The organism is Pseudomonas sp. GW821-FHT09E04 (assembly GCF_059416185.1).
The window spans coordinates 1-230,686 of the sequence record NZ_JBWKOR010000006.1 but is presented as its reverse complement, the minus strand read 5'-3'; the positions used below and the strand labels follow the sequence as shown (position 1 = coordinate 230,686).

The following is a 230,686-nucleotide window of genomic DNA, read 5'->3' as shown; positions in this document are numbered from 1 at the left end:
CGGCCTGTTTCAGCTTGGCGAACAGCTCGCCTTCGGCACGGGTGATTTCCGGCAGCGCAGCCTTGCCGGTGGCGATCAGCATGCAGCAGTCGTTGGTCGAGGTGTCGCCGTCGATGGTGATGCGGTTGAACGACTTGTTGGCGCCGTCCAGCATCAGGTTGTGCAACACGTCGCGGGAGACTTTGGCGTCGGTGGCGATGTAGCCGAGCATGGTCGCCATGTTCGGACGGATCATGCCCGCGCCCTTGCTGATGCCGGTGACAGTGATGGTCACGCCGTCATGCTGGAACTGGCGGCTGGCGCCTTTTGGCAAGGTGTCGGTGGTCATGATGCCGGTGGCGGCCGCTTCCCAGTTGTTTTCCGACAGATCGTCCAGCGCGGCCTGCAAGGCGCCTTCGATCTTCTCGACCGGCAGCGGCTCGCCGATCACGCCGGTGGAGTACGGCAGGATCTGGCTGGCATCCACGCCGGTCAGTTCAGCCAGTTTCGCGGTCGTGCGCTCAGCGGCGGCCAGGCCAGGCTCGCCGGTGCCAGCGTTGGCATTGCCGGTGTTGGTCAACAGGTAGCGCACAGCGTTCTGCACGCGTTTCTTGGCCAGGATCACCGGCGCGGCGCAGAAAGCGTTCAACGTGAACACGCCCGCCACGGTGGAACCTTCGGCACAGCGCATCACGACGACATCCTTGCGCCCAGGGCGCTTGATGCCGGCCGAAGCGATACCGAGTTCAAAACCGGCAACCGGGTGCAACGTTGGCAAAGGACCAAGACCAACAGCCATGAATGCGCTCCTTACTCAATGATGTCAGCACCGCCAAGCGTAGTGACGGTGGTGTAAATGGCAAAACGCCGCGACGGCTGGTGCCGGTCGCGGCGCGGGTATATCAGCGATTGAAACGGGTTTTACTGGATCTGCCCGTGGCAATGCTTGAATTTCTTGCCCGAACCGCAGTAGCACAGTTCGTTGCGGCCCAGCTTCTGCTCGTTGCGAACCGGCGCGGTAGCCAGGGCCACATCGACCTCTTCACCGACCAGTGCTTCCGGCTGCTCCAGACCTGGCGCCTCGGCGTGTTCGAACTGCATACGCGCGGCCAGCGCTTCGGCTTCCTGACGCAGACGCGCCTCTTCCTCGGCCGGATCTTCGCGGCGAACCTGAACGTGCGACAGCACACGGATCGAGTCGCGCTTGATCGAATCCAGCAGCTCGGAGAACAGCGTGAAGGACTCGCGCTTGTATTCCTGCTTCGGGTTCTTCTGGGCGTAGCCACGCAGGTGGATGCCGTGACGCAGGTGATCCATGGTCGACAGGTGGTCTTTCCACAGGTCGTCCAGAACGCGCAGCACGATCTGTTTCTCGAAGGAGCGCAGTGCATCGGCACCGGCCTGGTCTTCTTTCTCGTTGTACGCGGCGATCAGCTCGTTCATCAGCTTCTCGCGCAGGGTTTCTTCGTACAGGTGATCGTCTTCGTCGAGCCATTGCTGGATCGGCAGTTTCACACCGAAGTCGCTGGCGATCGACGCTTCCAGACCGGCCACGTCCCACTGCTCTGGCAGCGATTGCGGCGGAATGTGTGCGCTGACGGTGGCGTTCAGTACGTCCTGACGGAAATCAGCGATGGTCTCGCCGATGTTGTCCGCGGCCAGCAACGTGTTACGCATGTGATAGATCACTTTACGCTGTTCGTTGTTGACGTCGTCGAACTCGAGCAATTGCTTGCGAATGTCGAAGTTGCGGCCTTCAACCTTGCGCTGGGCCTTCTCGATGGCGTTGGTCACCATGCGGTGCTCGATCGCTTCACCGGACTGCATGCCCAGGGCTTTCATGAAGTTCTTCACCCGGTCAGAGGCGAAGATACGCATCAGGCTGTCTTCCAGCGACAGGTAGAAGCGGCTGGAACCGGCGTCACCCTGACGGCCGGCACGGCCACGCAGCTGGTTGTCGATACGACGGGATTCGTGACGCTCGGACGCGATCACCTGCAAGCCGCCGGACTCCAGCACTTGCTGGTGACGCTTCTGCCAGTCGGCCTTGATCTGGGCGATCTGCTCAGGGGTCGGGTTTTCCAGCGACGCGACTTCAACTTCCCAGTTGCCGCCCAACAGGATGTCGGTACCACGACCGGCCATGTTAGTAGCGATGGTCAGGGCGCCCGGACGACCGGCCTGCGCGATGATCTCGGCTTCTTTTTCGTGGAACTTGGCGTTCAGAACCTTGTGTTCGATGCCTTCCTTCACGAGCAATGCGGACATGTGCTCGGAGGTTTCGATGGTGGCAGTACCCACCAGCACCGGACGACCAGCAGCCATGCTTTCCTTGATGTCATTGACGATCGCCGCGTATTTCTCTTCGGCGGTCAGGAACACCAGGTCGTTGTAGTCCTTACGGGCCAACGGCTTGTTGGTCGGGATCACGATGACCGGCAGACCATAGATCTGGTGGAATTCGAACGCTTCGGTATCGGCCGTACCGGTCATGCCGGACAGCTTGTCGTACAGACGGAAGTAGTTCTGGAACGTGGTCGATGCCAGGGTCTGGCTCTCGGCCTGGATGTTCAGGTTTTCCTTGGCTTCGATGGCCTGGTGCAGGCCTTCGGACAGACGACGACCCGGCATGGTACGGCCGGTGTGTTCGTCGACCAGTACGACCTGACCGTCCTGCACGATGTATTCAACGTTGCGGTTGAACAGTTTGTGCGCACGCAGGCCGGCGTAAACGTGAGTCAGCAGGCTCAGGTTATGCGCCGAGTACAGGCTCTCGCCCTCGGCCAGCAGACCGATGCTGGTCAGTTGGTCTTCGATGAACTGGTGACCGGCTTCGTTGAGTTCGACCTGACGGGTTTTCTCGTCGACGGTGAAGTGGCCTTCCTGGGTGACGACGCCTTCGACTTCTTCGACGTGCAGCTTGAGTTTCGGGATCAGTTTGTTGATCTCGATGTACAGCTTGGAGCTGTCCTCGGCCTGACCGGAAATGATCAGCGGAGTACGCGCTTCGTCGATGAGGATGGAGTCGACTTCGTCGATCACGGCAAAGTTGAGTTCGCGCTGGAATTTCTCTTCCATGCTGAACGCCATGTTGTCGCGCAGGTAGTCGAACCCGAATTCGTTGTTGGTGCCGTAGGTAATGTCGGCGGCGTAGGCCAGACGTTTCTCTTCCGGCGGCTGGAACGGCGTCACGATGCCGACGGTCAGGCCGAGGAATTCATACAGCGGACGCATCCAGTTGGCGTCACGGCGGGCCAGGTAGTCGTTCACGGTCACAACGTGCACGCCCTTGCCGGACAGCGCGTTGAGGTAAACGCCCAGGGTACCCACCAGGGTCTTGCCTTCACCGGTACGCATTTCGGCAATCCGGCCTTCATGCAGGGTCATGCCGCCGATCAGCTGGACGTCGAAGTGACGCATGCCCATGACACGCTTGCCGGCTTCGCGGGCGACCGCAAAAGCTTCCGGCAACAGCTTGTCGAGGGTTTCCCCTTTGGCGATGCGGTCCTTGAACTCTGCGGTCTTGGCGCGCAGTTGATCGTCCGAGAGGGCGACCATCTTCTCTTCGAAGGCATTGACGAGCTGCACCGTCTTGAGCATGCGTTTGACTTCACGCTCGTTCTTGCTTCCAAAAAGTTTCTTTAACAAAGGCGCAAACATATCGGCAGGATCTTCCACACTAAAGGGATGGAGGGCGGCCCCGTGAGTCGCCCGTGCAGCCCTCATGGCCGCATGCGAACGAGCATTCTACCCGGAAACGGTGGTGAGGAAAGTGGCGATATTCCACGATGCTGGCACTGCGCTTTGACGGGGCTCACTTAAAATAGGGGCGTTTTGCTCAACTTCAAGCCGTTGGAGGCAGAAGTTAGTCGTTGATTTAATGGGCAAAGCAGGGACAAAAGCAATGGGCGAGTGAAATGGGTGCTATCTGCTACCATGGCGCCTCTGTTACTTCAGGTGTTAGATCATGGCATTTCGCCCTCTTACAGCCAGAGCGCCCGCCGTTCTGCTTCGCGAAGCCAAGCCGCTGAAAGCCATCCTCGGCCATGCCCAACGTCTGGGCCGTCTGCAACGCCTGCTCGAAAGCCAACTGCAACCCGCCGCCCGCGAGCATTGTCATGTCGCGTCGTGGCGTGAAGGCAATCTGTTGCTGATTGTCACCGATGGCCATTGGGCCACACGCCTGCGCTACCAGCAAAAACGCCTGCAACGGCAACTGCAGATGTTCGATGAGTTCGCCAACCTGACGCGGATTCAGTTCAAGGTCCAGCCGCCAACGGTGCAGCGCGGTGCAGCCGGGCACACGATGGACTTGTCGACGGATGCGGCGGCGACCATTCAGTCGACCGCCGACGGGATCAGTGATCCGAACCTGCGTGCGGCGCTGGAGCGTCTGGCGGCGCACGCTAAAGCCAAATCCTGACCAAAAACCTGTGGGAGCACGCTCCCACGGGTGTTATCGACGTTTACTGCCACCGAGCAGAGAACCCATCAGGCCGCGCACCAACTGTTTACCCAGCGAATTCGCTGCCTGGCGCATCGCCGACTTGAGCGCCTGCCCCGCTGCCGTCCCGAGGAACTCCCCGGCCTTGTCCGCCAGGCTCGGTTCCTCTGCCGCCGGTTTGCCTGGCGCGGTTTCGCCCTCCGACGCCAGCCCTTTGCGCCCCATCAGGATTTCATAGGCCGACTCCCGATCGATCGGCTTGTCATAGCGGCCCTTGAACGGCGAACCGGCAATCAGCACGGTGCGTTCGGTCTCGGTCAACGGCCCGATCCGCGATTGCGGCGGCGCCACCAGCACCCGCTGGACCATTTCCGGCGTGCCTTTTTCCTGCAAGGTGCCGACCAGCGCCTCGCCGATCCCGAGTTCAGTCAACACCGACAACGTATCGAACGCCGGATTCGGCCGGAAGCCATCCGCCACCGCCCGCAGGGATTTCTGCTCCTTGGCGGTGAATGCCCGCAGACCGTGCTGGACCCGCAGGCCCAGTTGCGCCAGCACATCGTCCGGCAAATCGCCCGGCGACTGGGTGACGAAATACACACCGACGCCCTTGGAACGGATCAGCCGCACCACCTGCTCCAGACGTTCCTGCAAGGCCTTGGGTGTATCGCCGAACAACAAGTGCGCTTCGTCGAAGAACAGTGCCAGCAACGGTTTGTCGGCATCGCCACGTTCCGGCAATTGCTCGAACAGCTCGGCGAGCAACCACAGCAGGAACGTCGCGTAGACCTTCGGCGCTTCATGCACCAGGCGACTGGCATCGAGCAAATGAATGCGCCCGCGACCGTCGGCGGCCGGTTGCAGAATGTCCTCCAGTTGCAGCGCCGGCTCGCCGAACAAGGCTTCGGCGCCCTGCTGTTCAAGGATCGCCAGACGCCGTAACAGCGCCTGGCTGGAACCGGTGGTGAACAACGCGGCGTCTTCGCCGAGCAGCTGCGGGTTGTCCTTGAGGTGGTTGAGCAGCGCTTTCAGGTCTTTCAGATCCAGCAGCAACAGGCCTTCGCGGTCGGCGACCTTGAACGCCGCGTACAACGCCGACTGCTGGCTGTCGGTCAACTCCAGCAAGGCACCGATCAACAATGGCCCCATTTCACTCAGCGTTGTGCGCAGCGGATGACCGGACTCGCCGTGAATGTCCCACAAGGTCACGGGATAAGCCTGAGGCTTGTAGTTGAGCCACGGCATGCCGGCGATGCGCTCGGCGACCTTGCCCTGGGGATTGCCGGCGGCGCCGAGGCCGCATAGGTCACCCTTGATGTCGGCGGCGAACACCGCGACCCCGGCGTCACTGAACGCTTCGGCCAGCCGTTGCAGGGTGACGGTCTTGCCAGTGCCGGTCGCGCCGGCCACCAGTCCATGACGGTTGGCCAGGCGCATCGCCTGGGCGATCGGTTGCCCGGCGAGATCGGCGCCGATAACGAGTTGCGAGGAGTCAGGCATTTGGTCACCCAATAGTTAATCTTTGTCGAGCATGGCCGATAGAGAGAAGTGAGAGACCGGATCAAAAGTCCGGTCCGTGATTTCCCTAAGGAGAGACGGAAATATCACTCAGCTTTCACACCTGCCCATTTTGCGCGCCTTTATAAAAGCACGCCCTGGACATTAAGACCTTAGCGGAACCCCAAGCCATGAACAAAAATCTACGCTTCAGCCATAAAATTTTGCTTGCCGCCGCCCTCATCGTCATTGCCGCCTTCGCCTCGTTCACGCTGTACAACGACTGGCTGCAGCGCAATGCAATCCGCGATGACCTGAACAATTACCTCAACGAGATGGGCGAGGTCACTGCCGACAACATCCAGACCTGGCTCAGCGGGCGCATCCTGCTGATCGAGAACGCGGCACAGAACATCGCCATCAATCCCGAGCCTGCCGCCGTTGCCAGCCTGCTGGAACAGAAAGCCCTGACCTCGACGTTCATGGCTTCCTACCTCGGCGATGCCACCGGTCACTTCACCATCCGTCCGGATGCGAAGATGCCGGACGGTTTCGATCCACGGGTTCGCCCTTGGTATAAAGGTGCCGAAAGCAGCAGCACTTCGACCCTCACCGAACCGTACATCGACGCGGCCACCGGCCAGACCATCATTTCCATCGCCACTGCCGCGAAAAAGGCCGGCCAGAGCGTGGGCGTGGTGGGCGGCGACCTGAGCCTGCAAACCCTGATCAACACTCTCAGCGCCCGGGACTTCTCTGGCATGGGCTACGCGTTCCTGGTCAGCGCCGACGGCAAGATCCTGGTGCACCCGGACAAGGCCCTGGTGATGAAATCGCTCAAGGAAGCCTACCCGCAGGACACGCCGCGCATCAGCAGCGACTTCAGTGAAATCACCGTCGACGGCAAGACCCGTATCGTCACCTTCACCCCGATCAAGGGCCTGCCGTCGGTGAACTGGTACATCGGCCTGTCGGTGGACAAGGACAAAGCCTTTTCGATGCTCAGCCAGTTCCGCACCTCGGCCGTGATTGCGACTGTGATTGCGGTGGCGATCATCATCGCCCTGCTCGGCATGCTGATCCGCATCCTGATCCAGCCGCTGCACGTCATGACCCGCGCCATGGAAGACATCGCCGACGGCGAAGGCGACCTGACCAAGCGCCTGACCATCCAGAACCAGGACGAATTCGGCGTACTCGGCACTGCCTTCAACCGCTTCGTCGAGCGGGTTCACGGTTCGATTCGCGAAGTGTCGTCGGCCACCGGGCAAGTCAACGAAGTCGCCCTGCGGGTCGTCGCGGCTTCCAACTCGTCGATGTACAACTCCGACCAGCAAGCCTCGCGCACCAACAGCGTGGCCGCCGCGATCAACCAGCTCGGTGCCGCCGCTCAGGAAATCGCCCGCAACGCCGCGCAAGCCTCGACCCAGGCCAGCGACGCCCGTGGCCTGGCCGAAGACGGCCAGCAAGTGGTGGATCGCAGCATCAAGGCAATGAATCAACTGTCGAGCATGCTCAGCGCGTCGAGCAGCAACATCGAATCGCTGAATAGCAAAACCGTGAACATCGGCCAGATTCTCGAAGTGATCACCAGCATTTCCCAGCAGACCAACCTGCTCGCGCTCAACGCCGCCATCGAAGCAGCGCGGGCCGGTGAAGCCGGGCGCGGGTTTGCGGTGGTGGCGGACGAAGTGCGCAACCTTGCCCACCGCACTCAGGAATCGGCGCAACAGGTGCAGACCATGATCGAGGAGCTGCAAGTCGGCGCCCGCGAATCCGTCAGTACCATGAGCGACAGCCAGCGCCACAGCCAGGAAAGCGTGGACATCGCCAACCTCGCCGGCGAGCGCCTGAACAGCGTGACCCAGCGGATCGGCGAGATCGACGGCATGAACCAGTCGGTGGCCACCGCCACCGAGGAACAGACCGCCGTGGTCGAGTCGATCAACGTCGACATCACCGAGATCAATACGCTGAACCAGGAAGGCGTGGAGAACCTGCAGGCGACCTTGCGCGCCTGTTCCGATCTGGAACAACAGGCTTCGCGCCTGAAGCAACTGGTCGGCAGCTTCCGGATTTAAGCTGCTCCCCCCGGATGTCTTCGCGGTTCAGTCCGCGAAGACATCTTCACCTCCCGCAAAACCTCCCCCACCCCGCCGCATATCCCGACCGAACATCTATTCTGGAGAAAGGTCAACACGGGACATCAACACGCGGAGGGGCACTCACTGTGCATATCGCTGAAACCACGCTGGCGCGCCAACACGGACTTCACGCATGAGTCGCGGCATTCTGTTGCTGATCGGTCTGCTGGCGGCGGTGCTGATCCCTTCTTTACTGGGTGGCGGGGAAACCTGGACCCGGCTGCAAGCCTTTCCTCTGCACTGGCTGTCGATCCTGCTGGCCATGATTCTGCTCTGCTGGGGCATCAACACCTTGCGCCTGCGATTGCTGCTCGGCGATCAGCGTGAACGGGTCACACTGCTGAAAAGCCTCGGCGTGGTCATGGCCGCCGAGTTCGCCTGGTGCGCCACACCCGGCGGCACTGGCGGGCCGCTGACGATCATGGCGCTGCTGGCCCGTAGCGGCGTGCGCCCGGCCCGGGGCAGCGCGGTGTTTGCGATGGATCAGCTGAGCGACTTGCTGTTCTTCCTGTGTGCACTGGGCGGGATTCTGATTTATGCGCTGTTCCAGCATCTGAGCGACCGGATGGAATGGCTGCTGACTGTCAGCGCCATATCGCTGTTCGGCGGGCTGTTCAGTTGTGTGCTGGTGGCGCGTTATCACCGCACGCTGATTCGCTTGAGTGGCCGGCTGCTGGCGCGCATGAACGTGCAACCCGCTACGAGGTGGCGCTGGGCGCGCAAGCTGCTGCATTTTCTCGCGGCGTTCACCGATGCCCTGAAACTGCCTCGACAGACACTGTTCAAGGTGTTTGCCTTGACCTGCGTGCATTGGTCGCTGCGTTACAGCGTGCTGTATCTGGCGCTGCGCGGGCTGGGGGCGGACGTGCAGTGGGCCTGGACGTTTCTGATTCAGATGCTTTCGCTGGGAGCGGGACAATTCAGCCTGTTGCCGGGCGGTGCCGGGGCGGCGGAGCTGACCTCGGCGGCGCTGCTGGCGCCCATGGTCGGGGCTTCGACCGCTGCGGCGGCGATTCTGATCTGGCGGGCGATGACGTTTTACTTCTACCTGCTGGTGGGCGGGCCGATTTTTCTGCTGATGCTCGGGCGTCCGCTGCTCAGGAAGCTGATGAAGGTGCGGCAGGCTTAGCGTCGTCCGGTTTCTCTTCATTGAGCTGTTCCCACAACGCGGCGGCGTCGGGGAAGTCCGTGCCATCCTCCGGGCCCAGGTCATCCGGGTCATAGCGGCTCAGGCAGCCTTCACCCAAGGTGGCGGGCGCTTTGGAGGTGGCTTTGTCCAGTGGATCGCTCATGGGCATGTCCTCAAGGGCTGAAACAGGGCGAAAAAAAGGGCCTGAAGCGATTGAACGCCCAGGCCCTTTGTTTTTCAACCGTAAAGGGTTCGATCAGAACACGACGGTCTTGTTGCCGTGCACCAGCACGCGGTCTTCAAGGTGATAACGCAGGCCACGGGCCAACACCATCTTCTCGACGTCACGGCCGAAACGCACCATGTCTTCGATGCTGTCGCTGTGGCTGACACGCACCACGTCCTGCTCGATGATCGGGCCGGCGTCCAGCTCTTCAGTCACGTAGTGGCAGGTCGCACCGATCAGCTTCACGCCGCGCAGCGACGCCTGGTGATACGGTTTGGCGCCGACGAACGACGGCAGGAAGCTGTGGTGAATGTTGATGACCTTGTGCGCGTATTCGCGGCACATGTCCGGCGGCAGGATCTGCATGTAGCGCGCCAGCACCACCACTTCGGCATCGTGCTGCTTGACCAGGCGCGACACTTCGTCGAAGGCCGGTTGCTTGTCCTGCGGATTGACCGGGACGTGGTAATAAGGAATGCCGTGCCACTCGACCATGCTGCGCAGGTCGTCGTGGTTGGAAATTACGCAGGAGATCTCGCAATCGAGTTCATCGCTGTGCCAGCGGTGCAGCAGGTCGGCCAGGCAGTGGGACTCACGGCTGGCCATCAGCACCACGCGTTTTTTCTGCTCGGTGTCGGTGATGCGCCAGTCCATCGAGAACTCTTCGGCGATCGGTGCAAACTTCTCGCGCAACACCTCGATACCGAAAGGCAGGGAATCGGCACGGATTTCGTGACGCATGAAGAACCAGCCGACCTGATTGTCCGAGTGGTGGCTCGCTTCGGTGATCCAGCCATTGTGGGCCGCCAGAAAGTTACTGACTTTGGCAACGATGCCAACGCGGTCCGGGCAAGAAATCACCAACCGAAAAGTGCGCATGAGGGGGAAACTCCAGAACTTCGCAAAGGCGGCCATTCTAGCGACTACGCCGCAAAACTGCAGTATTGATGAGCCTTGAGCCCCGGCAGGCCTCGCTGCAGTTTTTTTGACGCGGACAACCGTCAGGATGATGGCGCAGTAATAGCCATGCACCAACGGATCTCTGTGAATATCTGTGAAGACTGCATCACATTATTTAACTGAATATTCAATTCAGGGCTTTTCAACGCAACTAATTCAAATAAAAAGCCCGGTTAAATGTTTACTTGATGAAACAGCCTGACTATTATTGCCGCACTGTCCCCTGCCATCGTGCACTCCCAATAAGGTAGTAATCATGTCCTTGATCAACGAATATCGTGCCACCGAAGAAGCAATCAAAGAGCTGCAAGCCCGTTTGAAGAACCTGTCGCAAGACGACAAACTGCAAACCGAGCTGGAATTCGAAGGCAAACTGCGCACCCTGATGGGCGAATACTCCAAATCCCTGCGTGACATCATCGCGCTGTTGGATCCAGAGTCCAAAACCAAGGCCCCACGTGGCGGCGCAGTAAAAACTACCGGCACCAAGCGTGCTCGCAAAGTTAAACAATACAAAAACCCGCACAACGGTGAAGTCATCGAAACCAAAGGTGGCAACCACAAGACTCTGAAAGAGTGGAAAGCCAAGTGGGGCGGTGACGTGGTTGAAGGCTGGGCTACCCTGCTGGGCTAAGCCGCAACCCTTGTCGCAGACCCGTCTGCGACACCAAAAGAAACGCCAGCATCCGCTGGCGTTTTTTTATGCCCGTCGTTCAAGCGACGGGCATGTTCGATTTCAAAGATTCAAACGTTTGCGCAATGCCTGGACATAATTCTGCCATTCAACCAGCACCTCGCGCTGTAATGGCGTGGCACTAAGCAGCCATTGCTCTGCGGCCTCTGTAAAAGATTGCAAGGTATTAGGAGCCCCCCATTCAGGCTCGGACAAGCGCTGCCGACAAAAGATTTGCCAGCGTTCTTGCTCTTCGAAATTCAACGTATCCGGAAAGTTACGCGCTCGATATCGAAACAACAATTCAGGCAAACGTTCGTCATCGAACGGCCATTGCTCTCGCGCTAATTGAGCAGGATCTGCCGTCCTCACTTGCTCACATAGTCGCCGGTCACGATCACCGATAAATCCGTCGTACAACTGTTGTTCAGGATCTTCACTCGGGGTGAAATCTTCGCTGGCATAAATCGCCGCGACTTTATCTTTCCAAACTTGTTGTGCGTCACTTAGTCGCAATGCACGCGCCTGATACAGCGCCATGTCCAGACCCAGACGCTGCTGATCTTCAGCTCTCAGCACCGACAACGGCGCCACCACCGGGCACTTGTTGATGTGAATAAGCTTGAGCGGCACCGGCAACTCGCCTTCGGCCAGATCATCACGACGGGTATACAGACGCTGACGCAATGTCTGCGCATCCAGGTCGAGCAGGCCCTGCGGGTCCAGGTGCAGATCACAGACGATCAACGCGTTCTTGTTGCGCGGATGCCAGGCCAATGGCAGCACCACACCGACATAACTGCGCGCCGCCGAGAAGCGTCCGGAAATGTGCACCATCGGCTGCAACAGGCGAATCTGGTCCATGACTTTCTGCTTGCTGCGCAACTGGAACAGCCAGTCATACAGTTTCGGCTGTTTCTCGCGGATCAACCGGGCCAGGGCGATGGTGGCGCGCACGTCCGACAACGCCTCGTGGGCATTGCCGTGATCGATGTTGTTGGCGGCGGTCAGGCGCTCGAGCTTGAGCGTGACCTTGCCTTCATCATCGGTCGGCCAGACCAGACCATCCGGACGCAACGCATAAGCAGCGCGCACCACATCGATCAGATCCCAGCGACTGTTGCCGCCCTGCCATTCGCGGGCATAAGGATCGAAAAAGTTGCGATACAGGCTGTAGCGAGTCATCTCGTCGTCGAAGCGCAGAGTGTTGTACCCCGCACCGCAGGTTCCGGGAGCGGCGAGTTGGGCGTGAACCCGGGTCATGAAATCAGCCTCGCTCAAACCTTTCTCGGCGAGACAACTCGGGGTGATACCGGTGATTGCGCACGCCGCCGGGTGCGGCAGAATATCTTCGCTGGGCTGGCAGTAAAGATTGACCGGCGCGTCGATTTCGTTGAGTTCGTGGTCGGTGCGGATCCCGGCCACCTGCAACGGACGGTCACATCGGGGATTGATGCCGGTGGTTTCGTAGTCGTACCAGAAGATGGAAGTCACGGGTGGTTCCTGAACTGAAGATCGGCAAAGTCTAGGCGTTCGACGGCGGTCGCGGCCAGCGCGGCATCATTCAGGCACATTTGGTTGAACGATGTGTATGACATAGTTATGTCGTTTTCCCCCGAGAGACTGCTAGCATCGGACTCACTTGCATCCCGATCCGGCAACATCAGGTAGCCCATGCTCGAGACCACAGCACCGCCAAGGAAAGCAACGCTGGCCCCGCCACTGGATACGCGGTATCAGGTCGAAACGCCGGAAGGCATCGACCTGCCGCTGCGTCCCGCCGGCCTGATGGTGCGTGCCGTGGCGTTCACCATCGATCTGGGTTTGCGCGGGTTGATCATGGGGCTGCTGTTCATGCTGCTGGCGTTGCTCGGCAAACTCGGTATCGGTCTCGGTTCACTGCTGCTGTTCGCGGTGAGCTGGTGGTACATGGTGCTGTTCGAAGTGCTGCGTCAGGGCCGTTCGCCGGGCAAGCAATGGATGGGCCTGCGGGTGGTGCACGACGATGGCACGCCAGTGGGCTGGTCGGCCTCCTTGTTGCGCAACCTGCTGCGTTTTGTCGACCTGATGCCGTTCGGCTATTTCCTCGGCGCCATCAGTTGCCTGCAACACCCGACCTTCAAACGCCTCGGCGACATCGCTGCCGGCACGCTGGTGATCTACAGCGAACGCCCGCTCAAGCGTCCGCAGTTGCCTGATGCTGAGCCCCGTCGCTCACCGATCCCGCTGACCCTGACTGAACAACGCGCCCTGCTCGCTTTCGCCGAGCGTCAGGGCGAACTGTCGACCGCGCGGGTCAATGAACTCGCGGCGCTGCTCGCTCAGCCACTGCACATCAGCGCACCGAAAGCCGTCGGTGAACTCAACGGCATCGCCCGCGGCCTGTTGGGGCCGACATGAAGCAAAGCCTTTTCGAAACCCGCCACAAGGCCGAATGGGAGCGCTTTACGCTCGCCCTCGAACGTCTGGAACGAGGCAAGGACACTTCGCAGGTGGCCGAATTTCCCAAGGCCTATCGCCGACTCTGCCAACATCTGGCCCTGGCGCAGGAACGTGGCTACAGCAGTTTTCTCGTCGACTCGTTGCAGCAGCTTGTGCTGCGCGGTCATCAACAACTTTACCGTCACCGCAGCCAGCTCGGCGCTAACGTACTGGGTTTCATCCTGGCCGGATTTCCACGGCTGGTACGCGCCGAATGGCGCTTCGTACTCGCCGCCGGGTTGCTGTTCTTCGGCAGCCTGACCGGTTTCGGATTGCTGGTGTACCTGTTCCCGGAGCTGGTCTACAACCTGATCCCCGCCGATCAGGTGCGCGAGATGCAGAGCATGTACGACCCCGCCGCCGGCCACCTCGGGCGCTCGGCCGAACGTGCGGCCAGCGAAGACTGGGTGATGTTTGGCTACTACATCATGCACAACATCGGCATCGCCTTTCAGACCTTCGCCAGCGGTTTGCTGCTGGGAGTAGGCAGTGCGTTTTTCCTGTTCTACAACGGTTTGATCATCGGCACCGTGGCCGGGCACCTGAGTGAAATCGGCTTCGGCCAGACTTTCTGGTCCTTCGTGATCGGGCACGGAGCGTTCGAACTCACGGCTATTGCATTGGCCGGGGCGGCGGGACTGAAACTGGGGTGGGCGTTGATCGCGCCGGGACGCCTGACACGCGGCGAGGCCTTGAGACACGCGGCGCGCCAGAGCGTATTGCTGATCTGCGGCGTGATGCTGTTCCTGTTGATCGCCGCGTTTATCGAGGCTTATTGGTCGTCACGCACCGGGGTCACGCCGCAGACCAAATACCTGGTCGGCGCCGGGCTCTGGCTCTGCGTGGCGACCTATCTGCTGTTCGCCGGAAGGACCCGCCATGCGCCTGAGTGACGCCACCGTGGTGATCCGCCCGCGTACCACCTGGGAAGCCATGGACCTGGGCGTGCTCATGAGCCAGCAACATCGGCGCTTGCTGATGACCAGTTGGGCCATCGTCACCCTGCCGCTGTTCGTGGTGCTCAGCCTGCTTCTGTGGGATTCGCCGTCGCTCGCGGTGTTCATCTTCTGGTGGCTGAAACCGGCGTACGAGCGCCTGCCGCTGTACATCCTGTCCAAAGCCCTGTTCGGCGAAACGCCCACGCTGAAACAGGCATTACGCCAGTGGCCAAAACTGCTTAAACCACAGTTGCTGGCGAGCCTGACCTGGCGACGCCTGAGCTTCAGTCGCAGCTTCCTGATGCCGGTGGTGCAACTTGAAGGCCTGGGCGGCATCGCACGCCAACAGCGTTTGCGGGTGCTGCTGCAACGCAATGCCGGCGCGGCCCAGTGGTTGACGATCATTGGCGTGCATCTGGAAACGGCGCTGTGGATCGGCCTGATGGTGTTGTTCTACCTGCTTCTGCCACAACAGGTCGAAACCGATTGGGACTGGCAAAGCCTGATCTTCGCGGCCGACCACCAATGGCGCTGGCTCGAGCACCTGACCAATGCCTTCTATGCACTGATACTGGTGATCTGGGAACCGATCTACGTCGCCTGCGGCTTCAGCCTTTACCTGAACCGGCGCACCGCGCTCGAAGCCTGGGACATCGAACTGGTGTTCCGCCGCCTGCGTCAGCGCCTGAACAGCAGCGCACTCGGTTTGCTGCTGGTGGTGTGTCTTTTGCTGCCGGGAGTGCCTTCGGCATGGGCAGCCGACCCCGCCACCGCTCCGGATGCGCCCCGACTCCTGAATCAGCCACTGACCAGTCAGGCATCCCGCGACAGCATCAAGGCCTTGCTGGAACAACCGCCGTTCAAGAACAAGGAAACCGTCACTCGTTATCGCTTTGGCGAAGACCCCGCCACCACCGAAAAACCCAAGGACGGCAAGGCGCCGCAATGGCTGAAAACCTTGCTGGGCTGGCTCAACGGCCAGCACCTGAACGGGCTGGCCAAGGCGATTGAAGTGCTGCTGTGGGCCGTGGTGATTGGAGCGCTCGGCTGGTTGATCTGGCGCTATCGCGAGTTTCTGCAAACGTTCGTCAGCCGTCGCCCGCGACTGCCCGAGCGAATAAAGCGCCCCGTGCCACAGCAAGCCTTCGGCCTCGACCTGAGCCGGGAAACCCTGCCCGACGACATCGCCGCCAGCGCCGAGCAACTCTGGCAAACCCAACCCCGTGCGGCGCTCGGCCTGCTGTATCGGGCGTTGCTCAGTCATCTGCTGCACGATTTCAACCTGACCCTGAAACCGGCCGACACCGAAAGCGAAGTGCTGGCGCGGATCGAACATTTGCAGCGTCCGGACCTGCTCGCTTACAGCCGCAGTCTGACCCGCCACTGGCAGAACATGGCCTACGGACACCGCGTACCGGCGGCGCATCTGCAACAGGAATTGTGTGATGGCTGGCGCACGCTGTTCGGCCACGGAGCCGCCCGTTGAACCGGCGCGCACTCTGGCTGGTCGGCGCGCTGATCGTCGCCCTGTTGGGCGCATTGGGCGTTTATCTGTACCTCAAGGCCACGCCTTACCAGGCCGTGGTCGATCACGGCCCTTCCCCCGCCGCGCAAGCCAATCCTTATCTGGCGGCGGAGATGTTTCTACGCGGTCGCGGGATAGCCGTCAGTCATGCCGAGAGTCTCGCCGTGTTACCCGAGATCGACCCTCGCCGCCACACGCTGCTGCTGTTCAACGACCGCTCGAACATGACCCCGCGCCAGGTCGATCAAGTCTTGAACTGGGCCCGGGCCGGCGGACGACTGGTGTTCGTCGCCGAATCGATCTGGGATGAAAAGACCGGCCAGAGCAATGACCTGCTGCTCGACCGCGTGCAACTGCATCAGTCCCTGAGCAAGGATCTGAAAGACCCGCCGCCGGATGCCGACGACGATCCCTACCCCAACCTGACCAAGCTCTATCTGGAAGACGAAGACGCCCCCGCCTACGCCGGGTTCGACACCGCGTTCCACCTCGACGATCCGAAAAACCTCGCGCAAGCCTGGGCCAACAGCGCCCGCGCCACGCACATGATGCAACTGCCCTACGGCGTCGGCACGATCACCGTGGTCACCGATGCCGATCTGTGGAAAACCCCGGCGATTGCGCAGCACGACAATGCCTGGCTGCTCTGGTACCTGAGCGCCGACACCGCCGTGACCTTGCTGTACAACACCGAACATGACGGTCTGCTGACCCTGCTCTGGCGCTATTTCCCACAAGCCATCGTTGCCCTGCTGGCGTTGATCGGTCTGTGGTTGTGGCATGTCGGCGTGCGTCACGGGCCGGTGCAGGCTCCTGCCCCGAGCGGTCGTCGTCAGTTGATGGAACACCTGCGCGCCAGTGCCGATTTCATCCTGCGTCACAACGGTCAACAGACCTTGCTGCAAGCGTTGCAGCAGGATGTCCTGCGCCGCGCCCGCCATCGTCACCCCGGTTTCGACCAATTGAACGTCGCCGAACAATGGTTGGCCCTGTCACGCCTGACCCGCCAGCCGACCCGTGCCATCAGCCAGGCCCTGAGCCCGGCACCGAAGCGGCGCATGTCCAGCGCCGAATTCTGCCGTCAGGTCGCCCACCTGCAAGCCTTGAGGAACTCGCTATGACCGAACACATCGAACCCGGCTCGCCCAGCCACGCGGCCCAGCAACGTCACCGAGCCAGTCAGTTGGCCCAAGCGGTACGCGGTGAATTGCAGAAGGCACTGATCGGCCAGAACCCGGTGATCGACGATGTACTGACCGCGCTGATCGCCGGCGGCCACGTGTTGCTCGAAGGCGTTCCCGGCCTTGGCAAAACCCTGCTGGTACGCGCCCTGGCCAAATGCTTCGGCGGCGAGTTCGCACGCATCCAGTTCACCCCGGACCTGATGCCCAGCGACGTCACTGGCCACGCGGTCTACGACCTGCAGACCGAACAGTTCAAACTGCGCAAAGGCCCGTTGTTCACCAATCTTCTATTGGCGGACGAGATCAACCGCGCCCCGGCCAAGACTCAAGCCGCCCTGCTCGAAGCGATGCAGGAACGTCAGGTCACCCTCGAAGGCCGGGCCCTGCCGATTGCCCAGCCATTCATGGTGCTCGCCACGCAAAACCCGATCGAACAGGAAGGCACTTACCCGTTGCCCGAAGCCGAGCTTGATCGCTTCATGCTCAAGGTACGCATGGATTACCCCGACGCCGATCAGGAGCTGGACATGGTGCGTCAGGTCACCCGCTCGACCCGCGCCGACATGCTCGATGTGCAGCCGCTACGCACCGTGTTGCAGGCCAAGGACGTGCAAGCCCTGCAACGCATCGCCAGCGATTTGCCGCTGGACGATCAGGTGCTCGATTACGCCGTACGATTGGCGCGCAGCACCCGCACCTGGCCGGGGCTGAGCCTCGGTGCCGGCCCCCGCGCTTCCATCGCACTGGTACGCTGCGCCCGCGCCCGGGCCCTGCTGCGCGGCGGTGAATTCGTGATCCCGGACGACATCAAGGGCTGCGCACTGGCGGTGTTGCGCCACCGGGTACGCCTTGCACCGGAGCTGGACATCGAAGGGCTGCAAGTCGATCAGGTTCTTCAGCAACTGCTCGATCAAGTACCGGCGCCGCGCCTGTGAAACCCTCGCGCCTGCTGTTGATCTGGCTGGCGATCCTGCTGGCCATCGGCATTGTGCTGGGCGCGTTGCAGGCGCTGAACGTCGAGGTGCCTTCGAGCCTGCTGTCGATCAACTGGGGATTGTTGCTGGCGTTGTTTGCACTAAGTCTGCTGGATGCCCTGCGCCTGAAGCGCATGCCCTCGCCTCGCGTGCAACGACAGATGCCCGGCAGCCTGGCACTCGGTCGCTGGAGCGAAGTGCGGCTGGAGATCGAACACGATTTCGACCAGCCACTGGCCATTCAAATTTTCGACCACGTACCCGACGGCTTGAGCTTTGAACACCTGCCGCTCAACACCGAGCTACAACCCGGCCAACGCAACCTGATCGGCTATCGCCTGCGCCCGCTCAAGCGTGGCCATTTCACTTTCGAAACCTGCGAACTCAACCTGCCGAGCCCCTTCGGTCTGTGGTCCGGCAAACGCCTGCTGAACCTCACCGACCACACCCGCGTCTACCCCGACTTCGCCCGCCTCTACGGCGGTCAACTGCTGGCGGTCGACAACTGGCTCAGCCAGCTCGGCGTACGCCAGCGCCAACGTCGTGGCCAGGGGATGGAGTTTCATCAACTGCGGGAGTTTCGCGAAGGCGACAGCCTGCGCCAGATCGACTGGAAAGCCACCGCCCGCCATCGCACACCGATTGCCCGGGAGTACGAAGACGAACGAGATCAACAGATTGTTTTCATGCTCGATTGCGGGCGACAGATGCGCAGTCAGGACGGCGAGCTGTCGCATTTCGATCATGCGTTGAATGCGTGTTTGCTGTTGAGTTATGTGGCGTTGCGCCAGGGGGATGCGGTGGGGTTGTCTACCTTCGCCAGTGATCAGCCTCGGTTCATTACACCGATCAAAGGTACGGGGCAGCTCAAGGTGTTGCTCAACAGTGTTTACGATCTGGATAGCACGCGACGTTCTGCGGATTATCCGGCAGCGGTGAATCAGTTGCTGACCAGACAGAAGCGCCGGGCTTTGGTGGTATTAGTGACCAATGTGCGGGATGAGGCTGATGAGGAGTTGCTGAATGCCGTCAGACGCCTGAGCCAGCAGCATCGGGTACTTGTGGCCAACCTCCGCGAGAGCACGCTTGAAAATGCACGGCATTCGCGGGTGCAAACAATAGAGCAGGCCCATGAGTACTGCGCAACAGTGGACTATCTGAATGCCCGAGCGATACTCCATGAACGGTTGAGTGCTCAAGGAGTGCAAGTGATGGATATCCCCCCCAGCGAATTGAGCACGGACGTAATATCACGATATCTAAGCTGGAAGAAATCTGGAGCGCTCTGACCCCTCTCAATCTCACACTCGAGGGGATCAAATAAAATCACAATAATCAAGAGAACCTCAACGAAGTAAAAAACCTTAAGGCGCAGGCATTGATAAAACGGTGCTGCTCATCCAAGGAGTATCAAAACCTCCTCACGATCCAACTAATTTGAGTAGACATCTCTAGTCAACTCACATTTGCAAACACCGCTGCTATCCTTGGAGCTTCTCTAACGGAGTCTCAGAATGCCTGCTAAATACTCTCTATCGGACGTGCTGGAAAGGATGTATCAGAACCAACTCGGCCTGGAAGCCGCCCTGATGGAGTTGGTACTCCAGGTCGAAGCTCAGGGAATGGTGGAAACCGGAAAAAACGTCCGTGAAGCACTTTTTACAATTGGAGAAAACGCCGGTTTCATCAAACAAGGCTTGGCCAAGCTGAAAGGAGAACACCACGGCTAAATTCCGGCTTTTCAGACATATGTCCCAGAGATGTTCGATGTCTTTCGCCTATAAGTCGTGCCTTCCAAAACGAATCGTTGATTGGAAAGACTCTTACAACTTGGTTCTCAAAATCTCCTCGCTGACCACGGCTACTGTAGTCCTGTCCTGCCCGTAAAGTTTCTCTAGCTTAGGATTGAAACCGTTGCCCTTTCAGCACTTGAGGACGATTGCAAGGCGGGGGAATTGAGGCTACAGCAACTGACGCTTTTACCTACACATATGAGCGAATCCGCTGGCTTGTGCACCTTGACGTTGACCCGTAACTTGATCCCCGTCGCTACCAATCAGCGGCCGGGTTTAGTCGCCCGAGGTAAGATAGGTTTGCAAACGCGTCATCCAGTCGGGTATTCCCTATCCCTGCACTAGATGGTGGCTGTGAGCAGGGTGCCCCCGGGCACGCCGGAAAAAAGCCTTACTTCCCCGGTCGACTAACCTGCTTACAGCTGCCACCCCTCGTTTAGTCGCGAAGCGGTAACAGCCCAACTTATTAGGAAGTTAGGTATGTTCAAAGCAACACCAAATCCTCCGTCGGATATCGATCCAACGGACACGACTGATCAAACTGACCCGGTCTCCCCCTACGCTTCAATCGACTCAAAAAAACTCCACGACGCCGCCCACCGGGCCCTCGATTTCTACCTCAATCCCTCGCCCGAAAAACCGCGCAATTCCGTGGATCGCGGCATGCAGATGTTCAAGGTCGATCCCGACATTAACCCCGAAGCCATCGCCATCCAGACCTACGAAACCTTTTCGTCAGTCAGCATCCTGCTGCTCGACCTGGCGGACAGCCTGGACGACAAGCCGCGGCATCTAGCGATGGCGATCTATCAACTGAGCGAGTTAGGGTTGTTGCTGGTGGAGAAGACGCTGGATAACGAGCGGGCGATTGCGATAACCGCGTAAGAAAAAAGGGCCACAACCTGCGGCAGGTTGTGGCCCTTTTTTGTTTTCAGGCCGAAGCCGGCAACGGCTGAAAACTGAAGTACTGCTTCAACGCCTCGACCAGTTGCCCATACTCCGGCGGAGTCCGGTACAGGCTGAAGCCGGCGTCATAATGTTGAGGAGTCGCGTCTTCGTGGCACCACAGGCAGCAAGCCGTCAGGTCGATGACCTGCTGGCAGCCCTCGCCCAGGGGAATTTTCAGGCGCAGTTTGAATTCGGCACCGATCATCATCGGCAACTGGCTGATCAGCATCAAACCGTCTTCAGAGACGTTGCCCAGAAAGCCGATGGGTTTGTCGGTGACGCTGTTGAACACTCGCAGAAAATACGGCAACTGGTGCCGTTCGATTCGACGGTCGGTAAACATGAGCGTATCGCCATGCATGGCCCGGTAAACGGGCCGCACTGTGCTTCGGAACGAACCTGCCCTACAGGTCCGCTCTCCCTGCTTCCGGTGTGGCGCTTGCCACGTCTATCTCATGCCAGTCGCAGGTGTTGCGCCGGTACAGAGTTCATCTGCACCGGTGTCTGAGGACTATAGCTCACCTTGTACAGCCAGCCAGCTTTTGTATGACAACCGCCATCAAAAGCGAGTTGGACGCACCACGGCTGCTGCGCTACGGGTCGGGTAATGACCCAGGCTCTGCAGGGTTTCCAGACGCGCGCGGGCGCGGTAGGCGTATTCGCTGTTGGGGTACGAGGCAATGATGAACTGATAGGTCTGCGCCGCATCGACAAACATTTTCTGCCGCTCGAGGCACTGGCCGCGCATCATCGACACTTCCGGCCACACGTAAGGACGGGCACGGCTGGCGCGTTCGACCTTGGACAGTTCGAGCATCACCTGCTCGCAGTTGCCCCGGTCGTAGGCGCTGTAGGCGTTGTTCAAATGATGGTTCATCGACCAACGGGTGCAGCCCGTGACGGCGAGGACGCTGAGGGCAAGGGCGGCAATGGGCACGAATCGCATGGGGTATTCTCCTGTCTTGTGATCATTATCGACCTCTGGCGAGAAATCTTCAGAGCCCTTTGCTCCGATTGTCGCGTTCAATAAAGAAAACAATAAGTAGTGCAAACGAACAATGACTACACCCAAAGAGCGTAGTAGCCTCTGCGAGCGCTTGAACCTGAGGAGTCTTTGCATGTCCGTCCGTCGTACCAAAATCGTCGCTACCCTTGGCCCGGCCAGTAACTCGCCGGAAGTTCTCGAACAGCTGATTCTGGCTGGCCTGGACGTCGCCCGTCTGAACTTCTCCCACGGCACCCCCGACGAGCACAAGGCTCGCGCGAAGCTGGTGCGTGACCTCGCTGCCAAGCACGGCCGCTTCGTCGCCCTGCTGGGTGACCTGCAAGGCCCGAAAATCCGTATCGCCAAATTCGCCAACAAGCGCATCGAGCTGAAGATCGGTGACAAGTTCACCTTCTCCACCAGCCATCCGCTGACCGAAGGCAACCAGCAGGTGGTCGGTATCGACTACCCGGACCTGGTCAAGGACTGCGGCGTGGGCGACGAGCTGCTGCTCGACGACGGCCGCGTGGTGATGCGCGTTGATACCGCGACCGCCACCGAACTGAACTGCACCGTGACCATCGGCGGTCCGCTGTCCGACCACAAAGGCATCAACCGTCGCGGTGGCGGCCTGACCGCTCCGGCCCTGACCGAGAAAGACAAGGCCGACATCAAGCTCGCCGCTGAAATGGAAGTCGACTACCTCGCCGTGTCCTTCCCGCGTGACGCCGCCGACATGAACTACGCCCGCCAACTGCGCGACGAAGCCGGCGGCACTGCCTGGCTGGTAGCGAAGATCGAACGCGCCGAAGCCGTGGCCGACGACGAAACCCTCGACGGTCTGATCAAGGCTTCCGACGCCGTGATGGTTGCCCGTGGTGACCTGGGTGTGGAAATCGGCGACGCCGAGCTTGTGGGCATCCAGAAGAAAATCATTCTGCACGCACGCCGCCACAACAAGGCTGTGATCGTGGCGACCCAGATGATGGAGTCGATGATCCAGAACCCGATGCCGACCCGCGCCGAAGTGTCCGACGTGGCCAACGCCGTGCTCGACTACACCGACGCCGTGATGCTGTCCGCCGAATCCGCTGCCGGCGCTTATCCGCTGGAAGCCGTACAGGCCATGGCGCGCATCTGCGTCGGCGCTGAAAAGCACCCGACCAGCAAGACCTCCAGCCACCGCATCGGCAAGGAATTCGAGCGCTGCGACGAGAGCATTGCGCTGGCGACCATGTACACCGCCAACCACTTCCCGGGCGTGAAAGCGATCATCGCGCTAACCGAAAGCGGCTACACCCCGCTGATCATGTCGCGTATCCGTTCGTCGGTGCCGATCTACTGCTTCACCCCGCACCGCGAAGCCCAGGCCCGCGCAGCGATGTTCCGTGGCGTGTACACCGTTCCGTTCGACCCGGCTTCGCTGGCACCGAACGAAGTCAGCCAGAAAGCCATCGACGAGCTGGTCAAGCGCGGCGTTGTGCAGAAGGGTGACTGGGTCATCCTGACCAAGGGCGACAGCTACCACACCACCGGCGGCACCAACGGCATGAAGATCCTGCACGTGGGCGACCCGCAGGTCTGAGTGACCGGTTGCTGAAAACGAAAAGCCCCGCCATGTGAATGGCGGGGCTTTTTCATTTCAGATTGATCGTTCCCACGCTCCGCGTGGGAATGCCTCAATGGACGCTCCGCGTCCGCTTCGGCATGGGACGCGGAGCGTCCCGGGCTGCATTCCCACGCAGAGCGTGGGAACGATCGGTGCACGGAGTGCGGCGGCGGTCGGCGGTCGGCGGTCGGCGGTCGGCGGTCGGCGGATATCTCAATGGCGTTTGATGAACCCGGTCAACGCCGCCAACGCCTCCGGCGAACGAAGCCGCTGGGTGAACAGCGCGCCCTCCTCCTCGATCACCTTGCGAATCAATTCGCGATCCGGCGCCCGCATCAATTGCTTGCTGATCCGCACCGCTTCAGCCGGCAGCTCGTCAAACCGCAACGCCATCTCCCGCGCCTTGGCCAGTGCTGCTTCGCCGCTGCCCAGTGCCTCGGTGGCAATCCCCCAGGCCGCCGCTTGTTCACCGGTAAAACCTTCACCCAGCAACAACAACTCCGACGCTTTGGCCTGCCCGAGCAAACGCGGCAGGATCAGGCTGGAACCGAACTCCGGGCACAACCCGAGATTGACGAACGGCATGCGCAACCGTGCATCCCGCGCCACGTACACCAGATCGCAATGCAACAGCAGCGTCGTGCCAATCCCCACCGCCGCCCCGGCCACGGCGGCGATCACCGGTTTGCGGCATTCGAGGAGTTCAAGCATGAAGTGAAACACCGGGCTGTCGAGGTCGCTCGGCGGTTGCTGGATAAAGTCGGCGATGTCGTTGCCGGCGGTGAAGCACTCGGCGCTGCCGGTGATCAGCACCGCGTTGATCTCGGGGTCTTGATTGGCCTGCTTGAGCGCCTCGGCCAACTGGCTGTACATGGCGCGGGTCAGGGCGTTTTTCTTGTCGGGGCGGTTGAGGCGCAGGGTCAGCAAACCGCGTTCGCGGTGCAGCAGGATGGCTTCGGGCATGGCAGGTCTCGCGTCTGAAGAATCAGCGCTCAACCACGGCTCAGGAAGACATCGGCCAGCAGTTGATTGCGCGGCAGTCCGGCCAGGAACAGACGCTTGGCAAACGCGTCAACGCTGGCAGTCGAGCCGCAGACTAAGGCCAGCGTTTGTCGGGAGACAAGGCGCAGTTGCGCCAAAGCGGCCGGCAACTCGGCCGCCGTCCACAATTCGACGCTGAGGTTTTCCCGCTGCGCGGCCAGTGCTTCAAGGGGTTTGGCCAGGTAATGCCCGTCGGCATCATGGGCCAGATGAATGACGCGAATGGCGCCCCGATGATCCTGACGCAAGGCTTCGCGCAACACACCGAACAAGGGGCCTAGTCCGGTGCCCGCCGCCAGTAGCCACAGCGGCCGGTCGTGCCAGTCCGGGTCGTAATGCAACGCACCGCCGCGCAGTTCACCGAGGCGGATCGGGTCGCCGATCTGCAAGCGGCGCGCGGCATCGCTGAATTCACCGGGCTGGCGGCAATCGAGGTGAAATTCAAGAAAACGGTCTTCTTCCGGCAGGCTCGCCAGCGAATACGGCCGCGCAACGTGGCCGGCCCACAGCACCAGATGCTGGCCGGCGCTGTAGCGCAACGGTCGCTGGGGTGTCAGGCGCAACCGCAGCACGCTGTCGCCGAGCCAGTCCAGCGCTTCGACCGAGGCCGGGCGACCATCGGTGACGGGATCGAAGGTGTGCACCTGCAAGTCCTCGATCACCTGACACTGACAGGCCAGGCGCCAGCCCTGATCACGCTGTTCAGCGCTCAAGGCATCGGGGCGACTGTCAGCAGGCAGACCTTGCACGCATTGCACCAGACACGCATGGCAACTGCCGGCGCGGCAGCTATAAGGCACCGCCACACCGTTCTGATTGAGAGCATCGAGCAGGTTGCTGCCCGCCGCCACCGACCACTTTCGTTCACCGACCCGCAGTTCAGGCATCGACGTTCTCCCACGCGGCTGCGCAACGGTTGCGCCCGTCGCGTTTGGCCCGGTACAGCGCCTGATCGGCGCGCTGCAAGGCGTCGTCCAGATCATCGCCCAGTTCCAGCAGGGTCATGCCGGCAGACAGGCTAAGGTTTTTCACATTCAGGCCCACCAGTTCAACGTCGGTGAAGGCGATGCGCAGCCGTTCGCAACAGGCGGTCAGCCGCTCGGCGTTGCAATCGGGCAGCAGCACCACGAATTCTTCACCACCATAACGGGCCAGCACATCACCGTCACGCAGACAGGCACCGGCCACTCCGGCGAAGGCTTGCAGCACCTGATCGCCGGCCGCATGACCGTGTATATCATTGATGCGTTTGAAATGGTCGAGGTCGATCAGCGCCAGACCGTGCACCACGTCGGCTTCCATCGCGTTCAATTCGCGGGTGGCCAGGCGCAGGAAATGCCGGCGGTTGAACAGCCCGGTCAGTTCGTCGGTGGCCACCAGGTCTTCGAGCTGGCGCATCATCCCGCGCAGGGTGTCCTGATGCGCCTGCAAGGCAAACCGGCGCTGGCGCATGCGTTGCCGTGAGGTCTGGACGAAGCGTGCGTAGATCACCAGCCATGCCAGCACGATCAACAGAATGCACGCCTGCAACGCGGAGAGCGCCGGATCGTGCAGGCGGAAGTGGTAACCGTCCCACAGCGTGATGGCGCAGAAACTGAAGAACACCAGCATCGCGCAGCGCACAAAGGCCCGGCGCGACAAATGGAACAGGCCGAACAGCAGGATCAGCACATAGAAGACCAGGAACTCGCCCCGCGCTTCTTCCAGATGCGCGATCAGCCACGTCTGCCAGCCGAGGCCGAGCAGCACTTGCGCTTCGGTCAGGCTCGGGTCGGAGAACCGCAGGTTGGCACCTGAGAAAAACACCGCGAACAGAGTCGCCTGGCTGATGACCACCAGGGCGCTGCCGACAGCGACGCCTGTCAGCGAATCTTCGTAGTGTCCGGTGAAATACGCCAGCCACAGCAGCAGCAAGGCCAATCCATAGGTGGCTGCAGCGAGGGCGAAGCGTTTGAGCAAAAGACGTTGAATGGCGTTATGGGTCAATCGTTGACTCACCGTGCGATAAGAGGCTGACCGAGTGTCCTACTCTACAGACCGGCTGCCACTTTAGTGGCGTAGTCGATAAATGACCATTGATTTTCGGGCCGGATAATTGGCGTCAAAAAAGCCCTTGGGCCCGCCCCTCCCGGCTTCCCGGAGCGCCCGCCAATAGCGCCGGCCGCGCGTGATTTTTTGTCGGCCTTCGCCGTCCGCAAACAGCGAACCGGACGCAGCGCTTGCAGACCACATCGACCGGCTCCTGCCATGCGACCAACGAATGACTACCGGCGCGTGTCACCACCAGGGAGGCGCGGTATACTGCCGCGCCTTTTTAGCGTCGCGCCAGCAGCCCCGGCGTGCCTTGAAAGGTGTCTGCGACCGACCGATGCACCCAAGCCGCAGGCACCTTATTGAATGTTCCCGTCTTTTAGAGGAGCGCGACTCATGACCGTGATCAAGCAAGACGACCTGATTCAGAGCGTTGCCGACGCCCTGCAATTCATTTCCTACTACCACCCCGTGGACTTCATCCAGGCGATGCACGAAGCCTACCTGCGCGAAGAATCGCCAGCGGCCCGTGACTCGATGGCGCAGATCCTGATCAACTCGCGCATGTGCGCCACCGGCCACCGGCCGATCTGCCAGGACACCGGTATCGTGACCGTGTTCGTGCGTGTGGGCATGGACGTGCGTTGGGATGGCGCGACCATGAGCCTGGACGACATGATCAACGAAGGCGTGCGCCGCGCCTACAACCTGCCGGAAAACGTCCTGCGTGCCTCGATCCTCGCCGACCCGGCGGGCGCTCGTAAAAACACCAAGGACAACACCCCGGCGGTCATCCACTACTCCATCGTCCCGGGCAACACCGTGGAAGTGGACGTGGCGGCCAAGGGCGGCGGTTCCGAGAACAAGTCGAAAATGGCCATGCTCAACCCGTCCGACTCGATCGTCGACTGGGTGCTGAAGACCGTTCCGACCATGGGCGCCGGCTGGTGCCCACCGGGCATGCTGGGCATCGGCATCGGCGGCACCGCCGAGAAAGCCGCTGTCATGGCGAAAGAAGTGTTGATGGAGTCCATCGACATTCACGAGCTGAAAGCCCGTGGCCCGCAGAACCGCATCGAAGAAATGCGTCTGGAGCTGTTCGAGAAGGTCAACCAGCTGGGCATCGGCGCCCAGGGCCTCGGTGGCCTGACCACCGTGCTCGACGTGAAGATCATGGATTACCCGACCCACGCCGCCTCGCTGCCGGTGTGCATGATCCCGAACTGCGCTGCCACCCGTCACGCCCACTTCGTGCTCGACGGTTCCGGCCCGGCTTCGCTGGAAGCGCCACCGCTGGACGCCTACCCGGAAATCGTCTGGGAAGCAGGTCCGTCGGCCCGTCGTGTCAACCTCGACACCCTGACCCCGGAAGACGTGCAGAGCTGGAAGCCGGGCGAAACCGTCCTGCTCAACGGCAAGATGCTCACCGGTCGCGACGCCGCGCACAAGCGCATGGTCGAGATGCTGAACAAGGGCGAAACCCTGCCGGTGGACCTCAAAGGTCGCTTCATCTACTACGTCGGCCCGGTTGATCCGGTCGGTGACGAAGTGGTTGGCCCGGCTGGCCCGACCACCGCCACGCGGATGGACAAGTTCACCCGTCAGATCCTCGAGCAGACCGGCCTGTTGGGCATGATCGGCAAATCCGAGCGCGGCCCGACTGCGATCGAAGCGATCAAGGACAACAAGGCTGTGTACCTGATGGCCGTCGGCGGCGCCGCTTATCTAGTGGCGCAAGCGATCAAGAAGTCCAAGGTACTGGCGTTCGCCGAGCTGGGCATGGAAGCGATCTACGAGTTCGAGGTCAAGGACATGCCGGTCACCGTTGCGGTGGACAGCAAAGGTGAATCGGTCCACATCACCGGTCCTGCGATCTGGCAACAGAAGATCAGCGAGAGCCTTGCGGTGGAAGTGCAGTAAGCTATTTGCCTTATAAAAACGGCCGGCTCATCCAAGTGGATAGCCGGCCGTTTTTTTGAATGTATAAAATTCGCACAATAATGCAGGGGAGGTTTTTTCGAGCGCAATTGTCGATACCTCCAGTTCGGTATCTGCAAAAAAATACGGCACGCTCATCGCATCTATGAACAGGAACCCCGCCTACACATCTGCATGGTATCGTGCCCGCCCGTCCTGCCATCCGTTTGCCCCAGCATGCTGCCGACTTCCCGTACCCTGCGTCTGTCGTTGTATACCCTGCTGATCATCGCCGGCGCCGCCCTCGCCGCGACTCTTGCGATCCGCCACGCCGAACGCCAGGCATTGGAAGAGGACGCGGCGCGGGCCAATCAGCAGTTGGCACTGTACGCCAATTCTTTGCACACACTGATCGACCGCTACCGCGCCCTGCCCGCCGTGCTCGCACTGGATCCGCAATTGCGTGCGGCACTGGCCGGTCCGGTCGACGCCGAACAGCAAGCGGCGCTCAACCTGAAACTGGAAAAGATCAACGGCGCAGCACAATCCTCGACGCTGGAACTGCTCGATCACACCGGCCTCGCGGTGGCGGCCAGCAATTGGCGTCTGCCCAGCAGCTACGTCGGTCACAACTACGGCTTTCGCCCCTACTTCAGCCAGACCCGCACCCAGGGCACCGGGCGTTTCTACGCAGTCGGCGTGACCAGCGGGATTCCCGGTTATTTCCTGTCCAGCGCGGTGCTCGGCGACAACGGCGAGTTCCTCGGGGCGATGGTGGTCAAGCTCGAATTCCCGGAACTTGAACGCGAATGGAGCCAGGGCAGCGACACCCTGCTGGTCAGTGATGCACGCGGGATCATTTTCATCGCCAACCAGCCCGACTGGCGCTATCGCCTCCTGCACCCGCTGAGCCCGGCCGATTACAAAGAGATCAAGGCCACCCGCCAATACGACAAACAGTCGCTGGTGCCGCTGACTCATCTGTCGCTGCGTCGCTTCGACGACAACAGTGATCTGCGCCGTGTCGAAGGCCCGCAAGGCACAGCGGATTACCTGTGGGAATCGCTGCCGCTGACCGCCGAAGGCTGGACCCTGCACCTGCTGCGACGCCCGCAACTGTCCTTCGAAGACCAGCGCAATGCCGGGCTCGCCGCTGCCGGGGTGTGGCTGGCGCTGGTGTTCCTGTTGTTGTTCCTCAACCAGCGCTGGCGTCTGGCGAAGATGCGCCAGCGCAGCCGCGAAGAGCTTGAGCAACTGGTCGAAGAACGTACCCGCGACTTGCGTACCGCTCAGGACGGTCTGGTGCAGTCAGCCAAACTGGCGGCACTGGGACAGATGTCGGCGGCGCTGGCCCACGAAATCAATCAGCCGCTGACCGCTCAGCGCATGCAACTGGCGACCTTGCGCCTGCTGCTCGATCATGGCCGCGTCGATGACGCCTACAAGGCGCTCAAACCGGTCGATGAAATGCTCACGCGCATGGCGGCCCTGACCGGTCATTTGAAAACCTTCGCCCGCAAGAGCCCCAGCGGTTTGCGCGAGCGGCTGGATCTGGCGACAGTGGTCGATCAGGCCCTGCAGTTGCTGGACGCAAGAATGCGCGACGAACAGGTCAGCCTTGTGCTGCATCTGACCCGTCCGGCCTGGGTGCGCGGCGATGCGATCCGCCTCGAACAAGTGCTGATCAACCTGCTGCGCAACGCCCTCGACGCTATGCAAGGCAAACCTTGCAAGCGTCTGGAAATCCGTCTGGAAGCCGACGAGCAACTGTGGCGCCTGAGCGTCATCGACAATGGCGGCGGTATTGCCGAAGAGCATCTGGGCCAGGTGTTCGATCCGTTCTTCACCACAAAACCGGTGGGTGACGGCCTCGGTCTGGGGCTGGCGGTGTCGTTTGCCATCGTCCACGAATCCGGCGGGCGCCTGAGCGCCGACAATGGCGACAACGGCGCAGTGTTCAGCCTGACCTTGCCAATCGATCTGGAGGCGCACATCTGATGCTCAATGCGGTGATGGTGGTCGATGACGAAAGCAGCATTCGCAGTGCCGTCGAACAATGGCTGAGCCTGTCCGGGTTCGAGGTGCAACTGTTCAGCCGCGCCGAGGAATGCCTGGCGGCGCTGCCCGCGCATTTTGCCGGGGTGATTGTCAGCGACGTGCGCATGCCCGGTCTCAGCGGTCTTGAACTGCTGGCCGAGGTGCAACGCCGGGATGCCGACCTGCCGGTGATTCTGCTCACCGGCCACGGCGATGTGCCGATGGCGGTCGAAGCCATGCGCGACGGCGCCTATGACTTTCTGGAAAAACCCTTCAGCCCCGAGACCCTGCTCGGCAGCCTGCGTCGGGCGCTGGACAAGCGTCGGCTGGTGCTGGAAAACCGCGCCCTGCACGAGCAGGCTGACAACCGCGCCAGACTCGATGCAACGTTGCTCGGCGTATCCCGAGGCTTGCAGACCTTGCGCCGGCAGGTGCTGGATCTCGCGACGCTGCCGGTCAACGTGCTGATCCGTGGCGAGACCGGCAGCGGCAAGGAACTGGTCGCCCGCTGCCTGCACGACTTCGGCCCGCGCGCCGACAAACCGTTCGTGGCGCTGAACTGCGCGGCGATCCCCGAGCAGTTGTTCGAAGCCGAGTTGTTCGGGCATGAGAGCGGCGCGTTCACCGGGGCCTCCGGCAAGCGCATCGGCAAGCTGGAATACGCCGATGGCGGCACGCTGTTTCTCGATGAAATCGAAAGCATGCCGCTGGCCCAGCAGGTAAAACTGCTGCGGGTGTTGCAGGAACAGAAGCTGGAGCGGCTGGGGTCGAACCAGAGTATTCGCGTGGACCTGCGCATCGTCGCGGCGACCAAACCCGATCTTTTGGATGAAGCGCGGGCCGGGCGTTTTCGCGAGGACCTGGCGTATCGCCTGAACGTCGCCGAATTGCGCCTGCCGCCGTTGCGTGATCGTCGGGAAGACATTCCGTTGTTGTTCGAGTCCTTCGCCCAGAGCGCCGCCCAACGCTTGGGCCGGACCTTCCCGCCGCTCAGTGGCGCGCAATTGAGCCACCTGCTGAGTCATGACTGGCCGGGTAATGTGCGGGAACTGGCGAATGTCGCCGAACGGCAGGTGCTGGGGCTGGATGAACCGGTGCAGGGCATCGATCCCGGCCAGTCACTGGCGGCGCAGCAAGAGGCGTTTGAGGCGCAGTGTTTGCGGGCGGCGTTGACCCGGCACAAGGGTGATGTGAAAGCCGTACTTGAAGAACTGCAACTGCCACGCCGCACCTTCAATGAAAAGATGCAGCGCCATGGTCTGACCCGGGAAATGTTCGTACCTGAATGAGCGGAAATCCGCTCATTCACTCCTGATCATCGGCAAAAACCCGCTCAACAATTCCTCCTACCCCCTCTAAACCGGCCCTCCCCCCGTTGGCACAGCTCCTGCTATAGCCCTCGCAGGCTGCGTTTCAACGCGCTCCACAAAAACAATTAAACGAAGGATCCTTCAATGGATAACTCCAACGCCCTGCCTCTTGGGTCGGCTGCTGTGCCGGTCAAAGAACGAACCACCGCCAGTCGCATCAAGTCGATCTTCAGCGGTTCCGTCGGCAACATGGTCGAGTGGTACGACTGGTACGTCTATGCCGCCTTCTCGCTGTACTTCGCCAAGACCTTCTTCCCCGCCGGCTCCACCACCGCCCAATTGATGAACACCGCCGCGATCTTCGCCGTGGGCTTTCTGATGCGCCCGATCGGTGGCTGGTTGATGGGCCTGTACGCCGACAAGGTCGGACGTAAAAAGGCACTGATGGCCTCGGTGTACCTGATGTGCTTTGGCTCCCTGCTGATCGCCCTGAGCCCGAACTACGAAACCATCGGCATCGGCGCGCCGATCCTGCTGGTCTTCGCCCGTCTGCTGCAAGGCCTGTCGGTCGGTGGCGAGTACGGCACTTCCGCGACTTACCTGTCGGAGATGGCGACCAAGGAACGTCGCGGCTTCTTCTCAAGCTTCCAGTATGTGACCCTGATCTCGGGCCAGCTCATCGCGCTGGGCGTGTTGATCGTGCTGCAGAACATGCTGACCACTGAACAGCTGTACGCCTGGGGCTGGCGTATCCCGTTCGCCATCGGCGCGCTGTGTGCAATCGTTGCGCTGTACCTGCGTCGTGGCATGGAAGAAACCGAGTCGTTCACCAAGAAAGAGAAGTCCAAGGAAAGCGCCATGCGCACCTTGATGCGCCATCCGAAAGAACTGCTCACCGTGGTCGGCCTGACCATGGGCGGTACGCTGGCGTTCTACACCTACACCACCTACATGCAGAAATACCTGGTGAACACCGTCGGCATGAGCATCTCCGACTCCACCACCATTTCCGCAGCGACGCTGTTCCTGTTCATGTGCCTGCAACCGATCATCGGCGGCCTGTCCGACAAGATCGGTCGTCGCCCGATCCTGATCGCCTTCGGCGTGCTCGGTACGATCTTCACCGTGCCGATCTTGATGACCCTGCACACCATCCAGACCTGGTGGGGCGCGTTCTTCCTGATCATGGCGGCGCTGATCATCGTCAGCGGCTACACCTCGATCAACGCCGTGGTGAAGGCCGAGCTGTTCCCGACCGAAATCCGCGCCCTGGGCGTCGGCCTGCCGTACGCACTGACCGTGTCGATCTTCGGCGGCACCGCCGAATACATCGCGCTGTGGTTCAAGAGTATCGGCATGGAAACCGGTTACTACTGGTACGTGACTGCGTGCATCGCGGTGTCCCTGCTGGTGTACATCACCATGAAAGACACCCAGAAACATTCGCGGATCGTCACTGACTGATCGTAAAAAAAACGCGCGAAGGTGCAAGACCTTCGCGCGTTTCTTACCTGTCCGATTTCCCGATCAGGACAACTCGGCAACGCCCTGTTTGCCGCCATAGCGCTTCTGCGCATAAGACGCGCCCACGATCATCACCAACAGAATCCCCGCCAGCACCGCCGACGAACCGATGGTGCCGAAGTCCAGCCCGCCCTTCTCATGGGACTTGGTCATCAAGTCGCCCAGGGTCGCGCCAAACGGCCGGGTCAGCACGAACGCCACCCAGAACAGCGCCACCGCCGAAATCTTCGTGAAGTACTTGAGCAGTACGACCACCGCAATCGCCGAGCCGATCAACAGCGCGCCACCGGCAAAGCCCAGGCCCGAGTCGTCCGCCAGGTAATCGCCGAGCGCGGTGCCCAGGGTGTTGGAGAACAGGATCGCCATCCAGTAGAACATCTCGCCGCGAAAGCTCTGCACCTTGGTGACGTTGAGCGAATCGCCGCTCAGGCGCCACGCCGCGAAGATCGCCAGCAGGATCGCGATCAGGATCATGGAACCGGTGGCGTAACCCAGCTCCAGCGTGCGGTCCATGAAGTCGGACATGGTGGTGCCGGCGGTGCTGGTCGACAGGATCACGATCCAGTACAGCAGCGGCTTGTAAGTCTTGGACATCAGTTGCGTGATCAACGTCAGGACGAACACGCTGATCAGGATCAGCGAGCTCATGGCATAGCCGACGTTCAGGGTCATCGACAGCAAATCCCCCGCGGTTTCCCCCAGGGTCGTCGCGCAGATTTTCATGACCCAGAAGGCCAGGGTGATTTGAGGCAGTTTGTTCATTGCAGGTAAAGCTCCAGTGTGTGACGGCCGGTTCTTGGTTTTCTGGCCGCCGGCAGACTGGCGTTACGAGGGTGAAAAACCGGTCGGGAATGTATGAAAAATCTGTCACACAAGCCAAAAGCGGCGATTAATCACCGGTTAATGCCCCTGCCGCATTCTGCACCTACCTGATCGATGACCTGCGCGACGCTCGCTCCGACGACGAAAGCGAATTGAATGCGTCGCCCTTAATATCAAGTTAATCGATTGTTTTTAGCATTATTTTGCGCTTTTTAATCAATTTAGTTGGCGTAGCATGAACCCCATGCGAAACACATCGCCAACGAATTTCGAATCTGGAGAACGACCATGAAAACCAAACTGATCCTCGCCCTGACCTTGTCCGTACTGGCCGCCAACACCTTCGCCGCCGATGGCTCGGACAAAACCAAATCCGCCGATTTCATTTCCGGCGCCAGCGCCGCTATCGAAACCAGCCACTCGGGCGCTTACGCTGCCGATGGTTTCGATAAAACCAACGTCGGCAAAGCCGTTGCTGCCGATGGCTTCGACAAGACTGGAACTGCTGCTGCCATCGCTGCCGACGGCTTCGATAAAACCGGCACCGCCGCTGCCATCGCTGCTGACGGTTTCGATAAAACCGGTACGGCTGCAGCCATTAGCTGATCGGCACAATGCAAACACCAAAGCCCGGCCATTGCCGGGCTTGTTCATGTCTACAGGTTTGAAAACTTCACAACCGGCACATTTGATCTTCGCGGATCGGACTTGCACTATTGGCCGCTTATAAAAGCCTTCAGGAACACCCCGCCATGCCCGATGACATCCATTTCTACGAACCGGCCAACGGCCACGGCCTGCCCCACGATCCGTTCAACGCGATCGTCGGTCCGCGCCCCATCGGCTGGATTTCTTCGCAGGATGCCGAGGGCCGGTTGAATCTGGCGCCCTACAGTTTTTTCAACGCGTTCAACTACATTCCGCCGATCATCGGGTTCTCCAGCGTCGGGCGCAAAGACAGCCTGAACAACATCGAACAGACCGGCGAGTTCGTCTGGAACCTCGCGACCCGGCCGCTGGCCGAGCAGATGAACCAGAGCTGCGCAGCCGTCGCGCCCGAGGTCAACGAGTTCGAACTGGCGGGGCTGACGCCGGTGGCGTCGAAGGTGATTGCCGTGCCGCGTGTGGCCGAAAGCCCGGTGTCCTTCGAGTGCAAGGTCACTCAGATCATTCAGTTGCAGCGGGCCGACGGCGAGACGGTGCCGAGCTGGCTGGTGCTCGGCGAAGTGGTCGCCGTGCACATTGCCAAATGGCTGTTGAAGGACGGGATCTACGACACCGCCGCCGCAGAACCGATTCTGCGCGGCGGCGGGCCGGCGGACTACTTCCAGCTGGGGCCGGAGGCATTGTTCAAGATGTGGCGCCCGGGCGCCGTCAAGTAAACGCGGTTACCAGATCAGCTCGGCGTCATCAGTGACGCCCTTGAGCTTGTCCAGCTCATTGATGGCCGCTTCATCGGCGGCAATGGCACCAGGGAAGACCTGGTCATTCAACAGTTTGTGAAAGCGTGGCGCACCGCCGTCGACCAGGGCCTTGACCGCGATTGCCGCGTGATAACCCTTGTTGCTGCCCAACTCGACGGGGACTACAGCGGAAACCGCTTCGAAGTGTTCGAACTCTTTACGTGCCATGTCGCAGGTCCTGGCTCAGTCAAATAGGCTGGCCATTAAACCCTCAACCGGCGAGTTTGTGTATCGGCGCGCAACTTTGACCCAGCGCCTGCGCCGCCGACACGTCTTTAAACGTGTGGAAATCCAGACTGTTGACCACCAGGTCCTGCACCAGCTCGGCAAAAACCTCCATCGACGGGCTGCTGAAGTAAGCGGTCATCGATTGCTGGTTATTCCAGAACCCGGAAACCAGCCACAACTCCGGATCACACTGCGAATGCTGCAAGGAAAAGCTCAGGCAACCGGCGGCGGCACGGGATGGTTCGATCAGCGCGCTCAGGCGCATGCCGAGTTCCGCCGAGCGCCCGGCGCGCGCTCGAACGAAGGCCATATGACTGACGGGAATCTGCTTGGACATGTTCAACCCTCCCAGGGAGTCGCGTGGCAGCCGGGGACGGGCTGCGACAGGATCCAAGGTTAAGGGCCGGGCAGCGTTCGCCGTTAGTCGATTCCTGCCGTCGCGTTGCACAATCCTGCGAGACTGTCTTTCAGACCTGTAACAGATCGTGAATTGCTGTCACCGTCCTGTCACACCGGTTTCGAGCAAGTTTGCCGGGATGCGCCCTGTCATGTCTGGGCAGGCACACAACGCCATGCAGGATCAGGCAAGCATTTCGCAGGATGTGTCTACCGCTTGCGCTTGCACAAACTTATGCTCTGCTCCCATTCCATCCCTTGCCGAGGAGGCTGTGCATGACGTCATTCGATCGTTTTCAGGCGCCGCCCGATGCCGACATGGAAAAGCAGCGCGCGGAACTGGCGGCCATCATCCGCCGCAACACATCCGAAGATGGCAGTTATGCCACCGCCGTCGGCTCGCTGTTCATGTCGCGCCACACCCAATCCCATGACTTCGCCCCGGTGCTCGCGCAACCGGCGTTGTGCATCATGGCCCAGGGGCGCAAAGAGGTGCGGCTGGCGGACGAGTACTTCAATTACGACCCGCTGAATTACCTGGTGGTCTCGGTTTCGATGCCGTTGAGCGGTCGGGTGGTGAATGTCTCGCCTCTGGAACCGATCCTCGCCGTGCGCCTGGACATCGACCCGGCGGAAATCACCGCGCTGATCGCCGACGCCGGGCCCATGGGCGTGCCGACCCGGCCGACCGGGCGCGGTCTGTATGTGGAAAAGATCGACAGCGCGATGCTCGATGCAGTGCTGCGTCTGGCCCGCCTGCTCGACACGCCGAAAGACATCGCCATGCTCGCGCCGCTGATTCGCCGGGAGATTCTCTATCGCCTGTTGCGCAGCCCGCAGGGCCATCGGCTGTACGAAATCGCCATCGCCAACAGCCAGAGCCATCGCATCAGCCAGGCGATCAAATGGCTCAACGGCAACTTCGAACAACCGCTGCGCATTGATGATCTGGCGAAGGAAGTGAACCTCAGCGTCTCGACTTTGCATCACCGCTTCAAGGCGATGACGGCGATGAGTCCGTTGCAGTATCAGAAGCAGCTGCGCCTGCAGGAGGCGCGGCGCTTGATGTTGGCTGAGGGGTTGGAGGCTTCGGCGGCGGGGTATCGGGTGGGGTATGAAAGTCCGTCGCAGTTCAGTCGTGAGTACAGCCGGTTATTTGGGGCGCCGCCGTTGCGGGATCTGGCGCGGTTGCGGCTTTCGGTGTGAACTCAAAAGCCTCCCCTCACCCTAGCCCTCTCCCGGGGGGAGAGGGAACCGATTGGGGGATCTTCACGAAATACACCGACCTGAACGAATGGTTTTGAATCCAGAATCAAGTGGATCGACTGGCTTTTAAATCCATAATCGACTCGATCTTTCAGGTCGACGGATAGCGCAAGACACCTCGGTCGGCCCCCTCTCCCTCCGGGAGAGGGCTGGGGTGAGGGAGCGATGCCGAGCAGAACACCAATCAAGCGCCGAGCACCCGACACGCCTCACTCGGCAACGTCACCGAAACAGGATGCCCGATCCCCAACCCAAAGCCCTGACACGGCGTACTCAACGCCGTGAAGGTCACCCCGGAACATTCCACCGTAGTCTCGATGGTCGCGCCGATATCCCGCACAAACGTCACCTTGCCCAGCAGGCGATTGCCCGCCGTGGCCTGGGGCGCCGACAGTTGCAGGTCTTCGGGACGGATCAGCATTTTCACTTTCTGTCCGACCACGATGCTGCTGCAGATCGGCACTTGCAGGGCATCGCCGCCCGGCAGCACGACCTTGCCATCGCCTAGCGCGGTGGCCGGGAAGATATTGCCGGAGCCGATGAAGTCCGCGACGAACTCGTTGGCCGGATGGCGGTAGATTTCAATCGGCGTACCCACCTGCTGCACGCGATGCTCGCCCAGCACCACCACGATGTCAGCCATGGTCATGGCCTCGCGTTGATCGTGGGTAACCATGATAGTGGTGATGTTCAGGCGTTGTTGCAGCTGGCGGATTTCCACCTGCATCGACTCACGCAGCTTGGCATCCAGCGCCGACAGCGGTTCATCGAGCAGAAGGATTTTCGGGTGCGAGGCAATCGCCCGGGCAATCGCCACCCGCTGACGCTGACCGCCGGAGAGTTTCGCCACCGGGCGGTCGATCATCGGTTGCAGCTGGATCAATTCCAGCAACTCCACCACCCGCGCCTGTTGATCAGCCTTGCTCACACCCCGCAGTTTCAGCGGATAGGCGATGTTCTCGCCCACGGTCATGTGCGGGAACAGCGCCAGCGACTGGAACACCATGCCGAAGTTGCGCAGGTGCGCCGGGGTGTGGCCGATGTCCTCGCCGTCCAGGCGAATCTCGCCGCCGGTAAGGGTTTCCAGCCCGGCGATCATTCGCAGCAACGTGGTCTTGCCGCAGCCCGACGGGCCGAGGAAGCACACCAGTTTGCCCTCGGGCAAATGCAGGTTGACGTCTTTTACCGCGCAGGCCGAGCCGTAGTGTTTCTCGACGTTTTCCAGAATCAGACCAGACATAAATCACCTCAAGAAATCAGAACGAAACGCCGCCCTCGCCCACCAGCTTCTCCAGCGCCCAGATCAGGACGAAGTCGATCAGCACGATCAGCACGGCAAACGAGAACACGGTAGGATCGAGCGATGACACGGTGCGGCTGTACATCCAGATCGGCACGGTCATGACGTCGATGGTGTAGAGGAAATAGGTCACGGTGAATTCGTTGAACGAGACGATGAACGCCAGCAGCATCCCCGCCAGAATCCCCGACTTCATCAGCGGCACCACCACATCGACGATGGCCCGCAACGGCGAGGCGCCGAGCATCTGCGCGGCCTCTTCGACTTCGCTGCCGATGGAAAGCATGGCCGCCGTGCAGTTCTTCACCACGAACGGCAGCGCCAGAATCACGTGGGCAATCACCAGCCGCGAAGTGGTCATGTGGAACGGCAGGCTGTCGAACACCAGCAGCAACGACAGTCCCAGCACCACCATCGGGAACACCAGCGGCAGCGACATCAATTGCAGCGCCACGCCCTTGCCACGGAACTCGCAACGGGTCAGCGCGTAGGCCGCCGGTACCGCGATCAGCGTGGCGAAAATCATCGTCAGGCATGCCACCAGCAAACTGGTGCCCATCGCCTGACCGAGGCTCAGCACATCGCTGGCATCCGGCGACACAAAGGTGTGCCACGCCGCCTTGTACCATTGCAGGCTGTAGCTGCTCGGCGGGAAGTCGAGGTTCGACGCGCCGCTGAACGACATCACGATCATGGTCAGGATCGGCAACACGGCCAGGAACAAAATGATCCCGGAAAGGATGCCGGCAAACTTGCCGGTGTCGCCCGGCAACAGCGACTGACGCTTCTTGATCAGGGCACTCATTGCGAAGCCTCCAGCAGACGGCGACGGCGGCCGGTGATGTATTCGGACAAGGTCATGATCGCCAGCGTGGTGACGATCAGCACCACGCCAGCAGCGGACGCAGCGGGCCAGTTCATCAGCGGGGCGATCTGGTCATGCACCATCACCGCGAGCATCGGCACGCGCCGACCACCCAGCAGCAGCGGCACCACGAAGCTGCTGGCGTTGTAGGCGAACACCAGCGTCGCGCCGGTGATGATCCCCGGCAGACTCATCGGCAACACCACCTGACGGAACACTTGGAAACGACTGGCGCCAAGCGTCGCGGCAGCTTCTTCGTAGCTGCGGGCGACACCGCGCATGGCGCTGGCAATCGGCAGCACAGCGAGCGGGAACGCGGTCTGCACCAGCCCCATCAACACGCCGTTCTGGTTGTACAGCAACATGATCGGGCGTTTGATCAGACCGAGGCCCATCAGGGTCTGGTTGAGCATGCCGCCGGGGCCGAGGATCACCAGCCAGCCGTAGCTTTGCAGCAGCAGGTTGACCAGCAGCGGCAACAGCACCGCCGCGAGGAAGATTCGCCGCACGAATGGCGAAGTCAGGCGCGACATGGTGTACGCCACCGGGATCGCCAGCACCACGGCGATCACCGCGCTGATCAGCGCCAGACGCAAAGTCAGCAGCAACGATTTGAGGTAGTAGGGTTCGAGCAACTGGGCGTAACTGGCCAGGCTGAAACCGGACCACTCCGCGCCCTTGGTGCCGACGCTCATGCGCAACACCAAAAGGCTGGCGGCAATCAGCACGCCGAGAAACAGCATCGACGGCGTGAGGAAAAACCACGCCCGTGCAGTCGGCGAAACACCGCGCGCCGGGCGCACGTCACCCGCGCCGACCGGTTGGGTCAGGGATTGATGTTCCATAGCAATGATCTCGTCAATGGAAAACGAATCTCCCGGGCACCCCGATCATGCGGTGCCCCGGAAGGTCGGCGTCAGGAAGAAAAGATTTCCGTGTAGCGACGAATCCACTGGTCATGCACGGTCGCCAGGAAGGCGTTGTCGTGCATGATCGCCTTCTCCGCGATCTGCTCCGGCGTGAGGATGAACGGGCTCTTGCGCGCTTCGGCGGAGATGATCGCCTTGGCGTTGACCGGGCCGTTGAAGATGTCTTCGGCCATCTTGCCCTGCACCAGCGGGTCGAGGGAGTGATCGATGAAGGCGTAGGCCAGGTCGGTGTCGCCCGGACGGTTCTTCGGCATCACCGAGAGCATCAGGTCGGTGTAGAAACCTTCTTTCATGCCGAACGTGGCGCCGAGGCCGTAGTTCGGGTCGCGGATCTGCTTGGGGAAAAACGCCGGGGCATAGAGGCCGCCCATGTCCAGGGAACCGGTGCGAAACAGCTCGGCGATCTGGTTGGGGTTTTCGCCCAGGGTCACCACGCGGTCTTTCAACTCCGCGAGTTTCTTGAAGCCCGGCTCGATGTTGTGCTCGTCACCACCGGCCAGTTTGGCGGCGATGATGATCAGGTCCATCGCCTCGGTCCAGTTCGGCGGCGGCAGGAAAATGTTCGGTGCCAGATCGGCGTCCCACAGCGCGGCGTAACTGTCCGGCGCTTCCTTTTGGGTGCGGGTGCTGTAGACCAGGCTGTTGCACCACAGCAGGTAACCGATGCCGTGACCGTTGGCCCCGGTGCGGTATTTTTCAGGGACATCGATCAGGTTGGGAATGCGGTTGAGATCGGGTTTTTCCAACAGCCCGGCAGCGGCCAGACCTTCAGCTCCAACACCGGCCAGAGTGATGATGTCGTACTGCGGACGGTCACCGCCGGCCTTGAGCTTGGCGACCATTTCCGAGGTGCTGCCGGTGCGGTCGGCAATCACTTTGGCGCCGGTCTTGGCTTCGAACGTTGCAGCGATGTTGCGCAGTGCGGCCAGACCCGTGTCATCGGACCAGGTCAGCAGGCGCAGGGTCTTGCCGGCAAAACGGGTGTCGCTGGCACTGGCCCGGATGAAGGGCATGCTCATGGCCGCCGCAGCCACCGAGGCCACGCCGACGGTTTTGATGAATTGACGCCTGTTCAGATCGTGCTCGCCCATTTAGGACTCCCATTATTCTTGTAAGTATGAGATTGACCGCAACCCTTGCCGTGCGTGATCGGAACCGCTCAAGCCCCCGATTTCAAAGGGCTTGAACGTGATCAGCGGGTTCATCCTGAGGTCGTGCAAAACACCTGACTATCGATAAAAACTCATTGGAGCCATGACGCCGGCGCATGCCTCGTTGCGAGGCATGCGCTGACCTTTTTCGGGCATTCAGAGTGCGCGGATCACGTGCTTGATTTCCTGGAATGCCGCCAGGCCCCACGGCCCCAGTTCGCGACCGATGCTGCTCTGTTTGTAGCCGCCCCACGCCGTCTGCGGGAAGATCACCTGCGGTGCGTTGAGCCACACCAGCCCCGCCTGCAAGGCGTTGGCGACCCGATCTGCGGTCTCGGCATTGCGCGTGACCACGCTGGCCACCAGGCCGAACTGGCTGTCGTTGGCCAGGGCAATCGCCTCGGCTTCCGAAGCGAAACTGCGCACGCAGATCACCGGGCCGAAGATCTCTTCACACCACAACGCACTGTCGAGGGGCACTTCGGTGAAGATCGTCGGTTGCAAGAAATATCCACGCGGCAGATCCGCCGGGCGATTGCCGCCACAGATCAGCTTGGCACCGGCGCTCAGGCCACGGTCAATGTGACCGAGCACTCGCTGGTACTGCGCCTGATTGACCAGCGCGCCCATCTCGACTTCTGGATCGAACGGGTCGGCCACACGGATTTTTTCCGCGCGGGCCTTCAGACGAATCAGGAATTCATCGGCCAGTTCATCGGCGACCAGCACCCGGCTGGTGGCCGAGCACATCTGCCCGGCGTTGAAGAAACCACCGCCGCAGGCCAGCTCCACCGCCAGATCCAGGTCGGCATCTTCCAGGATCAGCAGCGAGGATTTGCCACCCAGTTCCAGGCTCACGCCCTTCACGGTTTCCGCGGCGCGCTGCATCACCTGCACACCCACGGCGTTACTACCGGTGAAGGAAACCTTGGCGATGCGCGGGTCCGCCGACAGCGGCGCACCGACCGCCAGGCCGGTGCCGCACACCAGGTTGAACACGCCTTTGGGCAGACCGGATTCGGCGATGATCGCCGCCAGTTCCAGTTCCGGCAGCGGCGTGACTTCCGAAGGCTTGAGCACCACGCAGCAACCGGCGGCCAGGGCTGGCGCGAGTTTCCACGCGGTGGTGACCATCGGGAAATTCCACGGCACGATCAGCCCGACCACACCGCACGGTTCGCGGCGCAGACGTGCGCTGAAGTCGTCGCTGGGCAGCGGCACATTGCTGTCCTGTTTCGCATCGAGGCCTTCGGCGAGTTCGGCGTAATACTCGAAGGTGGCGATCACGTCATCGACATCGATGCCCGCTTCAAACTGCGGTTTGCCGTTGTTGCTCGACTGCAACTTCATCAAGTGATCACGACCGTTGCGCACGCCATTGGCGATGTTGCGCAGGATCGCGCCGCGCTCGGCGCCGGTGGTTTTCGACCAGTCCTTGAAGGCTTCAGTCGCGGCCGTTACCGCTTGGTTGACGGCGTTTGCATCTCCGCCATTGACCGTGGTCAGCAGCGCTTCGGTGGCCGGGTTGATCACGCGCAGGTGCTCGCGGCCGGCGGCCCATTGGCCGTTGATGTACAGGCCGTCGAGTGTGGTCGGGAAATTCATCATTTGGCCACCGCCATCATCCATTGGGTCTGGTCGATTTCGATCAGGGTCGGGCCCTGACGATCGGTGGCGGCGCGCAGTGCACCGCGCAGGTGTTCGGCGGAGCTGATCGCTTCCGCCGCGCAACCCAACGCCTTGGCGACACCGATGAAGTCCGGGGTGTAGATGTCCACACCCACCGGTTCGATGGCGCGGTTGACCATGTATTTCTTGATCTCTTCGTAACCCTGGTTATTCCACAGCAGGATGATTACCGGCGTTCGCGCTTCCACGGCGCTGGCCAGTTCCGGCAGGGTAAATTGCAGACCGCCGTCGCCGATCAGGCACACCACTGGCGGACGTGCGCCGTGTTCCAGTGGGCCACCGAGCCAGGCGCCAATCGCTGCCGGCAAGGCGTAACCGAGGGTGCCGTAACCGGTGGACGAGTTGAACCAGCGGCGCGGACGCTCCGGGTTGAACGTGAGGTTGCCGGTGTACACCGGTTGCGTGGAGTCGCCGACGAACACCGCGTTCGGCAGTTCGTGCAGCACGGTTTCGAGGAAGCGGGTCTGGGCCAGAGTCGGGGCGTCCCAGGTCGCGGCCAGGTCTTCACGCAGACGGGCGGCGCGCACCTGACCCCAGTCGTTGCGGCGCTCGGCCAGCGGTTTGTGCGACAACGCGCTCAACAGTGCTTGCGCCGCGTTGCGCGAGTCCGCCACCAGCGCTACATGAGGCGGGTAGTTGCGCACGGTCTGGTCTGGATCGATATCGACGCGCAGCAGTTTGCCGGGGATCTCGAAACCACCCGCGAAGGTGACGTCGTAGTCGGTTTCCGCCAGTTCGGTGCCAATCGCCAGGATCACGTCGGCGTCGGCCACCAGGGCGCGGGTCGCCACCAGACTCTGGGTCGAACCGATCAACAGCGGATGATTGGACGGCAACATGCCTTTGGCGTTGATGGTCAGAGCCACCGGCGCATCGAGCAGTTCGGCCAGTTCAGTAAGCTCGGCAGCCGCGTCGATGGCGCCGCCCCCGGCGAGGATCAGCGGACGCTGGGCGCCGGCCAGCAGTTCAGTCATGCGGCTCACGGCGGCCGGTGCAGCACCGGCGCGGTCGATGTGGACCGGCACGCTGGCCAGCAATTCGTCGGCTTCTTCAACCAGCACATCCAGCGGAATCTCGATGTGCACCGGACGCGGACGCCCGGCCTGAAACAGCGCAAACGCACGTGCCAGCACGCCCGGCAATTCGGACGCCGACATCAGGGTGTGGGAGAACGCCGCCACACCGCCGACCAGTGCGCTCTGGTTCGGCAGTTCATGCAACTTGCCGCGACCGCCACCCAGTTGACTGCGCGACTGCACGCTGGAGATCACCAGCATCGGGATCGAATCGGCGTACGCCTGGCCCATGGCGGTGGTGATGTTGGTCATGCCGGGGCCGGTGATGATGAAGCACACGCCCGGTTTGCCGCTGGTGCGGGCGTAGCCGTCGGCCATGAAACCGGCGCCCTGCTCGTGGCGTGGGGTAACGTGGTTGATGCTCGAACGGGCCAGCCCGCGATACAGCTCCACGGTATGCACCCCGGGAATGCCGAACACCTGCTCGACCCCATAATCTTCGAGTAACTTGACCAGTACTTCGCCACACGTCGCCATGTCTTTGCCCTTCTTGTTCGTTGAGGCACCGGGCCTTAAGGGAACCGGTGATTGGCCTCATTGAAACGGGCGACCCGTAGCCGCAACAATCGATAAAAGCTCATACTAGCCATGTCCTCACGTCATACCTTGGATCCACATGAAACGACTGCCTCCCCTGCCCGCCCTGCATACGTTTCTGATCACCGCGCAGTGCTGCAACTTCACCCGGGCCGCCGAGCAGTTGCACATCACTCAAGGTGCGGTGAGCCGGCAGATCGCCGGGCTTGAAGAACATCTGGGCTATGAGTTGTTCATTCGCCTGGCCCGGGGCTTGGAACTGACGGCCGAAGGTCGCGAATGGCTGCCACGGGTGCAGCAGGTGTTCAGCCTGATCGGCGACTCGGTGGAGCTGATCGGCGCCAAACGCGAGACCCTGCAACTCAAGGCCCCGAGCTGCGTAATGCGCTGGTTGCTGCCACGGCTGTTGCAATGGCAGCGCGAGCGCCCGGACGTGCCGGTGAAACTCACGGCGTCGTTGCAGCACGGGGTGGACTTTCATCGCGAGCAGTTCGACGCCGCAGTGATCTACGGCACCGCGCCCCACGACTCGCCCGCGACCTTGCACCTGTTCGATGAACAACTGACGCCGGTCTGTTCACCGGGGCTGCTCAAGGGGTCGCCGGCCCTGCACACGCCGGCCGACTTGCAACAGCACTTGCTGCTGCACCCGACGCACACCGATGACGACTGGACGCTGTGGCTGGAGGCCGCCGAACTGCACTTGAGCAACATCGGCAGCGGTCAGCATTTCGAAACCCTGGATCAGGCGATGTCGATGGCGTCCCACGGGACGGGGGTGGCGATCGGCGACTGGTCGTTGATCGGCGATGACTTGAACGCCGGGCGACTGGTGATGCCGTTCGATCTGAAGGTGAAGACGGGATTGGGCTATTACATCGTGGCGCCGGCGTCGGAGCCTTCGGCGAAGTTGCAGGAATTGATGGGGTGGTTGGTGGAGCAGGCTCATACCCGCTGAGCCCGCCCTCACTGTGATGATCGCTCCCACGCTCCCCTTCTTTGATCGTTCCCACGCTCTGCGTGGGAATGCCTCACTGGACGCTCCGCGTCCGCTTCGGCATGGGACGCGGAGCGTCCCGGGCTGCATTCCCACGCGGAGCGTGGGAACGATCCAAACCATCAATAACCGACCGTAAACCGCTGACGCGAATGCTTCGGCGTTTCCACTTCGTCGATCAGCGCAATCGCGTAGTCGGCAAAGGTGATCGAGCTCTGGCCTTCGGCGCTCACCAGCAAGTCATCCTTGCCGACGCGGAACTTGCCGGTGCGCTCGCCTTCGACAAACAGCGCCGACGGCGACAGGAACGTCCAGTCCAGCTCCTTCTCCTGACGCAGCGCATCAAGGAACGCCGCACCGGCGCTGGCCTCAGCCTTGTACTCGGCTGGGAAACCGGCGCTGTCGATCACTCGGGTGCCGTCCGGCAGCAACAGCGAACCGGCACCGCCGACCACCAGCAGACGTTTCACCCCGGCCTGTTTCACCGGACCGATCAGCGCGCTGGCCGGGACCGTGGCGAAATGCGCGGCACTGATCACCACATCGTGACCGGCGACGGCGTCTTGCAGCGCGGCGGCATTCAAAACGTCTACGTTCTTGCTGACCACACCGGCGCGGGCGCCGATCTTCGAGGTGTCCCGAGCGATGGCGGTGACGCTGTGGCCGCGACGCAGGGCTTCTTCCAGCAATTGGCTGCCGGCACGGCCGGTGGCACCAATGATTGCGATCTTGCTCATGACATTCTCCAGTTGGCTTGAGAGTGCTGCGTTTTTCAGAATCGGGTTACCACTTCATCTCGCCCTTGGCGACTTTGGCGCTCAGCTCCAGCGAGCTTTCTTCGCCCAGTTTCGGGTAGCGTTTTTTCATCGCGGCGATCAGCGCGGCAGAGTCCTTGGCCTTGGCGGTTTCTTCGTCGAACGCCTTGATGTAGTCGGCGGTGAACTTCACGGCGGCCAGTGAACGGGCGCTATCACCCAGGTAGTGACCCGGCACCACGGTTTTCGGTTTCAGGGTTTCGATCGAGTGCAGGGTTTCCAGCCAGTCGGCGTGGGATTGTGCAGTCTGGGTATCGGCCATCCACACGTGGATGTTCTCGGCGACAACGACACCACCGACCACGGCTTTTAACGAAGGAATCCACACGAAGCTGCGATCCGGTTGCTTGCCTTCCAGACCGACTACCTGCAGTTTCTGGCCTTCAAGCATCAGGCTGTCGCCCTTGAGCACGCCCGGCACGATGGTTTTGGCCGGCACGTCGGCGCCCATTTTCGGGCCCCAGAACGCCAGTTTGCCGTCGACGGTTTGCTTGATGTGATCAACGGTCGGCTGCGAAGCCAGTACCTTGGCATTCGGGAATGCCTTGGTCAGGGTGTCGAGACCGAAGTAGTAATCCGGGTCACCGTGGCTGATGTAGATCGTGGTCAGTTGCTTGCCGCTGGCGCGGATCTTTTCCACCACTTGCTCGGCCTGGGACTTGCCGAACTGGGCGTCCACCAGGATCGCGTCCTTCTCGCCGCTGACCAGCACCGAGGTCACCGGGAAGATTGCGTTGGTGCCTGGGTTGTAGACATCGAGGCTCAGGTTCGCTGCCGCTGCGTGGGCAGCAAAACCGAGGGTGGCGGTGGCCAGTAAAACGCGCTTGAGAGTGGTGAAGCCGATCATGGGTTGCTCCGCTGTTCGTATGCCGTGCTTGGCGATGGGACAGAGCTTAGTTGCCAGACTCATTACAAAAAATGCGATGCTTAAACATAGTTTGTTTCTGAAAGCGGGCAAATCATGGATCGTCTCCAAGCAATGCGGGTGTTTGTCACGGTTGTGGATCTGGGCAGCCAGTCGGCGGCGGCCGATCACCTGGACCTGTCGCGGCCAGTGGTGTCGCGGTATCTGGCGGAACTGGAAGACTGGGTCGGCGCGCGCCTGATGCACCGCACCACGCGCAAACTGAGCCTGACCGCCGCCGGCAACGAGATCCTGCCGCGCTGCCGGCAGATGCTCGAACTGTCGAGCGACATGCAGGCCGCCGTCAGCGAACCCGACGATGCGCCACGGGGTTTGCTGCGGATCAGCGTCAGTACCTCGTTCGGCCAGGCACAACTGGCCGATGCCATGGCCGCGTTCGTCAAACGCTACCCGGGCGTCAACATCGACCTGCAAATGCTCGATCGCACGGTGAATCTGGTGGACGAGCGCATCGACCTGGCGATCCGCACCAGCAACGATCTCGATCCCAACCTGATCGCCCGGCGCCTGACCGTCTGCCGCTCGGTGGTCTGCGCCGCACCTGCCTATCTGCGGGAACACCCGCAGCCGCAGCGCGTAGAAGATCTGAGCCGACACAACTGCCTGACCCATTCCTATTTCGGCAAGAGCCTGTGGCATTTCGAAGAGGATGGCGAACCGGTGTCGGTGCCGGTGCAGGGCAACATCAGCGCCAATGAGGCCAGCACCCTGCTGCGCGCGACACTGGCCGGCGCCGGGGTGGCGATGCTGCCGACCTATCAGGCCGGCGTACATATTCACAGCGGGGAACTGGTGCGCCTGCTGCCGCACGCCGAGCCTCGGCGGATGAACATCTACGCGGTGTACGCCTCGCGCAAACACATGCCGGTGGCGCTGCGCAGCATGCTGGATTTCCTGGTACTGCGGTTTCCCGAAAACCCGCAATGGGATGTCGGCTTGTAAACCCGTTCGCCGCGCGGCTGGCAACTCCACGGCGCTGACCTATGCTGAAAGTAGTACCCAAGGGTATTCGTTCAGAGGTCAACGCCATGATCATGAGCACCAGAACAAGAAGATACCTCGCAATTTTCATCACCTGCGCGGCCACGCTGGCGCTGTACGGCACCGCGGCATGGCGCGTGGAGCAGTTGCGGCAACTGCCCCGTGAGTACGCGAGCTGCAACTTCGAGCGCTGCATCCCTCACAACGCCACCCTCAACGCCCTGCGCTGATACCGGACGTCAGGCGTCGTCGTTCTGCTCGGCCTTCAAGCGGTCGCGGAACGCCTTTGGCGAGATCCCCACCCGGCGCCGGAACAGGCGCGTGAAGTTGGTCGGATCGGAAAAACCCAACACGTCGGACATCTCGTAAATGGTCATGCTGGTGTACGTCAGCAGACGCTTGGCTTCCAGCAACTGACGTTCATGCATGATCTGCAACGCCGGCTGCCCCGCCAGTTCGCGGCAGGTGCCGTTGAGGTGCGAGACGGAAATCCCCAGGCGATGAGCCAGGTCCTCGACCTTGACGTGCTGTCGGTACGTCTCCTCTACCAGTTGAATAAAGCCATTAAGGTATTCGCGCTGACGCTGCGGGCGTTGCGTGGCGTTGTGGCGGTGGATCGCCTGGCGGCTGACCCAGACCATGATCACGCTGACCAGCGAATGCATGAGCATTTCCCGCGCCGGTTGATGACCGTTGTACTCGGCCTGCAACGCGGCAAACAGACTGTTGAGGTAGTCCGCGTCCTTGCCCGCCGGGTAGCTTTCGGCCTGGGCCAAAGCCTGCACCGCGCTGCCCAGTTGCGCCTGCAAATGGTTGATCAACGGCGTGGCCAAGGTGACGACAAATCCTTCGACGTCCTCGGAAAAACGGAAACCATGCACCGATAACGGCGGCAGGATCTGGATCGCGGTTTCGTTCAGTTGCGTGCGTTGTCCTTCGATTTCAAGCTCTGCCTGACCTTTGAATACGAAGAGCAACTGGCACAAATCGGCGTGGCGGTGGGGTTTGATTTCCCATTGATGTTCGCGGCTGCGTTTGGAAATGGTTTCACAGTGCAGCAAGTCAGGGGTTGGCCAGTCCAGGCTTTCACCGTAGAGCTTGAACACCGGAATCGAAGGCAGGTCAGGCTTGTTCATCACTTCAATCCAGGCCTCGAAGGTTGCGGGCGATAATCGCACCGATTGGCAGAATGTACAGGTATCGGCTCAGTTTTCACCTTCAATTGACAGACCCGCAAGGGAAAAATGCAAGCACTCGAATCCTGAAAATCATTCACCGGCCGTTGTCGCGTGAAGCTTGCGAGTCATAAAAACAATGAAAACGCTGAAAACCCAAGTCGCCATCATTGGCGCCGGTCCGTCCGGATTATTGCTCGGCCAACTGCTGCACAACGCCGGCATCGACACCCTGATTATCGAGCGCCAGACACCTGACTATGTACTCGGCCGAATCCGCGCCGGGGTCCTTGAACAGGGCATGGTAGAGCTGTTGCGCGAGGCTGGCGTGGGTCAGCGGATGGACGCCGAAGGGCTGGTCCACGGTGGGTTCGAACTGGCCCTCGACGGGCGTCGGGTGCACATCGATCTGCAGGCGCTGACCGGTGGAAAAACCGTGATGGTCTATGGCCAGACCGAGGTCACCCGCGACCTGATGGCCGCTCGTCGGGAGACCGGCGGACAGACGATCTACGAAGCCAGCCATGTCGCTCCCTGTGGCATGAAAAGCGACGAGGCCTACGTCACGTTTGAAAAGGATGGCGAAACCTGGCGTGTCGATTGCGATTACATTGCCGGTTGCGACGGTTTCCATGGCGTGGCCCGTCAGTCGATCCCGGCGGAATGCCTGAAGGTCTTCGAACGGGTTTATCCGTTCGGCTGGCTGGGGATACTCGCCGACACACCACCGATTCACGACGAACTGGTCTACGCCCGTCACGAGCGCGGCTTCGCCCTGTGCAGCATGCGGTCGGCGACCCGCACCCGCTATTACCTGCAAGTGCCGGCCGAGGAAAACGTCGACGACTGGTCGGATCAGCGCTTCTGGGATGAACTGCGCAATCGCCTGCCGGCGGATCTGGCGCAGAAGCTGGTGACCGGTCCGTCGATTGAAAAGAGCATCGCGCCGCTGCGCAGTTTTGTGGTCGAGCCGATGCAGTACGGGCGGATGTTTCTGGTGGGGGATGCAGCGCATATCGTTCCGCCGACCGGTGCCAAGGGTTTGAACCTGGCGGCCAGCGACGTCAGCACCCTGTTCAGGATTCTGCTGAAGGTTTACCGCGAAGGGCGCACTGATTTGCTGGAGAAGTATTCGGAAATCTGCCTGCGTCGGGTGTGGAAAGCCGAGCGGTTTTCCTGGTGGATGACCTCGATGCTGCACCGTTTCGACGAACACGATGATTTCAGCCAGCGGATCAGTGCTTCGGAACTGGACTACTTTGTCAGTTCAGAGGCCGGTCAAAAAACCATTGCAGAAAATTACGTCGGACTTCCTTATGAGGCTATCGAATAGCCTGCTACCGACTTACACTGGCGAGCATCCACCCGCTCGCCTTGCCCCTGCGGGTCAATCACTGCCCGCAGGTTCGCCCGTGACCAATCTCAACCATCCCGAAACGCCCAAACCGGCCATTCGCAGCGTGCTGGTCGCGCTGATGATGGCGATCTTCCTTGGCGCGCTGGACCAGACCATCGTCGCGGTTTCCATGCCGGCCATCTCCGCGCAATTCAAGGACGTGAGCCTGCTGGCCTGGGTGATTTCCGGCTATATGGTGGCGATGACCGTGGCGGTGCCGATCTACGGCAAGCTCGGTGACTTGTACGGGCGGCGCAAACTGATGCTGTTCGGCATGGGCCTGTTCACCCTGGCCTCGCTGTTCTGTGGCATGGCTCAGAGCATGGAGCAACTGGTGCTGGCGCGGATCTTCCAGGGCATCGGTGCCGGCGGGATGATTTCGGTGAGCCAGGCGATCATCGGCGACATCGTCCCGCCCCGGGAGCGTGGTCGCTATCAGGGTTACTTCTCCAGCATGTACGCGGTGGCCAGCGTGGCCGGCCCGGTGCTCGGCGGTTACATGACCGAGTACCTGTCATGGCGCTGGGTGTTCCTGATCAACCTGCCGCTGGGCCTCGGCGCCTACTGGGTAGCGCGACGCAATCTGATCGGCCTGCCGATTCCCCAGCGCAAACCGGTCATCGACTACCTCGGCACACTGCTGATGATCATCGGCCTGACGGCATTGTTGCTGGCGATCACTCAGGTCGGCCAAGGCCATGCGTGGCGCAGCAGTGAAGTCCTCGGTCTGTTCGCTTGTGCAGTGGCGGTGCTGGCGGTGTTCGTCTGGCATGAGCGACGTGCCCGGGAGCCGTTGCTGCCGATGCACCTGTTCACCAACCGCAGCGCCCTGCTGTGCTGGTGCACGATTTTCTTTTGCAGCTTTCAGGCGATTTCGTTGATCGTGCTGATGCCGCTGCGCTTCCAGAGCGTGACTGGCGCCGGGGCGGACAGCGCGGCCCTGCACTTGTTGCCGCTGGCGATGGGTTTGCCGATCGGTGCCTATTTCGCCGGTCGTCGCACGTCGATTACCGGGCGCTACAAGCCACAGATTTTCACCGGTGCGCTGCTGATGCCGATCTCGATCCTCGGCATGGCCTTCAGCCCGCCCGATGCGACGCTGATCAGTAGTGTGTTCATGTTGCTCAGCGGTATCGCCGGGGGTATGCAGTTCCCGACCTCGCTGGTCGGCACGCAAAACTCGGTCGAGCAAAAGGACATTGGCGTCGCCACCAGCACCACCAACCTGTTCCGCTCTTTGGGCGGTGCGGTGGGCGTGGCGTTGATGTCAGCACTGTTGCTGGCGTTGTTGCAGGACTCCAGTTTCGCCCACCTGACCGGCGCATCGCTGATCGGCGAAGGTCATTCCGGCAACGTGCTGCTCGATGGCCTGAACGCGGCGCCCGGCGATGCGCAGAATGCCTTGCGCGCCGAGTTGCTGGTGACGTTCCGGCATTTGCTGATGGTCAGTGCCGGGGTGTCGCTGCTCGGGCTGGCGGCGGCGATTGCCATGCCGAACCGCCTGTTGCGCGGGCGTGAACACAGCGCCCGCTGACCGATGCCGATGGCTCCCACGCCTTGCGTGGGAGCCACTGGGATCAAGCGCTGTAATAACCGACCGCCACCAGATAATCCCCGACCTTCTTCAGGTAGGCATGTTTATCCTCGACCTTGCCGGTCACCGGATTTTTCCAGCGGTATTCGTACTCGCCCTCATCCTGTTTGCCGATCAGCGCCAGAATCGGCTCGCCCACCGGTTTGCCTTCCGGGTCCTTGACCTTGGCGAAGTCGGTATTGATCAACCGCAGGTTGGTACCGTGGGCGACGTAACGCTGGGTTTTCAGGTCCACCACGAACACGTAAAGGTCGTCCTGCAAGTAACCGCCCTTGAGCGAGTTGACCGCCATCAGCGTGCCCTTCTCGTCCTTGGTCAAATCGGTGGCGGCTTTGTCGAGCAATGATTTCGCCTGTTCCGCCGATGCTCGTGGCAAGTAATAACCGACCGCCAGAATCCGCTGACCGATGCGCTGATAGAACACATGCTTGCGCTCGACCTTGCCGTCGGCCTGATTCTGCCAGCGATATTCGGCCTGCTGGATGCCGTTGCCTTCCGGCACTTTCAGCGCGTCCTTGAACGCTTTCTGCAAATCCGGCCCGAGCACTTCGCTCACGTCCCGGCCGATCAACGCCGAAGACGGCCCGCCGCTGGCGAGCATTACGCCCTTGGTATCGACCACGAACACGTAGCGATCCTTGTCGACGAACTCGCCCTGGCGGCTGAACGCCGCGAACGCCTTGTCGCCGTTGTCGTGATAGTAGGCCAGAGCCTTTTCCAGCAAGGCGATGGCGGCCTTGCTGTCATCCTTTTCCGTGGCCGCATTGGCCTGTCCGAAACTCAACAACAGCACCGCGCCGAGCCAGGCCAGTTTTTGCACAAACCCCATGACGCATCCCTCGTTCTTGTTGGTGTTTCAAGAGCGTAGACGGCCTGACGGCAGGTATGGATATTCAGAAAGCTTCTGAATGTTGCGATGGGTGTGTGGCGAGGGCGTTCGCGCCCTCGCCACAGAAGGGGCTCACGGCCGGGCGTTGATCTGCTGTTGCAGGTTCTGGATCTGCGCCTGCAGGGTGTTGAGGTTGCGGGTCATCTGCCCACGAAACGCATCGAACTCGGCGGTGCTGGAGCCGCCCTGTGCCGAAGCCGGACGGTTATCCTGCTCGCTCTTGAGCACAACGATTTCCTGTTCCAGACGATCGATCGCGGCGTTCGACCCGCCTTGTTTTTTCAGGGCCGTGATGTCGGCGCCGAGGCTCTTGAACTGCGCATCGAAACCCTTGACCTGTGCATCGAAGCTTTTCAGCTGGGCATCGACCTTGCTGGTGTCGGCCGGCGTGCTTTTCAGCGTTGCCAGCTCTGCACTCAGGGCTTTGACCTGGGCCTGCAACTGGGTATTGGCGTTCTGCTGTTCAGTGGTCTGGGCGGTCATCTGCGCCAGACGCTTGTCCAGATCCGTCGCCTGACCCGCCACACCCTGCTGCTGTTTGCTCTGATCCTGCAGTGCGCTTTGCAACTGTTTGATCTGCAGTTTCAGCGCTTCGCTGTCGGTGTTGACGTTGGTCTGGCTGGCCACGACCTTGCCGGAAATGTCCTGCAGGCGTCCCGCCGCTTCTTCACTGATCCGCGCGAAGCTTTCCTGGGTCGCCACCAGTTGCTGCTCCATCAGCGAGATCTGCTGGAAACTCCACCAGGCCAGACCGATGAAGGCAAAGAACAATGCGCCGACCAGCGCCCACAATGGCCCGGTGCTGGCCGACTTGACCTTGACCACGGGTGGCGTGCGCGAATGCACGGAAGTGCGAGTGGTGGTAGGGAAATCGTCGTCATCGAGTGTGTCGGCGCGCAGGCTCGGAACATCGTCGAAATCGTCGTCGTGTGCATCGTTACGCATGGACATTGAGGCAACCTTTGTGAAACCCGGTAATGGCTGATTGCGGCGCAGTATAAACCCCGCAGCCGCAGGGATTGACCCCCAACCCGTGGCTGGGTTCAGCACTTCGTATCAACGAATGTCCTGGGCCTTCCACCAGCCACAGAACTCATCGAGGGCCGTCCAGAGACTGACTTTCGGATCGTAGTCCAGATAATGCCGGGCGCGACTGATGTCGAGGGTGAAATTTTTGTTCATCACCTGCATGCCCAGCCGCGACAGGGTCGGCTCGGGACGTCCCGGCCAGAGTTTACATGCGCCTTCGTTGAGCGCCGCCACACTGTAGGCCAGCCCGTAGGAACGGTACTTGGTGACCTGTGGGACTTCCATTTTGCGCATCACGTAATTGACCACATCCCACAGCGGCACCGGGGCACCGTTGCTGATGTTGTAGGCTTTGCCCAGTGCCGAACCGGCCGCCAGAAGACTGCTCAACAACGCTTCGTTGAGGTTATGCACGCTGGTGAAGTCGACCTTGTTCAGGCCGTTGCCGATGATTGCCAGACGCCCTTTGCGCTGCATCTTCAGCAGGCGCGGAAAAATGCTCATGTCCCCGGCGCCGGTGACGAAACGCGGGCGCAGGGCCAGGGTTTCGAGGCCGAACTCCTGAGCGCCGAAGACCTTTTGCTCGGCCAGATACTTGGTCGCCGCGTAGTGGTGTTTAAAGCGCTTGGGCACTTGCTCTTCGGTCAGGCCGAGGTGGTCGCGGCCGTCAAAATAGATCGACGGCGACGACAGGTGCACCAGGCGCCGCACCCGTTGCTTGAGGCAGGCCTCGACCACGTTTTCGGTGACCTGCACATTGCCCTGATGAAAGTCCTGATAACGTCCCCACAGCCCGACGGCGCCGGCGCAATGCACCACGGCTTCGACGTCGGTGCAGAGCGCACGCACCAGTTCCGGATCGCTGAGGTCGCCCTGAACGAACTCGGCGCCGCGACGCACCAGATGTTCGACGCCTTCGGCCCGGCGACCGTTGACCCGCACGTCCAGGCCCTGCTCCAGGGCAAAACGCGCAAAGCGTCCGCCAATGAAGCCGCTTGCGCCGGTGACCAGAATTTTCATGTAGAGCTCCGCTGTCTTTCGTTTTGCCTGATTCGTGAGTCTTGACGCTGGCCGTCAGTCCAACGGCACCAGCCATTGCGACGACGAACGCACCAATTGGTCGGTCAACAACCCCAGCAACTGGCCGCCATTGCGCCAATGATGCCAGTACAACGGCACGTCGATCGGTTTATCTGGCAACAGTTCGCGCAATACGCCGCGTTCCAGTTGCTCGCGCACCTGCAATTCCGGCACCAGTCCCCAGCCGAGCCCGGCTTCGGTCAGGCGGATAAAACCTTCGGATGACGGACACAAATGATGTTCGAAACCACCATCGACACCGAGGGACGCAAGGTAGCGGTGTTGCAGAAAGTCGTCCGGACCGAACACCAGCGCCGGGGTGCGCGGCAGTTGTTCGGCCCGCACGCCGTCGGGGAAATGCCGCTCGATGAATGCCGGGCTGGCCAGCGCCCGATAGCGCATCGCCCCGAGCAACACACTGCGGGCGCCCGCCACCGGCCGTTCACTGGCGCAGACACAGGCCGCCACTTCACCAGCACGCATGCGCTTGAGGCCGACGGTCTGGTCTTCGACGATCAGGTCCAGCAACAGGTGTTGCTCGGCGCAGAAGTCGCCCACCGCCTCGGCCCACCAGGTGGCGAGGCTGTCGGCGTTCAGCGCGATGCGCAGCCGCTCCGGCAGGCCCTCTTCGTCCAGCGCCGGCACCAGCGTCTGCAAATCCCGTTCGAGCAGGCGCACCTGCTGCACATGGTTGAGCAGGCGCCGACCGATCTCGGTGGGTGATGGCGGCGTCCCGCGCACCAGCACCGGCTGGCCAACCCGCGCTTCCAGCAGTTTGATCCGCTGGGAAATCGCCGATTGCGAAAGGCCCAGCACCTGCGCCGCCCGTTCGAATCCGGCCTGCTCGACCACGGCGGCCAGAGCGGAAAGCAATTTGTAGTCGAACATCAGTTTTCCTAATGAGCGATCAGCACTATTGGTTTTTCTTATACAGCGTCTGCCCGGAGAATAGCCAGCAAGCACTCTTTATCAAGGACCACCCCCATGGCTGGCGAAACCTCTTTGACCACCCTGCTGCGCAGCATGAGCCCGCAGCTCAATGCCGGCGAATACGTGTTCTGCACCTTGCGCGACGGTCAGTTGCCGAGCGGTCTGGAGGTCGTGGGCAGTTTCCGCGAACAGGAAGGCCTGACGGTGATTCTGGAACGGTCCCACGCCGAACGCGCCGGTTTCAGTTTCGACTACGTTGCGGCCTGGATCACCTTGAACGTGCATTCGGCGCTGGAAGCCGTCGGCCTGACCGCCGCATTCGCCACCGCACTGGGCAAGGCCGGTATCAGCTGCAACGTGATTGCCGGCTACTACCACGACCATTTGTTCGTCGGTCAGGCCGACGCCGAACGCGCCATGCAAGTGCTGCGCGATCTCGCAGCCAACGCGGAGTAATTGTCATGTGGCAAAGCTATACCAACGGCCTGCTGGTGGCCTTCGGGCTGATCATGGCGATCGGCACCCAGAATGCTTTTGTACTGGCCCAGAGTCTGCGTCGCGAGCATCACCTGCCGGTCGCCGCGCTATGCGTCGCCTGCGATGCGCTGCTGGTGGCGGCGGGCGTGTTCGGTCTGGCCACAGTGCTGGCGCAGAACCCGACATTGCTGGCGGTTGCCCGCTGGGGCGGTGCAGTGTTCCTGATCTGGTACGGCAGCCAAGCGTTGCGCCGGGCGTTCTCGAAACAGAGCCTGCAACAGGGTGAAAACCAGACCGTGCGTTCATTGCGCGCGGTGATGCTCAGCGCACTGGCGGTGACCCTGCTCAACCCGCACGTCTATCTGGACACCGTGCTGCTGATCGGCTCCCTCGGCGCGCAACAGTCAGTGCCCGGCGCTTATGTCGTGGGCGCGGCGAGCGCTTCGCTGCTGTGGTTTTTCACTCTGGCGTTCGGCGCGGCATGGCTGGCACCGTGGCTGGCGCGTCCGGGTACGTGGCGAATTCTCGATCTGTTGGTGGCGGTGATGATGTTCACGGTGGCGGGTCAGCTCATTCTGGCCTCGTGATTATTCCAAACGGCTCTGGAACCTCTATCCCACACAGTTGTTGCGTGGTTATGCCGCACCCCCGGTGCTATGATCCGAACCCTGCGCCGCAAAGAGTAAAAACTCGCCGGTGCATTTCTGGCCGCCCGTGATCGGCCTTGCGCTCACCGCAACAGACCTGATTAGGAGAATCATCATGGCTTTCGAATTGCCGCCGCTGCCTTACGCACACGATGCCCTGCAGCCGCACATTTCCAAGGAAACCCTGGAATTCCACCACGACAAGCACCACAACACCTACGTCGTGAACCTGAACAACCTGGTGCCAGGCACCGAGTTCGAAGGCAAGACCCTGGAAGAAATCGTCAAGACTTCCTCGGGTGGCATCTTCAACAACGCCGCTCAGGTCTGGAACCACACCTTCTACTGGAACTGCCTGGCGCCAAACGCCGGCGGTCAACCAACCGGCGCACTGGCTGAAGCCATCAACGCGGCTTTCGGTTCGTTCGACAAGTTCAAGGAAGAGTTCAGCAAAACCTCGATCGGCACCTTCGGTTCCGGCTGGGGCTGGCTGGTGAAAAAGGCTGACGGTTCCCTGGCCCTGGCCAGCACCATCGGTGCCGGCAACCCGCTGACCAGCGGCGACACCCCGCTGCTGACCTGCGACGTCTGGGAACACGCTTACTACATCGACTACCGTAACCTGCGTCCTAAGTACGTCGAGGCGTTCTGGAACCTGGTCAACTGGAAGTTCGTGGCCGAGCAGTTCGAAGGCAAGACCTTCACCGCTTAAGCTGCGCGCCAGACAAAAAACCCGGCTATTGCCGGGTTTTTTTATGCCTGCGAAAAACACGAAGGTGAATCTGATCGCAAACAGGGCCATTTCCCACACGCAAAGCAGCCCTTGTCCCCTTGCTCCCGAGCCACAGCGGACTAACATCAAACAGAGGAAAAAATGTACGACGCCCCTCAAGTTGGAGGCCAAAACTACCGACACAGTACAACCAGGGCAAATACTCCAGGCAGCAGCATTTCGGCCAAGGCCACGGACAAATTTTCCGCGGCTCGATTGTCCCTTTGACTGCCAACACGGGATTGCCAATACTCATGGCAACTTGACGCTACCCGCACGGAACAAGGAATAACCCTTTGAAGCTGGAACTCAAGAACAGCTTGTCGGTGAAGTTGCTCCGGGTCGTGCTCCTGTCGGCATTGATCGTCGGCGTGGTCTTGAGCTGCGCGCAGATCGTTTTCGATGCCTATAAAACACGCCAGGCCGTCGCCGGCGATGCCGAACGCATCCTCGACATGTTCCGCGATCCTTCAACCCAGGCCGTCTACAGCCTGGACCGGGAGATGGGCATGCAGGTGATCGAAGGCCTGTTCCAGGACGATGCCGTGCGCCAGGCCTCCATCGGGCATCCCAACGAAGCGATGCTCGCGCAGAAATCCCGTGAATTGCAGCATTCCAACAGCCGCTGGCTGACCGACCTGATTCTCGGACAGGAGCGCACGTTCACCACCCAACTCGTGGGTCGCGGCCCCTACAGCGAATATTACGGCGACCTGAGCATCACCCTCGACACCGCCACCTACGGTCAGGGTTTCATCGTCAGTTCAGTGATCATCTTCATTTCCGGCGTATTGCGCGCCCTGGCCATGGGCCTGGTGCTGTATCTGGTCTATCACTGGCTGCTGACCAAGCCGCTGTCGCGGATCATCGAGCACCTCACGGAAATCAACCCGGACCGCCCCAGCGAACACAAGATTCCACAGCTCAAGGGCCACGAGAAGAACGAACTCGGCATCTGGATCAACACCGCCAACCAGTTGCTCGAATCCATCGAACGCAACACCCATCTGCGCCACGAAGCGGAGAACAGTCTGCTGCGCATGGCCCAGTACGATTTCCTCACCGGCCTGCCGAACCGTCAGCAATTGCAGCAACAGCTGGACAAGATTCTGGTGGACGCCGGCAAGCTGCAGCGCCGGGTCGCGGTGTTGTGCGTCGGGCTGGATGACTTCAAGGGCATCAACGAACAATTCAGCTACCAGACCGGCGACCAATTGCTGTTGGCCCTCGCTGATCGCCTGCGCGCCCACAGCGGCCGTCTCGGCGCCCTCGCCCGCCTGGGCGGCGACCAGTTCGCCCTGGTACAGGCCGACATCGAACAACCTTACGAAGCGGCGGAACTGGCGCAAAGCATCCTCGATGATCTGGAAGCGGCATTCGCCCTCGACCATCAGGAAATCCGCCTGCGCGCCACCATCGGCATCACCCTGTTCCCGGAGGACGGCGACAGCACCGAGAAGCTGTTGCAGAAAGCCGAGCAGACCATGACCCTGGCCAAGACCCGCTCGCGCAACCGCTATCAGTTCTATATCGCCAGCGTCGACAGCGAGATGCGCCGTCGCCGCGAACTGGAAAAAGACCTGCGCGATGCCTTGCTGCGGGATCAGTTCTACCTCGTCTATCAGCCACAGATCAGCTACCGCGATCACCGCGTGGTCGGTGTCGAGGCCCTGATCCGCTGGCAACATCCGGAGCACGGGCTGGTGCCGCCGGACCTGTTCATTCCGCTGGCCGAACAGAACGGTACGATCATCGCCATCGGCGAGTGGGTGCTGGATCAGGCCTGCAAACAACTGCGCGAATGGCACGATCAGGGTTTCGTCGACCTGCGCATGGCGGTCAACCTGTCCACCGTGCAACTGCACCACGCCGAGCTGCCCCGGGTGGTCAACAACCTGTTGCAGATGTACCGCCTGCCGCCGCGCAGCCTGGAACTGGAAGTCACCGAAACCGGCCTGATGGAAGACATCAGCACCGCCGCCCAGCACTTGCTGAGCCTGCGCCGCTCCGGCGCACTGATCGCCATCGACGACTTCGGAACCGGCTACTCCTCGCTGAGCTATCTCAAGAGTCTGCCGCTGGACAAGATCAAGATCGACAAGAGCTTCGTCCAGGATCTGCTGGATGACGACGATGACGCGACCATCGTTCGCGCCATCATTCAACTAGGCAAGAGCCTCGGCATGCAGGTGATCGCAGAAGGCGTGGAAACCGCCGAACAGGAGACCTACATCATCTCCGAAGGCTGCCATGAAGGTCAGGGCTATCACTACAGCAAGCCGCTGCCGGCGCGGGAGTTGAGCGTTTATCTCAAACAGGCCCAGCGCAGCAACGCGGCGATCCTCTGAACGCTGCCGGCAAGGGCCGCCACATGCCTTGTGCCCGGCACCGTTGATCCAGCGCAAACCCCGCGCGAATAGGAAATATTTCCAGCCACAACCCTTTACACATAATGCGAAAGATTTGCATTATGTCGCAGCTTTTGCGCACCCCCGCGCCTGTCCACTCAATTACCGAAGCAGGATGTTCGCCATGATTCGTATGCCTCTGGCTACCGCCAGTCTGCTGGCCATCGCTATTTCCCTCGCCGGTTGCGGCGAAGGCAAAGACAAGGCCGCCGCTCCAGCAGCGCCGACGCCAGCCGCCAGCACCGCCGCGCCGGCGGCTCCTGCCACTGCCGGTAAAGTCGACGAGGCCGCTGCCAAGGCTGTGGTCGCACACTACGCCGACATGGTCTTCGCCGTTTACAGCGATGCCGAATCCACCGCGAAAACCCTGCAGACCGCTATCGACGCTTTCCTCGCCAAGCCGAACGCCGACACTCTGAAGGCCGCACGTGCAGCCTGGGTTGCCGCCCGCGTTCCTTACCTGCAGAGCGAAGTGTTCCGCTTCGGCAACACCATCATCGACGACTGGGAAGGTCAGGTTAACTCCTGGCCTCTGGACGAAGGCCTGATCGACTACGTCGACAAATCCTACGAACACGCACTGGGCAACCCGGGCGCCACCGCCAACATCATCGCCAACACCGAAGTACAGGTCGGCGAAGACAAGGTCGACGTCAAGGACATCACTCCGGAAAAACTCGCCAGCCTGAACGAGCTGGGCGGTTCCGAAGCCAACGTTGCCACCGGCTACCACGCCATCGAATTCCTGCTCTGGGGCCAGGACCTGAACGGCACCGGCCCTGGCGCCGGCAACCGTCCCGCTTCGGATTACCTGGAAGGCGCTGGCGCCACCGGCGGTCACAACGATCGTCGTCGTGCCTACCTGAAAGCCGTGACCCAACTGCTGGTCAGCGACCTGGAAGAAATGGTCGGCAACTGGAAGCCGAACGTGGCCGACAACTACCGCGCCACCCTGGAAGCCGAACCGGCCGAAAGCGGCCTGCGCAAAATGCTGTTCGGCATGGGCAGCCTGTCTCTGGGCGAGCTGGCTGGCGAGCGCATGAAGGTGTCCCTGGAAGCGAACTCCCCGGAAGACGAACAGGACTGCTTCAGCGACAACACCCACAACTCGCATTTCTACGATGCCAAAGGCATTCGTAACGTTTACCTGGGCGAGTACACCCGCGTCGACGGCACCAAAATGACCGGCGCCAGCCTGTCGTCGCTGGTGGCCAAGGTTGACCCGGCTGCCGACACCGCCCTGAAAGCCGATCTGGCCGCTACCGAAGCCAAGATCCAGGTCATGGTCGATCACGCCAACAAGGGTGAGCACTACGACCAGTTGATCGCCGCCGGCAACACCGCTGGCAACCAGATCGTTCGTGACGCCATCGCCTCGCTGGTCAAGCAGACCGGTTCGATCGAAACGGCGGCCGGCAAGCTGGGTATCAGCGACCTGAACCCGGACAACGCCGATCACGAGTTCTGATCAAGCGCGTCTGACTGAACAAGGCGACCTTCGGGTCGCCTTGTTCGTTCTGGCTGACCTGACGTGTATCAAGCAAACGATAATTCCTCTTATTCAAACCCCCTCGCCCTGTTAGACTTTGCGCCTTTAAATTCGCCCCTCTTGCAGGAAGTCTGATGCCCTCGCTGCCTCTTCGCTTGTCCGCACTGTTTCTGGCCCTGGGCCTGAGTGCCTGCGATGACGCCCCGCGTTTCACCAAGGCCGAGCCCGGCGAAGCCCGCTCCGGCGGTACCGCGACCGTGCGCAAGACGGATCAGAATTCATTTTCCCTGCCCTCGGCCAACCTGCCACCTTCGCGTCGGGTGGACTTCAGCGTCGGCAACAGCTTCTTTCGCAGCCCTTGGGTGATCGCACCGTCGACCACCACCGCCCGCGATGGCCTCGGCCCGTTGTTCAACACCAACGCCTGCCAGGGCTGCCACATCAAGGACGGCCGCGGCCATCCGCCGACGCCGGATGCGCCCAACGCCGTATCGATGCTGGTGCGCCTGTCGATTCCCGATGCGCCGCAGTACGCCAGATTGATCGAGCAGGTCGGCGTGGTGCCGGAGCCGGTCTACGGTGGGCAGTTCCAGGACATGGCCGTGCCCGGCGTTGCACCGGAAGGCAAGGTGCGGGTCGACTACACGCCAGTGCCGGTGCGCTTCAAGGACGGCACCGAAATCGAGCTGCGCAAGCCGGTCTTGCTGATCACCCAGCTCGGCTACGGCCCGATGCACCCGGACACACGTTTCTCCGCACGCGTTGCGCCACCGATGATCGGCCTGGGTCTGCTCGAAGCCATCCCCGAAGAAGCGATTCTCGCCAACGCCGCCGTGCAAGCCAAAGAGAACAACGGCATCAACGGCCGGCCCAACCGCGTCTGGGATGACGCACAGCAAAAGACGGTCATGGGGCGATTTGGCTGGAAAGCCGGCCAACCGAACCTCAATCAACAAAATGTTCACGCGTTCTCTGGTGATATGGGCCTCACCACGAGCCTGAGACCGTTTGATGACTGCACCGACGCGCAAATCGCCTGCAAACAGGCGCCGAATGGCAATGGCCCGGACGGCGAACCTGAAGTCAGCGACAACATCCTGCGCCTGGTGCTGTTCTACAGCCGCAACCTCGCCGTTCCTGCACGCCGTGGCGTCAACGATGCTCAGGTGCTGGCTGGCAAGAATCTGTTTTTCCAGGCTGGTTGCCAGTCCTGTCATACACCGAAATACACCACCGCCGCCAACGCGGCCGAACCTGAACTGGCCAATCAAGTGATTCGCCCGTACAGCGATCTGCTGCTGCATGACATGGGCGAAGGCCTGGCCGACAACCGCACCGAATTCCAGGCCAGCGGCCGCGACTGGCGCACCCCGCCCCTTTGGGGCATCGGCCTGACGCAGGCGGTCAGCGGTCACACTCAGTTTCTGCACGACGGCCGCGCCCGCAACCTGCTCGAAGCTGTGCTCTGGCATGGCGGCGAAGCCAAGGCGGCGCAGCAACAGGTTTTGTCTTTCAATGCCGAGCAGCGTGCCGCGCTGCTGGCGTTTTTGAATTCACTTTAAACACTTAAAAGAATCGGGAGCCCGACATGTTCCGTCCCAAGCTGTTGTTCACCAGCCTTGCCGCACTGGCCCTCGGCGCGTGCTCGCCGCAGGATCCGCAAGCCGTCACCTCCGCCGCCATCGCCAAATCGGTGATCCTGCCGACTTACACCCGCTGGGTCGAAGCCGACAAGCAACTGGCTGTCAGCGCCCTCGCCTACTGTCAGGGCAAGGAAAACCTGGAAACCGCCCGCGCCGACTTCCTGCACGCGCAGAAAGCCTGGGCCGAGCTGCAACCGCTGCTGATCGGTCCACTGGCCGAGGGCAATCGCTCGTGGCAGGTGCAGTTCTGGCCGGACAAGAAAAACCTGGTCGGCCGTCAGGTCGAGCAACTGGTCACCGCCCAGCCGCAGATCGATGCCGCTGCACTGGCCAAGTCCAGCGTCGTGGTCCAGGGCCTGTCGGCCTACGAGTACATCCTGTTCGACGCCAAGCCTGACGTGGCCAACGACGCGCAGAAAGCCAAGTACTGCCCGCTGCTGGTGGCCATTGGCGAGCGCCAGAAACTCCTGGCCGAAGAGATCCTCAGCAGCTGGAACAACACCGACGGCATGCTTGCGCAGATGAGCAAGTTCCCGAACCAGCGCTACGCCGACTCCCACGAAGCGATCGCTGATCTGCTGCGGGTACAGGTCACCGCCCTCGACACCCTGAAGAAAAAGCTCGGTACGCCAATGGGCCGCCAAAGCAAAGGCGTGCCGCAACCGTTCCAGGCCGACGCGTGGCGCAGCCAGTCGTCTCTGACGGCCATGGAAGCCAGCCTCGCCGCCGCCAAGACCGTTTGGGAAGGCGTCGACAACAAAGGCCTGCGCGGCTTGCTGCCAGCTGAGCAGAAACCATTGGCGGACAAGATCGACGCCGCTTACGCAGCCTCGCTCAAACTGTTCGGCAGCACTCAGCGCTCGCTGACCGAAATGCTCGAAGACGACGCCGGTCGCCAGCAACTCAACGACATCTACGACAGCCTCAACGTCGTCCATCGCCTGCACGAAGGCGAACTGGCCAAGGCGCTGGGCATCCAACTGGGCTTCAACGCCAACGACGGTGACTGATGAGGGCAAGTGCCATGCTGCGACGCCAGGCTCTGACTTTAGGTAGTTTGCTGCTGGGAGCAGTGACACTGGGCGGCTGGACGCTGTTCAAGCGCAAGGATCAGAGCCCGCTGCTGCTGTCGGCGCGGGACGACACCGAAGGCAAGCACTACGCCGTCGGCTATCGACTGGACGGCACGCGAGTGTTCGCCACTGAAGTCGGCCAGCGCTGCCACGACATCATCAATCACCCGACGCTGCCGATCGCGCTGTTCGTGGCCCGGCGTCCGGGCACCGAGAGCTACCTGATCGACCTGCGCGACGGTGCGTTGTTACAGACCGTTTCCTCGCAGCCGAACCGGCATTTTTACGGCCACGCGGTGATCCACCACAGCGGCGATTACCTGTACGCCACCGAGAACGACACCACCGATCCGGGCCGCGGCCTGCTCGGGGTGTACAAGTTCGAGGGTGAACGGCTGGTGCACAGCGGTGAGATTTCCACCCACGGTCTCGGCCCGCATCAGGTGTCGTGGATGCCCGACGGTGAAACCCTGGTGGTGGCCAACGGCGGGATCCGCACCGAAGCCGAAAGCCGGGTCGACATGAACCTCGACGCCATGGAACCGAGCCTGGTGATGATGCAACGCGACGGCACCCTGCTGAGCAAGGAAACCCTCGCTCAGTCGATGAACAGCGTGCGGCACCTGGGGATCGCCAGCGACGGCACCATCGTCGCCGGCCAGCAATTCATGGGGCCTTCCCAGGAGCGTTCCGAGTTGCTGGCGATCAAACGTCCGGGCCAGCCGTTTGTGGCGTTCCCGGTGCCGGAGCATCAGTTGCAGTCGATGGGTCATTACACCGCCAGCGTCGCCGTACACAGCGACCTGCGTCTGGTGGCGCTGACCGCACCGCGTGGCAACCGTTTCTTCATCTGGGATCTGGACAGCGGCGAAGTACGCCTCGATGCACCGTTACCCGACTGCGCCGGTGTCGGTGCGGTGAAGGACGGTTTTGTCGTGACCTCGGGGCAAGGACGTTGCCGTTATTACGATTGCCGCCAGGACGAACTGCTGGCCAAACCGCTGGATTTGCCCGCAGGGCTCTGGGACAACCATCTTCATCTGATGGCCTGAAATTCGCCGCCGACCGCTCGGTCGGCGGCACCGCTTTTCTACACCTTCCTCCATCACACCCTGTAAAAACTGGCAGTTGGAATCCCTGCCGGAGTCGGGGTAATGTGCCCGCCTGTCTCGCCTGATTTTCTCCAAGGAACTGGAATATGCTGCGTCGCCGCATGCTGATCATGTTGGGTGTTGTACTGCTGATCGTTCTGCTCCTCGCCGGTTACAAGGCCTTCTCGATCTACACGATGATCCAGGGCTTTGCCAAACCGAAACCGCCGATCAGCGTCGCCGTGGCCACCGCCGCCGAGCGCCCGTGGCAGATGCGCCTGCCTACCGTCGGCACGCTCAAGGCGCTGCAGGGTGTCGAGCTGAGCCTGGAAGTCGCCGGCACCGTGACCGAACTCAAGTTCGAGTCGGGACAGAAGGTCAAGGCCGGGCAACCGTTGCTGCAACTCGACAGCGCCGTCGAATCCGCACTGCTGGAAACCGCCAAGGCCGACCTCGGTCTGGCGCAACTGGACTTCGGCCGTGGCAGCCAGCTGGTTGGCAGCAGTGCCATTTCCAAGGGCGAGTACGACCGACTCTCGGCGGTCCTGCAAAAGAACAAGGCCACGGTCAATCAGCTCAATGCATCGCTGGCAAAAAAACGCATTTCCGCACCGTTCAGCGGCACCATCGGCATCCGTCAGGTCGACGTCGGTGACTATCTCGCCAGCGGCACGAAAATCGCCACCCTGCAGGATCTGAGCAGCCTCTACGCCGACTTCTATGTGCCTGAGCAATCAGTGCCGAAGCTGGCCATCGGTCAGCCGGTGCAGATTTCGGTTGCCGCCTATCCCGGGCAGAACTTCCCTGGCGCGATCAGCGCGATCAACCCGATTGTCGAAAGCACCACCCGCAACATTCTGGTCCGCGCGACGCTGGCCAATCCCGACGGCAAGTTGCTGCCGGGCATGTTCGCCAGCCTTGAAGTGCTGCTGCCGGACCCGCAGAAGCACATCGTCGTGCCGGAAAGCGCGATCACCTACACCCTTTACGGCAACTCGATCTACGTGGTCGGGCAGAAGAAAGCCGAGGACGGCAGCGTCGAGAAAGACGACAAGGGCCAACCGGTACTGATCGCCGAGCGCCGTTTCATTGAAACCGGTGAGCGCCGCGAGGGGCTGGTGATGATCAACAAGGGCGTGCAGAGCGGCGAACAAGTGGTGACGGCCGGCCAGATCAAACTGGACAACGGCGCGCACATCGCCATCAGCGACGACAAGACCCTCGGCGAGCAGAACAGTCCGCGCCGCGCCGACTGATCAAGGAATCCTCATGGCCTTTACCGATCCGTTCATTCGCCGCCCGGTGCTCGCCACCGTGGTCAGCCTGCTGATTGTGCTGCTGGGCTTCCAGGCCTGGAGCAAACTGCCGCTGCGCCAGTACCCGCAAATGGAAAACGCCCTGATCACGGTGACCACCGCCTACCCCGGGGCCAACGCCGAAACCATCCAGGGCTACATCACCCAGCCGATGCAGCAGAGCCTGGCGAGCGCCGAGGGCATCGACTACATGACTTCGGTCAGTCGGCAGAACTTCTCGGTGATTTCGATCTACGCACGCATCGGTTCCAACAGCGACCGCTTGTTCACCGAACTGCTGGCCAAGGCCAACGAGGTGAAAAACAAACTGCCACAGGATGCCGAAGACCCGGTACTGAGCAAGGAAGCCGCCGATGCCTCGGCACTGATGTACATCAGCTTCTTCAGCAAGGAACTGAGCAACCCGCAGATCACTGACTACCTGTCGCGAGTGATCCAGCCAAAACTGGCGACGCTGCCAGGCATGGCCGAAGCCGAGATTCTGGGTAACCAGGTGTTCGCCATGCGCCTGTGGATCGATCCGGTGAAGCTCGCCGGTTTCGGCCTCAGCGCCAGCGACGTGAGCAACGCGGTGCGCCAGTACAACTTCCTCTCCGCCGCCGGCGAGGTAAAAGGCGAGTACGTGGTCACCAGCATCAACGCCAACACCGAACTGAAGTCGGCCGAGGCCTTCGGCAAGATACCGCTCAAGGTCAGTGGCGACAGCCGTGTGCTGCTCAGCGATGTGGCGCGGGTGGAAATGGGGGCGGAGAACTACAACTCCATCAGCTCCTTCGGTGGTACACCCTCGGTATACATCGGGATCAAGGCGACGCCCGGCGCCAACCCGCTCGACGTGATCAAGGAAGTGCGCAAGATCATGCCGGAGCTGGAGGCCCAGTTGCCGCCCAACCTCAAGAGCGAGATCGCCTACGACGCGACGCTGTTCATCCAGGCCTCCATCGACGAAGTGGTGAAAACCCTGTTCGAAGCGGTGCTGATTGTGATCGTGGTGGTGTTCCTGTTCCTCGGCGCCCTGCGTTCAGTGGTGATCCCGGTGGTGACCATTCCGCTGTCGATGATCGGCGTGATGTTCTTCATGCAGATGATGGGCTACTCGATCAATCTGCTGACCCTGCTGGCGATGGTGCTGGCGATCGGTCTGGTGGTGGACGATGCCATCGTCGTGGTGGAAAACATCCACCGGCATATCGAAGAAGGCAAGACACCGCTGGACGCCGCACTTGAGGGCGCCCGGGAAATCGCGATGCCGGTGGTCTCGATGACCATCACCCTGGCAGCGGTGTATGCGCCGATCGGTTTCCTCACTGGGCTGACCGGGGCACTCTTCAAGGAGTTTGCGTTGACTCTGGCCGGGGCCGTGGTGATTTCCGGCATCGTCGCCCTGACCCTGTCACCGATGATGTGTGCCTTTCTGTTGCGACATGAAGAAAACCCCAGCGGACTTGCCCACCGACTCGACCGGATCTTCGAAAACCTCAAGCGACGCTATCAGAGCATGCTCCACGGCACTCTCAACACCCGGCCGGTGGTGCTGGTGTTCGCAGTGATCGTGCTGTGCCTGATTCCAGTGCTGCTCAAGTTCACCAAATCGGAACTGGCGCCGGATGAAGACCAGGGCATCATTTTCATGATGGCCAACGCGCCGCAGCCGACCAACCTCGATTACCTGAACACCTACACCGACGAGTTCGTGAAGATCTTCAAGGAATTCCCGGAGTACTACTCCTCGTTCCAGATCAACGGCTACAACGGTGTACAGACCGGTATCGGCGGTTTCCTGCTCAAACCGTGGAACGAACGCAGCCGTACACAGATGCAGATTCTTCCCGAGGTGCAGGGCAAACTCGGCAACATCCCGGGGTTGCAGATCTTCGGCTTCAACCTGCCTTCCCTGCCCGGCACCGGCGAGGGTCTTCCGTTCGAATTCGTGATCAACACGGCCAATGACTACGAGCTGTTGCTGCAGGTGGCTGACCGGATCAAGAAGCGTGCGATGGAGTCGGGCAAGTTCGCGTTCGTCGACCTTGACCTGGCCTTCGACAAACCGGAGGTGGTGGTCGATATCGACCGCGCCAAGGCGGCGCAGATGGGTGTGTCGATGCAGGATCTGGGCGGCACCCTCGCCACCCTGCTTGGCGAAGCGGAGATAAACCGCTTCACCATCGAGGGTCGCAGTTACAAGGTCATCGCCCAGGTTGAACGGGCCTACCGCGACAATCCGGACTGGCTGAACAACTACTACGTGAAAAACACCCAGGGCGAGCTGTTGCCGCTGTCGACCCTGATCACCGTGACCGATCGGGCACGACCGCGACAGCTCAACCAGTTCCAGCAGCTCAATGCGGCGAAGCTGTCCGGGTTCCCACTGGTCAGCATGGGCGAGGCCATCGACAGCGTGGTGCAGATCGCCCGGGAAGAGGCACCCGCCGGTTTTGCTTTCGATTACGGCGGCGCTTCACGGCAGTTCGTACAGGAAGGCAGCGCGCTGTGGGTCACCTTCGCGTTGGCGCTGGCGATCATTTTCCTGGTGCTGGCGGCGCAGTTCGAGAGTTTCCGCGACCCGCTGGTGATCCTGGTGACCGTACCGCTGTCGATTTGCGGGGCGCTGATTCCGCTGTTCCTCGGCTGGTCGAGCATGAATATTTACACCCAGGTCGGGCTCGTGACACTGATCGGCCTGATCAGTAAACACGGGATCCTGATCGTCGAATTTGCCAATCAACTGCGCAAGGAAAAGGGCCTGACGCCCCGTGAAGCGGTCGAGGAAGCGGCGGCGATTCGCTTGCGACCCGTCCTGATGACCACCGCTGCCATGGTGTTCGGCATGGTGCCGTTGATCCTCGCCAGTGGCGCGGGTGCGGTGAGCCGCTTCGATATCGGGACGGTGATTGCCACCGGGATGTCGATCGGGACGTTGTTTACGCTGTTCGTCTTGCCCTGCGTCTACACCGTGCTGGCCAAACCCGATCCCAAACCCTCCACCTGACCGCCGCTTCCACACAAGCATAAAAAAAGGCCTCGCATGTGCGAGGCCTTTGGCTCTTGTAGACGTTTCAACTCTGCGGCCTCATCCCTTGAGAAAGTCCGAACATGAACAGCAGCAAATCATGGTCGGGCTTGGTTGCCACGGAGGCTTTCGCCACCCGCGGCATCGGACAATGGGCATCGTTGGTCGATGCCCCGATCACTTGCATGCGTGGCTGTTCCCAGGCCGCCACCGCCAAAGATGCAACTGCCAAGGCTCCTACCAGAAACAAACCTCGCGCAATTTCTAGTTTCATCGCTATAAACCTTTGATAGCGCTGCCAAACGCCGTCTCATAAAAATAGACGAGTTTCTTCCAGTCCGTAGGGCTGAACGACGAGTGGCGGCGCAATTGTTTCATGTCATGGGAGGCCGCGCGATGAGCGGTCAGGCGTTGACGGCACTTTTCCAGATCGATCAGGGCCACTTCGACTTTGGCTGACTCACCCTCGCCGGTGACGCGGACAAATACGTGCTTGATGTAAATGCAGCTGTGCTGCCAGCGACCCTTGTGCATGCGAGCCAGGTTCTCCGCGAGATCCTTGAGTACACGCTCATACACCGCTTCACCGTACTGCTCGCGGCCGCCTGCCGCTTCCCACTGTTCAAGCTCCTGAAAGCCGTCCAGCGACTTGGTGACCAGCAACGCCCGCCACTTGTGCTGCGGGTCAGGCTGAGCACCGCAAAAGACAATTTCCGGCACCCGGACACCGAGTTTCGTTACACCGGTCAGTGCATCCAGTTCACGCAAGACGGTCGGTCGCCCGAACGGGTGCAGCCAACTGCGATAGATATGGCCTGTCTGGCGTTTGGCATACAGCAGTTGACCATCGCGCCCCACCACCCGCTGTACACCACTTTCCCCACCACGACGCACGTTGGGTTCTTCCACCCATTCACCGCGCTGGTTCCAGTAATAGTCAAAGCGATCCTGGGGAGCGACTCCCGTTTCTGCTGCAAATTGCACTGCCATCCTCTTACCTCTTGCGTAGTACGTAAACTCGCCACATGGCATAGAGCGGAATAAAGTCCAGTTGTTCCTGGATCCTGAATCCTGCCTCTTCGAATTCCTTTTCAACCGTAGCGGCCGGTAGCACAAATCGATTCTGGTAACCTTCCTGCCCGCGTTTTTTCTCGGCGCGCTTGCGTTTCCAGGCCTTGAAATTGCCATCTACCCACAACGAAATGATCACACTGTCCCGGGTAACGCGTTCGAACTCACGCAAAATCGTCTGCCGATGCTCGGCCTCGCCGATGTGGTGCAGCAGACGCATGCAGAAAATGCTGTCCACGGAGTTGTCAGGCAACGCAATGTCGAACGCCGAAGTGTGCAAGGGTTGTACCCGTTTCACCACATCCGCCGGTTGGGCCTGCATCGCCGTCTTGATCATCGACTCGGAATTGTCTGCCCCGATGATCACCCGATTGGGCTTCTCTGCCAGCAATGGCCAGAAACGCCCGGCACCGCACGGCAGATCCAGCACCAGCCCCGGCTCACCGACCAGGGTCAGTGCCTTGCGAGCCAACTGCTGATCTCGCCAGTTGGACAAACGACGCCCCAGACCATCCTGATGCTTGCGCAGGTATTTCTGCGCGTGGTTGTCGTCGTACTTTTCGGAAAAATCGAGTTTGATCGGGCCGGCCATCGTCGGGACTCCTGAATGCTGATAGCTCCACCTTAGGCACGGGAGTGTCAGCGTCAGGTCATCCCTTTGTGAAAAAAACGTCGCGTAAACCCCCGAACTATTTCAAGGTTATACAGGATTCGTTCAGGTTGGCAGCTTTTTTACGTCGCCCGGGAGGGATTCAGCGTTTGCCAAGATCTACCTCGAAACGGCAGCCATTGGGCTCCATCGTACTCAATGTGACACTCCAGCCCTGGTTCTCGCAGATGCGCTGTACCAATGACAGACCGAGCCCCAGACCCTCTCCACGCTTTTCGCTGCCCCGTACGAAGGGCTGGAACATCGCCTCGCGTTTCTCCTCGGGAATGCCCACGCCCGAGTCCTCGACCACAAAGCCGTTGTCATTGAGCGTCAGCCGAATGAAGCCATGCTCGGTGTAGTGCAACGCATTACGCAGCAGGTTGCCCATCACGGCATTGAGCAGGGTGGCGTTGTAACGGGTTTCCGGCGGGTTGCCCGGTTCGAAAATCAGATTCAGGCCCTTCGACTCGATCGGCTCGCGCCACAGGCCCAACAGATTGTCCGCCACCTGGCCGAGATTGTGCTGGGGCGCGGCCCCCGCATCTTCGCGCTGGGCACGGGCCAGCATCAGGAAAGTCTGCACCAGTTCGCGCATTTCTTCGCTGGCACGGGCGATGCGTTCGACCTGGGCGCGGCCGCGCTGATCGATGCCCGGGTTTTCCAGCAGCAGCTCACAGGAACTGGCCAGCACCATCAGCGGTGTACGCAATTCATGGCTGACGTCACTGGTGAACAGCCGCTCACGCGTCAGCGCCTGACGCAAACGCCCCAGCGTCGCATCAAATGCCACCGCCAGTTCACCCACTTCATCGGCGGCGTAGTCCGGCGCCAGCGGCGGTGCGAGCCCCAGCAACTGATCGCGATGACGCACCTGACGCGCCAGCCGGACCACCGGCGCCATCACCTTGCGTGCCAGCACCCAGCCGAGGAAAACCGCCAGCGCCAGGCTGAGCACGAAGCCCACCAGCACCACGGCAAACAGTACGCGCTCACGCTCTTCGAAATCGCTTTGGTCCTGCAGCAACACATAGCGCCGGCCGTCGACGATTTCGACCATCGCGTGATACGACAACTGCTCGCGGAAGACTTCGTGGAACCCGGAATCCAGATGTCGCAGATCCTTGGGCAGCTCGAAGTCACCCGGGCCGCCGCTGAAATAGAACAGTTGATCCGGCTCCGGCCGATGGCTCCAGTCCGAGACGTTGTCCATCAACAACAGGCGCTGCAAGTCGCCGCCCAGTCCTGCGGAAATCAGTTTTTCTTCCACCAGGTGCACGGTCGCGACGATGCCCATGGCGAAGGCCCCTGCCACCAGTGCGCTCATCAGCGCAAAGGCGATGATGATCCGCTGGGCAAGGCTTTGCTTAAACTCCATCGCGGCCCTCGGCCAAGCGATAACCCACGCCGTGCACGGTGTGCAGCAGTGGTTTGGCGAACGGCTTGTCGATCACCTGACGCAATTGGTGGACGTGGCTGCGCAGGCTGTCGCTGTCCGGGCAGTCATCGCCCCACAGGGCTTCTTCGAGAATTTCCCGACGCAGTACATGCGGGCTCTTCTGCATCAGCACCGCGAGCAACTTGAGGCCGACCGGGTTGAGCTTGAGCAGCTTGCCTTCGCGGGTCACTTCGAGTGTGTCGAGGTCGTAGCTCAGATCACCGACCTGCAGGGAACGGCGACCGCCGCCCTGGGTCCGGCGCATCACGGCTTCGACCCGCGCGGCCAGTTCCGACAACGCAAAGGGTTTGACCAGGTAATCGTCAGCCCCGGACTTGAAGCCCTGCAGGCGATCGTCGAGTTGATCGCGAGCGGTGAGCATGATCACCGGCGTGTCGCGGCGCGCATCTTCGCGCAGGCGTTTGCACAGGGTGTAGCCGTCGATGCCGGGCAACATGATGTCGAGCACGATCAGGTCATAGTGCTCGGTAGCCGCCAGATGCAGGCCCGACAGACCGTCCTGGGCGCAATCGACGGTATAGCCCTTCAGGCCCAGGTAATCGGCCAGGTTGGCCAGGATATCGCGGTTGTCTTCGACCAATAGAATTCGCATGGGCACCTCTTCCGTACACAGTAACGGCCGTCATGGCCCGCGCAGCTTACGGCCAACTTCGGCTCAGGGCTAGGGTTGCAGCCCCGACAGATCGATTTGCTCAACCAACATAAATCTTTAACAAAGTTTTCACTATCGGTTCACAACCTCATTACAGTGGCTTCGCGAAACTCCCGCGCCATTGATAAAAGGAAAAGAAAACAATGGGTTTCTTCAAGACAGCGCCTATGCGCTATCTGCTGCTGGTCACCGGTGCCTGGCTGGTCGTGTTTCTCCTCACCCGTATCGTACTGCTGCTGACTCATCTGGATGAGGCCGGTGGCGGTGCGCTGTCCGTGTTCGGTGTCGGTCTGGTCTACGACCTGGGCTTCCTCGCCTACGCCGCTTTGCCGATGGGTCTGTATCTGCTGCTGTGCCCGCCGGCCTTGTGGCGCCGTCGCGGTCACCGCTGGTTCCTGCAGGGACTGCTGACCGTCAGCCTGTACGCCATGCTGTTCACGGCGGTGGCCGAATGGCTGTTCTGGGATGAGTTCGGTGTGCGCTTCAACTTCATCGCCGTCGACTACCTGGTGTATTCCGACGAAGTGCTGAACAACGTGCTGGAGTCTTATCCGATCGGCAAGTTGCTGAGCATTCTGGCGGTTCTGGCCGTGGGGCTGAGTCTTGTCTTGCGCAAGGCATTCAATGCAGCGCTCAACGCTCCGCTACCGCCATTGCGCGGTCGGCTGCTGAATGCCTTGGCGCTGTTGGTGGTGGCGGGCCTCAGCCTGCAACTGGTCAGTCAGGACGCACCGCGTGCCCAGGGCGGCAACGCCTATCAGAATGAACTGGCGAGCAATGGCCCGTATCAGTTCTTCGCCGCGTTCCGTAACAACGAACTGGACTACAGCCAGTTCTACAAGAGCCTGCCAGCGGACAAGGTTGCCGGTCAGATTCGTGCCGAACTGAACGAACCCAATGCCCGTTTCGTCGGCCAGGATCCGCAGGACATCCGTCGCAATATCGATAACCCCGGCGTCACCCGCAAGCCGAACATCGTGCTGGTGACCATCGAAAGCCTGAGCGCCAAATACCTGGGCAGCAATGGTGATGGCCGCAACCTGACGCCGAACCTCGACGCCTTGCGCAAGCAGAGCCTGTACTTCAACAATTTCTACGCCACCGGCACTCGCACAGACCGTGGACTGGAGGCCATCACCCTGGCCATTCCACCGACGCCGGGCCGTTCGATCGTCAAGCGCATCGGTCGCGAAAGCGGTTTCGCCAGCCTCGGCCAGCAATTGAGCGCTGTCGGCTATGACAGCGTGTTCGTGTACGGCGGGCGTGGCTACTTCGACAACATGAACGCGTTCTTCAGTGGCAACGGTTATCGCGTTGTCGATCAGAGCAGCGTCGATGAGTCGGAGATTCACTTCAAGAACGCCTGGGGCATGGCTGACGAGGATCTGTACAAACAGACCCTGAAGCTGGCGGACGCCGACTACGCCAAGCAGCAACCTTTCCTGTTGCAGCTGATGACCACCTCCAACCATCGTCCGTACACCTATCCGGATAACCGGATCGACATCAAGTCCGGCAACGGTCGCGATGGTGCGGTGAAGTACACCGACTACGCCATCGGCCAGTTCCTGGCGCAGGCGCGTGAGAAGCCGTGGTTCGACAACACGATCTTCATCTTCGTCGCCGACCACACGGCCGGCAGCGCGGGCAAGGAAGACCTGCCGATCACCAACTACCAGATCCCGCTGTTCATCTATGCACCGAAGATGATCGAAGCACGGGAAAACGCGCAACTGGCCAGCCAGATCGACCTCGCGCCGACCCTGCTGGGGTTGCTGAACCTGGATTACCAATCGACCTTCTTCGGTCGCAATCTGCTGCAGGACAACCCGCTGCCACCTCGGGTCGTGGTGGGCAACTATCAGCATCTGGGGCTGTTCGACGGCAAGGATCTGGCGATCCTCAGTCCACGCCAGGGCCTGCGCCGGCATGACGACGCACTGACCGAAAGCCGCGAGTCCCGGGTCAACAGCGACGACCCGCTGGTGAGTCGCGCCATCACGTATTACCAAACCGCCAGTTATGGCTTCAAGCAACAGCTGCTTGGCTGGAAAGCGCCCAAGGAGGGTGCCGCGCAAGTCAGCGATCGTTAATCGAAGCGCCCCGGGCTGATGCCCCGGGGCGTTTTCCCGTTCTGGATCCCTCATGTCATCAAGCGTTGTACGCCCTGCCCCTCGCCCACTGAATTTTTGGCTGTGCCTGGGGATACCCGCCGTCGCGGCCGCCATTCTGGTCTTGCTCGAACTGACCGATCTGGACATGAACCTGGCCCGGATGTTTTACGACCCCGCCGCCGGCGACTTCATCGGGCGCCACAGTTACTTCCTGGAAAACATCCTTCACGACCGCGCCAAACAGGTGGTGATCGCGTTTTCGGTGTTTTCCGTCATTGGTTTCATCGCGGCGTTCTTCATCGCGCGGCTCAAGCCCTTCAAGCGTGAGCTGGGTTGCCTGGTGCTGTCGCTGGGCCTGGCGACGTCATTCGTGACACCGATGAAAGCCGTGACTGCCGTGCAGTGCCCGTGGAGCCTTGAGCAGTTCGGCGGCCATGAAACCTACAGCAAACTGCTGGATCACCGCCCGCCGACCGACAAGCCCGGACGTTGCTGGCCCGGTGGCCATGCCGCAACGGGTTTCACCTTGTTTGCGCTGTTCTTCGTGCTGCGTGACCGTCGCCCGCGACTGGCGCGGCAGGCATTCATCTTTGCCTTTGCGCTGGGCTCGGTGTTCTCGATCAGCCGGATGATGCAGGGCGCGCACTTCTTTTCGCACAACGTGTGGACGGCGATTTTCTGCTGGTTGATCTGCCTGGGGTCGTATTACTGGGTGCTCTATCGCCCGACCGTCAAAGCGGAAGCGGTCACGCAGGCACAACCGGTCAACGCCTGAGTACTTGAAGCTCTGCCTATAAAATCAGGGCAATAAAAAACCCCGCCTGCTCATCGCAGGCGGGGTTTTTCGTTTCGGGGTAAGGCTGGCTTACATCATGCCGCCCATGCCACCCATGCCGCCCATGTCTGGCATACCGCCGCCAGCAGCACCGTCTTTCTTCGGTGCGTCAGCAACAGCAGCTTCGGTGGTCAGGATCAGACCGCCGATCGACGATGCAGCTTGCAGAGCGGAACGGGTTACCTTGGTTGGGTCCAGGATGCCCATTTCGATCATGTCGCCGTATTCGCCAGTCGCAGCGTTGTAACCGAAGTTACCTTTGCCGTTCTTGACTTCGTTGACCACAACGCTTGGCTCGTCGCCGCTGTTGGCAGCGATCTGACGCAGCGGTGCTTCAACGGCACGACGCAGAACAGCGATACCTACGTCCTGGTCGGCGTTGTCGCCTTTCAGGTTGATGATCGCGTTCAGAGCGCGGATCAGCGCAACGCCACCGCCAGGTACCACGCCTTCTTCAACGGCTGCGCGGGTTGCGTGCAGGGCGTCTTCAACGCGGGCTTTCTTCTCTTTCATTTCTACTTCGGAACCGGCGCCAACCTTGATCACTGCAACGCCGCCGGACAGCTTGGCCAGACGCTCTTGCAGTTTTTCACGGTCGTAGTCCGAGGAAGTCTCGGCAACCTGGGCACGGATCTGGTTGATGCGTGCTTCGATGTCGCCCTGAACGCCAGCACCGTCAACGATGATGGTGTTTTCCTTGGACAGGGTCACGCGCTTGGCGCTACCCAGGTGTTCCAGGGTGGTGCTTTCCAGGCTCAGGCCGATCTCTTCGGAGATAACGGTACCGCCGGTCAGAACGGCGATGTCCTGCAGCATGGCCTTGCGACGGTCGCCGAAGCCTGGAGCCTTGACGGCTGCGACTTTAACGATGCCACGCATGTTGTTCACTACCAGAGTCGCCAGGGCTTCGCCTTCAACGTCTTCGGCAACGATCAGCAGTGGACGGCCGGCTTTGGCAACGGCTTCCAGTACTGGCAGCATTTCGCGGATGTTCGAGATCTTCTTGTCGACCAGCAGGATCAGCGCGCCTTCCAGCTCGGCAACCATGGTCTCTGGCTTGTTGACGAAGTATGGGGACAGGTAGCCACGGTCGAACTGCATGCCTTCTACAACCGACAGTTCGTTTTCCAGGCCCGAGCCTTCTTCAACGGTGATCACGCCTTCTTTACCGACTTTCTCCATGGCTTCGGCAATGATGTCGCCGATGGAGTTGTCGGAGTTGGCGGAGATGGTGCCAACCTGAGCGATCGCTTTAGTGTCGGTGCATGGTGCGGACAGCTTTTTCAGCTCGGCAACGACAGCGATGGTCGCTTTGTCGATACCGCGCTTCAGGTCCATCGGGTTCATGCCGGCAGCGACGGCTTTCAGGCCTTCGTTGACGATCGACTGAGCCAGAACGGTAGCGGTGGTAGTACCGTCACCAGCGTCATCATTGGCACGGGAGGCAACGTCTTTGACCAGCTGCGCGCCCATGTTTTCGAAACGGTCTTCGAGTTCGATTTCCTTGGCAACGGAAACGCCGTCCTTGGTGATGGTCGGAGCGCCGAAGCTCTTCTCGAGGATCACGTTACGGCCTTTCGGGCCCAGGGTCGCTTTTACCGCGTCAGCCAGGACGTTTACGCCAACCAGCATTTTCTTGCGGGCGGAATCGCCGAATTTAACTTCTTTAGCAGCCATGATCGATATTCCTTAAATACTTTGTAGTAGCGGGAAAATGAACGGGGGTAATCAGCCTTCGATAACAGCGAGGATTTCGTTCTCGCTCATTACCAGCAGGTCTTCGCCGTCGACTTTCACAGTGTTGCTGCCGGAGTAAGGACCGAACACAACCTTGTCGCCTTCCTTAACGGACAGTGCGCGCACTTCGCCGTTTTCCAGAGCTTTGCCCGGGCCTACAGCGAGAATCACACCGTGGTTGGCTTTTTCAGCAGCCGAACCTGGCAGGACGATACCGCCAGCGGTTTTCTTTTCTTCTTCGCTGCGACGGATAACGACGCGGTCATGCAGAGGACGAAGCTTCATTGTCGATCTCTCCTAATTGTGGTTTTCATCGGCCGGTGTAGTCCCGGCGGGTTTAACGAATCCGGCCTGCGCCGGTTGCGGCTCGTCGAGCGAACCGCGGAAGTCTGTCCGACTCAAATGTCGGAAACCTTTCGGTGACCGATACATAAGGGCGCATAAGCTTATTACAAGGGCGGGGCTAAAAAAATTTCACTGCGGCTTCATGAATTGGCCCCGCAAACGAACACGGCACCCGAAGGTGCCGTGTCGATACAGAAGTTACTGGGTGTCGCGGTGTTCGAACTCGCCTTCGATCACATCGCCTTCGCGACCCAGAGGCTGGCGCGGTGCGGGACCGCCGCGAGGTTGCAGGTCATCGGCGAACGCGCGCTGACGCATGGCCTGTTCTTCGGCGCGCTGGCGCATTTTGTTGGCGACCAGACGACGGCTGAATGGCAGCAACAGCACCAGACCGACCACGTCGCTGATGAAACCCGGCAGGATCAACAGGCCACCGGCCAGGGCCAGCATCAGGCCTTCGAGCATGGTTTGCGCAGGCAGTTCGCCGCGGTTCAGGCTTTCACGGGCACGCAGGGCGGTTGCCAGTCCGGCGACGCGCAGCACGAACACGCCGAACATCGAGCCGAGAATGATCAGCAGCAGGGCCGGGAAAAATCCGATCGATCCTGCCACTTTGACGAATACGAACAGCTCCAACACCGGGAACAGCAGAAAGAGCAACAAAAAAGGGCGCATCAAAGTTTCCTCAACGCAAGAAATGCCTTGCAGTAAGCCTTAGATGACGTCGCCCTTTCGTGAATTCAAGCGTCGGCCACCGCATTTTTTGGCCAGACCTCGGCGTGAGCCAGAGAAACCAAGGCTTCGCGCACTTGTATCGGCGTATGACAAGGCGCTTGAAACGGCAGCCAGTACAGCGCCTGACCGATGCGCAGGTGCATGCCTTCGGTGTCGATCCCGGCCATTTGTGCCGGGACGGTTTTCGGCAGCCCGGCGAGGTCGACGTAATGCGCGATGGCCTTGGCGTGGTCGCTGTTCATGTGCTCGACCATGCTGATTTCGGCCTTGCCGGCGAACGGGTTGGCCAGGGTCAGGTGATCGACCCAGTGGATCGCGCCGAAACCGCCGATGTAGCGATGACGTACCGGAGTGAGCACCCAGAAGTCGAAATCGTGGGCCTTGTGATAATTCTGCGAGTCGGGGAAATAGCGGTAGTAGCGCTCAGCGGCGGCTTCGATGGCAGCCGCATCTTCGAGTTTTTGAGCCTCGGCCAGATAGGTCAGGCGACCGACGGCTTGCACGTCATCGGCCTCGCGCTCGCCCACCAGCAGCGAACACTTCGGATCTTTCTGCAGGTTGTGGGTGTGCTGGGCGATGCGGCTGATCAGGATCAGCGGCCGGCCCTGCTCGTCCAGGCAGTAGGGAACCACGGAGCCGAACGGAAAACCGGGCATCGATTTGGAGTGGGTCGACAGCACGCCACGGTATTCCTTGAGAAGCAATTCTCGGGCATTCTTAGCCGCTTCAACGCTCAATTTATGACTCCTTAAATAGAATCCGTCGAAAAAACGGACGGGCGACATGGATAAGTTTCAGTCGCCACAGGGGCAGTTCTCATGTGCAGCCGGGCTTTGTCAGGCGCAGATCGAGAGGCTCTCTAAAGGACACCACTCTGACCTGCTCTCGGGGACATGCGAATGCAACTCAACGACAAAGTAATCATTATCACTGGCGGTTGCCAAGGCCTGGGCCGCTCGATGGCCGAGTATTTCGCAGGCCTGGGCGCGAAGCTGGCACTGGTCGACCTGAATCAGGAAAAACTCGATGACGCCGTCGCGGCCTGCAAGGCCAAGGGCGTCGAGGCCCGCAGCTATCTGTGCAACGTCGCCAATGAAGAGCAAGTGACGCACATGGTTGCCCAGGTCGCCGAGGACTTCGGCGCGATTCACGGCTTGATCAACAACGCCGGGATCCTGCGCGACGGCCTGCTGCTCAAGGTCAAGGACGGCGAAATGACCAAGATGAGCCTGGCCCAATGGCAGGCGGTGATCGACGTCAACCTGACCGGCGTGTTCCTCTGCACCCGTGAAGTGGCGGCGAAAATGGTCGAGCTTAAGAACAGCGGCGCGATCATCAACATCTCGTCGATCTCCCGCGCGGGCAACGTCGGCCAGACCAACTACTCCGCCGCCAAGGCCGGTGTGGCGGCAGCGACCGTGACCTGGGCCAAGGAGCTTGCGCGCTACGGCATTCGTGTGGCCGGCATCGCGCCGGGCTTCATCGAAACCGAGATGACCCTGGGCATGAAACCGGAAGCGCTGGAGAAAATGACTTCGGGCATTCCGCTCAAGCGCATGGGCAAGCCGGAAGAGATCGCCCATTCGGCGGCGTACATCTTCGAGAACGACTACTACACCGGTCGGATTCTGGAGATGGACGGCGGGTTGCGCATCTGACCGCTGTCGCGAAATGAAAAACGCCCCGGTGCACAGGCACCGGGGCGTTTTTGTTTAAACCACAGGCATCAATCGTCGCTGATGGTGATATTCGGCATCGCTGGCGATGCCGCTTCCTGCAACACGATCCGCGCACCGACGTGGCGGGCCAGTTCCTGATAGACCATGGCGATCTGGCTGTCCGGCTCGGAAATCACCGTCGGCTTGCCGCCATCGGCCTGTTCGCGGATCAGCATCGACAATGGCAGCGAAGCCAGCAGTTCGACGCCGAACTGGGTCGCCAGCTTCTCGCCACCGCCCTCACCGAACAGATGCTCGGCGTGTCCGCAGTTCGAGCAGATGTGCACGGCCATGTTTTCCACCACGCCCAGCACCGGAATGTTGACCTTGCGGAACATCTCCACGCCTTTGCGTGCGTCGAGCAGCGCCAGATCCTGCGGCGTGGTGACGATCACGGCGCCAGCCACCGGGACTTTCTGCGCCAGGGTCAGCTGGATATCGCCGGTGCCTGGCGGCATGTCGATCACCAGATAATCCAGGTCGCCCCAGGCGGTTTGCGTGACCAGTTGCAGCAGCGCGCCGGAGACCATCGGCCCGCGCCAGACCATCGGCGTGTTGTCGTCGGTCAGGAAGGCCATCGACATGACTTCCACGCCATGGGCCTGAAGCGGCACGAACCACTTCTGATCCTTGACCTGCGGGCGGGTGCCCTCGGGAATGCCGAACATGATGCCTTGGCTCGGGCCGTAGATATCCGCGTCGAGAATCCCGACTTTCGCGCCTTCACGGGCCAGTGCCAGCGCCAGGTTGGCGGCGGTGGTGGATTTGCCCACGCCGCCCTTGCCGGACGCCACGGCGACCACGTTCTTGACGTTGGCCAGCCCCGGGATCTGCGCCTGGGCCTTGTGCGCGGCGATCACGCTGTTGACCTCGACCTTGGCCGACACTACACCGTCGAGGTTTTCGATGGCCAGTTGCAGCAATTGCGCCCAGCCGCTCTTGAACAGACCGGCGGCATAACCGATTTCCAGCTGCACGCTGACGCGATCACCGGTGATTTCGATGTTGCGCACGCAACCGGCGCTGACCGGATCCTGGTTCAGGTAAGGGTCGGTGTATTGGCTGAGGACGGCTTCCACCGCTGCGCGAGTGACGGCGCTCATGGGCAACTCCGATAACAAGACTGGGAAAAGATGGCGGGTATCCTACCCCTTCTGTCCTCCGGACGGCATGCCCGGCAACGATTTGCAGGGGTGAAATATCTTTCCCGGCGCTTTATAGTGGCCGACCTCCGTTTCATCAAGTAGCGAAGCCCCACATGTCCGAACCACGCAAGATTCTCGTCACCAGCGCCCTGCCCTACGCCAACGGTTCGATTCACCTTGGCCATATGCTGGAATACATCCAGACCGATATGTGGGTGCGCTTCCAGAAGCATCGCGGCAATCAGTGCATTTACGTCTGCGCCGACGACGCCCACGGTTCGGCGATCATGCTGCGCGCGGAAAAGGAAGGCATCACCCCGGAACAACTGATCGCCAACGTCCAGGCTGAACACAGCGCCGACTTTGCCGAGTTCCTGGTGGACTTCGACAACTTCCACTCCACTCACGCCGAAGAAAACCGTGAGCTGTCGAGCCAGATCTACCTGAAGCTGCGTGACGCCGGGCACATCGCCCAACGTTCGATCACCCAGTATTTCGACCCGGAAAAGAAAATGTTCCTGGCCGACCGCTTCATCAAGGGCACCTGCCCGAAATGCGGCACCGAAGACCAGTACGGCGACAACTGCGAAAAATGCGGTGCAACTTACGCGCCGACTGACCTGAAGGATCCGAAGTCGGCAATCTCCGGCGCCACTCCGGTGCTCAAGGATTCCCAGCACTTCTTCTTCAAGCTGCCGGACTTCCAGCAGATGCTGCAGACCTGGACCCGCAGCGGCACCCTGCAGGACGCCGTGGCCAACAAGATCGCCGAATGGCTGGACGCCGGCCTGCAACAGTGGGACATCTCCCGCGATGCGCCGTACTTCGGTTTCGAGATCCCGGGCGAACCAGGCAAGTATTTCTACGTGTGGCTGGACGCGCCGATCGGCTACATGGCCAGCTTCAAGAACCTGTGCAACCGCACGCCGGAGCTGGACTTCGACGCGTTCTGGGGCAAGGACTCCACCGCCGAGCTGTACCACTTCATCGGCAAGGACATCGTCAACTTCCACGCCCTGTTCTGGCCGGCGATGCTGGAAGGCGCGGGTTTCCGCAAGCCGACCGGGATCAACGTGCACGGCTACCTGACCGTCAACGGCCAGAAGATGTCCAAGTCCCGCGGCACCTTCATCAAGGCTCGGACCTACCTGGATCACCTGTCGCCGGAATACCTGCGCTACTACTACGCGGCCAAACTGGGCCGTGGCGTGGACGATCTCGACCTGAACCTCGAAGACTTCGTGCAGAAGGTCAACTCCGACCTGGTCGGCAAAGTGGTCAACATCGCCAGCCGTTGCGCCGGTTTCATCCAGAAGGGCAACGCCGGCCTGCTGGTCGACAACAACGCCGCACCGGAACTGACCGACGCGTTCCTGGCCGCTGCGCCGAGCATCGCCGACGCCTATGAAGCCCGCGACTTCGCCCGTGCCATGCGCGAAACCATGGCCCTGGCCGACCGCGCCAACGCCTGGATCGCCGACAAGGCGCCGTGGTCGCTGAACAAGCAGGAAGGCAAGCAGGATGAAGTCCAGGCGGTCTGCGCCACGGCGATCAACCTGTTCCGTCAGTTGGTGATCTTCCTCAAGCCGGTGTTGCCAGTGCTGGCCGCCGATGCCGAGGCGTTCCTCAACGTCGCCCCGCTGACCTGGAACGACCACACCACGCTGCTGGCCAACCACCAGTTGAACGAATTCAAACCGTTGATGACCCGCATCGACCCGGTAAAAGTGCAAGCCATGACCGACGCCTCGAAAGAAGACCTGACCGCCAGCCAGACCGACACCGGCGCCGCTGCGCCTGCCGGCAATGGCGAACTGGCCAAGGATCCGCTGTCGCCGGAAATCGACTTCGACACCTTCGCCGCCGTCGACCTGCGCGTCGCGCTGATCGTCAAGGCCGAACACGTTGAAGGGGCGGACAAGCTGCTGCGTCTGACCCTCGACATCGGTGACGAACAACGCAACGTGTTCTCGGGGATCAAGAGCGCCTATCCGGATCCGTCGAAACTCGACGGTCGCCTGACCATGATGATCGCCAACCTCAAGCCACGGAAAATGAAGTTCGGCATCTCCGAAGGCATGGTGATGGCGGCCGGCCCTGGCGGTGAAGAAATCTACCTGCTGAGCCCGGACAGCGGCGCCAAGCCGGGTCAGCGCATCAAGTAAGGTTCTGCACTGACCGATCCCACAGGCGTACCCCGTGCGCCTGTGGGATTTTTCATATCTGGCCCACCCGTCATGGCCGCCGGATAATGCCTAATCTTAAGTGACACCCGCCCGCTCTCACCGGCAGAACCATGACCGAACTCGTGCTTACGCTCTTCAGTGCTGCGCTGATCAACAACTTCGTGTTGCACCGGCCGCTGGGCGTCGATCCGCTGCTGGCTGGCGAGCGCCGTCAGGTGCATGCGCTGGGGCTGGCGACGTTGTGTCTGATGTTGATTGTCGGTGTGGCGGGTTACGCGATCTGGCATTGGCTGCTGGTGCCATTGCAACTGGAATTCCTGCGTCTATTCGTATTCCTGCCGCTGAGCGTCCTGCTGATCACACCGTTGCTGAAGTTGCTGGCGCGCTGGCGACCCGCCCTGCCGTTCGACGGTTTGTGGCCGTTGCTGCTGGGCAATGCCGGTGTGCTGGGGCTGACGCTGATCAACGCGCAAACGGATAAAGGCCTGTTTCATGCAACTGCGCTGAGCCTTGGCGCCGGTCTGGGTTTCTGGCTGGTGTTGAGCCTGTTCAGCGATTTGCGTGAGCGCACGGCCGACAACGATATTCCTCTGCCCTTTCGTGGCCTGCCGATCCAGTTGATCGGCGCCGGATTGATGGCCGTGGCTTTTCTCGGATTCAGTGGACTGATCAAAACATGAGTCTGATTCAACGCATCGATGCCTTGCTGCCGCAGACCCAATGCGGCAAATGCGGCCATCCCGGATGCAAACCCTACGCTGAAGGCATCGCCGACGGCGAGCCGATCAACAAGTGCCCGCCGGGTGGTGACGAAACCATCGCGGCACTGGCCGAACTGCTGAAAATTCCGGTGCTGGAACTGGATATCAGCCGTGGCTCAGCGCCGCCGCAAGTGGCGTTCATCCGTGAAGCCGAGTGCATCGGCTGCACCAAGTGCATCCAGGCCTGCCCGATCGACGCCATCGTCGGCGCGGCGAAACTGATGCACACGGTGATCATCGACGAGTGCACCGGTTGCGATCTGTGCGTGGCGCCTTGCCCCGTCGATTGCATCGAGATGCACCCGCTGCCGCTCGGAACGCTGCCAGTGGTGGGCGGCCTGGCCAGCAGCCTCGAAGAACAACAGGCGCGTACCGCCAAGCGCGATCACGCCCGGCAACGCTTCGAACGGCGTAACGCCCGATTGCAAAGAGAGGAACAGCAGAAGCAGGCCGAACGCGAAGCCCGTGCGAAACGTGCGGCGCAGGTTGAAGTCGCAGCCACCACGCTCGATCCGGTGCAAGCGGCGCTGGAACGGGTACGTGCGCAGAAAGCCGCGACAGCCGACGCCGCGCTGAAGAAGGCCAAGATCGATGTGGCGATGAGCCGCGCTCAATTGCACAAATCGTTGAAAGCCTTCGGTCATCCGCCGACCTTCGAACAACAGTCGCAATTGATCGTATTGCAACAGCAGTTCGAAGCCGCCGAACAAGCGCTGGCGAAACTGGAAAGCAGCGCCGCACCTGCGCCGGTCGTGACAGCCCCAGCAAAAGACGCCGACTTGAAACGGGCGAAAATCCAGTTGGCGATGCGCCGTGCCGAGCTGAAAAAGGCGCAGACCGCAGAGGCTCCGCCGGAGCAGATTGCAGCGCTGGAACAAGCACTGCGTGATGCCGAACAAGCGTTGCACGACGCCGAAGCCGCGAGCGATCAACCGCTGCCCGACCTTGTGCGCGTGGAGAAACGTCCGATCGACAACCAGCTTCGTCAGCTGAAAACCGAACTGGCCTACGCTCGCGCCGACCTGAACAAACTGCAACGACGTGACGGCACGCCAGCCGAGATCCTCGACAAGGCCCGCACCCGCCTGCAAGAGGCGGAGCGGCAGGTAGAAGCCCATGTCATCCATTGAAACCAGAGACGAACGCCTGCAACAGGCAATGAAGCTGGTTTTGCTGGCGACATTGCCGGGGTTGTTGGCGTTGTTCTGGTTTTACGGCTGGGGCGTGCTGATCAACCTGATCCTGTCCGTCGTCACAGCCTTGAGCGTCGAAGCCGCCGTGACTCGTCTGCGCCGGCAGCCGGTGCAAGCCACTCTCACCGATGGCAGCGCAGTGGTCAGCGCCACACTGCTGGCAATCGCCTTGCCGCCTTACTGCCCGTGGTGGCTGACGGTCACGGCGATCGGCTTGGGCCTGCTGTTAGGCAAACACTTGTACGGTGGCGTGGGCAGAAACCCTTTCAATCCGGCCATGCTCGGTTTTGCTTTCGCGATGGTGATGTTCCCGCAGCCGATGACCCATTGGCCGGCCCATGGCATGGATCTGACGACGGCCATTGAACAGGTGTTCAACCTGGGCGTGGCGCCGGACGCCTGGGTCCAGGCCACGGCGCTGGACAGCCTGCGCATCAACAAAAGCCTGACCATCGATGAATTGTTTGCCAGCAACCCGGCATTCGGCCGCTTCGGCGGGCATGGCGTGGAGTGGGTGAACCTGGCATTTCTTGCCGGTGGACTGTTGCTGCTACAGCGCCGGGTGATCGGCTGGCACGCACCGGTCGGCATGCTCGCCAGCCTGTTCGTCATCAGCCTGCTGTGCTGGAACGGTTCGGGGTCCGACGCTCATGGCTCGCCGCTGTTTCATCTGCTGAGTGGCGCGACCATGCTGGGTGCGTTCTTCATCGTCACTGAACCGGTGTCGGGGGCAAAGAGTCCGCTCGCCCGCTTGTTGTTCGGCGTGGGCGTCGGCCTGCTGACCTATCTGATTCGCACCTGGGGCGGCTATCCGGATGGCGTGGCGTTCTCAGTGTTGCTGATGAATCTGTGCGTGCCGGCGCTGGAACGCATTGCAGCCGCTCGTCAGTCGCAGGTGATGCCATGAACCGCACAAGCAGCCTGATCACCCTGGCGCTGCTGGCAACGATTGGTGTCGGCGCGACTTATGTTGTGCAACGCAGCAATGCGCCGCACATCGCCGCCGAACAGCGCCAGCTCGAAAGTCGCAAACTGCTGGATGTACTTTCAGTCGACGCCTACGACAATCAGCCTCTGGAACAGCCTCTGGCACTGACCGACCCCCACCTGAGCCACAGCGAGTTGCTGGGCGGTTATCGGGCGACCAGGGCCGGCCAACCCGTGGCGGTGCTGCTGCGCAGCCAGACCGAGGGTTATGCGGGTCGCATCGAGTTGCTGATTGCCATCGATGCCAATGGCCGATTGCTCGGCGTGAAAACCCTTGAGCAAACTGAAACGCCGGCGCTGGGCGGGCATCTCGGTGACTGGCCAAATAGCTGGTTGCAAGCGTTTATCGGCAAATCCAGCAGCCAACCGACCGATGCCGGATGGGCCTTGAAAAAGGATCAGGGGCAATTTGACCAGATCGCTGGCGCAACCATCACTTCCCGCGCGGCCATCAGCGCCATTCACGATGCTCTGCGTTATTTCGACGACCACCGGACGACCCTGCTGGGGAGCGCGCCATGAACGCATCAGCGACTCTGTCGAACTCAATGATGCTGGTGCTGTTGATCGGCGCCACTGACTCCGTGGCTGGCGCACTGGCGATCCTGCTGATGTTCGCCGTTGTGGTGAATGCTTACGGTTTGTGCATGACAGCACTGCGGACTCGACTGAGCTCCGAGAGCCTGTTGCCGGTCAGTCTGGTGCTGGCCGCAACACTGGCGGGGTGCGCCGATATTCTGCTGCAGCGCGCCGCTATGCAGTGGCAACAACTGAGCAGCCTTTACGCCGGCCTGATCGGTTTGCAGTGCGTCATCCTGGAACACAATGGATTCTTTCGACTGCCAGCCCGAGGACGCCTGAAACTGTGTGGCTTGTTCGCCGCCCTGATGACCGTGCTGGCGGTATTGCGCGAGCTTCTCGGTCAGGGCAGCATCGGCCATCACCTGTCGGATCACTGGCAAGGTTTTATTCTGTTCGGCGACGGCCTGCATTTCGCGACGCTGGCTCCCGGCGCCTTCATACTGCTGGGGCTGGTGCTCGCCGCCCGTCAGGCCTGTTCTCGCCCTGCCGCCCTATCCGAGGAAACGCATCACCCATGAATGCCGCAAAACGTCTGGAGATCTTCCGCAGGCTTCACGAGGACAATCCCGAACCCAAGACCGAACTTGCCTACTCTTCGCCTTTCGAGTTGTTGATCGCGGTGATTCTGTCCGCACAATCGACTGACGTCGGGGTGAACAAGGCGACGGCGAAGCTTTACCCGGTGGCCAACACGCCGGCCGCCATTCATGCCTTGGGCGTCGAAGGTTTGTCCGAGTACATCAAGACCATCGGCCTCTATAACAGCAAGGCCAAAAACGTGATCGAGACCTGTCGCATGCTGGTCGAGTTGCACAATGGCGAAGTCCCACAGACGCGCGAAGCGCTGGAAGCCCTGCCCGGCGTCGGCCGCAAGACTGCCAACGTCGTGCTCAACACCGCGTTCCGTCAATTGACGATGGCGGTGGACACCCACATTTTTCGGGTCAGTAACCGCACCGGTATTGCGCCGGGCAAAAACGTGGTAGAGGTGGAAAACAAACTGATGAAGTTTGTACCCAAGCAATACCTGCTCGATTCGCACCACTGGCTCATTCTTCACGGGCGCTACGTGTGCCTGGCCCGCAAGCCGCGGTGCGGCAGCTGTCGGATCGAAGACTTGTGCGAATACAAGGACAAAACTTCGGACGATTGAGCGTCTATTAAGTTTATTGATATTGCGATTGAAAAAATCTTTTTTACGATCTGCTGGAATATCGATATAAGGAGCGCCAAAGGCAGCCTTAGCCTGGAGTTAACCTTATGAGCACCAGCAAAGAGCAAGTGGACGTAGAAGACGATTTCGTCGCGGAGTCGGACGACGAACCGGTGGTTGAGGTCGCCAAGACCAACCTGAGCAAACGCCGCACCATCGATAACATGCTTGAGGAGCGCCGACTGCAGAAGCAATTGGCCGATTACGACTTTGATCTCTGACATTTGAAAGCCTCCCGCAACGGAGGCTTTTTCGTTTCTGCTGCAAGCTGATGCCGACCTGCCCAGGATCCGTCAGCGACTGAAGCGGTCAGACCAGGCCATTGCGCTGGGCAAGTTCGATCAGATCCACCAGTGAACGCGCATTGAGCTTCAGCAGCAACCGCGTCTTGTAGGTGCTGACGGTCTTGTTGCTGAGAAACATGCCATCGGCGATTTCCTTGTTGGTCTTGCCGCGTGCCAACTGCTGCAACACCATCATCTCGCGCCCGGACAAACGATCGACCATGTCGGCTTCACTGGCATTGCCCAGGCTGGTGCGTACGGTGTGCAACGCCTGATTCGGAAAATAGCTGTACCCGGACAGCACAGCCTTGATAGCGCTGAGCAGCTCGGTCAGGTCCTGTTGTTTGCAAACATATCCCGCCGCTCCCGACTGCATGCAGCGCATGGAAAAATGGCCCGGGGCCTGGGACGTCAACACCAGCACTTTCAAAGGCATCGCGCTGGTTGTAAGACGCGCAATGACTTCCAGTCCATCAAGTTTCGGTATACCGATATCCAGAATGACAATATCGGGCATCTGGTCGCGAGCCAGTTGTAATGCATCCACTCCGTTATCCGTTTCTGCAATGACTTCGTAGCCATGACGTTCCATCAGCATACGCACCGCAAGACGAATGACCGGGTGATCATCCACGATCAGCACTTTATTCATGGGCAAGTCCAGTTTCGCTGTTCGAATTTTTAGAACCGGCACAATAACGTAGTCATTTCACCCATGGCATAGCGAAGTTCCCTTGCATTGGCAGCGAGAGACACTTCCTACAGGCAATAAAGATTTCTCCTACAGAAAAGACTCATAAATGTAGCGACAAGACATCCAGACCAAGTGACCACTTGAAAATTATTTAACCTGCAACACCGGCTTATCGAGTAGCGAATCCTGAAAAGAGGGACTCGACACGACAAAAAACCGAAACAACATATTTATATCCACCCGGCCGTTTTTAATATAAATACCAGACATCGGGGACAAAAAGCCTCCATTCCCCTTACAACAACTCCAACATTCCAACATGACGAGAAAGATCATACTCATGAGTAAAGAATATGTTAAAGATCAACAAGAAAATCACCAACCCCATCAGTGTCATTGCCATATTCGCGTTCATCTCCGAAACGTCCGCAGCGGTGTCCCTGCCCTTTCTTGACAATGACGAACGGGAAATCTACATCTGGTTTCTGATCAGTTTTCCATTCTATTTACTGTTCCTGTTTTTCATCACCTTGAACTTCAACTACCGATCCCTTTATGCACCTTCGGACTTTGATGACGACAAGAACTTTCTGAAAGCATTTGAAGATAACAACATTGATTTCCCCGGAGAACCGGGTGACCAACCCGTTACCGGAATTCAGACTGTAAAACTACCGAAACCGCTGAGTACGCTGTGTATCATCGACATTCGGGGCATGAACGCCGAATCAAAAATAAACACACTCCTGGAAAAAATCCCACAACCCGCCAAGCACTCGCTCAGAATATTCCTCGTTTTAACAGATGATATGTCAGACATTTTACCGAAAGAAAACATCGCCAAATCGCTCAAGCGAGGAAGGAAAACCACAGGGACGACGTATTGTATTATTTACGACGTTCAAGCGCAGAACATCAGTGTATTGGGAAGAGTTTAAATTGAGGCGCAGAGACACGAAGTACATCAATGCGATGCGCACAGTACAACAGATGAGTTCGGGAACGCTGATCCACTACGATCAGGTAAACAGAAGGGTTTTGCAGCATAGCGGTCTTGTCAGAACGACAAGACCGCTATTTCACGTCTGGTCCGAAGGACTCAGAACAGCTTGCGGCCTTTGTTGGCAGCAATGCGCATACGCAGCGCGTTGAGCTTGATGAAGCCCGCCGCGTCGGCCTGGTTGTAGGCGCCGCCGTCTTCTTCGAAGGTCGCGATGTTGGCGTCGAACAGCGAATCGTCGGACTTGCGGCCGGTCACGATCACGTTGCCCTTGTACAGCTTCAGGCGCACGACGCCATTCACGTTGACCTGGGAGGCGTCGATCATCTGTTGCAGCATCAGACGCTCCGGGCTCCACCAGTAACCGGTGTAGATCAGGCTGGCGTACTTCGGCATCAGCTCGTCTTTCAAGTGAGCGACTTCGCGGTCCAGGGTGATCGACTCGATGGCGCGGTGAGCGCGCAGCATGATGGTGCCGCCCGGGGTTTCGTAGCAGCCACGGGACTTCATGCCGACATAACGGTTCTCGACGATGTCGAGACGGCCGATGCCGTGTTGGCCACCGATCTTGTTCAGGGTCGCCAGTACGGTGGCCGGAGTCATTTCGACGCCGTCCAGAGCGACGATGTCGCCGTTGCGGTAGGTCAGTTCCAGGTATTGCGGCTTGTCAGGTGCGTTCTCCGGGGAGACAGTCCAGCGCCACATGTCTTCTTCGTGCTCGGTCCAGGTGTCTTCCAGCACGCCGCCTTCATAGGAGATGTGCAGCAGGTTGGCATCCATCGAGTACGGGGATTTCTTCTTGCCGTGGCGCTCGATCGGGATCGCGTGCTTCTCGGCGTAGTCCATCAGTTTCTCGCGGGACAGCAGGTCCCACTCGCGCCAAGGGGCAATCACTTTTACGCCTGGCTTGAGCGCGTAGGCACCCAGTTCGAAACGGACCTGGTCGTTGCCCTTGCCGGTTGCGCCGTGGGAAATGGCGTCGGCGCCGGTTTCGTTGGCGATTTCGATCAGACGCTTGGCAATCAGCGGACGCGCGATGGAAGTACCCAGCAGGTACTCGCCTTCGTAAACGGTGTTGGCACGGAACATCGGGAACACGAAGTCACGCACGAATTCTTCGCGCAGGTCGTCGATGTAGATTTCTTTGACGCCCATGGCCTGGGCCTTGGCGCGAGCCGGTTCGACCTCTTCGCCCTGACCCAGGTCAGCGGTGAAGGTCACGACTTCACAGTTATAAGTATCCTGCAGCCACTTGAGGATCACCGAAGTGTCCAGGCCGCCGGAATACGCCAGAACGACCTTGTTTACGTCCGCCATGCCATCACTCCACGGGGTTCTACGGAAAGCCGAGGAGTCTACCGCTCAAACGCGATAATTTACAGAGGCGCGACAGCTTAAGACGACAAAGCGACAGAATCTGTCGAGAGGGCGACGATGACCGGCGGGTCAGGACGTCGCCGCAGCGTTGGCCGGTGTGCTGGCCTGAGGTGCAGGAGCGGTAGTCGGTGCCACCCGCGCAAGGTGCACGTTGACCCGACGGTTCTTGGCCCGGTTGGCGGCATTGGTGTTTGGCACCAACGGGTAACGCTCACCATGGAAGCGCACGGTGATCTGCGATTCCTGGATGCCGTTGGCCTTGAAGAAGTCGACCACCGCCAGGGCGCGCCGGCGCGACAGCTCGCGGTTGGTCAGGCGATTGCCGCTGTTGTCGGAGTGGCCGTCGAGCTCGATGTGGTTGACCGTCGGATCGGCCTTCATATATTCGAGCATGACTTGCAGCTTGGCCTTGGCGGCGGCGTCCAGTTCGATGCCTTCGCCGGGGAAACCGATCTGTGATTGCTTGACCTGCTCGAAATTCTGCGGGAGCAGTTTCGCCACGCAGGCCTGATAGTCGTTGAACGCCTTGCTGAACTTGACCGGCAACAGACGCACTTCCGACACACGGCCATCGCCCGATGCATGGCGCACCACGGGGCTGCGCCCGTCCATCAGGCCGCTGATCAGTTGCCCGGCCTGCGCCTGAGAACTGTTGAACAGGATATTGCCACTGCCGATCCTGACCGTGCCCAGATTGATATCGCCACGGCCCGGCTGCCAGGGCGCCGCTGCCGCCATCAAGGTCGCCGAACCGCCGCCGAGCATGGCGTTGTAGGCGTTCAGACGGAATGTCGCCTGCTCGCCGGCCTTGCGCACGAACTGGCCTGAGCCGAAATCGGTGATCGGCTGCGTCAGGCGGCATTCGAACTTGTCGCCCTCGACCGTCCACTCAATGTTCTCCAGACGGGTCTGGTAGGTCAGCGCCATCGCCGGAAGGCTGGCAAACACACTGAGCAAGGCTAAATAACGCTGGCGCACGGGAGGCTCCATTGGCTTCTACAACAAAAAGACCGATACATACATGTTTACGGCATACCTATGGGATATCGGACGCTCGTCGCAAAACTTGATAGCGAGTGCCTGCAAGAGTCTTTTCCGGTAGCATTCGCCTCAGTTTGACCCGCCTGGAATCCCCTCATGTCCGACCGCCTGACCCTGCTGCGTCCCGACGACTGGCACATTCATCTTCGCGATGGTGCCGTGTTGACCAATACCGTTGCAGATGTTGCGCGCACCTTTGGTCGCGCGATCATCATGCCTAACCTGGTACCTCCGGTGCGCAACGCCGCTGAAGCCGACGGCTATCGCCAGCGGATTCTCGCTGCCCGCCCGGCCGGCAGTCGTTTCGAGCCGTTGATGGTGCTGTACCTCACCGACCGTACCCAGCCCGAAGAAATTCGTGAAGCCAAGGCCAGCGGTTTTGTCCACGCGGCCAAGTTGTACCCGGCCGGCGCCACCACCAACTCCGATTCCGGGGTCACCAGCATCGACAAGATCTTCCCGGCGCTGGAAGCCATGGCCGAAGTCGGCATGCCGCTGTTGATCCACGGTGAAGTCACCCGTGGCGACGTCGACGTGTTCGACCGCGAGAAAATCTTCATCGACGAGCACATGCGTCGTGTGGTCGAGCGTTTCCCGACGCTCAAGGTCGTGTTCGAACACATCACCACCGGCGACGCCGTGCAGTTCGTCAACGAGGCTTCGGCCAACGTTGGCGCGACGATCACCGCGCATCACCTGCTCTACAACCGCAACCACATGCTGGTAGGCGGAATCCGGCCGCACTTCTATTGCCTGCCGATCCTCAAGCGCAATACCCACCAGGAAGCCCTGCTCGACGCCGCCACCAGCGGCAGCGCGAAGTTCTTCCTCGGCACCGACTCGGCGCCGCACGCCCAGCACGCCAAGGAAGCCGCCTGCGGCTGCGCCGGCTGCTACACCGCGTACGCCGCCATCGAGTTGTATGCCGAAGCCTTTGAACAGCGCAATGCGCTGGACAAGCTCGAAGCCTTCGCCAGTCTCAACGGCCCGCGTTTCTACGGCCTGCCGGCGAACACCGATCGCATTACCCTGGTCCGTGAAGAATGGACCGCCCCGACCAGCCTGCCCTTCGGCGAGCTGACCGTTATCCCGCTGCGCGCCGGTGAAAAACTGCGCTGGCGCCTGCTGGAGGAACACGCGTGAGTGAAGACCATTTCGACGACGAACTGGACGGTCAAGGTGGCGGCGGTTCACGCCATCCAATGGCAGCACGCTTTCGCGGCTACCTGCCGGTTGTCGTCGACGTAGAGACCGGTGGTTTCAACTCGGCCACCGACGCATTGCTGGAGATTGCCGCGACCACCATCGCCATGGATGAAAAGGGTTTCGTTTACCCGGACCACACCTACTTCTTCCGTGTCGAGCCATTCGAAGGCGCCAACATCGAAGCGGCCGCGCTGGAGTTCACCGGGATCAAGCTCGATCACCCGTTGCGCATGGCGGTCAGCGAAGAGACGGCCCTGACCGATATCTTCCGTGGCGTGCGCAAGGCCTTGAAGGCCAACGGTTGCAAGCGGGCGATCCTGGTCGGCCACAACAGCAGCTTCGACCTCGGCTTCCTCAATGCCGCCGTTGCGCGGCTGGACATGAAGCGCAACCCGTTTCATCCGTTCTCCAGCTTCGACACCGCAACCCTCGCGGGTCTGGCGTACGGTCAGACCGTGCTGGCCAAGGCCTGTCAGGCAGCCGACATCGATTTCGATGGCCGTGAAGCGCACTCCGCGCGTTACGACACCGAAAAGACGGCCGAGCTGTTCTGCGGCATCGTCAACCGCTGGAAACAGATGGGCGGCTGGGAAGACTTCGACGACTGAGGGTCGTCGGATTAAATCCCGCGCATGAAAAAACCGGCTCAAGAGCCGGTTTTTTTGTACCTCGACGTTGCGCCTTACAGGGCAGCAGCGTTCTCGGTCAGGTAAGCCGCAACGCCTTCTGGCGAAGCGTTCATGCCTTTGTCGCCTTTTTTCCAGTTGGCAGGGCAGACTTCGCCGTGCTCTTCGTGGAATTGCAGAGCGTCGACCAGACGGATCAGCTCTTCCATGTTACGGCCCAGCGGCAGGTCGTTGATGATCTGCGAGCGGACAACGCCTTTGTCGTCGATCAGGAACGCGCCACGGAAAGCCACGCCGCCTTCGGATTCAACGTCGTAGGCCTTGGCGATGTCGTGCTTCATGTCGGCAGCCATGGTGTATTTCACCTGGCCGATGCCGCCATTGTTGACCGGGGTGTTGCGCCAGGCGTTGTGGGTGAAGTGCGAGTCGATCGACACAGCGATCACTTCTACGTTGCGCGCCTTGAAGTCGGCCATGCGGTTGTCCAGAGCGATCAGCTCGGACGGGCAGACGAAGGTGAAGTCCAGCGGGTAGAAGAACACCAGGCCGTATTTGCCTTTGATGGCCGAGGACAGGGTGAAGCTGTCAACGATCTCGCCATTGCCGAGTACGGCCGGGACGGTGAAGTCAGGGGCTTGTTTGCCTACGAGTACGCTCATTGATATCTCCTGGTGTAGAAACTTGAAGTTCAGGGTTCGCGCCAGCCTGCCACCCTCAGGCGACAGCCCTGTGACACGAACCCCCTTCGCAAGGGCCGACCATCATACACTGCGTTTTTCGACTGTCCTTAACGGTTTTTCGCGAAATCCCGGCTGGCATTCAGCCATGCACCACCGTTCGTCAGTCACAGCCGTTGGCGATGAAAACCGTTGGGAAAGCACTTTGACAATCATTCTCGTTAACATTAAGATCCATCGCAATTGAGCCACAACCAGCGACGGTTCTCACTTATGTATGTTTGCCTCTGCACTGGCGTCACCGACGGACAGATCCGCGAAGCGATCTATGAAGGTTGCTGCAGCTATAAAGAAGTCCGTCAGGCCACCGGCGTAGCCAGCCAATGCGGCAAATGTGCCTGCCTCGCGAAGGAAGTGGTACGCGAAACCCTGACCAAGCTGCAAACCGCCCAGGCCGCGATCCCCTACCCTGTAGAATTTACTGCCGCGTAATTGCACCCATTTCAAAGAACCGGGCTTATGTCCGGTTTTTTTTATGCCTGAAAATCAATTGCTTAGCGACTAGACGCGGAACACAAACATTCTTATTCCGATTAATTTTCATATATTATTCAATAACTTAGGTTTGACACTTATAAGTACCAAGCTCAAACTCCGCCTTATATACCGCTACTTAGGGCAGGACTCCCATCATGAAAGGCGACGTAACAGTCATCCAGCATCTCAACAAGATCCTTGCCAATGAGCTGGTCGCGATCAATCAGTACTTCCTGCATGCGCGCATGTATGAAGATTGGGGCCTGAACAAGCTCGGCAAGCACGAGTACAAAGAATCCATCGACGAGATGAAGCACGCGGACAAGCTGATCAAGCGCATCCTGTTCCTCGAAGGCCTGCCGAACGTGCAGGACCTGGGCAAGCTGCACATCGGCGAGCACACCAAGGAAATGCTGGAGTGCGACCTGCGTATCGAGCGCACCGGCCATGCCGATCTGAAGACCGCCATCGCTCATTGCGAATCGGTTGGTGACTTCGGCAGCCGCGAACTGCTTGAAGACATTCTCGAATCCGAAGAAGAACACATCGACTGGCTGGAAACCCAACTGGGCCTGATCGATAAAGTCGGTCTTGAGAACTATCTGCAATCGCAGATGGGCGAAGACGAGTAATTAGCGAGCGCTAAACTCGAGACACTAAAAAGCCCCGCCCTCTTTCGAGAGGCGGGGCTTTTTATTGCCCGGACTTCAGACTCACCGAAATCCGGGCAGAAACCAATCAGGCTTCGGACTTGGCCGCAGCAGCCTTGGCGGATGCTTCCTTGACCAGAGTCTGCAGCTCACCGTTGGCGAACATTTCAGCCATGATGTCGCTGCCGCCGACCAGTTCACCGCCTACCCACAACTGCGGGAAAGTCGGCCAGTTGGCGTACTTCGGCAGGTTGGCACGGATTTCCGGGTTCTGCAGGATGTCGACGTAGGCGAACTTCTCGCCACAGCCCATCACAGCCTGCGCAGCTTTCGCGGAGAAGCCACACTGCGGGGCATTCGGCGAGCCTTTCATGTAAAGCAGAATGGTGTTGTTGGCAATCTGCTCTTTAATCGTTTCGATGATATCCATGGAGCACCTCGGCTGAACTTTCCGACTCATGGGTCGGCACGGTGGCGCATTGTAACGGAATCCCGAGCGCCCTGCTCGGTCTCCCCGACAGACATGCTCAAGCCGCCGCCACCGTCACCGGCACGCCATTGAGCGCCGCGTTGCCCGAGAGCTCGTCGAGCTGGCACTCATCGGTCAGGTCGTTGGCGCTGGAGCCCGGCTGGCCGCTGGCAATCGCCATCTGCACGCCCGGGCGCGCATGGCCCCAACCGTGTGGCAGGCTGACCACGCCCGGCATCATGTCCGCACTGCCCAGCACTTCAACCTCGATCTGTCCGACCCGCGAGCTTACGCGCACAAGCTGGCCATCGCTGAGCCCGCGACTGGCGAGATCCTCCGGGTTCATCAGCAACTGATGACGCGGCTTGCCCTTCACCAGTCGATGATAGTTGTGCATCCACGAGTTGTTGCTGCGCACATGGCGACGGCCGATCATCAACAGCTCATCGGCAGCCGGCGCCTGCAATGCGGAAAAGCGCGCAAGGTCGGCAAGAATTTCCGGCGGTGCCGCCTGGACTCGTTGATTGGTGGTCTTCAATCGCGGTGTCAGGTTGGGTTTCAGCGCCCCCAGATCCACGCCGTGCGGATGATCGAACAGCGTCGCCAGCGACAACTTGTGTTCGGATGCATCGCCATACAGGCCCATGCGCAGACCCATGTCGATCATCTTCGCCGGCGGCATCGTCGGCTTCAGTTCCTTGTCGGTCTTCGCCGCAAAGGCCTTGGCCAGGCCGACGAAGATCTCCCAGTCATGCAGCGCGCCCTCGGGTTTGGCAAGGATCGCCCGGTTGAAACGGGTGACGTTGCGCACCGCGAACAGGTTGAACGTGGTGTCGTAGTGATCGTTTTCCAGCGCTGAGGTGGACGGCAGGATCAGGTCGGCATAACGGGTGGTTTCGTTGATATAGAGGTCGACACTGACCATGAACTCCAACCCGTCCAGCGCCTGCTCCAGTTGCCGGCCGTTGGGCGTCGACAGCACCGGATTGCCGGCCACGGTGATCAGCGCACGAATCTGGCCCTCGCCTTCGGTGAGCATTTCTTCGGCCAGCGCCGAGACAGGCAGCTCGCCGCCGTACTCGGGACGGCCCGAGACACGGCTCTGCCATTTGTTGAAGTGCCCGCCCGAAGTGGACGCCACCAGATCCACCGCCGGCTCGGTGCACAGTGCACCGCCCACGCGGTCGAGGTTGCCGGTCACCAGATTGATCAGTTGCACGACCCAATGGCACAGCGTGCCGAAAGCCTGGGTGGAAACCCCCATCCGACCGTAGCAGACGGCGCTTGGCGCCGCGGCGAAGTCCCGGGCCAATTGGCGGATCTGTTCGGCAGGAACGGCGCACAGCGGGCTCATGGCCTCGGCCGTGAACGCCGCCACCGCTGCGCGAACCTCGTCCAGACCGTCCACCGGCAAATGGCTTTCCGTTGTCAGGCCCTCGCTGAACAGGGTGTTGAGCACACCAAACAGCAACGCCGCATCGCCACCGGGACGCACGAACAGGTGCTGGTCGGCCATCGCCGCTGTCTCGCTGCGCCGCGGATCGACCACCACCACTTTGCCGCCCCGGGCCTGAATCGCCTTCAGACGCTTTTCCACGTCCGGCACGGTCATGATGCTGCCGTTGGAGGCCAGCGGGTTGCCGCCCAGGATCAGCATGAAGTCTGTGTGATCGATATCCGGGATCGGCAGCAGCAAACCGTGGCCGTACATCAAATAACTGGTCAGATGATGGGGCAACTGGTCGACCGACGTCGCTGAATAGCGGTTGCGGGTTTTCAGCAGGCCGAGGAAATAATTGCTGTGAGTCATCAGCCCGTAGTTATGCACGCTGGGATTGCCCTGATACACGGCAACCGAGTTCTGCCCATGACGCGCCTGAATCGCCGACAGCTTTTCAGCCACCAGCTCAAAAGCCTCTTCCCACCCGATCGGCAACCATTCACTGCCGACCCGGCGCATGGGTTGGCGCAGGCGATCCGGATCGTTCTGGATATCTTGCAGCGCCACAGCCTTGGGGCAGATATGCCCGCGACTGAAGGTATCCAGTGCGTCACCCTTGATCGAGGTGATCTGCACTTGGCCGTCGGTTTCAGTGGTTTCAATGCTCAAGCCGCAGATGGCTTCGCACAGGTGGCAGGCACGGTGGTGGAGAGTCTTGGTCATGGCCAGTCTCTGTCTTGTTCTGGGCAGGTAATAACGCCTGCGGGAACAAAACTATGGCGCCTGGCCGGGCGCGGCGCCAGCGACGTTCGTCTTGTGAATCGACGACCATCAGGCGAGCCGATAGCCCGACGCAATCAACTGGAGGGTAACTGGGGCGGCGCTGCCAGCTGGATTTCCTGGATGGTTTCGATCTGCTCGTGGGCGACGTGCACCCCGGTGAGTTCACCGATCAGTCGCCAGTGCTCGTCGAGCCCGGTGCTGATGGTGGCCATGCGATCGATCATGTGGCGGCCGGCCGTCTTGACCACTTCGTCTTCACTGCGCAGCAGTTCGAAGGACAATGAGGTGACCGAAGCGGTCAGATGAGTCAGTGAGCGAGCCGTGTGGCCCAGCAATTCCATTAACAGTTTTTCTTTCGATTCCATGCGGAGGCTTCCTGCGTCGCTCGTGAGTTATTTATAACCCAGCACTTTGCTTTAGCAAATGTTTCAGGTCTGACATCCGACCAGCGAATCCATGGCTGGCCGGTCGCAAACCGACCAGGCCTGCTCCATCCCCGCCCCGCCTGATTGCCAAGCCCTGCGGCGCCAGTGTACAAAGGGTTGGAAATCCGGCTTCAAACCAGCGCTTCGTGTGACCTCGTCACCCCCGCACAATCCGCAAAAATCGTAGCCTATTGGAAAAACGCGACATTTAGTGTCAATATCGCGCCTCCCCCTATTTCGTCGCCCCGTGCGGCTTACGCCGCAGGTCTCGCCCGTTGTTCCGATAAACAAGGCTTTGAGCATCTGCGGTTTGTAGCAAAAAGGTAGTCAATGATGAGCGCAAGGCACTTTCTCTCCCTGATGGATTGCACGCCCGAAGAGCTGGTCAGCGTGATCCGTCGAGGCGTTGAGCTCAAGGACCTGCGTAACCGCGGCGTACTGTTCGAGCCTCTGAAAAACCGCGTCCTGGGGATGATCTTCGAGAAATCCTCGACCCGCACCCGGATCTCCTTCGAGGCCGGCATGATCCAGCTCGGTGGCCAGGCGATCTTCCTTTCGCCCCGCGACACCCAACTGGGCCGTGGCGAGCCCATCGGCGACTGCGCCATCGTCATGTCGAGCATGCTCGATGCGGTGATGATCCGTACCTTTGCCCACAGCACCCTGACCGAATTTGCCGCCAACTCCCGCGTGCCGGTGATCAACGGCCTGTCCGATGACCTGCACCCGTGCCAGTTGCTGGCCGACATGCAGACGTTCCTCGAACACCGTGGCTCGATCCAGGGCAAGACCGTGGCCTGGATCGGCGATGGCAACAACATGTGCAACAGCTATATAGAAGCGGCGATCCAGTTCGACTTCCAGTTGCGCGTCGCCTGCCCCGAAGGCTATGAGCCAAACCCTGAATTCCTGGCCAAGGCCGGTGATCGCGTGACCATCGTCCGCGATCCGAAGGACGCCGTGCGCGGCGCGCATCTGGTGAGCACCGACGTCTGGACCTCCATGGGCCAGGAAGAGGAAACCGCCAAGCGCCTCAAGCTGTTCGCGCCGTTCCAGGTCACCCGCGCCCTGCTCGACCTGGCCGCCGAGGACGTGCTGTTCCTGCACTGCCTGCCCGCCCACCGCGGCGAAGAAATCAGCCTCGACCTGCTTGATGACCCGCGCTCCGTCGCCTGGGATCAGGCAGAAAACCGTCTCCACGCACAGAAGGCCCTGCTCGAGTTCCTCGTCGAACCGGCATATCACCACGCATGAGCCATGAATTACTGCTGAACCTGCGCAACCTCGCTTGCGGCTATCAAGATCAACGTGTGGTGCAGAACCTCAATCTGCACCTCAACGCCGGCGACATCGGTTGCCTGCTCGGCTCGTCCGGCTGCGGCAAGACCACCACCCTGCGCGCCATTGCCGGTTTCGAACCGGTGCACGAAGGGGAAATCCAGCTGGGCGGTGAAGTGATCTCCAGCGCCGGCTTCACCCTCGCCCCGGAGAAACGCCGGATCGGCATGGTGTTCCAGGACTACGCGCTGTTCCCGCACCTGAGTGTCGCGGACAACATCGCCTTCGGCATTCGCAAGCACCCGAACAAGGAGCGCGTCACCGAAGAGCTGCTGGAACTGGTCAACCTGAAGAACCTCGGCAAACGCTTCCCGCACGAGCTGTCCGGCGGGCAGCAACAACGTGTCGCCCTCGCCCGCGCCCTGGCGCCGGAGCCACAACTGCTGCTGCTCGACGAACCGTTCTCGAACCTCGACGGCGAGCTGCGACGCAAGCTCAGCCATGAAGTGCGCGACATCCTCAAGGCCCGTGGCACCAGTGCGATTCTGGTGACTCACGACCAGGAAGAAGCCTTTGCCGTCAGCGATCACGTCGGTGTGTTCAAGGAAGGCCGGCTGGAGCAGTGGGATACGCCCTACAACCTCTATCACGAACCGGCGACGCCGTTTGTTGCCAGCTTCATTGGCCAGGGTTACTTCATTCGCGGCCAGCTCGGCAGCCCGGAATCGGTGCACACCGAACTCGGTGAACTGCGCGGCAATCGCGCCTACACCTGGCCGATCGGCGGTGCGGTGGATGTGTTGCTGCGTCCGGATGACATTGTTTATGCACCGGACAGCGGGTTGAAAGCACGGATCGTCGGCAAGACCTTCCTCGGCGCCTCGACCCTGTATCGCCTGCAACTGCCAACCGGCGCGCAACTGGAGTCGATCTTCCCGAGCCACGCAGACCATCAGGTCGGTGCGGATGTAGGGATTCGCGTGGCGGCGGAACATCTGGTGTTGTTCCAGGCATCCGGCAGCACGGCTGCGCAGATCCCGGCGGTGGAAAACGGTGTTCGCCGGTACAGCACCGCACACTGATCTACACAAAAACAAAGAGGGAGCCTGATGGCTCCCTCATTTTTTTGGCTTCAACCCAGCATCAAGGTGCCGCTGGCCACCAGCGTCGCATTTCCGCCGATCTTCACCCGCTCGCCTTCCAGCCGACAGAACAACTCCCCGCCCCGCGCCGAACGCTGGCACGCGGTCAGGCTCGATTTGCCCAGACGTTTTGACCAATACGGAATCAGGCTGCAATGGGTCGAGCCGGTCACCGGGTCTTCATTGATACCGATGGCCGGAGCGAAGTAGCGCGAGACGAAATCATGCTGGTTACCCCGGGCCGTGACGATGGCGCCGAGCCAAGGCAGTTTGGCCAGGGCGACCATGTCCGGCGTGCAATCGAGCACCGCCTGCTCCGACTCCAGCACCACGAACAGTTCGTTGGAACCGAGCACGTCCACGGCTTCGACGCCCAATGCCCGCTCGACATCCAGCGTCACACCGATTTCCGACGGCACGATCGAAGGGAAATCCAGCCACAAACGACCGCCCTCGCGACTGACACTCAAAGGGCCGGACTTGCAGGTGAAATCCAGACGCTCGGCCGTTTCCTTGTAAATCTCGAACAATACGTACGCGCTGGCCAGCGTCGCGTGACCGCACAATGGCACCTCGGTGGTCGGCGTGAACCAGCGGATATGCCAGGCCTGGCCTTCGCGCACCAGAAACGCGGTTTCCGCCAGGTTGTGCTCGGCGGCGATCTTCTGCATCAAGTCGTCCGCGAGCCAGGCGTCGAGCCGATAGACCATCGCCGGGTTGCCACTGAACGGCCGATCACTGAAGGCGTCGACCTGATGAAACTCTAGCTGCATAACGTTCTCCCTGAATTCGTCAACGGAGCATGCCGCTACGGCTCGTTCATCGCCAGTGACAGAACCGGTCAATTTTCCTCATACAGACCTCAGGAACGGCCGATGTCGGCGAATTTGGCCTGGGTGTGCTCGGCCAGAACGGCGGGCGCCAACTCAACTTCCAGTCCACGTCGCCCGGCACTGACATAAATGGTCGCAAAAGCCTGGGCGGAATTATCGATGAAAGTACGCAGGCGCTTTTTCTGCCCCAGCGGACTGATGCCGCCCAACAGGTAACCGGTGGAACGCTGCGCAGCGGCCGGGTCGGCCATCTCCACTTTTTTCACGCCGGCGGCGTGGGCCAGCCCCTTGAGGTCGAGGCTTCCGACGACCGGCACCACCGCCACCAGCAATTCACCTTTTTCGCTGGCCGCCAGCAGCGTCTTGAACACCTGCGCCGGCTCCAGGCCCAGTTTTTCCGCGGCCTCCAGCCCGTAGGACGCCGCCTTGGGGTCATGTTCGTAACTGTGCACGCGATGTTCGGCACGAACTTTTTTCAACAAGTCCAACGCAGGGGTCATGGCAGCTCCGGGCTCGGCAGTGGCAAAAAATCCTGCGCCGGATTCTAGGCCATCGCCATACAAAAGGCTCTACCACGCGCCACGTTTCCCGGGGCTTGCAGGCCGATAACAGGATCGTCAGGCCAGTGACCCGCAGGATCATTCACACGGCTGATAGTTTATTTGTGACTGACGGTTCACTTTCGACCTTTGACAGCTTTGTTTCTTGTCTATATTTTTTCGAATATGAATAATGTAAGAATTATCGTCACCGCAGCACCCAGCAGTAAACCGGGAACAGGATGGGGATCCTGCCCTGGCGAAAATCGCGCCTTGCCCTGTCGGCAAACGCGCCAGACAACAACAAAAACCGAGGTTTTCAATGACAACTGCGTTACAGCAACCATCGCTCTCGAGCCAATGCCTGGCCGAGTTTCTGGGTACTGCACTTCTGATCTTTTTCGGTACGGGCTGCGTCGCCGCGCTCAAGGTCGCGGGCGCGAGCTTCGGCCTGTGGGAAATCAGCATCATCTGGGGCGTCGGCGTGAGCATGGCGATCTACCTCACCGCCGGGGTTTCCGGTGCGCACCTGAACCCTGCCGTCAGTATCGCCCTGAGCATTTTCGCCGACTTCGAAAAGCGCAAACTGCCGTTCTACATCCTCGCTCAGGTCGCCGGCGCCTTCTGCGGCGCGCTGTTGGTTTACACGCTGTACAGCAACCTGTTCTTCGATTTCGAACAAACTCACCACATGGTTCGTGGCTCGGCCGCCAGCCTGGAACTGGCGTCGGTGTTCTCCACCTTCCCGAACCCTGCGCTGTCGACTGCCCAGGCGTTCCTGGTCGAGGTGATCATCACGGCGATCCTGATGGGCGTGATCATGTCCCTGACCGACGACAACAACGGCCTGCCGAAAGGCCCGCTGGCACCACTGCTGATCGGCCTGCTGATTGCCGTGATCGGCAGCTCGATGGGCCCGCTGACCGGCTTCGCGATGAACCCGGCCCGTGACTTCGGTCCGAAACTGATGACTTTCTTCGCGGGCTGGGGTGAAATTTCCTTCACCGGCGCACGTGAAATCCCGTACTTCCTGATTCCGATTTTTGCACCGATTGTCGGTGCCTGCCTCGGCGCTGCCGGGTATCGCGGGCTGATTGCCCGTCACCTGACCGGCGCCACACCTGCTACAAAGGATGCAGAACCGGCCATTGACGGCAAACCAAGAACTTCTTGAAACAGTCGGCGCAGGTTCCTGCCCATTCGAACCTGCGCCACGGCCCACTCTCCCTTATTTCGTCCAAGGCAATCGACATGACCGACATTCAGAATAAGAACTACATCATTGCCCTCGATCAGGGTACGACCAGCTCCCGCGCGATCATTTTCGACCGCGATGCGAACGTGGTCTGCACCGCGCAGCGCGAATTCGCCCAGCATTACCCACAAGCCGGTTGGGTCGAACACGACCCGATGGAAATCTTCGCCACCCAGAGCGCCGTGATGGTCGAAGCGCTGGCCCAGGCCGGTCTGCATCACGACCAGGTGGCCGCCATCGGCATCACCAACCAGCGTGAAACCACCGTGGTCTGGGACAAGACCACCGGCCGCCCGGTCTACAACGCGATCGTCTGGCAATGCCGCCGCAGCACCGAGATCTGCCAGCAGCTCAAGCGCGACGGCCACGAAGAATATATCCGTGACACCACGGGCCTGGTCACCGACCCGTACTTCTCCGGCACCAAACTGAAGTGGATCCTCGACAACGTCGAAGGCAGCCGCGAACGTGCGCGCAACGGCGAACTGCTGTTCGGCACCGTCGACAGCTGGCTGATCTGGAAATTCACCGGCGGCAAGGTCCACGTCACCGACTACACCAACGCCTCGCGCACCATGCTCTTCAACATCCACACACTGGAGTGGGACGCGAAGATGCTGGAGATTCTCGACATCCCGCGCGAGATGCTGCCGGAAGTCAAAGCCTCCTCGGAAATCTACGGTCGTACCAAGAGCGGCATCGCCATCGGTGGTATCGCCGGCGACCAGCAGGCTGCGCTGTTCGGCCAGATGTGCGTGGAGCCCGGCCAGGCGAAAAACACCTACGGCACCGGCTGCTTCCTGCTGATGAACACCGGCGACAAAGCGGTGAAATCCCAGCACGGCATGCTCACCACCATCGCCTGTGGCCCGCGCGGCGAAGTGGCTTACGCGCTGGAAGGCGCTGTGTTCAACGGCGGTTCGACCGTGCAATGGCTGCGCGATGAACTGAAAATCATCAACGACGCCCACGACACCGAATACTTCGCCAATAAAGTGAAGGACAGCAACGGCGTTTATCTGGTGCCAGCCTTCACCGGCCTCGGCGCTCCGTACTGGGACCCGTATGCCCGTGGCGCCCTGTTCGGCCTGACTCGCGGCGTGCGTGTGGATCACATCATTCGCGCTGCGCTGGAATCGATTGCCTACCAGACCCGCGACGTCCTCGACGCCATGCAACAGGACTCCGGCGAACGCCTCAAGGCCCTGCGCGTGGACGGCGGTGCAGTGGCGAACAACTTCCTCATGCAGTTCCAGGCCGACATCCTCGGCACTCAGGTCGAGCGCCCGCAAATGCGCGAAACCACAGCACTCGGGGCTGCTTACCTGGCCGGTCTGGCGTGCGGCTTCTGGGGCAGCCTGGAAGAACTGCGCGGCAAGGCAGTGATCGAACGCGAGTTCGAACCGAGCCTGGACGAAGCGGCGAAAGAGAAGCTCTATAAAGGCTGGAAAAAAGCCGTCAGCCGTACCCGTGACTGGGAACGTGAGGACGCTGAATAAGCCAGTCTGAGGACTGGTAACGGCATGTAACTGGTCGGGAGCGGATTCCTGCGGCATCATGGGCAAATTTTGCACGGCAGCCCAAAGGAAGCCCCATGAATCTGCCTCCCCGTCAGCAGCAAATCCTCGAGCTGGTCCGCGAACGCGGCTATGTGAGCATCGAGGAAATGGCCACGCTGTTCGTTGTTACCCCGCAAACCATCCGCCGCGACATCAATCAACTGGCGGAAGCCAATCTGCTGCGTCGCTACCACGGCGGCGCCGCCTATGATTCCAGCGTCGAAAACACCGCCTATGCGATGCGCGCCGATCAGATGCGCGATGAAAAACAACGCATCGGTGAAGCCATCGCCGCACAGATTCCCGATCACGCCTCGCTGTTCATCAACATCGGCACCACCACCGAATCCATTGCCCGCGCCCTGCTCAATCACAGCCACCTGAAAATCATCACCAACAACCTGCACGTCGCCTCGATGCTCAGCGCCAAGGATGATTTCGATGTGCTGCTCACCGGCGGCAATGTCCGTCGCGACGGCGGCGTGGTGGGTCAGGCGAGCGTGGACTTCATCAACCAGTTCAAGGTCGACTTTGCGCTGGTGGGCATCAGCGGCATCGACGAAGACGGCAGCCTGCTCGACTTCGATTACCAGGAAGTGCGGGTGTCCCAGGCAATCATCGCCAATGCCCGCCAGGTGATCCTGGCGGCGGACTCCAGCAAGTTCGGCCGTAACGCGATGATCCGCCTCGGCCCGATCAGCCTGATCGATTGCCTGGTCACCGACCAGCAGCCGGTGCCGGCCCTGGCGCAACTGCTGAGCCAGCACAAGATTCGCCTGGAAGTCGTTTAACCCCCCCCTCCTTTTATTTCTCGTTCCCACGCTCCGCGTGGGAACGCAGCCCGGGACGCTCCGCATCCCCTCCCAGCCGCTGACGCAGAGCGTCAATGTATGCATTCCCACGCAGACGGTTCGACGCCTCGACGTGGGAACGATCAATCGCTTGCGTAGGGCGATCCGCCCGCGAATGTTCGAATATTTTCCTTTCTCCGCCCTTCGATGAGTTTTTTCAATCGAAGTCGGCTGGCTGTGCGCGTCTTTATGGGCTACCATTTTCGCAAATGAACATTCATGTTCGATTTCCAAGACAGAAAATCAAAAGAGCCCGAGGCCAGCCGATGTCCACATCTACCTTGCGTACGCCCCCTATCTCCGAGATCTACGATATCGCCGTCATCGGCGGCGGGATCAATGGCGTGGGGATCGCAGCGGATGCCGCCGGTCGCGGTCTTTCGGTGTTCCTTTGCGAAAAGGACGACCTGGCCAGCCACACCTCGTCGGCCAGCAGCAAGCTGATCCACGGTGGCCTGCGCTACCTCGAACATTACGAATTCCGTCTGGTGCGCGAAGCCCTGGCCGAGCGCGAAGTGCTGCTGGCCAAGGCCCCGCACATCGTCAAGCCAATGCGTTTCGTACTGCCGCACCGTCCGCACCTGCGTCCGGCGTGGATGATCCGTGCCGGCCTGTTCCTCTATGACAACCTCGGCAAGCGCGAAAAACTCGCCGGTTCCAAGAGTCTGAAGTTCGGCGCCGACAGCGCGCTGAAAAGCGAAATCACCAAAGGCTTCGAATACTCCGACTGCTGGGTCGATGACGCCCGCCTCGTCGTATTGAACGCCATGGCCGCCCGTGAGAAAGGCGCACATGTCCACACTCAGACCCGTTGCGTCAGCGCTCGTCGCGCCAAAGGCCTGTGGCACCTGAACCTGGAACGCGCCGATGGCAGCCTGTTTTCGATCACTGCCAAGGCATTGGTGAACGCGGCCGGCCCGTGGGTCGCCAAGTTCATCCGTGACGACCTGAAGATGGAATCGCCGTACGGCATCCGCCTGATCCAGGGCAGCCACGTCATCGTGCCGAAACTGTACGAAGGCGATCACGCGCACATCCTGCAGAACGAAGATCAGCGCATCGTTTTCACCATTCCGTACCTGAACCACTTCACCCTGATCGGCACCACCGACCGCGAATACACCGGCGATCCGGCCAAAGTAGCGATCACCGACGGCGAAACCGATTACCTGCTCAAAGTGGTCAACGCCCACTTCAAGAAGCAGATCAGTCGCGAAGACATCCTGCACAGTTACTCGGGCGTGCGCCCACTGTGCAACGACGAGTCCGACAATCCTTCGGCCGTGACCCGCGACTACACCCTGGCGCTGTCCGGCAGCACCGAAGAAGCGCCACTGCTGTCGGTGTTCGGCGGCAAGCTGACCACCTACCGCAAACTCGCCGAGTCGGCGATGGCGCAGTTGATGCCGTTCTTCACGCAGATGCGTCCGAGCTGGACCGCCAGCGCCACCCTGCCGGGCGGCGAAGACATGACCACGCCGCAGGCCCTGAGCGCGCTGATCCGCGACAAGTTCGACTTCGTGCCGACCGAAATTGCCCGCCGCTGGGCCACCACCTACGGCAGCCGCACCTGGCGCATGCTGGAAGGCGTCGACACCCTCGCCGACATGGGCGAGCACATCGGCGGCGGTCTCTACACCCGTGAAGTCGATTACCTGTGCAGCGAAGAATGGGCCACCACCGCGCACGACATCCTGTGGCGCCGCAGCAAACTGGGGCTGTTCACCACCCCGGCCGAGCAGGAAAAACTCGCGGCGTACCTGAACAAGGTCGAGCAGAACCGCAAGATCGAAGCGGCCTGATCGATCCGCCCGTAAAACAAAAAGCCCCTGAATCGAGAGATTCAGGGGCTTTTTGCATCCCGGCTGAAACATGGGATGACGAATGCCGTTCGGTTTTCCGAACGCGACCTGTCAGTCGATTCGGATAACCGGATCAGAAACGCAGAAAAACACCATCACAAAACCTTAATCATCAAATAAATCAATAAGTTAACTTGTAGCAACTGGTCTGGCACGAGTCATGCTCTACACTCCTTCGACGAATGCCTGTTACGCCAACACAGCAGGAGCCGTCAGGCATTCGAAGCACAAAAGGGCCCGCTCAACCGGCTCCATAAAAAAAACAATGTCGAGGAAAATTTGATGCGCATCGTTCCCCATATCCTGGGCGCAGCCATTGCTGCCGCTCTGATCAGCACACCAGTTTTCGCTGCCGAGCTCACCGGCACCCTTAAGAAGATCAAAGAGTCCAACACCATCACCCTGGGGCACCGCGACGCCTCCATTCCGTTTTCCTACATCGCTGACGCCTCCGGCAAACCGGTCGGCTACTCCCACGATATCCAGCTGGCCATCGTCGAAGCGATCAAGAAAGACCTGGACCTGCCAAACCTGCAGGTCAAATACAACCTCGTGACCTCGCAGACCCGTATCCCGCTGGTGCAGAACGGCACCGTGGACGTCGAGTGCGGCTCCACCACCAACAACGTCGAGCGTCAGCAGCAGGTCGACTTCTCCGTCGGCATCTTCGAGATCGGTACCCGTCTGCTGTCCAAGGCCGGTTCGCAGTACAAGGATTTCGACGATCTGAAAGGCAAGAACGTCGTGACCACCGCCGGCACCACCTCCGAGCGCATCCTCAAGGCGATGAACGCCGACAAGCAGATGGGCATGAACGTCATCTCCGCCAAGGACCACGGCGAATCCTTCCAGATGCTGGAATCGGGTCGTGCCGTTGCGTTCATGATGGACGACGCGCTGCTGGCAGGCGAAGCCGCCAAGGCCAAGAAAGCCACCGACTGGGCCGTGACCGGCACTCCGCAGTCCTATGAAATCTACGGCTGCATGGTCCGCAAGGGCGACGAGCCGTTCAAAAAGGCTGTGGATGACGCCATCAAGGCGACCTACGCATCGGGCGAGATCAACAAGATCTACACCAAGTGGTTCATGTCGCCGATTCCACCAAAAGGCCTGAACCTGAACTTCCCGATGAGCGACGAGCTCAAGGCCCTGATCGCCAACCCGACCGACAAAGCGGCTGACGACAAGAAGTCCTGATTTCTGACTAACCTTGTTCCCTGAGGAGGCGCCTGCCTTCTTGGGGAATGGTCACTCCCTGCTGGCACTTTTTGGAAACACTCGAACCGGTGGCTGTCGAGCCGATCGCGTGTGCCTGACCGTCAGGATCAGGCCGGGAACGGAGCTTCCCCAGGCGGGCACTTGTACATCGATCGAATCGAGGGGAGACCCTAATGAATTACAACTGGGACTGGGGCGTGTTCTTCAAGTCCACCGGCGTGGGCAGCGAGACTTATCTCGACTGGTTCATTTCCGGTCTGGGCTGGACCATCGCCATCGCCATCGTGGCCTGGATCATCGCCCTGCTGCTGGGCTCGCTGCTGGGCATCATGCGCACCGTGCCGAACCGCATCGTATCGGGCATCGCGACCTGCTACGTCGAACTGTTCCGTAACGTACCGCTGCTGGTTCAGCTGTTCATCTGGTACTTCCTGGTACCGGACCTGCTGCCGCCGGATCTGCAGGAGTGGTACAAGCAGGACCTGAACCCGACCACCTCGGCCTACCTGAGCGTTGTCGTGTGCCTGGGCCTGTTCACCGCCGCCCGTGTCTGCGAACAGGTTCGCACCGGTATCCAGGCGCTGCCACGTGGCCAGGAATCCGCCGCCCGCGCCATGGGTTTCAAGCTGCCGCAGATCTACTGGAACGTGCTGCTGCCCCAGGCCTACCGGATCATCATTCCACCGCTCACCTCGGAATTTTTGAACGTGTTCAAGAACTCCTCCGTGGCGTCCCTGATCGGTCTGATGGAACTGCTGGCGCAAACCAAACAGACCGCCGAGTTCTCGGCCAACCTGTTTGAAGCCTTCACCCTGGCGACCCTGATCTATTTCACCCTGAACATGAGCCTGATGCTGCTGATGCGCGTGGTCGAGAAGAAAGTCTCCGTGCCCGGCCTGATCTCCGTGGGGGGTAAATAATGGACTTCGATTTCAGTGGCATCGTCCCGGCCATTCCCGGCCTGTGGAACGGCATGCTGATGACCCTCAAGCTGATGGCGATGGGCGTTGTCGGCGGGATCATTCTCGGCACCCTACTCGCGCTGTGCCGTCTGTCCCATAACAAACTGCTGTCGAACATTGCCGGCGCCTACGTCAACTATTTCCGCTCGATCCCGCTGCTGCTGGTCATCACCTGGTTCTACCTGGCGGTGCCATTCGTGCTGCGCTGGATCACCGGCGAAGACACCCCGATCGGCGCGTTCACCTCGTGCATCGTGGCCTTCATGATGTTCGAAGCGGCGTACTTCTGCGAAATCGTCCGTGCCGGCGTGCAGTCGATTCCGAAAGGCCAGATGGGTGCCGCACAGGCACTGGGCATGAGCTACGGCCAGATGATGCGCCTGATCATCCTGCCCCAGGCGTTCCGCAAGATGACCCCGCTGCTGCTGCAGCAGAGCATCATCCTGTTCCAGGACACTTCGCTGGTCTACACCGTGGGCCTGGTGGACTTCCTCAACGCCTCGCGCGCCAGTGGCGACATCATTGGCCGCTCGAATGAGTTCCTGATCTTCGCAGGTCTCGTGTACTTCACCATCAGCTTTGCCGCCTCGGTGCTGGTCAAGCGTCTGCAAAAAAGGTTCGCCGTATGATCTCTATCAAGAACATCAACAAGTGGTATGGGGACTTCCAGGTGCTGACCGATTGCAGCACCGAGGTCAAAAAGGGTGAAGTGATCGTGGTCTGCGGTCCGTCCGGTTCGGGCAAGTCGACCCTGATCAAGTGCGTCAACGCGCTGGAGCCGTTCCAGAAAGGCGACATCGTGGTCGACGGCACGTCGATTGCCGACCCGAAGACCAACCTGCCGAAACTGCGCTCGCGCGTCGGCATGGTGTTCCAGCACTTCGAACTGTTCCCGCACCTGACCATCACCGAAAACCTGACCATCGCGCAGATCAAGGTGCTGGGCCGCAGCAAGGAAGAGGCGACCAAGAAAGGTCTGCAACTGCTTGATCGCGTCGGTCTGGCTGCCCATGCCCACAAGCACCCGGGCCAACTGTCCGGCGGTCAACAACAGCGTGTGGCGATTGCCCGTGCGCTGGCGATGGACCCGATCGTCATGCTGTTCGATGAACCGACCTCGGCGCTGGACCCGGAAATGGTCAACGAAGTGCTCGACGTGATGGTGCAACTGGCCCACGAAGGCATGACCATGATGTGCGTGACCCACGAAATGGGCTTCGCCCGCAAAGTGGCCGACCGGGTGATCTTCATGGATGCCGGCAAGATCATCGAAGACTGCAAGAAAGAAGAGTTCTTCGGCGACATCAGCCAACGCTCCGAACGCGCGCAGCATTTCCTCGAGAAAATCCTGCAGCACTAAAAACCTGCCGGACTCCCCGACAGCAACTGTCGGGGAATCCGGGTGGTTGACCCAAGGCATCTGTGATGAAATGCGACCCCAATCTCTATCGCGCAACCACGCCATCACTTGCCGTGAAACCCCGTCTGATCCGCCATTTGTTCCTGCCGCCGCTGGTCATCATCCTGATGGTCGGGTTGGGTTACGCCGGCTTCTGGATCAGTGAACACTTCGGCATTCGCAGCCTCAGCGAAAACGGCCAGCGTCAGCTCGAACTGAACGCCCGTGCCGTCGAAAGCGAAATCAGCAAATACACCTACCTGCCCAGCCTGCTGGAACTCGAATCGAGCGTTTCGCAGTTGCTGGACGACCCGACCCCGGAACACCGGCAAACGGTCAACGATTACCTGGAAGGCCTGAACCGGCGCAGCCGCAGTCGAGCCATCTACGTCATGGACACCACCGGCCGCGTCATGGCCACCAGCAACTGGCGCGATGTCGACAGCTACCTCGGCGAAGACCTGTCGTTCCGCGCCTATTTCCAGCACGCCATCCGCGGCCAGCCCGGACGTTTCTACGGGATCGGCAGCACCAACGGCGAACCCGGCTATTACCTGGCCCACGGCCTGGAGGAACACGGCAAGATCATCGGCGTCGCGGTGGTCAAAGTGCGCCTGGAAGCCATGGAAGAGCGCTGGCAACGGGCGCGCCTGGAAGCCTTCGTCAGTGACGAGAACGGCATCATCATTCTCTCCAGCGATCCGGCCCGACGCCTGAAATCCGTGGTGCCACTGAGCGACGAGACCAAGGAAAAACTCGCCCGCAGCCTCCAGTACTACTGGTTCCCGCTCAACGAACTGCAACCTCTGGCCCGGGAAACCCTGGCCGAAGGCGTGGAAAAACTGACCTTCCCGGCCAACAGCGAAGTCGATGCCGACGAGGAAAACATCAGTTACCTGGCGCAAACCCGGCCGCTGAGCGACACACCGTGGAATTTCACCCTGCTCACACCGTTGCAGGACCTGCGGCGCGAAGCGATCAATCAGGGGATTCTGGTGGCGGTCGCCTTCGCCCTCGTGGCCTTTCTGCTGATCGCCTGGAACGAGCGCCGCAAGGTCATCGCCACCCGCCTCGCCGCCCGGGAAGCCCTGCAGGAAGCCAACAATCAGCTGGAGCGTCGGATTACCGAACGCACCGCCGATCTGCGCGCCAGCAATGACCGGCTCAAGAGTCAGATCCGCGAACGCCGTCAGGCCGAAGAAACCTTGCGCCGTGCCCAGGACGAACTGGTGCAGGCCGGCAAACTCGCGGCCATCGGCCAGATGTCCACCAGCATTGCCCACGAACTGAACCAGCCACTGGCAGCGATGCGCACCTTGTCCGGCAATACGATTCGCTTTCTGGAACGTGGTCAGCTCGACGTCGCCAGCACCAACCTGAAAACCATCAATGACCTGATCGACCGCATGGGTCGGATCACCGCCAGCCTGCGCTCGTTCGCCCGGCGCGGCGACGACAAGGGTCGCGCCAGCCTCGGCAAAGCCGTGGACGCCGCGCTGCAAGTACTCGGTGCCCGTGTCGAAAAAGCCGCCCTGCAAGTGCATCGTCAGTTCATTGATGAGCAAGTGCAGATCGACCAGACACGGCTGGAGCAGATTCTGGTCAACCTGATCGGCAACGCCCTCGACGCCATGCAGGCACAACCGCTGCCGGAGCTGTGGCTGGAGGGCGAAGAATTCGACGGCAAATATCGCCTGCGAGTACGCGACAACGGCCACGGTATCGACGCCGAAGCGCGCAAGCATCTGTTCGAGCCGTTCTTCACCACCAAACCCGGCGAACAGGGTCTGGGCCTCGGCCTGACTCTCTCCGCCAGCCTGGCCGCCGCCACCGGCGGACACCTGGGTGTCGAACACCCGGCCAGCGGTGGTACCACCTTCGTCCTCAGTTTACCGTTGGTAAGCCCTACTCCTGCCGAGCCAATATGAACAACGACCTTAGTGTGCTGATCGTCGAAGACGATCCCCATGTGCTGCTCGGCTGCCAGCAGGCCCTGACCCTGGAAGACATTCCCTGCATCGGCGTCGGCAGTGCCGAAGAAGCGCTGGAGCGGGTCGGCGACAATTTCGCCGGCATCGTCATCAGTGACATTCGCCTGCCCGGCATCGATGGCCTGGAACTGTTGACCCGTCTCAAGCAACGCGACCGCAGCCTGCCGGTGGTGCTGATCACCGGTCACGGCGACATCTCCATGGCGGTCGGCGCGATGCAGAAAGGCGCCTACGACTTCATGGAAAAACCGTTCTCCCCGGAACGGCTGGTGGACGTCGCCCGGCGTGCGCTGGAGCAACGCAGCCTGGCTCGCGAAGTCTCGTCTCTGCGCCGGCAACTGGCCGAGCGCGACTCCCTTGAAGGACGGATCATCGGTCGCTCGCCAGCCATGCAGAACCTGCGCGAACTGATCGCCAACGTCGCCGACACCTCGGCCAACGTGTTGATCGAAGGCGAAACCGGTACCGGCAAGGAACTGGTCGCCCGTTGCCTGCACGACTTCAGCCGCCGCCACACCAAGCAATTCGTTGCGCTGAACTGCGGCGGCCTGCCGGAAAACCTGTTCGAAAGCGAAATCTTCGGCCACGAGGCCAACGCCTTCACCGGCGCCGGCAAGCGGCGGATCGGCAAGATCGAACACGCCGACGGCGGCACGCTGTTCCTCGATGAAGTGGAAAGCATGCCGCTGCCACTGCAGATCAAATTGCTGCGGGTGTTGCAGGAGCGCACCCTCGAACGCCTCGGCTCGAACCAGAGCGTGGCGGTGGATTGCCGGGTGATCGCAGCGACCAAGTCCGACCTCGACGAATCGAGCAAGGCCGGGGAATTCCGCAGCGACTTGTACTACCGCCTCAACGTGGTGACGCTGGAGCTGCCGCCCCTGCGCGAGCGCCGCGAAGACATCCTGCAACTGTTCGAACACTTCACCCAGCAATCGGCCCTGCGCTTCGACCGCGCACTGCCGGAGCTGGACAACCAGACGCTGTCGAGCCTGATGAGCCACGACTGGCCGGGCAACGTGCGTGAACTGCGCAACGTCGCCGAACGCTTCGCCCTCGGTTTGCCAGCGTTCAAGAAGTCCGGTGCCAGCAGTGGCGGCCAGGGCCTGGCGTTCGCCGAAGCGGTCGAAGCCTTCGAACGCAACCTGCTCAGCGACGCCCTGCAACGCAGCGGCGGCAACCTGACCCAGGCCAGCCTCGAACTGGGCATGGCCAAGACCACGCTGTTCGACAAAGTGAAAAAATACGGCCTGAGCCATTAAGCGAGAACGATGTGGATCTGATTTTCAAGGCAATGATCGGTGCGGCGGTGGTGGTGATCCTCGCCATGCTGGCCAAGACCAAAAACTACTACATCGCCGGCCTGGTGCCGCTGTTTCCGACCTTCGCCCTGATCGCCCATTACATCGTCGGCAAGGGACGCTCGGTCGACGACCTGAAGACCACCATCGTGTTCGGCATGTGGTCGATCATTCCGTACTTCGTGTACCTGGCGACGCTGTACGTGATGGTTGACCGGATGCGTCTGGAAGCTTCACTGGCCGTGGCGGCTGTCGCGTGGCTGATGGCGGCGACGGTGCTGGTCAGCGTCTGGGTACGCCTGCACGCCTGACAGCTGCCGTATGGGAGAGGGCCTGGCCCGTCCCTTGCATTTACCCCCGAAAGCCCGCCCGGCCGGCGCTCATGTTCGATGAGGCCGGTGTCTGGGAGGGTCTGCCAAGGGTGAATTGCGACCTTGAACATTTTAGATCTCGACCACAGCCTGACCGGTCAGGCGTCCATTGCGCGGCTGCTCGACAGCGGCCGCGCCCAACGCCTGGACCTGCTCGACCTCGGCCCGAAACTGCGGCTCTGGTCCAGCGAACGGACCTTTCGCCGCTTTACCGAACGCCTGCGTGAGCGGCCCCGGCACAGCGGCCCTGCACCGGAAATCTTCTTCGTCGGCTCCGGCGACTATCACCATCTGACGCCGGCCTTCCTGACTGACCTGCCCGAGCCGGTAAGCCTGATCCACTTCGACAATCATCCCGACTGGGTTCACTTTGCCCCCCGTCGCCACTGCGGCTCGTGGGTCAATCAGGCCCTGAAACTGCCGAACATCGAACGCATCGTCACCCTCGGGCCGTGCAGCGACGATCTGCAAAATCCGCAGATCAAGGGCGGCAATCTCGGTGCCCTGAAACGCGGTGTGTTGCAGCTGTTCCCGTGGCAGCACCCGCCGTCGAAAGTCTGGGGCCGGGTCGGCGATGGCGCCGGTCATCAGCAACAGGAGAACCTGCTGCACTGGCACAACCTGGCCGATCAGGACTGGACGGCGTTTCTCGACCAGATGATCGCCAGCCTGCCCACCCAGGCGGTTTGGATCAGCATCGACAAGGACGTGCTGGCCAGCGAGGACGCCGCGACCAATTGGGATCAGGGCCAGATGCGCCTGAGCCATTTGCTCCAGGCTATCCGCAGCCTGGCCGCCAGCAAGCGCATCCTCGGTATCGACATCTGCGGCGAGTTCGCCCGCCCGGCCTTCAGCAACGCGTTCAAGCGCTGGGAAGCCAAGTCCGACCAGCCGCCGGCCGAGCGCTGGAGCGAAACCGATCTGCTGCGCAACTCAGCAACCAATCAAGCGTTGATCGAGTTGTTCGAGGAGCTGTTCCCATGACCCTGACCGTGATTTTGCTGGTGGCGTTTTCCATTGTGCTCGACGTGATCGGCCAGCTCTGTTTCAAACTCGGCCTGGACCGTTTGCCTGAGCTTGAGGGCGGTTTTCGGCTGGGGGCGTTCTGGGGCCAGGTGTTCAACGCACCGCTGCTGTGGTGCGGGATCGGCGCCTACGTGATCGAGTTTTTCGTCTGGCTCGAAGCGCTGTCCCGGGCGCCGCTGAGCCTGTTGTTCCCCGCCGCCGCGCTGGCGTATTGCGGCGTGGTGCTGGCCGGCAAGCTGTTCCTTGGCGAGACCGTCAGCCGCCGCCGCTGGATGGGCACTCTGGTGATTACGGCGGGCGTGATGCTCGTGTGTGTCGGCCATGCCTGATTCTCAACTGATACTCAAAAGGAATGGCTCGATGGATTGGCTTCACGGCCGCCTCGGCACCGTGGTGCTCTGGGCGTTGCTGATCATTCTGGAAAGTGGCGGGCAGATCGCGACCAAGGTCGGCGGCGATCAACTGGGGCAAATGGACTTCACCCTGCAATGGTTGCTCAACGTCGCCCAGGCACCGGGCGTACTGTTGGCGATTGCCTGTTACATCGGTGCGTTCTTTGTCTGGATGCTGATTCTGCGACGCAGCAGCCTGTCCCTGGCGTTTCCACTCAGTTCGCTGGTGTTCGTCGGTGTGCTGCTGGGGTCGTGGCTGGGGCTGGGAGAACAGATCAGTGTGCTGCACTGGGTGGGTGTGGCCGTGATCATGGGCGGCATTGCGCTGCTGGCCGAGGGCGAGGAAAACTGAGGAAATCGATGGTGGGAGCCTGCTGGCTCCCACGTTGTGTACGGTTCAATCCTTGCGATGCGCCACCAGAAAACCGAGGCCATGGGCCACCGGAATGTCCTTCACCCCCGCCTCCCGCTGTTGCCCGGCGATCTCCCGGTGAAAGGCCTTGACCCGGGTCCAGTGCATTTTCGGCCGGTAGTGGTGTTCGGCGTGGTAGCCGTTGTTCATCCACAACAGGTTGTAGAGCGGGCTGTAGGCGCTGACGCCCCAGGCAATCGGCGAATCCGGGTTGCCGCCAAAATGCTCGTAGTAGCCGTTGAGCGATGACAGCGCCTGACCCAGATACCAGAACGGCAACAACACCAGCACCGCCCGCCAGTCATACGCAGCCAGCCCCAGGTAAAACGCCACTGTCACGCCGATCTCCACTTTGACCCAGCGTGCATCGTCGGGACGCTTGCGACGCATCTCGTCGTAGATCGGCTTGGGATCATCGCGAAAGAAACTCAAAAAGGTGTAGGCCCAGGGATTCTCGGGCTGGCCGTCCTTGCCTCTCTGATAGATCGACAGCGGATCGATGGTCTTGCCATCGGCCCCCGGCCGGTCCGAATTGCCCCGGTGATGGCGGTTGTGGATGTCGCGGTAGAGGGTCTGGGAGAAACCGATGGTCACCGACAGCAGCAGGTCAAAGGCTCGGTTGAGCCACGCCGGCGTGAAGTAGGCGTTGTGGATCTGATTGTGGGAAATGCTGTTGATGCTCCACGACAGGCTCACCGCATAGCCCAGCGCCAAAGGCAGCAACGCCCACCAGGACAGCGCATGAAAGGCTGTGACCAGCCACACGACAAAAGCGAAATGGGCCAGGCCGAGGGCGATGGGAATCAGGTCCCACAGCGAGTGGGCCAGCAGACGATAAACAGGGCGAGCCATGAAGAACATCCTGAAACAATGGGTTCGACACGGCTGTCTGCAAAGGCCAGACCAGTTCCCGCCTGGCTCACTTGAATTTATAGGCGATCGCCATCTGCACCTCGCCCTGATTGGTATCGCCGACGCTTTTGACAATGCTGCTGTCGGCCGCCGAGTTCGTCAGGTGAATCCAGCTGGCGCTGGCCACCAGCGACCATTGAGGCGCGATAGGGAACTCGAAACTCTGGGTCAGCGCAATATTCTGCAAGCCGCCGCCGGCGTTGTACGCACGGATGCCGGAGGCCAGGGCTTCCTTGTCGCTGACGCCGAAGAACGTGTTGTTTTGCCGGGCATTGGCGAAATGCGCGGTCAGATTGCTGCTGCCGATCACGCCGCCGCCCAGTGGATAGCCGATCTCGCCACCGACCCGACCGAGCACGCCGCCCTGCCCGCCGCCACCGCCGATGGCCTGGCCAACGGACGCGAACACCCGCCAGAAGTCGGCCGGGGCGTACTGCACAAAACCACCTGCCTCGGCCATGTCGGGCACATCGCGCAACCCGCGCAATTCGCCGTTGGAGGTACGGCCGGGCAGGTAATTCACATAAGGGCCGGCGCTGAAACCGTTGGCCTTCAAGGCGCTCCAGGTCAGGCCATCGTCGGTGCTGAGGCTGACATCGCCCCAGTCCAGATCGAGATACGGTATCGGTCGGGTTTCATAACGGCTGCCGCTGGGATCATGAGGCTGATAACCCAGGCCCACGCCCGCCTCCCCGGTAATCCCCTGCGCCATTGCGCCTGCTGAAAAAGCGCTCAGCGCCGCCAGTAAAAGCAGTGTCTTCCTCTTCATGAGGCCATTCCTTTAATTGAACATGCGCGCATCAATCCCCGGATGCCGCCCACCGCGCAAGCACTCATGTTGTTTGTAGCAAGCTACAAAAATTGTAGCTTCGAATCGCCAAAGCACCTCATCAGCCCCGCCAACAAGGGGGCCGAAGCACTTGGCACAGTCCCTGCTCTACCCCTCGGCAAGCGCACACAACGCGCTCTGACCAATAGGTAATGCAGATGATTGACTGGCATATCGTGTGTGATTTCGACGGGACCATCACCCGCACCGACGTGATCGACAGCATTCTCGAACGCTTCGCCGACCCGAGTTGGGAAGTGATCGAAAACCAGTGGCTGGCCGGTGAAATCGGTTCCCGTGAATGCCTCAGCCGCCAGCTCTCGCTGGTCAAGGCCACGCCCGGCCAATTGCTGGAATTCTTCGACAGCATCGAAATCGATCCGGACTTTCCCGACTTCGTCGACCACGCCATCGGCCTGGGCGCATCGTTCGAAGTGGTCAGCGACGGCATCGAACAAGGCATCGCGCGGATTCTTTCGCGCAACTACGTGACCCTGCTGCCGATCCTCGCCAACCGCCTGCGACAGCTGGATCACGAAAGCTGGCGCATCGACTTTCCGTATTCCAGCGATGCCTGCCGCGCGGCCTCCGGCAACTGCAAATGCAAATCCACGCCCGGCAACAAACGGGTGCTGGTGATCGGCGACGGCCAGTCCGACATGTGCGTGTCGTCCACCGCCGACTTCGTCTTCGCCAAGGGTCGCCTCGCCGAATACTGCGAACGCAACGCGATCCCTTACGCCCGCTTCGACAGCTTCGCTGAACTGCCGGCGCTGCTGGCCCTGCTGCCAAAGGCCAGCGCCGCCAACGCCACCTCTTTCAATGCCGAAGCTTTCAACTCGGAAACTTTCAATACAGAAACACAGGAACTCTTCCACCATGTCTGATATTCGAATTGCTACTGCGGAAGACCAGATTCTTCTGGAAAAAGAAGCCAAGTACTGCTCCTACGGCGACACCGTTCACTACATCGAACCGCCGCGCATTTTCAGCCGCTGCGAAGGCTCCTACGTCTGGGACACCGAAGACCAGGCCTACCTCGACCTGCAAATGTGGTACTCGGCGGTCAACTTCGGTTACGCCAACCCGCGCCTGAACAACGCGCTGAAACAGCAAATCGACACCCTGCCGCAGATCGCCAGCCAATACCTGCACAAAGGCAAGATCGAGCTTTCGGAAATGATCGCCGTGGACGCCAAGAAGAAGTTCGGCCTCGACGGTCGCGTGCACTTCAACGTCGGCGGTTCGCAGTCCATCGAGGACTCGCTGAAAGTCGTGCGTAACGCCAGCAACGGCAAAAGCCTGATGTTCGCCTTCGAGGGCGGTTACCACGGTCGTACCCTCGGCGCCTCGTCGATCACCTCCAGCTACCGCTATCGCCGCCGCTACGGCCACTTCGGCGAGCGCGCCAATTTCATCCCGTTCCCGTACCACTTCCGCGGCCCGAAAGGCATGACCAAGGAAGAGTACGGCAGCCACTGCGTGCAGCAGTTCGCCCGCCTGTTCGAAACTGAATACAACGGCGTCTGGGACCCGAAAGTCGGCCAGAGCGAATACGCAGCGTTCTACGTCGAGCCGATCCAGGGCACCGGCGGCTACGTGATTCCACCGATGAACTTCTACAGCGAACTCAAGCATGTGCTGGACCAGCACGGCATCCTGATGGTGGTCGACGAAATCCAGATGGGCTTCTATCGCACCGGCAAGCTGTGGTCGATCGAACACTTCGACGTCAAACCGGACGTGATCGTCTTCGGCAAGGCACTGACCAACGGCCTCAACCCGCTGGGCGGCATCTGGGCCAAGGAAGAACTGATCAACCCGAAAGTCTTCCCGCCAGGTTCGACCCACTCCACCTTCGCCTCCAACCCGCTGGGCACCGCCGTGGGCCTGGAAATGTTCAAGATGACCAGCGAAGTCGACTACGGCGCGATGGTCATGGCCAAGGGCAAATACTTCCTCGAAGGCCTGCAGGACCTGCAGAAACGCTACCCGATCATCGGCGACGTCGATGGCCTGGGCCTGGCCCTGCGCTGCGAAATCTGCGGCCCGGACGGTTTCACTCCGGACAAGGCCACCCTGGACTTCATGGTCGAGGAAGGCATGAAAGGCGACATCGAGATCGACGGCCGCAAACTGGGCCTGATCCTCGACGTGGGCGGCTACTACAAGAACGTGATCACCCTCGCGCCATCGCTGGAAATCAGCTACCCGGAAATCGACCTGGGCATCGCCCTGCTCGACCGTCTGCTGGCCCGGGCGATGAAACGATGAACGCGGCCGGGATCGATCTGGGCGAAGGCGACGCCGGTTTCGTTCTCGGCACAGGGGAGGTCGCGGTGTTGTTGATCCACGGCCTCACCGGCACCCCGACGGAGTTGCGTCGGGTCGCCGTGGGACTGGCCAAGGCCGGTTGCACGGTGTACGTGCCGACCCTCGCCGGGCACTGCGGCGGCAATGCCGATTTGCAGGCCACCGGCTGGCGCGACTGGTACGAAGGTGTGCGCAAGACTTTCGTCGGCATCCGTCGCCAGCACAGCAAAGTGTTTGTCGGCGGCCTGTCGATGGGTGCGGTGATGTCGATGTACGTGGCGTCCGAGCATCCGGGCCAGGTGGCCGGGTTGCTGATGTATTCCACGACCCTGAAATACGACGGTTGGAGCATCCACAAACTGGCGTTCCTGACGCCGTTGCTGATGAAAATCCCGTTCGGCGTGCACATCTGCAAGTTCGAGGAGAAACCACCCTACGGCATCAAGAATGAACGCCTGCGAGCCATCGTCGAACGGCAGATGAAGGAAGGCCACAGCAGTGAGGCCGGCCTGCTGACCATGGAGGGCGTGACCGTGCGCGAACTGCATCGGATGAACGCCGTGGTGCGCAAACGCATGCCTTCCATCACGGTGCCGGCCCTGGTGCTGCACTCCATCGAGGACGACATCACCAGCCGCTGGAACGCCGACTACGTGGAACGCAAGCTCGGTGGCGAAGTGGTGAAAATCCTGCTGGACGACTGCTATCACATGATCACGGTCGACTTGCAGTACCGACGCGTCGTGGAACTGAGTGTGCAATTCATCCAGAACCACCGCACCGACCTGCCGCTCACCGCGCCCTCCCTGCCAACCGAGGAATACCGGCAGCGGGCGTGAGTCGACTGCAAAACGATATGCCTTGCCGGTTAAGGAAACGACGTGATCACGGCCCAAGCCTTTTCAACCATCGAAGCGATTGATCGCGACGCGTGGAATGCCTGCTTTCCCGAGGAGCTCGAAGACTGGGCCTATTATCGCGCCGTCGAACAGGCCGGCATCGACGGCTTCCAGTGGCGCTACCTGGCGCTGTTTGAAGACAACCACCTGATTGCGGCGGTCGTGGCCTTCACGACCGCCTATTCGCTCGACACCACCCTGCAGGGCACCGGCAAACGCTTGAGCCAATGGCTGCGCAGTTGCTGGCCGGGGCTGTTCGACATCCGCCTGTACGCCCTCGGTTCGCCGGTGGCGGAGCAGTGCCACGTCGGCACCCTCCCGTCTATCGATCCGGCTCGCTTGCCGTCTCTGTTCTCACGTCTGCTGAATCTGGCCCGTGAGGATGCCGACCAGGCCGGGGTCGGCCTGCTGGCCGTCAAGGATGCTTCCCACCGCAATCCGCAATGGCTCCAGGCCTGTCGCGAGGCCGGGTTGCAAAGCATGCCGGGGTTGCCCGGTGCCGAGCTGCCGATCACCTTCGCATCGGTCGACGCCTACCTCGGCACCCTGGGCAAATCCACCCGCAAGGACTTGCGCCGGACCCTGCGTGGTTCGGGCCCGCGCATCGAATGGCGGCGCTCGGTCGACGACCTGCTGCCGACCATGATGCGTCTCTACGAAGCGACCCTGGCCCGCAGCGACCTGACGTTCGAGTGCCTGCCGGCTGCGTACTTTCGCCAGGTGCTGGAACACCTCGACGAGCGTGCTGCCTGTGTTTTGTACTGGGTCGGCGATGAGCTGGTAGCGTTCAACCTGGTGCTGCTGGACGAGCAACGGCTGGTCGACAAGTTCTTCGCCCATGATCTGGCCCGGACCCGCGAGCACAAACTGTACATGCGCAGCTGGCTGGCCAATGTCGGCTACTGTATTGAACATCGCATCCCGATCTACGCGTGCGGCCAGGCCGGTTATGCCAGTAAGCTGCGCCTGGGTTGCTCGTTCGTCGGCAACACCGTGTTTTTCCGCCACCGCCATCCCGTGCTCAATCAACTGCTGCGGCTGGTGAAGTTATTCATCCGCCCGGATCGTACCGACCCGGCCATGGCGACTGCGATAAGCGAACAACAATAAGCGAGCATGATGATCAACGACCGACGCGCCACCGCCCGACCCTTCGCCCTCTCCGGCTGGAGCCTGCAACGCAAGCTGGTGCTGGCGTTCTGGCTGGTCAGCGTGATCCCGACCATGATCGCCGCGGAACTGGCGGCCACCACCCTGTCGCAGATTTTCGACAGCAACGTGCGGATCTGGCTGCAGGAATCGACCAAGATCGTCGAGGACGAGATTCGCGAGATCGTGCGCGACAACGCCCGCGTCGCACAGTTGTTCCTGCGCTACACCCGCCCGCCCACGGACCGGCAGTCGTCCAGACGCGACAAGCTCACCGCTGACATCGCTGACTCCATGGGCATCGACGTGGTCGCCCTGGTGCGCAACAGCGATCACAAAGTGGTATTCAGCACTGCCGCCGATGACATCGTGCGGCAAATCAGCACCGCGCCCAAAGCCGTGCTGCAGACTCTGCAGGTCGGCGGCGTGGCGACCGGCGCCGTGGTTTCAACCTTCGAAAGCGATCAGGACGGCACCGACTACAAACTGATTGTCGTGACCTACCTCGATAACAGTTTCCTCACCAGCGTCGCCGACGTGCACTCTCTGGATCTGCGCCTGTACCTGGCCAAGGGCGCCGACTTCTCGGAAATCTTTTCCACTCAGCGTTTTGAAGATCACCCGGCGATCGTGCCTGCAAAAATCGAGGACCAACTGCGCAGCACCAAGTTGCCGATCGAGCAGTCGACCAACCGCTACAGCGGCATCTACCGACCGATTCTCAACGAAAACGGTGAACTGCAAGGCGTGGTCTTCAGCGGTCTGCTGCGCCACACGACACTGGTCGGGCTGGTGAACCAGAGCAACCTGTTCATCCTGATCTTCATCCTCAGCTCGGCGGCTTCGCTCGCGGTGGGCTGGCTGGTATCCCAGCGCCTGACCATGCCGCTGCGCGGCCTGGCCAAAGGCGTGCAAGCGGTGATCGCCGGCGACTACCGTCAGCGCCTGCCCGTCACCGGCGGCGATGAACTGGCGGAACTGAGCAGCACCTTCAACCACATGAGCGAACGCCTCGGCGAGTTGCAACACCTGGAATCGCAACTGCGACGCCGCGACCGCTTGCATGCGCTGGGTGAAGTCGCGATGGGCCTGGCCCATGAAATCCGCAACCCGCTGGGCATCATCAAGACCGCCACGCAACTGCTGCACCGGCGCGCCGACCTGCCGGAGACCGACAAGCGTCATCTGGAATACGTGGTCAGCGAAGTCAGCCGCATCAACGACCTGATCACCGAATTTCTCGACTTCGCCAAGCCCAGCGCGCCGCTACGCTCGACCCAACTGGCGCGGCCGCTGGTGGATGAGCTGGTGGGCTTCTGCGCCCCGGAACTGGCCAGCCACAATATCGATGTGCGGATCGACGACCGCGCTCCCGCCGCCACCCTGTATGCCGATGCCCGGCAACTCAAGCAGGCCGGCCTGAACCTGATCGTCAACGCCATCGATGCCATGCCCGACGGCGGTCGCCTGACCCTGGGCATCCACAGCGATAAGCACAATACGGTCATCAGCGTCAGCGACACGGGCCAGGGTATCGAAGCAGACATGCTCGAGCGGATCTTCACGCCGTTCGTCACCACCAAGGCGTCCGGCACCGGGCTCGGCCTGGCCAAGGTGTTCTCGATCATGGAAAGCCATGACGGGCGCATCGAATGCGTCAGCGAAAAAGATGCCGGGGCCACGTTCAGCCTGTACATTCCGGCCAACGGTGAAGATTTCGACGAGGACAGCGATGACACATAACGTACTGGTGGTCGACGACGAGCCCAAGCTCTGCGACCTGCTGGCATCGGCCTTGAGTCAGAACGACATTGTGGTGTTCACCGCCGGCAACGGCCTGCACGCGCTCAAGGTGCTGGAAGCCGAAGACATCGATCTGGTGATCAGCGACTGGCGCATGCCCGGCATGGACGGCCCGCAACTGCTGGCGGAAATCAAAAACCGTTTCCCGCAGTTGCCGGTGATCGTCATGACCGCCTACAGCACGGTGAAAAACGCCGTGCAGTCGATGCGCAACGGCGCCTTCGACTACATCGCCAAACCTTTCGACATCGATGAACTGGACATCACCGTCAGCAAGGCCCTGCAATTTCGCGACATCCTCAAAGACAACCAGCGCATGCGCGCCGAGCTCGACGAACACCAGCAGATCGACAGCCTGGTCGGCGACAGCCCGAGCTTTCGTCGGGTACTGAGCGCGATCGACTCGGTGCGCGAAAGCAACGCCACCATCCTGCTGACCGGCGAAAGCGGCACCGGCAAGGAAATGGTCGCCCGGGCCATCCACAAGCACGGCAACCGCGCCGACAAGCCGTTTGTCGCGGTCAACTGTGCGGCGATCCCGGAAGGTTTGCTGGAAAGTGAAATGTTCGGCCACCGCAAAGGCGCGTTCACCGGTGCGGTGGCGGACCGGGTCGGGCGCTTCCAGCAGGCGGACAAGGGCACGCTGTTTCTCGATGAGATCGGCGAGATGCCTTTGGCACTGCAAGCGAAAATCCTCCGCGCCTTACAGGAACGCATCATCGAACCAGTGGGCGATCCGCGCGAGCGCAAGGTCGATGTGCGGGTCATCGCCGCGACCAACAAGAACCTGCTGGATGCGGTGGCCAACAAGGAGTTTCGCGAAGACCTGTATTACCGCCTCAACGTGTTCCCGATTCCGTTGCCGGCCCTGCGTGAGCGGGTCGAAGACATCGCGCCGCTGGCCCGGCATTTCGCCCACACCCTGGGCGCTGCGGCGGGCAAACGCTTTAGCGGTTTCAGTGCCGAAGCGTTGCAGGCGATGGCCCGCTATTCGTGGCCGGGCAATATTCGTGAACTGCAGAACTGCGTCGAACGCGCGACCATCGTAGCGTCCGGCGCAGAGATTGAAGAGCAGGACTTGCCGGCCTATCTGTTTGCCTCACAGCCGACCGAGCCCGGCACCCTGGTCGCTGAAGGCAGCGTGCCGGCCGACCTGGAAGCGGCATTGGCCGAGGTGGAAAAAGCCTACATCCTCGCCGCGCTGGCGCAGAGCAACGGCGTGCAGGCTGCGGCAGCGCAGTTGATCGGGATTTCCGAGCGCAGTTTCTGGTATCGACTGAAAAAACTGGGGATTCACGTGGACAAGATCGTCCGCTAGCCACGGTTCCCGAACAATGCCCGGGAACCCTCGCAGCATCAGTTCACCGTGCCACCCTTCGCCTCGCTCATGATCTGCCGGATCGCCCCGACAAAGGTCTCGACCGGCTGCCCGCCACTGACCGCGTATTGCCCGTTGAACACCACGGTCGGCACCGAGCTTACGCCGCGCGACAGCCACAATTGCTCTTCCTTGCGCACGTCGCTGGCGAATTCGTCGGATGCCAGAATCGCCTCGGCACGCTGTCGGTCGAGGCCCACGCTTTCGGCAATCTGCGCCAGTTGCCCGTGATCGGACGGGTTGCCGCCATCGGTGAAATACGCCTTGAACAGCGCCTCTTTCAACGGCAACTGCAAGCCCTCCTCCCCGGCCCAGTGCAGCAACCGATGAGCATCGAAGGTGTTGTAGATGCGGCTGTTCGAATCGGTGCGAAAACTGAAACCGACATCGGCACCTCGGGAGCGGATCACTTCACGATTCTTCTGTGACTGCTCCGGGGTCGATCCGTATTTTTCATGGATATGTTCGCCGATGTTCTGCCCTTCCGGCCCCATCTTCGGGTTCAGTTCGAACGGCTGGAAACGGATCTCGGCCTGCACCTCGTTGCGCAAAACCTCTAGCGCCCGCAGCAGACCGTACAGACCGACGACGCACCACGGGCAGGACACGTCGCTGACAAAATCGATTTTCAGGGCAGAACTCATGACTCACCTCGCGCGTTCAATCGTGGCCAAAGACCTGCACGATACACCCGCTAGAGCAGATTGCGCTCGGTCACCGGTTCGATCTGCGCCCAGTGCGAGGTGTCTTCACGGTGTTGCTGCAAATACGGCAACACCGCCGCCAGCAACGGCGCCTTGAACGCCTCCTGGAAACGATGGGCCAGACCTGGAATCAGCTTCAACTGGCTGCCGCGAATGTGCGCCGCCAGATGCACGCCGTGCATCACCGGCAGCAATGGGTCGGCCGTGCCGTGAACCACCAGCGTCGGCACCCGCAATTGATTGAGCAATGCCACGCGGCTCGGCTCGGCAAGGATCGCCATGATCTGACGCTTCACGCCTTCGGGGTTGAACGCCCGGTCATAGGACACCGCCGCCTGATGCAACAGCATCTGACGATCATCGGTGACCATCGGGCTGCCCAGCGCTGCCAGCAGATCGGCCTGTTGCTCCAGCGCCACTTCGCGATTGGGTGCGCCGCGTCGCGACAGCAACTGCACCAGCGCCGCGCTCGGTGCCGGCAGGCCTTCGGCACCGGAGCTGGTCATGATCAGCGTCAGGCTCTCGACCCGTTGCGGCGCCATGGCCGCCAGGTGCTGGGCGATCATCCCGCCCATGCTCGCGCCGAGCACGTGGAATTGCTCGACGTGCAACGCGTCCATCAGGCCCAGCGCATCCTCGGCCATGTCGGTCAGGCTGTAAGGCGCCGCCACCGGCAGACCGAGCTTGTAACGCAGCACTTCAAACGTCAGGTTGGCCTCGGCCGGCGCCTGGCGCCAGGTCGACAGGCCGACATCGCGGTTGTCATAACGAATCACCCGAAAACCCTGCTGACACAGGGCGATCACCACTTCATCCGGCCAGTGAATCAACTGCCCGCCCAGCCCCATCACCAGCAACAACGCCGGATCCGACGCACGACCAATGCTCTGGTACGCCAGGCTCACCTGCTGCAGATCGACCCGTTCGGTCGGTACATTGACGTCGCAACGCGACGCCGCATAAGACGCCTGCCCGAAAAAAACCGCGGCCAACAACGCCGCGATTGCAAAAAATCCCTTGAACATGAAAAACACCGAAACGCAGAACCCCAGTAGAGCGCGAGTCTGATGAAGTTTGTTCAAGCGCGCTGCCACAGTTCGATGACAGTTTGATGAAGAGTGCCGAGCGGTCGAATCTGCGGGAGCGAAAAGACTCGCTCCCGCAGGGTTATGGGTTACGCCAACTGACTGCGCAGTTGCCGTGCTGCCGCGACCATGTTGATCAGTGCCGCTTCAGTCTCAGGCCACGCGCGGGTCTTGAGGCCGCAATCGGGGTTGACCCACAGACGCTCTGCCGGGATTCGTTTCACGGCTTTGCTCATCAATTTGACCATTTCGGCCGTGTCCGGCACCCGTGGCGAGTGGATGTCGTAGACGCCCGGGCCGATGTCGTTCGGGTAGTCGAACGCTTCAAAGGCCTCCAGCAGTTCCATGTCCGAACGCGAGGTTTCGATGGTGATCACGTCGGCGTCCATGTCGGCGATGGCCTTGATCACGTCGTTGAATTCGCTGTAGCACATGTGGGTGTGAATCTGGGTTTCATCCTTCACGCCCGAGGCCGTCAGGCGGAACGCGTCCACGGCCCAGTCGAGGTATTCCTGCCATTGCGCACGGCGCAGCGGCAGGCCTTCGCGGAACGCGGCTTCGTCGATCTGGACGATCTTGATCCCGGCGTTTTCCAGATCCACCACTTCGTCACGCAGGGCCAGCGCCAGTTGCTGTGCCTGGACTTTGCGCGACACGTCTTCGCGGGGGAACGACCACATCAGCATCGTCACCGGGCCGGTCAGCATGCCTTTCATGACCTTGTCGGTCAGGCTCTGGGCGTAGGTGATCCAGTCCACGGTCATGGCGTTCGGACGAGACAGATCACCATAAATCACCGCCGGTTTGACGCAACGGGAACCGTAGCTCTGGACCCAGCCGAACCGGGTGAACAGGTAACCATCGAGCTGCTCGGCGAAGTACTCGACCATGTCGTTGCGCTCCGCTTCACCGTGCACCAGCACATCGAGGCCCAGACGTTCCTGGACTTGCACCGCATGGCGGATTTCGCTGCGCATGGCATCGTGGTAATCGTTGGCCGACAGCTTGCCCTGCTTGAACGCCTGACGGGCCAGACGGATCGAGCCGGTCTGCGGGAACGAACCGATGGTGGTGGTCGGGAACGTCGGCAATTTCAGACGCGCCTGTTGTGCGGCGATGCGTTTGGCGAACGGCGAATGGCGCTGGCTGTCGCTGGCGCCGATCGCGTTGATCCGCGCCTGCACGTCGGCCTTGTGAATACGTGGCGAGCGGGCGCGGCTTTCTTGGATGGCGCGGCTTTCGGCCAGTGCGCGTTGCACTTTCGGCGCTTGCGGATCGTTCAGCGCATCACGCAAAACCGAGATTTCGCTGCACTTCTGCACGGCGAAGGCCAGCCAGCTTTTCAGTTCCGGATCGAGCTTGTCTTCACGCTCGACATCCACCGGGCTGTGCAGCAGCGAGCAGGAACTGCTGACCCACAGGTTGTCGCCAAAACGCTCCTGGGCCGGTTGCAGTTGTGCCAGCGCCTGTTCCAGTTCGCAGCGCCAGACATTGCGACCGTTGACCAGGCCCACCGAAAGAATCTTGTAGGTCGGCAGGCGATCCAGCACCTGACCGAGCTGATCCGGCGCACGCACCGCATCGATGTGCAGCCCTTGCACCGGCAAGCCGACGGCGAGGCCGAGGTTGTCTTGCAGACCGCTGAAATAGGTCGCCACCAGTTTCTTCAACGGCGAGTACTGAAGGATGTGATAGGCGCGTTCGAACGCACTTTTCCACGCCTGCGGCAGGTCGAGGGTCAGGATCGGTTCGTCGATCTGCACCCACTCCACGCCCTGCGCGGCGAGGCGACCGAGGATTTCGTTGTAGACCGGCAGCAGGCGCTCGAGCAGGTCGAGCTTGTCGAAGTCGTTGCCTTTCGCCTTGCCCAGCCACAGGTAAGTCAGCGGGCCGATGATCACCGGTTTGACGTTGTGACCGAGGGCCTTGGCTTCTTCGACCTCATCGAACAGCTGTTCCCAGCTCAGTTTGAACGACTGGTCTGCGGTGAATTCCGGGACCAGGTAGTGGTAGTTGGTGTCGAACCACTTGGTCAGTTCTTGCGCATATTGGGTCTTGCCATGTTCGCCGCCACAGCAGGAAGTCGTGGCGCCACGGGCCATGGCGAAGAGTGTGTCGAGGGTCGGCAGGCCGCGTTCATCGCGCACGCCGTCAAAGCGCTCGGGGATCACACCGAAGGTCAGCGAATGGGTCAGCACCTGGTCGTACCAGGCAAAGTCGCCGACCGGCAGCAGATCGATGCCGGCATCTTTCTGCAGTTGCCAGTGTTTGGCGCGCAGCTCACGGCCGACCTGATTCAAAGCGGCCTGATCAAGATCGCCTTTCCAGTAGGCTTCGAGGGCTTTTTTCAGTTCGCGGTCGGCGCCGATGCGCGGGAAACCAAGGGTGTGGGCCACGGCCATGTCGAGTGTTCTCCATTGCGTAAAAGATGGCGCCATTGTCGACAGTCAGGGCAACATGAGACAAACTCAACCTTTTCGTGTTGATCACAAATTTTCCTCATGGAGCCTGCAGTGCTTGAGATCCGTCACCTGAAAACCCTGCACGCCCTGCGCGAAGCCGACAGCCTGGTCGATGCGGCCGACCGCCTGCACCTGACCCAGTCGGCGCTGTCCCACCAGTTCAAGGAACTGGAAGAACGCATGGGCATGCCGTTGTTCGTGCGCAAGACCAAACCCGTGCGTTTCACCAGCGCCGGCCTGCGCCTGCTGCAACTGGCGGACGCGACCCTGCCGCTGCTGCGCGGTGCCGAACGTGATATCGCGCGCCTGGCCGGTGGCACCGCCGGGCGTCTGCACATGGCGATCGAATGCCACAGCTGCTTCCAGTGGCTGATGCCGACCATCGACCAGTTCCGCGATGCGTGGCCGGAAGTCGAACTCGACCTGGCCTCGGGTTTCTCCTTCGCACCGCTGCCGGCGTTGGCCCGGGGTGACCTGGATCTGGTAGTGACCTCCGATCCGTTGGAAATTGCCGGCATCACCTACGTGCCGCTGTTCACCTACGAAGCGATGCTCGCGGTCGCCAACCAGCACGCATTGGCGAGCAAACCGTACATCGTCCCCGAAGACCTGCTGACCGAAACCCTGATCACCTACCCGGTCGAACGAGATCGCCTCGATATCTTCACCCGCTTCCTCGAACCGGCCGACATCGAACCGGCGCAGGTGCGCACGTCAGAGCTGACGGTGATGATGATGCAACTGGTGGCCAGTGGTCGTGGCGTGTGCGGCATGCCGCACTGGGCGCTGCATGAATACAGCTCACGGGGTTACGTGAAGGCCAAGCGGCTGGGCGAGAAAGGTCTTTTTGCGACGCTGTATGCGGCGATCCGTGCCGACATGCTGGACGCGCCGTACATGCGCGATTTCCTGCTGACGGCCAAGGACACGTCGTTCTCGACGCTGGATGGGGTCAGCGCGGTTCGTTGAGGCTGGCGGTTGGCACGAAAGGCGCGCACCACATGTGGATCTTGTCGAAGTAGTCCTCGCCGACCCGCACCGCCATCGGCTCCAGGCCGAACTGGACGAAGCCGCAGCGCTGGTACAGATGAAACGCCGCCTCGTTGCCGGCAGTGACGGTCAGTTGAATGACTTTCAGTGCCGGATGCTGCTGCGCTTCCCCCAGCACGGCCTCCATCAGTTTCAGGCCCAGCCCGCGCAGACGAAACTCAGCCGACACATACATGCCGAAGACCGTTGCCTTGTGCCGGGCCTTTTCCCGAGGCTCGAACGCCAGGCCGACGATACCCGCCAGCCGGCCTTCTTCGAACGCGCCGAACACCGCATCAAGCTTGCTGGTCAGGCGCGATTCCCACCAACTCAAGGGCATCGCCGCGCGCTCGCGCACGCTGGAGGTGAACGCCTGCGGATGCCGGTCATAGGCTTCCAGCATCAATTCGCGATAGGCCAGCGCATGACTGGCGTCCAGCCGTTCGATCCACATGTTCAAGCCGACCGGCGTTGTTCAAGCATCAGCCGTACGGCCAGACCGCCGAGCACAAATCCCATGAAATAACGCTGCGCCGCCAGCCAGGTCGGATTGCTGACGAACCACGACGCGATGCCCGCCGCGAACAGCGCGATCAACAGGTTGACGCTGAAACTGACGCTGATCTGGGTCAGGCCGAGAACGATGCTTTGAGTGAACACCGAGCCGTGTTCCGGGGTAATGAACTGCGGAAATACCGAAAGGTAGAACACTGCGATTTTCGGGTTCAGGGCGCTGGTGAGAAAGCCCATGGTGATCAGTTTGCGCGACGAATCCGCCGGCAGTTGCTGCGCCTCGAACGGCGAACGCGCGCCGGGCTTCACCGCCTGCCAGGCCAGCCACAGCAGGTACAGCGCACCGGCCCATTTCAACACTTCATAGGCCATCGGCACCGCGAGAAACACCGCGGTCAAACCGGCGGCCGCCGCGAACAGATGCACGAAGAACCCCGCCACCACGCCGAGCAGAGAGGTCACTCCGGCCTTGCGTCCCTGACAGATCGAACGGGAGATCAGGTAGATCATGTTCGGCCCCGGCGTCAGTACCATCAGCAGTGCAGCGGCAGCAAAAATCAGCAGGTCTTGAAGCGGGATCATGACGAAGTCCTTTGTACGAATGATCAGGCGATCGCAGTCAGCGAGGCTCGATAAAACGGCAGGATCAGGTCACGTGTCAATGGGGCGAGAACGACATCGCCATCGGTGGCCGGATCGATCCAGATCACCTCTTCGATCTCGGCGGCCGGGGAGACGTCGGCGTCGATGGTCAGTTGAAAGATCTCGGCCTGCACGACAAACCCCGGCTCGTTGGCAGCCGGTGCCGAGAACTGGCCGAGAAAAGTCGCCTGCGCCGTATCGATCACCAGCCCCAGTTCTTCCTCCAGCTCACGGGCCAGCGCATGTACCGGCAGCTCATGGGCCTCGATCTTGCCGCCGGGCTGCATGAACGCCGTGGTGTCGCGCTTGCGCACCAGCAGGGTCTGGCCGTCGGGGTTGAGCAGCAGCGCGGCGGCAATACGAATGATGCGGGGGAAAACAGCGGATACAGAGGTCATGGGACAGCCACCGGCCTTGAGAAAAACCGCAAGGATCCCATGCCGGCGGCGCCAGCGTCACCTCATACGGTCTCAAGACTGGGCCAGAAGCGCCGCCTCGCCCTCCTCCGGCACTTTTACGAACACCTTGTATTTGCCACCTTCCATGGCTTCGAAACTGATCAGTTTGTCCACCAGCAGTGCACTCAGCACCTTGCCGGCATTGAGCAGCAACATGCCGTTATCGGCATTGAGGTTGCGCGCCAGCATCATCCCCGCCGCCAGTTCCCGGGTGCCCAGCACCTTGACGCTCGGATCGGTCAGGGTGATGTCGCTGACCATCGCGCACACCTTGATGAAATCCTCGATCAGCTCGGGATCATAGAGTTTGCCGGCGTACTGACGCAGGTACAGCAACGCTTCATCGCTGTTCATCTGCCGCTCGAGAATCAACCCGCGCTGCAACTCGACAAAATCCACCGCCAGTTTCAACAGCCGCGAGCCCAGGGGAATCGCCTCGCCCTTGAGCCGGTCGGGAAACCCGCTGCCGTCCCAATGCTCCTGATGGTGCAGGATCAGCCGCGCGGCATCCTTCATCGGGTCCAGGGTCATCAGCAGCGACTCACTCTGCTTCGGATAACCCCGATAGCGGTCGCGTTCGGTGCTGTGCAGCAGGTCCGAGGGGGTGGTCATCATGCTGTCGGTCCAGCTCAGCTTGCCGATGTTGTACAGCGCGGCGGCCATGGTCAGGTCACGGCTGGCGGCTTCGTCCAGACGATGCACCTTGCAGTAACCGCGCACCAGTTCAATGATCTGCCGGTTGGTCTGCTTGGCCGGTGGCAGGCGCAGGTTGGCGAGCAACGAGAACACTTCGGTGCCGGTCACATAGCTGTGCTTGAGCTCCTCGTAGGCCAGGTCGAGCATGTCGGCGGTCTGTTGCAGCTCGGCGGTACGGGCGCTGACGTGTTTTTCCAGGGTGCTGTTGAGCAACTTCAACTGATCGTTCTGCACCCGGGTCAGTTGCTCCAGGCGCTCGCGCTCACGGGCCAGATGTTGATGTTCCAGCGCCTGGCGCAGGATCAGGAGCATTTCTTCGTCGTTCCAGGGTTTGCTGATATAGCGGTCGATCTGCCCTTCGTTGATGGCCTTGATGATCGCCGAAGGGTCGGCATACCCCGTCAACATGATCCGCGTGGTCGCCGGATACAGCTGGTGAACGTTGGCCAGCAAGGTGGCGCCGTCCATGTTGGGCATCCGCGCGTCACTCATCACCAGATCGACCGGGCGTTGCGCCATCATTTCCAGTGCCTGGGTACCGCTGGTGGCGAGCAACACATCATAGGGCTGGCCACGCAGCAGACGGCGCAGGCTGTTGAGGATCGACTCCTCGTCATCGACCAGCAACACGGTGGGCCGGTGGGTCAAAGTCGGGGCGGATTGCTCTTCCATGGCGAGGCCTCACGGGAAACGGTGGACATGACAGGCGTCTCGGCAGACCTCCTCGCTTGCCCGCGCCTCAGTGACAGGCTAGATGATTTTTTCGCGCAGACCGCACAAATCATCGGGTAAGGCGAAGTGCCGAAGGGGCAACTATGCTCAAGTCGCTGGACGACACCATCGGCCTGCGCGCAGGCGTGTGATGAGGGGAAAAGGATGCTCCCGATGACGAACGTGCGTGAACTTGCGGGTATTGCGCCATGAGTGTGCAACCCGGGCAAATCAATCGTCGCGTACTGATCGTCGACGATACGGCGTCGATCCACGGCGATTTCGAGAAAATCCTCAAACCCGCCACGATTGAAGACGACAGCCTGGACGAAACCGAAAGCCTGCTGTTCGGCACCCCGTCCACCGCGTCTACCACGCAAAAAGAACATTTCGAGCTGGATTCGGCCTTTCAGGGGCGCGAAGCCCTGGACAAGGTCGAGGCCGCCCTGGCCGCTGGTCGTCCTTACGCCATGGCCTTCATCGACATGCGCATGCCACCGGGCTGGGACGGCCTGGAAACCATCGAACGGCTCTGGCAGGTCGATCCCAAGCTGCAAGTGGCCCTGTGCACCGCCTACTCCGACTACTCCTGGGAAGACATCGACGAGCGGTTGCCGCTTAACGATCGCCTGCTGATCCTGAAAAAACCCTTCGATGCGATCGAAATCCGCCAGATGGCCAGCGCTCTGACCGTCAAATGGCAAATGACCGAAGACGCCGCGCTGAAGATGAACCTGCTGGAACAAGCCGTGCAGGACCGCACGCGGGAGCTGTCCGACGCCAACATCATCGTGCAGAACAGCCCGACCATCCTTTACCGGTTGCGCGGCGAGCCATCGTTTCCGCTGATGTACATCTCCCACAACATCACCCGCTACGGGCATGTCGCGGCCGATCTGGTGGGGGCGGCCAACTGGGCGCAGGTGCTGATCCATCCGGACGATCAGGCCAATGTCGATGCCGCCATGGCGCGGGTGCTGGACCGGCATGCCCTGGGCGCTTCGATCGAGTTTCGCCTGCGCACCGGTCAGGGCACCTGGCGCTGGGTGGAGAACCGCTACATCCCGGTGCGCGACCACGACGGCCGGCTGCTGGAAGTGGAAGGCATCATCCTCGACATCACCGAACGCCGGGTGGCCGAGGAGAAAATGGCCCAGCTGGCCCGTACGGACGGCCTCACCGGGCTGGCCAATCGCGCCACACTGATCGAACGCCTGCATCAAGCCTTTGCCGCCGCACGTCGGGGGGCGGCGCCATTCGCGGTGTTTTACCTGGACCTGGATCACTTCAAGCGAATCAACGACACCCTCGGTCATCCGGTCGGCGACCTGCTGTTGCAGCAAGTGGCACAACGGATCAAATCCGGCGTTCGGGAAAACGATGTAGTGGCGCGTCTGGGTGGCGATGAATTCGCGATCCTGCAACTGGACGTCAGCGAACCGACCCAATCCGCCGCCATGGCCACCAAGATCCTTGAGGCTCTGCAGGCGCCCTATCAACTGGCCGGCAACGCCGTGCGCATTTCGGTCAGCATCGGCATCAGCAGCTACAGCCCCGCCAGCTTCGATGCCGACAGCCTGTTGGGACAGGCCGACATGGCGCTGTACCGCGCCAAGGAGTCCGGACGCAATCAGTATCACTTCCACTCCGAGGAAATCACCCGGGAGGTGGCCGAGCGCATGGTCCTTGCCGAAGAGTTGACGACGGCCCTCACCCAAGGAGGGCTGAAGCTCGATTACATGCCGGAAGTGGACCTGCACAGCGGCAAGATTCTCGGCATGGCCGCGCAGGTCAGTTGGCAACATCCCAGGCTTGGCCTGCTGCCGGCGTCGGCCTTCGTACCGGCGGCAGAAAAGACCGGCGCAATCATTCCACTCGGACGCTGGATCCTCGATCACGCTTGCTGGCAGATGCGTCAGTGGCAAAACGAGGGAGTGGCGCCACCGGTGATGGCGATCAAGATTTCCCTGGCACAGCTCAAGTCCGGTCCCGAACTGATCTACGACGTGTTGCGCACCACGGCCCGCTGGGAGCTGGCGCCATGGGATCTGCGTTTCGATGTCACCGAAGCCACACTGGCCCAGACCCAATGGACACACAACGATGCGTTGCCGCGCCTGCGCGAGTTGGGTGTGACCATCGCCATCGATGATTTCGGCACCGAATACTCATCGTTCGACTACCTGAAAACCTACCGGGTCAATCACCTCAAACTCGCCCAGTCCCTGATCGACAATGCGGCTCAGGATGAAGACGGCGCCAATCGGCTGCGGGCGATCGTCAATTTCGCCCGGGACCTGGCAATCGACATCAGCGCCGAAGGCGTCACGCCTGAGGATCAGGGCAGTGCCCTGGTGTCCTGCGCACCGTTGAAAAACGTGCAGGGCTTCAGCTTGAGCGAAGCGGTCAGCCCTGAACAGGCAGCCCGACTGCTGAAGGACTGGAGTGCGGCCGCCCCGCTGCCCAAGGAGGATGAAGGATGAAAACGCCTTTTCCCCAGACCAACCGGCGGATTCTGATCGTCGACGATACGCCAGCGATCCATGCCGATTTCCGCAAGATCCTCGCCCCCGAGAGCGGTGGCGAAGCGGATCTGAGCGGTCTTGAACAAACGCTGTTCGGTACCCGCCAGTCGCCGCATCTGACCTTCCAGCTCGACTCTGCCTACCAGGGCCAGGAAGCCTTGAAACTGGTGCAACACGCGCTGGACGAAGGCCGTCCCTATGCCCTCGCCTTCACCGACATGCGGATGCCGCCCGGCTGGGATGGTCTGGAAACCATTGAAAAACTGTGGGAGGTCGATCCCAACCTGCAAATCGCGCTGTGCACCGCCTACTCCGACTACAGCTGGGAAGCCATGGCCGAGCGCCTGGAGTTCGGCGATCAGTTACTGATCCTGAAAAAACCGTTCGACACCCTGGAAATCCGGCAGATGGCCAATGCCCTGACCTGGAAATGGCAACTGGCCCAGGACGCGGCGTTGAAGATGCTCAGCCTCGAACAAACCATCGAGGCGCGCGTGCACGAGTTGCTCAAGGTCTCGCACCTGTTGCAGTACGACAGCCTCACGGGCCTGCCCAACAGCACCTTGCTCGGCGACCGTCTGACCCAGTCACTGGCCGCATGCCGGCGCCATGACAAACAACTGGTGGTGATGTTTCTCGGCCTGGATCGTTTCAAGCGCATCAACAATGCCTTGGGCCATCCGGCGGGCGACGAGATGCTCAAACGGGTCGGCCAGCAACTGCTGGCCTGCGTGCGCGAATCGGACTCGGTCTTTCGCTATGGCTCCGACGAGTTCGTGGTGATGCTCAGCGACATCAACCACCCGCAGCAGACGCGCAGCATCGCCGAAAAACTGCTGGCGGCCATCCGTGAGCCACAGACGATTGTCGGTCACGACGTCAGTGTCACCGCCAGCGTGGGCATCAGTATTTATCCGGACGACGGACTGGAAGCCATCGACCTGATCAAAAAAGCCGAAACGGCCATGCGCAATGCCAAGGAAAGCGGCCCGAACGAGATCGGTTTCTTCATCGAGGCCATGAACCAGCGTGCCCGGGAACAGCAAGGCATCGAGTCGGGCATCCGCCAGGCCCTGCAACGGCACGAATTCGTCCTGCACTACCAGCCGAAAATCGATCTGGGCAGCGGCCGGGTGGTGGGCGCCGAAGCGCTGGTGCGTTGGCAAAAACCGGGACATGGCTGGGTGTATCCATCGGAGTTCATCCCCGTGGCCGAAGACAGCGGCCTGATCGTGCCACTGAGCAAATGGGTGCTGGGCGAAGCTTGTCGTCAGACGCGAGACTGGCAAAAAGCCGGGCTGCCGCCGATCCGCATGTCGGTCAACACCTCGGCCATCGACTTTCGCCAGCGCCTCTTTGTCGAGGGCATCGAACAGGTGCTGGAGGAGACCGGGCTGGATCCCGTCCTGCTGGAACTGGAGATCACCGAGGGCGTGCTGATGCAGAACGTCGACGCGACCATGAGCGCGTTGAACCGGTTGAAAGCGCTGGGGGTCAAGCTGGCCATCGATGATTTCGGGACCGGGTATTCCAGCCTGAGTTACCTGCGGCGGTTCCCCATCGATGTGCTGAAAATCGATCAGTCGTTCATTCGCGGCCTGAGCCATGACAGCAGCGATGCCGCGCTGGTCGGCGCGATCATCAGCCTGGGCAAGAGCCTGAACCTGAACGTCATCGCCGAAGGGGTGGAGACCGCGCAACAGTTGGCTTTTCTCAGGTCCCACCACTGCGAGGAAGGCCAGGGCTACTACTTCAGCAAGGCCCTGCCGGCGGACGCCTTCGCCCGCCTGCTGATGACCGGGTTGCCGGGGCCATGGAGCGCATCATGAACACGCCGCCGAGGTGCCCGTCCCGCAGCGTTCTGTTCCTGCTGCTGTTCGTTCCCTGCGCCAATACCGTTGCCGCGCCGCTGGACGAGCCGCTGAAACCCTTGCCCGAGATTCCGAAACAGGACCCGAAGCGCGTCGAACTGGGTCGCCAGCTTTTCCACGATCCACGGCTATCGGTCAACAACACCCTGTCCTGCGCCAGTTGCCATCAACTGGACAAGAACGGGGCCGACAGCCGCGCCTTTTCCCCGGGCTTCGATGGACAACCGGTAGCGGTCAACACGCCGACCGTGCTCAACGCCAGCCTCAATTTCCGCCAGTTCTGGGACGGTCGCGTCGAAACGCTGGAAGAGCAGACCAATGTCGTCATCACCAGCCCCCACGAAATGGGCAGCGACTGGAAAACCGTTGTGCAACGGATCGCCGACGAACCCGACTATCGCCAGTCTTTCAGCGCCGCCTACCCGGATGCCGTGACGAAAGCCAATATCCAGAACGCCCTGGCGGCCTACGAACGCACGCTGCTGACACCCGACTCACGCTTCGATCAGTACCTTTTGGGCAACACGGACATCCTGACCCTGGATGAAAAATACGGCTATCAGCGTTTCAAGGACTACGGCTGTATCGCCTGCCATCAGGGGGTGAACATCGGCGGCAACATGTTCCAGAAGTTCGGGGTGTTCGGCGACTACATCGCCGATCGCGGCAACCCGACGCTGGCCGACCAGGGGCGGTTCAACGTGACCGGCGACGAAGACGATCGCGCCGTGTTCAAGGTGCCGAGCCTGCGCAACGTCGCGCTGACCGCGCCGTACTTCCACGACGGCTCGGCGCCCACCCTCGAACGGGCCGTGGATGTGATGTTCCAGTATCAGTTGGGCCGCATGCCGAGCGAGGAAGACAAGGCACTGATCATCGAGTTTCTCAAGACCCTGACCGGGCACTGGGAGGGCAAGCCATGATGAAGATGTCACGCCGGGTCAGCCTGATATTGCTCGGGCTTGTCGCCGTGCTGCTGGCCTCGACCCTGGTTTTTCTGTACCTCAAGTCCAGCTCCGAGCAGACCACGACCTACACCGAATCCCGGGACCTGATCCGCCAGATCAAGCAACAGGACGCCCTGTGGGAAAGCGAAATCCTCAAGGCCCGGGTGGCGATCTCGCACAATTACGACCCGCTGGTCTCACCGATGAACGAGATGAACCGCCTGTGGGCACGCTTCGACACCATGGAGTCCGGGCACGGGCGCAACGACTCCACGCAATGGGATGAGGCCCACGAAGGGTTCCTGAAAGCCATGCAGGAAAAGACCCGTCTGGTCGAACAGTTCAAGTCGCACAACGCGTTGTTGCGCAACTCCCTGGCGTTTCTGCCGACCGCCGAGGATGACATTCAGGCGCAGCTGACCAATCTGTCCGACCTCGACAAGATTCAATTGCAGAACATCGTCACCGACACCTATGACCTGCTGCTCAGCGCACTGGAATTCGCCCAGGTCGCCTCCGACGACAAGGCGGCCGATATCGAGCTGGGTTTGAACAAACTGACGGTGAACGCGCAACGCTTGCCCCGGGACTTCCAGACGCCGATCAGGATCCTGAGCAATCACATCACCCTGATCCTGCGCGAGCAGCCGATCGTCAACCGCCTGCTCGACCAGATCGAAGCCATTCCCGTGGCCGAGCGCCTGGACACCATCACCAACATGCTCGATCAGGATCAGCAGCGGGTCGAAAAGATCGACCAGAAATACCATTTCTACCTGCTGCTGTTTTCCGTCCTGCTGATGTTGTCACTGCTGTGGCTGGCCATCCGCCTGATCCGCAGCTTCGCCGAGATCAACCGGGTCAACGCGGCCCTGCAAACCGCCAACGATGTGCTGGAACAAAGGGTCGATGAACGGACCCGCGAGCTCAAGAACGTCCAGAGCGAATTGCTCGACGCCGCGCGCCAGGCCGGCATGGCCGAAATCGCGACCAACGTGTTGCACAACGTCGGCAACGTGCTCAACAGCGTGAACATTTCCTCCGACCTGATCTCGCGAAAACTGCGCAGCAGCAAGGCCCTGGGATTGGGCAAGGCCATGCAACTGATCAACGAACACCCGGACGACCTCGGGCCATTCCTGACCGAGGACGCCAAGGGCAAGTTGCTGCCCGGCTATCTCAACCAACTGGTAGGCGCCATCGCCCAGGAACAGCAGGAAATGGCCGACGAACTGGCCCAGATGAACAAGAGCGTCGATCACATCAAGGACATCGTCGCCACCCAGCAATCCTATGCCGGGGCCAACAGCATGACAGAGCCGCTGTACATCAACGAGCTGCTCGAAGACGCCCTGCGCATGAATGCCGGCGCACTCACCCGGCACCATGTCACGGTGGTCAAGGAGTACGGCGACGTGCCTCAGGTGATGGGCGACAAACACCGTTTGCTGCTGATCCTGATCAACCTCATCAGCAACGCCAAGTACGCGATGTCCGACCTCAGCAACCGCCCACGGACCATGACCCTGGGCGTGAAGATCGTCGACGAGAGTTTTCTGGAAATCAGCGTCAGGGACGATGGCGAAGGCATCGCCCCGGAAAACATGACACGGATCTTTGCCCACGGCTTCACGACCCGCAAGGAGGGTCATGGCTTCGGCCTGCACAGCTGCGCCCTGGCGGCCATCGAGATGAACGGCCATCTCACCGCCCACAGTGACGGGCCGGGGCTGGGCGCCATGTTCACCCTGCAGATTCCGCTGATCACCGTAACGGAGAACGCATGAGCGAACTGTCGAACCGCCGCATTCTGCTGATCGACGACATGCCGTCAATCCACGAAGACTTTCGCAAGATCCTCGCCCCGACACAGGCGCAGTCAGCGGAACTGGACGAGATGGAAGCGGCCCTGTTCGGCGCACCTGCCAAGCCCCGGCGAGCAACGTTCGAACTGGACTCGGCCTATGGCGGTGAAGAAGGTCTGGCCAAACTCAACCTGGCCTTGCAGGAGCAGTGCCCGTACGCCCTGGCCTTTGTCGACATGCGCATGCCCGACGGTTGGGACGGGGCGAAAACCATCGAGCACCTCTGGCAACAGGATCCGCAATTGCAGGTGGTGGTGTGCACCGCTTATTCCGACTATTCCTGGGACGAACTGCTGGATCGCCTGCACGCCCATGACCGATTGCTGATCCTGAAAAAGCCGTTCGACAACATCGAAGTCCAGCAGATGGCCAACACCCTGCTGACCAAATGGCAGATGACCGAACGCGCGTCGCTGCAAATGCATCACCTGGAACATTTGGTTGACCAGCGCACCGCCCAGTTCAAGCAGGCCAGCGAAGCCTTGCAGCGAGAGATCGACGAACGCAAGCAACTGGAAGGCCAGTTGGTGCAGTCGGAAAAACTCGCCTCGCTGGGGCAACTGGCGGCCGGGGTTGCCCATGAAATCAACAACCCGATCGGGTTCATTTCCTCCAACCTCGGCACGCTCGACGGCTACTTCCAGCAGTTGCTGGCCATGCTCGGCGCCTATCACGCCGCCGGGCAGACTCTGGCCGCCGAACCCGCTGCGCAGTTGCAGCAACTGCGCGAACACCTCGAAGTGGATTTTCTGCTCGAAGACATTCCGGTGCTGATCCGCGAATCCAAGGAAGGCATCGGCCGGGTCGGGCAGATCGTCAAGGACCTCAAGGACTTCTCCCGGGTCGATACCCAGCAGCAATGGCAGTGGGCGAACCTGCAACAGGGCATCGACTCGACCCTGAACATCGTCGCCAGCGAACTCAAGTACAAGGCCGATGTGGTCAAGGAGTATCAGGACCTTCCGGACATCGAATGCCTGCCCTCGCAGATCAATCAGGTCATCATGAACCTGGTGGTCAACGCGGCGCAGGCCATGGGCGCCGAACGCGGCACCATTACCCTGCGCACCGCTGTGCAGGGGGAGTCGGCGATTATCGAAGTGGCCGACAACGGCTCGGGCATTGCGCCCGAGACCCTGCAGAAAATCTTCGACCCGTTTTTCACGACCAAACCCGTAGGCCAGGGGACAGGGCTGGGGTTGTCCCTGTCCTATGGCATCGTGAAGAAACACGGCGGGGACATTTCCGTCAGCAGCACGCCGGGCACCGGAACAACGTTTCGTGTGCAACTGCCATTGCGCCAGACCCGGCCTGCGGCCTGAGGTCAGGTCAGTTCAGGTCGCTTCCTGGAAATCCATTTCCGGTGGCTGGCGACGGAATCCGCCGGTCAGCACCGCCAGATACACCACGCCAATCGCCAGCCAGCTCAGGCCCAGATACACCGCCAGGTGATCGAGGCTGACCATCAGCCACAAGTCCGCGACCAGACCGATGAACGGGAAGACCAGAAACAGCACCAGCTCGCGCAGGCCTTTTTTCTCGCCGCCAATCCAGTAATGGAAGATCACCGACAGGTTGACCAGACTGAAGGCCAGGAACGCGCCGAAGTTGATGAACGAGGTCGAGGTGGTCACATCGAGTTTCAGCGCCAGCAACGCCACCACCGCGCAGAGCAGGATGCTGTTGACCGGCGTGCCGAAGCGCTCGTGCAAGGTGCCGAAGAACGACTTGGGCAACACACCGTCACGGCCCATCGCGAACAGCAGCCGCGAACCACTGGCCTGGGCGGACAGACCCGAGGCGAACTGACCGACAATCAGGCCGATCAGGAAGATCGAGACGAACAGGTCACCACCAATGTTGCGTGCAATTTCGTAGGCCGCCGAGTCGACGTTGTCGAACTGGAACGATGGATGCGCGATCTGCACGAAGTACGACACACCGACGAAAATCAGCCCGCCGATCAGAGTGATCAACATGATTGCCCGAGGGATGGTGCGGCGCGGGTCGCGGGTTTCTTCGGTGAGGGTGCTGACCGCATCGAAACCGAGGAACGAGTAGCAGGCGATGGCCGCGCCACTCATGATCAGCGGCATCTGCATGTCGCCGTTGAAGAACGGTTTGATCGACCACAGCGGTGTGCTGGCATCACCGCCGATGTAATGCACGCACAGGGCGACGAAAGCGACCAGCACCAGGAACTGCACCAGCATCAGCAAGGCGTTGATGCCGTTGGCCAGTTTCAGGCCGATGATGTTGATCGCGCTGGTGATGCCGATGAACGCCAGCACCCAGATCCACTGCGGGATCGACGGGAAGGCCGAAGCGAGGTACGCGGCGCCGATCAGCCAGATCGCCATCGGCAAAAACAGGTAATCGAGCAGCACCGCCCAACCGGCGATGAAACCGAGTTTCGGGCTGATGGCCTTGCGCACATAGCTGTAGGCCGAACCGGCCACCGGAAACACGGCGGCCATGTGGCCGTAACTCATGGCGGTGAAGAACATCGCCACCAGTGCCGCCAGATACGCGGCCGGCACCATGCCGGCGGTGGATTGGGCGAGGATGCCGAACGTGCCGAGGACAATGATCGGCGTCATGTAGGCGATGCCGAACAGCACCACCGACCCCAGCGAAAGGGTGCGTTGCAAACGAGCCATGGGCGACTTACTCCGGATTTTATTGGATTTATGGCAGAGGCCGAGTTCGGCGAATGTTTCGGGTGTTGCTGATCGTTCCCACGTCGAGGCGTCGAACCGTCCGCGTGGGAATGCCTCAATGGACGCTCTGCGTCCGCTCTTGGGACGCAGAGCGTCCCGGGCTGCATTCCCACGCAGAGCGTGGGAACGATCGGGTAAAACGGGTCAAGGGATCAGCAGCTCTCGTACTCCCGAGGCGTGTTCAACCACCTCCCCCGGCAACCTCAACCGCTGATCATCCAGATAGCGGTAATCCTTGCGCGCCAGTTCCAACTGGCCGAAATCCAGTTCAACGCCGAACCGCCCTTCCTCACGCCCGGCCTCGAACAGCACCGTGCCCAGCGGATCCACCAGCGCACTGCCGCCGGCAAACATCAACCCGTCATCCCCGGCTTCCACACGGTTGACCATCAGCGCAAACGCCTGGTTTTCCTGGGCCCGGGCCATGATCGCGGTGCGGTGAGTCGGCCCGTACGGATCCATGTTGCCGTTGGTGACGATCAGCAACTCGGCGCCCAGTTGCGCCAGGGCGCGGGCCGATTCCGGGAACTCGATGTCGTAGCAGATCAACAGGCCGACCCGCACGCCGTTCCACAGGCAGGTGGCGTAACGGTCGCCGGCCTCGAACACACCGCGATCCGACGCCCAGAGGTGGGTCTTGCGGTATTTGAGGGCGATGCCTTCGGGGGTGACCAGCAGCGTGGTGTTGTAGAAACGGCCGTTGTCGTTTTCGGCCATGCCGATCACCACGGCGATGTTGCGTTCGCGAGCCGCGGCCTGCACCGCGCTGACGGTCGGGCCGTCTACCGGCTCGGCGATCTGCGCCACGGTGTCAGCGGTCGGAAAGCCCATCAGGTGGGTCTCGGGGAACACGATCAGTTGCGTGTCGGCCGGGCACGCGGCAATCGCCGCCAGGGCGCGTTCGAGGTTGTACGCCGTGTCTTTGTCACGGCCCGCCAGTTGGGCGAGTTCGACTTTCATGGGGAGTCCTTGTTATGAGCGCCGGGCGCCGAAAGATTGCCCGGCGGCTGTCTGTGGGCCAGTATGCTTCGCATTCGACTGGCCAGGGAATTACGCGGCCGGGGTAACCCGATAGGGGTAGAGGCATGACTCTTTCGTTTGACGACATCACCTGGCACCGCGCCGTCGGGCAGTTGATCGACGCCCTCGACAAGCCGAATTTCTGGGCGCAACTGGTGCGCCTGCTCGACCAGTACGTCCCGTTCGATAGCTGGGTGGCGCTGCTGTTCAGCGCCGACCGTCACCCTCAGGTGTTCGCCGAATGCCCGGGCGAAGACGGCAGTCCCGACCAGTTGTTCCAGGATTATCTGCGCGGGTTGTACCTGCTCGACCCGTTCTACATCGCCTGTCGCGAGCAATCGCGCACCGGGTTGTATCGCCTGTCGGAGGTCGCGCCGGAGCATTTCGAGCTGACCGAGTATTACCAGCGATACTTTCGTCTGAATGTGGTGGCCGACGAAATCCAGTTCAATTGCCAGCTCGAAGGCGACCGCACGCTGTGCCTGTCACTGGGCAGCAAGCAGCGCTTCAGCGGCGAGCAGATCGCCCTGCTGTCGCTGATCCAGCCGTGGGTGCTTGGCCTGTTGCGCCAGCGCCTGCCCTACGAAATCAATGAAATCGTCGCCCTCGCCCCGTCGCCGGCGCAACCGGACTGGCGGGTGCAGCTTGAAGCGTCGGTGCAGCAACTCAAGGGCGCGCAACTGACCGCCCGGGAACTGGATGTCGGGCGTTTGATGCTCAGCGGTTGCTCCAGTAAAGAAATCGCCCGTAAGCTGGAAATCTCTGTTGAAACCGTGAAAGTCCATAAGAAACACATGTACAGCAAGCTGGGGATCAAGTCCCAGTCGGAGCTGTTTTCGATCTTTCTGCAGGCGCAGAACGCCTGACTGCCGCAAAAAAACCGTCCGAACCAAGGAAACCGTATGAGCCTGTCACTCCTGAGCCGCTACGCCTTCTTTGCCGTCTGCGTGATTTTCACCCTCGCCAGCCTGCCCTTTCTCGACCATGACTGGTTGTGGCCGATCACCGCCGTCACCGGGGTGCTGAGCCTGATCGGTCTGTTCGACCTGATGCAGAGCCCCCACGCGGTACGCCGCAACTATCCGATCCTGGGCAACATCCGCTATCTGGTCGAGGGTATTCGCCCGGAAATCCGCCAGTACCTGCTGGAATCCGACAGCGATGCCCTGCCCTTCTCCCGCGCCCAGCGTTCGCTGGTGTACTCGCGGGCCAAGAACGAAAGCGCCGACAAACCGTTCGGCACCCTGATCGATGTGTATCAGTCCGGTTTCGAGTTCATCGGTCACTCGATGCGCCCGGCGCCGTTGAGCGACCCGAACAGCTTTCGCGTGACCGTTGGCGGCCCGCAATGCACCCAGCCGTACTCGGCGTCGGTGTTCAACATTTCGGCCATGAGTTTTGGCTCCCTCAGCGCCAACGCGATCCGCGCGCTGAACCAGGGTGCGAAACTCGGCAACTTCGCCCACGACACCGGTGAAGGCAGCATCAGCCCGTATCACCGCGAAAACGGCGGCGACCTGACCTGGGAACTGGGCAGCGGCTACTTCGGCTGCCGCACCAGCGACGGCCGTTTCGACCCGGAACGTTTCGCCGCCCAGGCGCAGACCTCGCAAGTGCGGATGATCGAAATCAAGATGAGCCAGGGCGCCAAACCCGGCCACGGCGGGATTCTGCCCAAGCACAAGGTGACCCAGGAAATCGCCGACACCCGCGGCATTTCCATGGGCGAAGACTGCATCTCACCGTCCCGCCACAGCGCGTTCTCCACGCCGATCGAGATGATGCATTTCATCCAGCAATTGCGTGAACTGTCCGGCGGTAAACCGGTGGGCTTCAAGTTCTGCCTCGGCCATCCGTGGGAGTTTATGGGCATCGCCAAGGCCATGCTGGAAACCGGCATCCTGCCGGACTTCATCGTGGTCGACGGCAAGGAAGGCGGCACTGGCGCCGCGCCGGTGGAGTTCACCGACCACATCGGCGTGCCGATGCGCGAAGGTCTGTTGTTTGTGCACAACACGCTTGTGGGCTTGAATCTGCGGGACAAGATCAAACTCGGCGCCAGCGGCAAGATCGTCAGCGCCTTCGACATCGCCAGCGTCCTGGCCATCGGCGCCGACTGGGCCAACTCGGCGCGCGGCTTCATGTTCGCCATCGGCTGCATCCAGTCGCAAAGCTGCCACACCAACAAATGCCCGACCGGCGTCGCCACCCAGGACAATCTGCGCCAGCGCGCGCTGGTGGTGCCGGACAAGGCGCAGCGGGTCTACAACTTCCACCGCAATACGTTGAAGGCGCTGGCAGAAATGCTCGCCGCCGCCGGCCTCGAACATCCATCGCAACTGTCGGCCAAGCATCTGGTTCGGCGCATGTCGGCGACCGAGATCAAACTGTTCTCGCAGCTGCACGTGTTCCTGAAACCGGGGGAGTTGCTCACCGGGGAAGTGAACGGCGAGTTCTATTCGCGGATGTGGCAGATGGCTAGAGCGGACAGTTTTGAGCCGCAGGAAATAGCGGCCGCCTAGTCATTGACCGAGGCGCCAGTCCGATCAGGCTGGCGCCCTCAGGTATGACGTTCGCGAAACAGCACAAAGCGGAAAAAGCAGTACCCCAGAAGCGCATTCACCAGTGAAAACACCGCGACCGTCATCAACCCCGGCAGATGGCGGGCATCGGCGACCCACCCGACGCCGTAACTCAGGATGCTCATCACACCGATAAACGCCAGGTACACCCATAAGGGCGTTTCAAGCTCGAACGTATACAGCGCATTCATGTAGAACGAGAACGCTGCGGCGAAACAGAATGCCGCGAAGTTGCTCGCCGATTGATCAAACTCAGCGGCAGTGATCAGTACGAAAAAGATCTGCCAGTGGATCAGCATGCTGGCGAGGCCAATGATCATTGGCGCGGAAAATCCCTTCCACAAGACATTCATCGCAGATCCCTGTTGTTGCGGTTCAAGGCGGGATTTCACGCTAGGGCAAGGCGCGGGCGGGGTCTACTGTCAGAAATTACAGGTCGGTAGTGGTTTCTGACCAACGGTCACCATTGCAGCAACCGGCCGTGAGGCGGCTCTTTCATGACGATGAAGCCGTAATCTCCGATCAGGTAGATGCGGTAATAGAGTCGATCCACCAACGCTGGAAACCCCTGATAGCCGACGCGGGTGGCGTTGCGCCGTTCGCGTTCCGCGACCACGTTGGTGATACCGGCCGACGGCAGGTTTTCCGCGAGCATGAAGTAGTCGATGTTCAGCAAGTAGCGCAGCACCGGCAGCTGCCTGAAGGTGCCCTCTGCACCCGCCAGCCAGCGGTCGGAGTAAGTCACTGACATATAAATCCGTTTGGCTTCGCGCAGTTCGCGATGGGAGGAAATGTCCTGGCTGAGGCTGTACAGGGCGCTATTGGCGAAGGTTTTTTCCATCATCAGCACCCGCCCGTAAGCGAAGGACAGCGACAACGTTGCCAGAAGCGGAATGGCCAACAACAGGGGCAGCCGCGAGTGCAGCGACGTCAACCCGACATAGGCCAGATAGAACAGCAAGATCAGCAGCACGCCGAACCCCATCAGGGTGCGTGCGCCTTCGTTGAAGTCGCGAAACAGCAGCGTCATGCCCGGCACCAGCAGCACAATCAACGGCAGCGTCAGCAGGCAGATGAAGCTCAGGAGCAAACCTTGTGCGGTGGGCTCATTGCGCAGGCGAATCTGCCGTCCCAACCGCACACCACCGAACAGTGCACACAGCACCAACACAACGAATACAGCCGTGTAGCCGCCGTGAAACAGCAGCGCAACTTTCTCCATCACCCGACCGATATTGATGCCGATCTGCAACAGCGGATCAGCGCTACCGTTGAGCAACTCCGTGCGCCCGGATTCCGTGAACGGATAGGCCGTGACCGCATAGATCAGCACCGCCAGCACCAGTTGCGCCAGCCTCCATCCCGACAGGCGCCAGAACTCCGCCCACGGCACTCGCCGATGAACATTCCTCAGCAACTCCACACAACACAGCCCGAGAAACACATTGAGACTGACCTGATACAACCCGATCGCCAGCGCCAGTAACACCGACGGCACCAGCCATCGCTGTATTTTGGAATTACCACAAAAAGTGATCGCATAAATCACCGCGACCAGACTCAGGGCCATGCCGGCCCCGTCGTATTGATAGGACAGGTTCTGCAACAGGAACGGGTTGTACCAGAGCGGCAACGGCACCAGGCAACAGGCCAGGGTCGGTTCGGGGAAATAGTGAAAGGTCAGACGAGTAAGGGCCAATGACATGGCCACCGTGGCGAGCAACAACGGCAAAGGAAAGATGTTCGGCGCAGCGCCGGTGAACGTCAGCGCCTGATACAGCCAGTCCATGAACAACCGCCCCTGCCCGGCCCAGACATTGCCGGCAGCCAGGGTGCGCCAGTTGTCGTCGATGTAGGGGAAGTCGGCGAGGATCAGCGGCAGGATGTACAGCGTCGTGGCAAGCAGGAAAAACAGCACGACCTGACGGCGGCCGAGTTCTCGTACGAGAAAATCGCTCATCCTCATTTCAGTGCCTCTGTTCACTGCTGTGCTGATTTCGACAGTGATAAAGCTTGGAACATGACAAAGGATCAGAAGTCGTTTTCACCGGTCTTTCAGACCAGCGGTTTTAAACCTGCACCAACGAAAAAGCCCCGGCCAATCGACCGGGGCTTTCGCGTTTCAGCACTGGCGTTTTACGACGCCGAACGCACCGCGCCCCGGGACGCATCGCTCGGTTGCAGCTTGAACACGTAGAACAACACGGTCAGCAGCACCAGGAACGCCGGGCCGACATACAGCGCCACGCGAGTGTCCGGGAAGTACGCCATCAGACCTACCACCAGCACCAGGAACGCCAGCGCCAGATAGGAACTGACCGGGAACAGCCACATCTTGTACTTCAGGCCGGCACGTTCGCTGGCGCTCAGGCCTTTGCGGAATTTCAGCTGAGCCAGCAGGATCATCACCCAGGTCCAGATCGCACCGAAGGTGGCGATCGAGGTGACCCAGACGAAGACTTTTTCCGGCACCAGATAATTCAGCAACACACCCAGCAGCAGGGCGAAAATCGACAGCAGCAATGCCCGACGCGGCACGCCGTTGCTCGACGTGCGGGCGAAACCGGCCGGCGCCTGACCGTTCTGCGCCAGGCTGTAGAGCATGCGCCCGGTGCTGAAGATGCCGCCGTTGCACGACGACAGTGCGGCGGTGATCACCACGAAGTTAATGATGCCGGCAGCGGTCTTGATGCCCAGACGCTCGAAGGTCATCACGAACGGACTGCCCTGAGTGCCGATTTCATTCCACGGGTAGATCGACAGGATCACGAACAGCGCGCCGACGTAGAACAACAGAATCCGCCAGAACACCGAGCCAATCGCATTGGGAATGGTCTTCTGCGGGTTCTTCGCTTCACCGGCGGTCAGGCCGATCATTTCCACACCGAGGTAGGCGAACATCACCATTTGCAGGGACATCAGCACGCCCGTCACGCCGTTGGGCATAAAGCCGCCGTGGGCCCACAGGTTGGAAATCCCCAGCGCCACGCCGTCGTTGCCGAAACCGAAGGCGATGATACCGATGCCGCCGAGTACCATGGCGATGATGGTGACGATCTTGATCAGGGCGAACCAGAACTCGAACTCACCGAAGGCCTTCACCGCGATCAAGTTGATCGAGCCCATGCTGATCAGCGCCGCCAGCGCCCAGATCCAGCGCGGCACATCGGGGAACCAGATGCCCATGTACACCGCCACCGCGGTGATTTCCGCGACGCAGGTCACCAGCCACAGGAACCAGTAGTTCCAGCCAGTCAGAAAGCCCGCCAACGGGCCGAGATAATCCTGTGCGTAACGGCTGAAGGAGCCGGCGACCGGGTTGTGCACGGCCATCTCGCCGAGGGCGCGCATGATCACCAGGATCGCCAGACCACCGATGATGTAAGACAGCATGATCGCCGGGCCGGCCATTTCGATGGCCTTGGCCGAACCGAGAAACAGACCGACACCGATACAGGCGCCGAGCGCCATCAGGCGAATGTGCCGTTCGCCGAGTTCGCGTTTGAGCGGGCCGCCTTGAGCGGTCTCGCCATGAGGCAGGTGATTGCCTGTTGGCATTTGGGGACATCCTCGTCTTGTTATTGGATAGACCACCGTGTGTCGAAGCGTCGGCCGATAGGCCTTGGCTTCCCGACACCGCGCCTGCCTCGTGGGCAGATGCGTCCTGCAGGGCCAGACCTGGAGGATCAGCGGGCTGGCAGTATAAAAAGCTTCCAGCAGGAAATTTCACTCTAAAAGACGCGATATTCAGCGACATAATTCGCCAATCATCGGACTTTCGAGATAAACACTCCTGAAAAAACCGGATTATTCACTGCCGAAATGGGCGCCGAGTATTGCACAGCAATGGTGCAGCGTCATGCCCCTACCCAAGTCGTATTTACCCGCGCACTGCTCTAATCCGGCCCTGTCGGGCTTGCAGTCCAGCATTGCGAAGCGACTGCCCGGTTTGCAGATTTGTTCAGGCTCGCCCCTTCACAATTTTTTCACCCGCGCCAACCACCGACTAAGCTTCAGACAAGTCCGATCAATCTGCGTGAATGGATCAATCGACTATGGGCGCTTTGTGGCAAACCGATTCGAGTGAAAAAGTGGTTCCGACTGAACGTGTGGATGAAGCGCCTGCACCTGAGAAACCCCGTCGTAATCGGCATGGGTGGAAGGCTTTCTGGCTATTGCTGTTGATCATTGCAATTGTGGTGGGCCTGGCCGCGACCAAGGAAATGCGCACCTCGCGCTTTCAATCCCGCGAGGTCAGCCAGTACGCCGCCAGACTGACCTATGAACTGCAACCGGGGCCCAGCGAAGCCATTCGTTATCCGGGCAACGGGCCGTTCGATCTGCGTCTGGGCTACAGCTCGCTGGACGAATTTCTGCCTCGGTTGCTCAAGCGCAATTATGTGATCACCGAACAGACGCGCTTCTCGCCAGCGCTGCTCGGCTATACCGACAAGGGTCTGTTCGTGCCCTACTCCGAGAAAATCCAGGCCGGGCTGTCGATCACCGATTGCCGCGCCGCGCCGCTGTATCAGTACAACTATCCGCAACAGCTGTATTCGAGTTTCGAGTCGATTCCGCCGGTGGTGGTCAACAGCCTGCTGTTCATCGAAAACCGCTTCCTGCTGGATCCCAAACAGCCGATGGCCAACCCGGCGGTGGACTGGCCGCGCTTCGGCATGGCCGCGTGGTCGCAAGTCGCCAAACTCTTGCACTTGCCAGGGCAGTCGGCGGGCGGCAGCACCCTGGCCACCCAACTGGAAAAATATCGCCACTCGCCCGACGGACTGACGGTGAACGGTGCCGAGAAAATCCGCCAGATGATTTCCGCCAGCGTGCGCGCCTACCAGGCCGGCCCGGATACCTTGCCGGCCCGGCGCAACATCATTCGTGACTACCTCAACAGCGTGCCATTGTCGGCGGTGCCGGGGCATGGCGAAGTCCACGGCATGGCCGAGGGTTTGCGGGTCTGGTACGGCGCCGACTTCAATGAAGCCAACGCAAAACTGGCAAGCACTGCGACTGATCCGAAGACCCTGGCGGACAAAGGCCTGGCCCTGCGCGAAATGCTCTCGCTGATGATCGCCCAACGCCGCCCTTCGCATTACCTGACCAAGGGCCGCGAAGAACTGGCCGATCTCACCGACAGCCACTTGCGCCTGCTTAAGCAGAACGGTGTGATCGACGCGGCGCTGGCCGATGCTTCCCTGGCCAGCAAGGTCACCTACCGCGACTGGCAGACCCAGCCGACCATTCAGCCGATCGAGACCAACAAAGGCATCAGCGTCGCGCGCAGCCGTCTGGCCTCGATGCTCAATCGTCCGCTGTACGACCTCGACCGCCTCGACCTCTCGGCCACCAGCACCCTGCAAGGCGAGCTGCAAACCCAGGCCACCGCCTACCTGAAAAAACTCGCCGACCCGGCCTATGCAACCGAAGTCGGGCTGATAGGCGAGCGCCTGCTGACGCCCACCAGCACCACTCAGGTGCGCTACAGCTTCACCCTGTTCGAGCTGACTCCGGACGGTTCGCGAGTGCGGGTGCAGACCGACAGCACCGACCAGCCGTTCGACATCAACGAGGGCAGCAAACTGGAACTGGGCTCCACGGCGAAGATGCGGGTGCTGACCACCTACCTGCAAATCATCTCGGAACTGCATGACAAGTACGGCGCCATGACCGTGCCGGAACTGAAGAAAGTCGACGTGCCGGATCAGGATCGCCTGACCCAGTGGGTGATCGATTACCTGATCCAGAACAAGGATCACGATCTGTCGAAAATGCTCGGCGCCGCCCTCGACCGCAAATATTCCGCCAGCCCCGGCGAAGCGTTTTTCACCGGTGGCGGCCTGCACGTGTTCCACAACTTCCGCAAGGAAGACAACGGCCGCATGCCGACCTTGCGCGATGCCCTGCGCGAGTCGATCAACCTGCCGTTCATTCGCCTGATGCGCGATCTGGTGCGTTACACCACCTATTCCGGCCCCAACAACAGCGCCGAATTGCTCAAGGACGACCGCGACCCGCGTCGTCAGGAATACCTCGCTTCGTTCGCCGACCGCGAAGGCACCTCGTTCCTGCTCAAGTTCTGGAAGAAGTACAAGAACAAGGACACCCAGGCCCGGCTCGATACGTTCCTCGACAGCATGCGCCCGACGCCGATCCGCATGGCCGCCGTGCACCGCTATCTGCTGCCCAACGCCAGTCAGGAAGACTTCAACACCTTCGTGCGCTCGCACCTGAAGGGCGTCAAAATCACCGAAAAGCTCACCGACGAGCGCTTGGAACGCCTCTACCTCGCCTACGGTCCCGGCACCTATGATTTGCCGGATCAAGGCTTCATCGCCAAGGTCCACCCGCTGGACCTGTGGCTGATCGGCTACCTGCTCAATCACCCGGACGCTACCTGGGGCCAGATCGTCAAGGCCAGCCAGTTCGAGCGTCAGGAAGTCTACAGCTGGCTGTTCAAGAGCAAGCACAAGGGAGCCCGCGACAGCCGTATCCGCACCATGCTGGAGATCGAGGCGTTCCTCGACATCCATCAGCGCTGGCAGAAAGTCGGCTATCCGTTCGATCACCTGGTGCCGTCGCTGGCCACCGCCATCGGCAGCTCCGGCGACCGCCCCGCCGCGCTGGCCGAGTTGATCGGCACCATCCTCAACGACGGTGTGCGCATGCCGACGCTGCGCATCGACAGCCTGCATTTTGCTGCCGGCACGCCTTACGAAACCAAACTGGTCAACGACCCTCATGTCGGCAAACGGGTGATGCCGTCGGAAGTGGCCACTGCAATGCGCGAGGCACTGTCGCAAGTAGTGGACTCGGGGACGGCCAAACGTGTTTCCGGCAGTTTCAAACTGAACGATGGAACACCGCTGACCATGGGCGGTAAAACCGGCACCGGCGACAACCGTATCGAAGCCATCGGTTCTGGCGGACGCATTTTGAGTTCCAAGTCGATCAACCGTACGGCGACCTTCGTGTTCTACATCGGCGACCACCATTTCGGCACACTCACTGCGTTCGTTCCGGGACGCTCGGCGGAGAACTTCAAGTTCACCTCGGCCCTGCCAGTGCAGGTGCTCAAGGGCATGGCGCCGATTTTGATGCCCTATCTGCAACCGGGCAGTGATTCGCAATGTCGGCCACCGCAGGTTCCCCAGGTGGCCCTGATGAACCTGCCATCGCTTAACCCCGATTGAAGTTGTGGAGGCAATAACTAATTATTTTATGCATTCCAATATTCAATGTTTTGCCTGCCAGGTTCGCACTCGAACAGCAGGCTTTTGAACTAATTCTCTGCACTCTTGAACGTTAGGCTGAACCTTCCTGACTTATTCAAGGCTGTACCCATGACCGCAACAACTGAATACAAAGGGCAACATTACGAATTAATCAAATCGCGGATCGATCCGGTATTTATCGATATGCAGCCGCAACACGGCGAAGCGTTGAGAAAGATCAAACCTCGTCGTGAATCGTGGATGACGCCGCAACTGGCCAGGGTCAATAAAAACGCCTGGGCAACCCGTAACAGCGCCGACAAGGCACTGACTCGACTGAAAGACATTCACTCGTTTGCCGAACCGCTGCTCAAGGCCCGTTTACGGGAAAAAACCGGCATTGATGTCGACACCGGAAATACGTTTCTGATGCTGTATCGCGAAGCCACATCGCCTTGGTACGTGATAGGGACATTAGGGGGTTCAACTACAAGAAAAGTGTCATTGCTCGAAGCCGCGTTGAATAACTTTTCCTATAACGAAACTTACGCATCGAATTCCGCGTTTCTCGTCAAAAGAGAACATGTGGATGATCAGTACGATATTTCGCCACTTGATCGACTGATGACCGTTGCCCAGTTCCAGACGCTGTGTCGGGAACTGGATATCGGCAAACTCTATCAAGCGCACCTGCAGGAAATGCTGTTGAACGACGAGCCGGTGGCGCGCAGTTATGTGCAGTCACGGGTTGTGCAGAGTCACAAGGCCACGCTGCAGGCCGCCGCGCACATGGCGTTGGCGAAAAAAGAGATCAGCCGCGAAGGTTTTCAACTGATTCGCGCCCTGCTCGATGGTCGCGTGGCACTCAAGCTTGGCCAACAATCGATGCAAGCCTGCGAGCTGAACATCATGGATCTGAAGCTGACCGGTATCCTGATCCTGCGTCCCGAGCCCGCTCAGCCGCTGCATTCCTCGCGAGTCATCGTCTACGTCCCGCACGATCCCGAACATCCGTTGAAGGAATACGACTCCCACCTCGCCTTTCTCAAGGAACTGACCCGTCAGTTGCAGAAGAACGAAACCCTGGCCTCCACCGGTGGCAATTACTGGCAGTTCTTCAGCCAGTTCGTCGATCACCATGAACGCGGGCACTTCTTCGCCGATCTCAAACAGCGTCTGACGCATGTGAATTGGTATCCACACGAACGTGGAGACTCGCGTCCGTCCTGGCGCGAAACACCGATCAGCAACCCGAACCTGCAATACGGCGCGACAGCCATCACCGGGCCATTGTGGGAATCTCTCTATCAGCGGCAGCTCGACAAGATCCTCAACGATGCACGCAACATTGCCGTGCCTACCGCCGATGCGGACAAGAGCGCGCGCGCAGACTGGTGGGCGAACGTCTTCAAGATTGTCCAGGACATCCTGAACGTGGCGGTGATGGTGGCTGCGCCCTTTGTGCCTGTCGTCGGCCTTGCAATGCTTGGCTACACCGCCTGGCAATTGACCAATGAAGTCATCGAAGGTGTGGTGGATCTGACGCTGGCCCATTGGGAAGAAGCCGCGGAGCATGTGGTGGGGGTGGTCAACGATGTTCTTCAACTGGCGGCTTTCGCCAGTGGCGCCCTGATCGCCAAGCCGTTGCTGCTGAAGCTGTCTCCCTTGATTGAAAACATGAAAGCGGTGCGTTCGTTCGATGGCAGCACGCGCTTGTGGCACCCGGATCTCAAACCGTACGAGCAGTCGCAACTGACGCTTCCGGTTGGCTCCAGACCGGATGCCCTGGGTCTGCACCAACACGCCGGCAAGTCTGTACTGCCGCTGGAGGGCAGGCACTATGCGGTCAGGCTCGATCGCAACAGTGGTCACTATCGTGTCGAGCACCCTTCCCGACCGCAGGCTTATTCACCACGACTGCAGCACAACGGCCGGGGGGCCTGGACTCACGAGGCCGAGTCCCCCCATGAGTGGGAAGGCACACGCCTGATGCGCCGAATGGGTCACCCGGTCGACGGTTTGAGTGACGCCGAGCTGGAACGAATACGCCGCATCAGTGGCACGCCGTTCGACTCGCTGCGCCGGATGCATGTGGAAAACACCCCGCCACCGCCGTTACTGGACGATACGCTCACCCGCTTCAAGACCTGGCAGGAAGCCAAAAATGTCGGCGAACTCATTCGTACCGGACAGCCGCTCTATCCAGAATCGCACTGGTTCGACCGGATAGTCCCTGACATGCCGGGCTGGCCTGCCGACAAGGCCCTGAAGGTCTGGCAAAACAACGATCTGACCGGTGCTTACAGGCAATACGGCAATCCCCAGGCTTCTGACGGTCAGACACTGTCCATCGGCATTGCCGATGTAATGGCCAACAAACTCCCTGAGCGGCTGGTGGACTTTCTCGACGACGTCGACATGCAATCCCTGCTCGGCGGGAACTACCCGAAGGCCGAACGGGTGCAAGTGTTGCGCAACCAGTTGGCCGAACTCGCGGTTACCCGGCGAATGGAGATTTTCGACTATCAGTACAACTTCAAGAATCGCACGCCCGATACCGGGGCCCAGTTGATCCAGCGCCACTTTCCGCGGTTGCCTGCACGGCTTGCCGAATCGGTGGCAGGCGAGGCGACAGCTGCCGAACACAGCATCATGACCGACCAGCAACGCCTCCCGCTGCGCCTGAAGAGTCAGGCTCGCGAAATCGAATTCGAGGTTCTGGCGACCCGGGCCAATGAGGGCGTGCATGATCCGGCACTGCTGATACCCGACACCGAACGCCTCGCCCTGAATGCCTTGAAGATCCACACCGACACTTACCAGGACTGGCGCATCGAGGTGCGCGAAGGCACGGACGACGGCCAGCTGCGCTGCAGCGCGGGCCCTAATGCTGCCACCACGGTGCGCAGGCTGATCAGGGACGAACACGGCCGCTATGAGGTGCATGACGCAGCTCACAACAGACTGCACGAGGCTGCCGGCTTCTACGACGCCGTACTGTCAGCCTTGCCCTCAGCCAAGCGCACGGCCCTTGGCTATCGCATCGGTGAAGGGCGAATGTTCAGGCAATGGGTGATGCTCATGAGCGAGACGCCGGCCGAACGCAGGACATTGCTGGCCCGCCCCTCCGTCCACCCATTCGTCCCGCTGGAAACGGAACTGCTGTTGCGCGGCCCGAGGCTATCCAAGGGGCCGCTGACCGTGGAAGAGAAAGTCGGAAATCTCTACCCGCATTTCAGCGAAACAGAAGTGACGGCGTTCACCCGGTCGTTGCACGGCACCGGCGATGCGCACTGGAAAGTCGAACGGCTGGAACGTGAACTCAAAGCTTTGAAGGAAATACTAAAATCCTGGGAACATAAACTCCGGGCAGAGAGTGCGCCGGTTGACTACGAGAGCATGGGGGTGCCGCAAACCTATTGGGCATATCAACACAAGGGAGGACGCTTTATCGCCGACCGTCTTCTGGAGTGTTTCGAACGCAGATCCGAGGTGTTCCAGGAGCGCAGCACCAGCCTTGAGAGCGGGTACGCGCTGGACCTGTCGAAAGAGATGCTGCCCCATGACCTTCAGGATTGGTGGAGGCAGTTGCCCGAAGGCCTCAAACCCTGGCTCGATCAGGTCACGACACTGAACCTGGACGGTCAGGGGTTCTCTTCGGCCTCGAACGGGCTGTTGAAGGATTTCCCTCAGTTGCGACAACTGAGCGCCAGACGCTGCGGTCTCAAGACCCTGCCGGCCAGTATCGGTCAGATGCAGCGTCTGGAAACCCTGCGTCTGAACGACAACCAGCTGCAACTGACACCCGCCAATGCGCAGCAATTGAACACGCTGACACGCCTGGAAGTCCTGAGGCTGGACAACAATCCCGTCAGCATGCCCCTGTCGGTCGGGCGCATGCCAAGGTTGCGGATCCTGAGCCTGATCAATACGCAGATCGACGCCTGGCCGCTGGGCCTGTTCGATGTTTCCCGCTCCCGAGGATTCTTTCTCGATCTGGGCAACAATCCGCTCAGGTACATCCCCGAAGTGGCGCCCGGTTCCAATGAAGCACGACTGATCGCCCGTACTCGCGTCCATCTGGATCAACTCACCAGACGAGCCCGATCCACCTACGAGCAATATCGAAGGTCAGTGGGTATGCGCCCTTCGCAAAGCTACGCGACCATTGCTGAAGATTTGCTGGAGCAATGGCCGGTTTCCGTGGACACCGAACTGGCTGATGAAACGCCCGGCATCGGGGCTCTTCGTCCAGAAGCGTGGCACGAACTGGCAAGCGAGCCTGGTTCCGATGGTTTTTTCAAAGTTCTGCACAAGCTGACCCGTTCTGCCGACTACCAACAGGGTGGCGAGGCGCTGGATCAGTTGACCGACCGTGTCTGGCGAATGGTCGACGCCATGGACATCGACACCCGGTTGCGCGAAGAGCTGTTCCTGATGTCCACCGATCCCGAAGGTTGCGAAGATGCCGGGGCCCAGTTGTTCAACAGCATGGGAATACGCGTACTGGAGTCGGAGGCACGCACCTTTTCCAGCTCTCCCGAGGAGCTTGAACGCCGATTGGCGACACTGGCCAAAGGCGCTGCACGACTCAAGCAGGTGAACGAGATCGCCCGAGCCGATATCGCGTCCCGAGAAGGCGAACCGGACGAGGTTGAAGTCCATCTGGCCTATGAAACAGGCCTGGCCAGACGCCTTGAACTGCCCTGGCAGTCCGAGGCCATGAAATTCCGTCAGGTTGCCGGGGTCAGCGATGAAACCATTGATGACGCCTACGACAGCATTGTCGATGATGAAGCCGGTGACGGTCTGATCGACCAGATGCTCGACCAACCCTTCTGGGATCAGTATCTGCGTGAGACCTGGCCGGGAGAAATCGAAGCCAACACTCGTGCGCATCAGGAAAAGGCCGATCTGCTGATCGATTTGCGGGCAGCCCAGGCGAGTTGGGTCGAATCCGCTGATCGTTCACCGCCACTCAGGCGGGCACTCGCCGAACTGGCGCGCAAACTCTCCATACCGGACGCAGCGGTCTTCACGCCGGAAGAAATGAGCCAGAAAACTTACGACGAGTTGCTTTTAGACATTGGCCGGCAGGAGAAAGCGTTGAAACGAAGACTGACTCGCGAGGCCATGGCCCGCGCAAGGATCTGACCCGACCGGAGTCACCTGAAGGCAACCGGACCGGTTGCCTTCAGGGTGGGCGTCAGACCTCTGAATCCCAGATCACCGTGACATTACCGGCGTACCGCCTGGCCTGGCCGGGCTGCAGCATCTGCTCGACGTAGTCCCTGGGTATTTCGAAATGCAACGTGCCCGCTGCCCGTTCCAGAAACCGGCCCGGCTGAAATCCCGGGGCATCGGGGCTGGACGTCAACGGCCGACGACGCACAGGCTGGCCCGCGCTGTCGGTGATGCTGTCGGGCAGGCTGACACTCACGAACACTTGCGCATCGGTCACGCCCCCCTCGGCATCCCGTAGCCCACAGGACTGCACACCGCCGTACTGGCATTCGACAAACATCTTGAATCGCGACGACGACGAAATGTTGAAGGTCTGATCGCGGAACAATCGTACCGGTTTGCGCCCCTGTTGCAGCCAGGCCTGCCAGCCGCCTTGCGGTACCAGTACGACCTTGTTACCGCCGGGGGGAATGTCGACCTTGAGCACATGCTGCACATCCAGCACGAACCTGAAGGTCACGGCCGAATTGTCCGGCAACAGATTGTCGCCAGTGTCCATGTCCATCCCGGGGCCGACGCCATAGGTCAATGCGCCTGTGTACAGGCCGGCCGACATCTGCAGCGGATTCGGCGTACGCAGTTCATAGGCCACGTCCAGATAACCGTACGACATCCACGGAATCATGAATGCCGTCTGTTTGGCGCACGTCCCTTCGGCAGGTGTTTTCCAGAAGAAGCGATAGAAGTCCGGCCCGTACGATGACATCGCTCCGGCGCGGCAAGGTAACGGCGCAAATCCCCAACTGGTTCCCCAGAGTTTGAAATGCGCCTGCTGATCATCGGTTTCGCCCGTCAGGCTGGCCGCTGTGTCGCTCAGCACATACTGGGAACCAAATCCGCCGATGCGCATTTCCACCGTTGCCGATTCACCGGTGAACACATTGGTGACCACCAGGCTGCGCCATTGCGCCGGCATCTTGAACATCGCGCCGTTACGCTCGGACGCACCCGGTTCGATCGCTCGTATTGAAGCGAAACGCAGTGGCAGGCGAACACCCGACATGGGTTTGCAATCGTTTGGATAAGTGCCGCAGTAGCCGCTCTGGGGTGTCTGGTTGATGAAGGTGTTGGTCTGTGGATTGGCCGGATCGGGAATGTAGACCGCACGGATTTCCTGAGACACTCCGTACGCGGCGCTCGACAGCAACCACCCGCATACCCCGCCCCACCCAATTGCCTGATTGAATCTGTGGATCTTTCGCAACCCTGAAACCATTACCAACTCCTTGCTCAGCAATCGGTCTGCTGTGTTTCAAGCGTTCAACCCGCCGGGGCCGCCACGTTGAAAATGATGTTGACGCTGCCGTAGTAGTCTCCCGGCGTATACCCGTCCGGGTGCACACGGGGTTCGATTTCAAGGCTCACCCGCTTGCCCGCCACCGCCTCCTCGCGGGACACGACCTGACGCGGTACCGGGTTGTGGTTCAGTTCGACGCCGTTGAAGGTGACGCGCAGGCTGATGTCATCCCGCGAGTCCTGGCCGCTGGAAAGAATGGCGAAACTTTCGAGACGGGCTTCGATGGCGCTGCTGTCGGTGCGTACATCGAAGTTCTTGCGCAGACCACCGAGGGTGGACGTCCTCAGGTCCCAGGGCAGCGTCTGCTGATGGTGGATCCAGTCCGATTCGCTGGGTATCACATAAAATTCCAGGGTCGGAATGTCCACCGAGACTTCAAAGATGTGTTTCTCCTGCGCCGCGAAAACGCCTCCGGACATCGGCGTCGAAACGCCCACGGACACGGCAATGACCGCTTGCTTGATCATGTCACTTCCCTTTGCATCGATAAAAAGCCGCCTCCCTGGGGGCTTTGTGGCAGGTGTTGACTGCGACCTTTCATGTTCCGTAAACGAAGAACGGACGCCGGTCGTCACCACTTATTCGCCTGGGGCCCTGGCGTTGAACAGCACCAGGACGTTGCCGACGTATTCGCCGGCCTTGTAACCGCCCACCGGTGTGATCGGGTCTATCTCCAGCGGAACACGTTTGCCTGTCACGGCCTCCTCTTTTGACAGCACCTGACGAAATGCCGGATCGGCACTCAGCTCTACATTGTTGAAGCGCACGCGCAGGTCGATGTTTTCACCAGGCCTGCCATTGGACAGGTACGGCGCACTTTCCAGGCGAGCCTCGATGGCACTGGTGTCATGCCGCACATCGAAGTTCTTGCTGAAGCCGCCAAGTGTTGAGTCCGGGTAGTTCCAGAGCAGAACCTGTGGCCGATGAATCCAGCCTGGTTCCGACGGCAGGATGTAGAACGATCGGCTGGGGATCGTCAGCGTGACTTCGAACTGCAGCGTTTCCCGGGCCGCCCACGCCGTGGTGCAAGACAATGCGCTGATTGCTGCCAGTGTGGCGGCCATAAAATGTCTGTTCATCGGGTTATCCGTATTCAGCGGCTGACGACCTTGAGATCCTGCCTGCGCTCGCCTTCGACGAGCTTGAAGCGGTATTCGCGGCCTTTTTCCTTATCGAAACCGAACGTACGGCCGGCCATGACGTGGTGTTTGACGGTCGCACCGCAATCGGTTTCCTTGTCCAGCGAGCAGCTCTTGAACTCGTCGACCACCACCACCGTGTTGCCGTTGTTGCGCACTTCATACCGACTACCGGTGTCATTGAGGACGGTGTCGTAGCGGGCATCTTTCGGGCGCACGAAAAACACCGTGCCGAATCCGGTCATCACATTGACGCCGGCCGACAGCGTCTTCTTGTAGTCTTCGCGCTCCTCGCTGGAGATCACGAAGTCGTCCTCCTTCTCCGGTACCACCGGCACGAATCGCACCCGGAAATAGCGCTCGCGATCGCGCTCGCCCATGTACAGCAAGCGCGTACCCTGCATGCCCTGGGCCGGGATGATCAGCCGTGCCGGGCTGGCCATCAGGCCGTTGCGCGACGCACCATCAGCGGCATTGGTGACCGGGATTTCCTTGGGCTGACCGTCGCTGCCGTAAACGATCTCCAGCACGTTGACCTTGACGAATGCGGTGCTGTCGCCGCTGTTGAACACCCGTTTCAGGTAGGTGCTCTTCTCGCCGTCCAGGTAGTCGTACACCGTCCCCACATTGATCTGCGGCCCGGCGTTGGCCGTCGTCCAGAACATCGCACACAGCAACAGAAAAAACAGTCGTGTCATCGTTTCAACCTCATGAGAAACCGGAATGGCCGCGTGTCGGGCAGTCATACTTCCGAATCGAAAATGATCGTGGCGTTGCCCGTCAGCGTGCCGTTCATGCCGGGCCTGAGAAAATCCATGAATCGGGGGGAAATGAAGAAGCGCAGCATTCCCTGTTTGCGGTCGATGTACCGGCTGGGTTCGAACGGGCCAATCCACGTGTTGTGGCTTAGAGTGCTGGACCAACCGTCTTGATTTCCGGGTCCCACGATGCCCGGCGGTACCGTGAGCCGGACCTGAAACTTGGAGTAACCCACCTGGTTATTGCCAATGTCGCAGTCCGCCCCCCCCAGAGAGCTGCATTGCAGCATCACCTTGAATCGCGAAGACGAGGACAGGAAAAACGGCTGATCACGAAAGATCTCTGTCGGCCGGCGACCGCTGTCGATCCAGCGTTGCCAGCCTCCGGCGGGCTCCAGCGCAATCTTGTTTCCACCGGGCGGAAGATCGACTTTCAGCGTGTGTTGCACGTCCAGTACGAAGTCCAGGGTCAGATTGCCGTCATCCGGCACCATCATCGACCCCATCTGGAAGTCGCCGGTGGGACCGAGTGTGTAGGACAGCGATCCGGTGTACAGCCCGGAGGACATGCCCAGAGGATTGGGTGTACGCAACTCATAGGCAAAATCGAGGGTGTCGAAGGACATCGACGGGATTCGGTAGGCGGCCACTTTGGTACACGCGGCCTCTACGGGTGCCTTCCAGAAAAACCTGTAGGCCGCAGGGGAATAGGCACCTACGCCACTGTATGCACAGGGTGACGGAACATAGACCCAACTGCTGCTGGTCCAGAGTCTCTGATGCCCTTCAAGGATGTTTGTCACCCCCACCAGATTGGCAGCCGAATCGCTCAGGATAAAGTTGGACCCTATACCGATGATTCGCACTTCAACGGTTTCGGTTTCCTGTGTGTCCCGGTTCGTGACCATCAACCGCCGCCAATTGGCCGGTGCCCTCACTCCCAAACCATCGCCAGGCGCAATGGCGCGTGTGGATTCGAACCGCACCGGAATCTGAATGCTGAACATATTGCTCACGGAGCACTGACCGGGATAAGTCGCGCAATAACCGCTGTTCGGTGTTTTGTTGACGAACACATTTTTGTTCGGCTGCGAGGAATCGGGCTGGAACAGCGCCCGGATTTCCTGATTGACCGCCTCGGCCGATGGCAGGCTCAGCGCTGCCAGCAGGCCCAGCCAGTACGGAGATCTTTTCATGGTCTCAACCCGCCTTCTGTTCGATGGATGCGAGATCGGCCAGGGTGTCCGGCGTGCAGCGCAGGTCGCCGATCATCAGCACGCTGTTTTCACTTCGATGGTCTTTTTCGTTGAGACGGAACTGGCACAGCAGGTTGTTATCGCGGCGCACTTCCAGGGTCGGGGAGCCGGCGTTCATTTCCATCGAGAAGAACCCGTCGACTTCCGTCACCCCGCGACTGGCGTGGTTGATCACGTGATGCCCCTTGAGTGGCCGGCCCTGTTCATCGATCAGGCGGCCGAGCACGGTCAGGGTTTTCATCACCCGGATCTGCCGGTAATCCACGCCACCCTTGTTCAGGTGATAGCGGGTCCGGGCCGGGGCAATGGTCGCGGCGGGCACATGGTTGCCTTCGAAGTCGAAGCTCACGGAGCTGTTCTGGTACGCAGTCAGCGGAATGAAATTGCGCCCCGGTTTCAACGCCGTACCACCGCCACTGAGGTCATCGGCCCGCAGGACAATGCCGTCGATGTCCGACTCCACGTCGACGATCATGCCGGCGCCGCGCATCTCGTATTCGCTGGTCATCAGCATCTTTTGTCCGCCGACCACCAGGGTGCTGTCGAGGTTGAGGCCACCGGTAAAATTGTTGTTGTAGGACGAACGCTGAACGAAACCGTCGCCATTGACCGTGTCGGTGCGGAAATTGGCCAGGCTCGACAGGCCCATGCCGTAGGTGTCGCTCAACGCGGTGACCGAAACGTTTTGCAGCACGTGATCCTTGAAGTCCTTGCGCCAGCCGATCGAGGCATTGTTGTCGCGTCCGCCGTCACGGTCGGTACGAGAGCCGATGCTGCCGGTCAACTGCTGACCTGGTGCGCCGATGGCCAGGTTCAGGCTCAGATCGACACCACGGTTGCGATCATTGCCGCTGCTGAAACTGCCCGGCCGGTCGAACAGCGACAGGCGCCAGTTGGCGTCGTTGCCGAACAGCACCGTGCGCCGGTTCCAGCCCAGATCCACGCCGACGCCTTCGACGTTACCTTCGCTGTGAGAAACCCGGGCGTTGAGGGAGTTGCGCTGATCGAGCCGATGGTTGATCGCCAGTGACGAGTTGCTGGTCTGGCCGACGAACACGTTGCGTTGTCGCACACGAGTGCCGTCAGGCAGGGTGTCGTAGAGGTTGGTAGTGTCCAGCCAGCTTCGGTTGTGGCTGAGGATCAGGCTGCCGGCGCCATAGTTGTAAAGACTTTGCAGATCCAGCCCTGTGCCGTAATCCCGAGTCTGGTAGACGTTGGCGTACAGGCTGAGGTGGTTGGCCAGGGTCCAGTCGATGGACGTGCCGTATTGCAGTTTTTCCCGGATCTGACGCGCCGAGAGTCCAAGAATCACCCGAGGGTGCGCCAGGTAGTTGATCGATGCTCCAGCCGTAGGACTGCCGCTGGCCTGTTGATCCCAGTTGCTGAGCAGCTTGCTCTCTTCACCGGCGAACAGGTTGTAGCGCCAGCGCTCGTCGAGGTTGCGCCAGTTGTTCGGCTTGTAGACCAGTTCCTGAGTGCTGGAAGTTATCTGCCCGTCTTCGACCAGCCGCACTTCCACTTCATAGATGCCGCCAGGCAATGGCCGGGTGTCGAGAGTCTGCAAACCGGCGGGCACCGACTGGGTGTTGATCAGCAGGCCGTCGCGATAGATCTCCACCGAACCCTGACGGTTGGCGGTGACATAAATCGGGTAAACGCTGGGCATTGCATTGTTGATGGCCAGACTGTCGGAGCTGCCGTACATCACACCGACAGCCGTGTCAGGGCTGGTGCCGAATGTACGCGGCTGACGGGTCAGGCCTTCGGAATTGGGGGTGAAATAGCCCAGGCGAAAGAAGCTGCCTTGCAGCTCGCGCTGGGTGTAAAGCTCGTGCACGGCGTGGTAAAGCTTGTCGTCGGGGCCGCCCATGCGTGCCAGTTGCATGTTGAACGTCTGGCTCCAGTTGCCCAGGCTGCCACTGGCCTCCAGGCCATAGCGCCCGCCCAGGTCCTGATCCTGACCACCATTGAGATTGAGCTGGTTGCGCACCATCAGACCGCTGCTGCCTTCCAGAGGCTGGTCGTGATAACGCTTGGCCTCGAGATCGCGCTCGGCATTGCGGGTGAGGATCGAGACCAGGGAGTTTTCCAGGTTGTAGTGCACCGCCAGCACATCATCCGGACAAGATCCGGAGCAATCGCCCAGCGGCACACTTGGCTTGAGGAAAGCAGCCCACTTTTCCCGCTCGGCGGGGCCGTAGCGGTTCTCGCTGGTATCGGTGAATTCAAGCAGGGTGATGCGATCATCGCGCGACAGCACCACCAGGGCCTCGCCCAGCGGTTGCTGGTCAAGCTCGACCCGCACCGCCAGGGGTACGTCGAAGAAATGCTCCTCGAAATCCGCCGGCAAACCTTTGGCTTGCGCCAGCAGACTGCGAGGTGTCGTACCCGCAGGAGCAGGGGCCGCCATCGCACCGGCACAAAACAGCAGTGCAAGCGCAACCGCGATGGGTGTCATCGGGAACATGAACTCTTACTCTGATTTCGAACAAGTTGAAGTCCGGCGGGACAAATCGGGGAGTGGTTGTCCCGCCGGGAAACGCTACCGGGCAGTCAGCGCAGATTCTTGATCAACGCCCAGCCACCGGCGGTACGGCATCAAAGGTCATTGCGACAGTACCGGTGTAATCACCCGGGTTGAACGTGGTGCCCTTGGCGCTGATTTTCAGCGGAGCTCTATAGTTCACATCGGACTCGGACTCACCCACGACCATTTGCGGAGTCTGGGTCAGCACTTTGTTATTGAACAGTACTTCCAGTGCGATGGTTTCGTTCCCGTAGATCAACTGCGGAACACTTTCAAGGCTGGCATGAACCGAACCGTTATTGTTGCGTACATCGAAGAAACCATTGATTTCGCGCATCTTGCCGGTGCTTGGCTGGAAACTCATGTCCTGGTCCTTGTTGACCAGATCTGCATCGGTCGGCACCACGTAGAAACCATTGGTAGGTACGTGGGCGATGAGGCTGATGGAGTGACGCGCTTCACCGGCGGCGAAGGTCACGGAGGAGCTCAGGGCCAGGGCGGCGAGAGAAGCGGTGATTGCGATTTTCTTGAACATCGGTCAGTACCTGTTTTCTTTTAAGGAATCGAAACATTGAAGTTCATGTCATACCGGTCGATAAGAACCGAAACATGAAAGTTCAACGCCGGGGCATGATCGACTCTTGGCTCAAGAATGTAAGCAGGCAACTTCCCACGAGCTCGTAGTTCAACAACCTCGTGACACGAAAGAAAAAACATCAAAATATCAAAATATATAAAAGCGACTGTAAGCAATACCCTACCCACAGTTAAAAAGAAAAAACATTACAACATCTAGAGTACGGCGAGACGGCACTTTCTATTGTTTTTAGAATATAAGCTCAAGCATTAATAGAGTGTGAGCTTTAACCTTCTGGTTATTCTTGTCTGGATGAACAAGTAACCCATATTCGTCCGGCTGCGCTCCTTTTGCACCTGCTGACCACTCGTCAGCTGCCATTTCTTCTCGGGCAAAAAGACCTTGCCCAGCCGTAAAGATATATCTTAAGTTGTATCTAAACACGACGAGAGAAGACTGAAATGAGAGACCATCATTCCCCCCACCGCGACCACGGCGATAGCCGTGACGGCTTCGAAAAACGCCACGGCCGTGAACGCGGCGGGCGCGGCCCCCGGGTATTCGCACCGGGTGACCTGAAATTGCTGTTGCTGGCATTGATCGCCGAACAGCCCTGCCACGGCTACGACCTGATCCGCCAGATCGAAACCATGTTCGACGGCGCCTACAGCCCCAGCCCCGGCGTGATCTACCCGACCCTGACGTTTCTCGAAGAAAGCGAAATGATCACCGGCGATGCCGAGGGCGGCAAAAAGCGTTACGCGGTCACCGATGCCGGTCGCCAATCGCTGAGCGAACAGGCGGTGGCCCTCGACGGCGTGCGCATGCGCATCGATGTCAGCAAGCGCTCGTTGCGCGGCCACGACCGGCCGCCGGAAATCCATGAAGCGGTGCATAACCTGCGCCACGCCCTGCAAATGCACCACGGGCGCTGGAGCCCGGAAGAAATCCTGCGGGTGCGTGACCTGCTCAACGACACCGCCAAAGCCATTGTCGACGGCCCCGCCGTTCAACCTGCCCCGGAGAAAGCCGAATGACTGCAGTCGATACCCAAACCATTCACCGCGTCATGCATGAAATCAAACGCCGTCGCCTGGAAGTCCTGCGCGTGGTCGATCTGACCCCACGCATGCGCCGCATCACCCTCGGCGGGCCGGAACTGGCCGGGTTCATCAGCCTCGGTACCGACGATCACGTCAAACTGCTGTTCCCGCAGAACGCCGAACAGGCCGCCGCGCTGGAAACCCTGGTGCTCGGCGCCGGCAAGAGCGACGTACCGATGCCGGAAATGCGCGACTACACCCCGCGTCGCTATGACCTCGACAAGCTTGAGCTGGACATCGACTTCGTCCTCCACGGAGACGGCCCTGCCTCGACCTGGGCGGAACAGGCCAAGCCTGGGCAATTCCTGCACATCGGCGGCCCGCGCGGTTCGATGATCGTGCCGGACATCTTCGACAGCTACCTGCTGATCGGCGACGAAACCGCCCTGCCCTCCATCGCTCGCCGCCTCGAAGGCCTGACGGCCAATCGCAAGGCGCTGGTGGTGATCGAAGTGGAAAACGGCAAGGAGCAGCAAACGCTGGAAAGCGCGGCGCAGGTCAATGTGATCTGGGTATTGCGCGGAGACAACAAGGACAGCCTGCTGACCACCGTGAAACAGTTGCAGGTGCCAAAGGGCAATCTGTATGCGTGGGTAGCGACAGAAACGAAAGTCTCGCGGCAGATCCGCCGGGTGCTGCTCGATGAGCACGGGCTGGACGAGCAGTTTGTCAAAGCCGTCGGTTACTGGCGCGCCGAAGGCTCCGAAGAAGAGTGAAACGAGCGGCGGCGCTGTTAAAGGCGCCGCCCCTTCCAGCGATCAATCCCGATCACCAACAACGCAATCAGCACAAACCCCAGCAGAATCCCTCCTGCATTGACGAACACCTGTGGATAACCCAGCAGTGCCACGTCAATGAACGGATACGCGTAAGCCCCCAGCAGATGCCCGCGCAACAGCGCATAGGCGAAGTACACCAGCGGATAGATCAGCCACAGCGGCAGGTGCTTCAGACGCAAGCTGCCCTTCGGCACGCAAAACCACCAGTAAGCCAGGAACAGCAGCGGCATCACGTCGTGCAGCAATTCGTCGGCGAGAAACTGCCAGCCCTGCGGATGCCACAGATGCCGCAGCAAAAGGCTGTAGGCCAGGCCCACCACGGCAATGCTGACGGCAATCCCGCTGCTGACCCAGGGTTGCAGAAACCAGCGGCGCGCAGCGGATTCGCGATTCGTTACCGCGCAGGTCAGCACCACCGCCACCAGAGTGTTGGTGATCACGGTGAAGTAACTGAAGAAACTCACCAGCCCGCCCAGCAGACTGGCGCCAACGCTCAGGCGAGCGAAGAAAATCAGGTACAGCTGAATCCCCAGCCCGGCCCAGCCCAGCACCGCGGCCGAAGTGATGAGGCGTCGCCGCCGCACGGCGTTCATCTCAGAGCGGACGCTTGGTGCGCATCAACTTAACGTACAGGCGTTCGACCTTCTCCCGCGCCCATGGCGTCTTGCGCAAAAAGGTCAGGCTCGACTTGATGGTCGGATCGCTCTTGAAGCAACGGATGTCGATGCGCTCGGCCAGGCCCGACCATTCGTAGTGGGTCACCAGTGCATTGAGGATCTGTTCGAGGGTCACGCCGTGCAGCGGATCGGGGTTGTGGTCGTTCATGCCGGGCCTTTGGGCGAAGTGAAAATGCAGAAGCCGCGCACCTTAGCCGAGGGGCTGAGCCGGTGGAAGGCCTTCCTTCAAATGTAGGTGAACCGCGCAAGATCGCAGGCTCCGTCGACAGCGGCAATGTGATCGATTGCCGCACTGTTACCGAATCCGAAAGGGTTCATGTCTGCAAAAGCACTTTGTGTTTTTGTAACGGGACATTATCCTGCCGCCCTTCTGCTGAATCGCTTCACTGCCTGCGTCAAATCGTAGCGGTCAGCCCATCCCCCCAAAAAGATCAAGAAAGACCCATTTCATGCCTGATTTTCCGTTCTCCCGAGACAGCGCTATCTCAACCCTGCGCCTGATCGGCGGCTGCACCGCCCTTGGCCTCGCCACCTGCACCCAGGCCGCTCCGGCCTTCGACAGTGAATCACCGTATATGCTCGGTGACTGGAACGGCACCCGCAGCGAACTCTCGGCCAAAGGCATCGACTTCAAGCTCGACTACACCGGCGAAATGGGCAGCAACCTGCACGGCGGCTATGACCACGACCGCACTGCGCGCTACAGCGATCAATGGGGCCTCGGCACGCATCTGGACCTGCAAAAACTGCTGGGCTGGAACGACGCCGAATTCCAGTTGACCGTGACCAAGCGCAGCGGCAACAACATCAGCAACGACCGCATCAACGACCCGCGCGTCGGCGGCTTCACCTCGGCCCAGGAAGTCTGGGGCCGTGGCCAGACCACCCGCCTGACACAGATGTGGTATCAGCAGAAATTCTTCGACCAGAAGCTCGACATCAAGGTCGGCCGCTTCGGCGAAGGCGAAGACTTCAACAGCTTCCCGTGCGACTTCCAGAACCTGGCGTTCTGCGGCTCGCAGGTCGGCAACTGGGTGGGTGGCATCTGGTACAACTGGCCGGTCAGCCAATGGGCGCTGCGCGTCAAATATCACCTGACACCAGAGTTGTACGCGCAGGTCGGCGCCTATGAGCAGAACCCGTCGAACCTCGATCGCGGCAACGGCTTCAAACTCAGCGGCAGCGGCACCCAGGGCGCGATCCTGCCGATCGAACTGGTGTGGACGCCGAAACTGAACGGCCTGCCGGGCGAATACCGCGCCGGTTACTACTACAGCAACGCCAAGGCCACTGACGCCTATAAAGACAGCAACGGCCAGCCGGCGGCCCTGAGCGGCGAAGCCTATCGCAGCGCCTCCAGCAAACACGGCGTGTGGCTCGGCGTGCAGCAGCAGATCACCAGCGTCGCCAGCGACAACTCCCGTGGCCTGAGCGTGTTTGCCAACGGCACGATGCACGACAAGAAGACCAACGCCGTCGACAACTACGTTCAGGCCGGCGTGGTCTACAAAGGCCTGTTCGACGCCCGCGCCAAGGACGACATCGGCTTTGCCCTGGCTCGCGTCCACGTCAACCCGGCCTACCGCAAGAACGCCGAAGCGACCAACCAGGCCCGCGCCGTCTACGACTACGACGATCCGTCCTACCTGCCGCCGCAGGACACCGAATACAGCGCCGAACTCTATTACGGCGTGCACGTCACCAATTGGCTGACCGTGCGCCCGAACCTGCAATACATCCGCCATCCGGGGGGCGTGGACAAAGTCGATGACGCGCTGATCGGCGGGATCAAGATCCAGTCGTCGTTCTGACCGGTACCCGCAGAAGATTCACTTAGCTGAACAAGTTTTATATGAACCATGCCCGCGCCCAATCGTCATCTACAGTGACTACAGCGCGGGACTACTTGAAACGTCACGGAGAACCACACTATGAGCACCGAAAGTGCTTCGAGTCGAGGCCGTCTGCTTCCGAGTCTGCTCGGCATTCTGCTTCTACTGATGGGCCTGGCCATGCTGGCCGGGGGAATCAAGCTGAGCACGCTCGGCGGCTCGCTGTACTACCTGCTGGCCGGTATCGGCATCACGCTGACCGGCATTCTGATGCTGATGCGTCGCCGCGCAGCACTGGGCCTGTACGCCATTGTGCTGTTTGCCAGCACCGTATGGGCGCTGTGGGAAGTCGGTCTGGACTGGTGGCAACTGGTGCCGCGTCTGGCACTGTGGTTTGTCCTCGGCTTTGTGATGCTGCTGCCGTGGTTCCGTCGTCCGCTGCTGCTCAACGGTCCTGCACCGATGGGCACCGGCGGCCTGACCGTGGCCGTGATCCTGGCCGGCGTCACCGCCCTGGCCAGCCTGTTCACCCACCCGGGCGAAACCTTTGGCGAACTGGGTCGCGACACCGCCGACACCACCAGCACCGCGCCAGCCATGCCCGATGGCGACTGGCAGGCCTATGGCCGCAGCGAATTCGGTGACCGTTACTCGCCACTGAAGCAGATCACCCCGGCCAACGTCGGCAAGCTGCAAGAAGCCTGGCGCATCCAGACCGGCGACCTGCCGACTGCTGATGACCCGGTCGAGCTCACCAACGAAAACACTCCGCTGAAAGCCAACGGCATGCTCTATGCCTGCACCGCTCACAGCAAAGTGCTGGCGCTGGACCCGGACACCGGCAAGGAACTGTGGCGCTTCGACCCGCAGATCAAGAGCCCGGTCGGCTTCAAGGGCTTCGCCCACATGACCTGCCGTGGCGTGTCGTACTACGACGAAGCCGCGTACGCCAAGTCTGCAACTGCCGCTTCCGCCGTCATCTCCGAGGCCGGCAAAGCCGTCGCCCAGGCGTGCCCGCGTCGCCTGTACCTGCCGACCGCCGATGCCCGCCTGATCGCACTGAACGCCGACACCGGCAAGATCTGCGAAGGCTTCGGCAACAAAGGCGTGGTTGACCTGACCCAGGGCATCGGCCCGTTCACCCCGGGTGGCTACTACTCCACCTCGCCAGCCGCGATCACTCGTGATCTGGTGATCATGGGTGGCCACGTGACCGACAACGAATCGACCAACGAGCCGTCCGGCGTGATCCGCGCCTACGACGTTCGCGACGGTCACCTGGTGTGGAACTGGGACAGCAACAACCCGGACGCCACCGAACCGTTGGCCCCGGGCCAGATCTACAGCCGCAACTCGGCGAACATGTGGTCGCTGGCCAGTGTTGATGAAAAACTCAACATGGTTTACCTGCCACTGGGCAACCAGACCCCAGACCAGTGGGGCGCTGACCGCACCCCGGGCGCCGAGAAATTCAGCGCCGGCGTCGTCGCCCTGGACCTGACCACCGGTAAAGTGCGCTGGAACTACCAGTTCACCCACCACGACCTGTGGGACATGGACGTTGGCAGCCAGCCAACCCTGCTGGACATGAAAACCGCCGACGGCATCAAGCCTGCGCTGATCGCCCCGACCAAACAGGGCAGCCTGTACGTCCTCGACCGTCGTGACGGCACGCCGATCATCCCGATCAAGGAAATCCCGGTTCCGCAAGGCGCCGTGAAAGGCGACCACACCGCACCAACCCAGGCCCGTTCGGACCTGAACCTGCTGGCCCCGGAACTGACCGAAAAAGCCATGTGGGGCGCCAGCCCGTTCGACCAGATGCTGTGCCGCATCCAGTTCAAGGAACTGCGCTACGAAGGCCAATACACGCCTCCGTCGGAACAGGGCAGCCTGATCTATCCGGGTAACGTCGGCGTGTTCAACTGGGGCGGTGTTTCTGTCGACCCGGTTCGCCAGATGCTGTTCACCAGCCCGAACTACATGGCCTTCGTCTCGAAAATGGTGCCACGCGAAAAAGTCGCGGCCGGCAGCAAACGCGAGAGCGAAACCGCTGGCGTGCAACCAAACACCGGCGCGCCATACGCGGTGATCATGCATCCGTTCATGTCGCCACTGGGCGTACCGTGCCAGGCCCCGGCCTGGGGTTACGTCGCCGGTATCGACCTGACCACCGGCAAAGTCGTCTGGAAACGCAAGAACGGCACCAGCCGCGACAGCTCGCCAATCCCGATCGGCTTCACCCTGGGTGTGCCTAGCATGGGCGGCTCGATCGTTACTGCTGGCGGCGTCGGCTTCCTCAGCGGCACCCTCGACCAGTACCTGCGCGCCTACGACGTGAACTCTGGTAAAGAACTGTGGAAATCGCGCCTGCCTGCGGGCGGCCAAGCGACCCCGATGACCTACACCGGCAAGGACGGCAAGCAATACGTCCTGCTCGTGGTGGGTGGTCACGGCTCGCTGGGCACCAAGATGGGTGACTATGTGATTGCGTACAAACTGCCGGAATAAGTTGTAACGGCAGTAAGGAAAAAGGCGATGCCCTGTGAGGGGTGTCGCCTTTTTTGTGGGCTGCGTTTTTACACGGGGTGTGTATGTCCTACAGACAGGGTGTTTGGAGGGGATGTTTCTGACATGTCGCGTCGGTTGTCGCTCGGAAATGGGGTGGATAGGCTTTGGGGGTCGCTGCAAATTCAGCGAACGGGCGTCGCGGCCCGACTTCTGAGGCATAATTGCCGCCGCTTAACAGCAGCACCTCAAGTGCTTGTTTATGGTGGCTGTGCGCGGGATACCTTCGGGTATGCCGAATGCCTCAGGTCGGTCCGCGAACCCGCGTACAGCTGCCACCCCTCTTTTTGCGTCGCGGCAATTAGAGGAATGGACCAATTCCTGAGGAGTAAAAAATGAAAACACCAACACCCAATCCCCCCGAATCAAACGACGCATCGCCCTACGAATCGCCAGACTCCAAAAAACTCCACGACGCTGCCGAGCGCGCGCTCGACCACTACCTGAAACCCAACGCCACCACCCTGCGCTTCCATAAACCCAGCACCATGTTCCAGGTCGCACCCGATCAGGACAGTGAAAGCCTGCTGGTCCACGCCTGCGAATCACTGGCACAGGCCAGCCTCATGACCAGTGACATCGCCTCACACATCGACCTCCCGCAGCGGCGGACAATTCTGGCCATTCAGCAAATCATCATGCTGGCTGAACTGGCGGTGAATCGGGTGCTGGATAACGTCGAAGTACAGCGCTACCCAACACACAGCTGAGTCGCCCTGACGAAATCGACCTGCCAGCCACAGACCACATTCGCTGGCAGATCGATTGGGACGCGGAGCGTCCCGGGCTGCATTCCCACGCGGAGCGTGGGAACGATCACGTTACAGCCATGCGCGGGAGGGCCTACGCCCTGCCAGGTTCCATTCCCCGGTCGACCAACCCGCGCATGGCTCCCCCAAACAAACCGGATGAGCGTTAGCTCGACAACGCTTTTGATCTTGATCCACCCGCCCCTTCGGAAGGCTGAGTGGAGGTGTTCATCCGGGGATTGGCGCGCAGCGCCGTTTGGCGAAGCCGAACTCATCGACGAAGTCGATGCCCCCGGAGGGACGCCGGAGCGAAGGGACCCGAGCTTGCGAGGGCCGAACGCCGGGGCGAGACCTTTTGGTTCCTTTTGGGGCGTTTGCCAAAAGGGACTCGCCGTAAGGGCGAAACCGCCAGCCGCAGCACCCGAAGCAACGGATATTCACCCAAAACACCCAGAGCATGGTCGGCCCAAAGGCCGCCAAGCCCAAAGCCCAAACCCTGTCAAAACCCTGAACACACAACCAGAAACACCCCACCCCATTGAAACCACCAAAACCCTGCCCCATCTAACACCCATACCCCATTGCGCAGGTGCCCCATGAGCGACCAGCAAGAATTCCCGGACAACCCCGACGACATCACCGAAACCGACGCCGAACACATCGAACACCACGTCCCCGGCAAAGGCCTCGCCCTGCCCGGCCAGAACCTGCCGGACAAGGTCTACATCATCCCGATCCACAACCGCCCGTTCTTCCCGGCCCAGGTCCTGCCGGTCATCGTCAACGAAGAACCCTGGGCCGAAACCCTCGAACTGGTCAGCAAATCCGACCACCACTCCCTGGCCCTGTTCTTCATGGACACGCCCCAGGAAGACCCGCGCCACTTCGACACCAAGGCATTGCCGCAATACGGCACCCTGGTCAAGGTGCACCACGCCAGCCGCGAAAACGGCAAACTGCAATTCGTCGCCCAGGGCCTGAGCCGCGTCCGCATCAAGACCTGGCTCAAGCACCATCGCCCGCCGTATCTGGTGGAAGTCGAATACCCGCACCAGCCCACCGAGCCGACCGACGAGGTCAAGGCCTACGGCATGGCGCTGATCAACGCGATCAAGGAACTGCTGCCGCTCAACCCGCTGTACAGCGAAGAGCTGAAGAACTACCTCAACCGCTTCAGCCCCAACGACCCGTCGCCGCTGACCGACTTCGCCGCCGCCCTGACCTCCGCCACCGGCCCCGAGCTGCAGGAAGTGCTCGACTGCGTGCCGATGCTCAAGCGCATGGAAAAAGTCCTGCCGATGCTGCGCAAGGAAGTCGAAGTCGCGCGCCTGCAAAAAGAAATCTCCGCCGAGGTGAACCGCAAGATCGGCGAGCATCAGCGCGAGTTCTTCCTTAAAGAACAGCTCAAGGTCATCCAGCAGGAACTCGGCCTGACCAAGGACGACCGCAGCGCCGACCTCGAACAGTTCGAGCAGCGTCTGGAAGGCAAAGTCCTGCCGACGCAGGTGCAAAAGCGCCTTGAAGAAGAGATGAACAAACTGTCGATCCTCGAAACCGGATCGCCGGAGTACGCGGTCACCCGCAACTACCTCGACTGGGCGACCTCGGTGCCGTGGGGCGTGTATGGCGAGGACAAACTCGACCTCAAGCACGCGCGCAAGGTGCTGGACAAACACCACGCCGGCCTCGACGACATCAAGGACCGCATCCTCGAATTCCTCGCGGTCGGTGCCTACAAAGGCGAGATCAGCGGTTCCATCGTGCTGTTGGTCGGCCCGCCCGGCGTGGGTAAAACCAGCGTCGGCAAGTCCATTGCCGAATCCCTCGGCCGGCCGTTCTACCGCTTCAGCCTCGGCGGCATGCGCGACGAAGCCGAGATCAAGGGCCATCGCCGCACCTACATCGGCGCGCAGCCGGGCAAACTCGTGCAGGCGTTGAAAGACGTCGAAGTGATGAACCCGGTGATCATGCTCGACGAGATCGACAAGATGGGCCAGAGCTACCAGGGCGACCCGGCCTCGGCGCTGCTGGAAACCCTCGACCCGGAACAGAACGTCGAATTCCTCGACCACTATCTGGACCTGCGGATGGACCTGTCGAAAGTCCTGTTCGTCTGCACCGCCAACACCCTGGATTCGATTCCCGGCCCGTTGCTTGACCGGATGGAAGTGATTCGCCTGTCGGGTTACATCACCGAAGAAAAAGTCGCCATCGCCAAGCGTCATCTGTGGCCGAAACTGCTGGAAAAGGCCGGCGTGTCCAAAGGCAGCCTGAGCATCAGCGACACGGCGCTCAAGGCCTTGATCGACGGCTACGCCCGTGAAGCCGGCGTGCGCCAGCTGGAAAAACAGATGGGCAAACTGGTGCGCAAAGCGGTGATGAAGCTCATCGACGATCCGAAAGCGGTGATCAAGATCGGTCCGAAAGACCTCGAAGCCTCACTCGGCCATCCAGTGTTTCGCAACGAGCAAGTGCTGTCCGGCACCGGGGTGATTACCGGCCTGGCCTGGACCAGCATGGGTGGCGCGACTCTGCCGATTGAAGCGACGCGGATTCACACCCTGAATCGCGGATTCAAACTCACCGGGCAATTGGGCGATGTGATGAAGGAGTCGGCGGAGATCGCCTACAGCTACGTCAGCTCGCACCTCAAATCCTTCGGTGGTGACCCGAAATTCTTCGACGAGGCTTTCGTCCACCTGCACGTGCCGGAAGGCGCAACGCCGAAGGACGGCCCGAGCGCCGGCGTGACCATGGCCAGTGCCCTGCTCTCCCTCGCCCGTAATCAGCCGCCGAAAAAAGGCGTGGCAATGACCGGCGAACTGACACTGACCGGGCATGTACTGCCGATTGGCGGGGTACGTGAGAAGGTGATCGCGGCGCGGCGGCAGAAGATTTTCGAGCTGATTCTGCCGGAGCCGAATCGGGGTAACTTTGAAGAGTTGCCGGACTATCTGAAAGAGGGGATCACCGTGCATTTCGCCAAGAAGTTTGCGGATGTGGCGAAGGTGCTTTTCTAACCCTACCCTGCTGATGATCGTTCCCACGCTCTGCGTGGGAATGCCGCCCGGGACGCTCTGCGTCCCTTCACAAGCGTGACGCGGAGCGTCACAGGATGCATTCCCACGCGGAGCGTGGGAACGATCACGCCAAGCTTGGCGTTGTCACACTTTGTCTCATCTTCAGTTATGCTCGCCGTTCGTCGCCAACGCCGGAGCCACTGAATCCATGTCCCCCCTTCGCCTGTTTGTCCCCCTGTCCCTCGCCCTGCTGGCAGCCTGCGCCACGCAACCGAAAACCAACGTGACCGTGGAAAAACAGAGCGAATGCCCGGTACGGCTGACCAACGGGCAAAACCTGATCGTCATGCTCCCGAGCAACCCGACCACCGGCTACCGCTGGGCCATTCAAGACTCGGCCGGCGGCGTGCTGCATGCGCTGAGCCCCGAGGTTTACAGCAGTCCGAAAGATTCCGGCATGGTCGGCGCGGGCGGTTTCTCCACCTGGCGCTTCCAGGCCTTTGCTCCCGGCACCGGGCGCTTGCGCCTGACGTCGCAGCAACCCTGGGAACCTGAAGTCGAGCCGGTGGAAACCTTTGACTGCGCGATCTCGGTGAACTGACCGTGGGCTGGCTGATCCTCGCGCTGATGGGCGCAGTGACCTTTCTCTATGGCGTCAGCACCCATGCGGCGTTGCTTTGCCTGCTGGTCAAACCGTTGCCGGTACTGGCCCTGCTCGGCTGGCTGCACGATGCGCCGCCCAGCGACTATCGCCGCTGGATCAGCCTCGGTCTGATTTTCTCGTTGATCGGCGATGTGTTGCTGGCGTGGCCGGGGGATCTGTTCGTGTTCGGCCTCGGTGCGTTTCTGGTCGCGCATCTGGCGTATCTCAAGGCTTACCTCAGCGATTGCCGACGCTTGGCCCTGCTCCCGCTGATCCTGGCGCTCAGCGTCGGCGCCGTGCTGTTGGGCATATTGATCGGCAGCGGACTCGGTCCGTTGACCGTACCGGTGATCGTTTACGGAACAGCCATCAGCGCCATGCTCTGGCGCGCACTGGCCCGACTCGGCAGCGGCGTACCGCAACGTTCGGCGCTGCTGGCGGCTGGCGGCGCGGTAGCGTTCGTGTTCTCCGACAGCGTGATCGGCATCAACCGGTTTGTCTCACCGTTCAACGCAGCGCCCTACATCATCATCCTCAGTTACTGGCTGGGGCAGTGGGGGATTGCAGCGTCGGCATTCAATCAGAAATCAAAATGATGAGAACGCTGCTTTCATCTATCGCTAAAAGCTCTTAAAAACTGTCATATCTGACAGTACCCCCGCCTCCTCCTGCGGAATTAGGATTCGAGTGGCGTCATCAACCACCTCTCTAACCCAAGGAAGAACAACATGAGCTTTTTTCAAAGCAACAAAAAACGGGGCGCTGCTCAGCGTTTCATTACTGTCAGCGCAGAAACCACTGCAACGGTTTCCAACCGAGTAGATCTTAGTACTCAGGTTGTTCAGTTCGAGGCTGACGAACACAGCAACAATGTTGTGTTCGCTTCACGGGCCAATACTGGCGATTACTCCGAGCGAAACAAAAAAGGCATCGTGCTTGTATTGGATAAAGATACCCCGACCGGCCAGTACTCAGCGACAGATCCAAAATTCCCCTCCCTTTACTATTTTGAGACGGGTGAAAATGAGAACTTCACGACTTCATATCAGTATCACGCCAAAAGCGGTTCCCTGACGTTGGAGGTCGTGGAAAACAGTACAGACAAGCTGCATTTAGAACTCGATTTTGATTTCAAGGGTGAAGACAGTAGGACAGAGGAGCTCAAGATCACCGGCAAATCGGTCTTTATCGTCCTGTTCAACGACAAATGATTCACGCTTGAATCCTGAGTGGCCAAACATCTTTATCCGTTGTTTGGCCACCCAATCATTTTTTTGAGTCATCACGCTTCGCCATCCCCTCGTTTTATCAGACACCCAAGCACCCGCGCGCTACTTTGGCTAAAATGCCGGCCTTTTCATCGACACCGCCGGAACCGCCGTGAGCAAAGAACCCGATCGCATTTTCGCCCAGCCGATGGCCCAGGTGCCTGACTTCGCCTTCAACGAAGACGTGGTGCGGGTGTTCCCGGACATGATCAAGCGTTCGGTGCCGGGCTACCCGACCATCGTCGAGAACCTCGGCGTGCTTGCGGCGCAGTTCGCTCAGCCAAACAGCGTGCTCTACGACCTCGGCGCTTCGCTGGGTGCCGTGACTCAGGCCCTGCGCCGACATGTACGCACAGACGGTTGCCGGGTGATCGCGGTGGATAACTCGGCAGCGATGGTTGAGCGCTGCCGTGAATACCTCAACGGTCAGGATTCGATGTTCCAGGAGTTACTACCGGTCGAGGTGATTGAAGGCGATATCCTCGCCCTCGACTTCAAACCGGCCTCGGTGGTGGCGCTGAACTTCACCCTGCAATTCATCGCCCCGGAGCAGCGTACGGCGTTGCTGTCGCGCATTCGCCAATCGTTGCTGCCGGGCGGCGCGCTGATCCTGTCGGAGAAGCTGCGCTTCAACGATGCCGAGGAACACGCGCTGCTGACCGACCTGCACGTCGCGTTCAAACGCGCCAACGGCTACAGCGAACTGGAAATCGCCCAGAAGCGCAGCGCCATCGAAAACGTCATGAAGCCCGACAGCCTCGAAGAACACCGCGAACGCCTGCTGGCCGCCGGGTTCTCGAAAGTCGTGCCGTGGTTCCAGTGTCTTAACTTTGCCTCGTTGATTGCCTTGCCATGATTGATCTGTCCCCCCTCGCCCGCCGTCTGGCCGGCTCGCCGCTGGCCGAATGGGCCAACACCCTGCAAGCACAGCTCGACAAGAAAATGGAAAAGGGTCACGGCGATCTGGAGCGCTGGCAGAGTGCGCTGGACGCCTTGCCGAAGATCCAGCCGACCGAAGTCGACCTGCTCGATGGCCTGAAGCTGGACACCGATTGCGACGACGAAACCCGCGCGCAGATGCGCACCGCGCTGATGGGCCTGTCGCCGTGGCGCAAAGGGCCGTTCAATCTGTTTGGCGTGCACGTCGACACCGAATGGCGCTCGGACTGGAAGTGGTCGCGAGTCGCTCCGCATCTCGATCTGAAGGGCAAACGCATCCTCGATGTCGGTTGCGGTAACGGCTATTACATGTGGCGCATGCTCGGTGCCGGCGCCGACAGCGTGATCGGCGTCGATCCGAATTGGCTGTTCTTCTGCCAGTTCCAGGCGGTGCAGCGTTATCTGTCAGAGCCGAATGCCTGGCACTTGCCGTTCCCGTTTGAAGACCTGCCGCCGAATCTGGAAGGCTTCGACACGGTGTTTTCCATGGGCGTGTTCTATCACCGTCGTTCGCCGATCGAGCATTTGCTGGCGCTGAAGGATTGCCTGGTCAAGGGTGGCGAGCTGGTGCTGGAAACGCTGGTGGTCGAAGGTGACAAGCATCAGGTGCTGGTGCCGGAAGACCGTTATGCGCAGATGCGCAACGTGTGGTTCCTGCCGTCCGTGCCAGCGCTGGAACTGTGGTTGCGCCGTGCCGGGTTTACGGATGTGAAATGCGTGGACGTGAGCACCACCACTGTTGAAGAGCAGCGTGGGACCGAGTGGATGAAGTATCAGTCGCTGAGCGATTTCCTTGATCCGGAAGATCACAGCAAGACGATCGAAGGGTTGCCGGCGCCGATGCGGGCCGTAATCGTCGCGAAGAAGTAAATCTTCCGAACACTAAAAAAACTGTGGGAGTGGGCATGCTCGTTCCCACAGTTTTTTATTCAGTCTGCAGGTTTCGCGCGTCGCGCCCTGAAGAACTCAGTCAGCACCGCCCCGCACTCTTCCGCCAACACCCCGCCTTCATACAGCACTCGATGGTTGAGAAAGCCCTGAGTGAAGAACTGCCCCTGGCTCTGCACAATCCCGGCCTTGGGCTCCAGCGCGCCGTACACCACCCGCGCAATCCGTGAATGCACGATCAGCCCGGCGCACATGCTGCACGGTTCCAGCGTCACGTAGAGCGTGCTGCCCGGCAGGCGATAATTGCTGACTGCCTGAGCGGCAGCACGGATAGCAACCATCTCCGCATGCGCGCTCGGATCGCTCCCCGTGATCGGGCAGTTGAAGCCACGACCGATGATCTCGCCATCCTGCACCAGCACCGCGCCCACCGGCACTTCGCCGAGGGCCGCGCCTTGGGCGGCCAACGCCAATGCTTCACGCATGAAATCGCGGTCACGGCTGCGGTCGATGATCGCCGCGGGGCGAATCTGGCGCATCACTTCACCTCGATGGCGGCCATCAGGCCGGTTTCCATGTGGTCGATCACGTGGCAGTGGAACATCCACACACCCGGGTTATCCGCCACCAGCGCCACTTGTGCGCGCTCGTTCTTGCCCAGCAGATAAGTGTCGGTGAAGTACGGCACGATCTTGTGCCGGTTCGACGCAATCACCTTGAAGCTCATGCCGTGCAGGTGAATCGGGTGCTGGTACTGGGTCATGTTCTTCAATTCGAAAATATAGCTCTGGCCCAGTTTCAGGCTGGCAATCGGCCGGTCGGCGCAGGTCTTGTCGGTGATGTCCCAGGCCTTGCCGTTGATCTGCCACAGGCTCGGCGGCTTGCCGTTGTCGACATTCACCGACACCGAACCGACCCATTCGAAATTGAAGTTGAGTTTCTCGGCATTGGCCAGGTCCGGCTCGGCGACCGGGTTGGCGGGTAATGCCTTCGGCCAGTCGGTCGGCGCGTCATTGTTGGCCACCGAACGCAGAGTACCCAGACGCACCGGGCCGTTGCGCAGCGACAGTTCCTCACCGGCCGGCGGTGCCTTGATCGCCAGGCAGATGCGCATGCCCGGGCCGAGCCAGTATTCCTTGCCCAACGGCCGCGGCTCGACCGGGTTGCCGTCCAGCGCATAGATCTGCGCTTCGACACCGGGAATATTGATGCGATAGGTCAGGGTGTTGTCGAGATTGAGCAGGCGCACCCGGGTGATCTGCCCGGCCGGCAGCTCGATGACCGGCGCAGGCACACCGTTGATGGTCGACAGCCGCCCCGCCGTACCGCCACGGGCCGCTTCGCGCGGAATGCTGAACTCGACGAAGTTGCCCTCGTCGTCGATGTGCCAGTTTTTCAGGCTCAGGGTTTTTTCGTATTTGAATCCGGTCGGTTCGCGCTCTTCGACAATCAACGGCCCGACCAACCCGCGACCGAGTTCCTCGCTGCTGCTGACGTGCGGGTGATACCAATAGCTGCCGGCATCCGGCACGCGGAATTTGTAATCGAAGTATTCGCCCGGCAGTACCGGCAATTGCGAGACGTATGGCACACCGTCCATTTCCAGCGGCAGGCGAATGCCGTGCCAGTGAATGGTCGTCGCGACCGGCAGATGGTTGATGAAACGCACACGCAGCCACTCACCCTGACGCACACGCAACTCGGTGCCCGGCGCCGACGGGCCGAACGCCCAGGCTTCGGTCTTGTGCCCTGGCACCAGCTCGACGTCCAGTGGCGCAGCGATCAACTCGTAGTCATGACCCGCGTCGGCATCGGCCATTTTGCCCAGCCAGTAACGCGACGCGCCCCCCGCGCCCACACCAACGACAACAAGACCGGCCAGGCCACCGAGGATTTGGCGACGGGTAAAGGACATGAACTCAACTACCTCACGTATCTGCGGCAGGCCCGCAGGCCCGTAAAGGGCGAATACGATACACCTGCAGATGAGAAACAGTAAGGGCAGCGCGGCGACTGGCCGCAGTTCCTCAAGAGGTCAAACGGGACTCAAGCGCCCATCTCCCAGAGCTTTCGTACCCTGGCCCGATCGATTTCCCATACGTCATGCCTATTGTTCCGACACTTGATACACCCAACTGCCGACAGACCCGTCCTACGTCACCTGAAATGATCCGGGCCCTATCCGTACCACCCTCAAGGAAAGACCGTGGACACATCTGAAAACACTGCATTACCCAACGTTGCCGACAAACTGGCACTCAAGAACCTCGTGCCCGCCCTGGTTCAGGCATGTCCCGACATGTACGAAATGGCCTGCGATGTCGCCAGAGAAATCCTGCTCAAACACGGTGTGAATCATCTGGATCCCGAACAGGTTTACTGGCACCGCTTCAAGTACTCCAGCAGCAGCTGGAAAGCCTTCACGGGGTGGGAACACCATGGCGCCAGGCCAACCGAGTCCATGACGTTGCCGCAACTGGTGATCCAGCGTTTCCGCGTCGGTGACCAGGACAACTCCGACATGCTGGACGTCGACGGAGGCTTCTACACGGCCGGGCCGGACGTCGAGGACTTCGACGAGACCAATGAAGTGCGGCTGCATGGCAACGAGGTGTTGAAGGATTTCTGGGCGATCAACTTTGCCGATCTTTTCAATCAGAAGGTCGCCTCGTTCTGGAAAAAGCACACCCGCACATTCCGCAGCCTGGCCAAGTGCACCTTTCTCGCCCAGGCCATGGAGGATCGCGAGGGAGGCCGGTTGTCGGACGATAACTTCCGAACCGTGATCAAGGCCATCGCCGGCAATGTGAGCTGGCCCGTCACGCTGCAGATGCTGGAAGAGGATGCGGCACCCGCCAAGGGGATGAGTCTCAGCCTGCTGAAAGTCGGCGGTTACGTGGCGACCGATATCCTGTGCATCGCCGACGGCAATGGCCGCAAGATCCTTTACACCCCGGGGGAAGTGTGGGGTCTGCACGCCTTCGAGACGGCCAGGGACCTGCATTGGTGGGTGCTGTCGCAAACCCGAAAACCGGCAGACCGCAAACGTTTCCTCGCGCACTTTCAGGTGGCCGACCACGATGTCATGGAAGACACCTCATGGCGCGATGCCGCGAAATCGAGCTGGCTCTCGGTCTTGAATCCCGGGGTTAATCTGGTCGTCGAGATATTCCGCCCACCGCATGTCGAAAACGTCGGACTCAATCATGTCCTGGATCTATTGGTCAGCACCTGGGACTGCGCCGATCACTTTCTGATCGAACACACGAGCGACACGCTCAAGAACGATGCCTTCACCTTCCTCGCCAATGCCACGCACACCCGAATGATCAGCGACGCCACATTCATGATGCACACCAATGGCGATCTGCGGAAAAAACTGTGGGTCGGCTATCTGAATGCTTTCGGTCGCATGTTCGGCCCGATGGCCGCTGTCGGCTGGCCCGTGGCGCTGGCTGTCGTGGGTGCCGGCATTGCCAACGTCGGGCTGCAGATTGATCAGGCGGTCAATGGCAAGACACCCGGCGAGCGCAAGGCTGCCGTGACGGGCGCCATCTTCGCGACAATCGATACCCTGTTCAACGCCACCTTCCTCAAGGGCAGTGGCCGTCTGCCAGAAATAGTCGAGGCCAGTACGGTCTTCGAACCGGAAGAAAAACTCGCCGAAGCGGTGCTTGCCCGTCCCTCTCTGCCCCCGCTGGAGGAGATCGCCCCGACACGTATCCTGCCCGCGCAGCCAGAGGATTTTCTCGCCTCATTCAAGACTGAGATCACGGAGGGCACCCGCGTCGAAACCGGCGATCCCAAATTGCAGGAGATCATCCTGGCCGCGTCGGGCAAACGGTACATTTACATGCGCCGCGTGGGGAGAGACGGCTTTTACCAGGTGCGCTATGTCGAGCAACTACGCGGCTGGGTGATTGTCGATCCCGCCAATCCTTTCTCGTTTTACCGCAATGTCCCGGTCCGTTTGAACGAAGCACTCAGATGGGAACCCGTTGCCCGCCCTGGCCTCAAGGGCGGCATGAAGATTTTCGGCAAGTGGCCCTTCGGACACACCGCCGACCCGCTGCCCGAAGTGGAGGTGCAGCCGCTGGCGTATGACGTCCCGCAGACCTCACGGCCGGCGTTGCAACCTGTTGCCGAAGCGCAGGTGGACGATTTCCCCCTGGATCCTCAGGACAGCAGCGACCGCCTCTACCAAGACTTCAAAACCTTGCGTCGCGGCCTGTACGACGATGCCATCGGCGCCTATGCCAGCGCCGAGTTCCCGCCGCGGCCGCTGGTTCCAGCCTTCAAACCCACGACACCGTTCACTGAAATGACCAAGCGTCTGTTCAAGGACGGCACCGGTCTGGTGATCGGTCAGGACAGCTCGGTGATCGGTGCCCGAAAGCTACTGGTCGAGAACCTCAAGGCACTGAACAAGCAAAAAGTCAGAACCCTTTACCTGGATCACTTGCTCACGGACTTCCATCAAACGGATCTGGATGTTCTCCATCAGACCGGCAAGATGCCGCCCGCCCTCGAACGATATCTGAAGACTTTGGACGTTCGGTTCAAGACCGATCCGGCCGGACCGCACTCCTACACCGAACTGGTAAAAAACGCACAGAAAAACCACATCCGCGTGCAAGCCATCGACAGCATGGCCAGCGGGCGTTTCCCACGGATGGAGGGCACAACCGAGGCCAGCAGCCGGAAAATGATGAACTACTACTCGGACACCGTGATTCAGGCTGACCAGGCCGCGCGGGGTTCTCATCGCTGGATAGCTCTGGTCGATGAGGCTCGTGCCAGCCGCTTCGACACGGTCGCCGGGCTGAGTGAGCTGGAAGGAACGGTCGCACTGCGTGTCGAGGAAAGCGCGCTCGGTCAGACTCAGGGACTGACCACCGACCCGGGAAAAAAGATCAAGGACATCCTGGGACGTCCCTTGGACGAGTTGAAAAGTGACCTGCGCCTGCAACTGGTCGCCCCGCCACCGACGGCAACCGCTCGCTCACTGGAGGAGGCGTTGCCCAAGCCTGGCATGTTCATGGTGCAGGAGCCTTCCACCCTTGTTCACCGAAGCGGCGATGGCAGCCTGGTGCGCACGCCAATCCAGCAGGACACCGCCGGTTTCTCCATCCTCCGGCCTAAGTGGTCAGCCGTCAGCGGACGTCACTTCGACAGCCTGCATGAATTGCTGGAAGCCATTGAACATGAAGGTCTCACACAGGTACGCGTGCGTATTGACCCAACCGCCACGCCCGGTCAGTTGCCGGACACTCAACCGTCCATCCCGGTGACCGAAGCGCCGCCCGCCCCGGATTTGATGGTCAAGGATCCACCTCGCTTTACCTCGCTGTATGAGATTCCGGTGCAGGCGCGGGCGGAACTGAAAAATGTTGCCCGGGGCAACGACAGCCATCTGCTGGGCGACGCCTTCAAGTCATGGAGCGGCAACTCGCCTCTCGACACTTTCAAGACGCTGCGAGGGCAACTGCACGAGGCGGCCGTGCGCTTCTATGCCGAATTGCGCCTGCCGGTGCGTCCGTCGATGGATTCGCTGACAGCAGGACTGTCGGGGCAAACATTCATCGAGCGGGTATTCGCAGAATTTCGTGGGCTGGTCATAGGCGAGAGTCATGCCGGTGTCGGCAGCAAGCAATGGCTGATCGACAATATGCAAACCCTGGCCAACAAGGGTGTGAAGACCCTCTACTCCGAGCACCTGCTCACGGACTTCCATCAAGCCGCACTGGACAACTACGCCAGGACGTCGGTCATGCCGCGGGATCTGGAGAACTACCTGATTCAGCTCGACAGCGGTCACATGACCGATCCGCTGCAACGCTACACCTTTCTCAATCTGGTCAAGGAAGCCAACCGCAAAGGAATACGCGTTCAGGCCATCGATTGCCTGGCCAGTTACCGGGTTGAGGGGATGAAAACCGCTGACCTGTCTGCCCGACAGAGAATGATGAACTTCTACGCGCACACCGTGATCGAGGCCGACCAAACCGCTCGCGGGCCGAATAACTGGGTGGCGCTGGTGGGAAATTCCCACTCCAACACCTTTGAAGGCGTTGCCGGTGTCAGTGAGCTGGAAGGCGCCGTCGGTCTGCGCGCCGAAGATATCGCTGAAGGTCAGTCCGGTGGTATCGAAGCGGATCCCGGTAAAAGTCTCGGCGATCAAATGGGCAAGAATGAGGCGCTCGTCAAAGGCGACCTGCGCCTGCAAGTCGAAACGCCGTGGTATGCGCGGACGAACTCAGAGATTGAACAGTTACTTTCCCGACCTGGCATGTATACCTTGACCAAGAAACTGCGCAACACACTCCTGGTTCATCGCAGCCGCACCAACCTGATCGTGGAAACTGATATTCGCTTCGAATCCGACCGCGTATTCATTGAACGGCCCGAATGGCCCACCGTGCATGAAAAACGCTTCGCCAATCTCCAGGCGCTGCTGAAGGCCCTCGATGAACGAGGCATGAAACTGGCCGGCTGGTCCAAGCCGTTGTAATCGACGTCTGATCGCCAGAAACAGAAAAGCCGCGTGAAACATTGTTTCACGCGGCTTTTTGTTGATCCGGCTTCAAGCCATCATGGCTTGCGCGGGATCATTCCCACTCAATGGTCGCCGGTGGCTTGCTCGACACGTCATAAGTAACGCGCGAAATGCCTTCGATTTCATTGATGATGCGGCCGGAGACGGTTTCCAGCAGTTCGTAAGGCAGATGTGCCCAACGCGCGGTCATGAAGTCGATGGTTTCCACGGCACGCAGGGCCACGACCCAGGCGTAACGGCGGCCATCGCCAACCACGCCAACCGATTTCACCGGTTGGAACACCACGAATGCCTGGCTGACCTTGTGATACCAGTCGGCCTTGCGCAGTTCTTCGATGAAGATGTGGTCGGCGCGACGCAGCAGGTCGGCGTATTCCTTCTTCACTTCACCGAGGATCCGCACACCCAGGCCCGGGCCCGGGAACGGGTGACGGTAGACCATGTCGTACGGCAGGCCCAGTTCCAGGCCCAGACGACGGACTTCGTCCTTGAACAGTTCGCGCAGTGGCTCGACCAGTTTCAGGTTCATCTCTTCCGGCAGGCCGCCCACGTTGTGGTGCGACTTGATCACGTGAGCCTTGCCGCTTTTCGCGCCAGCCGACTCGATCACGTCCGGGTAGATGGTGCCCTGAGCCAGGTACTTGATGTTGTCCAGCTTGCAGGATTCGGCATCGAACACGTCGATGAAGGTGCGACCGATGATCTTGCGCTTCTTCTCCGGATCGGCTTCGCCGGCCAGGTTGTTCAGGAACTGGTCTTCAGCGTTGGCGCGGATCACCTTGACGCCCATGTTCTCGGCGAACATGGCCATCACTTGCTCGCCTTCATGCAGACGCAGCAGGCCGTTGTCGACGAATACGCAAGTCAGTTGATCGCCGATGGCCTTGTGCAGCAGCGCCGCAACCACCGAGGAGTCCACACCGCCGGACAGACCCAGCAGCACGTTGTCGGTACCGACCTGTGCGCGGATGTTGGCGATGGCGTCTTCGGCAATCTTCGACGGGGTCCACAGCGCTTCGCAACCGCAGATGTCGAGGATGAAGCGCGACAGGATGCGACCGCCCTGCTTGGTGTGGGTCACTTCCGGGTGGAACTGCACGCCGTAGTAAGCGCGCTCGTCGTTGAACATGCCGGCGATCGGGCAGCTCGGGGTGCTGGCCAGGATGTGGAAGTCTTCCGGCATCTTGGTGACCTTGTCACCGTGGCTCATCCATACGTCGAGGCCGAACAGGCCGTCGGCGTCGATGTGATCTTCGATGCCGTCGAGCAGGCGGCTCTTGCCGACCACGTCAACGCGGGCATAACCGAACTCACGCAGCTCGGAACCTTCAACCTTGCCACCCAGTTGCTCGGCCATGGTCTGCATGCCGTAGCAGATACCGAAGACCGGTACACCCAGGTCGAACACCGCTTGCGGGCAGCGCGGGCTGTTGGCTTCGTGCACGGACTCGGGGCCGCCGGCGAGGATCACGCCTTTTGGCGCGAATTGGCGAATGGCTTCCTCGTCCATGTCGAACGGATGCAGTTCGCAGTACACGCCGATCTCGCGCACGCGGCGAGCGATCAGTTGGGTGTACTGCGAACCGAAGTCGAGGATCAGGATGCGGTGAGCGTGAATGTCGAGGGCCATGATTCAGTCTCGTCTAAGTAATTCAGAAACAGTCTTGATTCAGAAACGACTCGGGGCTGAATAAAACAGCCCCGGTCATTTAACGTTTTGCTTGAAGCCTCAACCTACGCGGTAGTTTGGCGCTTCTTTGGTGATCTGCACGTCGTGAACATGGGATTCGGCCATGCCGGCACCGGTGATCCGCACGAACTCAGGCTTGGTGCGCATTTCTTCGATGTTGGCGCTGCCGGTGTAACCCATCGAGGAACGCAGACCGCCCATCAACTGGTGAATGATCGCGCTCAGGGTGCCCTTGTAAGGAACACGGCCTTCGATGCCTTCCGGAACGAGTTTCTCGGCGCCTGCCGAGGAGTCCTGGAAGTAACGGTCGGAGGAACCTTGAGCCTGGGACATGGCGCCCAGCGAACCCATGCCGCGATAAGCCTTGTACGAACGGCCCTGGAACAGTTCGATCTCGCCCGGCGCTTCTTCGGTACCGGCGAACATCGAGCCCATCATCACGCAGGAAGCACCGGCAACGATGGCCTTGGACAGGTCACCGGAGAAACGGATGCCGCCGTCGGCGATCAACGGAACACCGGTGCCTTCAAGGGCAGCGGCGACGTTGGCGATGGCACTGATTTGCGGAACGCCGACACCGGCGACGATACGGGTGGTGCAGATCGAGCCAGGGCCGATACCGACCTTGACGGCGTCGGCGCCAGCCTCGGCCAGGGCCTTGGCGGCTGCGCCGGTGGCGATGTTGCCGCCGATCACCTGCACTTCAGGGAAATTCTCCTTGACCCAGCGAACGCGGTCGATCACGCCTTTGGAGTGACCGTGAGCGGTATCGACCACCACCACGTCCACACCGGCATTGACCAGCGCGGCAACGCGGTCACCGGTGTCTTTACCGGTACCGACCGCAGCGCCGACACGCAGACGACCTTGGTCGTCCTTGCTGGCCAGCGGGTAAGCCTTGGCTTTTTCGATGTCTTTGACGGTCATCATGCCTTTGAGGGCAAACTTGTCGTCGACGATCAGGACTTTTTCCAGACGGTGCTTGTGCAGCAACTCGCGGACTTCGTTCTTGTTGGCGCCTTCGCGAACAGTGACCAGACGCTCTTTAGGCGTCATCACTTCACGAACGGTGGCTTCCAGACGAGTTTCGAAACGCACGTCACGGGAAGTGACGATGCCGACCAGGTCGCCATCGTGCAGCACCGGAACGCCGGAAATGTTGTGCATGCGGGTCAGTTCGAACAGATCACGAACCGTGGCGTCAGCCTCGATGGTGATTGGGTCCTTGACCACACCGGCTTCGAACTTCTTGACCTTGCGGACTTCGGCAGCTTGCTGCTCGATGGTCATGTTCTTGTGGATAATGCCGATGCCACCTTCCTGAGCCATGGCGATTGCCAGACGGGCTTCAGTAACGGTGTCCATGGCGGCAGAAACCAGAGGAATATTCAGTTCGATGCCACGGGTGAGGCGGGTCTTGAGACTGACTTCGTTAGGAAGCACCTCGGAATAACCAGGCACTAAAAGAATGTCGTCGAAGGTCAGAGCTTCTTGGCTGATACGCAGCATCGCGGGGGCTCCCGAGCGGGAAAATGGAAGCGCGCCATTATAGTCAGACACCCCTTCGGGTTCAATGTAAAACTTGTCTTATATCAATGTTGCTGATGTACGGGAAAAGCGCACCCTACAACTCGACCTTGACCCAGCTCACCGGTTGATCCAGCCAGTCGGCGAATTCGTCGATGAAACTCTGCTTGAACCCCGCCTCCAGCCAGTTGTTGAAGATGAAACCGAGGTTGGAAAACCCGCACTCCTGCAAATACAGAAAACCGTTGATGTCATCTTCATGCCCGCACTCGGGGCAGGTGAAGTTGTCGGTGCGACCCGGCATCCAGTCTTCCAGGCTTTCGAACAGCGCTTCGCCGATTTCCTGGCGACACTCGGCACAACCGGCTTCTTCGAGAAAGCCCTTGGCCGGGGTGTAGATGCAGCGCTTGGTGACGACCTCCAGACCATTGATCGGCTCACCGAACGGCAGCGCCTCGGGATGCAGCACCACCGCGCGGGCGCCATCGGCGATGGCGTAGGCCATGCGATTGCCGGTGCGCCCGCAGGTGCTCAGCTCTTCCTTGATGATGTTCTTGCGCACCAGCCAGCGCAGGATCGCCCGGGCCCGGGGTTCGTGCACCGGCAGGTTGGAGATTTTCGGGACGATGATGCTTTGGGAATTCATGGTGCAAGCCTGCTGCGTCAAAGGATGTTCTGCGACGAACGCGGCCGGCAGCTTAATCCCTGAGACAATCCGGTCAAGTGCTTAAATAGCGGCCGATCAGCGCCAGACCGCTCGCCAGCACCAGCCAGGTCACCAGCCGCACGAAGGCCTCGCGGGACAAGCGCATGGTCAGCCGCCGTCCAATCCACAGTCCCAGCGCCATGGCCGGCAACAGACACAACGCGAGCATCAACAAGGGTAGCTCGGCATACACCCCGGCGATGGCGAACAGGCTCAAACGCACCACCGTGCTGCAACTGATCAGCGCACTTTGCGTGGCCCGGGCCGCGTCCTTGGGCAGTCGGCTGTTGAGGTAGATCGCATAAAGAAAGCCGCCACTGCCGAACAACGCCCCGAACAGCCCGCCCACCGTGCCCATCGGCAACGCCCACATCGCGGACAACTGCGCCGGCCGGGCCTTGATCCACAAGCTGTAAACCGCGTAGGCACTGATGAACAGCCCCATCAACAGCAACAACAGGTCGGACTTGAGGTTAAGCAGGAAAATCACCCCCAGCGTGCAACCCACCGCCATGCACGGCAGCAGCCGCAGCAATTCCGGTTTCGCCACATCGCGCCGCGACGGCAGCAGATTGCCGAACGCAGCGACGAAATCCAGCAGCACCAGCAACGGCACGATCTTCGACAACGGCATGAACAGAATCAGGATCGGCCCCGCCACCAGCGCCGTACCGAAACCGGCAATGCCGAACACGATGTAGGCCAGCGCGATTGCCAGTCCGATCACCACCCAGCCCTGCACGCCCCACGACCATTCGCTCAACAACCCCGCCACACTCATTCGCTCGCTTCCTATATAAGCCTGCGATGACTTTAGCCAGCGCCGAGGGTTGCGACTAATATCATCGAAACCGCCAAGCCATCTCGAAAAGGCATGTCTCGTGCTTTCAACCCGTCAATTGCGTTACTTCGTGGAAATCGCCGAGAGCGGCAGCTTCAGTGCCGCAGCCGAACGGTTGTTCATCGCCCAGTCGGCACTGAGCCGGCAGATCAAGGACATGGAAACCCGCCTGCAGACGCCGCTGTTCGAACGCACGGCGCGCCAGCCCCGGCTCACCGCCGCCGGCGAAGCGTTCTTGCCCCGGGCGAAAAATCTGCTCAACGAATTGAACAAGGCCAGCACCCTGGCCACGGAAATCGGCCAGGGCCAGCGTGGCACCTTGCGCCTGTCTCACTCCAGCACCGTACCAATCAGCGGCCGACTGTTGCGCGACATGAGCAGTTACCTGGAGCAACAGCCCGGGGTTTCGCTGGACATCGGCACGTTGTCTTCGGAGGCGCAGCTTGAAGAACTGGCCGAGGGCCGGCTCGATATCGGCCTTCTACGCCTGCCGGTTTTGCGTCAGCGCGAGGGCGTTCAGGTTGTGCCGCTCTACACCGAACGCTTGCTGCTTGCCGTGCCGGCGGAGCATCGACTGGCTTTGGCGGAGGCAGTCGATCTGGCGCAATTGAAGGACGAAGCATTCATATCCATCCCGCACCCGCAGCGCGGCGGACTGAGTTATTTGTGCGCGGACCTGTGCATGCGTCACGGTTTTTTCCCTCAGGCTGCGCGAGTGATGTCGCGCAAGACCACACAGTTGCAATTGATCCAGGCCGGTTTCGGCATCGCTCTGCTGCCGGAATCGATGCAGGAAATCGCGCCCGCCGGTGTGAGATTTCTGCCACTGACCGGCGATTGCCAGAGCACCGTCGCCCTCGCCTTTCGGCAGAATCCCACACCTTTAGTGCAACACTTCCTCCAGACATTCACCGGCGAAAGCCTTTAAACTGCGCCCCATGATTAAAGATCCCTTTGCAAGACTCGGCCTGGACCGCGAAGTCCTGACCGTCAGCCAGCTCAACGGCCGCGCGCGGGTGTTGCTCGAAGACGTGTTCAGCAACATCTGGGTCGAAGGCGAAATTTCCAACCTCGCCCGCCCGGCGTCCGGCCACGTGTACTTCACGCTCAAGGACAGCGGCGCCCAGGTGCGTTGTGCGCTGTTCCGCCAGAATGCTGCTCGCGTGCGTCAGGCGCTGAAGGATGGTCTGGCGGTCAAGGTACGCGGCAAGGTCTCGCTGTTCGAAGGGCGTGGCGACTATCAGTTGATCCTCGACACCGTGGAGCCTGCCGGTGACGGTGCCCTGCGTCTGGCCTTCGATGCCTTGAAGGAAAAGCTCAGCGCCGAAGGCCTGTTCAGTGCCGAGCGCAAGGTGCCGCTGCCGGCGCACCCGCAGCGCATCGGTATCATCAGTTCGCCGACCGGCGCGGTGATCCGCGACATCATCAGCGTGTTCCGCCGCCGTGCGCCGCAGGTGCAACTGACGCTGATTCCCACCGCCGTTCAGGGCCGCGAAGCCACCGCGCAGATCGTCCGCGCCCTGAAACTCGCAGATGCCCGTGGCTTCGACGCGCTGATTCTTGCCCGTGGCGGCGGCTCGCTGGAGGATCTCTGGTGCTTCAACGAAGAGGCCGTGGCCCGGGCAGTGGATGCCTGTGTGACGCCGATCGTCAGTGCGGTCGGGCATGAAACCGATGTGTCGATCAGCGACTTTGTGGCTGACGTGCGCGCACCGACGCCCTCTGCGGCGGCCGAATTGCTCGCCCCGGATTCCAGCCACCTGATCCGCCAGGTCGAAAGCCTGCATCGTCGGCTGGTGATGCGCATGCGCGATCGATTGATGCGTGATCGTCTGCGTCTTGAGGGCATGGCCCGTCGTCTGCGCCATCCCGGCGAGCGACTGCGCCAGCAGGCACAACGCCTGGATGACCTGGACATGCGCATGCGCCGGGCGTTCGAGCGCCAGCTCAACACCCGCCGCGAACGCCTGATCCGCCTGGAAACCCGCCTCGCCGGGCAACATCCGGGGCGGCAACTGGCCCTGTTGCGCCAGCGTCTCGACAGCCTCGCCGAGCGCTTGCCACGCGCAATGAACGAAGGCCTGAAACGGCGCCGTTTACAGTTGCAAAGCCAGATGCAGACCCTGCATGTGGTCAGCCCGCTGGCGACGCTTGGCCGTGGCTACAGCATTCTGCTCGACGAGCGTGGCAATGCGATCCGCGACGCGGCGCAAACCCACACCGGCCAGCGCCTGAAGGCCAGACTGGGCGAAGGCGAACTGCAAGTGCGCGTCGAGGACAATCACCTGACGCCCGTCACCCTCTCTTTACTGGACTGATCCATGCCGCGTTTTCTCGCTCCGCTGTTGTTGCTGTGCCTGACCTTCAACGCCCACGCCGACAGCTACATCACCCGGCTGCTGAACAAACCGGTACCGGGCGGCGTTGCTGTCGTCGATCTGGGCACTGCCGCGCAAGCGCCGAAAGCCACGTATCAGGGCAAACCGGTGCTGGTGGTCAAGGAACAGAACAACTGGCTGGCGATTGTCGGCGTACCGCTGACCGTCAAACCCGGCATCCAGCAGATCAGCAGCGGCGGCCGAAACCTGAACTTCAGCGTCGGCAACAAGAAATACCCGGAACAGCACATCACCCTGAAGAACACTCAGCAGGTCAATCCGAACCCGGCCAACCTGAAGCGCATCGAGGGCGAACTGGCCGAACAGATCAAGGCCTACCGCAGTTTCAGCCCGAATACGCCGAGCAACCTGCTGCTCGACAAACCGGTCAACGGGCCGCTGTCGAGCAAGTTTGGCGTGCGCCGTTTCTTCAACGGTGAAGAACGCAACCCTCACGCCGGCCTCGACTTCGCGGTGCCGGCCGGCACACCGATCAAGACCCCGGCGGCGGGCAAGGTGATCCTGATCGGCAATTACTTCTTCAATGGCAACACCGTGTTCGTCGACCACGGCCAGGGCTTCATCAGCATGTTCTGCCACATGTCGAAGATCGATGTGCAGAACGGTCAGCAACTGGCGCGCGGTGCGGTAGTCGGCAAGGTGGGTGCCACAGGTCGGGCGACAGGGCCGCACATGCACTGGAACGTCAGCCTGAACGACGCGCGGGTCGATCCGGCGATTTTCATTGGTGCATTCCAGCCTTGATTCCGGGCTGAGCCTACTCCCGCGGGGATTGCGCACGACGAATGGTCTGCGCAATCCCCGCCAACAAATACCGCCATATCAAGAATAAAATCTCGGAAAAAACCGCTTTCCGGGTATTCCTCTCAATTTTTTTCGACTGCTTGCCATCCTCATCCCCCGCGGTTAGGGTTGAAGGCATGAAAACCTCTCACACCCTTATTCAGCTTCGCCAGCACCGCAGCCTGTGCCTCGTCAGCGCACGACTGCCGGGCTGAATCGCTGCGCCTCGTCCCAAGCTTCTCCCCGAACATTCGTTCCACCGGCAGGCCGCCTCTTTTCGGCCCAGACAATAAGGAATTTCCCGATGAGCATGCTCAAAGACCCGTCTTCGAAATACCGCGCGTTTCCTGTAATCAACCTGCCGGATCGCACCTGGCCGTCGAAAACCATCGATGCCGCGCCGATCTGGTGCAGCTCCGACCTGCGTGACGGCAACCAGTCGCTGATCGAGCCGATGGACGCGGTGAAAAAGCTGCGCTTCTGGAAAACTCTGGTGCAAGTGGGCGTGAAGGAAATCGAAGCCTCGTTCCCGGCCGCTTCGCAAACCGACTTCGACTTCGTGCGTACCTTGATCGAAGAAGGCCACATCCCGGACGACACTACCATCCAGGTGTTGACCCAGGGCCGTGAAGACCTGATCGAGCGCACCTTCGAATCCCTGCGCGGGGCGAAAAAGGCGATTGTTCACCTGTACAACGCCACCTCCCCTTCTTTCCGTCGCATCGTGTTCAACCAGGACAAGGACGGGATCAAGGCCATCGCCGTGAACGCCGCCAAGCTGTTCGTCAAATACGCAGCCATGCAGCCGGACACCGAGTGGACCTTCGAATACTCGCCGGAAACCTTCAGCGCCACCGAGCTGGAATTCGCCAAGGAAGTCTGTGACGCCGTGATCGAGGTCTGGAACCCGACACCTGAGCACAAGATCATCCTCAACCTGCCGGCCACCGTTGAATGCGCGACCCCGAACGTCTACGCCGACCAGATCGAGTGGTTCCACCGCAACATCAACCGTCGTGACAGCGTGATCATCAGCCTGCACACCCACAACGACCGTGGCACTGGCGTGGCCGCCACCGAGTTGGGCCTGATGGCTGGCGCCGACCGTGTCGAAGGCTGCCTGTTCGGCAACGGCGAGCGTACCGGTAACGTCGACCTCGTCACCGTCGCACTGAACATGTACACCCAGGGCCTCGACCCGCAACTGGACTTCTCCGACATCGACGGCGTGCGCAAAGTCGTCGAAGAGTGCAACCAGATTCAGGTTCACCCGCGTCACCCGTACGTCGGCGACCTGGTGCACACCGCATTTTCTGGTTCTCACCAGGACGCAATCCGCAAGGGCTTCGCCCAGCAGAAATCCGACGCACTGTGGGAAGTACCATACCTGCCGATCGACCCGGCCGACATCGGTCGCAGCTACGAGGCGGTAATCCGCGTCAACAGCCAGTCGGGCAAGGGCGGCATCGCCTACCTGCTGGAGCAGGAATATGGCATCAGCCTGCCACGTCGCATGCAGATCGAATTCAGCCAGGTCGTGCAGCGTGAAACCGATCGCCTGGGCCTGGAGATGACTGCCAAGCAGATTCACTCGCTGTTGATCAGCGAATACCTGCAAGCCAACACTCCGTACGCGCTGGTCAGCCATCGCCTGCAGGAAGAAAACGGCAACAGCGCCGTCGAAGTCGAAGTCGCGAGCAAGGGTCAGGGCGAAACCAACCTGCACTGGCGCGGCAAGGGCAACGGCGCGCTGGAAGCGCTGGTGGCCGGTCTGCCGATTCCGGTGGAGATCATGGACTACAACGAACACGCCATCGGCGCGGGCACCAACGCCAAGGCTGCGGCGTACATCGAATTGCGTGTGAACGGCGAGCGTGCGGTACACGGCGTGGGCATCGATGAAAACATCACCACGGCCAGCTTCAAGGCCCTGTTCAGCGCGCTGAACCGCTCGCTGAGCCAGCCGGAAGCGAAAGCGGCGTAATTGACCGCTTCAATGCAAAAGGCCCCGGGGTTCGCACCTCGGGGCCTTTTTACTTTCTAGCTGATCGTTCCCACGCTCCGCGTGGGAACGATCAGACGCGTCGTGATTGTCAGGTGAACTCGAAGGTGTCCGCGTCAAGATTCGCCGGGAACCGCTCGCGGTAAGCCGCCAGCGAAGCCGCTTCCAGAACCACTTTGAACACCCCGTCAGCCTCTCCTGCCGCGAGCAAGGTCTCGCCCTGGAAATCCAGCACCTGACTGTCGCCGGTATACGCGAAACCCTTGCCATCGGTTCCCACCCGGTTAACCGCCGCCACATAGCACAGGTTTTCAATGGCCCGGGCCGGCAGCAGACGGTTCCAGTGCTGACGCCGTGCACCCGGCCAGTTGGCGGTGTACAGCAGCAGGTCGGTGTCTTGCGCATCGCGGCTCCACACCGGGAAGCGCAAGTCGTAGCAGATCAACGGACGCACCCGCCAGCCCTTGAGTTCGAACTGCACCTGGCGTTCGCCGGGGGTGTAGTGATTGTGCTCGCCGGCCATGCGGAACAGGTGGCGCTTGTCGTAATGCAGTACTTCGCCGTCCGGTCGCGCCCACAGCAAGCGGTTGCGGTGGCTGCCGTCGGCGGCCTGGATGATCACGCTGCCAGTGACCACGGCATTCAGTTTCGCCGCCTGAGCCCGCAGCCATTTGCTGGTCGGGCCGTTTTCGGCTTCGGCCAGGGTTTCGGATTCCATGGAGAAGCCGGTGGTGAACATTTCCGGCAGGATAATCAGATCCGCACCCCGCGCCTGCTCCAGCAAAGCGTCGAAATGCTCAAGGTTGGCCTGACGATCATGCCAGGCCAGGCTGGTCTGGATCAGCGCCAGATTGAGATCGGGTAACGCACTCAGATCACGCATAGTTTTGCCGCCGCTTCCCGCAGCGTCTCCTCGCGTTTGGCAAAGCACAGACGCACCAGGCGCTGGCCTTCGGGTGGATTCTGGTAGAACACCGACACCGGGATACTGGCGACGCCATGCTCGCGGGTCATCCACATCGCCATCTCGACATCGTTCAAGTCAGGACGGATCTGCGAGTAGTCGACCAGTTGGAAATAGGTGCCGGTGACCCGGGTGAAGCTGAATCGCGAAGGCTCCAGCAAATCGCAGAACAGATCACGCTTGGCCTGATAGAAACCCGGCAGTTCTTCGACGTGTTCCGGATGCTCGGCCATGTAATCGGCCAGAGCGTACTGCAGCGGCGTCACACCACAGAAGCTGACGTACTGGTGCACTTTGCGCAGCTCGGCTGTCAGGGCCGGAGGTGCCACGACGTAGCCGGTTTTCCAGCCAGTGACGTGATAGGTCTTGCCGAACGAACTGACCACGAACGCCCGCTGATACAGCTCTTCATGAGCCAGCACACTGACGTGCGGCACACCGTCGAACACCAGGTGTTCGTACACTTCGTCGCTGATCACATAGATGTCGCGGTCGCGGATCAACGCCGCCAACTGGTCGAGCTCGGCGCGACTGATCAGCGCGCCGCTCGGGTTGTGCGGGGTGTTGAGGATGATCATCCGCGTGCGCGGGCTCAGGGCTGCACTGAGTTTGTCGAAGTCGATGGAGAAATCATTCAGGCCCAACTGCACATGCACGCAGCGCCCGCCGGCCAGTTCCACCGACGGCTCATAGCTGTCATAAGCCGGGTCGAACACGATGACTTCGTCGCCGCTGTGGATAACCGCCTGGATCGCACAGAAGATCGCCTGGGTCGCACCGGGGGTCACGGTCACTTCAGTGTCGGCATCGACGTTGGCGCCATAGCTGCGAGCGATTTTGGCCGCGATCTGCTGACGCAACGCCGGCAGGCCGGTCATCGGCGAATACTGGTTATGGCCACTGGCAATGTGCCGACCGACCGCATCGCGCAGCGACTGCGGGCCGTCGAAATCGGGAAAACCCTGGGACAGGTTGATGGCTCCGGTCTGTGCCGCGAGCTGAGACATCTGCGTGAAAATAGTGATGCCGACATTCGGCAGCTTGCTGGTAATCATCGGGGTTCCCTGCTCTGCCCCGGCACTGACGACGGCGCGGGAGAGCCCGAGGATAGCCCATCCGGCGCCCATAAAAAAAGGGCGCCAAACGGCGCCCCTTCTCTCTCGATGATCGTTCCTGTGCTGTGCATGGAAACGATCAACGGGCAGCGACCTTACTTCTTGTCGCGGCGCTTCTTGCTGGCCTTCTTGTTGTGCGACATCAAACGACGCTTCTTGTTGACCTGGCGGTCGGTCAGCGTGTTCTTGTTGCCTTCGTACGGGTTCTCGCCACCCTTGAACTCGATACGGATCGGCGTACCGACCAGTTTGAGCACACGGCGGTAAGTGTTTTCCAGATAGCGCACGTAGGACTTCGGCACTTTCTCGATCTGGTTGCCGTGGATCACGATGATCGGCGGGTTCGCGCCACCCAGGTGAGCGTAACGCAGCTTGATCCGGCGGCTGTTGACCATCGGCGGCTGGTGCTCGCTGACTGCGTCTTCGAGGATCTGCGTCAGGCGGCTGGTCGGCCAGCGGGTGACCGCAGACTTGAACGAGTTCTGCACCGAAGCGTAGAGGTTGCCCACGCCGGTACCGTGCAGTGCCGAGATGAAGTGGATGTCGGCGAACTCGACGAAGAACAAGCGACGTTGCAGCTCGATCTTCACGAAGTCGCGCTCGCTCGGCGTCATGCCGTCCCACTTGTTGATCGCGATCACCAGCGCACGACCGGCTTCAAGGGCGAAGCCCAGCAGGTTGAGGTCGTGATCGACCACGCCTTCGCGGGCGTCCATCACGAAGATCACCACGTTGGCGTCTTTGATCGCCTGCAGGGTTTTGACCACGGAGAACTTTTCGACTTCTTCGTGGATCTTGCCGCGCTTGCGCACACCGGCGGTGTCAATCAGCGTGTACTTCTCGTCGTTACGCTCGAACGGGATGTAGATACTGTCGCGGGTGGTGCCGGGTTGGTCATAGACGATTACCCGGTCTTCACCGAGCATGCGGTTGACCAGCGTCGACTTGCCAACGTTAGGACGACCGATGATGGCGATCTTGATGCCGTCTTTTTCGCTCGGGCCAGGAATGCGCTTGGCTTCCTCACCTTCGGCAACGATCTCTTCCTCTTCGCCTTCCGCCGGTTCGTCATCATCGCGCGGGAAATCGCTCAGGGCGGCTTCCAGCAATTGAGTGATGCCGCGACCGTGGGCGCCAGCGATCGGGATCGCGTGGCCCATGCCCAGCGGGGCGAATTCGGCGCGGGCCATTTCCGGGTCGATGTTGTCGACCTTGTTGGCGACCACGTGGGAACGCTTGTTACGTTTGCGCAAGTGTTCGGCGATCATCTGGTCGGCGGCGGTGAAACCGGCCTTGGCATCTACCAGGAACAGAACGACATCCGCTTCTTCAATGGCCAGCAGCGACTGCTCGGCCATTTTTTCGTCCATACCATGTTCGTCACCGGAGATACCGCCGGTGTCGATCAGAATGTAGGAACGCCCTTGCCACTTGGCCTCACCGTACTGGCGATCACGGGTCAGACCGGACAAGTCGCCGACGATGGCGTCGCGAGTCCTGGTCAGGCGGTTGAACAAGGTGGACTTGCCGACGTTCGGTCGGCCCACCAGGGCGATTACGGGAACCATGCGGCTCTCCACTTCGTTATTTCAGAAAATACAAAAGCCGCTGCGAGGCAGCGGCTGGTGCTCGGGGCAACGCCAAAAAGCGCTGCAAGCCCCGAAAATCCGGGGCCGCCTGGGGGGTTAACCCCAAGCATAGCTAAAGGGCCTGCACTCGATCATGCGGCGTTAAAAATCAGCTCGGGATGCTCATTGACTAAAGTCAACTCCGCTCCCTCGCTGATTTTTGCCTTGCCTGATCTTCGCTCGGCTCCTTTAGTGAATTGTTACTTGATGGTCAGGGCTTCCAGTTTGCCGCTGTTGCCATACACATAAATCGTGTCACCCACCACCAGCGGACGGGCACGCAGGCCGTCGCTGTCGATGCGCTCACGGCCGACGAAACGACCGTCCACCTGACTCAGCAGATGCAGGTAACCTTCCAGGTCACCGACTGCAACGTAGCTGGAGAACACTTCCGGTGCCGACAGTTGACGACGGGCCAGCGAATCGTTGGTCCACAGTGCAGTGGTCGAACGCTCGTCGACGCCTTCAACGGTGCCCGAAGACAGGCTCACGTAGACGTTGCCGAAACCCTGGGCGATACCGGCGTAGCTCGACGCGTCGCGCTGCCACAGTTGACGACCGCTTTCCAGGTCCAGTGCCGCAACGCGACCCTGATAGCTGGCAACGTACAGCGTGCCGCCGGACAGCAGCAGACCGCCGTCGATATCGACCACGCGCTCCAGTTCCGAACGACCTTGTGGAATCGCGATCCGTTGTTCCCAGACCGGCACGCCGTTGGAAATGTCCAGAGCAATCACTTTACCGGTCGACAGGCCAGCCACCGCGAGGCGGTTGGTCACGAGCGGTGCACTGGTGCCTCGCAGAGTCAGCACGGCTGGCGTGCTGTCGTACACCCAACGCTGTTGACCGGTGGAGGCATCCAGACCGATCAGACGATCGTCCTGGGTCTGCACGACCACGATGTCACCGTTGTTGGCAGGTGGCGCCAGCACTTCACTGGTCACGCGAGCACGCCATTTCTCTTCACCGTTGATGGTGTCGAGTGCAATGACTTCGCCTCGCAGCGTGCCGACCAGCACCAGACCGTAACCCACGCCAACGGCGCCGGAGACAGGCAGGTCAAGTTCCTTTTTCCACTTCACGTCGCCGTTGCTGCGATCCATGGCCATCACGATGCCGGTAACGTCGGCCGCGTAGATGGTGTCACCATCGATTGCCGGCACCAGCATGTTGTAGGTTTCGCCCTGACCGTCACCGATCGAGCGGCTCCACTGCTTGTGCAGAACCACTTCTTCCTTGAAATCGGTCAGTTCGGCCGGTGGCAGTTCTTTTTTGCTGTTGCTGCTGCAACCCGCGGCCAGAAGGGCCAGAGCCAGCAATGCTGCATGCTTCCAACGGATCACGTCACGCATCCCCTTTGGCCAGGTCGTCCAGCTTGATTTGAAGGCCACCGACCGCCGCTTCATCCGACAGTGCCGCCTTGGCTTTTTGATACGCCGTGTTCGCTTCATCAGTGCGGCCCAGCTGTACCAGCAGGTCGCCCTTGAGTTCTTCGCGAGTGGCCAGGAACGACTTGTCGGCATCGCCTTCAAGCAGTTTCAGAGCCTCATCAGCCTTGTTCTGTGCACCCAGCACCTGCGCCAGACGCTGACGGGCGATTTCGCCCAGTGCGGCGTTGGCCGGCTTGGCAACGATGGTTTTCAGCTCGGTCGCCGCGTCGTCCAGCTTGCCGCTGTCGACCGCTACCTTGGCCACGAACAGGCTGCCGTACTGCGCGTAGGCAGTCCCGCCGAATTCGCTGTTGAGCTTGCCGGCCAGATCCGCAACGCGTGCGGCGTCAGGCTTGCCATCCGGGGTCAGCGTGGTTTCCAGCAATTGCTGATAGAGCACCGAGGCGCCTTGCGACTGGTTGCTCTGATACTTGTGAAAAGCCTGCCAGCCGAACACGATGACCAGCGCCAACAGGCCGCCAGTGACCAGAGGTTTGCCGTTACGTGTCCACCAGTCCTTCAAATCCGCCAACTGTTCGTCTTCGGTACTCGACACCCCAATACTCCTTAATCGCTAAATCGGCTGTTTAGACAGCTTCAACCCTGCACGACGCAGGTGGCCAGGTGTGCAGCGAGCGCATCCCAGGCAATGCTTTGTTGTTCGCCCTGGCCACGCAGGGGTTTGAAACCTACCACTTGCTGGGCCATTTCGTCGTCACCGAGGATCAGTGCGTACAGCGCACCGCTCTTGTCGGCTTTCTTGAACTGGCTCTTGAAGCTGCCGGCGCCGGCATTGACTTGCAGGCGCAGGTTGGGCAGTTGGTCGCGTACACGCTCGGCCAGGGCCAGACCGGCCAGCTCTGCTTCTTCCCCGAAGGCGCAGAGATAGACGTCGACCTGACGGGAGATTTCTTCCGGAATCTGCTCCAGGGTTTCCAGCAGCAGCACCAGACGCTCGATACCCATGGCGAAACCGACGCCCGGGGTCGGCTTGCCGCCCATCTGCTCGACCAGACCGTCGTAACGGCCGCCCGCGCACACGGTGCCCTGGGCACCGAGCTTGTCGGTGACCCATTCGAATACGGTTTTGCTGTAGTAATCGAGGCCGCGTACCAGTTTAGGGTTGAGCACGTAAGGAATGCCGACGGCATCCAGGCGGGCCTTCAGGCCTTCGAAGTGGGCACGGGATTCGTCATCCAGGTAGTCGGCCATCTTCGGCGCATCGACCAGTACCGCCTGCGTGTCGGCGTTCTTGGTGTCGAGCACGCGCAGTGGGTTGGTCTTCAGGCGACGCTGGCTGTCTTCGTCCAGTTTGTCGTGGTGCGCCGAGAGATACTCGACCAGCGCTTCACGATAACGGCCACGGGACTCGCTGGTGCCCAGGCTGTTGAGTTCAAGCTTGACCGCATCGCGGATACCCAGCTCGCCCCACAGGCGCCAGGTCAGCACGATCAGTTCGGCGTCGATGTCCGGACCGTCGAGATTGAAGACTTCCAGACCGATCTGGTGGAACTGGCGATAACGGCCTTTCTGCGGACGCTCGTGACGGAACATCGGGCCGATGTACCAGAGTTTCTGCACCTGGCCACCGCCAGTGATGCCGTGTTCGAGCACGGCACGCACGCACGCGGCGGTGCCTTCCGGACGCAGGGTCAGGGAGTCGCCGTTGCGGTCGTCGAAGGTGTACATCTCTTTTTCGACGATGTCGGTCACTTCACCGATCGAGCGCTTGAACAGCTCGGTGAACTCGACGATCGGCATGCGGATCTGCTTGTAACCGTAGTTATCCAGCAAACGCGAAACAGTACCTTCGAAGTAGCGCCATACCGGCGTCTGTTCCGGCAGGATGTCGTTCATGCCACGAATGGCTTGCAGAGACTTGCTCACAGAAATTCCTTAATTCGTTCGATCAGCCGCGCGCGATAACCGCTGCGTCAGCTTCGACCTTCTCGGCCGCTTTCTCGCGGATCAGCCTTTCGAGCTCGTCCACCAGATTGTCATTCGTCAGTTTCTGCGACGGCTTGCCGTCGATGTAAATCAGGTTTGGCGTGCCGCCAGTCAAGCCGATATGGGCTTCCTTGGCTTCGCCGGGGCCGTTGACCACGCAACCGATCACCGCGACATCCAGCGGCACCAGCAGGTCTTCAAGGCGCCCTTCCAGCTCGTTCATGGTCTTGACCACATCGAAGTTCTGCCGCGAGCAGCTCGGGCAGGCGATGAAGTTGATGCCACGGGAACGCAGATGCAAAGACTTGAGAATGTCGTAACCGACCTTCACTTCCTCGACCGGATCGGCCGCCAGCGAGATGCGGATAGTATCGCCAATCCCCTCGGCGAGCAGCATACCTAGGCCCACGGCGGATTTCACTGTACCGGAACGCAATCCACCGGCTTCAGTGATGCCCAAGTGCAGCGGCTGCACGATTTCCTTGGCCAGCAAACGATAGGCTTCGACGGCCATGAACACATCGGAGGCCTTCACGCTGACCTTGAAGTCCTGGAAATTCAGGCGTTCGAGGTGCTCGACGTGACGCAGTGCCGACTCGACCAGCGCGGCCGGGGTCGGTTCGCCGTATTTCTTTTGCAGGTCCTTTTCCAGGGAGCCGGCGTTGACGCCGATGCGGATCGGAATCCCGCGGTCACGGGCGGCATCGACCACCGCACGCACGCGATCTTCACGACCGATGTTGCCCGGGTTGATCCGCAGGCAATCGACACCCAACTCAGCCACGCGCAAAGCGATGCGGTAGTCGAAGTGGATGTCAGCAACCAACGGCACCTTGACCAGTTGCTTGATCTTGCCGAATGCCTCGGCGGCGTCCATGTCCGGCACCGAAACCCGCACGATGTCGACACCGGCGGCTTCAAGGCGATTGATCTGGGCGACGGTGGCAGCGACGTCATTGGTGTCGCTGTTGGTCATGCTCTGCACAGCGATAGGCGCATCGCCGCCGACAGGCACGTTACCGACCCAGATCTTGCGTGATTCGCGACGTTTGATTGGAGATTCGCCGTGCATGACTTATTGACCCAACTTCAGGCGAGCAGTCTCGCCACTGGTGAACGGAGCGATATCGACCGGTTGGCCGTTGTAGCTGACCTGCGCGGCCCGGGCAACGCCCAGACGAACAGCCAGCGGTGGCTTGCCAGCCACGGAGACGCTGTCGCCCTTGCGCTTGAGACCGCTGAACAACACTTTGCCGCTGCCGTCAGTGACCTGAGCCCAGCAATCGGCGGTGAATTGCAGTTGAACCTGGCCCTGGCCCGCAACCGGAGCTGCCGGGGCAACTGGCGCGGGTGCTGGAACAACAGCGGTCGGAGCGACAGGAGCCGTGACGACAGGTGCTGGTGTAGCCGGAACGTTTGGCGCAGGCGCGGCAGGAGCAGCCACCACCGGAGCTGGCGTGTGAACCGGAGCAGGAGCGGTTACGGCTGGAGCAGGCGTCACCGGAGCTGTTGCTGGAGCAGCAGCCTCGGCCCCCGTCGACTCAGCGGCGGTTTCCGCTTGTGGCAGTGCCAGGGCGGTTGAGCCCTCGGCTTCGCCTTCCGCGACGGCCTGGTCTTCCGGCTCGTCCAGCGGGTGAATCTGGGTAGTGCCGTCAGCGCCTTCGACTTCGACGTGCTCAGGCGCCAGCGTGGTCAGATCCTTGGTCCGCAGCGAGGTCTGATCCTGCCACCAGACGAAACCGCCGCCGATGACCGCAATCAGCAGCAACAGGCTGACGATCCGCAAAATGGTGTGGGAAACCCGGACCGGCTCTTCGATCCGACCCAGGGCGTGGACGTTGCTGCCCTGGGAGTCGGTGCCGGTGGACTGGTCGAACTGCTGGACCAGGACCGCCTGATCCATGCCGAGCAATTTGGCATAGGCGCGAATGTAACCGCGAGCGAAGGTATGCCCCGGCAGCTTGTCGAACGCACCGGCTTCGAGGTTGGTCAGGGAAGTCACGGTGAGGTTGAGCTTGAGGGCCACTTCGGCCAGCGACCAGCCATTGCTTTCGCGGGCCTGGCGCAAGGTCTCACCTGGGTTAACGCGATTCGCTGCTACAACTTCGGGATGCGCCGCTTTCATCATTGCTCCGACAGGTATTGCTGATATTCCGGCGTACCGGGATAGAGTCGTTTTAATTGCAGGCCCGCACTGGCGGCCTTGTCGCGATCTTCAAACACTTTTGCCAACCGAACCGCGAGCAACAGACTACGTGCATTTTGCTCGGACAGCTGGCTGAAACGATCGTAATAGTCACGCGCGGGCACATAATGCCTGTCTTCGAATGACAACTCAGCCATTTCCAGCAATGCCCGTGGTTGCTGACGGTTCAAACGCAATGCTTTTTCCAGTTGCTGCTGGGCCAGATCACGCTGACCAAGCTTGGACGCCGTCATGCCGAGGTTCTCGAACACGCGCGAACGCTCAGGATACAGGGTATCGGCGGCGGCCTGTTCAAAACGCTCGTAGGCTTCCTTGTAACGCTTTTCTTCGTAGAGAAAACTGCCGTAATTGTTGAGGATGCGGGCATCGGCGGGACGGGAGGACAGTGCCTTGCGAAAGTGCTCATCCGCCAGTGCAGGCTCCATCTCGGACTGGAAAACCAGCCCGAGGGCCGCGTTGGCGTCAGGATCCGAACTGTCCAGCTCGAGGGCCTTTTTCAACGGCACCTTGGCCCGTTCGGTCATGCCTTGCTGCAAGTATCCCAGTCCCAGCTGCACGTAGGCAGCCCGCGCTTCATCGCGGCCCTTGCTGGTCTTCATCGGGTTGTAATCGCCCGACAGGACACAGCCAGCACACAGGCTGGCCAACAGCAACAGCAGCGCAAAGCGCAGGGACATAGAGATCCTCTCTTAGTTAGTGTTCGCGGCGTTCTGTGCCAGATCGCTGTCGGCGCTCAATTCGCGCACGGCGATGTAACGTTCGCTGCGACGGGTGCGATCCAGCACCTGCCCTACCAATTGACCGCAAGCCGCGTCGATGTCTTCACCACGGGTGGTGCGCACGGTCACGTTATAGCCTGCCTGGTGAAGCTGATCCTGGAACCGGCGGATGGCGTTGTTGCTCGGCCGCTCGTACCCGGAATGCGGGAACGGGTTGAACGGAATCAGGTTGATCTTGCAGGGAATATCCTTGAGCAGCTCGATCATTTCCACGGCGTGCTCAAGCTTGTCGTTGACGTCCTTGAGCAAGGTGTACTCGATGGTCAGCACGCGCTTCTCGCCCAGTTCGGACATGTAGCGCTGGCACGACTCGAGCAGCATCTTAAGCGGATATTTCTTGTTGATCGGCACCAATTGGTTACGCAATGCGTCATTCGGTGCGTGCAGGGACAACGCCAGGGATACGTCGATGTGCTTGGCCAGCTCATCGATCATCGGCACCACACCCGACGTGGACAGGGTCACGCGGCGCTTGGAGATCCCGTAGCCCAGGTCATCCATCATCAGATGCATGGCGGCCACGACGTTGTCGAAGTTCAGCAGCGGTTCGCCCATGCCCATCATCACCACGTTGGTGATGGCGCGGTCGATGGTAGCCGGAACACTGCCGAAGGATTTGTTGGCAATCCACACCTGACCGATGACTTCGGCGGCGGTGAGGTTGCTGTTGAAGCCTTGCTTGCCGGTGGAGCAGAAACTGCAGTCCAGGGCACAGCCTGCCTGGGACGAAACGCACAGAGTGCCGCGTTTGCCCTGGGGAATGTAAACGGTCTCGACACAGCTGCCGGACGCCACGCGCACCACCCACTTACGAGTGCCGTCGCTGGAGATGTCCTCGCTGACCACTTCGGGACCACGGACTTCAGCAATAGCCTTGAGCTTGTCGCGCAAGGCCTTGCTGACGTTCGTCATGGCGTCGAAATCATCCACGCCAAAGTGGTGAATCCATTTCATTACCTGACCGGCACGGAAACGCTTCTCCCCGATTGAGTCGAAGAATTTTTCCATTTCCGGCTGGGTCAGACCCAGCAGGTTGGTTTTAACAGTCGATGTAGTCATGGATTCACCTTCACTCTTTAAGCCAATGCTTAGCGAGTGGTTACTTCAGTAGCTGCGAAGAAGTACGAGATTTCACGAGCAGCAGCGGCTTCGGAGTCCGAACCGTGTACAGCGTTGGCGTCGATGGAATCAGCGAAGTCAGCACGGATGGTGCCGGCAGCAGCTTCTTTAGGGTTGGTAGCGCCCATCAGCTCACGGTTCAGAGCGATAGCGTTTTCGCCTTCCAGAACCTGAACAACAACAGGACCGGAGATCATGAAGGCAACCAGGTCGCCGAAGAAACCACGAGCGCTGTGCTCAGCGTAGAAGCCTTCAGCTTCGGCTTTGGACAGTTGCTTCAGTTTCGAAGCTACAACGCGCAGGCCTGCTTTTTCGAAACGAGTGGTGATCTCGCCGATGACGTTTTTTGCAACAGCGTCAGGCTTGATGATGGAGAAAGTACGTTGAACAGCCATGGTGTAACTCCAGAAACGGTAATTTGCGAAAAATTAAACCCGCGAATTATACGCGGGTTCTTGGGTATTGCCTAACCTGCAAGGACGATCAGTCTACTTCTTCGATCCAGAGGGCCTGGACCGCTTCCAACACTTTCTCGCCGACACGGCCAGAGGTGTTGTCGAAATCAGGCAGTTCCATGATCCATCGCTGCAGGTCGACGAAATTGACAGAGAGCGGATCGACATCCGGCTTGGCTTCGGCCAGCTCTTCTGCAATACGTTGAACATCATTCCAACCGTAGCTCATGACAGTCTTACCAGTCAGTGCGGCGCTTCGGCCGCATGGTTAAGCGAATATTTCGGGATTTCGACGGTGATGTCTTCTTCACCCACGATAGCCTGACAGGCCAGACGCGACTGCGCCTCCAGACCCCACGCACGATCAAGGAAATCTTCCTCCAACTCATCGGCTTCTTCCAGCGAGTCGAAACCCTCGCGAATGATGCAGTGACAAGTGGTGCAAGCGCAGACGCCGCCGCAGGCGCTTTCCATCTCGATATGGTGTTCGTGGGCCAGATCGAGAATCGATGTGCCGGGCTCAGCCTCGACAACCATGCCTTCAGGGCAGAACTTCTCGTGTGGCAGAAAAATGACCTGCGGCATCAGATATCCTCGATTTCATTCAGATTGCGCCCCGACAGAGCGGCCTTCACCGTCTGATCCATACGGCGAGCAGCAAAAGCATCGGTCACTTGCGACAGACGCTTGGTCTGCTGCTCGATGGCGTAACCATCGGTACCTTTCATCAGTTCGGCCAGTTCCTGCACCTGCAGATCGATGACCAGGCGCTCTTCGGCGTCGAGCAAACGCTCGCCATCCGCCTCCAGAGCGCCCTGCACCGCTTCGATCAGGCGCTGGGCATCAACCTGCTGCTCGCGCAAAACGCGGGCGACCTTGTCGTCATTGGCGTGCTGGAACGAATCTTTCAGCATCTTGGCGATTTCGCCGTCGGTCAAACCATAGGACGGCTTGACCTGGATGCTGGCTTCAACGCCCGAACCCAATTCACGGGCGGAAACGCTGAGCAGACCGTCGGCATCGACCTGGAAGGTCACGCGAATTTTCGCCGCGCCTGCGACCATTGCCGGAATGCCGCGCAATTCGAAGCGAGCCAGGGAGCGGCAGTCGCTGATCAATTCGCGCTCGCCCTGCAACACGTGGATCGCCATGGCCGACTGGCCGTCTTTATAAGTCGTGAAGTCCTGGGCGCGAGCGACGGGAATGGTGGTGTTACGCGGAATCACCTTCTCCATCAGGCCGCCCATGGTTTCCAGCCCCAGGGACAGAGGAATCACGTCGAGCAGCAGCAGTTCGCCGCCATCACGCTTGTTGCCAGCCAATGTATCCGCCTGGATCGCGGCACCAATGGCCACCACTTGATCCGGGTCGATTTCAGTCAGTGGCTGACGACCGAAGGCTTCGGCGACGGCTTCGCGAACTCGTGGAACGCGAGTCGAACCACCCACCATGACCACGGCGTGCACGTCTTCCAGCTCGACGCCGGAGTCGCGGACGGCGCGACGGCAGGCTTTCAGGCTGCGGGCGACCATTGGTTCGATCAGTACATCGAAAGCTTCGCGGGTCAGTTGTGCTTTCCAGTCGCCGTAGGCCACTTCAACACTGTCGGCATCCGTCAGGGCTTCTTTGGCGGCGCAAGCGGTTTGCAGCAGGCTGCGCTGGGCGCCCGGATCGAGGTCGGCGGACAAACCGGCGCTCTCGATGATCCAGCCGGCAATCGCGTGATCGAAGTCATCGCCACCCAGCGCGCTGTCGCCGCCGGTTGCCAGGACTTCGAAGACACCGCCGGTCAGACGCAGAATCGAAATATCGAAAGTGCCGCCACCCAGGTCATAAATCGCGACCAGGCCTTCGGCATGCTGGTCCAGACCGTACGCCACCGCCGCCGCCGTCGGCTCGTTGAGCAGACGCAGCACGTTCAGACCGGCGAGCTTCGCCGCATCCTTGGTAGCCTGACGCTGAGCATCGTCGAAATACGCCGGAACGGTGATCACCGCACCCACCAGCTCACCACCAAGGGTCGCCTCGGCGCGCTGACGCAACACCTTGAGGATATCGGCGGACACTTCGACCGGGCTTTTCGGACCCTGCACGGTGTCGATGAACGGCATGTGCGATTCGCCGCCGACAAAGCGGTACGGCAGTTGATCGCCCAATTGCTTGACGTCGGACAGACCACGGCCCATCAGGCGCTTGACCGACAGCACGGTATTCAGGGGATCGGAGGACGCGGCCAGCTTGGCCGACTCGCCGACTTCGACGCGATCGGCGTGATAGCGCACGGCAGAAGGCAGGATGACCCGCCCTTCGGCGTCGGCCAGCGGCTCGGAAAGACCACTGCGCAACGCAGCGACCAGCGAATTGGTAGTGCCCAAGTCGATCCCCACAGCCAGACGACGCTGGTGCGGTTGAGGACTTTGGCCGGGTTCGGCGATCTGCAGTAGGGCCATCGTGATCAGGACTTATCTGTATATCAGGCGTGCGACCGGAGCGGCACTGGGTTAATCGTCGAGGCGCTCTTCTAACTGGCGCACTTCGTAGGTGAGCTTGTCGAGGAACTGCATGCGTCGCATCAGGCGTTCGGCCTGTTCGCGTTGCGCTGCATCATCCCAACAGGCTGCGAAGCTTTCGTTCAGCTCGTCCTGGGCGGTTTTCAGGCGACGCTTGAAGGTCGCGACACCGTCCAGGTCGGCACTGTCCTGCAGATCTTCGAGCTCTTCGCGCCATTGCATCTGCTGCAGAAGAAACTCGGGATCATGGACCGTGACTTCCATCGGCACTTCATGCCCGCTGATGGTCAGCAGGTAACGTGCGCGCTGGGCCGGACTCTTGAGCGTCTGGTAGGCGTCGTTGAGCCGCGCGGACTGCTCAAGAGCGAAGCGCTGCTCGCGCTCGGAAGCGTCGGCGAAGCGGTCAGGGTGAACGCCGCGCGCCAGCTCGCGATAGCGCGTGGCCAACTGTTCGAGATCCAGACGAAAGCCCGGTTGCAGCTCGAATAAAGCGAAATGACAAGGAATACCCACGACAAGCCTCAGATGTTGAAGCTTTCGCCGCAGCCACATTCACCGCGCACGTTGGGGTTGTTGAACTTGAAGCCTTCGTTCAACCCTTCCTTGACGAAATCGAGCTCGGTGCCGTCGAGGTAAGCCAGGCTTTTCGGGTCGATAATCACTTTTTCGCCGTGACTTTCGAACACCTGATCTTCTGCAACCACCTCGTCGACAAACTCCAGCACGTAGGCAAGGCCGGAACAGCCCGTGGTGCGAACACCCAGACGAATCCCTTCACCCTTGCCGCGCCCGTCGAGGGAGCGTCGCACGTGTCGAGCAGCCGCTTCTGTCATGCTGATAGCCATCGTTGACTCCTTACTCGTCGCCCAATGCTTAGATCAAGCCTTTCTTCTGCTTGTAATCGCGAACAGCCGCCTTGATGGCGTCTTCAGCGAGTACCGAGCAGTGGATTTTCACTGGCGGCAGGGCCAGTTCTTCGGCCAGCTGGGTGTTCTTGATGGTTTCAGCTTCGTCCAGGGTCTTGCCCTTCATCCACTCGGTGGCGAGGGAGCTGGAGGCGATAGCCGAACCGCAGCCGTAAGTCTTGAACTTGGCGTCTTCGATAACGCCCTGATCGTTGACCTTGATCTGCAGACGCATCACGTCGCCGCATGCCGGGGCGCCGACCATGCCGGTGCCGACATCCGGGTCTTCGGCATTCATCTTGCCGACGTTACGCGGGTTTTCGTAGTGGTCGATGACCTTTTCGCTGTAAGCCATGATTCTCAATCCTCACTCATCAGGGCCGCTCTTGAGACCCTGCAACTGCGCTGCGTAAACCGCCGCGTCGCTACAGGATCTGTATCCGGCGGCTTCTATATTTAGTGTGCCGCCCACTCGATCTTCGAGATATCGACGCCGTCTTTGTACATGTCCCACAGCGGCGACAGAGCGCGCAGCTTGGTAACGGCCTCGCAGACTTTCTGCGCGGCGTAGTCGATTTCTTCTTCGGTGGTGAAACGGCCGAAGGTGAAACGGATCGAGCTGTGTGCCAGTTCGTCGTTGCGGCCCAGGGCGCGCAGTACGTACGAAGGCTCAAGCGACGCCGAGGTGCAGGCCGAACCGGACGAAACCGCCAGATCCTTGAGCGCCATGATCAGCGACTCGCCTTCAACGTAGTTGAAGCTCAGGTTCAGGTTGTGCGGAACGCGGGCGGTCAGGCTGCCGTTGACGTACAGCTCTTCCAGGTGCTCGACCTGCTTGTAGAAGCGGTCGCTCAACGCCTTGATGCGGACGTTTTCGGCAGCCATGTCTTCCTTGGCCACACGGAACGCTTCGCCCATGCCGACGATCTGGTGGGTCGCCAGGGTGCCGGAACGCATGCCACGTTCGTGACCGCCACCGTGCATGGTCGCTTCGATGCGCACACGCGGCTTGCGGCTCACGTACAGCGCACCGATGCCTTTAGGGCCGTAGGTCTTGTGGGCAGAGAACGACATCATGTCGACTTTCAGCTTCTGCAGGTCGATCTCGACCTTGCCGGTGGACTGAGCGGCGTCGACGTGGAACAGGATGCCTTTCGAACGAAGCAGTTCGCCGATGGCGGCGATGTCGTTGACGGTGCCGATTTCGTTGTTCACGTGCATTACCGACACCAGGATGGTGTCTTCACGCAGTGCAGCTTCGATCATGGCAGGCGTGATCAGACCGTCTTCGGTCGGATCGAGGTAGGTCACTTCGAAACCTTCACGCTCCAGTTGGCGCATGGTGTCGAGGACCGCCTTGTGCTCGATCTTGGAGGTGATCAGGTGCTTGCCCTTGGAGGCGTAGAAATGTGCCGCACCCTTGATTGCCAGGTTGTCGGACTCGGTGGCACCGGAGGTCCAGACGATTTCGCGTGGGTCGGCGTTGACCAGATCGGCCACCTGACGACGGGCGTTTTCGACGGACTCTTCGGCCTTCCAGCCGAACACGTGGGAACGGGACGCCGGGTTACCGAAGTTTCCGTCGACCAGCAGGCATTCACTCATTTTTTGCGCAACGCGCGGATCGACCGGGGTGGTCGCAGAGTAATCAAGGTAAATCGGCAATTTCATGGACTATCTCCTAAATCAGGCTGGCTGGCGTGCCGCTAGCTCTTTGGCTGTCATTCGACGGCGGACGCTTCAATCTTGTCCAGGCGCGGCGCCTTGCCATTGCAACGACGCTGATCCTGACGCTGGGCCACTTCCTGCACCTCACGGCGAGTTACGAGGTCGGCCAAGCTGATACCGCTGAGAAATTCGTGAATCTGCAGGCTCAGGTCGCACCACAGGTGATGGGTCAGGCAGGTGTCGCCGGAATGGCAATCGCCCTGGCCCTGGCATTTTGTTGCATCGACCGATTCGTTCACCGCATCGATCACCTGAGCGACCTGGATGCCCTGCATGTCGCGGGACAACTGGTAGCCACCGCCCGGACCGCGAACACTGGAAACCAGGTTACTGCGGCGCAGCTTGGCGAACAGCTGTTCGAGATAGGACAGGGAGATGCCTTGGCGCTCGGAGATATCGGCCAGGGACACCGGCCCGTGTTGCGCATGCAACGCCAGGTCAAGCATGGCGGTCACGGCGTATCGGCCTTTTGTAGTCAGTCGCATGGACAATTACCACGGAGTTCGGAATGGGCGGGAGTATGCAATTCCCGAGCATTTAAGTCAACTATAAGACCTAGTGCTTTAGTCGGGTTTACCCGCAAAAGAGCGCGCGAATGATAGCAGGGTCTGCGGCTTAATGGCACACCGCTCAGCAGCAGCCCCTGCCGGGGCGTCAGTGGAGCTTGGATTCGTCCTTGCCCTTGACGCAGGCGAAGTCTTCTTCACGCAGTTCAGGCAGATCTTTCGCACAATAATTGCTGCCCAGATCCTTCAACGCACCGCACATCCCTTCCAGACGGCCATCCACCGCCTGCAGGTGATCGAGTAGCTGACCAATGGCACGTGCCACCGGGTCCGGCATGTCTTCGCTCACACCGTAAGCATCAAAACCGATCTTCTCGGCCATCGCTTTACGCTTGGCGTCGGCTTCATCATCGGACTTGACGATGATCCGGCCAGGGATGCCCACCACCGTGGCACCTGGCGGCACTTCCTTGGTCACTACGGCATTGGAGCCGACCTTGGCACCAGCACCGACCGTGAACGGGCCAAGCACCTTCGCACCCGCCCCTACCACCACGCCATCACCCAGCGTCGGGTGACGCTTGCCCTTGTTCCAGCTGGTGCCGCCAAGGGTCACACCCTGATAGATGGTGACGTCATCGCCGATTTCAGCGGTTTCACCAATCACGATGCCCATGCCATGGTCGATGAAGAAGCGTCGACCGACCTTGGCGCCCGGATGAATCTCGATACCGGTCAACCAGCGACCGAAGTTCGACACCAGCCGCGCCAGCCATTTCAGATCGTTGCGCCAGAGCATGCCGGCCAGTCGATGAATCCAGATTGCATGCATGCCGGGGTAGCAGGTCAGGACTTCAAAAGCGTTACGCGCCGCCGGGTCTCGGTGGAATACGCTCTGGATATCTTCACGCAAACGCTCGAACATCATTAATCCTTCCGTTTAAGGAGCTCGCCACGGGCCGCTTTCTGGGTTTCCGTGAGGATGCCACGCAAAATATTCATTTCCGCCCGACTGACCGAGCTGCGTCCGTACAACCGGCGCAGGCGCGCCATCAAGTGCCGCGGTTTTTCCGGATCGAGGAATTCGATGGCCACCAGGGTCTGTTCCAGGTGCTCGTAGAATCGCTCCAGCTCATCCATGGTCGCCAGCTCGGCGCTTTTCACGGAGGCCACCTCTTCCTTCTCGATCTTGGTCGGCTGACCTTGTGCGGCCAGCCAGGCCATGCGCACTTCATAACTCAACACCTGCACCGCCGCCCCGAGGTTCAGCGAACTGAATTCAGGATCGGAGGGAATGTGCACGTGATAGTGACATCGCTGCAGCTCGTCATTGGTCAGGCCGGAATCTTCACGACCGAACACCAGTGCGATTTCCGCGCCCTGCCCGGCCTCCTCGACCACTTTGGTTCCGCACTCGCGCGGGTCCAGCAATGGCCAGGGAATGCGCCGGTCGCGGGCACTGGTGCCGAGCACCAGATTGCAGCCGACCAGGGCGTCTTCCAAGGTGGCGACGACTTGTGCGTTTTCAAGGATGTCACCGGCACCGGAGGCACGAGCGTCGGCTTCGTGATGCGGGAAAACTCGCGGGTCAACCAGCACCAACCGCGACAGGCCCATGTTTTTCATGGCGCGCGCGGTCCCGCCGATGTTTCCCGGATGGCTGGTATTGACCAGGACGACACGAATATTTTGCAGCACGGCGGGCGCTCTCGGACTCGGCAAAGGGGGGCAAATCTTACAGAACAGCCTACCGTTAAGCTATGAAAGCGAACAGCGACCTTCACCTGAAGAAAAGTTCTGATAGAATGCGCGGCTTTCTTTAACAACCTTAGGTGACACATCCATGCAGCCCATGCTGAATATCGCGCTGCGCGCCGCCCGCAGCGCCAGTGAACTGATCTTCCGCTCCATCGAGCGCCTGGATACCATCAAGGTCGACGAAAAAGACGCCAAGGATTATGTATCCGAGGTCGATCGCGCCGCCGAACAGAAAATCATCGATGCTCTGCGCAAGGCTTACCCGAATCACTCGATCATGGGTGAAGAGACCGGCATGCACGCCGGTAACGGCATCGAAGGCGAAGAATACCTGTGGATCATTGACCCACTGGACGGCACCACCAACTTCCTGCGCGGCATTCCTCACTTCGCTGTCAGCATTGCCTGCAAATACCGTGGTCGCCTGGAACACGCCGTTGTTCTGGATCCGGTTCGCCAGGAAGAATTCACCGCCAGCCGTGGTCGCGGCGCTCAACTGAACGGTCGTCGCCTGCGTGTCAGCGGTCGTACCAGCCTGGACGGCGCTCTGCTCGGCACCGGTTTCCCGTTCCGTGACGACCAGATGGACAACCTCGACAACTACCTGGGCATGTTCCGCGCCCTGGTTGGCCAGACTGCCGGCATCCGCCGCGCCGGTTCGGCGAGCCTGGACCTGGCTTACGTGGCCGCCGGTCGTTTCGACGCGTTCTGGGAGTCGGGCCTGTCCGAGTGGGACATGGCTGCTGGCGCCCTGCTGATTCAGGAAGCAGGCGGCCTGGTGAGCGATTTCACCGGCGGTCACGACTTCCTTGAAAAAGGCCACGTCGTTGCCGGCAACACCAAATGCTTCAAGGCAGTTCTGACGGCGATCCAGCCGCACCTGCCGGCTTCGCTGAAGCGCTAAGCTTTTCGCGAAACCCAAAAAAGCACCCTTCGGGGTGCTTTTTTTATGCCTCTAATTCGATCCCCCTGCATTTCTCGCTCAAATCGCAGACATAAAAAAGCATCCCGAAGGGTGCTTTCTTATCAGCTTTCAGCAGATCACTGCCCCGGCTGCGCCTGAGACAGGATCAGCTTGCCTTCCTTGTCGACCGGAATCTGGTTGCCCGGATCACGATCCATCCGCACTTTGCCTTCCTTGCCGTCCAGCGAGTAACGAACGTCATAGCCTACGACCTTGTCGCTGATGTCATTCACCGTATTACAGCGAGTCTGCGTGGTGGTGTAGGTATCGCGATTCTGCATGCCTTCCTGCACCTTGTTGCCGGCATAACCGCCACCGACCGCACCGGCCACCGTGGCAATCTTCTTGCCGGTGCCGCCGCCGATCTGATTACCCAGCAAACCACCTGCCACGGCACCGATGGCGGTACCGAGAATCTGGTGTTGATCCTTGACCGGCGCCTGCCGGGTCACAGCGACATCCTTGCACACTTCACGTGGAGTCTTGATCTGTGTCTTGACCGGTTCAACGGCCAACACTTGCGCATACTCAGGGCCGCTTTTAACCAGGCTGTAGGTGGCAACAGCACCCCCGGCAGTCACACCGACAGCACCCAATACCGCACCAACCAGTAACGACTTGTTCACATGAACCTCCTGACCATCACATGCGGGACAAGCCCGCGCTTCTCCCAGCCTTGGAGCAAAAAAAAAGACGCGAGTTCAACTCGCGTCTTTTTTGTCTTGTACCACCGGGAGAATGCTATGGAAGCAGGGCCTCAAGGACGGTCATCGACTTCCTTCTCGGTGTTGGCCGGAGGAATCAGGTCTTCGGTAGACAGGTTCAGCCAGATCAGCACCACGTTGGCGATGTAGATCGACGAATAGGTACCCGCCAGAACACCCACCAGCAGCGCCAGGGAGAAGCCGTACAGGTTGTCACCGCCGAAGAACAGCAGCGCCGCGATTGCCAGCAAGGTCGAAACCGAAGTCGCGATGGTCCGCAACAGGGTCTGGGTGGTCGAGATGTTGATGTTCTCGATCAGCGTAGCCTTGCGCAGTACGCGGAAGTTCTCACGCACCCGGTCGAATACGACGATGGTGTCGTTCAGCGAGTAGCCGATGATCGCCAGTACTGCCGCCAGCACCGTCAGATCGAAGGTGATCTGGAAGAACGACAGGATACCGACGGTCACGATCACGTCGTGAATCAGCGAAACGATGGCGCCGACCGCGAATTTCCACTGAAAGCGGAAAGCCAGGTAGATCAGGATGCCGCCGAGTGCCAGCAGCATGCCGAGGCCACCCTGGTCACGCAGCTCTTCACCGACCTGCGGGCCGACGAACTCGACGCGCTTGACCGTCGCCGGGTTGTCGCCACCGACCTTCTGCAGCGCTTGCGCTACCTGATGACCCAACTGCGGATCTTCACCCGGCATGCGCACCAGCAGATCGGTGGTAGCACCGAAGTTCTGCACGATAGCTTCGTGATAGCCGGCGGTGGTCAGCTGATCACGCACCTTGGTGACATCGGCCGGACGCTCGTAGGTCAGCTCGATGAGCGTACCGCCGGTGAAGTCCAGACCCCAGTTCATGCCCTTGTGGAATACGCTGAAAACAGCCAGCAAGGTCAGGAACACTGTGACGCCGAACGCGAAGTTGCGGACGCCCATGAAGTTGATTGTACGTAACATGGCAGCCCCTTAAATCCACAACTTCTTGAAGTCACGACCGCCGAAGATCAGGTTGACCATCGCGCGGGTGACCATGATGGCCGTGAACATCGAAGTCAGAACCCCGAGGGACATGGTTACTGCGAAGCCCTTCACCGGGCCGGTGCCCATGGCGAAGAGAATGCCGCCGACCAGCAATGTGGTCAGGTTGGCGTCGAGAATCGCAGTGAATGCCCGACCGAAGCCTTCGTTGATTGCACGCTGCACGGTCATGCCGGCGGCGATCTCTTCACGGATCCGCGAGAAGATCAGCACGTTGGCGTCGACCGCCATACCCATGGTCAACACGATACCGGCGATACCCGGCAGGGTCAGCGTGGCACCCAGCAGCGACATCAGTGCCAGCAGCAGCACCATGTTCACCGCCAGTGCGACGGTGGCGATCAGGCCGAAGAAGCGGTAGATGGCGATGATGAACAGCGAGACGAACAGCATGCCCCACAGCGATGCATCGATACCCTTGGTGATGTTGTCCGCACCCAGGCTCGGGCCGATGGTGCGCTCTTCAGCGAAGTACATCGGAGCGGCCAGACCACCAGCACGCAGCAGCAGCGCCAGTTCGGACGACTCGCCCTGGCCGTTCAGGCCGGTGATACGGAATTGCGCACCCAGCGGCGACTGAATGGTCGCCAGGCTGATGATCTTCTTCTCTTCCTTGAACGTCTGTACGGCAACGTCTTTCTCGACGCCGTCGACCATTTGCTTGGTGTACGTGGTCACCGGACGCTGTTCGATGAAGATCACCGCCATGCTGCGACCGACGTTGCTGCGGGTCGCGCGGCTCATCAGTTCGCCACCGTGGCCATCCAGACGGATGTTCACTTCAGGGGTGCCGTGCTCACCGAAGCCGGCCTTGGCGTCAGTCACCTGGTCACCGGTGATGATCAGGCCACGCTCGATCTGTGCAGGAGGACGCTTGCCTTCGCGGAACTCGAACGTCTCGGAAGTGGCTTTCGAAGCACCCGGCTCGGCGGCCAGGCGGAACTCGAGGTTGGCCGTCTTGCCGAGGATACGCTTGGCTTCGGCAGTGTCCTGTACGCCCGGCAGCTCAACCACGATACGGTTGGCACCCTGACGCTGGACGATCGGTTCGGCAACACCCAGCTCGTTGACGCGGTTACGTACCGTGGTCAAGTTCTGCTTGATGGAGTATTCACGGATTTCCGCCAGCTTGGCCGGGGTCATCGCCAGACGCAGCACCGGTTGACCATTGAGGTCGGCCGGAACAATGTCGAAATCGTTGAAGTTCTTGCGGATCAGCACACGGGCCTGTTCGCGGGAGTCTTCATCGCTGAAGCCCAACTGAATGGCACCGCCCAGTTGCGGCAGGCTGCGATAGCGCAGTTTTTCTTTACGCAGCAGGCTCTTGACGTCGCCTTCATAGACTTTCAGGCGTGCATCGAGGGCTTTTTCCATGTCCACTTCCAGCAGGAAGTGCACACCACCGGACAAGTCCAGACCCAGCTTCATCGGGTGCGCGGCCACGCTGCGCAGCCATTGCGGGGTGGTCTGTGCCAGGTTCAGCGCGACGACGTAGTCATCACCCAATGCCTTGCGCACAACGTCCTTGGCCGGCAGCTGGTCTTCAGCCTTGGTCAGACGGATCAGACCGCCCTTGCCGTTTGCAGCCAGGCTCGAGGCCTTGACGTTGATCCCGGATTCCTTGAGCGCGGTGCTCACGCGATCCAGATCGGCCTGATTGACCTGCAGGGCCGTGCTGGCGCCGCTGATCTGAATGGCCGGGTCATCGGGGTATAGATTGGGAGCGGAATAAATCAGACCGATCGCCAGCACCGCCAGGATCAGAATGTATTTCCACAGAGGATATTTGTTCAGCATCACGCCGCCCGTTATGACGCGGGGCGCCTTGCGCGCCCCGTCGATTGAGTAGAAGTTGAAACTTAGATCGCTTTCAGCGTGCCTTTTGGCAGCGTGGCGGCGATGGCGCCCTTCTGGAACTTCATTTCCACGGTGTCGGAAACTTCCAGAACCACGAAGTCGTCGGCCACTTTGGTGATCTTGCCGGCGATGCCGCCGGTGGTAACCACTTCGTCACCCTTCGCCAGGCTGCTCAGCAGGTTTTTCTGCTCTTTGGCGCGCTTGGCCTGTGGACGCCAGATCATCAGGTAGAAGATGACCAGGAAGCCAACCAGGAAAATCCACTCGAAGCCGCCACCCATTGGGCCGGCTGCTGCCGGTGCAGCCGCGTCAGCCATGGCATTAGAGATAAAAAAGCTCATTTAGCACTCCAGTTGCAAATGTTGAATCTTGGGGTCAGAAAACTCAGTCCAAAGGCGGAACGGGAAGCCCGCGTTTGGCGTAGAAGACATCGACAAAGGCGGCCAATGTACCCTGTTGAATAGCCTCGCGCAAACCAGCCATCAGCACCTGATAATGGCGCAAATTGTGGATGGTATTGAGCATGCTGCCGAGCATTTCGCCGCACTTGTCCAGATGATGCAGATAAGCGCGCGAGAAGTTCTGGCAGGTATAGCAATCGCAGGTCGGATCCAGCGGCGAATCATCATGGCGATGGAACGCGTTACGGATCTTCAGCACGCCAGTATCAATGAACAGATGCCCATTGCGGGCATTACGGGTTGGCATCACGCAATCGAACATGTCCACACCGCGGCGCACACCCTCAACCAGATCTTCCGGTTTGCCAACGCCCATAAGGTAACGAGGTTTGTCAGCCGGCATCATGCCCGGCAGATAATCCAGCACCTTGATCATTTCGTGCTTGGGCTCGCCCACCGACAGGCCGCCGATGGCCAGACCGTCAAAGCCGATCTTGTCCAGGCCTTCCAGAGAACGCATGCGCAGGTCCTGGTGCATGCCGCCCTGAACGATGCCGAACAGCGCCGCTGTGTTGTCGCCATGGGCATTCTTCGAGCGCTGGGCCCAGCGCAACGACAGCTCCATGGAAACACGGGCTACGTCTTCGTCGGCCGGGTACGGGGTGCATTCGTCGAAGATCATCACGATATCCGAGCCCAGATCACGCTGGACCTGCATCGACTCTTCAGGGCCCATGAACACTTTCGAGCCGTCGACCGGGGAGGCGAAGGTCACGCCCTCCTCCTTGATCTTGCGCATGGCGCCGAGGCTGAATACCTGAAAACCGCCAGAGTCGGTGAGGATCGGGCCTTTCCACTGCATGAAATCGTGCAGGTCGCCGTGTTCCTTGATCACTTCAGTACCAGGACGCAGCCACAGGTGGAAGGTGTTGCCCAGAATGATCTCAGCGCCCGTGGCGACGATGTCACGCGGCAACATGCCCTTGACCGTGCCGTAGGTGCCAACCGGCATGAAGGCCGGGGTCTCGACGGTGCCACGGGGGAAGGTCAGGCGACCACGACGAGCCTTGCCGTCGGTGGCCAGGAGCTCGAAGGACATGCGGCATTGGCGACTCATTCTGTTTCCTCGGGGCCTGTTTCTTTAGGGGCAGTAGGTGCGGGGTTACGGGTGATGAACATCGCATCACCGTAGCTGAAAAAGCGGTATTCGTTTTCGACGGCGGCCTTGTAGGCAGCCATGGTTTCCGGATAGCCGGCGAACGCCGAAACCAGCATCAACAACGTGGATTCGGGCAAATGGAAATTGGTGACCAGGGCGTCGACCACATGGAACGGCCGGCCCGGGAAGATAAAGATATCGGTGTCGCCACTGAACGGTTTGAGCACGCCATCACGAGCGGCGCTCTCCAGCGAACGCACGCTGGTGGTGCCTACGGCAATCACCCGACCGCCACGCGCACGGCAGGCAGCGACTGCATCGACCACGTCCTGGCCGACTTCCAGCCATTCGCTGTGCATGTGGTGATCTTCGAGCTTTTCGACACGCACCGGCTGGAACGTACCCGCACCGACGTGCAACGTAACGAACGCGGTCTCGACACCCTTGGCGGCGATCGCTTCCATCAGCGTCTGGTCGAAGTGCAGCCCGGCGGTCGGCGCTGCCACCGCGCCGAGCTTCTCGGCGTACACGGTCTGATAACGCTCACGATCCGAGCCTTCGTCCGGGCGGTCGATATAAGGCGGCAGCGGCATGTGCCCGACGCGGTCGAGGAGCGGCAGCACTTCTTCAGCGAAACTCAACTCGAACAGGGCATCGTGGCGAGCCAGCATTTCGGCTTCGCCTCCACCGTCGATGAGGATCTTCGAACCCGGCTTGGGTGACTTGCTGGAGCGCACATGGGCCAGCACGCGGTGCGTGTCGAGCACTCGCTCGATGAGGATTTCCAGCTTGCCGCCAGACGCCTTCTGACCGAACAGCCGTGCCGGAATCACCCGGGTATTGTTGAACACCATCAGATCGCCCGGGCGCAAATGCTCAAGCAGATCAGTGAATTGACGGTGTGCCAGGGCGCCGCTGACACCATCCAGGGTCAACAGGCGACTACCGCGACGCTCGGCCAAAGGGTGGCGGGCGATCAGCGAATCAGGAAGCTCGAAGGTAAAGTCAGCAACGCGCATGATGGAGTTCGTCTAGCAGGGCCGGAAAGTCTAGCGGAAATATCGAAAATTGACCATGAAACGTGATTGACCAACGGTAGGTACCTCTCTATACTTCGCCGCCATTGAGCCCTGATGGCGGAATTGGTAGACGCGGCGGATTCAAAATCCGTTTTCGAAAGGAGTGGGAGTTCGAGTCTCCCTCGGGGCACCAAAATTAAGAAAGGTCTTGCTTTGCAAGGCCTTTTTTTTCGCCTGCCGGAAAGTGGCTGCTGTTGTCGGAGCCGCCGAAGGCTGCGATCTTTTGATCTTCCCTGTAACAACAACAGGACACCTCAAAGGATTCACTGCATGGAAACGTCACTGGAAACCGTCGCCCTGTTCTCCCTCAAACTCGCGTACGAGGAAGAAGGCCTGAGCCCGATTCTGCGGGATGACATGGTCATGGGCGACTATCAGAAAGACGTATTCGAATTGCTGGTGCGCCGGGGTGATGTCGAGACGATCCAGTTCAAGATGAACGAGTGCCTGGCGCTGGCGATGGATGCGCTGGGTGGCTTCGAGAAACCGCTGGGGCGGGAACTGCACAAGTTGTCGACCGACCTCAGTCAGGCGCAGTCGCTGGAACAACTGGATCAGCCGCTCCTCGCGCTCAAGGGTTATTTGAAGGACATTCTGTAATCAGACACGCGATCTGAAGGAACAGCCCCTCGGATTACTTGCGCACTTTTACCACTTGAATGTCGATGGGGAACCCACCTGCCCCTTCCAGTTTCTTCCATCCAACGTATTGAAAAATCGCGTCCCGATCGATGGTATCGCCCCTCTCCACCATTGCTCCGCCCAGCACCGCAACCTCTCTATAGATTGCGCAGCTGCCCTCATCGGGATAGGCGGTGTAGATCACATAGGGTTTGTCGTATCGCACGGCACGAAAATGTCGGCCGCAACCCCAGTCGACCGTGATCATCAATGTCTTCAGTAACGCTTCGCCATCCGTTTCCGAATCCTCGGCGATCTCATGGAGTTTGCCGAGTTTGCCGACGTCACTAAAGCCCAGAGCGCGGGCGCGCTTGTATTCCGGGGACTCCAAATGTTCGGCCTCAGCCTTTAAGGCTTGCTGCAGAATCTCTTTGTCCTGGACGTTATGTTCGTTGTTCCAGATCTCGGTTGCTTGGGCAATGACGTTTTCGCAACGGGCATAATCGGGAGAGGCAAGGCTTGCTTGGGTGAGGTGCCTGCGATGGATGAAAACAGGTCGTATCAAGCTATCGATGTGGAACATCGCTTCCCTGGCAGTAATTGTCCCGTTTTGAACGTTGTTCACCACTTGCTGAAAACGCCCACAATCGGAGAGGTATCCCTTCCAGGCGACCTCCGGGGTTTCGGCGGCAAGTGCCGGGGTCATTCCAATCGAGAGGAGGAAAGCGCCGAGCAGGCGCGAGACAGAAGAAACGCCAGGCATGTGTAGTCCGTTACGCAGATGAAGAAAGTGGCGCGAAGCTACTATTTTGATATCTTGCCGTCCACTCTCGCTGGCGGCCTATCAACCGCCTCTGTTATCACGCACTCGGGAATAAACCAATGGATGCTTTGCTGTGCTTGATGGTGATGGCCGGAACCTGGTGGTGGGTGGTGAAGCAACGGGGTGAGTGGAACTTGCTACTTGGCAACCTTGCTGGCGCCGGAAGTAGCGTGGTAACCGGTATTGTGTTCACGCTGATATACGACGGGGTCATTGGTACGACGATGGCGACACCCAACCTGGATCGCAGTCTGGTGGTGTTCATCACAAGCGCGAGCGTTCTGGCGGGGGTATGGTTGTGGATTGCCAATCGTCGCCAACCGGCACATCCGGCTGCACGTCAGTTGCTGGGCGCCGTGTGTGGGGTTGCCGCCGGCGTGGCGACCCTGCTGTTTCTTGCGGTGAATTATTTCCCCAACATGTGATCGGACGGCGTGACTGTTCTGCTATCTCGCCGCCCATCGTTAGCGTTCACTTCGCAAAAAATGAATCAGCCCCCTTTTTTCCAGCCTTCCCTCAAACTCGCTTATGAGGAAGACGGCCTGAGCCCGCCCCTGCGCGATGATCTGGCCATGGGTGATTACCAAGGGGCTTTTGCTGCCTGGGATAATGTCACCATCTCTTCTAGACAGCTCCACCCTCATCTTTCGAGACAGTCTCAACGACAGCTTATCGATTTCTTGTTACCAAGCCCCTAGCAGCTTGGCGGCATCATCGTTGACTGCAAAACCATCGCGATACATCCAGCACTGGCAAGGCCGAGAGAGCGCCGTAACCAGCCGCCATTGCGACTCAACCCAACAAGTCTCACAAGGTAGTCCAGCTCTTCAGGGGCGCCCTGGAGGGCCTCTCATGAGATACCGACACCCCGGCGGCAAATGGCCGCCAATCGCACTGTGTCCGGCATGAAGGCTTCCTTTGGAAAAGTACAAAAGCTAGGGCTGAACCTTAGCATTGTCGGCAGGCGAGGACAGCCGCAAGGCGTCCGAGAATCTCGTACGAACTTTCCCGCGGGCAAAACAAAACCCCAACTGCTTTCGCAATTGGGGTTTCGGAATTTAATCTTGACGATGACCTACTCTCACAT

At 60.6% G+C, this 230,686-nt stretch carries 205 protein-coding genes, 1 tRNA gene and 1 pseudogene (1 of these 207 cut by a window edge); 104 read left to right on the top strand and 103 right to left on the bottom strand.

Translation table 11 applies throughout. From position 1 onward, the window contains the following. Together argJ and secA are read right to left on the bottom strand one after the other, a co-directional pair. Positions 1–778 carry the 5' portion of a bifunctional glutamate N-acetyltransferase/amino-acid acetyltransferase ArgJ gene (argJ, locus tag AC07N4_RS22710; protein ID WP_493066011.1) on the bottom strand. It extends 440 nt beyond the left edge of the window, so only the first 778 of its 1,218 coding nucleotides appear in the window; it begins with the start codon at positions 776–778; the stop codon falls past the left edge of the window. Between the two features lie 122 nt (positions 779–900). Beyond that, positions 901–3,639, bottom strand: a complete 2,739-nt coding sequence (gene secA / locus AC07N4_RS22705) for a preprotein translocase subunit SecA (RefSeq protein WP_096818321.1) — start codon at positions 3,637–3,639, stop codon at positions 901–903. A 307-nt stretch (positions 3,640–3,946) separates the two neighbouring features. On the opposite strand from secA, the gene AC07N4_RS22700 reads away from it, so the two are divergent. Beyond that, positions 3,947–4,402: a DUF721 domain-containing protein gene (locus tag AC07N4_RS22700; protein ID WP_096818322.1), complete on the top strand. Its 456-nt coding sequence runs from the start codon at positions 3,947–3,949 to the stop codon at positions 4,400–4,402. Positions 4,403–4,435: 33 nt separating this feature from the next. On the opposite strand, the gene AC07N4_RS22695 is transcribed toward AC07N4_RS22700, so the two are convergent. Beyond that, positions 4,436–5,923, bottom strand: a complete 1,488-nt coding sequence (locus AC07N4_RS22695; RefSeq protein ID WP_493066012.1) for a helicase HerA-like domain-containing protein — start codon at positions 5,921–5,923, stop codon at positions 4,436–4,438. Between the two features lie 188 nt (positions 5,924–6,111). Here AC07N4_RS22695 and AC07N4_RS22690 point away from each other — a divergent pair. The 3 genes and pseudogenes from AC07N4_RS22690 to gpgF all read left to right on the top strand — a co-directional run. Beyond that, positions 6,112–7,143, top strand: a pseudogene (locus AC07N4_RS22690) (HAMP domain-containing protein); the annotation flags it as partial. A 93-nt stretch (positions 7,144–7,236) separates the two neighbouring features. Then, a complete protein-coding gene (locus tag AC07N4_RS22685; RefSeq protein WP_371858320.1) occupies positions 7,237–8,001 on the top strand; it encodes a methyl-accepting chemotaxis protein in 765 nt (254 codons plus the stop codon). Positions 8,002–8,197: 196 nt separating this feature from the next. Next, positions 8,198–9,193, top strand: coding sequence for a glucosaminyl phosphatidylglycerol flippase (gene gpgF, locus AC07N4_RS22680; protein WP_493066013.1), 996 nt, complete (start codon positions 8,198–8,200; stop codon positions 9,191–9,193). Here the strand turns inward: gpgF and AC07N4_RS22675 are convergent. Then, a complete protein-coding gene (locus tag AC07N4_RS22675) occupies positions 9,162–9,356 on the bottom strand; it encodes a hypothetical protein (RefSeq protein WP_192558846.1) in 195 nt (64 codons plus the stop codon). The two genes, gpgF and AC07N4_RS22675, sit on opposite strands and share 32 nt — an antisense overlap. A 93-nt stretch (positions 9,357–9,449) precedes the next feature. Then, positions 9,450–10,298, bottom strand: a complete 849-nt coding sequence (gene purU / locus AC07N4_RS22670; protein WP_007912774.1) for a formyltetrahydrofolate deformylase — start codon at positions 10,296–10,298, stop codon at positions 9,450–9,452. A 337-nt stretch (positions 10,299–10,635) separates the two neighbouring features. Between purU and mvaT the strand changes: the two genes are divergently transcribed. Beyond that, positions 10,636–11,013: a histone-like nucleoid-structuring protein MvaT gene (mvaT, locus tag AC07N4_RS22665; RefSeq protein WP_007933316.1), complete on the top strand. Its 378-nt coding sequence runs from the start codon at positions 10,636–10,638 to the stop codon at positions 11,011–11,013. 102 nt (positions 11,014–11,115) lie between these two features. Here mvaT and sbcB read toward each other — a convergent pair whose 3' ends face one another. Continuing rightward, positions 11,116–12,546: an exodeoxyribonuclease I gene (gene sbcB, locus AC07N4_RS22660; protein WP_493066014.1), complete on the bottom strand. Its 1,431-nt coding sequence runs from the start codon at positions 12,544–12,546 to the stop codon at positions 11,116–11,118. A 180-nt stretch (positions 12,547–12,726) separates the two neighbouring features. Here sbcB and AC07N4_RS22655 point away from each other — a divergent pair, with 180 nt between their 5' ends. The 8 genes from AC07N4_RS22655 to AC07N4_RS22620 all read left to right on the top strand — a co-directional run bounded on the left by AC07N4_RS22655 (position 12,727) and on the right by AC07N4_RS22620 (position 20,832). Next, a complete protein-coding gene (locus AC07N4_RS22655) occupies positions 12,727–13,452 on the top strand; it encodes an RDD family protein (protein WP_192558848.1) in 726 nt (241 codons plus the stop codon). Continuing rightward, positions 13,449–14,426, top strand: coding sequence for a stage II sporulation protein M (locus AC07N4_RS22650; protein WP_493066015.1), 978 nt, complete (start codon positions 13,449–13,451; stop codon positions 14,424–14,426). Before AC07N4_RS22655 ends, AC07N4_RS22650 begins: the two co-directional genes overlap by 4 nt. Further along, positions 14,413–15,957, top strand: coding sequence for a DUF4129 domain-containing protein (locus AC07N4_RS22645; RefSeq protein WP_493066016.1), 1,545 nt, complete (start codon positions 14,413–14,415; stop codon positions 15,955–15,957). Before AC07N4_RS22650 ends, AC07N4_RS22645 begins: the two co-directional genes overlap by 14 nt. Beyond that, positions 15,954–17,117: a DUF4350 domain-containing protein gene (locus AC07N4_RS22640; protein ID WP_493066017.1), complete on the top strand. Its 1,164-nt coding sequence runs from the start codon at positions 15,954–15,956 to the stop codon at positions 17,115–17,117. The genes AC07N4_RS22645 and AC07N4_RS22640 overlap by 4 nt, the downstream gene beginning before the upstream one ends. Then, positions 17,114–18,115, top strand: a complete 1,002-nt coding sequence (locus AC07N4_RS22635; protein ID WP_096818339.1) for an AAA family ATPase — start codon at positions 17,114–17,116, stop codon at positions 18,113–18,115. The genes AC07N4_RS22640 and AC07N4_RS22635 overlap by 4 nt, the downstream gene beginning before the upstream one ends. Then, on the top strand, positions 18,112–19,443 hold the full coding sequence (locus AC07N4_RS22630; protein WP_102621261.1) for a DUF58 domain-containing protein: 1,332 nt from the start codon (positions 18,112–18,114) through the stop codon (positions 19,441–19,443). Before AC07N4_RS22635 ends, AC07N4_RS22630 begins: the two co-directional genes overlap by 4 nt. A 225-nt stretch (positions 19,444–19,668) precedes the next feature. Next, complete coding sequence (locus AC07N4_RS22625) at positions 19,669–19,884, top strand: hypothetical protein (protein ID WP_102621260.1); 216 nt, start codon at positions 19,669–19,671, stop codon at positions 19,882–19,884. Positions 19,885–20,427: 543 nt separating this feature from the next. Then, a complete protein-coding gene (locus AC07N4_RS22620) occupies positions 20,428–20,832 on the top strand; it encodes a DUF6124 family protein (RefSeq protein WP_102621259.1) in 405 nt (134 codons plus the stop codon). A gap of 46 nt (positions 20,833–20,878) precedes the next feature. Here AC07N4_RS22620 and AC07N4_RS22615 read toward each other — a convergent pair whose 3' ends face one another. Together AC07N4_RS22615 and AC07N4_RS22610 are read right to left on the bottom strand one after the other, a co-directional pair. Beyond that, positions 20,879–21,238, bottom strand: a complete 360-nt coding sequence (locus tag AC07N4_RS22615) for a PilZ domain-containing protein (RefSeq protein ID WP_096818351.1) — start codon at positions 21,236–21,238, stop codon at positions 20,879–20,881. Positions 21,239–21,454: 216 nt separating this feature from the next. Continuing rightward, the gene (locus AC07N4_RS22610) at positions 21,455–21,841 is read right to left on the bottom strand and encodes a tetratricopeptide repeat protein (protein WP_007951249.1); all 387 of its coding nucleotides are present in this window, start codon (positions 21,839–21,841) and stop codon (positions 21,455–21,457) included. 172 nt (positions 21,842–22,013) lie between these two features. On the opposite strand from AC07N4_RS22610, the gene pyk reads away from it, so the two are divergent. Beyond that, positions 22,014–23,465, top strand: coding sequence for a pyruvate kinase (gene pyk, locus AC07N4_RS22605; RefSeq protein ID WP_096818355.1), 1,452 nt, complete (start codon positions 22,014–22,016; stop codon positions 23,463–23,465). Between the two features lie 237 nt (positions 23,466–23,702). On the opposite strand, the gene AC07N4_RS22600 is transcribed toward pyk, so the two are convergent. Genes AC07N4_RS22600 through AC07N4_RS22590 form a run of 3 tightly spaced genes read right to left on the bottom strand, consistent with a single transcriptional unit; the run spans position 23,703 to position 26,516 of the window. Beyond that, a complete protein-coding gene (locus AC07N4_RS22600; RefSeq protein WP_102622784.1) occupies positions 23,703–24,452 on the bottom strand; it encodes an enoyl-CoA hydratase-related protein in 750 nt (249 codons plus the stop codon). A gap of 29 nt (positions 24,453–24,481) precedes the next feature. Further along, positions 24,482–25,417, bottom strand: a complete 936-nt coding sequence (locus AC07N4_RS22595; RefSeq protein WP_102622785.1) for an iron-sulfur-binding ferredoxin reductase — start codon at positions 25,415–25,417, stop codon at positions 24,482–24,484. Further along, positions 25,410–26,516 carry a GGDEF domain-containing protein gene (locus AC07N4_RS22590; protein ID WP_096818361.1) on the bottom strand — a complete coding sequence of 369 codons (1,107 nt, stop codon included), beginning with the start codon at positions 26,514–26,516 and terminating at the stop codon, positions 25,410–25,412. The genes AC07N4_RS22595 and AC07N4_RS22590 overlap by 8 nt, the downstream gene beginning before the upstream one ends. 441 nt (positions 26,517–26,957) lie before the next feature. Here AC07N4_RS22590 and AC07N4_RS22585 point away from each other — a divergent pair, with 441 nt between their 5' ends. From AC07N4_RS22585 to AC07N4_RS22570, 4 genes are all read left to right on the top strand, one after another. Next, positions 26,958–28,481 (top strand): fumarate hydratase, encoded by a 1,524-nt coding sequence (locus AC07N4_RS22585; RefSeq protein WP_003205127.1) that lies wholly within the window; start codon positions 26,958–26,960, stop codon positions 28,479–28,481. A 234-nt stretch (positions 28,482–28,715) separates the two neighbouring features. Further along, positions 28,716–30,476 (top strand): sensor histidine kinase, encoded by a 1,761-nt coding sequence (locus AC07N4_RS22580; protein WP_096818368.1) that lies wholly within the window; start codon positions 28,716–28,718, stop codon positions 30,474–30,476. Continuing rightward, the gene (locus AC07N4_RS22575) at positions 30,476–31,804 is read left to right on the top strand and encodes a sigma-54-dependent transcriptional regulator (RefSeq protein WP_096818370.1); all 1,329 of its coding nucleotides are present in this window, start codon (positions 30,476–30,478) and stop codon (positions 31,802–31,804) included. Before AC07N4_RS22580 ends, AC07N4_RS22575 begins: the two co-directional genes overlap by 1 nt. Positions 31,805–31,969: 165 nt before the next feature. Continuing rightward, on the top strand, positions 31,970–33,289 hold the full coding sequence (locus tag AC07N4_RS22570; protein WP_096818372.1) for an MFS transporter: 1,320 nt from the start codon (positions 31,970–31,972) through the stop codon (positions 33,287–33,289). A gap of 63 nt (positions 33,290–33,352) precedes the next feature. On the opposite strand, the gene AC07N4_RS22565 is transcribed toward AC07N4_RS22570, so the two are convergent. Next, positions 33,353–34,111 (bottom strand): COG4705 family protein, encoded by a 759-nt coding sequence (locus tag AC07N4_RS22565; RefSeq protein WP_192558855.1) that lies wholly within the window; start codon positions 34,109–34,111, stop codon positions 33,353–33,355. 348 nt (positions 34,112–34,459) lie between these two features. Here AC07N4_RS22565 and AC07N4_RS22560 point away from each other — a divergent pair, with 348 nt between their 5' ends. Then, positions 34,460–34,777, top strand: a complete 318-nt coding sequence (locus AC07N4_RS22560) for a hypothetical protein (protein WP_085730226.1) — start codon at positions 34,460–34,462, stop codon at positions 34,775–34,777. Between the two features lie 146 nt (positions 34,778–34,923). After that, entirely contained in the window at positions 34,924–35,553 is a 630-nt protein-coding gene (locus AC07N4_RS22555) for a flavin reductase family protein (protein ID WP_085709577.1), read from the top strand. Positions 35,554–35,559: 6 nt separating this feature from the next. Here AC07N4_RS22555 and AC07N4_RS22550 read toward each other — a convergent pair whose 3' ends face one another. Together AC07N4_RS22550 and AC07N4_RS22545 are read right to left on the bottom strand one after the other, a co-directional pair. Further along, positions 35,560–35,802 (bottom strand): hypothetical protein, encoded by a 243-nt coding sequence (locus tag AC07N4_RS22550; protein ID WP_096818378.1) that lies wholly within the window; start codon positions 35,800–35,802, stop codon positions 35,560–35,562. Between the two features lie 43 nt (positions 35,803–35,845). Further along, positions 35,846–36,199 (bottom strand): putative quinol monooxygenase, encoded by a 354-nt coding sequence (locus tag AC07N4_RS22545; protein WP_085709576.1) that lies wholly within the window; start codon positions 36,197–36,199, stop codon positions 35,846–35,848. Between the two features lie 335 nt (positions 36,200–36,534). Here AC07N4_RS22545 and AC07N4_RS22540 point away from each other — a divergent pair, with 335 nt between their 5' ends. After that, positions 36,535–37,464, top strand: a complete 930-nt coding sequence (locus AC07N4_RS22540) for an AraC family transcriptional regulator (protein WP_493066018.1) — start codon at positions 36,535–36,537, stop codon at positions 37,462–37,464. Positions 37,465–37,708: 244 nt separating this feature from the next. Here AC07N4_RS22540 and AC07N4_RS22535 read toward each other — a convergent pair whose 3' ends face one another. From AC07N4_RS22535 to AC07N4_RS22510, 6 genes are all read right to left on the bottom strand, one after another. Next, positions 37,709–38,764: an ABC transporter ATP-binding protein gene (locus tag AC07N4_RS22535; RefSeq protein WP_007960168.1), complete on the bottom strand. Its 1,056-nt coding sequence runs from the start codon at positions 38,762–38,764 to the stop codon at positions 37,709–37,711. Between the two features lie 16 nt (positions 38,765–38,780). Continuing rightward, positions 38,781–39,629, bottom strand: coding sequence for an ABC transporter permease (locus tag AC07N4_RS22530; RefSeq protein ID WP_493066019.1), 849 nt, complete (start codon positions 39,627–39,629; stop codon positions 38,781–38,783). Next, on the bottom strand, positions 39,626–40,534 hold the full coding sequence (locus tag AC07N4_RS22525) for an ABC transporter permease (protein ID WP_007960163.1): 909 nt from the start codon (positions 40,532–40,534) through the stop codon (positions 39,626–39,628). The genes AC07N4_RS22530 and AC07N4_RS22525 overlap by 4 nt, the downstream gene beginning before the upstream one ends. Positions 40,535–40,605: 71 nt before the next feature. Beyond that, positions 40,606–41,709: an ABC transporter substrate-binding protein gene (locus tag AC07N4_RS22520; protein ID WP_011335694.1), complete on the bottom strand. Its 1,104-nt coding sequence runs from the start codon at positions 41,707–41,709 to the stop codon at positions 40,606–40,608. 216 nt (positions 41,710–41,925) lie between these two features. Further along, entirely contained in the window at positions 41,926–43,374 is a 1,449-nt protein-coding gene (locus tag AC07N4_RS22515) for an aldehyde dehydrogenase family protein (protein WP_173861347.1), read from the bottom strand. Beyond that, positions 43,374–45,011, bottom strand: coding sequence for a 5-guanidino-2-oxopentanoate decarboxylase (locus AC07N4_RS22510; protein ID WP_102620737.1), 1,638 nt, complete (start codon positions 45,009–45,011; stop codon positions 43,374–43,376). The genes AC07N4_RS22515 and AC07N4_RS22510 overlap by 1 nt, the downstream gene beginning before the upstream one ends. A 139-nt stretch (positions 45,012–45,150) precedes the next feature. Here AC07N4_RS22510 and AC07N4_RS22505 point away from each other — a divergent pair, with 139 nt between their 5' ends. Continuing rightward, entirely contained in the window at positions 45,151–46,029 is an 879-nt protein-coding gene (locus AC07N4_RS22505) for a LysR substrate-binding domain-containing protein (protein WP_102620738.1), read from the top strand. Between the two features lie 161 nt (positions 46,030–46,190). On the opposite strand, the gene AC07N4_RS22500 is transcribed toward AC07N4_RS22505, so the two are convergent. Beyond that, on the bottom strand, positions 46,191–46,805 hold the full coding sequence (locus tag AC07N4_RS22500) for an NAD(P)-dependent oxidoreductase (RefSeq protein WP_096818388.1): 615 nt from the start codon (positions 46,803–46,805) through the stop codon (positions 46,191–46,193). Between the two features lie 46 nt (positions 46,806–46,851). Beyond that, entirely contained in the window at positions 46,852–47,730 is an 879-nt protein-coding gene (locus AC07N4_RS22495; protein WP_096818389.1) for an MBL fold metallo-hydrolase, read from the bottom strand. A gap of 114 nt (positions 47,731–47,844) precedes the next feature. Between AC07N4_RS22495 and AC07N4_RS22490 the strand changes: the two genes are divergently transcribed. Continuing rightward, positions 47,845–48,750 carry a LysR family transcriptional regulator gene (locus AC07N4_RS22490; protein WP_096818391.1) on the top strand — a complete coding sequence of 302 codons (906 nt, stop codon included), beginning with the start codon at positions 47,845–47,847 and terminating at the stop codon, positions 48,748–48,750. A gap of 41 nt (positions 48,751–48,791) precedes the next feature. Next, positions 48,792–49,019, top strand: a complete 228-nt coding sequence (locus AC07N4_RS22485) for a hypothetical protein (protein WP_085730216.1) — start codon at positions 48,792–48,794, stop codon at positions 49,017–49,019. 9 nt (positions 49,020–49,028) lie between these two features. On the opposite strand, the gene AC07N4_RS22480 is transcribed toward AC07N4_RS22485, so the two are convergent. Next, positions 49,029–49,925, bottom strand: coding sequence for a helix-turn-helix domain-containing protein (locus AC07N4_RS22480; RefSeq protein WP_096818393.1), 897 nt, complete (start codon positions 49,923–49,925; stop codon positions 49,029–49,031). A gap of 187 nt (positions 49,926–50,112) precedes the next feature. Between AC07N4_RS22480 and pobA the strand changes: the two genes are divergently transcribed. After that, positions 50,113–51,297: a 4-hydroxybenzoate 3-monooxygenase gene (pobA, locus tag AC07N4_RS22475; RefSeq protein ID WP_493066064.1), complete on the top strand. Its 1,185-nt coding sequence runs from the start codon at positions 50,113–50,115 to the stop codon at positions 51,295–51,297. Positions 51,298–51,376: 79 nt separating this feature from the next. Next, entirely contained in the window at positions 51,377–52,894 is a 1,518-nt protein-coding gene (locus AC07N4_RS22470) for an MDR family MFS transporter (protein WP_102620740.1), read from the top strand. A gap of 43 nt (positions 52,895–52,937) precedes the next feature. Here AC07N4_RS22470 and AC07N4_RS22465 read toward each other — a convergent pair whose 3' ends face one another. From AC07N4_RS22465 to AC07N4_RS22450, 4 genes are all read right to left on the bottom strand, one after another. Then, a complete protein-coding gene (locus AC07N4_RS22465) occupies positions 52,938–53,783 on the bottom strand; it encodes a cache domain-containing protein (protein WP_493066020.1) in 846 nt (281 codons plus the stop codon). A gap of 132 nt (positions 53,784–53,915) precedes the next feature. Beyond that, positions 53,916–54,794: an ATPase gene (locus AC07N4_RS22460; RefSeq protein WP_096818401.1), complete on the bottom strand. Its 879-nt coding sequence runs from the start codon at positions 54,792–54,794 to the stop codon at positions 53,916–53,918. 105 nt (positions 54,795–54,899) lie between these two features. Further along, a complete protein-coding gene (locus AC07N4_RS22455) occupies positions 54,900–55,892 on the bottom strand; it encodes an NAD-dependent epimerase/dehydratase family protein (protein WP_096818402.1) in 993 nt (330 codons plus the stop codon). A 54-nt stretch (positions 55,893–55,946) separates the two neighbouring features. Then, complete coding sequence (locus AC07N4_RS22450; protein WP_096818404.1) at positions 55,947–56,840, bottom strand: LysR family transcriptional regulator ArgP; 894 nt, start codon at positions 56,838–56,840, stop codon at positions 55,947–55,949. 96 nt (positions 56,841–56,936) lie between these two features. On the opposite strand from AC07N4_RS22450, the gene AC07N4_RS22445 reads away from it, so the two are divergent. The 10 genes from AC07N4_RS22445 (at position 56,937) to AC07N4_RS22400 (ending at position 70,787) form a co-directional block, all read left to right on the top strand. Continuing rightward, positions 56,937–57,338 carry an ACT domain-containing protein gene (locus tag AC07N4_RS22445; RefSeq protein WP_007953258.1) on the top strand — a complete coding sequence of 134 codons (402 nt, stop codon included), beginning with the start codon at positions 56,937–56,939 and terminating at the stop codon, positions 57,336–57,338. Positions 57,339–57,343: 5 nt separating this feature from the next. Continuing rightward, on the top strand, positions 57,344–57,946 hold the full coding sequence (locus AC07N4_RS22440; protein ID WP_085709557.1) for a LysE/ArgO family amino acid transporter: 603 nt from the start codon (positions 57,344–57,346) through the stop codon (positions 57,944–57,946). Between the two features lie 175 nt (positions 57,947–58,121). Further along, a complete protein-coding gene (locus AC07N4_RS22435) occupies positions 58,122–58,718 on the top strand; it encodes a superoxide dismutase (RefSeq protein ID WP_003227660.1) in 597 nt (198 codons plus the stop codon). 356 nt (positions 58,719–59,074) lie between these two features. Beyond that, positions 59,075–61,126 carry a putative bifunctional diguanylate cyclase/phosphodiesterase gene (locus tag AC07N4_RS22430; protein ID WP_102620744.1) on the top strand — a complete coding sequence of 684 codons (2,052 nt, stop codon included), beginning with the start codon at positions 59,075–59,077 and terminating at the stop codon, positions 61,124–61,126. A gap of 184 nt (positions 61,127–61,310) precedes the next feature. After that, on the top strand, positions 61,311–62,654 hold the full coding sequence (locus AC07N4_RS22425; RefSeq protein WP_096818411.1) for an imelysin family protein: 1,344 nt from the start codon (positions 61,311–61,313) through the stop codon (positions 62,652–62,654). A gap of 155 nt (positions 62,655–62,809) precedes the next feature. Continuing rightward, entirely contained in the window at positions 62,810–64,237 is a 1,428-nt protein-coding gene (locus AC07N4_RS22420) for a di-heme oxidoreductase family protein (protein ID WP_493066021.1), read from the top strand. A gap of 26 nt (positions 64,238–64,263) precedes the next feature. After that, entirely contained in the window at positions 64,264–65,328 is a 1,065-nt protein-coding gene (locus AC07N4_RS22415; protein ID WP_192558867.1) for an imelysin family protein, read from the top strand. 14 nt (positions 65,329–65,342) lie between these two features. Next, positions 65,343–66,443, top strand: coding sequence for a DUF1513 domain-containing protein (locus AC07N4_RS22410; RefSeq protein ID WP_493066022.1), 1,101 nt, complete (start codon positions 65,343–65,345; stop codon positions 66,441–66,443). A 146-nt stretch (positions 66,444–66,589) separates the two neighbouring features. Further along, positions 66,590–67,738 (top strand): efflux RND transporter periplasmic adaptor subunit, encoded by a 1,149-nt coding sequence (locus tag AC07N4_RS22405; protein WP_096818418.1) that lies wholly within the window; start codon positions 66,590–66,592, stop codon positions 67,736–67,738. Between the two features lie 13 nt (positions 67,739–67,751). After that, entirely contained in the window at positions 67,752–70,787 is a 3,036-nt protein-coding gene (locus AC07N4_RS22400) for a multidrug efflux RND transporter permease subunit (protein ID WP_102620747.1), read from the top strand. 67 nt (positions 70,788–70,854) lie between these two features. On the opposite strand, the gene AC07N4_RS22395 is transcribed toward AC07N4_RS22400, so the two are convergent. From AC07N4_RS22395 to colR, 5 genes are all read right to left on the bottom strand, one after another. Next, positions 70,855–71,082, bottom strand: a complete 228-nt coding sequence (locus AC07N4_RS22395; RefSeq protein WP_102620748.1) for a hypothetical protein — start codon at positions 71,080–71,082, stop codon at positions 70,855–70,857. A gap of 2 nt (positions 71,083–71,084) precedes the next feature. Next, on the bottom strand, positions 71,085–71,798 hold the full coding sequence (locus tag AC07N4_RS22390) for a lipopolysaccharide kinase InaA family protein (RefSeq protein ID WP_096818422.1): 714 nt from the start codon (positions 71,796–71,798) through the stop codon (positions 71,085–71,087). 4 nt (positions 71,799–71,802) lie between these two features. Continuing rightward, positions 71,803–72,471, bottom strand: a complete 669-nt coding sequence (locus AC07N4_RS22385; protein ID WP_096818423.1) for a class I SAM-dependent methyltransferase — start codon at positions 72,469–72,471, stop codon at positions 71,803–71,805. A 160-nt stretch (positions 72,472–72,631) separates the two neighbouring features. Further along, complete coding sequence (locus AC07N4_RS22380; protein ID WP_102620750.1) at positions 72,632–73,906, bottom strand: sensor histidine kinase; 1,275 nt, start codon at positions 73,904–73,906, stop codon at positions 72,632–72,634. Beyond that, positions 73,896–74,579, bottom strand: a complete 684-nt coding sequence (gene colR, locus AC07N4_RS22375; RefSeq protein WP_065258608.1) for a two-component system response regulator ColR — start codon at positions 74,577–74,579, stop codon at positions 73,896–73,898. The genes AC07N4_RS22380 and colR overlap by 11 nt, the downstream gene beginning before the upstream one ends. Before the next feature lie 203 nt (positions 74,580–74,782). On the opposite strand from colR, the gene AC07N4_RS22370 reads away from it, so the two are divergent. Further along, a complete protein-coding gene (locus tag AC07N4_RS22370) occupies positions 74,783–76,732 on the top strand; it encodes an LTA synthase family protein (protein WP_493066023.1) in 1,950 nt (649 codons plus the stop codon). Positions 76,733–76,784: 52 nt separating this feature from the next. Continuing rightward, the gene (locus tag AC07N4_RS22365; RefSeq protein ID WP_493066024.1) at positions 76,785–77,528 is read left to right on the top strand and encodes a phosphatase PAP2 family protein; all 744 of its coding nucleotides are present in this window, start codon (positions 76,785–76,787) and stop codon (positions 77,526–77,528) included. A gap of 90 nt (positions 77,529–77,618) precedes the next feature. Here the strand turns inward: AC07N4_RS22365 and groL are convergent, their stop codons facing one another. From groL to AC07N4_RS22345, 4 genes are all read right to left on the bottom strand, one after another. Beyond that, complete coding sequence (gene groL / locus AC07N4_RS22360) at positions 77,619–79,265, bottom strand: chaperonin GroEL (RefSeq protein ID WP_493066025.1); 1,647 nt, start codon at positions 79,263–79,265, stop codon at positions 77,619–77,621. A 51-nt stretch (positions 79,266–79,316) separates the two neighbouring features. Beyond that, complete coding sequence (locus AC07N4_RS22355; protein WP_007916610.1) at positions 79,317–79,610, bottom strand: co-chaperone GroES; 294 nt, start codon at positions 79,608–79,610, stop codon at positions 79,317–79,319. A gap of 258 nt (positions 79,611–79,868) precedes the next feature. Continuing rightward, complete coding sequence (locus tag AC07N4_RS22350; RefSeq protein ID WP_096818434.1) at positions 79,869–80,345, bottom strand: FxsA family protein; 477 nt, start codon at positions 80,343–80,345, stop codon at positions 79,869–79,871. A gap of 65 nt (positions 80,346–80,410) precedes the next feature. Beyond that, complete coding sequence (locus AC07N4_RS22345) at positions 80,411–81,142, bottom strand: HugZ family pyridoxamine 5'-phosphate oxidase (protein ID WP_096818435.1); 732 nt, start codon at positions 81,140–81,142, stop codon at positions 80,411–80,413. Between the two features lie 162 nt (positions 81,143–81,304). Here AC07N4_RS22345 and AC07N4_RS22340 point away from each other — a divergent pair, with 162 nt between their 5' ends. Beyond that, the gene (locus tag AC07N4_RS22340; protein ID WP_085709540.1) at positions 81,305–82,063 is read left to right on the top strand and encodes an SDR family oxidoreductase; all 759 of its coding nucleotides are present in this window, start codon (positions 81,305–81,307) and stop codon (positions 82,061–82,063) included. A 68-nt stretch (positions 82,064–82,131) separates the two neighbouring features. On the opposite strand, the gene apbC is transcribed toward AC07N4_RS22340, so the two are convergent. Further along, positions 82,132–83,226, bottom strand: a complete 1,095-nt coding sequence (apbC, locus tag AC07N4_RS22335) for an iron-sulfur cluster carrier protein ApbC (RefSeq protein ID WP_096818437.1) — start codon at positions 83,224–83,226, stop codon at positions 82,132–82,134. A 155-nt stretch (positions 83,227–83,381) separates the two neighbouring features. On the opposite strand from apbC, the gene metG reads away from it, so the two are divergent. The 8 genes from metG to AC07N4_RS22295 all read left to right on the top strand — a co-directional run bounded on the left by metG (position 83,382) and on the right by AC07N4_RS22295 (position 90,411). Then, complete coding sequence (metG, locus tag AC07N4_RS22330; RefSeq protein WP_102620754.1) at positions 83,382–85,433, top strand: methionine--tRNA ligase; 2,052 nt, start codon at positions 83,382–83,384, stop codon at positions 85,431–85,433. A 131-nt stretch (positions 85,434–85,564) separates the two neighbouring features. Next, a complete protein-coding gene (locus AC07N4_RS22325) occupies positions 85,565–86,134 on the top strand; it encodes an electron transport complex protein RnfA (RefSeq protein ID WP_096818441.1) in 570 nt (189 codons plus the stop codon). After that, a complete protein-coding gene (gene rsxB / locus AC07N4_RS22320) occupies positions 86,131–87,345 on the top strand; it encodes an electron transport complex subunit RsxB (RefSeq protein WP_493066026.1) in 1,215 nt (404 codons plus the stop codon). Before AC07N4_RS22325 ends, rsxB begins: the two co-directional genes overlap by 4 nt. Beyond that, positions 87,332–88,315: an RnfABCDGE type electron transport complex subunit D gene (locus tag AC07N4_RS22315; protein ID WP_273539298.1), complete on the top strand. Its 984-nt coding sequence runs from the start codon at positions 87,332–87,334 to the stop codon at positions 88,313–88,315. The genes rsxB and AC07N4_RS22315 overlap by 14 nt, the downstream gene beginning before the upstream one ends. Then, positions 88,312–88,917 carry an RnfABCDGE type electron transport complex subunit G gene (locus tag AC07N4_RS22310; protein WP_493066027.1) on the top strand — a complete coding sequence of 202 codons (606 nt, stop codon included), beginning with the start codon at positions 88,312–88,314 and terminating at the stop codon, positions 88,915–88,917. Before AC07N4_RS22315 ends, AC07N4_RS22310 begins: the two co-directional genes overlap by 4 nt. Then, positions 88,914–89,495: an Rnf-Nqr domain containing protein gene (locus AC07N4_RS22305; protein ID WP_493066028.1), complete on the top strand. Its 582-nt coding sequence runs from the start codon at positions 88,914–88,916 to the stop codon at positions 89,493–89,495. The genes AC07N4_RS22310 and AC07N4_RS22305 overlap by 4 nt, the downstream gene beginning before the upstream one ends. Next, positions 89,492–90,130, top strand: a complete 639-nt coding sequence (gene nth, locus AC07N4_RS22300; RefSeq protein ID WP_096818452.1) for an endonuclease III — start codon at positions 89,492–89,494, stop codon at positions 90,128–90,130. The genes AC07N4_RS22305 and nth overlap by 4 nt, the downstream gene beginning before the upstream one ends. Before the next feature lie 107 nt (positions 90,131–90,237). Continuing rightward, positions 90,238–90,411: a PA3496 family putative envelope integrity protein gene (locus tag AC07N4_RS22295; RefSeq protein WP_096818454.1), complete on the top strand. Its 174-nt coding sequence runs from the start codon at positions 90,238–90,240 to the stop codon at positions 90,409–90,411. An 88-nt stretch (positions 90,412–90,499) separates the two neighbouring features. On the opposite strand, the gene AC07N4_RS22290 is transcribed toward AC07N4_RS22295, so the two are convergent. Then, complete coding sequence (locus AC07N4_RS22290; protein ID WP_085730184.1) at positions 90,500–91,126, bottom strand: response regulator transcription factor; 627 nt, start codon at positions 91,124–91,126, stop codon at positions 90,500–90,502. 395 nt (positions 91,127–91,521) lie between these two features. On the opposite strand from AC07N4_RS22290, the gene AC07N4_RS22285 reads away from it, so the two are divergent. Further along, positions 91,522–92,106, top strand: a complete 585-nt coding sequence (locus AC07N4_RS22285; RefSeq protein WP_102620760.1) for a hypothetical protein — start codon at positions 91,522–91,524, stop codon at positions 92,104–92,106. A gap of 161 nt (positions 92,107–92,267) precedes the next feature. Here AC07N4_RS22285 and AC07N4_RS22280 read toward each other — a convergent pair whose 3' ends face one another. Continuing rightward, positions 92,268–93,485: an argininosuccinate synthase gene (locus tag AC07N4_RS22280; RefSeq protein WP_096818458.1), complete on the bottom strand. Its 1,218-nt coding sequence runs from the start codon at positions 93,483–93,485 to the stop codon at positions 92,268–92,270. Positions 93,486–93,614: 129 nt separating this feature from the next. After that, positions 93,615–94,523, bottom strand: coding sequence for a flagellar protein MotY (locus tag AC07N4_RS22275; protein ID WP_096818459.1), 909 nt, complete (start codon positions 94,521–94,523; stop codon positions 93,615–93,617). Between the two features lie 159 nt (positions 94,524–94,682). Here AC07N4_RS22275 and pyrC point away from each other — a divergent pair, with 159 nt between their 5' ends. After that, complete coding sequence (pyrC, locus tag AC07N4_RS22270; RefSeq protein WP_095190451.1) at positions 94,683–95,729, top strand: dihydroorotase; 1,047 nt, start codon at positions 94,683–94,685, stop codon at positions 95,727–95,729. Further along, positions 95,726–96,400 carry a ribonuclease T gene (gene rnt / locus AC07N4_RS22265; RefSeq protein WP_085709496.1) on the top strand — a complete coding sequence of 225 codons (675 nt, stop codon included), beginning with the start codon at positions 95,726–95,728 and terminating at the stop codon, positions 96,398–96,400. Before pyrC ends, rnt begins: the two co-directional genes overlap by 4 nt. Before the next feature lie 74 nt (positions 96,401–96,474). On the opposite strand, the gene AC07N4_RS22260 is transcribed toward rnt, so the two are convergent. Beyond that, complete coding sequence (locus tag AC07N4_RS22260; protein WP_003227723.1) at positions 96,475–97,077, bottom strand: peroxiredoxin; 603 nt, start codon at positions 97,075–97,077, stop codon at positions 96,475–96,477. Positions 97,078–97,368: 291 nt separating this feature from the next. Here AC07N4_RS22260 and AC07N4_RS22255 point away from each other — a divergent pair, with 291 nt between their 5' ends. Continuing rightward, complete coding sequence (locus tag AC07N4_RS22255; RefSeq protein WP_003227725.1) at positions 97,369–97,587, top strand: bacterioferritin-associated ferredoxin; 219 nt, start codon at positions 97,369–97,371, stop codon at positions 97,585–97,587. Positions 97,588–97,787: 200 nt separating this feature from the next. Beyond that, positions 97,788–98,264 carry a bacterioferritin gene (gene bfr / locus AC07N4_RS22250; protein ID WP_096818460.1) on the top strand — a complete coding sequence of 159 codons (477 nt, stop codon included), beginning with the start codon at positions 97,788–97,790 and terminating at the stop codon, positions 98,262–98,264. 106 nt (positions 98,265–98,370) lie between these two features. On the opposite strand, the gene grxD is transcribed toward bfr, so the two are convergent. The 3 genes from grxD to plzR form a co-directional block, all read right to left on the bottom strand. Beyond that, positions 98,371–98,712 (bottom strand): Grx4 family monothiol glutaredoxin, encoded by a 342-nt coding sequence (grxD, locus tag AC07N4_RS22245; RefSeq protein WP_003227729.1) that lies wholly within the window; start codon positions 98,710–98,712, stop codon positions 98,371–98,373. A gap of 97 nt (positions 98,713–98,809) precedes the next feature. Further along, a complete protein-coding gene (locus AC07N4_RS22240) occupies positions 98,810–100,915 on the bottom strand; it encodes a molybdopterin oxidoreductase family protein (protein ID WP_493066029.1) in 2,106 nt (701 codons plus the stop codon). Between the two features lie 134 nt (positions 100,916–101,049). Further along, on the bottom strand, positions 101,050–101,340 hold the full coding sequence (gene plzR / locus AC07N4_RS22235) for a PlzR type 4 pili assembly inhibitor (RefSeq protein ID WP_085730176.1): 291 nt from the start codon (positions 101,338–101,340) through the stop codon (positions 101,050–101,052). A gap of 393 nt (positions 101,341–101,733) precedes the next feature. Between plzR and argF the strand changes: the two genes are divergently transcribed. After that, positions 101,734–102,654, top strand: a complete 921-nt coding sequence (gene argF / locus AC07N4_RS22230) for an ornithine carbamoyltransferase (protein WP_096818463.1) — start codon at positions 101,734–101,736, stop codon at positions 102,652–102,654. Beyond that, positions 102,651–103,760 carry an ABC transporter ATP-binding protein gene (locus tag AC07N4_RS22225; protein ID WP_102620763.1) on the top strand — a complete coding sequence of 370 codons (1,110 nt, stop codon included), beginning with the start codon at positions 102,651–102,653 and terminating at the stop codon, positions 103,758–103,760. Before argF ends, AC07N4_RS22225 begins: the two co-directional genes overlap by 4 nt. Before the next feature lie 50 nt (positions 103,761–103,810). On the opposite strand, the gene AC07N4_RS22220 is transcribed toward AC07N4_RS22225, so the two are convergent. Continuing rightward, positions 103,811–104,593 (bottom strand): PhzF family phenazine biosynthesis protein, encoded by a 783-nt coding sequence (locus AC07N4_RS22220; protein WP_493066030.1) that lies wholly within the window; start codon positions 104,591–104,593, stop codon positions 103,811–103,813. An 89-nt stretch (positions 104,594–104,682) separates the two neighbouring features. Further along, a complete protein-coding gene (gene ybaK / locus AC07N4_RS22215) occupies positions 104,683–105,153 on the bottom strand; it encodes a Cys-tRNA(Pro) deacylase (RefSeq protein WP_096818466.1) in 471 nt (156 codons plus the stop codon). A gap of 361 nt (positions 105,154–105,514) precedes the next feature. Here ybaK and AC07N4_RS22210 point away from each other — a divergent pair, with 361 nt between their 5' ends. The 14 genes from AC07N4_RS22210 (at position 105,515) to AC07N4_RS22145 (ending at position 119,731) form a co-directional block, all read left to right on the top strand. Continuing rightward, entirely contained in the window at positions 105,515–106,366 is an 852-nt protein-coding gene (locus AC07N4_RS22210) for an MIP/aquaporin family protein (protein ID WP_085730171.1), read from the top strand. 77 nt (positions 106,367–106,443) lie between these two features. Beyond that, complete coding sequence (glpK, locus tag AC07N4_RS22205) at positions 106,444–107,946, top strand: glycerol kinase GlpK (protein ID WP_096818468.1); 1,503 nt, start codon at positions 106,444–106,446, stop codon at positions 107,944–107,946. 95 nt (positions 107,947–108,041) lie between these two features. Then, positions 108,042–108,797 carry a DeoR/GlpR family transcriptional regulator gene (locus AC07N4_RS22200; protein WP_007953179.1) on the top strand — a complete coding sequence of 252 codons (756 nt, stop codon included), beginning with the start codon at positions 108,042–108,044 and terminating at the stop codon, positions 108,795–108,797. Between the two features lie 326 nt (positions 108,798–109,123). Next, positions 109,124–110,659 (top strand): glycerol-3-phosphate dehydrogenase, encoded by a 1,536-nt coding sequence (gene glpD / locus AC07N4_RS22195; RefSeq protein ID WP_493066031.1) that lies wholly within the window; start codon positions 109,124–109,126, stop codon positions 110,657–110,659. A 342-nt stretch (positions 110,660–111,001) separates the two neighbouring features. Beyond that, complete coding sequence (locus AC07N4_RS22190; RefSeq protein WP_102620767.1) at positions 111,002–111,916, top strand: glutamate/aspartate ABC transporter substrate-binding protein; 915 nt, start codon at positions 111,002–111,004, stop codon at positions 111,914–111,916. Positions 111,917–112,110: 194 nt separating this feature from the next. Continuing rightward, on the top strand, positions 112,111–112,857 hold the full coding sequence (locus AC07N4_RS22185; protein ID WP_273540485.1) for an amino acid ABC transporter permease: 747 nt from the start codon (positions 112,111–112,113) through the stop codon (positions 112,855–112,857). Next, a complete protein-coding gene (locus AC07N4_RS22180) occupies positions 112,857–113,528 on the top strand; it encodes an amino acid ABC transporter permease (protein WP_102620769.1) in 672 nt (223 codons plus the stop codon). The genes AC07N4_RS22185 and AC07N4_RS22180 overlap by 1 nt, the downstream gene beginning before the upstream one ends. After that, positions 113,525–114,259, top strand: a complete 735-nt coding sequence (locus tag AC07N4_RS22175) for an amino acid ABC transporter ATP-binding protein (RefSeq protein ID WP_102620770.1) — start codon at positions 113,525–113,527, stop codon at positions 114,257–114,259. The genes AC07N4_RS22180 and AC07N4_RS22175 overlap by 4 nt, the downstream gene beginning before the upstream one ends. A gap of 65 nt (positions 114,260–114,324) precedes the next feature. Continuing rightward, positions 114,325–116,226, top strand: coding sequence for a two-component sensor histidine kinase AauS (gene aauS, locus AC07N4_RS22170; protein ID WP_096818478.1), 1,902 nt, complete (start codon positions 114,325–114,327; stop codon positions 116,224–116,226). Beyond that, positions 116,223–117,551 carry a two-component response regulator AauR gene (gene aauR / locus AC07N4_RS22165; RefSeq protein WP_102620771.1) on the top strand — a complete coding sequence of 443 codons (1,329 nt, stop codon included), beginning with the start codon at positions 116,223–116,225 and terminating at the stop codon, positions 117,549–117,551. The genes aauS and aauR overlap by 4 nt, the downstream gene beginning before the upstream one ends. 20 nt (positions 117,552–117,571) lie before the next feature. Then, the gene (locus tag AC07N4_RS22160) at positions 117,572–117,901 is read left to right on the top strand and encodes a GlpM family protein (protein ID WP_173861349.1); all 330 of its coding nucleotides are present in this window, start codon (positions 117,572–117,574) and stop codon (positions 117,899–117,901) included. A 123-nt stretch (positions 117,902–118,024) separates the two neighbouring features. Next, positions 118,025–118,945, top strand: a complete 921-nt coding sequence (locus AC07N4_RS22155; protein ID WP_273539859.1) for an arginase family protein — start codon at positions 118,025–118,027, stop codon at positions 118,943–118,945. Then, a complete protein-coding gene (locus AC07N4_RS22150) occupies positions 118,942–119,316 on the top strand; it encodes a DMT family transporter (protein WP_085730163.1) in 375 nt (124 codons plus the stop codon). Before AC07N4_RS22155 ends, AC07N4_RS22150 begins: the two co-directional genes overlap by 4 nt. A gap of 31 nt (positions 119,317–119,347) precedes the next feature. Then, a complete protein-coding gene (locus AC07N4_RS22145; protein WP_373874115.1) occupies positions 119,348–119,731 on the top strand; it encodes a DMT family transporter in 384 nt (127 codons plus the stop codon). A 45-nt stretch (positions 119,732–119,776) separates the two neighbouring features. Here the strand turns inward: AC07N4_RS22145 and AC07N4_RS22140 are convergent, their stop codons facing one another. Both AC07N4_RS22140 and AC07N4_RS22135 read right to left on the bottom strand, forming a co-directional pair. Beyond that, complete coding sequence (locus tag AC07N4_RS22140; RefSeq protein ID WP_273539861.1) at positions 119,777–120,643, bottom strand: fatty acid desaturase; 867 nt, start codon at positions 120,641–120,643, stop codon at positions 119,777–119,779. Positions 120,644–120,710: 67 nt separating this feature from the next. Next, entirely contained in the window at positions 120,711–121,472 is a 762-nt protein-coding gene (locus AC07N4_RS22135; protein WP_096818491.1) for a MipA/OmpV family protein, read from the bottom strand. A 218-nt stretch (positions 121,473–121,690) separates the two neighbouring features. On the opposite strand from AC07N4_RS22135, the gene AC07N4_RS22130 reads away from it, so the two are divergent. From AC07N4_RS22130 to AC07N4_RS22105, 6 genes are read left to right on the top strand one after another with little or no spacing between them, the layout of a single operon-like run. Further along, entirely contained in the window at positions 121,691–122,419 is a 729-nt protein-coding gene (locus AC07N4_RS22130; protein WP_096818663.1) for an HAD-IB family phosphatase, read from the top strand. Continuing rightward, positions 122,412–123,806, top strand: a complete 1,395-nt coding sequence (locus AC07N4_RS22125) for an aspartate aminotransferase family protein (RefSeq protein ID WP_096818493.1) — start codon at positions 122,412–122,414, stop codon at positions 123,804–123,806. Before AC07N4_RS22130 ends, AC07N4_RS22125 begins: the two co-directional genes overlap by 8 nt. Further along, the gene (locus tag AC07N4_RS22120; RefSeq protein WP_102620775.1) at positions 123,803–124,684 is read left to right on the top strand and encodes an alpha/beta hydrolase; all 882 of its coding nucleotides are present in this window, start codon (positions 123,803–123,805) and stop codon (positions 124,682–124,684) included. The genes AC07N4_RS22125 and AC07N4_RS22120 overlap by 4 nt, the downstream gene beginning before the upstream one ends. A gap of 42 nt (positions 124,685–124,726) precedes the next feature. Further along, a complete protein-coding gene (locus tag AC07N4_RS22115; RefSeq protein ID WP_096818497.1) occupies positions 124,727–125,854 on the top strand; it encodes a GNAT family N-acetyltransferase in 1,128 nt (375 codons plus the stop codon). 9 nt (positions 125,855–125,863) lie between these two features. Continuing rightward, positions 125,864–127,636 carry an ATP-binding protein gene (locus AC07N4_RS22110; protein WP_273536752.1) on the top strand — a complete coding sequence of 591 codons (1,773 nt, stop codon included), beginning with the start codon at positions 125,864–125,866 and terminating at the stop codon, positions 127,634–127,636. Continuing rightward, entirely contained in the window at positions 127,626–129,014 is a 1,389-nt protein-coding gene (locus AC07N4_RS22105; protein ID WP_493066032.1) for a sigma-54-dependent transcriptional regulator, read from the top strand. The genes AC07N4_RS22110 and AC07N4_RS22105 overlap by 11 nt, the downstream gene beginning before the upstream one ends. Positions 129,015–129,052: 38 nt before the next feature. On the opposite strand, the gene AC07N4_RS22100 is transcribed toward AC07N4_RS22105, so the two are convergent. From AC07N4_RS22100 to metE, 3 genes are all read right to left on the bottom strand, one after another. Next, on the bottom strand, positions 129,053–129,718 hold the full coding sequence (locus AC07N4_RS22100) for a DsbA family oxidoreductase (protein ID WP_493066033.1): 666 nt from the start codon (positions 129,716–129,718) through the stop codon (positions 129,053–129,055). Positions 129,719–129,768: 50 nt separating this feature from the next. After that, positions 129,769–130,803, bottom strand: coding sequence for an alpha/beta fold hydrolase (locus tag AC07N4_RS22095; protein WP_273536743.1), 1,035 nt, complete (start codon positions 130,801–130,803; stop codon positions 129,769–129,771). A gap of 149 nt (positions 130,804–130,952) precedes the next feature. Beyond that, a complete protein-coding gene (metE, locus tag AC07N4_RS22090; RefSeq protein WP_493066034.1) occupies positions 130,953–133,265 on the bottom strand; it encodes a 5-methyltetrahydropteroyltriglutamate--homocysteine S-methyltransferase in 2,313 nt (770 codons plus the stop codon). A 111-nt stretch (positions 133,266–133,376) separates the two neighbouring features. Here metE and metR point away from each other — a divergent pair, with 111 nt between their 5' ends. Next, positions 133,377–134,294, top strand: a complete 918-nt coding sequence (gene metR, locus AC07N4_RS22085; RefSeq protein ID WP_096818509.1) for a transcriptional regulator MetR — start codon at positions 133,377–133,379, stop codon at positions 134,292–134,294. Here the strand turns inward: metR and AC07N4_RS22080 are convergent. From AC07N4_RS22080 to nosR, 4 genes are all read right to left on the bottom strand, one after another. Further along, positions 134,278–134,808 (bottom strand): GNAT family N-acetyltransferase, encoded by a 531-nt coding sequence (locus tag AC07N4_RS22080; RefSeq protein ID WP_273536750.1) that lies wholly within the window; start codon positions 134,806–134,808, stop codon positions 134,278–134,280. The two genes, metR and AC07N4_RS22080, sit on opposite strands and share 17 nt — an antisense overlap. Before the next feature lie 2 nt (positions 134,809–134,810). Next, the gene (locus AC07N4_RS22075; protein WP_493066035.1) at positions 134,811–135,449 is read right to left on the bottom strand and encodes a LysE family translocator; all 639 of its coding nucleotides are present in this window, start codon (positions 135,447–135,449) and stop codon (positions 134,811–134,813) included. Between the two features lie 23 nt (positions 135,450–135,472). Beyond that, complete coding sequence (locus tag AC07N4_RS22070; RefSeq protein ID WP_493066036.1) at positions 135,473–135,907, bottom strand: NUDIX hydrolase; 435 nt, start codon at positions 135,905–135,907, stop codon at positions 135,473–135,475. 72 nt (positions 135,908–135,979) lie between these two features. Next, complete coding sequence (gene nosR / locus AC07N4_RS22065) at positions 135,980–137,335, bottom strand: response regulator c-di-GMP phosphodiesterase, NosR family (protein ID WP_096818516.1); 1,356 nt, start codon at positions 137,333–137,335, stop codon at positions 135,980–135,982. A gap of 248 nt (positions 137,336–137,583) precedes the next feature. On the opposite strand from nosR, the gene AC07N4_RS22060 reads away from it, so the two are divergent. Genes AC07N4_RS22060 through AC07N4_RS22040 form a run of 5 tightly spaced genes read left to right on the top strand, consistent with a single transcriptional unit; the run spans position 137,584 to position 145,904 of the window. Continuing rightward, entirely contained in the window at positions 137,584–139,857 is a 2,274-nt protein-coding gene (locus AC07N4_RS22060) for a GGDEF/EAL domain-containing response regulator (RefSeq protein ID WP_493066037.1), read from the top strand. Beyond that, entirely contained in the window at positions 139,854–141,728 is a 1,875-nt protein-coding gene (locus AC07N4_RS22055) for a putative bifunctional diguanylate cyclase/phosphodiesterase (RefSeq protein ID WP_493066038.1), read from the top strand. Before AC07N4_RS22060 ends, AC07N4_RS22055 begins: the two co-directional genes overlap by 4 nt. After that, a complete protein-coding gene (locus AC07N4_RS22050; RefSeq protein WP_102620786.1) occupies positions 141,725–142,693 on the top strand; it encodes a cytochrome-c peroxidase in 969 nt (322 codons plus the stop codon). Before AC07N4_RS22055 ends, AC07N4_RS22050 begins: the two co-directional genes overlap by 4 nt. Then, complete coding sequence (locus AC07N4_RS22045; RefSeq protein ID WP_102620787.1) at positions 142,690–144,504, top strand: DAHL domain-containing sensor histidine kinase; 1,815 nt, start codon at positions 142,690–142,692, stop codon at positions 144,502–144,504. The genes AC07N4_RS22050 and AC07N4_RS22045 overlap by 4 nt, the downstream gene beginning before the upstream one ends. After that, a complete protein-coding gene (locus tag AC07N4_RS22040) occupies positions 144,501–145,904 on the top strand; it encodes an ATP-binding protein (RefSeq protein ID WP_096818524.1) in 1,404 nt (467 codons plus the stop codon). The genes AC07N4_RS22045 and AC07N4_RS22040 overlap by 4 nt, the downstream gene beginning before the upstream one ends. 12 nt (positions 145,905–145,916) lie before the next feature. Here the strand turns inward: AC07N4_RS22040 and AC07N4_RS22035 are convergent, their stop codons facing one another. Beyond that, positions 145,917–147,242 (bottom strand): APC family permease, encoded by a 1,326-nt coding sequence (locus AC07N4_RS22035; RefSeq protein WP_493066039.1) that lies wholly within the window; start codon positions 147,240–147,242, stop codon positions 145,917–145,919. A gap of 204 nt (positions 147,243–147,446) precedes the next feature. Continuing rightward, entirely contained in the window at positions 147,447–148,262 is an 816-nt protein-coding gene (locus AC07N4_RS22030) for a carbon-nitrogen hydrolase family protein (protein WP_493066040.1), read from the bottom strand. A 125-nt stretch (positions 148,263–148,387) separates the two neighbouring features. On the opposite strand from AC07N4_RS22030, the gene AC07N4_RS22025 reads away from it, so the two are divergent. Both AC07N4_RS22025 and AC07N4_RS22020 read left to right on the top strand, forming a co-directional pair. Beyond that, entirely contained in the window at positions 148,388–149,188 is an 801-nt protein-coding gene (locus AC07N4_RS22025; RefSeq protein WP_102620791.1) for a helix-turn-helix transcriptional regulator, read from the top strand. Positions 149,189–149,224: 36 nt separating this feature from the next. After that, a complete protein-coding gene (locus AC07N4_RS22020) occupies positions 149,225–150,844 on the top strand; it encodes an FMN-binding glutamate synthase family protein (RefSeq protein ID WP_493066041.1) in 1,620 nt (539 codons plus the stop codon). A gap of 38 nt (positions 150,845–150,882) precedes the next feature. On the opposite strand, the gene AC07N4_RS22015 is transcribed toward AC07N4_RS22020, so the two are convergent. The 3 genes from AC07N4_RS22015 to AC07N4_RS22005 all read right to left on the bottom strand — a co-directional run bounded on the left by AC07N4_RS22015 (position 150,883) and on the right by AC07N4_RS22005 (position 154,462). After that, on the bottom strand, positions 150,883–151,257 hold the full coding sequence (locus tag AC07N4_RS22015; RefSeq protein ID WP_493066042.1) for a GtrA family protein: 375 nt from the start codon (positions 151,255–151,257) through the stop codon (positions 150,883–150,885). A 107-nt stretch (positions 151,258–151,364) separates the two neighbouring features. Next, the gene (locus AC07N4_RS22010) at positions 151,365–152,870 is read right to left on the bottom strand and encodes a glucosyltransferase domain-containing protein (RefSeq protein WP_493066043.1); all 1,506 of its coding nucleotides are present in this window, start codon (positions 152,868–152,870) and stop codon (positions 151,365–151,367) included. A gap of 170 nt (positions 152,871–153,040) precedes the next feature. Next, complete coding sequence (locus AC07N4_RS22005; RefSeq protein ID WP_102620793.1) at positions 153,041–154,462, bottom strand: amino acid permease; 1,422 nt, start codon at positions 154,460–154,462, stop codon at positions 153,041–153,043. 497 nt (positions 154,463–154,959) lie between these two features. On the opposite strand from AC07N4_RS22005, the gene AC07N4_RS22000 reads away from it, so the two are divergent. Beyond that, positions 154,960–158,103, top strand: coding sequence for a transglycosylase domain-containing protein (locus AC07N4_RS22000; RefSeq protein WP_493066044.1), 3,144 nt, complete (start codon positions 154,960–154,962; stop codon positions 158,101–158,103). A gap of 150 nt (positions 158,104–158,253) precedes the next feature. Further along, positions 158,254–163,278 (top strand): NEL-type E3 ubiquitin ligase domain-containing protein, encoded by a 5,025-nt coding sequence (locus AC07N4_RS21995; protein WP_493066045.1) that lies wholly within the window; start codon positions 158,254–158,256, stop codon positions 163,276–163,278. Positions 163,279–163,330: 52 nt separating this feature from the next. Here the strand turns inward: AC07N4_RS21995 and AC07N4_RS21990 are convergent, their stop codons facing one another. From AC07N4_RS21990 to AC07N4_RS21960, 7 genes are all read right to left on the bottom strand, one after another. Then, entirely contained in the window at positions 163,331–164,491 is a 1,161-nt protein-coding gene (locus tag AC07N4_RS21990) for a hypothetical protein (RefSeq protein ID WP_256580615.1), read from the bottom strand. 137 nt (positions 164,492–164,628) lie between these two features. Continuing rightward, the gene (locus tag AC07N4_RS21985; protein ID WP_102620797.1) at positions 164,629–165,132 is read right to left on the bottom strand and encodes a CS1 type fimbrial major subunit; all 504 of its coding nucleotides are present in this window, start codon (positions 165,130–165,132) and stop codon (positions 164,629–164,631) included. Between the two features lie 111 nt (positions 165,133–165,243). Then, positions 165,244–165,744 (bottom strand): CS1 type fimbrial major subunit, encoded by a 501-nt coding sequence (locus AC07N4_RS21980; RefSeq protein WP_102620798.1) that lies wholly within the window; start codon positions 165,742–165,744, stop codon positions 165,244–165,246. Between the two features lie 14 nt (positions 165,745–165,758). Next, positions 165,759–166,502: a pilus assembly protein gene (locus tag AC07N4_RS21975; protein ID WP_102620799.1), complete on the bottom strand. Its 744-nt coding sequence runs from the start codon at positions 166,500–166,502 to the stop codon at positions 165,759–165,761. Positions 166,503–166,546: 44 nt separating this feature from the next. Then, entirely contained in the window at positions 166,547–167,758 is a 1,212-nt protein-coding gene (locus tag AC07N4_RS21970; protein WP_493066046.1) for a hypothetical protein, read from the bottom strand. A 4-nt stretch (positions 167,759–167,762) separates the two neighbouring features. Next, on the bottom strand, positions 167,763–170,285 hold the full coding sequence (locus tag AC07N4_RS21965) for a TcfC E-set like domain-containing protein (protein WP_493066047.1): 2,523 nt from the start codon (positions 170,283–170,285) through the stop codon (positions 167,763–167,765). Positions 170,286–170,388: 103 nt separating this feature from the next. Next, complete coding sequence (locus tag AC07N4_RS21960) at positions 170,389–170,880, bottom strand: CS1 type fimbrial major subunit (protein ID WP_102620802.1); 492 nt, start codon at positions 170,878–170,880, stop codon at positions 170,389–170,391. Between the two features lie 503 nt (positions 170,881–171,383). Between AC07N4_RS21960 and AC07N4_RS21955 the strand changes: the two genes are divergently transcribed. Both AC07N4_RS21955 and AC07N4_RS21950 read left to right on the top strand, forming a co-directional pair. Beyond that, complete coding sequence (locus AC07N4_RS21955) at positions 171,384–171,959, top strand: PadR family transcriptional regulator (protein WP_102620803.1); 576 nt, start codon at positions 171,384–171,386, stop codon at positions 171,957–171,959. Beyond that, positions 171,956–172,741, top strand: coding sequence for a siderophore-interacting protein (locus AC07N4_RS21950; RefSeq protein WP_493066048.1), 786 nt, complete (start codon positions 171,956–171,958; stop codon positions 172,739–172,741). Before AC07N4_RS21955 ends, AC07N4_RS21950 begins: the two co-directional genes overlap by 4 nt. Positions 172,742–172,758: 17 nt before the next feature. Here the strand turns inward: AC07N4_RS21950 and AC07N4_RS21945 are convergent, their stop codons facing one another. Next, complete coding sequence (locus tag AC07N4_RS21945) at positions 172,759–173,397, bottom strand: Pr6Pr family membrane protein (protein WP_493066049.1); 639 nt, start codon at positions 173,395–173,397, stop codon at positions 172,759–172,761. 1 nt (position 173,398) lies between these two features. Next, entirely contained in the window at positions 173,399–173,629 is a 231-nt protein-coding gene (locus tag AC07N4_RS21940) for a VF530 family protein (protein WP_007956650.1), read from the bottom strand. A gap of 301 nt (positions 173,630–173,930) precedes the next feature. On the opposite strand from AC07N4_RS21940, the gene AC07N4_RS21935 reads away from it, so the two are divergent. From AC07N4_RS21935 to cmoB, 9 genes are all read left to right on the top strand, one after another. Then, a complete protein-coding gene (locus tag AC07N4_RS21935; RefSeq protein ID WP_102620806.1) occupies positions 173,931–175,292 on the top strand; it encodes a carbohydrate porin in 1,362 nt (453 codons plus the stop codon). A gap of 120 nt (positions 175,293–175,412) precedes the next feature. Further along, positions 175,413–177,824 (top strand): glucose/quinate/shikimate family membrane-bound PQQ-dependent dehydrogenase, encoded by a 2,412-nt coding sequence (locus tag AC07N4_RS21930; RefSeq protein ID WP_102620807.1) that lies wholly within the window; start codon positions 175,413–175,415, stop codon positions 177,822–177,824. Positions 177,825–178,216: 392 nt separating this feature from the next. Beyond that, positions 178,217–178,591, top strand: coding sequence for a DUF6124 family protein (locus AC07N4_RS21925; RefSeq protein ID WP_493066050.1), 375 nt, complete (start codon positions 178,217–178,219; stop codon positions 178,589–178,591). Between the two features lie 635 nt (positions 178,592–179,226). Beyond that, positions 179,227–181,650: an endopeptidase La gene (lon, locus tag AC07N4_RS21920; RefSeq protein WP_493066051.1), complete on the top strand. Its 2,424-nt coding sequence runs from the start codon at positions 179,227–179,229 to the stop codon at positions 181,648–181,650. A 208-nt stretch (positions 181,651–181,858) separates the two neighbouring features. Beyond that, complete coding sequence (locus AC07N4_RS21915; RefSeq protein ID WP_102620810.1) at positions 181,859–182,251, top strand: protease inhibitor I42 family protein; 393 nt, start codon at positions 181,859–181,861, stop codon at positions 182,249–182,251. A gap of 2 nt (positions 182,252–182,253) precedes the next feature. Further along, the gene (locus tag AC07N4_RS21910) at positions 182,254–182,889 is read left to right on the top strand and encodes a lysoplasmalogenase (RefSeq protein WP_173861346.1); all 636 of its coding nucleotides are present in this window, start codon (positions 182,254–182,256) and stop codon (positions 182,887–182,889) included. Between the two features lie 132 nt (positions 182,890–183,021). Further along, entirely contained in the window at positions 183,022–183,504 is a 483-nt protein-coding gene (locus AC07N4_RS21905; RefSeq protein ID WP_102620812.1) for a hypothetical protein, read from the top strand. A gap of 205 nt (positions 183,505–183,709) precedes the next feature. Then, positions 183,710–184,417: a carboxy-S-adenosyl-L-methionine synthase CmoA gene (gene cmoA, locus AC07N4_RS21900; RefSeq protein WP_219737186.1), complete on the top strand. Its 708-nt coding sequence runs from the start codon at positions 183,710–183,712 to the stop codon at positions 184,415–184,417. Next, positions 184,414–185,370 carry a tRNA 5-methoxyuridine(34)/uridine 5-oxyacetic acid(34) synthase CmoB gene (gene cmoB, locus AC07N4_RS21895; protein ID WP_493066052.1) on the top strand — a complete coding sequence of 319 codons (957 nt, stop codon included), beginning with the start codon at positions 184,414–184,416 and terminating at the stop codon, positions 185,368–185,370. The genes cmoA and cmoB overlap by 4 nt, the downstream gene beginning before the upstream one ends. A 59-nt stretch (positions 185,371–185,429) precedes the next feature. Here the strand turns inward: cmoB and tadA are convergent, their stop codons facing one another. Beyond that, the gene (tadA, locus tag AC07N4_RS21890; RefSeq protein ID WP_096818572.1) at positions 185,430–185,927 is read right to left on the bottom strand and encodes a tRNA adenosine(34) deaminase TadA; all 498 of its coding nucleotides are present in this window, start codon (positions 185,925–185,927) and stop codon (positions 185,430–185,432) included. Next, complete coding sequence (locus AC07N4_RS21885; protein ID WP_025109201.1) at positions 185,927–187,303, bottom strand: multicopper oxidase family protein; 1,377 nt, start codon at positions 187,301–187,303, stop codon at positions 185,927–185,929. Before AC07N4_RS21885 ends, tadA begins: the two co-directional genes overlap by 1 nt. A 291-nt stretch (positions 187,304–187,594) precedes the next feature. Between AC07N4_RS21885 and AC07N4_RS21880 the strand changes: the two genes are divergently transcribed. Continuing rightward, positions 187,595–191,899: a membrane-targeted effector domain-containing toxin gene (locus AC07N4_RS21880; protein ID WP_495077482.1), complete on the top strand. Its 4,305-nt coding sequence runs from the start codon at positions 187,595–187,597 to the stop codon at positions 191,897–191,899. A 97-nt stretch (positions 191,900–191,996) separates the two neighbouring features. Here AC07N4_RS21880 and guaA read toward each other — a convergent pair whose 3' ends face one another. The 4 genes from guaA to AC07N4_RS21860 all read right to left on the bottom strand — a co-directional run bounded on the left by guaA (position 191,997) and on the right by AC07N4_RS21860 (position 196,648). Continuing rightward, positions 191,997–193,574: a glutamine-hydrolyzing GMP synthase gene (gene guaA / locus AC07N4_RS21875; protein ID WP_096818575.1), complete on the bottom strand. Its 1,578-nt coding sequence runs from the start codon at positions 193,572–193,574 to the stop codon at positions 191,997–191,999. Between the two features lie 99 nt (positions 193,575–193,673). Next, positions 193,674–195,143 (bottom strand): IMP dehydrogenase, encoded by a 1,470-nt coding sequence (gene guaB / locus AC07N4_RS21870; protein ID WP_085709413.1) that lies wholly within the window; start codon positions 195,141–195,143, stop codon positions 193,674–193,676. Between the two features lie 115 nt (positions 195,144–195,258). Further along, positions 195,259–195,807: a sugar ABC transporter ATPase gene (locus AC07N4_RS21865; protein ID WP_096818577.1), complete on the bottom strand. Its 549-nt coding sequence runs from the start codon at positions 195,805–195,807 to the stop codon at positions 195,259–195,261. Positions 195,808–195,880: 73 nt separating this feature from the next. Next, on the bottom strand, positions 195,881–196,648 hold the full coding sequence (locus AC07N4_RS21860; protein WP_096818578.1) for a sulfite exporter TauE/SafE family protein: 768 nt from the start codon (positions 196,646–196,648) through the stop codon (positions 195,881–195,883). Between the two features lie 100 nt (positions 196,649–196,748). Here AC07N4_RS21860 and AC07N4_RS21855 point away from each other — a divergent pair, with 100 nt between their 5' ends. The 4 genes from AC07N4_RS21855 (at position 196,749) to leuA (ending at position 201,874) form a co-directional block, all read left to right on the top strand. Next, the gene (locus AC07N4_RS21855; protein ID WP_493066054.1) at positions 196,749–197,636 is read left to right on the top strand and encodes a LysR family transcriptional regulator; all 888 of its coding nucleotides are present in this window, start codon (positions 196,749–196,751) and stop codon (positions 197,634–197,636) included. 10 nt (positions 197,637–197,646) lie between these two features. Further along, positions 197,647–199,026 carry an exodeoxyribonuclease VII large subunit gene (gene xseA, locus AC07N4_RS21850; RefSeq protein ID WP_493066055.1) on the top strand — a complete coding sequence of 460 codons (1,380 nt, stop codon included), beginning with the start codon at positions 197,647–197,649 and terminating at the stop codon, positions 199,024–199,026. Between the two features lie 3 nt (positions 199,027–199,029). Further along, positions 199,030–199,851 (top strand): peptidoglycan DD-metalloendopeptidase family protein, encoded by an 822-nt coding sequence (locus AC07N4_RS21845; protein WP_493066056.1) that lies wholly within the window; start codon positions 199,030–199,032, stop codon positions 199,849–199,851. A gap of 343 nt (positions 199,852–200,194) precedes the next feature. Further along, on the top strand, positions 200,195–201,874 hold the full coding sequence (leuA, locus tag AC07N4_RS21840; RefSeq protein ID WP_096818584.1) for a 2-isopropylmalate synthase: 1,680 nt from the start codon (positions 200,195–200,197) through the stop codon (positions 201,872–201,874). Positions 201,875–201,983: 109 nt separating this feature from the next. Here the strand turns inward: leuA and AC07N4_RS21835 are convergent, their stop codons facing one another. The 21 genes from AC07N4_RS21835 to trmJ all read right to left on the bottom strand — a co-directional run bounded on the left by AC07N4_RS21835 (position 201,984) and on the right by trmJ (position 220,882). Next, positions 201,984–202,775, bottom strand: a complete 792-nt coding sequence (locus AC07N4_RS21835; protein WP_064383905.1) for an amidohydrolase — start codon at positions 202,773–202,775, stop codon at positions 201,984–201,986. After that, positions 202,763–203,911 (bottom strand): pyridoxal phosphate-dependent aminotransferase, encoded by a 1,149-nt coding sequence (locus tag AC07N4_RS21830; protein ID WP_096818588.1) that lies wholly within the window; start codon positions 203,909–203,911, stop codon positions 202,763–202,765. The genes AC07N4_RS21835 and AC07N4_RS21830 overlap by 13 nt, the downstream gene beginning before the upstream one ends. Positions 203,912–204,066: 155 nt before the next feature. Next, entirely contained in the window at positions 204,067–205,539 is a 1,473-nt protein-coding gene (der, locus tag AC07N4_RS21825) for a ribosome biogenesis GTPase Der (RefSeq protein WP_096818590.1), read from the bottom strand. Positions 205,540–205,799: 260 nt separating this feature from the next. After that, positions 205,800–206,951, bottom strand: coding sequence for an outer membrane protein assembly factor BamB (bamB, locus tag AC07N4_RS21820; RefSeq protein ID WP_096818592.1), 1,152 nt, complete (start codon positions 206,949–206,951; stop codon positions 205,800–205,802). Continuing rightward, on the bottom strand, positions 206,944–207,585 hold the full coding sequence (locus AC07N4_RS21815) for a tetratricopeptide repeat protein (protein WP_096818595.1): 642 nt from the start codon (positions 207,583–207,585) through the stop codon (positions 206,944–206,946). The genes bamB and AC07N4_RS21815 overlap by 8 nt, the downstream gene beginning before the upstream one ends. Positions 207,586–207,626: 41 nt before the next feature. Then, positions 207,627–208,916, bottom strand: a complete 1,290-nt coding sequence (gene hisS, locus AC07N4_RS21810) for a histidine--tRNA ligase (RefSeq protein ID WP_192558927.1) — start codon at positions 208,914–208,916, stop codon at positions 207,627–207,629. Between the two features lie 22 nt (positions 208,917–208,938). Beyond that, positions 208,939–210,048, bottom strand: coding sequence for a flavodoxin-dependent (E)-4-hydroxy-3-methylbut-2-enyl-diphosphate synthase (gene ispG / locus AC07N4_RS21805; protein WP_020795607.1), 1,110 nt, complete (start codon positions 210,046–210,048; stop codon positions 208,939–208,941). Between the two features lie 3 nt (positions 210,049–210,051). Further along, positions 210,052–211,101: a RodZ domain-containing protein gene (locus AC07N4_RS21800; protein ID WP_493066057.1), complete on the bottom strand. Its 1,050-nt coding sequence runs from the start codon at positions 211,099–211,101 to the stop codon at positions 210,052–210,054. Beyond that, positions 211,101–211,859 (bottom strand): type IV pilus biogenesis/stability protein PilW, encoded by a 759-nt coding sequence (gene pilW, locus AC07N4_RS21795; protein ID WP_096818600.1) that lies wholly within the window; start codon positions 211,857–211,859, stop codon positions 211,101–211,103. Before pilW ends, AC07N4_RS21800 begins: the two co-directional genes overlap by 1 nt. A gap of 12 nt (positions 211,860–211,871) precedes the next feature. After that, positions 211,872–213,020 (bottom strand): dual-specificity RNA methyltransferase RlmN, encoded by a 1,149-nt coding sequence (rlmN, locus tag AC07N4_RS21790; RefSeq protein WP_096818602.1) that lies wholly within the window; start codon positions 213,018–213,020, stop codon positions 211,872–211,874. Positions 213,021–213,049: 29 nt separating this feature from the next. Continuing rightward, complete coding sequence (ndk, locus tag AC07N4_RS21785; protein WP_007916882.1) at positions 213,050–213,475, bottom strand: nucleoside-diphosphate kinase; 426 nt, start codon at positions 213,473–213,475, stop codon at positions 213,050–213,052. An 88-nt stretch (positions 213,476–213,563) separates the two neighbouring features. Further along, complete coding sequence (gene iscX, locus AC07N4_RS21780) at positions 213,564–213,764, bottom strand: Fe-S cluster assembly protein IscX (protein ID WP_027619659.1); 201 nt, start codon at positions 213,762–213,764, stop codon at positions 213,564–213,566. A 14-nt stretch (positions 213,765–213,778) separates the two neighbouring features. Beyond that, positions 213,779–214,120, bottom strand: a complete 342-nt coding sequence (fdx, locus tag AC07N4_RS21775; protein WP_003227897.1) for an ISC system 2Fe-2S type ferredoxin — start codon at positions 214,118–214,120, stop codon at positions 213,779–213,781. Continuing rightward, positions 214,120–215,985: a Fe-S protein assembly chaperone HscA gene (gene hscA / locus AC07N4_RS21770; protein WP_102620822.1), complete on the bottom strand. Its 1,866-nt coding sequence runs from the start codon at positions 215,983–215,985 to the stop codon at positions 214,120–214,122. The genes fdx and hscA overlap by 1 nt, the downstream gene beginning before the upstream one ends. A 51-nt stretch (positions 215,986–216,036) precedes the next feature. Then, entirely contained in the window at positions 216,037–216,558 is a 522-nt protein-coding gene (gene hscB / locus AC07N4_RS21765) for a co-chaperone HscB (protein ID WP_493066058.1), read from the bottom strand. Between the two features lie 8 nt (positions 216,559–216,566). Then, positions 216,567–216,890, bottom strand: coding sequence for an iron-sulfur cluster assembly protein IscA (gene iscA, locus AC07N4_RS21760; protein WP_003227904.1), 324 nt, complete (start codon positions 216,888–216,890; stop codon positions 216,567–216,569). 28 nt (positions 216,891–216,918) lie between these two features. Then, positions 216,919–217,305 carry a Fe-S cluster assembly scaffold IscU gene (gene iscU, locus AC07N4_RS21755; RefSeq protein WP_003227907.1) on the bottom strand — a complete coding sequence of 129 codons (387 nt, stop codon included), beginning with the start codon at positions 217,303–217,305 and terminating at the stop codon, positions 216,919–216,921. 101 nt (positions 217,306–217,406) lie between these two features. Beyond that, positions 217,407–218,621, bottom strand: coding sequence for an IscS subfamily cysteine desulfurase (locus tag AC07N4_RS21750; protein WP_007956689.1), 1,215 nt, complete (start codon positions 218,619–218,621; stop codon positions 217,407–217,409). A gap of 50 nt (positions 218,622–218,671) precedes the next feature. Next, positions 218,672–219,163 carry a Fe-S cluster assembly transcriptional regulator IscR gene (iscR, locus tag AC07N4_RS21745; RefSeq protein WP_007956690.1) on the bottom strand — a complete coding sequence of 164 codons (492 nt, stop codon included), beginning with the start codon at positions 219,161–219,163 and terminating at the stop codon, positions 218,672–218,674. Between the two features lie 169 nt (positions 219,164–219,332). Continuing rightward, positions 219,333–220,109: a serine O-acetyltransferase gene (gene cysE, locus AC07N4_RS21740; protein WP_007956691.1), complete on the bottom strand. Its 777-nt coding sequence runs from the start codon at positions 220,107–220,109 to the stop codon at positions 219,333–219,335. A gap of 2 nt (positions 220,110–220,111) precedes the next feature. Next, positions 220,112–220,882: a tRNA (cytosine(32)/uridine(32)-2'-O)-methyltransferase TrmJ gene (gene trmJ / locus AC07N4_RS21735; RefSeq protein WP_007956692.1), complete on the bottom strand. Its 771-nt coding sequence runs from the start codon at positions 220,880–220,882 to the stop codon at positions 220,112–220,114. 145 nt (positions 220,883–221,027) lie between these two features. Between trmJ and suhB the strand changes: the two genes are divergently transcribed. Next, on the top strand, positions 221,028–221,846 hold the full coding sequence (gene suhB / locus AC07N4_RS21730) for a type III secretion system regulator SuhB (protein ID WP_007903571.1): 819 nt from the start codon (positions 221,028–221,030) through the stop codon (positions 221,844–221,846). Positions 221,847–221,983: 137 nt separating this feature from the next. Here suhB and AC07N4_RS21725 read toward each other — a convergent pair whose 3' ends face one another. The 6 genes from AC07N4_RS21725 to queA all read right to left on the bottom strand — a co-directional run bounded on the left by AC07N4_RS21725 (position 221,984) and on the right by queA (position 228,095). Next, entirely contained in the window at positions 221,984–222,532 is a 549-nt protein-coding gene (locus tag AC07N4_RS21725) for a glycine zipper 2TM domain-containing protein (RefSeq protein ID WP_085709392.1), read from the bottom strand. A 131-nt stretch (positions 222,533–222,663) separates the two neighbouring features. Then, the gene (secF, locus tag AC07N4_RS21720) at positions 222,664–223,578 is read right to left on the bottom strand and encodes a protein translocase subunit SecF (protein WP_102620824.1); all 915 of its coding nucleotides are present in this window, start codon (positions 223,576–223,578) and stop codon (positions 222,664–222,666) included. Between the two features lie 9 nt (positions 223,579–223,587). Continuing rightward, entirely contained in the window at positions 223,588–225,456 is a 1,869-nt protein-coding gene (gene secD, locus AC07N4_RS21715; protein ID WP_096818611.1) for a protein translocase subunit SecD, read from the bottom strand. A gap of 62 nt (positions 225,457–225,518) precedes the next feature. Next, the gene (gene yajC, locus AC07N4_RS21710; protein ID WP_003227923.1) at positions 225,519–225,857 is read right to left on the bottom strand and encodes a preprotein translocase subunit YajC; all 339 of its coding nucleotides are present in this window, start codon (positions 225,855–225,857) and stop codon (positions 225,519–225,521) included. A 43-nt stretch (positions 225,858–225,900) separates the two neighbouring features. Then, positions 225,901–227,016: a tRNA guanosine(34) transglycosylase Tgt gene (gene tgt, locus AC07N4_RS21705; protein ID WP_493066065.1), complete on the bottom strand. Its 1,116-nt coding sequence runs from the start codon at positions 227,014–227,016 to the stop codon at positions 225,901–225,903. Between the two features lie 14 nt (positions 227,017–227,030). Next, positions 227,031–228,095: a tRNA preQ1(34) S-adenosylmethionine ribosyltransferase-isomerase QueA gene (gene queA / locus AC07N4_RS21700; protein WP_102620826.1), complete on the bottom strand. Its 1,065-nt coding sequence runs from the start codon at positions 228,093–228,095 to the stop codon at positions 227,031–227,033. Positions 228,096–228,203: 108 nt separating this feature from the next. On the opposite strand from queA, the gene AC07N4_RS21695 reads away from it, so the two are divergent. Next, positions 228,204–228,288 (top strand) — tRNA-Leu (locus AC07N4_RS21695). A gap of 137 nt (positions 228,289–228,425) precedes the next feature. After that, complete coding sequence (locus tag AC07N4_RS21690) at positions 228,426–228,755, top strand: hypothetical protein (RefSeq protein ID WP_096823087.1); 330 nt, start codon at positions 228,426–228,428, stop codon at positions 228,753–228,755. A 34-nt stretch (positions 228,756–228,789) separates the two neighbouring features. Here the strand turns inward: AC07N4_RS21690 and AC07N4_RS21685 are convergent, their stop codons facing one another. Continuing rightward, entirely contained in the window at positions 228,790–229,539 is a 750-nt protein-coding gene (locus AC07N4_RS21685) for a hypothetical protein (RefSeq protein ID WP_493066059.1), read from the bottom strand. Positions 229,540–229,658: 119 nt separating this feature from the next. Here AC07N4_RS21685 and AC07N4_RS21680 point away from each other — a divergent pair, with 119 nt between their 5' ends. Further along, complete coding sequence (locus AC07N4_RS21680) at positions 229,659–230,024, top strand: hypothetical protein (RefSeq protein ID WP_102620828.1); 366 nt, start codon at positions 229,659–229,661, stop codon at positions 230,022–230,024. The last annotated feature ends 662 nt before the right edge of the window (positions 230,025–230,686 follow it).

Coding starts and splice junctions, on each gene's coding strand:
- secA (WP_096818321.1), bottom strand. CDS start 3,639: ATGTTTGCGCCTTTGTTAAAGAAACTTTTTGGAAGCAAGAACGAGCGT.
- AC07N4_RS22700 (WP_096818322.1), top strand. CDS start 3,947: ATGGCATTTCGCCCTCTTACAGCCAGAGCGCCCGCCGTTCTGCTTCGC.
- AC07N4_RS22695 (WP_493066012.1), bottom strand. CDS start 5,923: ATGCCTGACTCCTCGCAACTCGTTATCGGCGCCGATCTCGCCGGGCAA.
- AC07N4_RS22685 (WP_371858320.1), top strand. CDS start 7,237: ATGTACAACTCCGACCAGCAAGCCTCGCGCACCAACAGCGTGGCCGCC.
- gpgF (WP_493066013.1), top strand. CDS start 8,198: ATGAGTCGCGGCATTCTGTTGCTGATCGGTCTGCTGGCGGCGGTGCTG.
- AC07N4_RS22675 (WP_192558846.1), bottom strand. CDS start 9,356: ATGAGCGATCCACTGGACAAAGCCACCTCCAAAGCGCCCGCCACCTTG.
- purU (WP_007912774.1), bottom strand. CDS start 10,298: ATGCGCACTTTTCGGTTGGTGATTTCTTGCCCGGACCGCGTTGGCATC.
- mvaT (WP_007933316.1), top strand. CDS start 10,636: ATGTCCTTGATCAACGAATATCGTGCCACCGAAGAAGCAATCAAAGAG.
- AC07N4_RS22655 (WP_192558848.1), top strand. CDS start 12,727: ATGCTCGAGACCACAGCACCGCCAAGGAAAGCAACGCTGGCCCCGCCA.
- AC07N4_RS22650 (WP_493066015.1), top strand. CDS start 13,449: ATGAAGCAAAGCCTTTTCGAAACCCGCCACAAGGCCGAATGGGAGCGC.
- AC07N4_RS22645 (WP_493066016.1), top strand. CDS start 14,413: ATGCGCCTGAGTGACGCCACCGTGGTGATCCGCCCGCGTACCACCTGG.
- AC07N4_RS22635 (WP_096818339.1), top strand. CDS start 17,114: ATGACCGAACACATCGAACCCGGCTCGCCCAGCCACGCGGCCCAGCAA.
- AC07N4_RS22625 (WP_102621260.1), top strand. CDS start 19,669: ATGCCTGCTAAATACTCTCTATCGGACGTGCTGGAAAGGATGTATCAG.
- AC07N4_RS22620 (WP_102621259.1), top strand. CDS start 20,428: ATGTTCAAAGCAACACCAAATCCTCCGTCGGATATCGATCCAACGGAC.
- AC07N4_RS22615 (WP_096818351.1), bottom strand. CDS start 21,238: ATGTTTACCGACCGTCGAATCGAACGGCACCAGTTGCCGTATTTTCTG.
- AC07N4_RS22610 (WP_007951249.1), bottom strand. CDS start 21,841: ATGCGATTCGTGCCCATTGCCGCCCTTGCCCTCAGCGTCCTCGCCGTC.
- pyk (WP_096818355.1), top strand. CDS start 22,014: ATGTCCGTCCGTCGTACCAAAATCGTCGCTACCCTTGGCCCGGCCAGT.
- AC07N4_RS22600 (WP_102622784.1), bottom strand. CDS start 24,452: ATGCCCGAAGCCATCCTGCTGCACCGCGAACGCGGTTTGCTGACCCTG.
- AC07N4_RS22595 (WP_102622785.1), bottom strand. CDS start 25,417: ATGCCTGAACTGCGGGTCGGTGAACGAAAGTGGTCGGTGGCGGCGGGC.
- AC07N4_RS22585 (WP_003205127.1), top strand. CDS start 26,958: ATGACCGTGATCAAGCAAGACGACCTGATTCAGAGCGTTGCCGACGCC.
- AC07N4_RS22580 (WP_096818368.1), top strand. CDS start 28,716: ATGCTGCCGACTTCCCGTACCCTGCGTCTGTCGTTGTATACCCTGCTG.
- AC07N4_RS22575 (WP_096818370.1), top strand. CDS start 30,476: ATGCTCAATGCGGTGATGGTGGTCGATGACGAAAGCAGCATTCGCAGT.
- AC07N4_RS22570 (WP_096818372.1), top strand. CDS start 31,970: ATGGATAACTCCAACGCCCTGCCTCTTGGGTCGGCTGCTGTGCCGGTC.
- AC07N4_RS22565 (WP_192558855.1), bottom strand. CDS start 34,111: ATGAACAAACTGCCTCAAATCACCCTGGCCTTCTGGGTCATGAAAATC.
- AC07N4_RS22560 (WP_085730226.1), top strand. CDS start 34,460: ATGAAAACCAAACTGATCCTCGCCCTGACCTTGTCCGTACTGGCCGCC.
- AC07N4_RS22555 (WP_085709577.1), top strand. CDS start 34,924: ATGCCCGATGACATCCATTTCTACGAACCGGCCAACGGCCACGGCCTG.
- AC07N4_RS22550 (WP_096818378.1), bottom strand. CDS start 35,802: ATGGCACGTAAAGAGTTCGAACACTTCGAAGCGGTTTCCGCTGTAGTC.
- AC07N4_RS22545 (WP_085709576.1), bottom strand. CDS start 36,199: ATGTCCAAGCAGATTCCCGTCAGTCATATGGCCTTCGTTCGAGCGCGC.
- AC07N4_RS22540 (WP_493066018.1), top strand. CDS start 36,535: ATGACGTCATTCGATCGTTTTCAGGCGCCGCCCGATGCCGACATGGAA.
- AC07N4_RS22535 (WP_007960168.1), bottom strand. CDS start 38,764: ATGTCTGGTCTGATTCTGGAAAACGTCGAGAAACACTACGGCTCGGCC.
- AC07N4_RS22530 (WP_493066019.1), bottom strand. CDS start 39,629: ATGAGTGCCCTGATCAAGAAGCGTCAGTCGCTGTTGCCGGGCGACACC.
- AC07N4_RS22525 (WP_007960163.1), bottom strand. CDS start 40,534: ATGGAACATCAATCCCTGACCCAACCGGTCGGCGCGGGTGACGTGCGC.
- AC07N4_RS22520 (WP_011335694.1), bottom strand. CDS start 41,709: ATGGGCGAGCACGATCTGAACAGGCGTCAATTCATCAAAACCGTCGGC.
- AC07N4_RS22515 (WP_173861347.1), bottom strand. CDS start 43,374: ATGAATTTCCCGACCACACTCGACGGCCTGTACATCAACGGCCAATGG.
- AC07N4_RS22510 (WP_102620737.1), bottom strand. CDS start 45,011: ATGGCGACGTGTGGCGAAGTACTGGTCAAGTTACTCGAAGATTATGGG.
- AC07N4_RS22505 (WP_102620738.1), top strand. CDS start 45,151: ATGAAACGACTGCCTCCCCTGCCCGCCCTGCATACGTTTCTGATCACC.
- AC07N4_RS22500 (WP_096818388.1), bottom strand. CDS start 46,805: ATGAGCAAGATCGCAATCATTGGTGCCACCGGCCGTGCCGGCAGCCAA.
- AC07N4_RS22495 (WP_096818389.1), bottom strand. CDS start 47,730: ATGATCGGCTTCACCACTCTCAAGCGCGTTTTACTGGCCACCGCCACC.
- AC07N4_RS22490 (WP_096818391.1), top strand. CDS start 47,845: ATGGATCGTCTCCAAGCAATGCGGGTGTTTGTCACGGTTGTGGATCTG.
- AC07N4_RS22485 (WP_085730216.1), top strand. CDS start 48,792: ATGCTGAAAGTAGTACCCAAGGGTATTCGTTCAGAGGTCAACGCCATG.
- AC07N4_RS22480 (WP_096818393.1), bottom strand. CDS start 49,925: ATGAACAAGCCTGACCTGCCTTCGATTCCGGTGTTCAAGCTCTACGGT.
- AC07N4_RS22465 (WP_493066020.1), bottom strand. CDS start 53,783: ATGGGGTTTGTGCAAAAACTGGCCTGGCTCGGCGCGGTGCTGTTGTTG.
- AC07N4_RS22460 (WP_096818401.1), bottom strand. CDS start 54,794: ATGTCCATGCGTAACGATGCACACGACGACGATTTCGACGATGTTCCG.
- AC07N4_RS22455 (WP_096818402.1), bottom strand. CDS start 55,892: ATGAAAATTCTGGTCACCGGCGCAAGCGGCTTCATTGGCGGACGCTTT.
- AC07N4_RS22450 (WP_096818404.1), bottom strand. CDS start 56,840: ATGTTCGACTACAAATTGCTTTCCGCTCTGGCCGCCGTGGTCGAGCAG.
- AC07N4_RS22445 (WP_007953258.1), top strand. CDS start 56,937: ATGGCTGGCGAAACCTCTTTGACCACCCTGCTGCGCAGCATGAGCCCG.
- AC07N4_RS22440 (WP_085709557.1), top strand. CDS start 57,344: ATGTGGCAAAGCTATACCAACGGCCTGCTGGTGGCCTTCGGGCTGATC.
- AC07N4_RS22435 (WP_003227660.1), top strand. CDS start 58,122: ATGGCTTTCGAATTGCCGCCGCTGCCTTACGCACACGATGCCCTGCAG.
- AC07N4_RS22425 (WP_096818411.1), top strand. CDS start 61,311: ATGATTCGTATGCCTCTGGCTACCGCCAGTCTGCTGGCCATCGCTATT.
- AC07N4_RS22420 (WP_493066021.1), top strand. CDS start 62,810: ATGCCCTCGCTGCCTCTTCGCTTGTCCGCACTGTTTCTGGCCCTGGGC.
- AC07N4_RS22415 (WP_192558867.1), top strand. CDS start 64,264: ATGTTCCGTCCCAAGCTGTTGTTCACCAGCCTTGCCGCACTGGCCCTC.
- AC07N4_RS22410 (WP_493066022.1), top strand. CDS start 65,343: ATGCTGCGACGCCAGGCTCTGACTTTAGGTAGTTTGCTGCTGGGAGCA.
- AC07N4_RS22405 (WP_096818418.1), top strand. CDS start 66,590: ATGCTGCGTCGCCGCATGCTGATCATGTTGGGTGTTGTACTGCTGATC.
- AC07N4_RS22400 (WP_102620747.1), top strand. CDS start 67,752: ATGGCCTTTACCGATCCGTTCATTCGCCGCCCGGTGCTCGCCACCGTG.
- AC07N4_RS22395 (WP_102620748.1), bottom strand. CDS start 71,082: ATGAAACTAGAAATTGCGCGAGGTTTGTTTCTGGTAGGAGCCTTGGCA.
- AC07N4_RS22390 (WP_096818422.1), bottom strand. CDS start 71,798: ATGGCAGTGCAATTTGCAGCAGAAACGGGAGTCGCTCCCCAGGATCGC.
- AC07N4_RS22385 (WP_096818423.1), bottom strand. CDS start 72,471: ATGGCCGGCCCGATCAAACTCGATTTTTCCGAAAAGTACGACGACAAC.
- AC07N4_RS22380 (WP_102620750.1), bottom strand. CDS start 73,906: ATGGAGTTTAAGCAAAGCCTTGCCCAGCGGATCATCATCGCCTTTGCG.
- colR (WP_065258608.1), bottom strand. CDS start 74,579: ATGCGAATTCTATTGGTCGAAGACAACCGCGATATCCTGGCCAACCTG.
- AC07N4_RS22370 (WP_493066023.1), top strand. CDS start 74,783: ATGGGTTTCTTCAAGACAGCGCCTATGCGCTATCTGCTGCTGGTCACC.
- AC07N4_RS22365 (WP_493066024.1), top strand. CDS start 76,785: ATGTCATCAAGCGTTGTACGCCCTGCCCCTCGCCCACTGAATTTTTGG.
- groL (WP_493066025.1), bottom strand. CDS start 79,265: ATGGCTGCTAAAGAAGTTAAATTCGGCGATTCCGCCCGCAAGAAAATG.
- AC07N4_RS22355 (WP_007916610.1), bottom strand. CDS start 79,610: ATGAAGCTTCGTCCTCTGCATGACCGCGTCGTTATCCGTCGCAGCGAA.
- AC07N4_RS22350 (WP_096818434.1), bottom strand. CDS start 80,345: ATGCGCCCTTTTTTGTTGCTCTTTCTGCTGTTCCCGGTGTTGGAGCTG.
- AC07N4_RS22340 (WP_085709540.1), top strand. CDS start 81,305: ATGCAACTCAACGACAAAGTAATCATTATCACTGGCGGTTGCCAAGGC.
- apbC (WP_096818437.1), bottom strand. CDS start 83,226: ATGAGCGCCGTCACTCGCGCAGCGGTGGAAGCCGTCCTCAGCCAATAC.
- metG (WP_102620754.1), top strand. CDS start 83,382: ATGTCCGAACCACGCAAGATTCTCGTCACCAGCGCCCTGCCCTACGCC.
- AC07N4_RS22325 (WP_096818441.1), top strand. CDS start 85,565: ATGACCGAACTCGTGCTTACGCTCTTCAGTGCTGCGCTGATCAACAAC.
- rsxB (WP_493066026.1), top strand. CDS start 86,131: ATGAGTCTGATTCAACGCATCGATGCCTTGCTGCCGCAGACCCAATGC.
- AC07N4_RS22315 (WP_273539298.1), top strand. CDS start 87,332: ATGTCATCCATTGAAACCAGAGACGAACGCCTGCAACAGGCAATGAAG.
- AC07N4_RS22310 (WP_493066027.1), top strand. CDS start 88,312: ATGAACCGCACAAGCAGCCTGATCACCCTGGCGCTGCTGGCAACGATT.
- AC07N4_RS22305 (WP_493066028.1), top strand. CDS start 88,914: ATGAACGCATCAGCGACTCTGTCGAACTCAATGATGCTGGTGCTGTTG.
- nth (WP_096818452.1), top strand. CDS start 89,492: ATGAATGCCGCAAAACGTCTGGAGATCTTCCGCAGGCTTCACGAGGAC.
- AC07N4_RS22295 (WP_096818454.1), top strand. CDS start 90,238: ATGAGCACCAGCAAAGAGCAAGTGGACGTAGAAGACGATTTCGTCGCG.
- AC07N4_RS22290 (WP_085730184.1), bottom strand. CDS start 91,126: ATGAATAAAGTGCTGATCGTGGATGATCACCCGGTCATTCGTCTTGCG.
- AC07N4_RS22285 (WP_102620760.1), top strand. CDS start 91,522: ATGTTAAAGATCAACAAGAAAATCACCAACCCCATCAGTGTCATTGCC.
- AC07N4_RS22280 (WP_096818458.1), bottom strand. CDS start 93,485: ATGGCGGACGTAAACAAGGTCGTTCTGGCGTATTCCGGCGGCCTGGAC.
- pyrC (WP_095190451.1), top strand. CDS start 94,683: ATGTCCGACCGCCTGACCCTGCTGCGTCCCGACGACTGGCACATTCAT.
- AC07N4_RS22260 (WP_003227723.1), bottom strand. CDS start 97,077: ATGAGCGTACTCGTAGGCAAACAAGCCCCTGACTTCACCGTCCCGGCC.
- AC07N4_RS22255 (WP_003227725.1), top strand. CDS start 97,369: ATGTATGTTTGCCTCTGCACTGGCGTCACCGACGGACAGATCCGCGAA.
- bfr (WP_096818460.1), top strand. CDS start 97,788: ATGAAAGGCGACGTAACAGTCATCCAGCATCTCAACAAGATCCTTGCC.
- grxD (WP_003227729.1), bottom strand. CDS start 98,712: ATGGATATCATCGAAACGATTAAAGAGCAGATTGCCAACAACACCATT.
- AC07N4_RS22240 (WP_493066029.1), bottom strand. CDS start 100,915: ATGACCAAGACTCTCCACCACCGTGCCTGCCACCTGTGCGAAGCCATC.
- plzR (WP_085730176.1), bottom strand. CDS start 101,340: ATGGAATCGAAAGAAAAACTGTTAATGGAATTGCTGGGCCACACGGCT.
- argF (WP_096818463.1), top strand. CDS start 101,734: ATGAGCGCAAGGCACTTTCTCTCCCTGATGGATTGCACGCCCGAAGAG.
- AC07N4_RS22225 (WP_102620763.1), top strand. CDS start 102,651: ATGAGCCATGAATTACTGCTGAACCTGCGCAACCTCGCTTGCGGCTAT.
- AC07N4_RS22220 (WP_493066030.1), bottom strand. CDS start 104,593: ATGCAGCTAGAGTTTCATCAGGTCGACGCCTTCAGTGATCGGCCGTTC.
- ybaK (WP_096818466.1), bottom strand. CDS start 105,153: ATGACCCCTGCGTTGGACTTGTTGAAAAAAGTTCGTGCCGAACATCGC.
- AC07N4_RS22210 (WP_085730171.1), top strand. CDS start 105,515: ATGACAACTGCGTTACAGCAACCATCGCTCTCGAGCCAATGCCTGGCC.
- glpK (WP_096818468.1), top strand. CDS start 106,444: ATGACCGACATTCAGAATAAGAACTACATCATTGCCCTCGATCAGGGT.
- AC07N4_RS22200 (WP_007953179.1), top strand. CDS start 108,042: ATGAATCTGCCTCCCCGTCAGCAGCAAATCCTCGAGCTGGTCCGCGAA.
- glpD (WP_493066031.1), top strand. CDS start 109,124: ATGTCCACATCTACCTTGCGTACGCCCCCTATCTCCGAGATCTACGAT.
- AC07N4_RS22190 (WP_102620767.1), top strand. CDS start 111,002: ATGCGCATCGTTCCCCATATCCTGGGCGCAGCCATTGCTGCCGCTCTG.
- AC07N4_RS22185 (WP_273540485.1), top strand. CDS start 112,111: ATGAATTACAACTGGGACTGGGGCGTGTTCTTCAAGTCCACCGGCGTG.
- AC07N4_RS22180 (WP_102620769.1), top strand. CDS start 112,857: ATGGACTTCGATTTCAGTGGCATCGTCCCGGCCATTCCCGGCCTGTGG.
- AC07N4_RS22175 (WP_102620770.1), top strand. CDS start 113,525: ATGATCTCTATCAAGAACATCAACAAGTGGTATGGGGACTTCCAGGTG.
- aauS (WP_096818478.1), top strand. CDS start 114,325: ATGAAATGCGACCCCAATCTCTATCGCGCAACCACGCCATCACTTGCC.
- aauR (WP_102620771.1), top strand. CDS start 116,223: ATGAACAACGACCTTAGTGTGCTGATCGTCGAAGACGATCCCCATGTG.
- AC07N4_RS22150 (WP_085730163.1), top strand. CDS start 118,942: ATGACCCTGACCGTGATTTTGCTGGTGGCGTTTTCCATTGTGCTCGAC.
- AC07N4_RS22145 (WP_373874115.1), top strand. CDS start 119,348: ATGGATTGGCTTCACGGCCGCCTCGGCACCGTGGTGCTCTGGGCGTTG.
- AC07N4_RS22140 (WP_273539861.1), bottom strand. CDS start 120,643: ATGGCTCGCCCTGTTTATCGTCTGCTGGCCCACTCGCTGTGGGACCTG.
- AC07N4_RS22135 (WP_096818491.1), bottom strand. CDS start 121,472: ATGAAGAGGAAGACACTGCTTTTACTGGCGGCGCTGAGCGCTTTTTCA.
- AC07N4_RS22130 (WP_096818663.1), top strand. CDS start 121,691: ATGATTGACTGGCATATCGTGTGTGATTTCGACGGGACCATCACCCGC.
- AC07N4_RS22125 (WP_096818493.1), top strand. CDS start 122,412: ATGTCTGATATTCGAATTGCTACTGCGGAAGACCAGATTCTTCTGGAA.
- AC07N4_RS22120 (WP_102620775.1), top strand. CDS start 123,803: ATGAACGCGGCCGGGATCGATCTGGGCGAAGGCGACGCCGGTTTCGTT.
- AC07N4_RS22110 (WP_273536752.1), top strand. CDS start 125,864: ATGATCAACGACCGACGCGCCACCGCCCGACCCTTCGCCCTCTCCGGC.
- AC07N4_RS22105 (WP_493066032.1), top strand. CDS start 127,626: ATGACACATAACGTACTGGTGGTCGACGACGAGCCCAAGCTCTGCGAC.
- AC07N4_RS22100 (WP_493066033.1), bottom strand. CDS start 129,718: ATGAGTTCTGCCCTGAAAATCGATTTTGTCAGCGACGTGTCCTGCCCG.
- AC07N4_RS22095 (WP_273536743.1), bottom strand. CDS start 130,803: ATGTTCAAGGGATTTTTTGCAATCGCGGCGTTGTTGGCCGCGGTTTTT.
- metE (WP_493066034.1), bottom strand. CDS start 133,265: ATGGCCGTGGCCCACACCCTTGGTTTCCCGCGCATCGGCGCCGACCGC.
- AC07N4_RS22080 (WP_273536750.1), bottom strand. CDS start 134,808: ATGTGGATCGAACGGCTGGACGCCAGTCATGCGCTGGCCTATCGCGAA.
- AC07N4_RS22075 (WP_493066035.1), bottom strand. CDS start 135,449: ATGATCCCGCTTCAAGACCTGCTGATTTTTGCTGCCGCTGCACTGCTG.
- AC07N4_RS22070 (WP_493066036.1), bottom strand. CDS start 135,907: ATGACCTCTGTATCCGCTGTTTTCCCCCGCATCATTCGTATTGCCGCC.
- nosR (WP_096818516.1), bottom strand. CDS start 137,335: ATGGAAGAGCAATCCGCCCCGACTTTGACCCACCGGCCCACCGTGTTG.
- AC07N4_RS22060 (WP_493066037.1), top strand. CDS start 137,584: ATGAGTGTGCAACCCGGGCAAATCAATCGTCGCGTACTGATCGTCGAC.
- AC07N4_RS22055 (WP_493066038.1), top strand. CDS start 139,854: ATGAAAACGCCTTTTCCCCAGACCAACCGGCGGATTCTGATCGTCGAC.
- AC07N4_RS22050 (WP_102620786.1), top strand. CDS start 141,725: ATGAACACGCCGCCGAGGTGCCCGTCCCGCAGCGTTCTGTTCCTGCTG.
- AC07N4_RS22045 (WP_102620787.1), top strand. CDS start 142,690: ATGATGAAGATGTCACGCCGGGTCAGCCTGATATTGCTCGGGCTTGTC.
- AC07N4_RS22040 (WP_096818524.1), top strand. CDS start 144,501: ATGAGCGAACTGTCGAACCGCCGCATTCTGCTGATCGACGACATGCCG.
- AC07N4_RS22035 (WP_493066039.1), bottom strand. CDS start 147,242: ATGGCTCGTTTGCAACGCACCCTTTCGCTGGGGTCGGTGGTGCTGTTC.
- AC07N4_RS22030 (WP_493066040.1), bottom strand. CDS start 148,262: ATGAAAGTCGAACTCGCCCAACTGGCGGGCCGTGACAAAGACACGGCG.
- AC07N4_RS22025 (WP_102620791.1), top strand. CDS start 148,388: ATGACTCTTTCGTTTGACGACATCACCTGGCACCGCGCCGTCGGGCAG.
- AC07N4_RS22020 (WP_493066041.1), top strand. CDS start 149,225: ATGAGCCTGTCACTCCTGAGCCGCTACGCCTTCTTTGCCGTCTGCGTG.
- AC07N4_RS22015 (WP_493066042.1), bottom strand. CDS start 151,257: ATGAATGTCTTGTGGAAGGGATTTTCCGCGCCAATGATCATTGGCCTC.
- AC07N4_RS22010 (WP_493066043.1), bottom strand. CDS start 152,870: ATGAGGATGAGCGATTTTCTCGTACGAGAACTCGGCCGCCGTCAGGTC.
- AC07N4_RS22005 (WP_102620793.1), bottom strand. CDS start 154,462: ATGCCAACAGGCAATCACCTGCCTCATGGCGAGACCGCTCAAGGCGGC.
- AC07N4_RS22000 (WP_493066044.1), top strand. CDS start 154,960: ATGGGCGCTTTGTGGCAAACCGATTCGAGTGAAAAAGTGGTTCCGACT.
- AC07N4_RS21995 (WP_493066045.1), top strand. CDS start 158,254: ATGACCGCAACAACTGAATACAAAGGGCAACATTACGAATTAATCAAA.
- AC07N4_RS21985 (WP_102620797.1), bottom strand. CDS start 165,132: ATGATCAAGCAAGCGGTCATTGCCGTGTCCGTGGGCGTTTCGACGCCG.
- AC07N4_RS21980 (WP_102620798.1), bottom strand. CDS start 165,744: ATGAACAGACATTTTATGGCCGCCACACTGGCAGCAATCAGCGCATTG.
- AC07N4_RS21975 (WP_102620799.1), bottom strand. CDS start 166,502: ATGACACGACTGTTTTTTCTGTTGCTGTGTGCGATGTTCTGGACGACG.
- AC07N4_RS21970 (WP_493066046.1), bottom strand. CDS start 167,758: ATGAAAAGATCTCCGTACTGGCTGGGCCTGCTGGCAGCGCTGAGCCTG.
- AC07N4_RS21965 (WP_493066047.1), bottom strand. CDS start 170,285: ATGTTCCCGATGACACCCATCGCGGTTGCGCTTGCACTGCTGTTTTGT.
- AC07N4_RS21960 (WP_102620802.1), bottom strand. CDS start 170,880: ATGTTCAAGAAAATCGCAATCACCGCTTCTCTCGCCGCCCTGGCCCTG.
- AC07N4_RS21955 (WP_102620803.1), top strand. CDS start 171,384: ATGAGAGACCATCATTCCCCCCACCGCGACCACGGCGATAGCCGTGAC.
- AC07N4_RS21950 (WP_493066048.1), top strand. CDS start 171,956: ATGACTGCAGTCGATACCCAAACCATTCACCGCGTCATGCATGAAATC.
- AC07N4_RS21945 (WP_493066049.1), bottom strand. CDS start 173,397: ATGAACGCCGTGCGGCGGCGACGCCTCATCACTTCGGCCGCGGTGCTG.
- AC07N4_RS21940 (WP_007956650.1), bottom strand. CDS start 173,629: ATGAACGACCACAACCCCGATCCGCTGCACGGCGTGACCCTCGAACAG.
- AC07N4_RS21935 (WP_102620806.1), top strand. CDS start 173,931: ATGCCTGATTTTCCGTTCTCCCGAGACAGCGCTATCTCAACCCTGCGC.
- AC07N4_RS21930 (WP_102620807.1), top strand. CDS start 175,413: ATGAGCACCGAAAGTGCTTCGAGTCGAGGCCGTCTGCTTCCGAGTCTG.
- AC07N4_RS21925 (WP_493066050.1), top strand. CDS start 178,217: ATGAAAACACCAACACCCAATCCCCCCGAATCAAACGACGCATCGCCC.
- lon (WP_493066051.1), top strand. CDS start 179,227: ATGAGCGACCAGCAAGAATTCCCGGACAACCCCGACGACATCACCGAA.
- AC07N4_RS21915 (WP_102620810.1), top strand. CDS start 181,859: ATGTCCCCCCTTCGCCTGTTTGTCCCCCTGTCCCTCGCCCTGCTGGCA.
- AC07N4_RS21905 (WP_102620812.1), top strand. CDS start 183,022: ATGAGCTTTTTTCAAAGCAACAAAAAACGGGGCGCTGCTCAGCGTTTC.
- cmoA (WP_219737186.1), top strand. CDS start 183,710: ATGGCCCAGGTGCCTGACTTCGCCTTCAACGAAGACGTGGTGCGGGTG.
- cmoB (WP_493066052.1), top strand. CDS start 184,414: ATGATTGATCTGTCCCCCCTCGCCCGCCGTCTGGCCGGCTCGCCGCTG.
- tadA (WP_096818572.1), bottom strand. CDS start 185,927: ATGCGCCAGATTCGCCCCGCGGCGATCATCGACCGCAGCCGTGACCGC.
- AC07N4_RS21885 (WP_025109201.1), bottom strand. CDS start 187,303: ATGTCCTTTACCCGTCGCCAAATCCTCGGTGGCCTGGCCGGTCTTGTT.
- guaA (WP_096818575.1), bottom strand. CDS start 193,574: ATGGCCCTCGACATTCACGCTCACCGCATCCTGATCCTCGACTTCGGT.
- guaB (WP_085709413.1), bottom strand. CDS start 195,143: ATGCTGCGTATCAGCCAAGAAGCTCTGACCTTCGACGACATTCTTTTA.
- AC07N4_RS21865 (WP_096818577.1), bottom strand. CDS start 195,807: ATGAATTCCCAAAGCATCATCGTCCCGAAAATCTCCAACCTGCCGGTG.
- AC07N4_RS21860 (WP_096818578.1), bottom strand. CDS start 196,648: ATGAGTGTGGCGGGGTTGTTGAGCGAATGGTCGTGGGGCGTGCAGGGC.
- xseA (WP_493066055.1), top strand. CDS start 197,647: ATGATTAAAGATCCCTTTGCAAGACTCGGCCTGGACCGCGAAGTCCTG.
- AC07N4_RS21845 (WP_493066056.1), top strand. CDS start 199,030: ATGCCGCGTTTTCTCGCTCCGCTGTTGTTGCTGTGCCTGACCTTCAAC.
- leuA (WP_096818584.1), top strand. CDS start 200,195: ATGAGCATGCTCAAAGACCCGTCTTCGAAATACCGCGCGTTTCCTGTA.
- AC07N4_RS21835 (WP_064383905.1), bottom strand. CDS start 202,775: ATGCGTGATCTGAGTGCGTTACCCGATCTCAATCTGGCGCTGATCCAG.
- AC07N4_RS21830 (WP_096818588.1), bottom strand. CDS start 203,911: ATGATTACCAGCAAGCTGCCGAATGTCGGCATCACTATTTTCACGCAG.
- der (WP_096818590.1), bottom strand. CDS start 205,539: ATGGTTCCCGTAATCGCCCTGGTGGGCCGACCGAACGTCGGCAAGTCC.
- bamB (WP_096818592.1), bottom strand. CDS start 206,951: ATGCGTGACGTGATCCGTTGGAAGCATGCAGCATTGCTGGCTCTGGCC.
- ispG (WP_020795607.1), bottom strand. CDS start 210,048: ATGCACGGCGAATCTCCAATCAAACGTCGCGAATCACGCAAGATCTGG.
- AC07N4_RS21800 (WP_493066057.1), bottom strand. CDS start 211,101: ATGAAAGCGGCGCATCCCGAAGTTGTAGCAGCGAATCGCGTTAACCCA.
- pilW (WP_096818600.1), bottom strand. CDS start 211,859: ATGTCCCTGCGCTTTGCGCTGCTGTTGCTGTTGGCCAGCCTGTGTGCT.
- rlmN (WP_096818602.1), bottom strand. CDS start 213,020: ATGACTACATCGACTGTTAAAACCAACCTGCTGGGTCTGACCCAGCCG.
- ndk (WP_007916882.1), bottom strand. CDS start 213,475: ATGGCTGTTCAACGTACTTTCTCCATCATCAAGCCTGACGCTGTTGCA.
- iscX (WP_027619659.1), bottom strand. CDS start 213,764: ATGAGCTACGGTTGGAATGATGTTCAACGTATTGCAGAAGAGCTGGCC.
- fdx (WP_003227897.1), bottom strand. CDS start 214,120: ATGCCGCAGGTCATTTTTCTGCCACACGAGAAGTTCTGCCCTGAAGGC.
- hscA (WP_102620822.1), bottom strand. CDS start 215,985: ATGGCCCTACTGCAGATCGCCGAACCCGGCCAAAGTCCTCAACCGCAC.
- iscA (WP_003227904.1), bottom strand. CDS start 216,890: ATGGCTATCAGCATGACAGAAGCGGCTGCTCGACACGTGCGACGCTCC.
- iscU (WP_003227907.1), bottom strand. CDS start 217,305: ATGGCTTACAGCGAAAAGGTCATCGACCACTACGAAAACCCGCGTAAC.
- AC07N4_RS21750 (WP_007956689.1), bottom strand. CDS start 218,621: ATGAAATTGCCGATTTACCTTGATTACTCTGCGACCACCCCGGTCGAT.
- iscR (WP_007956690.1), bottom strand. CDS start 219,163: ATGCGACTGACTACAAAAGGCCGATACGCCGTGACCGCCATGCTTGAC.
- cysE (WP_007956691.1), bottom strand. CDS start 220,109: ATGTTCGAGCGTTTGCGTGAAGATATCCAGAGCGTATTCCACCGAGAC.
- suhB (WP_007903571.1), top strand. CDS start 221,028: ATGCAGCCCATGCTGAATATCGCGCTGCGCGCCGCCCGCAGCGCCAGT.
- secF (WP_102620824.1), bottom strand. CDS start 223,578: ATGTTACGTACAATCAACTTCATGGGCGTCCGCAACTTCGCGTTCGGC.
- secD (WP_096818611.1), bottom strand. CDS start 225,456: ATGCTGAACAAATATCCTCTGTGGAAATACATTCTGATCCTGGCGGTG.
- yajC (WP_003227923.1), bottom strand. CDS start 225,857: ATGAGCTTTTTTATCTCTAATGCCATGGCTGACGCGGCTGCACCGGCA.
- tgt (WP_493066065.1), bottom strand. CDS start 227,016: ATGTCCTTCGAGCTCCTGGCCACCGACGGCAAGGCTCGTCGTGGTCGC.
- queA (WP_102620826.1), bottom strand. CDS start 228,095: ATGCGCGTTGCTGACTTTACCTTCGAGCTTCCTGATTCGCTGATCGCC.
- AC07N4_RS21690 (WP_096823087.1), top strand. CDS start 228,426: ATGGAAACGTCACTGGAAACCGTCGCCCTGTTCTCCCTCAAACTCGCG.
- AC07N4_RS21685 (WP_493066059.1), bottom strand. CDS start 229,539: ATGCCTGGCGTTTCTTCTGTCTCGCGCCTGCTCGGCGCTTTCCTCCTC.
- AC07N4_RS21680 (WP_102620828.1), top strand. CDS start 229,659: ATGGATGCTTTGCTGTGCTTGATGGTGATGGCCGGAACCTGGTGGTGG.